Consider the following 227,603-nt stretch of genomic DNA (forward strand, 5'->3'; position numbering starts at 1 on the left):
GACTGCTGAACAACGCCGCAGGACATTCGTGTTTTCCTCCGCCTATTTTACTTTTGTCCCAGACTCTTTTTAGATTCGGATTTGAATCCGGCGTAATTTCCGAAGAACAGGGGGTTGTGGACAATACGTGAGTAACATTCGTTATTAGTATCCATGGACGTTGTGTCCGAAGACACTAATACGCTTTCACACACGTTTAGTGGTCATGGATATAGATCAGCATCCACTATGTCTCCATTTACATGCCTTAGTGTCCATGGACGAAGATCCGGTGAACACTAAATCTTTTTTCTCCGATGATAATGGACACCAACGGCCCGGCAGAACCAAAAATGCTCCCGATTATCTTTTATGATAACCGGGAGCGTTTTTTAGGTGGAACGCTTTACTTGATATTCTGTTCTTTAGCAAGCTTGCGCGCCACACGCGGGGCAAGCCATACCATCGGAAGAAGCAGGATGGAAACAGGTACCGCCGTAACGACGATGAAATTCTGCAGAGCATTGACGCTTCCTTCACCGATATACAGCAGAATCGCTGCGATACAGCCCATCAAAACAGCCCAGAAGACCCGGATACGGCTGTCCGGGTTTTCATCGCCTGTGACACCCATCGCTATTGTAAATGCCATGGAATCTGTCGTCGTGACCACAAACACAATCGTCAGCAGCAGAAACAGCGGGGTAATAATCATAGATAATGGAAACTGCTCGGTGATGGCAATCATGGCTGCATGCATACCGGTATCCATAAGAGCGTTCGATACGGAACCGGCATTCTGTTGTTCAAAAAAGACACCCGATCCTCCAACGACCGTAAACCAGAACGTGGTCACAAGCGGCGCAATCACGCCGACGGCAATCATTAATTCCCGGATGGTGCGTCCGCGCGAAATCCGTGTGACCAGCATAGCCATCATCGGCCCGTATCCGATGAACCATCCCCAGAAGAAAACGGTCCAGGAGCCTAACCAGTCATTATTACCGCGGTACAGCCCCATATTCAGAAATTCACTGGCGTATGTGCCCATCGAAACAAGATATTGATTCACAATAAAGCTGGTAGGGCCTATAACCAGAAGGACAGCAATGAGAAGAAGCGCAAGGCGCACATTGAAATTACTTAACCATTGAATTCCTTTATATAAACCTGTGACAGCCGAAATGGTTGAAATGATAACGACGCCTGCAATAATGGCGAGCTGAGTGCCAAATACATCCGGTATACCAAAGACAGCTTCCAGGCCGTAGCTTGCCTGCAGCCCCAGAAAGCCGATCGGCCCGATGGTACCGGCTGCCACAGAAATAATCGAAAACGCATCAATTAATTTCCCGAAGAAACTGCGGCTGATTTTCTCACCGAAAATGGGATAAAGCAGCGTTCTCGGTTTTAATGGCATTCCTCTGTGATAATGCCCGTATATCAAAACAACGGCGCTTAATGTACCAAGAATGGCCCATGCAAGGAATCCCCAGTGCATGAAACTCTGTGCAAGAGCCGGTGCCGCCTGTCCTGCCATATCTTTTTGCTGAAACAGCGGAGGAGCGTCCATATAATGGTACATCGGCTCAGCTGCTGCCCAGAACACACCACCTCCTGCAAGAAGCGTTGCCATAATCATGGAGATCCATTTAAATGTCGAGATCTCCGGTTTTTCCATCTTCCCGAGCTTAATACGACTGTACCGGGAAACGGCAAGCCATATGGCGACGGCAAAGGTGGCAAGCATCAGCACCTGCCAGAAGGCCCCGAAATAGGTGACAGACCACCCAAACGTTGTGTTAACAAATGTTGTAATGCTTTCAAGATGAATAAATGATACCAGGACAAATAACAGTAATAGACCGCCGCTGATGCCCAGGACGGTCCAATCAGTGCCTGACTTGTTCTGCTGTGATTCCGGAATAAGTTTTCTCTCCTTTTTTAACCTGAACCGTCCTTGCCTCCGTTATAAGAACGTACAGGACTTTGCTGTTTAGTGTTTGCACACAAGGCGAAAATATAACACGGTGCTGCACCCGATGTAAATGTAAAGGGCTCTTCGGCTTGAGAGAAAGATTTTATACATGGTTCGTTACTGCCAAAAGCAGCAAAAAAAAGGAGCTTCCCATAATGGAAAGCCCCTGTATCTATTTACTGGAATCTATTTACCGGACGTTTGTGAGTGGAAAGCGCTTCTGGGATTCCTTCTGCAGTTCACTTGCGTCCAGGATACTGTTACCGATGCTTTTTAGAATGTTTTTCATGGTACTTCACCACTTTCTTGTTGATTACTGTCTTCATTATCGATCATTCATTGGAAAACCTCAAAAAGCAATGTCAACCATGAAAACGAAAACATTAGAAATGAAAGCGTTCGTCATCTCCTATTTTCTCTTTTATTCTTAAAAATACTCTTTATTTCTTTATTATGTGATTTTTCACCTGTTCAAAGGTTTCGAAATGGAAATATTGCTCCTGCAATGCAGGCGGAAGCTCTTGCTGCCGAGCAGAGGCGCAGTAACCGCTCGACGGGCCCGCCGTTCCTTCAGTCCTCAGCGGCTCCGTGGATACTATGCTTCTATTTTTTGATGATAGTGTCCATGGCCGTGGGAACAACAGCCGAAAGGGTGCCGCTTACTTATTTACGATACTCTGCAGGCAGGCGCTTTCACTAAAAAATACAAGTACAGCACCGGTCCAATTGCCAGCTTCCGCTACTACCAATGGTTACTATCTTTTCATCGAAAAAAGGAGCTGCACCCTAAAAGGTACAGCTCCTTTCCACTGCTTGATTTATTCTGAAATGCTGACGTCCTGCAGCTGGTAAAGTCCATTCGGGTGCATCCAGAATCCTTCCACGTTATCGTTGACCCCGGCAAGGTAGTCATCGTGGTGGGAATAAATCATTGGTGCATCTTCCACAAGAATCTCCATCACATCTTCATACAATGCCTTGCGTTCTTCCTGATCACCTTCCCGGCGTGCTTGTTCAAGAAGCGTGTCGACTTCTTCGTTTTCATAGAAGGCACGGTTTCCGGCTTCCCCTTTATTGTCAGAGTGGAAAAGCGGATAGAGGCCGTAGTCGGCGTCACCTGTAACGGTACTCCAGCCGAGAATGAACATATCATGCTCGCCCTGTGCGGTGCTGTCAAGATACGCTCCCCATTCCAGTACTTCGATTTCAACCTCTACGCCGATTTCCTGAAGCTGCTGCTGTACAACTTCGGCAATGTCCTGGCGCTCCCGGTCGTCATTGGTCCAGAGGGTAGTCGAAAAGCCGTCTTCATAACCTGCTTCAGCAAGCAGTTCCTTCGCCTTCTCCGGATCGTACGGCAGTCCTTCGACATCATCACTGAAACCAAAGATCTGCTCACCGATTGGTGCGACAGCTTCCGTTGCAGCGCCGTTCAGGATTCCCTGAACAATATCCTCTTTATTGACTGCCATGGAAATGGCCTGACGGACACGCTTGTCATCAAATGGTTCTTTCTCCGTATTAAAGCTGATGTATTCGAGACTCAGGCTTTCCTGGGTGTACATGCTTGCATTCTGCATGTTTTCCACCCGGGACGTGTCACTCGGGCTGACAGGGAAAATAATGTCCGCCGCTCCGGTTTCAAGTTCCCCTACCCTTGTCAGGTCTTCCGGTGTTACCTGGAACGTTACCGTGTCAATGCCCGCTGCTTCTCCCCAGTAGTCTTCATTCTTTTCCAGTACGAGTTCATTACCGGTGTCCCATTCCTGAAGCTTAAACATCCCGGTTCCAATCGGATTCTCATCAAGATAGGTTCCCGGCTCTTCGCCCTCTTCCATCATGGCGTAATCTTCTTCAATCGCCTGCGGACTGATAATGCCGCCGCCATTGTGGGCAAGGTGGGATGGAAGAGGAGAGAACGGATACTCCGTCACAAATTCCACCGTATAGTCATCGATGACATTCACTTCGGTCACCATTTCATATAGAAAAGCACGCGGAGAAGCGATCTCTTCATCGCGGATCCGGTCAAATGTTGCCTTTACCGCTTCTGCGTTGAATTCGGTGCCGTCATGGAATGTTACTCCTTCACGTAGTGTAAATTCCCAGCTTGTACCACTTGTCTGTTCCCATTCTGTTGCCAGATTCGGCTGGATTTCCATATTTTCATCCTGGGTTACAAGTGTTTCAAATATGTTTGTCTGCACGTTACTGGACGGAACGTCATTGGAACCCTGCGGATCCAGTCCCTTAGCATCCGACAACCTTGCAATAACCAGATCATCGCTTGATGAACCGCCGGACTCAGCGGTTTCCCCGCCTTCTTCGCTGCTTCCGGAGTCTTCAGTATTCCCTGAATCTCCCCCGCCTTCATCCGGTTCGCTGGCGCAGGCAGTCAATACTAGACTGAAAAGCACCGCGAGAAAGAATGTTCTGAAAATATTCAGCGATAATTTCATTGCTACAACCCCTTTGTATTTTTTCCTTTAAAAACAATTACTAATATAACTTAAGTATAATGAATATTCAAGAACTTTTCAAAATATTTGTGTCAATTTTTCTACAACTCTTTTCCGCTTTAAAGGGGATTAGAACCGTATTTGTTTTTGAAAATCCCTTATTCAATTGTGATTCATTTACAACGCACCGGTTCTCGACTATTATATTATTATAATATATTTATCATTGTAATATAATACAATCATGATATAATTCATTTTTGTAATATGTTGATAGATTCACTATAGTCTATCTTTTTTGAATTTTATGTGAGAAAGGAGTATACATGTTGGCAGAATCTACCGTCCAGGAATCCATGAACAAACCATCCAACCCACATATTGAAAATGCCAAAAACATTTTCAAAAGGCTGAAAAAAAATAAAGCCGCCATGGTCGGGGGCTTTCTTATTTTACTATTTATTCTGACTGCCTTTATCGGCCCTTTTCTTGTTCCTTACGGTGCCGGAGAACAAAATCTGGTTAATAAACTACAGGGACCTTCCGCCGAGCACTGGTTCGGTACAGATCATCTCGGGAGGGATATTTTCAGCCGAATTATCCATGGCATGTCCATTACATTGTATATTGGATTCTTCTCTGTTTTTATCGCAGCCATCTTCGGCGTAGTTATCGGAATTGTATCCGGCTATTACGGCGGGAAGATTGACACTATTCTCATGCGTCTCATGGACGTGCTTCTTGCGTTTCCGGGTATCCTTCTTGCACTTGGAGTTGTCACAATTCTCGGTCCAAATCTGAATAATGTGATACTTGCGGTTGCGGTGTTTTCCGTTCCGGCTTTTGCAAGAATTGTACGGGGATCAACACTGGCAGTAAAGGAACTGGAATACATCGATGCTGTCCGGGCTCTTGGATCCGGTGATTTCCGCATCATTTTCCGTCACATTCTTCCCAATGTTTTCTCTCCTATTATCGTACAGGCCACGCTCCGGATTGCGACAGCAATTCTGACAGCGGCAGGACTGTCTTTTCTCGGTCTCGGTGCCCAGCCTCCGACTCCTGAATGGGGAGCGATGCTCAGCGACGGGCGCAACTATATTTTTGATGCCGGTCATGTCGCTTTGTTCCCGGGACTAGCGATTGTTGTTGTCGTACTTGCTTTTAACATATTCGGTGACGGTCTGCGCGATGCTCTTGACCCGAAAATGAAATCTTAGACGAGAGGAGAGAACCTGTTTGCTGGTTTTTACAATTCGAAGAATTCTTCAGACGATACCCGTTTTATTCGGGGTTTCCATACTGGTTTTTTTAATGATGCATCTCGTGCCGGGCGACCCGGCCCAGGTGATTGCCGGAGAAGCTGCCAGTCCGCAGACGATTGAACAGATCCGGGAACGCCTCGGACTGAATGAACCCCTTCCGATGCAGTACCTTAACTTCATTCTGAATGCGCTGCAGGGGGATCTTGGCACTTCTATCCGAAGCGGTCAGCCTGTTTCCGAAGAGGTGTTCAGCCGTTTCTGGGTGACCATGGAGCTTGCGTTTTACAGCATGATTCTGAGTGCCTTTATCGGGCTGATTGCAGGTATTATTTCCGCGGTCCGCCATTACACCATCACAGATGTTGTTGTAATGATCATTGCTCTTTTTGGTCTTTCGATGCCGAACTTCTGGCTCGGCCTGATGCTGATGCAGTTCTTCTCCATTAACCTGGAGATCCTTCCTGTGTCGGGGTGGGGCACTCCGGAGCAGATCGTTCTTCCTGTTATTGCACTTGGAACGGCCGGGGCTGCCATTATCGCCAGAATGACGCGTTCGAGCATGCTTGAAGTCATCGGTCAGGACTACATCCGTACGGCCCGTGCCAAAGGGGTAAAGGAACGTTTCGTTATTTACAAACACGCGCTTAAAAATGCGATGATACCTGTTGTTACAGTTATCGGCCTTGAATTCGGCACCCTGCTTACAGGCGCCGTACTGACGGAAACGGTGTTTTCCATTAACGGTCTCGGCCGTTTTGTTGTAGAATCCATCAGAGCCAGAGACTTTCCCGCCGTGCAGGGGTCGGTTCTTGTCATAGCGCTTGTTTTCATCCTTGTAAACCTGATTGTCGACCTGTCCTACCGTTTTCTGAATAAACGGATTGATCTGAACTGATAAATGAATGATAGAAGAAAGGCGGAATGAGTTATGTCCAATGACGCCGATGTCCTGCAGATACAAGACCTTCAGACGTCCTTTTTTGTGGACGGCGGGGAAGTGAAAGCCGTCGACGGGGTCTCTCTCGATATTCCAAAAGGTAAAACGGTCGGTATTGTCGGAGAATCCGGCTCAGGAAAAAGTATCACGTCCATGTCTGTGATGCGTTTGATACGGAACCCGGGGCGGATTAAAGGCGGTTCCATTAACTTTAACGGAGAAGATCTGCTGCAGAAAACGGAAAAACAGATGCAGAAGATACGCGGGAATAAGATTTCGATGATATTTCAGGAGCCGATGACGTCCCTGAATCCGGTTTATACCATCGGACAGCAGATTTCTGAAGTGATTCAGATCCACCAGGGGCTTTCCAAAAAGCACGCCTTGTCGAAATCTGTAGAAATGCTCGAGCTTGTCGGGATTCCCTCCCCCAATGACCGGGTGAAACAGTACCCGCACGAATTGTCCGGCGGAATGCGGCAGCGCGTTATGATCGCCATCGCCCTTGCCTGTAATCCGGAACTGCTCATCGCCGATGAACCGACGACAGCGCTTGACGTAACGATTCAGGCCCAGATTCTTGAACTCATGAACGGGCTGCGGAAGGAACTTGGCATGTCCGTGATTCTCATCACGCACGACCTTGGTGTTGTAGCGGAAACATGTGATTACGTGGCTGTGATGTATGCCGGCCAGATTGTGGAGTACGCCGATGTCCATACGTTATTTAACAACCCAAAGCATCCGTACACCGTCGGACTGATGCAGTCCCTGCCAAGACATGACATGGATCAGGAAGAACTGAACGTGATTGAAGGAAACGTACCAAAACCGGGCGAAATGCCGGAAGGGTGCCGCTTCGCTCCCCGTTGTCCATTTGCTTCGGATATCTGTATGAATGAACTGCCCGGTCTAATGGAAACCGAAGATGGCAATCAGGTGCGGTGCTGGGTTTACAGTGAAAAATGGGACGGAGATCCGGAGGTGAATGTGAAAGATGACTACAAAACTGCTCGAAGTCAGTAATCTAAAACAGTATTTTCCCATTAAAGGCGGCGTGTTCGGGCGCACCGTCAACCATGTCAAAGCGGTGGACGATGTCAGCTTTTATGTGAACGAAGGGGAAACGCTCAGTATTGTCGGTGAATCCGGGTGCGGTAAATCGACAACCGGACGGGCAGTACTCCGCCTGGATGAACCAACGGAAGGCGATATTCAATTTAACGGGGAAAACCTGCTTGATTTAAATAAAAAAGATATGCGAAAAAAACGAAAAGATATGCAGATCATCTTTCAGGATCCGTATGCCTCTATTAACCCGCGCCAGACAGTGCGTCAGGTGCTTGAAGAAGCAATGGCCATCCAGGACGTGGTGCCAAAAGCAGACCGGGTCAACAAAATGATGGAACTGCTCGACACGGTCGGTCTTGGTTCCCACCAGCTCGACCGGTTTCCGCACGAATTCAGCGGCGGCCAGCGCCAGCGTGTCGGAATTGCGCGTGCACTGGCTGTAGACCCAAAATTCATCATCTGTGATGAGTCTGTCTCGGCTCTCGACGTGTCGATTCAGGCGCAGGTCCTGAACCTTTTGAAAAATCTCCAGCAGCAGTATAATCTGACGTACCTTTTCATTGCCCACGACCTGGGCGTGGTTCGGCACATTTCGGACCGTGTCGCTGTCATGTACCTGGGCAGAGTCGTGGAGATCGGGGAGAAAGAAGAAATTTTTGATAACCCGAAACACCCTTATACAAAATCCCTTCTCTCTGCCATTCCCGTTCCTGATCCTTCGCATAAGCAGGAACGAATCGTGCTGAAAGGAGACGTTCCTTCGCCGATCGATCCGCCGCCTGGCTGCCGCTTCCATACGCGTTGTCCGTTTGCAACCGAAAAGTGCCGGGACGAAACGCCGGAACTGAGAAAAACAGAAACAATGACCGGCACCCATGAAGCAGCCTGCCACTACATCGAAGATATCGAAGCCGGCAGACACAAGGCAGCATATTAAAACAAAAACGATTGTTCGCTGGATTTTCTCCTTCGGACAATCGTTTTTTTTGATATAATGAGAGAGAAAAGGCTTTATGTCTCGAATGAACCGGAGGACATTATGACTGGTTTTGTAGCAAGACAACCCATTGTTACCGCAGATGAAGAAATTTATGGATATGAGCTGTTATACCGGGCTTCTGCCGAACATGATTTTTTTAAGGAAGATCCGGATACGGCTACCTCGGATGTTGCTTTGAAAAGTCTTTCCTGCATCGAGCCGGATACTGTTACCGGCCGGCACACCGCTTTTATCAATTTCACGGAAAATTCCCTTCTCGAGCGGCTCCCTCATACACTTCCCGCTTCTAAAATCACCGTGGAAATTCTCGAAAATATAAAAGGATCAGATGAAATGGTCCGCATTCTCAACGAGCTGAAACACAGCGGCTATCAAATTGCCCTTGATGACTTTGTGCTGGACAGCACCAACGAAGTATTCCTGTCATTCGCCGATATCATTAAAGTCGACTGGCAGCACAGCAGCGCCGCTAATATGGAGCGGATCCTCGAGGTCCAGCGCCATTACGATTTTATTCTTCTTGCTGAAAAGCTGGAGTCGGCTGCTGAATTCAAAGAAGCCGAATCCATCGGATGTTCGCTGTTTCAGGGATACTATTTCGGCTGTCCGCAGCTTATGGAATGTCCGGCCTATAAAGAAAGAAGGTGACTGTCATGTTTGAAATCAAAGCTTACCCCGAATTCTCATGGTCTTTGTCCCGCCACAAAACATTGATGCACTGCGCCAGACAGTATGCTCATCAATACTACACCTCCCACAACGGCTGGTTGAAGAATGCGGAACCGCTCAGCAGACAGGCCTACCGCCTGAAGAACCTGACCAACCTTGAGATGTTCTTTGGCTCCATCGTCCACGATATGATAGAAAACGTAATGGACAATTATCTGAATACCGGCTGGATTCCACCCGAAGAAGAACTGCGCGGGCGGATCCGGACGTCGCTGAATGAAGGGTTTATTGATTCCACGCGCCGGATGGAACAGTGGAAGCAGAAGCCGAAAAAAACGACGATGTTTCACGAAATCTATTACGGCGGATCCAACCAGCTTCCCGAAGCAAAAGTGGAAAAAATAAAAGGACGCATGCAGACCACGGCCCATCATTTTCTGCAAAGCCGGACGATGCAGGAACTTGCCTATAATGAAAATATTGAATTTCTGGAATCTGAAAAGTTTCGCATTCTATATGTCGGACGTCTGAAAGTGTTTGTCGTGCTGGATCTTCTCTACAAAGATACAGAACGGAACAAATGGATTATCGCCGACTGGAAAACCGGAAAAAAGTCGGAAGAAGATCCCTATCAGCTGGCGCTTTATGCTTTGTATCTGCTTGAAAACTATGAAGTGGAGAATCTGGAGGATATTATTATACGAAATGAGTATCTGCTCGAAGGTGAAGCGGTGGAACATCAGCTGGATCATGTGACGCTTGAAAAGGTGCAGGAACTGATCGGAAGCAGTGTAGAACGAATGACAGAGTATCTGGAGAGTCCTGTGGAGAACCAGCCTCTGCCACTCGAACAGTTTCCGCAGACGACAGATGAGAGGGCCTGCCGGGTCTGTAATTTTTACGAACTTTGTTTCTCATAAAACATTTTTTCAGCGCCGGGTGCTTACAATCAGCTCGACGTCTCCGTTTATTTCCCAAGGACCGGTCGTGGCAGGAATAATGAAGTGGGCCCCTTTTTCCACTGAAACAGTCGTGTCTTCTGTTTCGACCGTACCTTCTCCCTGCAGGACACTCGCCAGGACGTAGGGGGCATCAAGACCCGGAACCAGACGTGTTCTGCAGTGAATGCGGTATACCTGGAAAAAAGGAGAGCGGACGAGCTGCTCGATTGTACCGTGGTCATCCTGCTGCAGAACCTCACGGGAGGAATTGGGATCAATATGCGGAACCGAAGCGGCTTCCAGTGACTTGTCGAGGTGCAGTTCCCGCTTTTCTCCGTCTGCTCCTGTGCGGTCGTAATCATACACCCGGTATGTTGTATCCGAACTCTGCTGGGTTTCCAGAATCAGAGCTCCTCCTCCAATGGCATGAATGGTTCCGCTTGGTACATAGAAGAAATCCCCCGCCTGTACCGGCACTGTGCGGAGAAGCTCTGTCCACTTCCCCTCGTTCATTTTCTTCTCCAGCTCTTCTTTTGTCTGCGCGTGATGCCCAAGAATCAGGGAAGCCCCCGGATCCGCCTGAACGACGTACCAGCACTCCGTTTTCCCAAACGCCTCCTCTTTCTCAAGCAGCTTCGCCTTTTGGTCATCGGGGTGAACCTGCACTGATAAATCATCGGCAGCATCGAGCAGTTTGACAAGCAGCGGGAATTCCTCCCCTTCTTCCTCTCCGAACAACCCGCCGTGCTCCTTCCAGGCTGTACGAAGCGTCTGCCCGCGCAGCGGACCATTTTTTATCGTGCAGTCGCCGTTGGGATGAGCGGATATGCCCCAGCACTCCCCTGTCTGATCAGATGGCAGAGAGTAGCCGAAGGTCTCTTTCAGTTTGGTGCCTCCCCAGATTCTTTCTTTTAACACCGGCTCCAGGAATATTGGTTCATGATACATCTGTCAGTCCTCCTGTTTTCTATCTTTTCTCTCGTATTGTATCATACAGGACATAACGTTTTTCATGATGAATAAGAACCTGGACACACCCTATCTCTGAAACCATAAAGGAGGCTGCCGCGATGGCACCGCTTTGTATTATTCCATGCGGGAAAAAGAAGATATGGGATCTCGACCCTGAAGCCGGGGCTGTCTATGCCAAAGACGCCTATCAGGGGACGCTTCACCGTAAATGCAGAACGTATGCCGAAGCAAACGGCTGTGACTGGACGATTCTTTCGGCCCGGCACGGCTTTCTTCTTCCGTATGATATCGTACCCGAAAACTATGACACCGGATTTCATTTTCCTAAAGACGAGATTATTGCTGATGAGACACTCACGCAGCAGTGGCAGGAGAAAAACCTGTATGCCGCCGACACTCTGGTTCTTCTGGCAGGAAAAAAACATGAGACAGTGCTGAAGCGGGTTCTTGCGCAGCCTGAACAGTATAGATGGCAGAAACCGCTCCAGGGGTGCCGGGGGATCGGCGAAATGCTGCAGCGTCTCGACCTTCTCTCCTGAACCAATCGATGAAGAAGTGTTCTGCAGGCTCCTTCTTTTTTATCCTGTATGACTCTGGCAAAAGCGCCCTGGAATAAGTAAAATAGATATAACAGATGTTTCTACCTGCTAGGAGGATACGCGTGAAAAAAGAAACCGCCTGGATTATCGTTAGAAGTCTTTTAACTATTGCCGCAGTCGCCGCTTTCCTTTGGCTGATTACTGTATTATTCAAATTAACCTATCCATTCTGGCTTGCAGCCTTCTTTACGTGGATGCTCAAACCACTGTCTTCCTTTCTTCACCATAAAGCTCGCTTTCCCCGTGGGATTGCAGCGTTGTCCGGCCTGATTTTCGGTCTTAGTGTCGTCGGCGGCATCATTACCGGCCTGACGTTTCTCGTCATTGACGGCATCCAGCGTTTTGCCGACAAAGTGCCGAACTGGACAGAGCAGACCTTCAGCAATATTCAGCAGTTTTTTAATGATACGGTTCTGCCGATGTGGCAGCAGATCCGAGGTGCCGCAGACACACTGAGCAGCGGACAGGGGCTGCCGTTCACAGGCGGAATATCAGAAATCGGTTCCCAGCTCGGGACCACAGTCGGCGAGTATGCCCAACGCCTGGCTGATGGTCTGACTCAGATTGTGTTGAACGTTCCTACCTTTTTGGTTGCGTTTCTATTTATTCTGATTGCGATTTATTTCTTCGGAAAAGATTGGGAAAAATTCACCCATGGCGCGGCTGATTATATCCCGGACTCTGTATTGTCCCGGCTTCATGCGTTTTATTATGCCTTCCGCTCCAGAGTATTTGGCTATATCCGCGCGCAGCTTATTCTGATGCTGGTCACCGGGATTATTGTATTTATCGGTCTCTCTCTGCTGCAGGTAAACGGAAAGATTCTCCTTTCCGTTATCGTGGGTATCGCTGAATTTCTCCCGTATCTCGGCACGGGAACCATTCTTCTGCCGTGGTCGCTCTATCTGCTTCTTACGGGAAATATCGGGCTCAGTGTCGGTCTTGCCGTATTATACGGCATCACCATGATTGTCCGGCAGACAATAGAGCCGAAAGTACTCTCTTCCAGTATGAACCTGAACCCGATTGCTGTTCTTGTTTCGATGTTTGCCGGTCTGCAGCTCTTCGGTGCTATGGGGCTGCTTCTCGGCCCCGTCCTGCTTGTTTTCATTGTTATCCTCATCGATATCGGTGTGTTCCGGGACATGAAACAGTTTATTGTATATGGGTTTAAAGACTGATTTTCCTTAGCAGCGGCAGATAAAACAGTCCGTCCCTCTCCCCTCGGGACGGACAATATGACCCGTTTTTCAAGCGTCATGCTCCCTCTTTATTCATTTCATATTCGTTAAAACAATCCCCTTAGATTATAGGGAGATTTCCCCTGTTTACATTCCTGTTTCAATTTGATTAAAACCCCTGTTTTCCATTGATTTCCCATTGTTTTGCTTGATACGATATGAATCGTTGAAACGCAAACAAAGGATGTATCAACAGAAAAGGAGGTTTATATTTTGAATATAAAACCACTACACCATACATGGAAACTAATTGGTATACCGGCTTTGGCAGCCGGCATTGCTTTGGGGGCGGCGCCTGCCGCAGCCGGTGCACAAGATACCGTGGACACAGATTTAACAAGAGGTGCATCAGGCAGTGAAGTCGAAGAACTCCAGACTCTCCTCGAAGACAGAGGTCTTCTCCAAAGCAGCGACGTAAACGGGACATACGATGAAACAACCGCTTCTGCTATCAAAGATTATCAAAATAAATACAACTTGAATGAAGACGGCATTGCCGGTCCTGTTACAGTAGGTTCCCTTGAAATTCTATCGCAGGGCGATGAAGGAGAAGCTGTTCAGTACCTTCAGGAAAACCTTTCAACGCTGGGACACTATGAAGGCGGAGCAGACGGTGTATTCTCCGCAGAGCTTAACGATGCCGTCATTGACTTCCAGAGGTCACAAAATATCCTGGTTGACGGTCTTGCCGGCCCTCAGACATTCGGCGCTGTCCATGCTGAAGTAACAGAAGCAGAGCAGGCAGAACAACGCCGGGCAGAACAGGAAGAAGCTGAAACATCAGAGAGTCATAACGAAGATGTTGCAGCGGAATCGAGCAGTTCCGAGCAGGAAGGAAGAACCATCCAGGTGAGCGCGACAGCTTACACAGCTGACTGCGCCGGCTGCTCCGGCGTGACTGCCACGGGGGTTGACTTAAACGCGAACCCGGGTGCCAACGTCATCGCTGTTGATCCAAACGTCATTCCACTCGGCTCCAAAGTTCACATTGAAGGCTACGGCACTTACACTGCAGCCGATACCGGCGGTTCCATCCACGGAAACAAAATCGACGTTCATATGCCAAACAAAAGTGCAGCCTACGATTTTGGACGCAGAAATCTCGAAGTAACTATCCTCAACTAAACACAACGAAACAAAAGGAGCAGCCCAACCTAACGGGCTGCTCCTTTTATATGACTGACTGCTGCTTAATGGTTTCCTTCTGCAGATAACCTCTTACTTTCTCAAGGTTCTGCGCGGTGGATGGTTCGTTGATGATAACAGCTTCCTGTTCATACTGTTCGAACGCTTTTTTGTAGCGCGGATCATAGTAGTGGGTCAGGAGATTCTCCACCACGTCTTCATACCGATGTTGTTCCAGTGCTTCATGGAGCTTTCCACGTATGTCCTCCGGCATGTTCTTTTCGATTCTCTTTACCGCGCGTACAATTTCGTCGTGATGAGAATCCGGATCGTACGTTTCCTTAATGACCTGCACCCGTTCTGTCATTGGGAGCTGTACATTCAGACGCGTGCCTGCCGCTTTGCCCTCCATTAAGAAATCCGGAAGGTTAATGTTACCGATCCGTCTGCTTTCTCCTTCCATGACGACATAAGGACTGTCACGCAGTTCTTCAAGCCGTTTCCACAAATCAAATTCAAACTGTTTCTGGCTTTTTTGTTTCAGACCGATATTACCAAACGCAGATCCGCGGTGGTTTGCCAGCCCCTCAAGATCGATGACCGGCCATCCTTCCTTTTGAAGCTGATGCAGCATAACTGTTTTGGCCGTTCCTGTGCCACCGGTGACAACGATGTAACGACGACTGCTCTGTTTTTCTTCTTCCAGTGCAGCCATCACCTTTTTCCGCCACGATCGTATCCCGCCCTGCAGCTGTGTGCAGGACACACCGAGCATCTGCATCGTGGAGACAAAAGAGCGGCTTCTCATGCCGCCCCTCCAGCAGTACACAACAATCTCTTTTCCCTCTGCGGCGGCTTCCACCTCTTTCATTTTTTCATAATGGTTATGAAGCTTCGGCCCGGCCATCTTCAGACCTTCTTTCACAGCCTGTTCTTTTCCGACTTGTTTATATGTGGTACCGACGTGTGCCCGTTCGTCATCTGTGAATAATGGAATATTGACGGCGCCCGGTAGCGCATATTCTTCAAATTCCGACGGCGAGCGCACGTCAATAAATTGTGTTTTTTCAAACATCGATGGTTCACTCCTTATAAGACAAGTTTATGCTTCTCCGGCGCTGTATACAAGAGCGGCGCTTGAAACACAAAGGTTTAATATCCTGCCTGGAAAGGAACAGAGAGTCATAGATTATGGTTACGACTCTAGAAAGGGGAGCATTTACATGGTATTAAAAGCACAGGCACCGGCTGATGGTGCCGTACTGGGTTCATTCGAAGAAACACCGGTTACCGAAGCCGGTCAAATTTTTGAAAACAGCCGGGAAGCCCAGCATTCATGGGGGGCTTTGTCCACCGTACAGCGGTTATCCTACCTCAAACGGTTCCGTCACGTGCTGGTGGATCTCCAGGAAGAAATCGCAGACATTATCGCAGCCTCCACCGGCAAGACAAAAACAGACGCGTTAACAACGGAAGTAATGGGGGCCGCCGATGCCCTGAAGCACGTGGAAAAAGAGGCACCGTCCGTGATGTCGAATGAAAAAGTGAAAACCCCGATCCATTTCGCGGGGAAAGCCTCCTATATCAACCGTAAACCACGCGGTACTGTATTGATTGTCTCGCCATGGAATTTTCCATTTCAGCTGGCTGTTTCTCCGGTCGCCGAAGCCCTCGCTGCCGGAAACACTGTCATCCTGAAACCTTCGGAGGATACACCGATGGTCGGTGAACTGCTCCGCCGTCTATCTTCTTTATTTCCTGAACATGTGATGCAGGTCGTCATGGGCGATGCGGATCTGGGAGAAGCGTTAACAAGCGAAGATCCAGATTTCATTCATTTTACCGGATCCGTTTCTACAGGACGAAAAATTCAGGAAAAAGCAGCACAGAAGCTGATTCCGACTATTCTCGAACTTGGCGGTAAAGACGCGATGACTGTATTTGAAGATGCCAACCTGCAGCGCGCCGCAAAAGCTGCCGTGTGGGGATCGTTTCATAACAGCGGACAGGTCTGCCTCTCCACGGAACGCGTTTTTGTGCAGGCCGGTGTCTACGATTCTTTTCTGACGGAAGTAAAGCAGGAAGCTGCCAAACTGCGGCAGGGCAAAGACGAGGACGCCGACATCGGATCGATGACCACCCGCCGGCAGTACGAACATGTGAAAGAGCAGGTGCAGGACGCACTCGACCAGGGAGCCATTCTTGAAACCGGAAGAGCGCCGGGGGACTGGGATGACAGCAGCCTTTTCATTGAGCCGGTTATCCTTACCAATATCAAACCTTCCATGGCGCTTTGGAGCGTAGAAACGTTCGGCCCTGTCATGCCGATTATGGCTTTTGAAACAGAAGAAGAAGCGGTGACCCTTGCCAACGATACTGAATACGGACTCGGCGGCAGCGTGTTCACAAGTGATATCGGCCGCGCGGAACGGTTTACCGGCAGGATGAGAACGGGGAACATGAATATTAACGAAGTACTGGTCAGCGTAGCGAACTTCCATCTTCCCTACGGCGGTGTAAAAAACAGCGGAATCGGAAAATACCACGGCCGCGACGGCATCCGCAGTTTCTGCATCGAAACATCGGTGCTGGCTGATAAAGGAACGGAAGACAATGAGATTATCTGGTATCCAAATGCCGGCAAATACGACCTGTTCCTGGATATGATATCAAACTTCTGGGGCCGGCGCCGCAACTGGAAATCGTTTATCCAGTCCTATATGAGTTTAAATAAATTTTAAAAACAACGTCGGACAAAAGAATACAAAGCAGCTGATGATCCGAACGAGACATCCCCTCGTTCGGATTTTTTGCAGGTTTCCTGCATTCGTGCCGGCGGGGAATCGCAGAGAAAGGCAAAAAAAAGATGCGTACCAGCCGAATGGATACGTTTACGATCCGAATGCCCTCATTTACATGCCAAATGCCGGGCAATACTGTCCGGATGATGCGTTACCGGCCAACTTGTACGTGTTACAAGCCGAACCGGACCATTTACATGCCAAACAAGCAGGTTTACAAGCGGGACGCCGGGACCGGGGCGCCTCAGTACCCTGCCATCATTTTGATACAGCCCCGTTTCACATGCAGGATTTCGGTCGGATTCTGTTTTATTGTTATGTATGATACACTGCTCAAAGTGACATAAACAGGAGAGAGACGACATGCGCCTGAAATCTATGATTAAGCACCTTCGTCCCCAATCATTTAAACAAAAATGGAAACAGCTCACCGGATCCACGGCAGATCCGATGGAAGCTCTAAGCCGGATGGAGCGCAGACGCCAGTTGAAAGAATCTAAACTGGACCATTACCTCTTCCGGTTTTCACTGTATGCCTTTGGCCTCATCTGTGCCCTTCTGGCCTTGATGCCGTTCATTTATTTTCTGCCGTGGGAGCAGGCTGCCGAGTGGGTTGTTTATTTTCTGCTCGGTGCTTTGTTTTTATCGTTCAGTTTATCAGCGGTTACGATCAGAAAACAGTCCCGGTACGTGAAGCTTCCCTATATGTGGGCGATTATGATTTTTTCCATCCTTTTGCTGCTTTTCTATTTGTTCATTCTCATTTATTTCCGGCTGCTGCTTCCATAAACAGCAGCCCGAAGATGAAACTTCTACATACCGCCTCCCATACCACCGGCTCCCGGCGGCCCGTTCCGCCGGGACTTTGCTTTTTCCTCTTCTCTTTCGACGGCTTTTTGTTCTTCGGTATAGTCCTCTTGATGGAACTTGGTTTTATTTTTCTGATGTCTTCTATCCATATAGAACATACAGGCGATAATAAGAATGGCTGCTGCAATCCATAACATATCTGAAACCAATTTTTCCCTCCTATCTTTTGTCCGGTATTTAAAATTTCTGCACGTGCCTTTCCTTGATACCTTTCCTTTTGTCATACTATTCAAACAACAGCTCTCTTATCCTGACTGTGTGTATTTATTTTTTCTGGACAAGCTCATTACCGTTTTCCCCGATTCCCTTCGATGTCGGGGACAACCCCTGTTCCAGCCATCCGCGGATGAACGAAAAGAAGGCGGTTCCGCCCGGATTTTTCCAGGGGGCGGAACCGCCTTCTTTTTATTGCGTTAGTCTTCTTTTTTGCGGCCGTAATACAGCAGGCCGAGCAGCATGAAGGCAACCATGAGCACCGTCACCACAATAAATACCGGGATAGCTCCAAACTGGTAGATGAACGGCAGCGCGGTGGCTGTTACCAGTCCCCCGCCGACCATCGGCTCAAATAAAATCTGTTTGTAGCCGAATGCAGTAAAAGCCGGTGATCTATTATCAGGATCGGCTACACGCATCAAGAGAAGTCCGGTTGCTGCGACACCAGTGGACTGGCCGAAATCACCGAGTGCTCTTTCAAACCAGTAGTTTGGTATCATGCGCGGAGCCAGATATATGAATCCGAGCACGTTAAGTGCAATTCCGGAAACAGCAAGAATAACAAACGGAATGAAATAAGTGCCAAGTACAGACAATTTCAGGCTTGCCAGTGCCGACACAATAAGCAGATCAAGGGACAGACCCTGAATGCGGTTAATCAAACCACGATCAATCAAATCATATTTGTCGAACTTGGTAAAACCGAGCTGAAGGATAATTCCTCCAAGCATGGCAAGGGGGAACAATGGAACGTATTCAAAAATGTACACATCACTCCATGCGCCCCACGTCACCGACTCAAACCATTTGAAAGCCTCAAGCAGGACATAACCAAGGAAAATGGCAATGGCAACCAACGCTGCATGAAATGTCAGCGGATCGATGGAAGTCGGAGATGTTGTCATATTCCCCGCCGGATCCCGCGCATCAAATTCGTTAATTCCCAGTTGAGCATCCACCGAAATATCTTCCGGCTCCTTCAGTATGTTTGATTTTTTCTTTCTTACTCCCCAGTTAAGCAGAATAATACCAGCGATAACTCCGGACAGCACTCCTACGGTTGCCAGCCCTATCGCCAAGTCATATCCTTCTTCGAATCCAAGCTGGGTGAACGTGTTCTCCAGCCCGCCTGCCGTACCATGTCCCCCGACAAAGCCGATTTCAATCAATGCGCCAGCCGCCGGCGGAAGTCCGAACACCGGGGTTAAAAAAAGCAGACACAATCCGATGCCCACCACGTACTGACCCCAGGACAGCGTATACCCAAAAGCAATTTGAGGGCCGCCGATGCGGAGTATTTCTTTAGGATTCGGGATGCGGAAACCAATAAATAACCCGGCGAATACCACACTAATTAATAGGCCGGGCATCTCACCCCAAACCTCGAAAATGTCAGCTGTGAACAGTCCGTTCTCCAAAAATCCCTGTCCGAACATGCCCTGCGTGATACGTCCTAAAACCCCCGGACCAAGCAGGAGGGCCAAAAATCCGCCGATTAAAGCACTCGGAAGGAACAAGCGCTGCAGTAAAGGGATACGGATCCGGATCCATTTTCCCAAAGCAAGCATGATACTGATAATGACAATGGCCATCCCTATCGCTTCAAAGGACATATAACTCCTCCCTTTCCCTTCATTTCAGAAATTGATTATTACATTCCATAATAGTATTTGATTCCCTATTTTACTATGTATTCAAACTGTTTGAAACGATGCTTCCCGTTTTCACAAGATGTTTTGGAGGAAGCAGAATGAACTTGCTATTGACCTGCTTCAGGTTTCATAGTAACATTTTTAACGAAATTGAGAATCTTTATCAATATATAAAGGGGAGGCAGGTTCAATGAAACGAAGCAAAACTTTTTACATAGCACTTCTCTCTGCTGTTATGGTGCTGGCGCTGGCCGCATGCGGCGTTGGATCAGACAACGGCAGTAATAATGACAGCGGTTCCGGCGGGGAGGAATCCTCGGAGAGTACAGAAGAAAGCAGCAGCAGTGAAACGATGACGGTGACCGATGCCACCGGGGAAGAAACACAGCTGGAGGAAACACCGCAGAATATCGTTGTGCTGGAATGGGTCTATGCGGAAGATCTGCTTGCTCTTGGCGTGCAGCCTGAGGATATGGCAGATATCGAAGGTTATAAAAGCTGGGTCAATATCGAACCATCACTGTCGGAGAGCGTGACAGATGTCGGAACCCGTCAGGAACCAAGTCTCGAGGAAATTGCCCAGCTGGAACCGGACCTCATCATAACATCGATGTCCAGGCATGAAGGCATCAGCGATGAATTGAATGAGATCGCGCCGACACTGATGTTCCAACCGTATCCGGAAGAAGGTCAGGGGAACCAATATAAAGAAATGGAAACAACGTTCCAACAGATTGCGAAAGCTGTAGACAAGCAGGATAAGGCGGACCAGGTGCTGTCCGATCTGGAAGAGTCCTACAGTGAACTCGAAACCGAGTTAACCGAGGCCGACATGGACGGTACAGAAATTCTTCTTTCCCAGGCTTTCAGTTCCAATGAAACAGCTACCCTCCGTCTATTCACGGATAACTCTATGGTGATGCAGATACTGAATAAGATTGGATTGAACAATGCTTTCGATGGATCCGACTTTGAGTCATACGGCTATGTCTCGGGTACCGTTGAAGATCTTGAACCATATCAGGACGCTCACTTCATGCACATCACCCAGGAAGATGACAACGTGTTTGAAAATCAACTGGACAAAAATCCCGTATGGGAGAATCTTAATTTCGTACAGGAAGACCGTATCTACGCTCTGCCCGGGGATACCTGGACATTCGGCGGACCACTTTCTGCTGAAGTACTTGCAGAGGAAGCGGTAATGAGTCTGACAGGAGAATAAAACATGAACGCAATGACGAGTATGAGCAGGACGGCCTCTTTGTTTGGCGGAGGGGCAGTTCTTCTCGTTTTTCTTATTTTACTGCATTTATATCAAAGTACCGGCAGCTTCCTTCTTGGCACCGTCTGGGAGACGCTGTTTCTGTCTGGAGACGAACTAAAACATCAGATTGTCCGCTCCGTTTATCTGCCGAGGATTGTGATCGGAATCCTGGCGGGTGCGGCGCTTGCGGCAGCCGGCGTCATTTTTCAAACGCTAACCAAAAACCCTCTGGCGTCACCTAGTACACTGGGTGTGCATTCCGGCGCGTATTTTTTCGTCATACTGGGCACGGTGTCAGGGGCCGCCTGGCTTGATGATCTTGGATTTCTACTCGCCTTTCTGGGCGGGGCCTTCGCGGCTGTTCTTGTGTTTGTCATGTCCGGCGGAAAATCGGCCACCCCGGTGCGGATGGCCCTTGCCGGTATGGTGCTGACATTAATGTTCTCCTCCTTCACTTCCGTGCTCCAGATTTTCTTTGAATATGAAACATCCGGCCTGTTTTTATGGGGAAATGGTACGCTTGTGCAACAGGACTGGCAGGGAGTACTCTTCACCCTTCCGTGGCTGGCTGTGTTGTTTCTTCTCATGATTTGGCTCGGAAGAAAAATGGACCTGCTTCTGCTTGGTGAAGACCAGGCCCGGACGCTTGGGGAAAAAGTCCGGCTGATTCAGGTTCTGATGTTTTTCACAGCCGTCGCCCTCACAGCACTCCCGGTCAGTGTCGTAGGCCCTGTCGCATTTATCGGACTCATTGCGCCTCATATTATCCGGCTGGCGGGATTCCAGCTGCACGGTATGTTAATTGGTGCTTCGATGTTGTGGGGAGCCAATCTTTTGATCGGTGCTGATATTCTGGGACGGTTTCTTGACCCTTCTCTATCGGAACTTCCGGTTGGATCGATTACAGCGCTGATCGGCGGGCCGTGGCTCGTCTGGCTGATTGTAAAACACAGGAAGACTCTTTTTGGGTCACGCTCGGAGGAAAGTATTTCCTCCGGTGGCAATGTATTGACTCTGCCCTATCCGTTCATCGTCAGTGCGGCGGCAGTTCTTCTTATGGTCTCCTTTTTTGCTGCTCTGGCCGGCGGCGGTGACGGATTTGCTTTTGTTGATACGTGGAACGCCCTGCTGGGAAGCGGTGCAGCCGGACAGCAGTATATTATTTTTGACCTGCGGCTCGGCAGAATTCTCGCAGCTGTGGCGGCCGGTATACTGCTTTCATTAAGCGGTCTGTTGTTTCAGGGAATTCTCCGCAATCCTCTTGCCGACCCGTCCGTCATCGGGATCACATCCGGTGCCGGTGTCGGTGTGCTGATGGTTATGTTTGTGTTTTCGGGACTGTCCGCAGCGTGGTTTCCGGCGGGAGCCATTATCGGTGCATTTCTTACCGTCGCGATTGTTCTGTTTTTCTCATGGAAAACAGACTTCGATCCTTCGATTCTTGCGCTGACAGGTATTGCGGTCTCTGCTGCAGGAAGTGCCGTGACACAGATACTGATTACCCGTTTTAACATGAATGCCGCATCCGCCTTAACCTGGCTTTCAGGCAGCACGTATGCGACCGGATACAGCGAACTCCAGCAGTTTCTCATCTGGCCGATTGTTATATTGATTCCGGTTTCCGCTTTTCTTCTAAACAAACTTAATATTCTCTCTCTCGGCGATCATACCGCCGTCGGTCTCGGGATAAGAACAGGGGCTGTGCGCTGGGTTACCGCCCTTACTGCAACATTTGCGGCGGCGATGGCGGTAGCAGCGGTGGGAACGATTGGTTTTATCGGTCTTGTTGCCCCGCATCTCACGCGCCTGCTCGTCGGCCAGGATTACCGAAAGATCCTGCCGGTGGCGCTGCTTCTCGGCGCTTCGCTGCTTGTTATTTCCGATACGGTCGGACGAATGCTGCTTGCGCCGAAAGAAATTCCGTCCGGCCTTGTCGCCGCTGTCATCGGGGCACCATTCTTTCTATGGCTGATGAACCGGACATCAAAAAAATAAAAGGATGGAACCTGGACTGCTGCAGGTTTCATCCTTTTTTTATCTATAACGGTATGCTTTTATTTGGTTTCACAGGAAGCGCTTCAAACCTCTGCCAGTGTCTGGTTGTTTGCTTCGTCGGGTACGGATTCCAAATGCCGTCCCACCAGATCATAGGTCATGCAGACCGGTTTTTTCGTACGGGGGTCTTCCACGACGTAAGCATCAATGCCGAATACTCTGCGCAGAACCGGCTTACTGATCACTTCTTCCGCGGTGCCGATATGTTCGGCTGATCCATCTCTCATCGCGATAAGATGGTCGGAAAAACGGGCGGCATGGTTCAAGTCGTGCAGCACCATCACAATGGTTCGTTTTTCTTTCTGGTTAAGCGACTCGAGCAGCTCGAGTATTTCCAGCTGGTGGGCCATATCAAGATACGTGGTCGGTTCATCCAGAAGCATAACTTCGGTCTCCTGAGCCAGAGCCATCGCAATCCAGGCCCGCTGGCGCTGCCCTCCCGACAGAGCATCGAGCGTCCGGTCCTTAAATTCCATCATTCCTGTATCTTCGATTGCTTTCTCTACCGCTTCTTTGTCTTCGGCTGTCATACGTCCGGCTCCGCGGCGGTGCGGATAACGCCCGAACGAAACGAGCTGGGACACCGTAAGAGTCTGCGGAATATCAGGGGACTGAGCAAGAATAGCCATTTCCCTGGCTACTTCTTTCGTTTTCATTTCATGTATATTGCGGCCGCTTAAATAAACAGCGCCCTGTGAAGGTTTCATAATACGTGACATAGCTTTGAGCAGCGTCGATTTGCCGCATCCGTTCGGCCCGATAATGGAGGTAATAACTCCCTCAGGCACTTCTATGTTCATATCATCAATAATATTTTGATCATTATAGGCGACTGCTATATGCTCGGTAGACAATTTCATTATGTCTGATACCCCTTTCGCTTTTCCAAGTCGCAAAACACCGTAACATTGATAATCATTTTCATTAGAAATTATAAAGGGTTATGTTCTTGTTTGCAACACTTATTGAAAAATCTTATCAATTGAGTCACACTTCACCTTATGATATCTTACGGACAGAGACGAAATGGAGGCTGAAACGATGGAGCGAAAAGAAATTGAAGAAAAAATCCAGAATCTGAAGATGGACTATATCCGTATTCAAGGAGATCTGGATAAATTGGAAACCGTGGGAGGCAATGCTGCCGGGGCCATTCGGGAACTCGAACTGATTGAAACGGAAATGAAAGAACTCAACCAGGCTCTTCAGAAAAAATGAAAAAAAGAGAGGACGGCCCAGCAGGGTCTCCTCTCTTTCATTTAATAAAAAGCCGGTACAGTGTTTGCGTACCCAGGGCTGTTTTGAATGAAATAAAAACCGATGAAACATAAGACTATAAGAATCAGGGAGATAACAAGCATCCGCTGGAACAATGGGAACTCTCCTTCATACAGCATTTCTTTTTTACTATTGTCTGAGATATTATTCCCAGTTGTCAATAAAGAAAAGAAAGAGAGCGTTTCTTATCTCTTCATGCTTTTACATGAACAAGCACTCCTTTGCGTCCCTCCTGCCAGATGTTTGCCCCCTTATAATACATGATGCCGTACTCCTTTTTCTGCTTCATCCTATGAATCCTTGCCTTCGTGTAGTAAAAAGGAGCCCTCCCTTTGAATGACCCGTCAATATATAAGCTGCACCGGTTGCCCCTGATATGAAACAACACCACCAGATGACCATGGATCCATGTATAATAGGTACCTCCCCGTAGTCTCACCATATCCTCAAGCTCCTCCTGTTTGTTCGTTTTATAGAATACATAAATAATATATAACGAATCAAACACCCTGAAAAGCCTTAAATATCTCTGTTTTTCGTTATATAGAACGATTTACGTTCTATATAACATATTTTCTCTTTATTCCTTCAGATTTCATTTTTTGAAAATTTATTATTGTTTTATATAATGAACAAAAGAATAGATGCAGGGGAGAAAGAGATATGCTGGGTTCTAAATTAAAATCGTACCGGAAAACACAGGGGCTTTCCCTGTCGGATTTATCGCAACAGACTTCTATCTCCAAATCTTATTTAAGCTATATCGAACGAAACGTAAAACAGAATCCATCCATTGATGTGCTGAAAAAAATTGCGGCGGTTATGGATATAACGGTGGAAGAATTGATTGAGGATACACTGCCGGAATTCCAAAACGAAGAAGTGCTGCTCGATGAAGAGTGGGTTCTTCTCATAGAGCAGGCGATTCAGGTGGGAGTCAGTAAAGAACAATTTAAACATTTTCAGGACTATATCAAATACGTGAACTGGACGAAGCAAAACAAGAACAACGGAGGGAAATTACATGAGCAGTAACAAGGAAACCCACCATTTGGACAGGGAATGGGTGGAGCTTATGGATGAGGCAAAGCATATCGGGCTGTCTCCTGAAGAAGTGCTCGTCTTTTTAACCGGCAGTAAAGAAGATTATTCGGGGTGAAGGGAATCCGGATCAAAAAAAGACACTTTATCCCGTTTAAGGATAAAGTGTCTCCTCACTTATTTTTAGAGCGCCATTTATTGAACTCAAGGAATTCTTTGAACTGTTCTTTTGTCACCCCGGAGTCCATGGCTTCCTGAACGATTGAACGCCATTCCTCATCGAGTTCGTATTCTTCCTGTTCCGTTTCATCTTTCAGCAGAGCGTCTACGGGTACATCGAGAACACTGGATACTTTTTCAAGAAACTGCACGGAGGGGTTCGTCTGAATGTTACGTTCCATTGCGCTTAAATAAGATTTCGCCACACCGGCCTGTACAGCGAGTTCTGTCAATGAAATGTCTTTTTCTTTACGGTACTTTTTTACTCTGTCTCCAATCATCGTCATGGGTGGACTCCTTTTTCTTTACCTGTATGCCATGATTATAACATATAACGAATGAATGTCTGTTATAATGAACGACAAAAACGTTTGAAATATATGGAATGACAGGCCGGAGACTGGTTTTTGCGTGCAGCCGGCGGCAGCAGATTCGTCTTTGCATAAACAAAGCCAACCTTCAGCAGATTGGCTCTTAGTTGTCAGGATTTTACGCTCTCTTTGTTAAGAAATGCTTTTACTTCTTCCGTCGTTAATCCCGTTCTTTTCGCTTCTTTCATCAGAATCACCCATTCTTGATCAAACTTCTCCGGATTCTGCATTTGATTCAACCCCCTAAAGCTTATTGGAATGCCTTAGGCAGCCCAGCCGCCGTAGTCACTGGATATGACGACAGGCCTGTGACTTTGCGTCCCTGTCTTTCGACAGATTTGCCTTTTTCTCAAGGTTGGTTTTTGTGCATCGGTGTTTATGGTTCCCTTCTGCAGTGCCGACTCTTTTGTCACACGTTCTTTTTTCCTATCGGACGATTTACATTGGCGCATCCGGTACAAGAAAAGGAATACGGGAAGGCAGATTATCAATAGCTGCCGGTGTTTTCATGTAAATCTCCCCGTCCGTATCTGCTTTCATTTGCTGCGGGGTATCAAGCTTTACGTGCCGGGCCTGATAATGTTTCACATCCGTGGGTTTAGGATCCCAGGCAAATGGATTTTTTGCCGTCAGGTATTCCCTCAGCAGCGATGCCCCGCCCTGGCTGACGATAAAAACATTGAACCAGCCGTCATCCGCAACAATTCCCGGAAACGGAAGCTGTGATGCTCCGATAAAATTACCGTTAACGATAAGAACCATAACCCCTTCGTCCTCCACGGTCTCCCCGTCGAGTGTTAACTCAAACCCAAACGGCTCGGGGTTCGTGAATGTTTGAAGCGCACTAAGCAGGTAACTTACTTTTCCGAGCTTATTCTTCCAGTCTCCATTAATATTTTCCGAAGTCTGTGCAATCAGGCCGATTCCGTAAAAATTAGCAAAAAAGCGCTCATTCATCGTACCGATATCGATGTATCTCGTTGTTCCATTCATCAGGCTTTCAGCGGCTCTCTTTATATTTTGGGGGACAGCCAGCATCCTCGCAAAGTCATTACATGTTCCACCCGGAAGAATGCAGACCTTTGGCGGGTGTTCCAGGGCAGCAAGTCCGTTCACGCATTCATGAACCGTGCCGTCACCGCCCAATATAATAATGAGCTGATACTCATGCCCTTCTTCCTGCAGCACCTCCTCTGCGTGACCCTTGTACAGCGTTTTTCGGATAACCATTTCTTCAATATGACTGGTTAATATCCCTGCTGTGAGCTCGATATTTTTTTGAATAAATGACGGCCCGGCATTCCCATTGATGAGCATCAGTGCTTTTTCGTACATTCCGTTCATCCTTCTGCAAAGTAATCTTCACTTTAATGTAACCTTCAAAATGATGTTTGTAAACTCAGTCGACCAGCTTCGACAAAAAGCTCCCATTCCACATAAGGAAATGGGAGACGTTATGGATATTTTCACCAGATGATATGTCTTATGGGATGTATTTTCTGCGGCAGAAGCGCTCTCCCGAAAGTGGATCGCAAGCTGTGAGCGTCCAGGATATGTCAGGAAAATTCTGCTCCAATGCGTGTACCGCGCGGAAGAGAAGATAATCCTTGTGCTCTTTTGTACCGTCGATAAACATCCATGCTTCTGCTCTCTTCTGTTCGTAAAGCATACACCCTGCAACGAGTACATCTTCCACCTGTTCCTGGAAGTATTCCCCGGGGAGAGGAAAAGCGGAGAAGAGTTTCAGCAATTCATCCATAATAACAGGAAGAGAAACTATATACTGATAAATATCAGAAAATTGGTCAACGGAAACGAGTTTCCAGTTTCTTTTCATCAAACGCAGCAGCTCAGCGGATGTACGTTTATCTCCGGCGGCAAGTGTCTCCAGTACCATGTTAAAATAGCTCTGCACGCTGCAGCCCGGGCTTTTCTGCATAGCATGCTGCATGTATTCCGGTTCCTCGTTCATCGGTATTCCTCCCCGGCTGATTATTGTGACATATTCTTGATTGCCGGACATTTCCGGCAGATTTCCTCTGAGTTTACGAGTGTTTTATAGATGGAACACCACGACCGCTTTGCGTAACAGACAGGAACGTTCTGTTCTTTTGCCTTGCGCTTGAGTTTGTCCGTCATGTTGTGATTGATAAAGTCAGTGAGAATCAATATCAGATCCACGTGTTCAGGAATGCTTTTATGCACCATTTTCACTTTTCTGCCGCTCACATGGGAAATATCCTGAAATCCCGCCTCCTGCAGCCGCTTCGGTATGGCACCCAACTTGTCCGCCCCTACAATCATTAACGTATCCAACGGAAAGCACCTCCGACAATAATGATAATCATTCTCAATAATTCTTACCTAAAGTCTATTGGTTTTCTTTTCCGTTGTCAACAAGAAAAGCGAAAGCGCCCGTATCTCAGAAAATCCTTGTACGGACGGAACGTACCGGCGCCTTAACATTCCTTTCTTACAAAAGAGTCTGGCACAAAAGGACATGAAGCGGTAGATAACACGAATGTTCCGGTTGCTTTCTGCTCCGAACAGCACGAGGCACGGGCTCTTTGCTGCGTTGGCCCGTTCGTTTTCCCGCTGAATGCAACGTAGATTCGTCCCTGATGACGTTTACGGGTGGACGAAACCCTCTAAAGTGCTTTATGAATCATGCATGATGACGTTTTGATGGGAGCGGACCCTCTAAAGTGCCTCATGAGCCATGTCCAGCGACGTTTAAGAGGCTGCATGATCCCCCAAAGTGCCTTATGACACATTCCCGACGAATGTCCCTACACCCAACCTGAACGCCACAAACAAACGCTTCCATTTTATACAAACCACCGTCCATCCAACCTGCCTTTTTCTGCATCCATACGGCCGGGATCGTCGGTTTCGACAAGCCGCTGATCCGATGCGCGGGGTCGTGCCCGGGGCAAAGAAAACACGGCGAATCGATGCCACCCTTGTGCTCCGGAGTAAAAGCGAAGCATGTTGGCGCAGCGGCTGGTCTCAGCTACGAAAAATACCGAACGATTTTTTTTAAATCGTTCGGTATTTTTCTATCTTATAGAAGTTTTGTCCCAAACTCGACTGTTATTCATCATGTTGTTCATGGGACGTTTCATTGGCTTCCAGCAACTTGACCGGCGGTACCATGCAGATAATCGTATCACCGGCTTCCGGTTTCAGCGGTGCCTCGCTCGTAAAGAAATCAAACTTGCCGGTAGGTTTAAAATTAAGAATCGGCAGTGTATCCGCCTGAATATCCTTCAGAAATGTTTTATACGTATACTGCTTGGAAAGCCTCGTCTGCACAAAATAGTATCCTTGTTCAATCTTGCGGTTCAGTTCGGTATAGGTAGCGCCTTTTTCAAACAGAATGCGTCCGCCGATCCGCAGGACCAGATCATCCGGATGTTCTTTGTCCGGATCGTGCCAGCTGAGCTGGAAAAGGTCATTCCGGCCGATATCCGGAACAAACGTCGTACAGACCAAAGAATTGTAGGAATCTTTATCCGTTGCAGCAATTAATTTTTCGTACGGGGTTAGATCCAGGTAATACTCCGTCTGCTCCGACAAAATTTCGCCCCGGTAATACGGTACCCCTTCCGCTCTTGCATGAAACAGCTGCTCAAACGACGTATCTGTGATAAGAACCGGAATGTTCATCGATTTCAACGTTTTGGCAAGGGCTGTCGTAAAAGCACTGCCGCCTACGATAATCACCCCGGGTTTTCCTTCCAGTGACAGCCCCAGCTTCCGGGCCAGTGCTCCAATGGAGAAACCATGCGCACATACCGTGGCGAACACAAGCGCAAAGGTCAGCGGTGTAACGATAGAAGCCCCCGGGTAGCCTGCCTGCTCCAGCACGTTTGCAAAATAGCCGGCAACCGTCAGCGCCACAATGCCGCGCGGGGCAATCCAGCCGACCAGGGCTTTTTCCTTAAACGACAGCTCCGTGTTGATCGTGGAAAGCCAAATCGACAGAGGACGCACAATGACCAGCATTAACAGGACATACGTCATAATCCTTGGATCAAACACCTGAAGCAGCGTGGCCCGGTCCAGGGAAGCGGTAATCATAATAAAGATTCCGGATAGGAGCAGCACCGAGATATTTTCTTTAAAGTGTCTCATGTCGCTCAGGGAAGCAATGTGCATATTTGCCATCGTCATCCCCATCGCTGTCACCGCAAGCAGCCCGGTTTCATGCATGACTTCATCGGCCACAGCAAAGCAGGCGATCACAACAGTAAAAACAATCGGTGACTTTAAAAACTCAGGCACAAATCCCGTCTCAAACATCCAGCCGATGCCGCGTCCACATGCCCAGCCTATGGCAATGGCAAACAGGGAGGCAAGAAAGAACAGGAGAAGCGCGCCTGCCGTTACAGAATCCACCGTTAGAAATTGAATGATTTCAAATGCAAAAACGGCCAGAAGCGCTCCCAGAGGATCGACTACCACCCCTTCCCATTTCAAAATCGCGGCCGGGCGGGCCTTCAGTTTGGCCTGGCGCAGAAGCGGGAGAATGACAGTAGGTCCTGTAACAATAAAAAGTCCTCCGATGACGAAGGAAACGGCCCATGATAAATCGGCCACAAAATAAGCGGTCAATGAACCGAAAATCCAGGCCAGAAAAGCCCCCAATGTAATAATCCGGTATACTGACTTCCCCAGACCCCGGATTTCCCTGTAATCCAGGTTCAGACTTCCCTCAAATAAGATGATGGCTACAGCTACTGATATAATAGGATTAAACAGCGTACCAAAATCCTCACTCGGCGTCATGACACCAAAAATCGGACCGACCAAAAGACCCGCCACCGACATGACGACAATCGCCGGCATGCGAAAACGCCATGCAAACCACTGTGACCCTATCCCAAGTACTCCAATCAGCATTAGGTGGGACAAAATTGAATCAAACATATCAGGTTCCTCTCTCTCTTTCGTGTGACATGAAAACAGCGCTTCAGCCGGCAGTTCCCTCTTTTTTTCAAGCGCTGCAGATACATCCGATATGCAGACAGCGGTATGCTGTAGTGCAAATGACGTGTTTATATGTGAAATGATATACGTGTATGTCGTTGTTCGTGTGATGATGCCCGAAACAAAACAATACAACACCAAAAGGGTTTTTTTCAATCCATTGGCTTTGATTCATAAAAACTTTACAATGGAGTGTAGATGAAATGAGGAGGTTGAGTAGTGGATACCGACTATATACTGAAAAAAACAGACGGTGCGGACTGCCACCTGGAAAACAGAATAGCCGGGACACCGGCGTTTGTTATTTTTCTCCGCCACCCCGGATGACCATACTGCAGAGATTTTCTCGCGCAGTTGCGTGAGCATGCAGACGATTTCCAGCAGAAACACGGTGTGAAACTAATTACCATTTTCCCGGCTTCTGTTACGCTGCTTTCCCAATTTGAAGAAGCGTACGGCCCTTACCCGTTTCCTTTATATGCCGATCCGGATAAAGAAGCATTCCAGGGCTTTGGGCATCAAAGCATGAACCGGGTGAAACTGCTCGGCAAGGCTGTTCTCGGATCACTCACCGGGAAAGTCAAAGATATGCTCCCCCAGGAGAAGGATAAACGAAAAGTTGTCAAAGCCTCCATGCAGAAATCAGACGTATTCATTCAGGGAGGCGCGTGGTTATTTGATGCCAAAAGCAGGCTTCAATGGAAGCATATTGATGATTCTCCGGAAAACCACGCTTCCATCGAAGAGCTGAAACAGGCAGCCGACAAATATATAACGTAAAGCGGGGCTTATCCCGTATTAATATTCGTTAATCTGTTCTTCTATTTTTTCCCCAAGATGACGTCCGGGTTCATCCAAAAAACAGGATATCCGGGCGCCTTCTTTCACTTCTTTAATCGAAACAGCCGTTCCATCCTCCTGCAGCATAAAGACACTCTCAGCATCCTGCAGCACAGCTGACAAACGAACTCCGCCGGCGTTCACCTCGATTCGTACCAGGTCGCGTTTTTCCATCTTCACCCTTCCGACAGGAACCCCTTTTGATTCCGCTCCATTGTAAACGATCAGTGTATCTCCGCCGCGTACTTCTTCGAGGTAGCGGGTGCTGCCCTGTTGATACAGGTATTGGTGCAGGCCGCCTGCGTTAATCCGGAACGAACGAGGCGGATATGTATTTGACTCCCGGTTTTCCGACAGAAGAAGCACGTATCCGTGACCGGTGTTGCCCGCCAGTACTCCTTCAGTCGGGGTCAAAATATCCGCTGTATCGATGCATACCCTTGTGCCCTGACCAATCGGCGTTATCTTTTCTACCGTTCCATAGGTTAAGCTCTCTTTGCTTTCTTCGTTCGGCACATCGATCTTCCTTTCTGCGTTTTCATGATCACGTAGAGTCCTGTTCCATTTCCCGGATAATACCGCGCTTGAATTCACGTACAACGACCACTGCAAATCCGGCTGTCATCAGGACTGTTACCATATCGGGTGCGCCGGCAATCGTCACCGCGAATGAAGTTAATACCTGAAACATCAGTAGAATAAACCAGATACCGGTCATGATTTTTAATATGTTTTTCACCTGTAATCACCTTCGTTATTCCTTTTTCAACCTATACACAGTATAACGCACCTTCTTTTATTCATCATCTTTTTTCAGAGAAAACATGACTGTTTTTTCCTTTTGTTTTCAGACAGATCAGGATGGACCGAGGATGCGTTTCTGGTTATATACCTCCAGTAATAACAGGCATTTGATACATGTTGGCACTGGAATAAAAAAAGAGCGGGATGGCAAGGATGGTCATGAAGGAGGACGAAACGATGTTTAAAAAAGGTAAAAGTCTGATCGCTGCCGCAGTGTTAGCCGCAGCTGCCGGATGTGCTCCGCCTGAAGAGGAAAGCATGCCGGAACAGGAAGCAGAAGAAGTCTCTTCCGACCACCCTTCTGTGCAGAACAGCCCCATCGCAGAAGCCGAAATGATAAATACAGAAGAAACAGAAATCGGGCACGTCCGTTTTTATGAAAAAAAGGACGGAGTCATGATGCAGGCTTCTTTTGAGAAAGGAGTTCCGGAAGGGTTTCACGGATTTCATATTCATGAAACCGGGCTTTGTGAAGCAAATGCAGAAGACGGGCCGTTCACCACTGCCGGAGGTCATTTCAATCCCGGCGGCACAAGCCACGGCTCCCACGTGGGGGATATGCCGTCGCTGTATGGAATGACCAACGGCTCCGCCTACCTTGCGGGCGCACTCGACCGGATCACACCGGAGCAGCTGGTCAACGAAAATCTTGCTGTCATTCTCCACGACGGACCGAACAATTTTGCCAATATTCCAGACCGCTACATTCAAGCTGAAACGGGTGAGCCCGGTCCTGACAAGCAGACGCTCATGACAGGAGACTCCGGCAGCAGAATATCATGCGGCGTTGTTAAACCTGCCGGCGCCTGATCCATCCACCCAGCCAATCCCCATCCGCAGCCTGCTCTGCGGGCGGGGGATTTTTTTCGTCCAATGACAAAGTGCGTCCGGCCGGGAGACCCAGACAAAAAAAGCCGTCACAAAAACCGTGACAGCTCAGGCCGGGGACCCTTTTTCATCATCGTTTTCTTTTTTACCGGAAAGAAACCAGCCGCCAAGCGCTATTAGAACGAGCACGCTGTAAAACGTAATTTTCCACGGGGTGGATTCGGCAAACGCTTCCGGCAGGACAGCCAGTGCCGGATGCGCAAGTGTGTAAATGGCAAGTTTAATGCCGACCCAGCCGACAATCATAAAAGCAGCGATTTCAAGCCCCGGACGCTGCTTAAGCAGTTTCACAAACAATGTTGCCGCAAAGCGCATGATGATAACACCGATCAGCCCGCCTGTTAAAATGATGATGAATTTGCCTCCGTCGAGACCGCCGATATTGCCGATCGGCGTATTCGGGAGGGTAACAGCAAGGGCGACCGCAGCGAGAATAGAGTCAACAGCAAACGCGATATCCGCGATTTCCACTTTCAACACGGTGCCCCAGAAGCCGGCCGCACCGGCTTTCTTTTCTTCGGCCTTTTCTTCCGGGGACTTATCTTTTTTCAGCCAGACTTTCCGTACGATATGATTTCCAGCCATGAATAAGAGATACAATGCGCCGGCAGCCTGAACCTGCCAGACATCGACGAGAAACGATATGACAAACAGCGACGCAAAACGAAACACAAATGCTCCGGCCAATCCGTAAAAAAGGGCTTTTTTCCGCTGTTTTTCCGGAAGTCCTTTTACCATAATTGCCAGAACGAGCGCGTTATCGGCAGCCAGGATGCCTTCCAGCACAATCAGGACAAGCAGCACCCAGCCGTATTCCATCAATACTCCTGCTTCCATAATCATCTTCCTTCATCAATACTCTCCCTAGGTTACCTTCTCAGGGTTAAGTTTATGCAGAGCAGGCGTATTAGTTATTCGTTTCTTCAAGCTCTTCGGCAATCATGGAAAGCTCCGTCCAACGTTCTACTGCTTCTTCAATTTCCGTCTCGAGTTCTTTTTGCCTTTCCATCCATTCCCGGGCCTTTTCAAAATCGCTTCCCGCCTGTTCTATTTCCGCTTCAACGGCAGCTTTTTCCTGCTCCAGCTCCTCAATTTTGGATTCGATGTTTTCCCATTCCTGTTTCTCTTTGTAGGACATTTTTTTACGGGACGCTTTCGGTTTTTCCTCTGTTTTTTGTTTCGGAGCGGCGGCTGCGGCGGCCTCCGCTTCTTTTCGTTCCTCCATCAATTGTTTGTAGTTGCCCTGATACCGCTCAATCGTGCCGTTCTCCTGAAAAACAAGGAGCGCATCCACGACCCGGTCGAGAAAATAACGGTCGTGGGATACGGTAATAACGACCCCCGGAAACTGATCCAGGTAATCCTCGAGAACACTTAACGTCTGCGTATCGAGGTCGTTTGTCGGTTCGTCGAGAAACAATACATTCGGTTCTTCCATCAGCACACTCAGGAGGTACAATCTCCGTCGTTCTCCGCCGGAGAGTCTGTAAATGTAGTTCCACTGCAGCGGACGAGGGAACAAAAAGCGCTCCAGCATCTGTTCGGCGGTAATTTCTCTTCCATCAGCTGTTGTGACGATTTCTGCTGTTTCCCGGATGAATTCGATAACCCGTTTATTTTCATCGAGATCTTCCTGTTCCTGCGAATAATACCCGATCCGGACGGTCGGACCGCGTTCGATCCAGCCCTCGTCGGCTTCTGTTTTGCCGGCAAGCACATTCAAAAGCGTGGTTTTGCCGCTCCCGTTCGGTCCCACAATGCCAAGCCTTTCTCCGGGTGTGACAAGGTAATCAAAATGAGAGAAGAGTGTGACCGAACCGTATGCTTTTGAAAGCCCTTCTGCTTCGATGACTTTTTTTCCGAGCCGGGTGGATCCAATCGCAAAATCAACATCCTTTTTCTTTTCCGGACCGGACTTATCTTTCATTTCCTCCACCCGGTCGACGCGGGCTTTCTGCTTCGTCCCGCGGGCTTTCGGCTGTTTCCGGAGCCAGGCAAGTTCGGTGCGGAGAATGTTCTGCCGCTTGGCTTCCTCCTGTTCTTCGCGGGCTTCCCGCTCTGCTTTCTGCTCGAGAAACAGTTCATAGTTTCCCTCATATACATAAAGGCTCCCTTGATCGAGTTCATAAATCCGGTTCGTCACCCGGTTTAGAAAATAACGGTCGTGAGTCACAAGGAGCAGAGCCCCGTGATAGGAAGACAGGTAATTTTCAAGCCATTCAATCGATTCGTTGTCGAGATGGTTGGTCGGTTCGTCCATAATTAATAAATCCGCCGGCTGAATCAGAGCTTTGGCAATAGCCACTCTTTTTTTCTGTCCGCCTGACAGTTCCTTTACTTTCTTCCGAAACGACGTAATGCCCAGGCGGGTAAGGACCTGTTTTGCCGTCGTATTCGCTTCCCAGGCCTGCTCGTCGTCCATGCTCTGCTGGGCTTTTATCAATTTATCCTGAGCTTCTGTACTTTCACTGTTCTCTTCCAGTTCGGCAAGCGCCTTTTCGTAACGGCGCATCGTTTTCATAACAGCGGATTCACCGTAGTATATCTGATCGATAACCGTTAATTCTTCTTCCAGTTCCGGTTCCTGTGGAAGGTACTCCACCTGCAGGCTGTTGGCATGAATCAGTTCTCCCTGTTCCGGTGATTCAATACCGGCGAGAATCTTTAAAAGAGACGACTTCCCCGTTCCGTTTACTCCAATCAGGCCGATCCGGTCCTGATTTTCAATAACAAAAGATATGTGGTCAAATAACGTCTTATCCCCGAACGATTGATATAAGTTCTCTGCTCTTAGTACACTCATTTTTCTTCCTCCTTCCGCCCGGCGGGACTGCGCGTTGTCTTATCATAACATGCGTAGGCCTGTTTTCTGAAACAGCGGCAGATCCTGCGTTCTACAGGAAAAAAAACCGTTCATTATGAACGGTTTTTCGGGCGTGGTTTACGTTTAGAACGGTCCATTCTCTTGTTGCTGCCACCGGCTGGTTTGCCGCCTTTTTTCTGCTTCGGACGCATCGGAGCCTCTTCTGTCAGCTGTACCTGCTTTTGCCCCGGTTCGCTTGTGTTCATACCGATTGCCGCAGCAGCAAGTGTAACCGCGTCATATTCCTCCAGCAGTGTCCGCGCGGATTGTGTCAGTTCATCCGGCATCTCTTGTTCAGCTGCTTCCTTCAGCTTGTTGACCGCCTGCTGATAACGGCCGTACCTTGCTTCTTCGAGCGTCGGCATATCCTGTTTTTTCATTTTCTTATCAATTGTTTTTTCGATGAACCGGAGGTGTCCGATTTCTTTCGGCGTGGAAAAGGTGACGGCGGAACCATCTTTGCCGGCTCTTCCCGTTCTGCCGATCCGGTGAACATAACTTTCCGGGTCCTGCGGCAGGTCGAAATTGTACACGTGCGTCACGTTCTGGACGTCAAGTCCTCTGGCGGCAACATCGGTTGCGACAAGAATATCGATGGCACCGCTTTTGAACTGGCGGAGAACTTTGTCGCGCTGCTGCTGCTTCAAGTCCCCGTGGATGCCGGCAGCGTCGTATCCGCGCTGCGTGAGGGCTTCCGACAGCTCATCTACTCTTCGTTTCGTACGTCCGAAGATAATCGCAAGGTCCGGCGGAGTGATATCAAGCAGATGACAGAGTGTGTCGAACTTCTGCTTTTCCGGTATTTCCATGTAGTATTGATCAATGTTGGAAACCGTCATACCCTTGCTTTTTACTTTCACTTCTTCGGGATTTTTCATGAATTTCTGCATGACGTTCTGCAGACGCTTTGGCATGGTGGCCGAGAAAAGCAGCGTCTGGCGGTCTTCAGAAACCGAGCCGAGAATCGTTTCGATATCTTCAATGAATCCCATGCTCAGCATTTCATCCGCCTCATCGAGAACGACCATATCCATGTGTTCCGGACGGATTGTCTTACGTCTCATATGGTCCATGAACCGTCCCGGCGTTGCCACAATAATCTGCGGACGCCGCTTCAGTGCTTTAATCTGCCGGGAAATATCCTGGCCGCCGTACACCGCCTGAGCTTTCACGCCGATGTACTGTCCGAGTCTGTTCAGCTCTTCCGATACCTGAACCGCAAGTTCCCTTGTCGGTGTCAAAACCAGTCCCTGAGGGGAATTTTCATCATCCGCCACTTTTTCAATCAATGGAATGCCAAATGCTGCTGTCTTCCCTGTACCTGTCTGAGCCTGTCCGGCAATATCTTGTCCCTGCTTGGCTTTTGGAATAACTTCTGCCTGAATCTGTGTGGATTCTTCAAATCCCATCGCATGAACAGCCTGTAGTATACGGCTGTCAAGCTGTAATTCTGAAAATAATGTCAATCTTTCATTTCTCCTTTTATTTAACGATACAGCTATATTTTTACCGGATGCGTGCAAATGATGCCACATTCACAGCGGAAAAAGCTGCAGCTTCCAGGAATATACTTCCAACGACCTAAAAAAACTGCACCCCGGTTTCTTTATAAGGGATACAATTTCTCCAACATGTACGCTATCCTTATGCAAAAACATCGCTACGTTTTATTATTATTTAATCATAACACAAATAAATCTTTCCCGCTACATCTATATTTTACACTTTGTAACAGATTTTTAATGTACTGAAACTTGAATTATTAAAAAATTAATTCTATACTGAAAATAGATTCATCAAGCTGATGTATCGATGGATACAGTGTTCAAAGATGGCATATATAAAGGAGGCCTGTTTATGGTGGGTAAAAAGTTCGCCTATCTTTATAATGGTACGGAGCGGCAGATTACTGTCGGCACTTCCGAAACTATCGAACGAATGCAGGCCGGTAATACCAACATTCATTACGCAGGAACGGAAGAAGAACTGGCAGAAGATGTGCACCCCTATTACAAGCAGGAATACATCGTCACGATGGCTAACCGGCTGCACGATTTTGAAGACAAATTATTTTTATAGGAAACGGCCTGTTTCCCTGTTGAGGGAAACAGGCTTCTTTTGGTTATCATTCTGTTTTTTTCTGGTCCTGCTTCAAAAGAATTTCATTGTATTTCCTCAAAAGTTGGAAAACGGATGATTTAGTAATATAGTCATCAGATGACCGTATCTGTTCTTGTAATCGGTGTCATTCTTGTTTACAATAGGATAATAGATTGGAAGAGAATGTGCGGGGTGTCCGCCCTGGTTAATACGGCGAAGGAGAACGGCACATTTTCATTTTACATGCTGGAGGATTCGAAGGAGGAACGAATATGTCCGACAATCAAAAGACAACCGAAGTTATCCTCATTGGTGCAGGTATCGTGAGTGCGACACTGGGAACACTTCTGAACAAATTACAGCCGGACTGGCATATCACCATTTTTGAAAAGCTCGATACAGCAGGAAAAGAAAGTTCAAATGAATGGAATAACGCCGGCACCGGGCACGCAGCTCTGTGTGAATTAAACTACACCGTCGAAAAACAGGATGGATCCATCGATATAAGCAAGGCGGTCAAGATTAACGAACAATTCCAGGTTTCCAGGCAGCTCTGGTCTCACCTGGTAGAGACAAATGACATCACAGATCCCAGGGAGTTCATCCGTCCCCTTCCCCATATAAGTTTTGTGTCCGGGGAAAAGAACACGGCGTTTTTAAGAAAACGGTATGACGCCTTGGCCGGTCATCCCCAGTTTCAGGGCATGGAATTTTCCGAAGACCCTAAACGTTTAATGCAGTGGATTCCTTTAATGATGAAGGACCGTACCTCTGAAAAACCTGTTGCGGCTACAAAGGCCGACCACGGAACAGATGTCAATTTCGGCGAATTAACGCGGCAGCTGCTGGGCAGCCTGGAACAGCAGAACAATGTCGATATCCATTATCATTGTTCGGTGGATGATATCAACCAACTGGAAAACGGGACGTGGGAAGTGAAGGCACAAAATACAAAACACAATACCCTGGAAGAACATACAGCTGATTTCCTGTTCATCGGTGCCGGAGGAGGGGCGCTTCCGTTACTGCAGAAAACAGGGCTTCCTGAGAGCCGGCATATCGGCGGCTTCCCAATCAGCGGCGAATTTCTCGTCTGCCATAATCCGGAGGTCGTCGCACAGCACGATGCCAAGGTGTACAGTAAAGAACCGGAAGGCACACCGCCCATGACCGTTCCCCACCTGGACCGGCGGCATATCGAAGGAAAAGACACCCTGCTGTACGGACCGTTCGCCGGCTTCACGCCGAAATTTTTAAAGACCGGTTCTTACATGGATTTATTGTATTCTGTTAAACCAAACAACACCTTTACCATGCTGGCAGCAGGCGCAAAGAATATGCCGATGATCAAATACCTGGCCAAACAGCTGAAAATGTCCAAGGAAGAACGGATGGAAGAGCTGCGTCAATTCGTTCCGAATGCTGAAAGCAAGGACTGGGATATCCTGGTGGCAGGGCAGCGCGTACAGCTGATTGCAGATACCGAGGACGGCGGCAGAGGCGCTCTGCAGTTCGGGACAAAATTGATTCATTCTGATGATCAGTCGCTGGCGGCGCTTCTCGGCGAGTCCCCAGGTGCTTCGGTGTCGGCTTCCATTATGTTGGATGTCCTTGAAAAATGCTTCCCGGATCACCTCGAAACGTGGAAACCGAAAATCAAAGAAATGATTCCTTCTTACGGCGAGTCGCTCGAGGACAACCCGGATCTGCTTGATGATGTTCAGGTTTCAACTTCGCGCATTCTTGGCTTAGCTGATTCCACGACGTGACAAAGTACTGCCTGGTTGACGTATAGTTTCTACATTATAAGCAGCTCCATCTGCCATATGCAGACGGAGCTGCTTTTTTCAGAAGAAATCCGTTATCTAACGCCGGGCTGTGATTGTGCCGGGCAAGGAGGAAATGCCGATAGAGAACCCCCAGCCTGCCCTTTCCCCGGACAGGCATTATACGATTTGGCCTCAGAGGTGTTCACGCTGAGGACGGATAGAGGCGGAGAAGCGGTGGGAAGATGGTCGTTAGCGCCGTCCCGGTGACTAATCGCCGGCTTAAGCGGCAGCGCGATTGGTCGTTAGACTTCTCTTCTGACCTATCCAACGGTGCTGCCGGCTGCGATTGGTCATGAGCTCCTGTCTAACGACCAATCGCGGCCAGAATTCAAAGCCGATTGGGCGCTGGAGGAAACCCCCAACCTCCCCTTCCCCGGAGAGGTATTATAAAATACTAAACGCTTCCGGCAATTCCAAAGGATAGCCGGAAGCGTTTATTTTAGCATACATGCCGTGCTTCTTATTCTTTGTTTTTCCATTTCTGCAGAGCTTCGGCGAGGGCCGGGTTGGCGATGCCATCGTCCTCCTGATTGTTCAGGTATTTATTCACGTCCTGCTTCGACGCTTTGTCCTGCTTTTCCTTATTACGCCGTTCCACAAAAGATGACTCTTTTTCTTTATACCCGCAGCGGCAGACGAAGATTTTTCCGTCTCCTTCCCCGCGCAGCTCCATTTTCTTCTTGCAGTTCGGACAGCGGGCATTGGTCGATTTTGCGATGTTCTTTTTGTACCCGCAGGAGCGGTCCTGACAGACTTTCATTTTACTGTTTTTGTTTTTTACTTCAAGCATCAATTTGCCGCATTCGGGGCACGGCGTTCCAGTTACATTGTCGTGTTTGAACGACTGCGAACTCTTTTTTATACCATCCACAATTTCTCCGGCATAGGATTTCATCTGATTGATGAATTCCTTCTTATTCAGATTTCCCTTTTCAATATCATCGAGCTGCTGCTCCCACTCGGCCGTCAGTGTAGCTGATTTTAGTTCTTCGGGAACAAGGTCGAGCAGCTGCTTTCCTTTTGAGGTAACATGAAACGCATTTCCTCTTTTTTCAAGCAGAAAAGAGTTCTGGAGCTTATCGATAATGTCGGCCCGCGTCGCGACTGTACCAATGCCGCCTGACTGCTTAATTGTTTGAAGGAGTTCCTTGTCTTCTCCCTTCATAAACCGGGCCGGGTTTTCCATCGCCGACAGCAGTGCCGATTCCGTCAGCGCCGACGGAGGCTTTGTTTCTCCTTTGTCGAGTCCACTTTTCACGAGGTTCAGTATATCCTGTTCCTTGACTCCGGATGGAATGCTGTTCTTTTCTTCGTTTTCTTCCGAATCATACACCGCTTTCCAGCCTGTTTCGAGCACCTTTTCTCCTTTTGCGGCAAACGGCTCTCCGCCGATCTCTGCCTGCAGGTCCGTCATCTCTTTTTTCTGCGGCGGGAAGAAAGCTGCGAGAAAACGGGTGACGACCATCTCATACAATTTCTTTTCTTTATCGGACATCTTTTGGTATACCGGCGTTTCTTCGGTTGGAATGATGGCATGGTGGTCGGAAACTTTGTTGTCATTAAACATCCGGCCGGCCATCTTCCATCCGTTTTTGTTAATAGTCAACACATTTTTCGAAAACGGACGGACATCAACAGCTTTCAGTCTTTCTTTCATCGTGCCTTTTAAGTCGGAGGAAAGATAGTTCGAATCGGTCCGCGGATACGAGAGCACTTTGTGCGTTTCGTACAGCCGCTGCAGGACACTAAGTGTTTCTTTGGCAGAGTACCCGAAACGCTGGCTGCATTCGCGCTGCAGTTCGGTTAAGTCGTACAGAAGCGGCGCATCATTCTTCTTCTCTTTTCGTTCCACCGACGTGACAACGGCCGGCTTGTTTTTCACTTGTTGCTCGAGCTGTTCCGCTTTTTCATTGGAAAACAGACGGGTATCCCCGGATTTTGGATGTTTCCACCAAAACACGGGTCCTCGTTCCGCCTTCGCATAAAGCTGATAAAACGTGTCGGGCTTAAATTCTTTTATTTCCTGTTCCCGGGACGCCACCATCGCAAGGGTCGGCGTCTGCACTCGACCGCAGGAAAGGGAGGCATTGAACTTCGTCGTCAGCGCGCGGGTGGCGTTCATACCGACGTACCAGTCCGCTTCCGCTCTTGCCTGCGCCGCTGCATAAAGCGAATTGAATTTCCGCCCGTCGTGAAGGTTTTGAAAGCCCTGTTTTATGGCCTGATCGGTTACCGATGAAATCCAGAGCCGCTTGATTTTTTTCTTTGTGTTAGCTTTATCGAGGATCCAGCGCGCGACAAGCTCGCCTTCGCGGCCGGCGTCGGTGGCGATAATCACTTCACTGACATCATCACGGGACAGCTGTTTTTTTACCGTATTGAACTGTTTCCCGGACTTATTGATAACAGACAGTTTCAGCTGCTCCGGCAGCATCGGCAGATCCTCCAGCCGCCACGTCTGGTACTTTGCGTCGTACGTATCCGGTTCCGCGAGGCCGACAAGATGGCCGAGCGCCCACGTTACGATATACTTCGACCCTTCAATAACACCATTTTTTTCGTTTCTGCATCCCAGCACTCTGGCAATATCTTTTCCTACCGATGGTTTTTCGGCAAGAATGACTGATTTACTCATCGATCAAAATCCTTCCTCTTCTGTTCTCTCTGCCTCTATCGTATCATATCTTGTTTTTTCAGGGTTGACGGATGCAAAGCGTCATCTTATGGTAGGATTCACACTGTTGTCAAATTTTCACCGTGGATAAAAAGGGGGCGGGGATATGCGTGTCAGTATTCAAACGAAAATAATAGTACTTATCTTATCCCTGCTCACATTTATCACCGTTATTTTATCAGGTTTCTTTGCCTACATGGAGTTCCGCGACATCGAAGATAGACTCGGAGATAAAGCTTTGAGCACAGCAACCTATGTCGCAGGTTCACCTGTTGTCCAGGAGGCCTTCCGCTCCCCGGAGCCAAGTTCAACCCTGCAGCCTTATGCCGAACGGATCCGTGAGCAGGCTGGAGCTGAGTTTGTTGTCATAGGAAATGAAAGCGGTATCCGTTATGCCCACCCCGATGAATGGAAAATCGGGAGACATATGGTAGGCGGTGATAACGCCAGAGCTCTTCAACATGGTGAATCCTACATATCCAGAGCAGAAGGAACACTCGGGCCTTCGCTGCGTGGTAAAACACCGGTTCGTAACGACAATGGCGATATAATAGGTATCATCTCTGTCGGTTTTTTAATCGAGGATCTGCGCAGTACCGTGCTGCAGCGCCTTGGAATTCTGGGGCTCCTTGCCTTTCTTGCGATTGGAATCGGAACCGTCGGCGCTGTATTCCTTTCCCGCAGCATTAAAAACGATATGTACGGCCTGGAACCGTACCAGATTGCTGATTTATATGAAACGCGTCAATCTACGCTGAAAGCCATCCGTGAAGGAATTATTGCTATCGATACAGACGGAAAGATTACGACGATGAATGACTCGGCTGTTGATATGCTCGGCTTAAAAAGTAACGCTGAAGGTGTGCCTATAACCAGCATTCTCCCCAATTCCGTTATGAAACGAGTGCTGCAGCACGGGGAACCGGAATTCAATCAAGAGCTGTCGATGAACGGTAAACTTTTCATTGTGAACCGCGAACCGATTTATCATAAAAACACTATTGCCGGGGTTGTCGCCACATTCCGGGATAAAACGGAAATGATGGAGATGGCAAATACACTCTCAGACATAAAAAAATATTCAGATGATCTCCGCTCCCAGAATCACGAGTTTTCAAATAAACTGTATGCCCTTGCCGGATACCTCCATTTAGGTAAAACAAAGGAAGCAGTGCAGCTGATTGAAGAAGAAACAGTTAATCAGGAAAAACAGGCATCCATATTATTTCATCAGATTAAGGACAGCGTGGTCCAGGCCATACTCACCGGAAAGGCCGGCCGTGCTTCGGAAAAGAAAGTAGATTTTCAAATCGATGAAACGAGTCAGCTTGACCCGCTGCCGCCTCATATCAGTCAAAGCCATTTAATATCCATTCTTGGAAATATTATTGATAATGCACTTGAAGCAGTATCACACCAGGACGCCTCTGTGGTCTCCTTTTTTGTGACCGACCTTGGCCGCGACATCGTATTTGAAGTCTCTGATAACGGCCCGGGCCTTCAGGTTGATGTCACGGATATGCTCGAAAAAGGCTTTACAACGAAGGAGGGTATTCAAAAAAGAGGGTACGGCCTCGCCATCATCCAGGAAACCGTTCATGATCTGGGCGGAATGATGGAAATCGAGAACGGAATAGAAAAAGGAGCCGTATGTACCGTTTATATTCCAAAAGAAGAAGGGAGTGCAACCAAACCATGATACGTACAGCTGTTGCTGAAGACGATTTCCGCATCGCTTCCATTCATCAGGAACTTGTGGAACGCGTCGACGGATTTGAATGCAACCACCGCGCGCTGAACGCTAAGGAGACGATGGAAATACTGGAACAGCATCCGGTCGACCTTCTCCTGCTGGACATTTTTATGCCGGATGAACTTGGAACAAATCTATTCAGCCGGATACGCGAGAATTTCCCGGAGATAGATATCATTATTATTTCTGCTTCCTCCAGTGCCACTCACGTGCAGAAATCTCTCCGATACGGGGTTTTTGACTACATCGTGAAGCCGGTGTCTCTGGAAAGACTGGAACAGACGCTGCAGAAGTATCTTGCTTTCCGCGGACGTTTAAGTGAGGCCGGGGAAATGACACAGTCCCATATTGATCAACTTACCTCCCACCGGCCTCCCGATCCGCCATTAGAGAAAGTAGAAGTGAATCCGGAGGAGCAGCTCCCTAAAGGTGTAGATCCACTTACTCTTCAATCCGTTCGGGAGAAAATTAAAAATATGGAATCAGGAGTTACCGCCGAAGAGATGGGAACATTTCTCGGGGCATCCCGCACCACTGCAAGACGCTACCTCGAATATCTGATATCAGCAGAAGAAGCAGAGGCGAAACCAATATATGGTATCGTCGGACGCCCGGAGCGTAAATATTTTCAAAAATAACCCCGCCGTGCAGAGCGGGGATTTTTATGGTTGTCAGACTACCTGCCGTTTCAGCTTCCCCCCTGCTTCCTTTCTTCCTGTATGTCATACTTTCCCGTGAACAAAATGAACATTATTAAGTTATTGTTTTTTATATCGTTTAATTTGAAAACGGTTACATTAACACTTGAATCTTTTATGATATGTACAGTTATTTAAACAAAGGGGGATCCTCAATGAAAAAATCATTGGTTTTATCGTTAAGTCTTTTCACTGCACTGGGTCTTGCTGCTTGCGGGACGGACAATTCAGGTTCAAGCGGAAATGAAAGCGCTTCTGGTTCCTCGGGACAGGAAAACTGGACGCCGGAGCAGTCCCTTGAAATCGTTGCTCCATCCGGAGCCGGCGGAGGATGGGATACAACCGCACGTATGGCTGCCGAAGGATTTGAAAGCGAAGGGATTATTGACAAAGGGATTGGGGTTGTTAACAAAGAAGGCGGAGGCGGAGCCATCGGCTGGTCTTATATAGCTGAAAAAGCCGGTAATCCTCATCATATGTTTGTTTCCTCCCCGCCCCTTCTTTTAGTCCCATTAAATGGACAGTCTCAGTACGGATTTGAAGATTTCACTCCGATTGCCAATATGATTTCTGATTACGGAGCTTTCGCCGTCCGGGATGATGCCAAGTGGGATAACCTTAACGAACTATTTGATGATATGAAAGATAATCCAGAAGATATCACAATCATCGGGGAATCTTCACCAGGGAGTATGGACCACATCCAGTTCGTCAAAATCGCCAAGGCGGCCGGTGTGGATCCTCAGTCCATTAAATACGTGTCAGCACAGGATGGAAGCAGCATGACCAATCTACTGAACGGCAATGCCGACGTCTATTCTTCCGGAGTGACAGAAACCGTTGAACAGGTCCGTGCCGGCGAGATACGCGTCCTTGGAGTTACCGCGGAAGAACGGCTGGAAGGCGAGGTAGTTGGTGAATTCCCAACTGCTAAAGAACAGGGCATTGATGAAACATTCGTAAACTGGAGAGGTTTCTTCGGTCCACCTGACATGACGGAGTCACAAATCAGTTACTATGAGGAAAAATTCAAAGCATTGAGTGAATCTGAACATTGGGCCGACACACGGGACAAATTCGCCTGGAATGAAATGTACATGGACAGCGAGGAGTACACCCAATTCCTTAAAGAAGAAAAAGAGTCCATGCAGCAGTTGTTAAATGATTTAGACATCTCAGGCGGATAAAACTTGAATCACTTGTGCCGTGATCGCATTCCGGTCACGGCATTGTCTTACGTATTACCATCATAAAGGGGGTGCTGCCGGTGCTGAAGCCGGTTCACCGGAAAGCCAGTTTGTTTCTCATTGCTCTGGCCGTTTTTTACTTAATTCTCGCCTATCAACTGGAAAGTTTTACAGCAGGTCCGATCGGCGCTGATACGATGCCGAAAATTCTCGGCTGGCTCCTTATTCTTCTGAGTGTCATTTTGTTTTTTTCCAAAGATGAGGAGACACAAGAAGAGAAAGAAAGCAGGCGTATCGCGAAAGACGATCTTATTAAGATGGCAGGAGTACTGCTTCTTACTTTCTGTTACATTTTTCTTTTGGAACGTGTCGGTTTTATTGTTACCTCGTTTCTATTTATCTGGCTCTGTTCCTGGTTCCTTGGTTATCAAAAACATGTCAAAAACATTGTAACGGCAGTCTTGTTTCCGGTTATCCTGTACAGTCTTTTTACATTCATGCTTGGCATCGCACTGCCATCGGGCATTCTGCCGTTTTAGAAAGGAGGACAGATCATGGGTTCATTGGAAGGTATATTAAGCGGAGTACAGCTTGCATTTAGTTTTCAGGGATTATTATTTGTGTTCTTAGGGGTCGTAGCAGGAACCCTGATCGGAATGATGCCGGGTCTTGGTCCTATCAGTGCGATTGCGATCATGATTCCGATCACCTATAACATGGATCCGGCCGTCGCTCTTGTTCTGATGGCTGGTGTGTATTACGGCGCCGTATTTGGGGGATCCACTTCTTCCATTTTACTGAATGCACCAGGCATTTCCGGCACAGTAGCCACGACGTTTGACGGTTATCCGATGGCACAGAGAGGAGAAGCCGGGAAAGCCCTTGCCATTGCCGCCATCTCCTCGTTTGTCGGAGGCACGATCAGCGTGGTCCTATTAATGCTTTTTGCCCCGGTGCTTTCCAGTATTGCTATCGTATTCGGTCCGGCCGAGTATTTTGCTCTGATGGTACTCGGTCTTACGGCGATATCCAGTCTGGCAGATGGATCCACCAACAAAGCGTTGATATCGGCGGTTACCGGCATCATGGCTGTTACGATCGGAATTGACAGCCAGACAGGGACGACCAGGTTCACGTTTGGTAACCCAAATCTTCTCGAGGGAATTGATTTTCTTGTCGTCGCTCTCGGGTTGTTTGCCATAGCTGAAGTATGTGCTCTTATTATCACTCGGCATGAATCACCAGAGCGCAACGGTTCCATTGGAAGTCTGAAGTTAACGAAAAAGGATCTGAAAGACATGAGCGGTCCAATGGGAAGGCAGTCATTTCTTGGATTTATTCTAGGCATTCTACCAGGATCTGGAGCAACAATCGGTTCATTTATCGGGTACATCACCGAGAAAAAGATTGCCAAAAATCCTGAAGAATTCGGCAAAGGGTCTGTGAAAGGAGTTGCTGCTCCCGAAACGGCCAACAACTCAGCAACAAGCGGTGCCTTTGTTCCACTTCTCAGTCTAGGTATACCGGGGTCCGGAACGACGGCGGTACTGCTCGGGGCACTGCTCGTCCTTGATATTCAACCCGGACCGCTTTTGATGACGGATCAGCCTGAACTTTTCTGGGGTGTCATTGTCAGTATGTACATTGGTAACGTCTTTCTGCTGATTTTAAACCTGCCGCTCATTCCCTACATTGCAAAAATACTGACGATCCCACGTCCTATGCTGATTTCCATGGTAATTATGTTTAGTATGATCGGGGTTTATGCCATCAGTTTCAACACATTTGATCTGTACCTGCTTTTGATTTTCGGAGCCATCGGCTACATTATGAGACTTTTCAAATTTCCAGCTGCCCCCTTCATTCTTGCCTTTATTCTCGGTGGAATGATGGAAGAATCGTTCCGGCAGGCGATGACGATGTCCAATAACGATCTCAGCGTCTTTGTCACGAAGCCGATTTCCCTCAGTCTTTTACTTATCGGCCTCTTATCGTTTATGGTACCGATCGTACAGAACACACGCCGCAAAAAAGCGGAGCAGAAATAGAACGGGAAACCGAAAAAGAGCGCCCCGGCCGGGACGCTCTTATTTCATTTATTTTGCTTCGGTGTTGATGGTTACTTCAATGTTGCCGCGTGTTGCCTTGGAATACGGGCAGACTTGATGGGCAGCGGCTGTGAGCTCTTCCGCTTCTTCCTGGGAAACGCCGGAAATCTCCACGTTCAACACGACGCTGAGTTTAAATCCGTCGTCCGTTTCGTCTTTGTTAAGGTTGACTTCACCGGTGACTGTGGAATCAATGTCCTTTTTTTGGTTCTTTGCGACAAGATTCAACGCACCGTCATAGCATGCGGAATAGCCTGCTGCAAACAACTGCTCCGGATTGGTACCTTCATCAGATCCGGTTCCCGGAGTGACAAGGTTTACATCAACTTTTCCATCTTCTGTTTTAACGTGGCCGTCGCGGCCGCCTTTTGCTGTTGCTTTTGCTGTATAAATCGCCATACAATCACCAATCCTTTTCTTATATTTTAATCATAAGTATCTAAGCTGCACAGTGATATATATTTCACGTCACACCGATATTTAAACATACATTTGATGATTTTCTTTCTATAAAGAGAAGAACCACTGAAAAAAATTTGCTATAATGTAGTTTAGATATCGGGGCAAAGGAGTCCATACATATGCAGAATCCCATTTCTTACCCAATCTCCATAGATCTTCTCATGAAGACTCTGGATGCCGCGGGTTCAGGTATTATCATTACCGACCCGGAAAAAAATGATAATCCAATCATTTATGCAAATGAAGGGTTTTTTCATGTTACCGGCTACAAAGCAGAAGAGATTATCGGCTTCAACTGCCGTTTTCTTCAGGGCACGGATACCTCTCAAAAGAAACTTGACAAAATCCGGCATGCTATTCAGAATGTGTCTTCTGTGTCTGTCCAGATTCTGAATTACAGGAAAGACGGCACCTCGTTTTGGAACGACCTTCACATGGAACCGGTTTACATAGAAGAAGAAGGTAAACATTACTTCGCCGGTGTGCAAAAAGATATAACAAAGCAGCGGTCCGCTGAAGACAAAGCCGCCGGCTACAACAAAGAAATTAAGCTGCTTTCTGCTCCCATCATCCCTATTGCTGATGATATTTTTGCCCTTCCGGTTATCGGTAATGTGGATGACGACCGGCTGCAGATTATTTTCGATCAGACCACCGAAACGATTCATTCCGCAAAAGTGGGAGTGCTTATTCTTGATTTGTCCGGCCTCACCAGCATGAATGAAGAGACGATCAAAGGTCTTTTCAACCTTAATCATCTTGTCCGTCTGCTTGGATCTGAACTTGTCATCACCGGCATCTCCCCTCAAATGGCAATGAAATCAAATCATTTGAACAGCGGGATCCGCAGCATCAGAATTTTTTCGACGATTAAAGATGCTGTGAAGGTATTACAGGAAAGTGGCTGATACTGCGAAAAATTTTTTTGATCAACGCTTGCATTTCTTTGCAAGCCATGATAAGATGAACTTGCTATTTTGAAACCTAAGATTAACGGAATGAACATTCCGGTTAATCGTAGCGTTTAGCAAGATAAGTAATTTATTTGGTATGCGAAAGAGCGTACACAGGAGGATCACATGGAACAAGGAACAGTTAAATGGTTTAACGCAGAAAAAGGCTTTGGTTTTATTGAACGTGAAGGAGCAGACGACGTATTTGTTCACTTCTCCGCTATTCAGGAAGAAGGTTTCAAAACACTTGAAGAAGGCCAGCAGGTTAGCTTCGAAATCGTTGAAGGCGACCGCGGTCCACAAGCTGCTAACGTAAACAAACAATAATGACAACAAAGATACGAAAAGAACCCTCCGCGGAGGGTTCTTTTTATGTTTACAGCCGGACGCAGAACAAGCAGCCGGAACAACATCCTATATGTCACAAGGGTTTTACTGCCCTTATTTTTCACCTGTTATAAAAAAACGGCCGGGGTCTTTCTTTTATGAAAAACTCCGGTCTTCTTTTTCTGCTTTAGTTTTTATGAAAGGTTTCGGAAAACAGAGCCGTAAACGCCTGCACGACTTCTACCGACTGAAAGGTAAACAGACTTAGCGCTGTCAGCGAAAACAATCCGACAGCAACAGCTCTGAGATGCTGCATCACATGTAAGACAACCATCGCGTATCCCTCCTGTATTATCTATTGTATTCCGGTATTCTCCAATTGAAAAGCGATACGCTCAGCTTTTGACTTCCCCGGCTGCCGCGCGCTGCAATACGCCCAGAAAGGCTTCGCCATACGTTTCGAGCTTCTGCCTCCCGACTCCTTTTATTTCCATCATCTCTGACTCCCGCTGCGGCCGGTACCGGCAGAATTCTTTCAGCGTCTTGTCGGAAAAAACCATATAAGGAGCGACCCCGTGCTGTTTGGCAAGCTCGAGCCGGAGCTGTCTCAACTCTTCAAACAGCGGATCTTCGCTGCTCACCGTTTCCGCCGTCAATGTTTCCTTTCTCATCACCCGTTCTGTGCCCCGCAGCACGTCTATCGCTGCGTTTGTCAGCATAAGCACCGGATAGGCGCCGTCAGACAGTGAAAGATAGGCATGAGCGGCAAGAAAATCAATAAAGGAGGCGACATCCTTCTGGGTTTTGTTTTTCATCAGGCCGTAGGTAGGGAGTGTATGCAGGTTCAGTGTACGGATCTTTTCATTGGACGACCCTGCCAGCACCTGGGCGGTTATCGTTTTGCCGAACCGCTCCCGCATGCGTTTGACACACGAGAACACCATCTGCGCTTCTTCCGTGACATCTTCAAGCGTCCGGTTATCGGTACAGTTCAGACACCTGCCGCATGGATCCTGCGGCTCTTCCCCGAAATAACGGAGCATTTCATTCTGCAGACAGTCCTCGGTATGGCAGTAATGAATCATCTGCCTCAGCTTGCGGTATTCCTTGTCTTTGCGGTCTTCGTCGAGGTGGGATTGATCGATTAAAAACTGATGGGTGCCTGCGTCCTGCGGCGAGAAAAGCAGCGTACAGTCCCCGGGATCGCCGTCTCTTCCCGCACGGCCCGCCTCTTGATAATAGGATTCAATATTTCTTGGCATGCGGGCATGAAGAACAAACCGGACATTGGATTTGTTGATTCCCATTCCAAACGCCGTCGTAGCCGCCATGACCGTCACTTCATCATACACAAAACGCTCCTGCGCCGTTTCTCTTTCTGCCGCTTCCATGCCGCCGTGGTATTTTTCCACAGCTATCCCCTCTTTGTTCAGCTTTTCCCACAGCTTCTCTACTTCTTTTCTCGTGTTTGCATAAATAATGCCCGGCTGGTTCTTGCGTTTTTTGACGTAATCGACGATATAGGCCTCACGGTTCTGGCCCTTCACGACAGAAAACGTTAAATTTTCACGGGCAAATCCTGTTTTCACCATCTGATCCGGCGGAATATCCAGTGCATGCGAAATGTCCTCTGCCACCTGCGGCGTTGCTGTAGCGGTAAGAGCGAGGACCGCTGTGTCACTGCCTGTAAAGGAGAGAAACCGTGGAATTTCCATATAAGCGGGCCGGAAATCATGCCCCCACTGCGACAGACAGTGAGCTTCATCCACCGCCGCAAGGGATACCGGAATGGACTGGAGTTGACGCAGAAACTCCTGGTTCGACAATCGCTCCGGCGCGACATAAAGAAGCCGGCACTCTCCGCGGCGGAGTAAATCCATCCGCTCCTGCATCTCGTCATAGGACAGGGAACTGTTGATGAAGGTCGCGGGAATGCCGGCTTCACGCGCTTCATCCACCTGGTCTTTCATCAGGGAAATCAAAGGGGAAATCACGATGGTAATTCCCGGCAGCATCAGGGATGGAATCTGATAACAGACTGATTTCCCGCCGCCGGTCGGCATAATACCGAGAACCGACTGCCGCTGCATGACGTGATGCAGTATCCTTTCCTGCCCATTCAAAAACGTTTCATAACCGAAATGGTGTTGCAGCTTCTCTTTGGCTTCGTCCAGCATAACCGTCCTCCTGTTCTATTGTTTCATTATAACCTCCTTTCTCTCTTTTGGAAAAGCCTTTACCGGCGATTAAAGGAAAAGCTGCACGGGAATAAAAGAGACAGACTTTATTTCAACTGGAAGGAGGCAAAAGGATGAAACGGCTGCTGACGATGGGATGTTTGGTAACGCTCTTTGCTGCATGCAGCCCCGCCGGAGACGAAGAGGCACAGGAGCAGGACACAGGTGATGAAAGTGCGCCGGAACAGGAACCGTCCGGGGAGGCAGAAGAAAGCACTCCGGACATGACAGAGCAGGAGAACCCCAGCGGGACTTCTTCTTTATCAGCCGAAACGATAACGAGTGGTCTGAATGTGCCGTGGGACGTTCAAGTGCATCAAAACTCCTTTTATATCACTGAACGAGGGGGAACGATTGTTCATGTGAACGAAGAAGGCGACAAACAGCGGCAGGAGCTTGAGCTGAGTGAGCCGGTGGCCGCTTCCGGGGAAGGCGGACTGCTCGGGTTTCAGCTGGCTCCGGATTTCGAACAGTCAAAGAAAGCCTGGGTGTATCACACATATGAACAAAACCAGTCCCTTGCGAACCGAATTGTTTCGGTGACACTTGAAGATGGAACCTGGCAGGAAAACAGCACCCTGATCGAAGATATCCCGGGTGGCAGCATTCATAACGGCGGGCGCCTGAAACTCGGCCCGGATGATATGCTGTATGCCACCGCAGGAGACGCCGGAAACGAAACGGCCGCCCAGAACAGAGAATCCAAAGCCGGAAGCATTCTACGAATGACACAGGAAGGCGGGGTACCGGATGATAATCCATTTGAAGGGTCCTACATTTATTCCTACGGCCACCGGAACCCCCAGGGCATCTCCTGGAATGAAGACGGAGAGATGTACAGCTCCGAACACGGCTCGAACGCGCGTGATGAAATCAACCGGATTGAAGCCGGCGCCAACTACGGCTGGCCTGATATCACCGGAGACGAAAGCGCTGAAAACATGCGCCCCCCGCTTATTCACTCGGGCTCGGACACGTGGGCGCCGTCTGGCTCAACGTTTAGTGAATCCGGTGCGTTTTATGTCACCGGCCTCCGCGGCACTCAACTGATGCGTTTTGATGTGGAAAATGAAACGATGGACGTCGTCTTCAGCGGCGAAGGGCGGCTCCGCGACGTGGTCCAGCACAACGGCTCCCAGTACGTGATCACCAATAATACGGACGGCCGCGGCAATCCGGATGAACAGGACGACCTGCTGCTGAAACTCGATGAAAACTCCTGATGGTGGCACCGGACGGTGGAGCATGCTGTTCCACCGTCCGGTTTTTTACGGCATTCGCCGCCCGGCGTGCAAGCAATCCGGCAGCTTACCAGCCAAACGTCTGCGTTTACATGCCGAATACCCTTCCATACATGCCAAATGACGGGCCATACTGTCCGAACCATGAATTACAAGCCGAACGGGGCTTGTTACATGCCGAATCAGCAGAAATACATGCGGACACCCCAAAAACACAGCCGCCTCACCACAACCGAAAAAAAGCGCCGGGCTCTCTGCCGCGGCGCCTTTCTTTTTTCAAAATATTTTCTGGCGGTCCCGTTCTTCTTTAAGCATCTCCACCGCTTCCCGGAAACGCTGGGAATGGACGACTTCCCGCTCGCGCAGGAACTTGAGCCCGTCATTCAGATCCGGATCATCACTCATATCAATAATCCATTGATATGTAGCCCGTGCCTTTTCTTCTGCTGCGATATCTTCATATAAATCCGCAATCGGGTCCCCTTTTGCCTGGATATAGGTCGCGGTCCACGGCGCGCCGGCAGCATTGTGGTAAAAAAGAGCGTTGTCATGGTTCGCATAGTGAGCACCCAGCCCCGCTTTTTCCATTTCTTCGGCGGTGGCGTCTTTTGTCAGTTTATACACCATCGTCGCAATCATCTCAAGATGCGCGAATTCTTCGGTGCCGATATCGGTCAAAAGCCCGATCACCCGGTCGGGAATCGAATAACGCTGATTGAGATAACGCAGGGCCGCGGACAGTTCCCCGTCCGCTCCCCCGTACTGCTCAATCAAATATTTTGCCAGCATCGGATTACAGGTGCTTACTTTCACCGGGTACTGCAGCTTTTTTTCATAAATCCACATACACAGCCTCCTTCATTATATCTGCCATGGCCAAGGTGCCTGATTCCAGTTCCACGGATAACCGCTGTAACTGTTGCCATACTGCTGGAGCGGCCCGATGTACTGTTCCACTTTCGGAACAAGCATCCTGCGGTGATAGGAGGCGTCATTAAACTGCTGAATCGCTGCATAATCGTCCGGATGGGTATCAAGATAAAGCGTCAATTCGACGAGGACAAAATCCACCACCTGCAGTTCTTCCATCAGTGGGTAAAACTCTTTTGGGAGCTGTACCTGACTGCTCATGACTCTTCCCTCCCCCAGTATCTGCCGTTATAAGGAGAAAACAGGGCCGGCCACAGCGTTCCGGCGTAAAGGGCCTGCTGCGGCTGGTATTGCGGCAGATTGTACGGCTGGTATCCAAGGTAAAGTTCAGGCGGCGTTTCGTACGATTTCACACGAATCGGCGGACACGGATCGAACGGGCTGACATACGGCCGGTAATACTTACGCTGAGTAAATTCTTTCATGTGCATACCTGCCTTTGTATAAAACGGATTACTTCACCTTATGCCGGATTATGTCCGCTTAGAATGCTTTTTCCATTTTTCTTTTCCTTTTTTCAGCCATTTTTGCACGAAGCTTGTCTGGGAAAGAATATCAAACGCAGTGCTGATGAGAAGACCGTACAGCACTACGCCGAGAATGCTGAGCAGCACGAGCAGAAAATGTCCTGCCCCGGTGACGGGATCAAAGTCCGACCGTCCGAAAAAAACGAGCGACAACAGGCTGCTGGAGAAAGCGTCCCAGTAACTGGTCAGCGCCGGCTCCAGATGATAGAGAGGAATGATGGTAATAAACAAAAAGCCGAATGCCGAAGAAGCGACAAGCGCCAGGTTCTGCTTTTTCAGAAAACGGATCAGCGGCATTGTATAATATTTTGTAATCGTCTTCAGACGGAGAAGGTGGAGGACTCTCGCAAAACGCGCAAACTGGAAAATGGCATCGAGAGGAATAACGGCAATGACAAGAAAGGGATTGGACTTGATAAACTGCCATTTGTTGTCCGCGCGCCAGATCCGGTAGACAAAATCCGCGAAAAACACGCCCCACGTTCCCCATATCAGGTAATTCTCCGCCGCGGTGTCATACCAAAGCGTTCCAATCGATAACGCTGCCAAAAGCACCATGATGATTTCATACGTGATATCCAGATTAGAACGCTCGGTGTTCGCTGCACTCATGTTCAGCCACTACTTTCTTTGGTATGTATGATGGAATAACCACTTTAAATCCAGAAACCGGAGCAGGGCAGCTCCGGTTTTCTTTACCCTCGATTTATCCAAGGTATTCCGCGAGTTCCTGGAGAAGTTGGGTGTAGACTTTCTGGCCTTTTTCAAACTGACTGAGTCTGTAAAATTCGTTCGGTGCGTGCATGCCTTCGTCAAAGACGGAATAGCCGAGTTGAATGGTATGAACATCGAGCAGCTGCTGGAGCAGTCCGGTAATGGGAATGGATCCGCCGATACGAAGTTGATGAGAGGATTTTTCCTCCACCTGCTGTACAGCCTCTTCCACGGCTTTCAATGCGGGATGATCTGCCGGCAGCATATACGGGTATGCTTTTCCTTCGAGCGGAATGACCAACGCCTCTACTTCTGCCGGTGCATGGCGTTCTACATGCTGCCGGATGAGCTCGATCACCCGCTCCGGATCCTGGTCGGGTACGAGGCGGCACGTTACTTTGGCGTGGGAATCGGCCGGAATGACGGTTTTCACCCCAATGCCCTGATACCCTCCCCACAATCCGTTAATATCAAGCGTGGGACGGATGAGCGTCTGTTCGCCCGGAGTATAGCCGGGTTCCCCGTACACCTGGTTCACCCCTGCATTCTTCTGAAATGTTTCCTCGGAGCTGAAGGTGGCATTGATGTTTTCTTTTTCCTCATCGCTGCGTTCGATCACGTCGTCATAAAAACCTTCCACTGCTACGCTCCCGTCTTCGTGTTTCAGTGAATCGAGAATCCGCGCGAGAGCCTGTGCGCTGTTTGGAACAGCTCCGCCGTACAGACCGGAGTGAAGATCACCGCCTGCACTCCGCACATCAATCTGCACACCGGCAAGCCCGCGCAGGCTGACCATCGAAGCAGGCTGGTCTTCTTCCCTCCGACCGGAATCAGCGCTGATGGCGGTATCGGCGCGCAGCATCTCTTTGTTTTCTTCCATAAACGAAGCCAGCGACGGACTGCCAATCTCTTCTTCCCCTTCAAACAGGAATTTCACATTCACAGGAAGTGTTTTCGATTCTTTCAGCCACGCTTCACAGGCGATGACCGGAAGCAGGACGTTAGCTTTCATGTCTGTTGCCCCTCTGGCATAAATCCGGCCGTTTTCGATAACGGGATCAAACGGCTGGCTGTTCCACAGCTCCAGCGGTTCCGCCGGCTGCACGTCATAATGCCCGTAGAAGAGGATCGTCGGCGCCCCTTCGGCATGAAGCCAGTCCCCGTAAACAATCGGATGGCCGTTTGTCTCCATCACCTTCACGTTTTCTATGCCGGCCTGCTGCAGCCGGGACGCCGTCCACTCCCCCGCTTGTTTCACACTTTCTTTGTACTCCGGCAGCGTCGAAATACTCGGTATCCGGAGAAACTCCGTTAATTCATCGATAAACCGTTTCTGATTGTCCGTTATATAGGAAAAATCCATGTCACTGCCTCCCCGTGATTTGATGTTTTTATTGTATCATGCCATTTCTAAAAAAAATATTTAAAAACCCCCTTGCATAATCAGGAGGGTTCTTATATAATAGAATTTGTCTTGCGGTTGTGGCGGAACTGGCAGACGCGCACGGTTCAGGTCCGTGTGGGCATAGCGCCCTTGGAGGTTCAAGTCCTCTCAGCCGCACCAATTTTAACATGAAATGCAGGACCTATAATACAAAACAGTGCTGGCTTAAAAGTCAGCGCTGTTTTTTTATGTTCTATGATACAAATCCAAAAACTTCTTCGAGCTTCTATTAACTACGCTGCCTCATTTAGATGTTGAAATTATACTTGTCCCACAATGCACGCATCTTATTTCTTAAAAATAAAGCTGAAATTCTAATAAATACGATACTTGCTGGGTTGCTTTTAACCGCTACTGTTCTCGGATGATCGTTGACCTATGAAGTCCAATTACGTCTGCAATGTCTTAAAGATTTTGCCTGACCACGAAGAGTTTGAGTCACCCCCAATAAATACCATCAGATAAGAGCGGTCCATCGTTATTCCCTCTGTTATGTTGGATTGTATTAGTTACCTTCATGATAATAAAATAACGATAACTTTTACTATGCCTTCTGCCGTTGCAAATGACTTTTAAATCAAACAATCATACTTAATTAAGGACACACAAAAATAATTATAGTATAATTATTTTATAAACGTGTGGCTAGATTTTATTACTTGTGATTCGCAAGTAGTGACAAAAATGGCTGGGACATTTGCTGTCGTCATGCCACCGGCTATCCGACACACATTGGCTGCCTTTGCTTCGCTTAATGAGTAGCCACACGTTTTTTACAAAGGAGATCTTTGAATTATATGAAAGAATTGCATAATATTAAAACACGAAATGAGCTTGCAGATTTTCTGAGAATACCTAGAAAAAAACTTTCTTATATATTGTATAAAAAGAAAGTTGATAATTTGTATCATTCGTTTGAGATAGAAAAGAAAAACGGTGGCGTACGAAAAATTGATGCTCCAATGAGAGAACTTAAAGATATTCAACAAAAACTTACTAAAACTTTATATAAACACCAAGAACAGAAATGGAAAGATAAACAAAATAACCTTTCTCATGCATTTGAAAAAAACAAGGGAATCATAACAAATGCAAAAATTCACCGGAATAAAAGATTCGTTTTAAATATCGATTTAGAAAGTTTTTTTGAAAGTTTTCATTTTGGACGTGTCAGAGGTTTTTTTATCAAGAACGCTCATTTATCATTACCTATTGAGGTAGCAACAGTAATAGCACAATTATCATCTTACCAAGGAAAGCTGCCACAAGGTGCACCTAGTTCTCCGGTTATTACGAACTTAATTTGTGAAATACTTGACCTCAGGTTGTTGAAAATTTCAAGAAAATTTAAGGTGGACTATACACGCTATGCGGATGATTTAACTTTTTCGACTAATGAAAAAAATTTTTCAGAAAAAGAATCAGATTTTCTTGAAGAAATAACTAAAGAATTGAAACGTTCTGGATTTAACATTAATGATAAGAAAACAAGATTGCAGTTTAAAGATTCAAGACAAGTAGTTACTGGTCTCGTCGTTAATAAAAAAGTGAATGTAAACCGAGATTATTATAAGAAAACTAGAGCCATGGCTAATACCCTTTACAAACAAGGAAAATTTGAGATTGATGGAGAAGAAGCCAGTATCAATCAATTAGAAGGAAGGTTTGCTTTTATCAATCAACTTGATTGGTATAACAACCATAAAATTGGAGGAAGTCCAAAAGATTATAATAATAGATTTGCTAATTTTAAAGCAAGTGAACGAGATTACCAAAAATTTCTATTTTATAAATACTTTTATGCTAATTCAAAGCCCCTTGTTATTACGGAAGGTAAAACAGATATTGCTTATTTAAAATCAGCTTTAAAGAATATGTATCGTGAATATCCTAATTTAATTACTAAAACAAAAGATGAAACGTTCGAATTTAAGATTTCATTTTTAAAAAAATCTAAAAGATTAAATTACTTTCTAGATATCAATAAGGATGGTGCAGAGGGGCTCATCAAAATTTATAACCTTTTTAGTGGAAAAGGAGGTGCTCCAAACCTTTTAAATTACTTTAAAGATAAAAGTAATACTTTGCCGCATAACCCTGTATTTTTACTGTATGATAATGAATTGGTTAATGGAAAGCCCTTGAAGAAGATTGTTAATCACGCCCAACTTGATAATGAAACTAATGAAACTTTAAAAAGTGAACTAATAGTTAATATTAGGAATAATCTATATTTATTAACTGTTCCATTAGTTAATGACAGACTAGAATCTGATATTGAAGATTTGTTCGAAGATAAAATTTTAAATCATAAAATTAATGGAAAGACCTTCAATAAAAATAATAAAATGGATACTGATATGCACTATGGAAAACAAAAATTTTCTCAATTTATATCACAAAACTATCGCAACATAAATTTTTATAATTTCAAATGTGTATTAAATAACATAAATAACGCTATTAAAGACTATAACAATCCTTAATACATTTAAAAAGAGACGATTTCTTACTTAGATGAAAAGATGAAACCCAGACTATAGAACTTTGCCTACCTTTTTGATCTAATAATTATAGAAACTAGTGATTCATCAATTCTTTTTCTTGTTCACGTACTCAAATTTCCTAATATAACATATCTTATGTTTATTCACTGAAATTCTAGGAATTCGATACCTTTCTCAACAAACGAAGTAAATAGTTTATAAATTTAGAGAACTAAGTATTTCGATCTTCAATCACTCTATCTTTCTCCGCTTCATCATGCCCGTCACAATCGGAGTGAAGACTCCAATCAGAATAATGGGCAGCATCCATCCCCCTGCCCCTTCTCTCCAGCCGAGTGCAATAGTGATCGATTCCACTGAAAGGAAGGCAAACATAATCAGGCAGATATTTTTCAGCTGGTTCACCATCTTCCGGCTGCTGCGGTAAAAATGGACGGCATTGGATGCATTCAACCGCTTGGGATAGTTATGGATTTCCGGGAACTTTTCAAACAGGGTCATCAACATAATAGTAAAAACCCCGATGCCCGGCAGAATCAGGAGCTCCCATTTCGCCCCCGTGCGGTCCACCTCCCCCGCTGCGTTATAATGGGCGGGAACCTGCTCCGGAAGTGCGCTCCAGGTCAGGAGCAGAAAAACAAGAGAACAGAAAAAACACAAATACCCGGTGAAATCCCACACTTTTTCGCTTTTTGTTTTTGGAATATTGATTTTAGGACGATCCTGCAACGCTGCCATCCATTCCTCTCCCTTTGAACAAACACTTCTGTGCTTTCTTCGTATTTTCATCATTGCAATCTGTTCTTTATATTTAGGATAATGGAAATTACAACAGCTCACAAGAAGAGGTGATGGCATGAGTGAACTGGCTGATCTTTTAAGAGAATCAAACCATACCGTTGTGATGACCGGGGCGGGCATGTCCACTGGAAGCGGACTGCCGGATTTTCGTTCAAATACAGGGTTATGGCAAAACCGCGATCCGGCGGCGCTTGCGAGTGTGGATGCGATGGAACACCACCGCGATGATTTCTTCGAGTTTTACCGCTCACGCATTGAAGCCCTGCATGGCGTGGAACCCAATGAAGGACACCGCATTCTGGCAGACTGGGAAAAACAGGGATGGGTGCAGAACGTGATTACCCAGAATGCGGACGGGCTCCATCAGCAGGCCGGCAGCCGGAACACGGCGGAACTGCACGGTTCCATCGCGGGACTGCACTGCCATTCCTGCGGACATCCTGCAGAGAACAGCCGTTATCCGGATTATGACACGGCCTGCCCTGTCTGCGGCGGCTTTCTCCGGCCGAACATCGTACTTTTCGGTGAAATACTTCCGGAAAAAGCCATCACAACCGCCCAGCAGGAAGCCGCCCGGGCCGATCTTTTCCTCGTTCTCGGTACCAGCCTCACCGTCGCCCCCGCATCGCATTTTCCATTGGAAGCCAAGCAGCAGGGCGCCCGGCTTGTCATCATCAATCAAACGCCAACAGAAATGGATGAGGAAGCGGATCTGGTCTTCCATGGAGAAAAGATCAGCACCGTGCTCCGTGAAGCAGATGCCTGCCTCCAGGACGGACCTTAATTCAGGGTCCTTTTTTTATGGAAGATCTTTTGTTTCATATCGATATGGTGCGGATGATGCTGGGAGCGGTGCTGCTGTTTGGCATGCAGGCCGGTTTTACTGCGCTGGAGTCCGGTCTTACCGGGTGCACTTGTCTACACTGTACTTTCTGCTTTTCAAGCAGCTATTGTGACTATTAGACGATGTCTACACCTCACTTTTTCGGCTTGCCGCTCCAATGGTGACTCTTACCGCTTTTCTACGCGTCACAATCGCAGCCTCTCTGCCGGATTGTGACGTTCAGCCATCCAAGCTGAACATTTTCCCCGATCATCATAAAAAGCGCACGCCCATTTTTGGACGTGCGCTGGTCTACGCTGCACTTTCTGCTTTTCAAACAATCATTGTAACTCTTAGACGTTGCCTAAACCACACTTTCTCGGCTTGCCGCTCCGATTGTGATTCTTACCGCTTTTCTACGCGTCACAATCGCAGTCGTTCTACCAAATTGTAAGGCTTAGCCATCTCCAAACCACGTGCTGCCTGCACAAACCACTCATACGTCAGCAGAACGAGTCTTTGGATTTTGGCACAGACAGTCCGAACAGCGGCCGGATAAAAAGGGCTACAAAGGTGCCGGCAAGGGCGAGAATGCCCCATAGATAGCCGTGCAGACTGAACGAGGCGATACCGGTGAAATACGCACCGATATTACAGCCAAAGGCCAGACGGGCGCCGTATCCCATCAACAGACCGCCGATGACAGCGGCGGATACGTTTTTCTTGTTCATGCTGGTAAAACGGAACAGACCGCCTGCCGCAGATGCGATAAAGGCGCCGAGAATGACACCGAAGTTCAAAACGCTGGTTCCGTGGGCGAAAACACTGGACTGCAGCGTTTCGGCGCTGCTTCCCTGCCAGTATCCCCAGCTGGCCACGTCGATTCCCATCGTTTGAAGAACCTGGGATCCCCAGAGGGTAAACCCTGACGTGACACCCCAGCCGCTGCCGCGGGTAAGAAGTGTCAGCGCGTTAAGGACTGCAAGCACGACAGCTGCGGTTATGAGCGGCCATGATCCGCGGAGAATTCTCTTCCAGCCTGATGCCTTCGGTAGTGCGGGCATGCGGGGCGGCTGTGTCTTTTTCTCACGGCGCAGGGTCCACCAAATGATGAATCCGAAAAAGAGAATCGAAACGACCCATGCGCCGAAGTAGCCGAGTCCGGTTGATGTTGCAAGGGATACCGATCCAAACGACGGCATTTCCTCAGACCAAAACGGCAGATGGTAGGCGCCGAGGGTCGCGCCGATGATGAAAAAGAGCAGGGTCACAAACATCACGGAGCGCCCCCCGCCGACGGCGTACAATGTACCGGATGCGCACCCGCCTCCAAGCTGCATGCCAAGGCCGAATAAAAATGCGCCGACGACAAGGCTGACACCAATTGGTGCGATGTTACCCGTTGCGGCTCCTCCGAAAAAAGTGACGCCTATTGCAAGAATCGGAGCGAACAGCGTAACGGCAACCGCGAGCATAACCATATGCGCCCGCAGCGCCTGCCCGTTTCCGACGGAAGCGAACCTCCGGAAGGCAGAAGTGAATCCGAACCTGGCATGGAATAACGTATAGCCAAGTAACAGCCCGAGAATTAAAAGGATTGGCTGGGCAGGCTGTTGTGTGACAGCCAGGAAAATGGTTAATATTGCCGATACAATAAGGGCACCGACAACAAGCGGCGTCTGGGCCGGGTTCAAACCGGGATCTTTGGCGCCTTCGTGTTGATGACTGGTAACAGCTTCTGCTTGAACCGCCATATTATCCACCTCTTTCTTATAATACCTATAGTAATAGTAGGGTTTTAATTCAAATAACATTATATACCCCTGTCATTCGGCTTGTAAAGTTATATGCTGTCATACATTTTCCCCGGAATTCCGCGCTGTGCCGCGCCTTTTTTCATTACACAAAAAGAGTCTGAGACAAAACTTCTATAAGATAGAAAAATACCGAACGATTTCAAAAAATCGTTCGGTATTTTTCGTTGCTGAGACAAGCCGCTACGCCAAAATGCTTTGCTTTCCGCGGGCACGGCTCAAGCCTCCTCGGAAGAAAACCGCTTCCTGCGGGGTCTTGAGACTCGTGCTGTTCCCGCAGGAGTCAAAGCATTTTGGCTCCGCTGCTATACAGCTTTTGATTAGTGAACCGGAAAATTCGTGTTATCTGCCGCATCATGTGCTTTTGTCCCAAACTCTCTTCTTCTTAATTTCGAATCATATAGTCAAAGGCTCCCAGTGCTGCAGCCGCACCGGATCCCATCGACGTGATGATCTGTTTGTACGGCATGTCCGTGCAGTCTCCGGCCGCGAATACGCCGGGAACATCGGTGGCACCTGTTTTATCCACAACGATTTCACCGAACTTATTCTTTTCAACAGTGTCTTCGAGCCATCCCGTATTAGGATCAAGGCCGATCTGGACAAAAACACCGGCGAGTTCGATGCTGTGCTCCTCATCGGATTCGCGGTCTACATAACTCAGCCCCTGCACCTTACTGTCACCGTAAATTTCAGAGGTGCGTGCATTGGTGATGACCGACACGTTCGAAAGGCTGTTCACCCGCTCCTGCAGCACACTGTCTGCATTCAGCTCAGGAAGGAATTCGAGAATCGTAACGTGTTTGACGATACCGGCCAGATCGATGGCAGCTTCAATACCGGAGTTGCCTCCGCCGATAACGGCAACGTCTTTTCCTTCAAACATCGGGCCGTCACAATGCGGGCAGTAGGCGACGCCTTTATTGGTGAATTCCGCTTCGCCTGGTATACCGATTGTTTTCCAGCTGGCGCCGGTGGAAAGAACAATCGTTTTGCTTTGCAGAGCGGCACCGTTTTCCAGTTCCAGCTCAAATTCATCTTTTTTCTCCAGTGATTTGGCGGACATGGCATCCAGAATATCTACATTATAGTCACGGACGTGTTCCTCAAGGCTCGCTGTCAGCTGCGGGCCTTCTGTATACTTGGTCGCGACAAAGTTTTCAATGCCTTTCGTATCCGCTACCTGGCCGCCGAAACGGTCCGCTACGATACCGGTACGGATGCCTTTTCTTGCCGCATAGATCGCTGCGCTCGCGCCGGCCGGACCGCCGCCGATGATAAGCATATCGTAAGGATCTTTACTATTGAGAGCTTCCACATCGACCGTGGTATTGCCGAGTTTTTCGAGAATGCTTTTCAGCGTCTGGCGCCCGTCCACAAAGGAGTCTCCGTTCAAGTAGACGGACGGTACGGCCATCACGTCTTTATTTTCCGCCTCATCTTTAAAGGCCGATCCTTCAATCATCGTATGAGTGATATCCGGGTTGATGACACTCATAAGGTTCAATGCCTGCACGACATCCGGGCAGTTATGGCAGGAAAGGCTGACAAATGTCTCAAAATGAAGCGGTCCCTGCAGCTGCCTGATCTGTTCGAGCACGTTCTCCTCTTCTTTCGGAGCACGGCCGCTCACCTGCAGTAAAGCAAGGACCAGAGATGTGAATTCATGACCGAGCGGAACACCGGAAAAAACAACCCCGGTATCTTCGCCGGGACGGTTGACGCTGAAACTCGGTACTCTTGGGAATTCACTCTGCTGCATCGTAATTTTATCACTCATACCGGTGATTTCCTGCACCAGCTCATCTACTTCTTTGGAAACATCATCGGATCCAAACTGTACTTTAAGAACAATATCGTTTTCGAGCAGCTTCAAATACTCTTTAAGTTGTGATTTAATCTCCTGATCGAGCATATGGACCCTCTCTTTCGCTTTAACTCAACAGTAAGGAAGTTCGACGCTTTAAAAAGCATCGAACCCCCTGAAAGCATCATGTCTTCGTCTTCTTCACGAATAATGGTTCTTCTCTTAGATTTTACCTACCAGATCAAGGCTCGGCTTCAGTGTTTCACCGGTTTCATCCCATTTGGCAGGGCATACTTCATCCGGATTTTCACGTACATACTGTGCGGCTTTGATTTTGCTGATGATCGTGCTTGCGTCACGGCCGATGCCGTCTGCGTTGACTTCCACGGTCTGAATGACGCCGTCCGGATCAATGATGAAGGTGCCGCGGTCAGCCAGGCCTTCCTCTTCGCGCAGCACATCAAAGTTGCGGGAAAGCTGCTGCGACGGATCACCGATCATGGTATACTCAATCTTATTGATGGATTCCGACGCTTCATGCCATGCCTTGTGCACAAAATGTGTATCTGTGGAAACCGAATATACTTCGGTTCCAAGTTTTTTCAGCTCTTCATACTGCTCCTGCATGTCTTCAAGTTCTGTCGGGCACACAAAGGAGAAGTCTGCCGGATAAAAAACGACAACGCTCCATTGACCTTTGAAATTTTCTTCAGATACATCGATAAACTCACCTTGATGAAATGCCTTGGCTTGAAATGGCTCTACTTCTTTTCCTATTAGTGACATGGTATAGGTCCTCCTTCTTGATAAACAATATTGGATGTACATTTTCTATCGTACCATTAACATTGCCATTCATGAAAATATAATGGTTTTTTTCTTATAAGAACTATTAAAAATTGTCATCCAATTATCAAACACATTCTTTATAACTACATGTTCTTTTCCCCCGATTAATCAGCAGATAAACACCAAACTTTATGAAAGCGCTTTATATGTCATTATTAATGTAAGCAGCTAATTGAGAACGGGAGACTCTGTCAGCGCCCTGGAATGGTTACAGCACCTTATCTCGACACAAATCGATTTCGCGTTTCCCAAAACCTGTAGAGATAGTCTCTAGCTTCTCCTGTGTTCTCAATTCCTATCCGGGGGCCCGAAGAAATCTCTGCGGGATTTTCACCCGGCACAATGTACAGCGGTTTTTCAGAAAAATGGCCTCCGTAATCATTCATTGTAATACCAAGTGCTTTCGTTAATTTTCCGGGGCCGTTCGTTAATTCTGTGTCCTTCTGACGCTTCCGGCGCGCGCGCATGAGCTCGATTCCTTCCACCGGCTCAAGCGCCCGGATCAACACAGCTTCCGGCCTTCCTTCCGGCTCGGTCACCACATTCACAAGACAGTGGGTGTGCATTTCAAATGTATACACATGTCCTGGGGCGCGGAACATAATTTCCGTTCTTTTTGTTCTTTTACCGCCGTAGCTGTGGGCGGCCCGGTCTTCAGGACCTGTATAGGCTTCGGTCTCCACAATTCTCCCGGCGGCGGTCCCTTCTTCTGTTTCTTTTACGAGCGTACACCCGAGCAGATCAACTGCTGTTTGCAGCGTAGATCCACAAAAAATTTTTTCGAAATCAAAATATCCCATTATTACGCTTCACCTCGTACATGTTGGTATTTACATCTAAGTCAAACACTATATATGCGGTTCAGGCGCCCTTGACAGGACGGGAGTACAAGCGATATAGTTTGTCTACAAACATGGATATATGACGGAAACAGGCACCCTGATTTTTTCTTTTTCAGAATGGCGTTAATCTGCCGTAGCTGCAGCCGGAATTTTCACTTCTTTCATAGGAAACACCGGCTGATCTGTCTGTTTTATGACGCCAAGCGGTCTGTTGGGAGACAGACAGGTGTCAGATGCACGTATCCAGCCGGGTATTTTTACTTACGCTTCTCCCGTGCGCCGTAACTGTAAAAATACCTTTTTTTACGGCTTTAATCTTTCATTATGGACACTTTATTTTACCAAGGAGGCACCCACATGGAAAATAACTGGACCAGCAGTACCCCCGGCTACCCGCGGCTGGGGGAAAACCGTGAATGGAAGCGGGCCCTTGAAAGCTATTGGTCGGAAAAAACCAGCCGGGATGAATTTCTGCAGACGATGAAAGAACTCCGGCTTCAGTATCTCCAAAAACAGAAGAATAAAGGTATCGCGCTTGTTCCTTCCGGTGATTTTTCCTACTATGACCACATACTGGATACAGCTGTCATGTTCGGAGTCGTTCCCGAACGGTTTCAAGGCAGCGGGAATACGCTGCAGACCTATTTCAACATGGCACGCGGCACAGATGAAGCACCGGCGTGTGAAATGACAAAATGGTTCAACACCAATTATCATTATATCGTGCCGGAACTCGGCGGAATCACCCCATCCCTTCAGGAAAACAAACCGCTTCAGGATTATAAAGAAGCCAAAGAGGAGCTGGGGATGGAAACAAAGCCGGTTCTTATCGGACCATTCACGTTTTTGAAGCTGTCCAAAGGCTATGACACTGCCGACTTTGAAGCGAAACTGGAGCAGCTTCTTCCGCTTTACACGAAGGTGCTGCAGCAGCTTCAGGAAGCCGGCGCCTCCTGGGTCCAGATAGATGAACCTTCTCTCGTGCCGACAATAAGCGAAGAGGAATTCCGTTCTGTACAGCACATCTACGAGACGTTCGCCGCAGATGTTCCGGAACTTTCCATTCTACTTCAGACCTACTTTGAAGGTGTTCATTTTTACGAAAAGGTAACAAGCCTGCCGACTGCCGGTATCGGGCTGGATTTTGTTCATGGATATGAGAAAAACATGGCTGCCTTGAAACAATTCGGATTCCCGGAAGAAAAAACGCTCGCCGCCGGCCTTATTGACGGCCGCAACATATGGCGCGCCGATTTGAAAGCAAAGGAAGAACTGCTGAAAGAGATTGACGAACTCACACCAGAGTCGGATAAAATCATTCAGCCGTCCTGCAGTCTGCTTCACGTACCGGTGACCAAAACATTGGAAACAAAGCTTGACTCCGTCCTTTACGGCGCTCTCTCGTTTGCTGACGAAAAACTGGAAGAAGTTGCTGCACTAACGGACGCCCTCAACGGACACGGAGCTGCAGAGACTATGGAAGAAAACCAGCAGGCGCTGAAAACCTTCGCCAACACGTACCGCCAGCAGTCGGCAGACTTAACAAAAGAGCGCAGGTCCCTGCCGTCCAAACGGGAACTTCCCTTTGCCGAGCGGAAAAAATACCAGGACGAGAAATGGGAACTTCCGCTTCTGCCGACAACAACCATCGGCAGTTTCCCGCAGACAAAAGAAGTCCGCGTGGCGCGTCAGCAGTTCCGTAAAGGAGAAAAGAGCCCGGAAGCCTATAACGAATTTATCCGCGGCAAAATCAAGGAATGGATGGAACTGCAGGATGATATTGGTCTGGATGTTCTTGTACATGGAGAATTTGAGCGCAATGACATGGTCGAATTTTTCGGGGAAAAACTGAATGGATTTGCCTTTACAAGCTACGGCTGGGTGCAGTCCTACGGATCGCGCTGCGTCAAGCCGCCGGTCATTTACGACGATGTCACGTTTGAAGCGCCGATGACTGTGGAAGAATCCCGTTACGCACAATCGTTGACTGATAAACCGGTAAAAGGTATGCTGACTGGTCCGGTGACGATTCTGAACTGGTCGTTTGAGCGGGACGACATTCCAAGAAAAGAAACTTCTTACCAGATTGCCGTGGCCCTCAGCCGAGAAGTGCAGGCACTGGAGGAAGCCGGCATCGACATGATCCAGGTGGATGAACCGGCAGTACGGGAAGGTCTCCCGCTCAAACGGGAGGAATGGGACGAGTACCTGGACTGGTCCGTAACCGCGTTCCGCCTGGCCACGTCCAATGTAAAGCCGTCTACACAAATTCATACGCATATGTGTTACAGCGAATTTCAGGACATGATCGAATCCATCCGTGCGCTCGATGCCGATGTCATTTCCATCGAAACATCCCGCAGCCACGGCGAGCTGATCGAGTCCTTTGAAACAGCTGTATACGAGAAAGGAATCGGCCTCGGTGTTTATGATATTCACAGCCCGCGGGTTCCTTCTGTCGACGAAATGAAAGAAATGATTGACCGTGCGTTGCGTGTACTGCCGGCAGACCTGTTCTGGATCAATCCGGACTGCGGCCTGAAAACAAGGAACACACCGGAAACGGTCGACTCGCTGAAACATATGGTTCAGGCAGCAAGAGAAAGCAGAGAAGCACGCCAGATGCCTACGAAGTAAAACAGCAGAGGGGGCCGCTGTACAGCCCCCCTATTGATGGAGGAATCAAAGTGACAGTAATTACGAAAGACAACGGCAACAGGGAGCTCCCTTTTGACAGGGATCGTCTGAGCCGTTTCATCGACGACGTAACAGCCGGCTACCCCAATCTATCCGTCCTGGACTTCAAAAATGACGTAACCACCAATATTGAATTCAAGGACACGTACGCGTCCGAACAGATCACCCATCTGCTTGCGTTAAACGCATCCGAACGGATTGACCGCAACGAACCGGACTGGACGTATGTCGCTGCCGGTATTTACCTGCGCCGGCTGTATAAAGAAGCATCAAAAAACCGTGCATACGACACAGATGAAAAATACGGCTCCCTTTACGGTCTGCTGAAAGTACTCGGCTCCAAAGGTGTTTATGATCAGACCCTCCTGCGCGACTACTCCAAAGAAGAAATCATGGAGCTTGAAAAAGCAATCGAGCCGGAACGGGATAAGCTGTTTACATATGTCGGGATTCTTACACTTGCCCACAAGTACCTGGCAAATGATAAAAACAACGATGTATTTGAGCTCCCGCAGGAACGCTTCATGATTATCGCGATGAAATTGATGATAAATGAACCGGCCGCCAAGCGTCTGGAACTCGTAAAAGAAGCTTACTGGGCCCTGTCGAACCTCTACATGACCGTAGCTACACCGACGCTGACCAACGCCGGTAAAAACACCGGCCAGCTCAGTTCCTGCTTCATCGATACTGTCGATGACAGCCTGCGTAACATTTTTGATTCCAACACCGACGTTGCCAACCTGTCGAAAAACGGAGGCGGAGTCGGCATCTACTTTGGCAAACTCCGCAGCCGCGGTTCGGACATTAAAGGCTATAAAGGCGTCGCCGGCGGTATAATGGGCTGGATGAAACAGTTGAACAACACCGCCGTATCGGTCGATCAGCTCGGGCAGCGCCAAGGCGCGTTCGCCGTTTACCTTGACGTATGGCATAAAGACATTTTCGAATTTCTCGACGCAAAACTAAACACCGGCGACGAACGCCTGCGCACCCATGATATTTTCACCGGCGCCTGCATTCCGGATCTCTTCATGGAAAAAGTGGAGAACCGCGAAGACTGGTACCTGTTTGATCCACATGAAGTGCAGACCGTAATGGGCTGGTCTCTTGAAGACTTCTACGATGAAAAAGAAGGAGCCGGTTCCTTCCGTGAAAAATATCAGCAGTGCATCGACCACCCGGATCTGAGCCGCGAGCGCGTGCCTGCCGTTGATATCATGAAACGCATCATGAAGTCGCAGCTTGAAACCGGCACGCCGTACATGTTCTACCGCGACACCGTGAACCGGGACAACCCGAACAAGCACGCCGGCATCGTGTACAGTTCCAACCTCTGCACCGAAATCATGCAGAACATGAGCCCGACAACGGTGAAAGAGGAATACCTGACCGAAGAAGGAACCATCATCACCGAGAAGTCCCCGGGAGATATGGTTGTCTGCAACCTCTCCTCGATTTCGCTTGCCAAGTCGGTGCGTGAAGACGTGCTGGAGCGTCTCGTTCCCATCCAGGTCCGCATGCTTGATAACGTCATTGACCTGAATACGATTGACGTGCTGCAGGCACGTTACACCAACGAACGGTACCGCGCCGTCGGACTCGGCACATTCGGCTGGCATCACCTGCTTGCCCTCGAGGGGATAAGCTGGGAGACAGACGAAGCCGTAGAGCTGGCTGACCGTTTGTATGAAAAAATCAATTACCTGACGCTGAAAGCTTCCCGCGACCTTGCGATAGAAAAAGGGTCCTATCCATTATTTGAAGGAAGCGAATGGCAGTCCGGGCGGTATCTGGAGCGTACGTACCGCACGGAAGCAGAAGGCTGGAGCGATGACGCGTGGCGCGAACTGTCCGAATCCATTCAGGAAAACGGACTCCGCAACGGCTATCTGATTGCCGTAGCACCGAACGCTACGACGTCCCTGATCGCCGGTTCCACCGCGAGCATCGATCCGGTCTTCCGGCAGGAACACGTGGAAGAGAAAAAAGGCTTCCGCTCTCCTGTTACAGCACCGGACATCAGTTCAAAGACGATTTGGTATTACAAATCGGCGTTCAACCTCGACCAGTCGTGGAGCATTAAGCAAAACGCCGCCCGGCAGAAGCACATTGACCAGGCTGTCAGCTTCAACCTGTATATTCCCCGCAGCATCAAGGCCAAAGACCTGCTCGGTCTGCACATGCAGGCGTGGCATTCCGGTCTGAAAACGACGTATTACACAAGATCCACCTCGTCCGTCGTAGAAGACTGCGAAAGCTGCGAAAGCTGATAACAAAGCCGGAAAGGAGCATAAAACATGTCGACCATTCATAAACGCGAACTGTATGACACCCAGGCACCGAACAAATCTACCGGAATTATTAACGGACAAAGCTCCAACATTCTGAACTGGGACGACACCGCCCGCAAATGGGCCTATCCGATGTACAAGAATATGCTGCGCAACTTCTGGATTCCGGATGAGGTTCCGCTTGTTAACGATAAAAGCCAGTACGAAACCCTGACAGAAGACGAGCGGGAGGCGTTCAACAAAATCATCGGCCTGCTTGCTTTTCTGGACAGCGTACAGACCGACTTTTCCTCCAAAGTGGCTGATTACCTGACGGATTCGAGTCTGTCCGCCCTCATGTCGGTTCTTGCGTTCCAGGAAGTTGTCCACAACGAATCCTACACGTACGTGCTGTCGAGTGTAACCGACAGCAAGACGCAGGAAGAGATTTTTGAGTACTGGAAAACCGACGAAGTACTGCTGGAGCGTAACAAGTTTATCGCTGACGGCTACACCGAGTTTACGGAGAATCCAACCAAAGAGAATTTCGTCCGCGCCATCGTTTATGACGTGGTCCTTGAAGGGCTGTTTTTCTACTCCGGGTTTGCGTTTTTCTACAACCTCGCCCGCAACGAAAAAATGCTCGGCACCGCTAAGATGATAAACTTCATCAACCGCGATGAGCAGCTTCACGTCCGGCTGTTCTGCAACATTCTCAAAGAAACTCTTGAGGAGAACCCGGAACTCAACACCGATGAATTTGCCCAGTTCGTGCATGACACGTTCCTGCGTGCGGCCGAACTCGAAATTAAATGGGGGAATTACATCATCGGCAACAAAATCGAAGGCATCAACTCCAACGAGCTGGAGAGCTATATTAAATTTATGGCCAATAAACGTATTAAAGAACTCGGTTTCCCTCACGTTTTTGAAGGCTATACAAAGAATCCAATGCGCTGGATTTCTGTCTATAACGACAATACAACCGGCAAGGCCGATTTCTTTGAAACGACCGTTACCGACTACAACCTTGTTGATTCCGATAACGACTTTGACTCCCTGTAATGAAACGTAACAAATGCAGCAATGCCAAAGAGGCCCGGTTTCCGCGGGCCTCTTTCTTTTTGCACTGGAAGAAGGATGGAGATACATATGAACGAAGAAAAAAGCACCTGGATGACGCCCAAAAATCTGATACTGGTGTTCGGTATTATTTTTGTGGCGTTTAATTTACGTCCGGCCATCACGTCGGTCGGTCCACTGATCGGCATCATCCGCGAAGACACCGGCATCACAAACGGGGCAGCTGGTCTATTGAATACACTGCCGCTCCTGGCGTTTGCCGCCCTTTCCCCTCTCGCGCCTGCGGCCGGAAAGCGGTTTGGCAAGGAACGGATCGTGTATGCCGGATTACTGCTTCTCACGGCGGGCATTGTGCTGCGCGCAGCTGACATACTCCCTGCCGTTTACGTTGGAACCGCCATGGCCGGCGGGGGTATCGCGATTGGGAACGTTCTGCTTCCCGGCGTGGTGAAAGAGCGATTCCCACAGCATGTCGGCACGATGACAGGGTTGTACACGACATCCATGGTCCTTTTTGCAAGTGCCGCTTCGGGGCTCAGCCTCCCTCTCACCAATGGGTTGAATCTTGACTGGCATATGTCGCTCGGTTCGTGGGCGCTGTTATGTGTGCCCGCTCTTCTGCTTTGGCTCCCGCAGCTCAGGCAGAAACCAGAGTCTGACAGCCGGGGCTTATCAGTGGAAAATGAAGCATCGGTCTGGCGTTCCCCACTCGCCTGGCAGGTTACGCTGTTTATGGGCCTGCAGTCATTTTTATTCTACTGTCTGATCACATGGCTTCCGGAAATGCTGCAGGCGCGCGGGCTCGATCCGGCTGCAGCGGGATGGCTGCTGTCCATCATGCAGTTTGTCAGTCTTCCGCTGTCCTTTTTCATTCCGGTTCTGGCCGCCCGTCTTTCCCATCAAAAAGGGATTGTGGCCGGAATCAGTCTTCTTTACATCATAGGTCTCTCCGGGCTGTTTATCGATGGACCTGTCATTTTACCAATTATCAGCGTTTTGCTGTTCGGACTAGCCCAGGGGGGAGCACTCAGTCTTTCATTAACGCTGCTCGGACTGCGGGCGCGTACGGCATCGCAGGCATCGCGTCTTTCCGGTATGGCCCAGTCTTTCGGTTATCTTCTCGCTGCCGTTGGTCCTTTTTCGACAGGACTGCTGTTTGATATGTACCAGAGCTGGATGCCCGCCCTTATCATTTTTGTCATCGTGACAGCCGGTATGTTCTGGTCGGGAACAAAAGCGGGAGAAGACCGTTATATTCTGCCCTCTTGATTTGCTGCGGCTGTGAAGGTTTCTTTCAGAAGAGCCAGACGTTCCAGCTTATTTAAGCCAAAGCAGTATTCCCCCGTCATATCAAACGAAAAAGGAATCCGCGGTGTTTTCACGTAACGAAGCGCGTCCATGGAGGTGAACCAGTCCTTCCTCCAAACGCGGGGCGGCTCTCTGTCCTGCCAGACCGTGCCGAGTTCCGGGCTGTACAGCCGCGGTGCATCCTCTCTGATTTTTTCAGCGATCATCCGTTCTTTCAGATATGAGGTGCGCCCGCGGGTTGTAAACAGACCGGGCCAGTAGTCACGGCGCGATCCGGAATGAGACACCTCTTTCATCCACGTGTTCACCCCGTCCTGTACCTCTTTTATACCGAAAAGCACCGCATACATCCGTTTGCCGGCTTCAATTCGTTCGGACAACGATGCAAAATGTTCAAGAGTCAGCCCGGCGAGACGGATGCTGCTCCCTTCCCGGTACGGAAACACGACCTGAGTCATCTGCAGCAGTTCCTGCGTAATAAAAGGAAATGTCTGCAGCACACGTTGTTGAAAAGAATCGCTTTGGATGACCCGTTTTTCAATATAATGCTGTTCATTAATAATGAGTGCTGTCGTGAGCAGCGCCGGATCACGGTGAATCCAGAAGTGATCCCAAAACGGCTGCATGAACCGGGAGACGTGAAAAGACGGAAGCAGGTGAAAAAGATTCCGTCCCCGGCGTTTGCCTTCCTCGTACAACAACAGCTGCGGATACGCATCCTGAAAGATGAGGAAATTAGCCGTTTCATACAAATCAAACAAGTCGTTTCGTTTTTCTTCGGATAACAGCTCCGGCAGCCATTCTCCTTTTAAGTCCGTCATGCACCAGCCGCTGCTGCGCGACACCATGTGGGCAAGCAGCGCCCAGTGCAGTTCCTCGTTTCGAAGATACATACGGCGGTAGCATTCCGTGCGTGTAACGTTATTACGAGCCCCCTCCCTTGTCTGACCTTTGATGCGTTCCACGATGTCTTTTTCTTCCGGACCAGCCGCCTGTCCCCCGCGTTCATGCTGCTGCAGCTTCCGGCGGATGTCCGCTCTGCTTTCCGGTGTAATCCGGAACATATCCCGGTGCCGCTTTGCCCTGAAATGACGAACCATACTCCCCGTCTTCGACTTCATCGGAAAAACCAAACGCCCCACTGGATGCAATCCCACCCCCTCCCTTCCTGTTTTTTAACAGTATCATTTTCATGGAATGCTTGTGTCAGGATAAAAAAAGCTTTGCTGCAGACACTGAGGGTTGGAGGTGATGATGGTGCTGTCGCTGCGGAGTCTGTTTCACAACATCCGGTCCAACTTTTTGTATGTTCCATCTCTTTACGGCATCAGTGCCTGCGTGCTCGCTGTTGTCAGTGTGTACCTGGATACCCGCTTTCTGCCGCAGGCTGTACCTGCCTGGATTCCTTCTCCGCTGTTTATACCAATCGAACTGTCGCGGACGATTTTAGGTGCCATTTCAGCCGCACTGCTTACGATGACAACCATCACCTTTTCGACCATCCTTGTCGTCTTAACCACCTACCTCTCTGAATTCTCGCCGCGGACGCTTCAGAATTTCATCAGTGATGCCAAAACGCAGCGGGTGCTCGCTTTTTTCACAGCCGGTATCATTTATTCCCTTCTGCTCCTGTTGTTTCTGCGTGGTGGAGAAGATGCTGTCTTTCTGTCTCCTTCCCTCGCTGTATTTTTTGCTATCATTTGCGTGTTTATGTTTGTTTTTTTCATCCATCACGTTTCCAGCTGGATTCAGGTAAGCAGTCTGCTCCATTACATTACAAAAGATACATTGGAAAAAATAGAGAAAGAACTGCCGGACGCACCTTCATGGGCTCCGGCTGCTCCGTGGGAGGACTGGGAAAGCGAGGATATCAAAACGGTGGAACCAGCACCGGTGCGCTCCGCGGATTCCGGTTATATTCAACATATCGATACCAAGGGGTTGATACGCAGGGCGGCACGTGATGACTGCATCGTGCGGATTAACGCCGAAGTCAGTGATTATATCGAAAAGGGGGCACCGTTTCTCTCGGTGTGGGAGCAGGGAAAACAGATCCGTTCCGGTCATTACAGGCCTTTTGTGACCCTTGGTGCGGAAAAGTCGTCGAGTGACACGATCGAACTGGCCTTGATCAAAATCGTGGAGATTGCCCTTCGCGCCCTTTCTCCCGGCATTAATGATCCGAACACGGCGGTGGCCTGTATCAAAAATCTAGGCAAAATCCTCGCCCGGCTAGGCCGCAAGCAGCTGCCCCGGACCTTTCATTACGATGCCTCGGGGGACCTGCGCCTGATCATGAAGCAGCCTGCTTTTTCGGACTATCTGTACACGTCATTTCATCAGATCCGGCAGTACGGATTTCAAGACCTGGCCGTGTTGTCAGCTGCGCTGGATGCCTTCATTCTTATGGCCGATGTCAACACGGATGAGGTGAAAAACATCATTTGGGAATTCACTGAATACGTATTGGAAGGGCTGCAGCGCGAAGATCTGCTGACTCTCGACCGGAAACACCTGAACCGCAAACTCCGCACACTTGCCTCCATCTGCCGCCGGAGCCGTCAGTTCAAACCGTTGTGAAATAAGCAATGCACGCCGCTTGCAGCTTATACGCTCTAACCCACACATTTTCTCCTTTATCTGCAAAAGTACAAACTTTAACACATGAACCTACCAAAAAAAAAAGACCCTGCAGCTGAAGGGTCTTTTTACGTCCTCGTTTTTATATTTTTCAGGTTTCAGCGTACTTCGACTTCGACGGTGCCGAGGGTGGTTGTTGTTTCTCCATCCTTTTGATTCAGATAAACCTTGGCTGCGCCTTGGGATTCTCCGTAAAGAGTGATGTCATAAGCAGACGGCGTATCCGCAGCATCCAACGTTTTGGTCATCGTTTTTTCGCTTTCATCCAGGCTTACAACGTTTGGATTGCTGACGCGCAGGACAAGCTCGCCCGATGCTTCATTAATATACGAGGGATCATCCACACCGAACATCTCTTCTACAGAAAGCGTGAGTGTATCGTTCTCCTCATCGAAACCTTTTGTGCCATCTATTGTATTCAGTCCGATATTATTGATTGCTTCTGTCTGCTCGGAGGCCATCTGCTGATCTGTCGTGTAATAATTTTGTATGATTTCATTCAGAGAAAACGAGTCCGTGGATGCATCCGTTTCTGCAGCTGCTGTATTTCCTGCGGACGCTGCTGCTGCAACAACCGCTGTCCCGATCAACGTTCGTTTTATTATGCTGGAGACCCTTTCTTTCAACATGTTTGGTTCCTCCTTTGAATGGATTCGTCTCTGTCGTTCTATTTAATGAGTTCCTTTTCTCCGACGTTCTTAAACATAAAATTAAGAAAATGTTACATTTTAAATACAATAAGATTACAAAGAAAAAGGAATAATAGAGACAAAAAGGAGAAAACTATCGTAAAAAAGGGGGAAAGGGTGTGGAAACGATCACTGAACTTTTTATGGTAGCCGGGCGCATCATCACCATTCTTCCTCTGCTTTTGCTGATGGCCCTTTTTATGGGGAAGCGTGCCATCGGGGAGCTGCCCGTTTTTGACTTTCTGATTGTACTGACGCTCGGTTCCGTCGTCGGTGCGGATATCGCCGACCCGGATATCAAGCACATTCATACAGCCGCCGCCATCGTTTTGATTGCTCTGCTGCAGCGCGGCGTGGCATTGCTTAAAATAAAAAACAGAACGATCGGAAAATACATTACATTCAAGCCGACCGTCGTTATTCAAAACGGCACGTTCATCCGCCGGAATCTGAAAAAAATACGCTATTCCGTGGATAATGTGCTGGAAGCCCTTCGTGAAAAAGATATTTTCAACGTGGACGATGTAGAAACCGCCGTCATTGAAGCGAACGGAAGCCTCAGTGTGTTAAAAAAACCGACTAAATCCACTGTGACGATTGAAGATACACCGTATCTCAAACAGTCTTCTGCAATTGCCTTTCCCGTTGTCATTGAAGGCGTCATTCAACACGACGTGCTCCGCAGTCAGAACGTCGATGAAACATGGCTGCAAAATGAACTTGCCACACAGGGTATCACCGATATCGAGGATGTTTTCTTCGCTTCGCTAACCCGGGACCTCCAACTGTACGTATCCCTGCACTATGCTGATACCCTCCCATTACCCCCTATTCTCCACTAAAAAACCACCTGATAGGCTGCAGGTGGTTTTTGCATTATTTTTCGATGAACATCTGCGTCCAATACTTTCCATCCCCTTCATATCCGATGCCGATATGGGTGAGGTCTTCGTTTAGAATATTTTTTCGGTGTCCTTCGCTGTTCATCCAGCCTTGAACCGCCTGCTCCGGAGTGGTCTGGCCGGCGGCGATATTTTCAGCTGCCGTCTGAAAATCGGCTCCGTATTCTTTCAGCATGCGAAGCGGAGAGCCGTAAGTTGGTGACTGATGGGCAAAATAATCATTAGCTGCCATATCTTCAGATTTTGCCTGCGCTGCTTCAGCCACCGTCCCATTTTCCTGTAAAGGATCAAGTCCCCGTTTCGTGCGTTCCTCGTTCGTGAGTGCTATGACTTCGGCTTTGAGATTTTCCGAGCGCGGATTCCCCTGCTCTCTCTCCTGTTTTTCCTGATTCTCCATCTGTTCTTCCTGTTCTTCCATTTGTTCCTTCTGCCTCTTTGTTTCAGATTCCTGTTCGTCATCCGGAAGCAGGTCAAATGGGGAATTTTCTTCTCCACCTTCCCTTTCATCATCAACGATGGTAAGCGGTTGATTGTCCCCGCCGCCCTGTTCCTCCTGCTGGCAGCCACTGATGAAAAGCAGCAGGCATGCCGCCGTGCAGCCTAAAAAACCTTTCATGATTTCCCTCCTTTTCTCATACCATGAATGAACTACTATTACTATGGACCAGCCTGCTTGATTTTAACCGTGCAGGCCGGCAAAGGAGTGTTTTTTTTGAAAATATGCGACTTCCCTGTTTCCATTCAGACATACCGCCTCATGGAAGAACCGGTGTTTTTTCCATGGATCGTTTATCCCGGCGCAGAAGCCGTCAACCAGGACATATTCTCCCGCGTGTACGGTATGTTTCAAACATTGCAGCAGGATGGGTATTACCAGCCTGGGGTGACAGACGTTCAAGGATCATTCCGCGTCAAAAACAATCAGGACTGTATCGCCAGTTTCACGTTTTCTCTGTTTGCCAATTCCCCGAAGCTTGCGCATCCGGTGGAATACATGGATTCGGTGACAGCGGACGTGTCCCGGGATAAGGTATATTCGCTGTCAGAGCAGTTTCAGCCGGGCAGCAATTGGCAAGAGAACGTGAACCGGATCATTGAAGCGCAGATAAAAGAACGTGACATCCCTCTTTTGAACGGATTCCCGGGAGTCAGTCAGGATCAGAAGTACTATCTTGCAGACAAAAGCCTTGTCATTTATTTTGATAAATACGATATTACTCCCGGCTACGCTGGATTTCCGATGTTTCCTATCTCCGGATACTCCCTGCAGTCCGTCGTCCGCGAGTCTTCTCCGCTTGGAATGATGTTAAGCGGCGGATGACATGATATAATAAGATGACACAACAAGTACATCTGGAGGTTCTATGCTTACATTCGAAGAAAAAATGGAAATACTTGATGGATTCCCTGAGCTGACGAGTAAGGAAGTATCGCTCGGCCGGGTGAATTACCAGTACGAAGACAGTGTGATTGATAAAAAGAATGTCGTCTATCATCTTCATCCAAACGGAAACGGTTTCGTCTATGCCGGGCAGATCAAAGGCATGAAGACGGATGAAAAAGGGATGGTCAACATCCGCGAATACAGCGCCCAGGAACTGCGGGAGATTGTGTCGGCAGCGATCGAATCAATGTCGCCGCAGGAGGACCCGGAAGAAATGATGATGGAAGAATGGACGAACGAAAACGACCAGATCCTCGTCATGATGAAAGAAGACGGCGGCTGGAACATCTACGCCGGGCTGGAGCTTGAAGGAGCCTTCAACACCTATCCGGAAGCTGCGGACTTTCTTGAAAAAGAAGGATTCACGAAAGCGTAGAATACGAAGGATAAAAAAATAATCCGAACGAGAAATACGGCATGCTGTGTGCTGCTTCCCTCGTTCGGATTTTTTCGCGGCTCTGTTCAAATGGAGTACTTTTTCATCCGCAGCCCTGCACGAAAGCGGATGGAGCGTTCGCTTTTCATTTAATGGGGTTTTATGAAGGTTACAGACAAGAGGCGCGGAGAAGTGTCCATAACCTGAAAATAAGGGACAGGTTGAATCGCGTGGCACAGAAAAATGTCCAGTATATATAAATAACAGACACTTTCCGCCAGCAAGTCCAGTAAGTGTCCCGTAAAATAAAATACTGGACACTCTGGAGCTGAATTTGTCTATAAAAACCATCCCAGGCTTTCAATAGAACAGATACCAGCGTGAATGGATGCCTGTGCGTTCTCCGGTGACTGAGGCTTGCTGTGTTACAATCTCATACACCAAAAGACCCGAACAACGAATCGTCCGGGTCTTTTTTTATACTTGGACTTCTTTTAGATTCTGTTCTTTTTTGTCCTTGAGAAAGGCTTTTTGGTTCACAATCAGACAGGCGGTGCTCATGACAGCGAGAAGAATGAAGCCGATGGCGTAGGCTCCGGTCATGTCGCGCACGACGCCGAGCAGGATCGGCGGGAAAAATCCGCCGAGACCGCCGGCCGCTCCGACGATACCGGTGACGGTCCCTGTGGCTGCCGGGAAAATACTCGGCACAAGCTTGAATACAGCGCCGTTTCCAATACCGGAAGCTGCAGCAAGCAGGAGGCTGGCTGCTGTCATCAGGATCATGTTTTCCCCGCCGGCGGCAATGCCTGCCCCGCCTGCTACTACAGCGAGAAAGACCCCTGTCAGAATCGGTCCCGGAGCTGTTTTATCCGCGGCGTATCCACCGAACGGGCGGATAAAAGTAGCCAGTATAATAAAACCGGCCGTCCGCAGCCCCGCATCCACCGCCGACAGGCCAAACACATCGGTGAGCAGCGTCGGCAGGTACACACTGAACGTCACAAAAATACCGAACGTGACGAAATAAAACAGCGACAATGTCCACGTATGTTTATACTTAAGCACCGACAGTTCGCCTTTGACGGTGCGGGACGTATCCGCACTCGGCGTTTCCGGAGTGAAGAACCAGAGAAGAACAGCCATTGCCGCAATCGGAAGAATCAATGACCAGAACACCCACTCGAGTCCGGCGGCAAGTGCAATCGTCGGCAGAGCGAGACTCGCTGCCGCCGTCCCGGCATTACCTAGCGCATTAACACCAAGCGCGGTTCCCTGTTTTTCTTTCGGCGTCCATTTTGAGACAAAGGTCATCGACACCGCAAACGACGTCCCCGCCATTCCGAGGAAAAAAGCACAGACAAGCAGCGCCGCATAGGAATCAACGAATCCCGCCGCGGTGAGCGGCAGAATCAGAAACAAAAGCAGCAGGGTATACACTTTCCGCCCTCCGTATTTTTCCGTCAAAATGCCAAGCGGGACCCGCATCACCGAACCGAGAAGCACCGGTACCGCGGCGAGCACACTTTTTTCTGTGGCGGACAGGTTGTACGTCTCCCCAATCTGATTGATCAGCGGAGAAAACGCCCCCCACACCATAAAAGCAACCGTCATTCCAATCGTCGTCAAAAGCAGCAGACTATTTCCAGCACGTTTTTGTTCCACTGCCGGATCCCTCCTTCCATTTACTCCGGCTCTTTACTTATAGAGTCTGCCACAGTATTCCGGAGCTGTAAGGGAATTAGGAAGGTTTTCTATCAAATAAATCTGCATTCAGAGTACATGTTTTACCCTGACCGCTGAACCACCAGGTCCGTTACAGAAAAGCCTGCCGGATGTCCGGCAGGCTTTTTTCATTCTTACGGTATTCCATTATAGGCATCGTATTCTTTTACAGCTTGTAATTTTTCGGAAAATCCGTCCGTGTCAATATAGAAGTATTGCCGCATAATGGTTTTCCCATTTTCCAGCTCATAAGCTATACTCACAGATTGTTTGGATGCTCCTTGTTCCTCTTCAGGACGCTGCTCAATAATCGCCTGATGCAACTGCTGAACGTCTTCCAGGTAAGCATCCGATGTACTGTACAGATTTTGATAATCCTCCGGCTCTGATATATATTCTCCAACATACACACTCTGTACGAAGTCCCTGTCCGGGATCGTGGATTCATAGCCAAACGCATCGTAGTGCAGCATCGCACCTGCGATGATAATCACAACAACGTACCCGCCGTAACCGATGAGAGCTCTGCCCCGGAACACCCTCCATGTTTTTTTCAAAATCATTTCCGCGACGAAATACCCGGCGGCTGATCCGAAAATGTATCCAAAAATCATCCATCCGGTATTATCATTTTGAACGTAAAAGAGACTGAACGTCATCATGGCACACAATGTCACGCCGTACTTGAATATAGGACGCAGCACACGAAACGTGATCGCCTCCGAAGCGGTTTCAATCGGCCGCAGTTTATAGAGTACGAGTGCAGCAGCTCCAAATAGTACAGCAGCAGCTACATACCCCGCTAACTGCCAGGAGGTATATTGCATCTCCACAATATCAGAAATAAACATAAGCGGTGAAAACAGTAGAAATTTATCACTGACAGTGTTAAAAGGCGGCAGACCATATAAGTAAAGAGAGATATTACTATAGATAAGCGTGTACATCGCCACCGGCAGTACAAGTAATATCAGTGTTATGATACCGGTCGCGATCGACATTCCGACAGCCATACCTACAAATACTGTAAAGAGAAAGAAAAAAACACTCATGATGAGGAATGCCCCGGCCCATGACCAAATCGTCTGAGGGGATAACTCACTAAATTCTGGATACATCCCGGCAATCACTTGTGCCGCTCCTGCAGTAATGAGTAATGGCGCAATGATCAAAACCAACCCGGTCAAAACCTGATTGAAAAAAAGACTTTCTCTTCGTACCGGCAGGCTGTGCATCATGTCGGCTGCATCAGGAACCTGCAGGTATCGAAACAGAAAAATACCAGTTAAAATGCTGCCGCCGACAAGGACCGGAAGTTCTGTTCCATTGGAAATCTGTGTCATGGTAGTAACATCTTCCGGGCCATACCAACCGTCGGTAAGCCTTATCATTTGCATGGGAACGATGAATATCCAACCGATTAAAATAACAATGCCAAGCCAGCCGTGTTGTTTGAGATTCTGCTTTTGAATCCCAGGATTAAAGAAGGACACTTTCGATTTCATAGCCGATGCCTCCCATCTCATAAATGAAAATTTCCTCGAGCGTCAGCGGCAGCATGTCAAAGACGCGCGGGTGATACGGCTTGATGTGCTGTTCAATCTCTGCCCGGTCCCCGCGGACGATAAGCAGATAGACGCTTCCGCGTTTTTCTTCGTGAAGAAGGTTCAACCCGGTGGCAGCCTCTTCTTTCGTTTCGTCCGAATCAAAGGCCACCTGTACTTTATGTGTGTCGGTTTTCAGTTCGTCGAGTTCTTTTTCGACGCGGAGGGTGCCTTCATGCATGATACCGACCTGGTCGCAGATATCTTCAATTTCCCGGAGGTTATGGGAGGAAATAATCACTGTTACTTCCCTTTCTGCGATATCCTGAAATAACAGGTTTTTGATTTTATGGCGCATCACCGGGTCAAGCCCGTCGATCGGTTCGTCGAGAATGAGCACTTCCGGCATCGCAGCAAGTGCCAGCCAGAAGGCAGCCTGCCGTTTCATTCCTTTGGACAAGCGCTGGATTTTTCGTTTTGGATCAATCTGGAATACCTGCTGCAGTTTTTGATACCGCTCTTCGTCCCAGTTTGGATAAAAGGAACGGTAATAGGCGGCCATTTGTTTGATGGAGGCCTGCGGCAGAAAATACGGGTTATCCGGGATAAAAATCACTTGCTGTTTCTTTGGTACATTTTCATAGACCGGTTCCCCGTCTATCTGAACCGTTCCTTCGTCCTGCCGGTAAATGCCGGCGAGTATTTTCAGAAGTGTTGTTTTGCCGGCCCCATTTGACCCGAGCAGACCGTAAATATGCCCCTGTTTCACCGACAGATTCAGATCATGGACAGCGTCTTCTTTTTCAAACGTCTTCGTGACATGCTGCACGTCAATCACGATGGTCTCCCCCTTCCTGTTCTGCTTCCTCAAACCAGCGCAGCAGCTCTTCTTTCGTCAGCCCCATGTAGATGGCTTCCTTGAGAAGAGGCCGGAACTGGTCTTTCATCTCTTCCAGCTTGCGGTCATTGGATATCCAATCGGTCGGTGCCACAAAATACCCCTTTCTGCTTGCGGAATACAGAAATCCCTGCCGCTCCAGTTCGCGGTAGGCTTTCTGAATCGTATTCGGATTGACCGTGAGTTCCTGTGACACGTGACGCACCGACGGCAGCTTTTCATCCGGCTTCAGCACACTGGTCACAATCAACTCTTTGATATTGTCCATCAGCTGTTCATAAATCGGCTTCCGGCTCCGCAGATCAAGCTCAAACAAAACATCCCCTCCTCTACTTTACCGATTTTTATACATGGTGTGTTTTCTGTATTACTATGATTAATACAATTGATAGTATAATCGTTCTTTTATCTGTTGTAAAGATATAATTTCCATTTCATTTCAGAAAAAAGTTGATGACTCATCACCAGCCGGCGGCAACAGTTGATCCGCCTGCAAAATGTGGGCGCAATCGGTCGTGAGGCGCGCTCTAGCGACCAGTTCCAGACTAAATCACAGCATAAACGGTCCCTGGGCTTCCCCCAGCGACCGTTTCCCTCCTGCTCCAGCGAGTAACTAGCTCTTTGCAGCGCCCTAGCGACCCATTCATTCCCCACTGGCACGTACTTTGGTCGTTGACAGTAACCAACGGCCCGCCGCCTGCGCAAGGAACTAATCCAGCTGACGATTAGGTGGCAATCGGTCGATAAAGGCTTTCTATCGACCGATTGCAAGCTCCATCACAGCACAAACGGTCGCTGGGCATCCCCAGCGACCGTTTCCCTCCTGCTCCAGCGGACAATTAGCTCTTAGGTCTGTTCTATCGACTCATTTTCTCTCCACCTGAACGTAATATAGTCGTCAGCAGCCCCCTCTGAGCAATCACCAAAAAAGCCCCGGCCGGAACGCGGGGTTGCACGTTCCAGCCGGGGCCGGGCATCAGGCGTTAGCTTTCTGCATTTTACGATACAAGTCCTGGTAGGCTTTCGATTCACTTTCGCGTCCGAGATCAAGATAGATTTTGGAGAGCCAGCGGACGGGTTCGGGGTCGGTGGTGTTCATTTCCATTTCCCAGCTGAAGCAGTCCACCGCCTGGTCGAGCTGGTTGAACTCATACAGCATCTCCCCTAGTTCACGCTGCTTTTCCGGATCATCGTGGTACGCCTTCATTTTTTCAAGCTGCTGGATGATCGGGGAGGACTCCGTTTTCTCCCGGATCGGCGCCAGCCATGTCAACACGTCCTGAAGCGGACGGTCAGAAAGAAGTTCGTTCACACACAGCTGCAGAATTTTTTCTGCTTTCCGGGGTTGATTGTCATACATGGATGCAATATAAAGAGGCAGATCATCGAGTGCCACCCCGGATGTTTTCAGATCCATCGTCCCCAGCATTTCCTCCAGCGCAGCCTCCTGCTTCTCCGTGAGAGATATGTCGTGCTGCTGCAGAAGCCGCAGGGCGTTCTCCAAATCATGACGGGATAAATAAATCGAAAGCAGATCCTGAGGAAGCCGCTCGAGGGATGGCACCTTGGCATGCAGGTCGTTCAGAATCAGCTGCTGCCCCTCTTTATCGTAATACAGGTGCAGCCACTGCAGCAGTTCTTCGTAATAAGCATCGCCGCCTTCGCGCTGGATTTGATCAATCATCAGCGAAAACGCGTCAACCCAGCGCTTTTCTTCTTTCAAAAACCGGAGAAGCTGCGCTGCGTTTTCCGGATCTTTGCGCGCGTAATAACAGGCCTTTTCCATATAAAGAGGGTCTCTTTCCCATAATTCCGGTGCCATCCGCTGATACATATCCTTAAAAGTGGAAAATTCCATCTCGTTTGATAGCTGTTTGACCCAGCTGTGATTCGGGGTGAAATCCATCAGTACACGAATGATCCGGTAACCGAGAAACAGCTGGCCGGTGCGGCGGTGCTGGTAGTAAAACGACTGAATATCCTCAAACAGATCCTTTTTGGAAACAAACGCATCAAAGAAGGTGAGCATGCGGGCCGTTTCCTGATAGGTATGCTGGCTCTGGAATTTGCCGCGCAGTTGACTCAGGCCCCGTTTTGGAAATGACGTCCTGTCCGAGAGCACTTCCCCGATAAACGGATGCGGCGCCTCGTAGACAGCCCCGTGCTTCACTGCTTTTTCGAGAAAGGAACGGCGCCGCACATGGTTTGCTTTCATTGTCGTTACATACTCATTTTTGAAAAATATCATGTAATACACCTGTCCTGTCTTATCCCAGGCCTCTACCATTTTGCCCTGCAGAAATACGATTAACGCCCCTGGACGCACCGTCGTCTGTTTTTTTCCGTCGGTGATGACACATTCGGTTTGGTTCATTATGAAAACCTCCCTTAATATAGTAAACCTCGTACAAAAAGAAGCAGCCGCGCGCTGGACTGCTTCTTTTTTCGTCACGTCTGCAGCTGGTCCGCATCAAATACAACGCCCAGGTCCCTGCGGATCCGGTCGGTCTGACGCATCACCATCTGTGAATCGTGCCAATGTAATGAAGTTGTATCGTTCGTTTCGCAGGCCTCGATAAATCGTGCTGCTTCATAATACATATCCGGGTTCGTCTGTTCAATATCCACCGTTTCCGGCTGCCCTTTTACCGGAACAAACGTCAGATGCTGCACCTCGTGAATCGTATCGATATAGAGGGTTCCTTTTTCACCCTGAATCTCACTGGGGCTGTTCGACGACGTGATTTTCGAGTAGGCCGCTGCGGCGTCCATGCCGTCATAGGAAAGAAGGACATTCGCCGCTCCGTCTACACCGCTTTCCAGTACATGACCGGAAGCTTTCACATCCCGCGGCTCCCCGAACAGACGCTGGAGCGGGTGCAGGCAGTACACACCAATATCCATTGTCGCCCCGTTCGACAGCGAAGGCTTGAACGCATTCAGGACCTCTCCGTTCAGGTAGGCATCATAGCGGCTCGAATACTGAGAAAAATGGAAAACGGCCTTGCGCACGGTGCCGACTTTCGGAAGCATTTCCTGCAGCTTTTGAAAGCCCGGAGTATAAAGGTTTTTCACCGCTTCCATCAGCACAACGTTGTGTTTCCGGGCGGTTTCGATCAGATGACGCGCTTCCTGTTCATTGCTGCAGAGCGGTTTCTCGCAGATGACATGTCTGCCGTGCTCCATCGCCGACGCGGCCTGCTGTGCGTGATACCGGGTCGGGCTTGCGATGTAGACGGCATCCAGTTCATCGTCCCCGAACATGGCCTCAAAATCGGCGTAATATGTATCAGCTTTTGTTTTGGCCGCAAATTCCCGCGCCCGTTCTTCATCCCTGGAATACACGGCATGCAGATGGAACGCATCCACGCCGCGCGCCGCATCGATAAAGGCCTCAGTGATCCAGTTCGTTCCGATCGTTGCCATATTCACCGCCGACGTCCCCCTTTTTCCTGTTTGTCCTTATTATACTATACTCAAGAATGTTTATCACGTATTCTTCTGTATTCAGCGTAACGTATTTCAGGTTCATGTGAAAGGGGAAGGGAATCAGCCGCCGGTCTTTTGTGATGATAGAGGTGGTAACATGAAAAAGAATAAAATGAATCAAAACGAAGATAACGAGAGAAAAAAGAGACTGCTGTTGGATAATATTTTTACAAACGGCCTCTTTACTTTTTTGACATTTCCGGGTAGGGCAGTGGAAGATCCTAAAGAGTTCTTTACCATCCTGCCTTTTTTAGGCGTTATGTTTTGGTTGATTCCTATCCTCTGGTAAGCGGGGTCAGCGTAGTGTATTCAGTGAGAAAATAAAGTACGAGATATAGAGAACGACACCGGTTAAGAGAATCTGGATGATGAGGAGCGGTACGAGAAAAAAGATAGAGTAGAACGTACTGACCCATAGCACAATCAGTGCGGTCCACTTGGTTTTGAGCGGAAGCGCCCGCTGCGTCCGGTACTGGTGGATGTAGGTGCCGAGCCATTTCGTGCGCAGCAGCCGGTCGTACAGCTTCTGCGATGATTTCGCGTAGCACCAGGCCGCCAGCAGCAGAAACGGCGTCGTCGGCACGAGCGGCAGGACGATGCCGATCAGCCCGAGCACGACACAGACACTCCCGCAGAGTATAAGAAGTGTTTTTTTCATCGACTTGATCATCTTTTTACCCCTTAACATGTATTTGTAATACATATTATAGAGCGGCGCCGGCGTTTCGTAAACCAAACAGCAGTTAGAGACATTTTTCTTCTCCTTTTGTCCGTAACCCGCGGATTATGGACACTTTGCCTCCCATGTTGTCCCGTATCTTTTTTTACTGGACACTTTTCCCTCAAACGACAGGAAAATGTCCGGTATCCTGATATAACGGACATTTTCAAAATGAAAGTGTCCGTAAAAAAACCTGCTGCCCGGGAGGCAGCAGGTTCAGGTTATAAAGAGGGGAGAAGCGCGTCGAGAGTGGTATCCTCAAGCGAATCCAGCCGGCGGTCATGGTGCCCGAATGCCAGGGTTTCGGTAACTTTATTCGGTACAATCACGCAGCGCATGCCGGCGCGTTCGGCAGCGAGGGCGCCGTTGACGGAGTCTTCAAATACAACGCATTCTTCCGGCCGGACGCCGAGGCAGGCGGCGGTTTGTTCGTACAGCGCCGGATCCGGCTTCACGTCCTCCACATCATCCGAGGTCCGGATGCAGGAGAAATAGTCAAACAGCCCCAGGTTCTTAAGGTGCATGGACACCCAGTCCAAGTCGGAACTTGAAGCCAGGCCTACCGCCAGTCCCCTGTCCTGGGCTTCGCGGATGCGGGCTTCTGCTCCCGGAAGGGCCGGTTCTCCGTTCACCCGGTCCAGAAAACGTTCCTTAAACTGCTCGAGAAACATGTCCTGCTGCACCATCTTCCCCGTACGAGACGCCAGATAATCGGCCGGCGTGAATCCCGTCGACGTGCCGATTTCCTGCTGCCACACCTCGAGCGGCAGATCGGTGCCGTACTCTATGAACAATTCCTGCAGCACATCGAACTGCCTCGTTTCGGTATCCATGATCAATCCGTCAAAGTCAAAAATAACTGCTTTTACGTCTTGTCCCATGGGTTACACCGACTGCGGGTGGTTGCCGCTCACCATATCAAGATCGGCCGCTGCCGCGTTAGATGCGACCTGCTCCGGATTTTTACATCCCGGAATAACGGTGGTTACCGCTTGATGTTTCAAGCACCAGGCGAGCGCCCACTGTGCCATCGGAACTCCCTCCGGCACTTCGTTTTTCGCGAGTTCTTCGACCATTTCAAGCGTACGGCGCGTCTCGTCCTTATCGTGGCGGTGGCGCACGTCATTATCCGCAAATTCAGCACCCGGCTTGTACTTACCGCTCAGGTAGCCGCTTGCCATCGGCACACGCGCGAGAACGCCGAGATGTTGTTCTTCGGCAGATGGCAGTACGTCTTCTTCCGGAGAACGGTCGAGCCGGTTGTAGATGACCTGAATGCTTTCCGCCCCGGTATCTGCTGCACGTTTCGTCTGATAGCTGTCTTCTTTTTTCCCGATGGAAAGGCCGATGTGCCGGATTTTTCCTTCCTGCTTCTGCTTATCAAGCATCGTCCAGAGCTCATCATTGTCAAACTCTTCCCCGACACCTGTATGCATCTGATACAGATCGATGTAGTCGGTGCGGAGCGCGCGCAGGGAATCCTCGAGCTGCCGGCGTACGTCATCCGCTGAGAAATGACGGGTCCGTTCATACAAATCGTGAAACTTGTGTCCGAATTTCGTCGCCAGCACCCAGTTTTCCCGGTCTTTCTCTGTGGCACGTCCGATGAATTCTTCCGACAAATGATCGCCGTAGCATTCAGCCGTGTCAATCAGGTTGATCCCTGTTTCTCTCGCCTTATCAAAAATAGCATCGACTTCCGGCTGGGTGTAGTCTCTGCCCCATTCGCCGCCGAACTGCCACGTTCCCATGCCGATGACAGAAACATCCATGCCGGTTTTTCCTAGTTTACGGTACTTCATGTATGAATCCTCCTTTTTCACTCTTGCTTTTTCTATTATAAGGCAAACTGCCGCGAAACGACAGTCACGGCATCTAGCTGGTTTATGGCCGGCAGCCGTTGGATGGTGGAGGGGAGCAGCGCGGGAACCGTTTGTGGTATCTACGGAGTGCGTAAACGTCACTCGGTATCGGTCCCAGTTACGTTTGCACCACTCCCGGCTCCCATAAACGTCCTCATGAGCTTATCCGGGTTACGTTTACGCCTCTTATCCCAGTACAAACGTAACTCGGCAGCCCCTGCCTCACGCCGGCAGCCTCTCTGCATGCAATGATTGAATGGCTAAGTTCATTTTAGATTGGCTCCAGCGACGTTTACCGCTGCTCTGCGACCTCTAAACGCAACTCGGTATCTGTCCCAGTTACGTTTGCACCACTCCCGGCTCCCGCGAACGTCCTCATGACCCTCTCCGGGTTACGTTTACGCCTCTTATCCCAGTACAAACGTAACTCGGCAGCCCCTGCCTCACGCCGGCAGCCTCCCTGCATGCAATGATTGAATGGCTAAGTTCATTTTAGATTGGCTCCAGCGACGTTTACCGCTGCTCTGCGACCTCTAAACGCAACTCGGTATCGGTCCCAGTTACGTTTGCACCACTCCCGGCTCCCGTGAACGTCCTCATGACCCTCTCCGGGTTACGTTTACGCCTCTTATCCCAGTACAAACGTAACTCGGCAGCCCCTGCCTCACGCCGGCAGCCTCCCTGCATGCAATGATTGAATGGCTAAGTTCATTTTAGATTGGCTCCAGCGACGTTTACCGCTGCTCCGCGACCTCTAAACGCAACTCGGTATCTGTCCCAGTTACGTTTGCACCACTCCCGGCTCCCATAAACGTCCTCATGAGCCTATCTGAGTTACGTTTATGCCTGTTACCGCGGCACAAACGTAACTCGAAAACATCTGGCTGCCCGCCGGCCGTCACACAGAAAAAGGTGCCCCGTCACTCCGGGGCACCCACCTGTCCTTCAGGATTTACTTGATTTTCCCGCATCCGCATCCTTTGGCTCCCTTTACGAGCTGAGGTTTGCGGACGGTTTGGTGCTTCCCCTTCCGAACCAGCACCTTTGGCGTCGGTTTTATTCCTGCCATACTATTAACCCCTTTCCCTTTCATCATACGAAACAACCGCAAAAATGCGTGGGTAGCTGCGGCAGGATCCAGCCCGATTATTTACGAAACGAAAAAAGTTTGTACCAAAGCGGCGGCTGGGACTCCGGCTTTTTTTCCTCCCCTGGTTCAAAGACGCCTTCAGATGCGTGACCCGTTTCCCGGCTCTTTGTTTCCTCTGTTTTCGCTTTCATCCGGTGAGTGGAGACAGGATTTGTCGGAATATGACTCGGTCGTTTTACATTTCCGGGGCTTGTGTCCTGTTCAATCAACTGTTTTAATTGCTGAAACGTTAACTCCCCTGATGCAGGAAAAGAATCCTGCCTCTGGGTCACAGCGTCCATCTGCTCCTTTAACGTACCTACTTCCTCTTTTAACTGCTGGATTTCTTTTTCATGGGTCACGTCCAGCATCACCTGCCGTTCTTTTCCCTCTTCAACCAGCTGAACCAGCTCGTCGGGAAGTGTGATGGGTTCGTTCTCTTTTTCCAAAAGAATCTGCCTCATATGCCGGACCTCTCCCTCCATATTCTGCAGCAGATGTTCCGTGCGGTACTGCTGCTTCTCCTGGTTTTCGCTCATCCTGCGAATCACCTCCTCCTGCTGAAAATATCTATTGAGCAGTTCCACGTGGAGTTTTTTCAATTGAAGGTAATGGTACTTTACTTCTTCCTCTTTCATGAGGATCACCTCAGACCTGCCTTTCCATTAGTGTATGCCTGCCCGGCGGATGTGTTCCCGCCTGCTACATTCCGGCATGTGGGTCAGGCCTTCGACATAAAATGAAAACAGGAAAAATGTCTCTTACTGGGATATATGAAAGGAAGGGGCCAAACATGAACGATGATTCAAAAGTACAGCAGCTCGAAGAAGAGATCGAGGCGTTCAAACAGGAGAGCCGTGATTTTTATACCGCGCTGGAAAAGCGGTTCAAAGGAACAGGATCAGAAAATGACGCACTCGTACATTTTTTTTCCTACTCCGTGTACCTCTCTACAGATGATGTCATCCTGCTTGGCTCTTTCACGATAAAAAACACGGGGAACACCGTGCAGAACGTACCCGGTATCTGTCTTGTTTTTCACCTGCCGAAGAATTTCAGCTTCACCGGAAAATTTGTCCGCAGCGAGGAGTCCGTCGTCGAAAACAACGAAGCTGTATGGAGAATGATGCCGGAAAAAAAGGGACAAAAAGAGGAGATCTGGCTCGAGCCGAGAGAGCCTCTGGAGCTGGTTCCAGGCTCTTCCATCTCGTTTGAATCGTTTCAGCTCGTCTGGGAATGGAATGATGCTCATGACGCGCTCGTGTACGGATACACGTATCAAAAAGAAACGGAAGAAAGCAGTGCCTCGCTTAACCACATCCATATCCAGCGGGAACAAACCGCGAAAAAAAAGAAAGGAGCGTCCAGCCATGACCCGGCATAACGAAGACCTCTCCCTGCGCCAGCTCATGGATCAGTACGTCCAGCAGACGGTGGCCGCCCTGGAAAAGCAGCAGACAAAGGAAATAAGCCGGGACGATTTAGCCCTGTTGTATGTATGGTCGATGCTTGAGCGGGAGGAAGAAGCCCCGTCTCCATTGATTTCTTCGCTTCTCGACGACATCCGGCACCTGAGGGAGGAGCAGAGACAGCTGAGAGAGTCCCTGTTCAAAGACAGTTAAAACTGCACAACAGCCATTTCATGGCCGCGGATTTCCGGCAGCTGGAAGGCAAGCCTCCCGTCCTCATAAGTAAAAGAAAGCTCGGTTCCGGAGGATGCCGCGTACACCTCCCGCGGCGCTTCCTTCACCCGGTGGGAAAAGGTTACATTATACAGCGGAATCACATCTTCCAGCACATCGAGCCCTTCCGCCCGGCGCTGGTGAATGTAATGCAGCACGTGTATAACCCTGCGCCTCTTATCAGGCTGGTCCTGGATGGTTATCTGCGCCGTGGAAGGCAGGTTCGTCTCCAGCAGCGGCTCCGGCAGCAGTTCATCGAGGCACCGAGCCGCAAGCTGCTTGTAAGCCAGACTGCCATGCCTGCGGTACGACTCGAAAACGGGGTGGGCAAGATACATCACCGCACCCTCCCGGACGACCGCCGGATCCTCTGACACGCTGTCCACCGGCGCATGAAAATGCGACATATACGTCGTCCGGGTCCGGTTAAAATAAGGACGCTGCACGTAAGCTTGAACCTCCGCATCAGAAGGAACTCTCACTCTGCGTCCCCGCTCATAAAACACCTGCGCCGTATCCGGAAGTCCTCCAAACGCCTCCGACAGATTCACATAATCCGGCGAAAACGGCAGCTCTCCTTCATCATGCAGACCAGCCGGAACCTTCCGCTCCTCCGCCTCATTCAATCCGGAGCGGTAAGAAAGAAGAAGCTTTCCGCCCTGTTCAAGGAACGTCTTCATTTTTTCCGTAAGATGGTCTGAAAAAGGAACATGATCCGGTGCGATGATCAGGGACACGCGCGAAAAGTCCGAGGCTTCATCCATAAAACAAAACGGACGCTGAAGTTCCGTCAGCATGCGCATCGCCCCTTCATCACTGAAACTGGACGGCTCGTTTGCCACCCCTTCGGACACCTGGGACATCAGCACCCCAATCTCATCGACAGGACGCGTGTCCCGGCACCATTCTTCTTTTTCCGCCACCTGTTCGTAAACGCTTGCGATGAGGCGGTACGTCTCCTGATCAAGCGTCCCGCGCGGGTGAAGCTGGTCCCCAATCGCGCAGCCTGCGCCGTGTGCCAGCATCAAAAAACATTCGTATTCAAGCGCCGCCTGGTTTTTCAGACTGCCAAAATCCCCCCACATTTTATGAAACCGGCCGGTCATTCCGGTAAACGGCACGCCGAGGGTTTTGTAAAACGCGGCGTACAACGGAAAATGATGGTGCCCCCAGAGACCGCCGGGGAGCGATTCAATGTCTACATGCGTCATCCATGAAAGCTCCGGACGGAGACCTCCTTCCGGATCCAGATCGAGCCGGACCCGGCCGTTGAAAAAAATCGGGAGCTTTGGTTTCATGCGGTGCACCGCCTCTTCCAGGCGCTGCATCGTCTTTCTTTCCGTCTCCAGGCTGTGCCGGAGCAGATCCTCTGTATCTTCCGGATCCAGTCCCAGCTTCTCCATCTGCTCGATGCAGTACGGACACACGCATCCCGGTCTCGTCTGATGAACAATATCGAAAAAGACCCCGTCCAGATCATACTCTCTCACGAACTCTTTTGTATGCGCTTCCAAATAATCAACATAAGGACTGTTCATACAGAGCCACTTCCAGCCGGCGGCATCACGGTTATCCGCGCTGCCAAGAGGCGTTCTCCCAACGAGCTTTCCATCCCTGTCCACCTGGCGCCAAGCATTGTTCTCCGCCGCCAGCTCATCCCAAACCACCGTCGTATAAACCGGAACCCGGATACCGCGCGCATGGCAGGCCTCAATCATCTCCCCCAGCATATCCTGATGCAGCGACGGATGCTGCATTCCGGTGCGGGTTGGATAATAGGAATACCCGTGATGGCATTTCGCAAACACCGTTACCGATTCGACAAAACTATCCTTCAACTCTTCTGCAAAAGCTTCCGCATCAAAATCCCGACCCACATCCGGAATGTGCGGCGACGTATGAAAATCCAGGTGCACCTTCCGGTAACCAGTACTCATTCCACCCACTCCTCTACCATCTTTAACGTCTCTCATTGTATTTATTCGACATACCTGCTTTATTTCCTTCAGCAAAACAGGGCAGGCGGGCCATAATGATTCACAGAAAAAAGGAGACAGCAAATCAACGATCCGCCGTCTCCTTATTCCGCATGGCGTCAAAAGCATCATAAAAGAGCACGATGGAAGCCATGATTCCCATACCGAGCACAATGTAGTTAAGGCCTGTTTCGACACCACCGGCAGGCAGTGTGGTGGTCGTACTTACAGTAAGTACCAAAAGACCAAGCGAGATTTTGGCCGGAGCATCTTCGTTCTGTTTTTTGGTGAAAATCCCGAACTTTTTTTGAACGAAGGTTAGGAAAAGAACCACAATCACCAGTAATACAATCACGTGCTGTTCCCCCTCTTCTTACATCTCCCTCTTATATCTCATGTATATATTAACATGAATTTACTTTGATGGAATACACTTGTGGTTATGGGATGGGGAAATAAAAGCGTGTCATGATAAATCAAAAGCAGAAACGAACCACACAAGGCGGCGCGTCTCTGCCTTTTCTTCTATTCATCCAGCCACCTGCGGGTTTCTTCGAGTCCCTGCTCCAGTGAATAAGCCGGACGCCACCCTAGCTCTTTTTCTATAAACGCCGTATCCACGACCCGGCGTTTTACAACATCCACCGGCCGTTCCGGCTCATAGCGGATCCGGCTTTCTCTCGTTTTTGCTGTCTTTTTCACGAGGGCTGCGAGGGTATTGATTGTCGTCTCCCGGCCTGTGCCGATATTAAATACTCTGCCAACAGCTTCCGGTCTCCCCGCCGCCAGAACCAGCGCAGACAGGCCGTCTTCGATATAGGTGAAATCCCTCGTCTGCTCTCCGTTTCCAAAAACCGGCATGTCTTCCCCTCTCGCGCAGGCGTCGAAGAATGCTGCGACAACACCGCAATAAGGGTTGGAAACGAGCTGCCCGGGACCATACAGGTTGGAAAAACGAAGCACGGTCACAGGAAATTGATACGTGTGAAAAAAGACGTGACAATACTGTTCCATCCCGAATTTACTGGCAGCATAAGGAAGCGTCACATTGTGATACCATTCCCCGGTAGGAAAAACAGAGGCCTGGCTGTACACCGAAGCTGTCGAGGCATACACGAAACGCTTCAACGCCGGATTGAGTTCGTGTGTTTTCTGCAGCAGCTTGAAGCCTCCGTACAGGTTGACGTGAAAGTCTTCCTCCATCCGGGTCACCGACTGTACTAAATTCCGGCAGGCCAGATGAAAGACGTAATCCACCTGCGGCAGAACGTCGTCCAGTACGGTGTCATCGGTGATACTTGCGCGGTAAAACGTGATGTTCGGTGCATCCGGCACAGCCGATTCGTTACCGGTGGTTAGATCATCAATGATAAAAACGCGATCAGCCATTGGCAGTATTTTCTCCACGAGCATAGAGCCGATAAAACCCGCTCCGCCGGTAACCAGAACGGTTCCGGATAACGGTTGTTCTGCTGCCATCATTGTTCTTCCCCTTCTCCACCGGGAATCTTTTTCTCCAGCAGCTGTTTGTTAAACAAAATTTTTTCATCTTCCGGCCGGTACTTCCGTGCCATTTCATTGTGCTCCCAGGCCTTCTGAAACTGATGGAGGTTGTAGTGGCAGACGCACAGCTGCAGATGGGGATACCAGGTGGAATAGGCAGGATACGTGAAACTCCATTTATTTGGATCGACTTTCAGATTCACAGCCGTTTCATACCAGTAGACGGCAAAAGAAAATTCTTGTTTCTGCTGCAGGTTATACCCGATGCGGCTGCACGTTTCCGGCCGCGGAATGCGCGAAAACCGGAACGATTCAAATAAAGAGGCCAGTTCTTTATCAAGGTCACCGATAAATCTGTAACAGTCCCCCCGGTTCAGGCAGGCATACACTTTATCCTCCACCCAGCCTTCTTTCATTTCGATATTTTTGGTGTAGCTCTCTATCGCTTCCTCCGGGTACCCATTTTCCCGCAACTCATTGCCGTAATAAAAATAATCCCGGGCGCCGAATGTCTCTCCCTTTGCTATTTTTTTCGAGTAAATATCCAGGTTTCTTCCTGTCGCGTGACTCGTTTTCTTATGCGTGACAGCGATATCCGAATTAATGATATGGCCGGAAACGACGAGATAATTATGCACATCCCCCTGCCATTTAAAATTCCGGCTCGTTTTTAATAAACGATTCCGACGGTACTGCAGGGTGATATTACCAAACTCATCCATCCCGGCATTATAATACATCGAGACCGAATCCACCGCAGGATCCAGGTTTTCTTTCAATGCTTTCAGTTTTTCACGGTCTTTCTCAAGCAGCACATCATCGGCATCCAGATACAGGGTGTACTCCTGCGTAGCATAGCGGAAGGATTCATTTCTGGCTTCCGTGAAACTTCCGGTCCATTCAAAATAAAACACGCGGTCGGTATAGGATTTGGCTATTTCCACGGTACGATCATCCGATCCGGTGTCGACAATATTTATTTCTTCCACGAGGTCTTTGACCGTATCCAGGCAGCGGGCCAGCACCTCTTCTTCATTTTTCACGATCATACAAAGGCTTATCGTAATCATGCCGGACTCCTTTCTGCTTACGGTATTCCTTCGTAGGTATCGTATTCGCTGCAGCGCGGCATTGATTGTTTGATAACCTATAAGGGACGGAAACATTCATCCGTTTTCTTCATGAAAAAGAGCTGCCCCAATCGGGACAGCTCTTACCCTGCTGCGTATTATTCTACTCTGATAATACTCAGTGTCGCACCGGCTCCATCCTGCAGTGTAGCTGCTCCAGCTAATCCGAACAGCTCGAGTGTAATTACATCACCAGCTGTTATATCAATGATCAGATCCGTATTGAAACTGCTGACAGTTATGGCTGGTGATATGACGGATTGAGGAATAGGCGCACCGTTTAATAATAGTCTCGATTCTACTAGCAGCGCTGCGGTTAGATTAATCGTATAGGAAAGATAGTATCTGCCGGTTTGGTTAATCGTAAACTCAGTATCTGCTCCATTCGGTACGATATCATCATCCAGGTTCTGTGCATCCGGCAGTGGAACCTCTGTACCACCCAGTACTACCGCTATGACAGCACCATCTGTGTTAGAGGCAGAACCGGATACTTCCGTAACAACTTCAGCCGTCGGTCCTGTGGGGCCGGTCGGGCCGGTTGCTCCGGTTGCTCCGGTTGCTCCGGTCGCTCCAGTAGCTCCCGTTGGTCCCGTTGCTCCGGTTGGACCGGTCGCTCCAGTAGCTCCTGTCACTCCAGTGGCTCCCGTTGCTCCGGTCGCTCCCGTTGCTCCGGTTGGACCGGTCGCTCCAGTCGGCCCGGTCGCTCCAGTGGCTCCCGTTGCTCCGGTGGCTCCCGTCACTCCAGTTGGACCGGTCGCTCCAGTCGGCCCGGTCGCTCCAGTGGCTCCCGTTGCTCCGGTCGCTCCCGTCACTCCGGTTGGCCCGGTCACTCCCGTTGGCCCGGTCGCTCCCGTTGGTCCCGTCGCTCCCGTTGGTCCCGTCGCTCCCGTTGGTCCCGTTGCTCCGGTTGGCCCAGTCACTCCAGTTGGACCGGTTGCTCCAGTCGGCCCGGTCGCTCCAGTGGCTCCCGTCACTCCAGTGGCTCCCGTTGCTCCGGTCGCTCCCGTCACTCCGGTTGGCCCGGTCGCTCCAGTGGCCCCTGTCGCTCCCGTTGGTCCCGTTGCTCCGGTTGGCCCAGTCACTCCAGTTGGACCGGTTGCTCCAGTCGGCCCGGTCGCTCCAGTGGCTCCCGTCACTCCAGTGGCTCCCGTTGCTCCGGTGGCTCCCGTCACTCCGGTTGGCCCGGTCACTCCCGTTGGCCCCGTCGCTCCAGTGGCTCCGGTCGCTCCAGTAGCTCCTGTCACTCCAGTGGCTCCCGTTGCTCCAGTAGCTCCCGTCACTCCAGTTGGACCCGTCGCTCCCGTTGGTCCCGTTGCTCCGGTTGGCCCAGTCACTCCAGTTGGCCCGGTTGCTCCAGTAGCTCCCGTCACTCCGGTCGGCCCGGTCGCTCCAGTCGGCCCGGTTGCTCCGGTCGCTCCAGTAGCTCCAGTAGCTCCCGTTGCTCCAGTCGGTCCTGTCGCGCCAGTCGGTCCTGTAGGGCCGGTCGGGCCGCCAGCTCCGTTACCTTCCACTTCCAGTACGGCCACGTCATCTACAAACACAGCTGGCGCCGTAATGGCACTGATTGGTTTTCGAATGACAATTTCCACCTGTGTCGTACCCGCCGGTGCTGCTTCGGTCGTCTGATAAACCCCAAGCCAGGTATCCTGTTCCTCATAAGGCAGACCACCAAAATCTATTAAGGTCTGTAGTCCCGTTCCAATCACCATATCTCCTGCATCCAGATAGAAGATTTCCACATAGATGATAGGACTATTCTTTGTTAAATTTTTCGAAAGGGATACCAGAACCTCATACATCTGCCCAGGGTCTGCCGGCGCTGTCTGACTCAGCGACGCCGCCACCGAACCGTGGGCAAACCGGGCCGTGAACTCCCCTGTGTGAGATTCCGAGGGGACCACGGTCGTGTTCACCGCATCCCAGTTCATGAGAGTTCCCGACTCAAAACCGCCATTCAAGATGATATTATCAATGGCCAAGGCTCTCTCCTCCTTTTTCAGTAAGATGTTTCAATAAAGCAGAACTCTATTGAAACTCTTGATATGGTATGTCATGCTCTACAGCTTGTTTGGATATTTATCACCTTTCCCCGCCCGTTGGAAGGAAAATGTGCTGCAAACTACAAGAAAATGTATTGTTTCAACCTTTTATCATACATTCAGGAAGAAAGGAGTGTTTGATATGGACAGCAGTAACGTGCGGCGCATCGTGCGCCATTTCTTCCCTGATACCGTCCCTTTCACAAAAACCTCTCTCCACAACCTTGAGAAAAAAGCACCCCATTCCGCCTCGTTTTATTTTCATCATGCTTGGATGGAATTGGAGGAATCGAACCGTAAAGCGGCGGCCTGGTTATGGTGCTGGAGAGGGCTGTACCACCACCCGGACAATACCTCTTTGCTGCTTTTCTATTCGATTCTTTCCTACGCGTCCGGCAGGGAAACAGAAGCATCGCTTGCGTTTCAAAAAGCGGAAAACCTCGACAAAACGATATCCAGTCCTTTTCCCCTTTTTGAAAAAAAGCATCCTGCAGGCGTTACCTATCCCCGGGTACTGCAGGGGACGATGGAAATCGCCAACCAGATGAACACCATCGCCAAAGGATTAACCCAGCAGGGATACATCAATGACACGCTGAATTATTATCCGACGTATCTCGGATACTCCTCGGACTACGAGTGGAAAATATCCAAAGAACGTTCTCCCGTATCTCCTGCACTCCGGCGTTTGGCAGAAACACTCATTCCTTCCTATGACATGTTTCACTTTCATTTTGGCACATCCTTAACAGACACCCGTGAAGATCTCGCCTTGCTTCAACAGGCAGAAAAGTCCGTCCTGATGCACCACTGGGGGAGCGACGCGAGAATTCTCTCCGAGGCGGAAAAAACGAATCCGTTTGCCGTTGTCAAAGTGGATAGAGAGTACGCGGTGAAACAAAACCTGGAGACGCTTGGCAAGACCATCCCGGCCTGTATCGTGGCGGATCGGGAAATGTACCAATACGTGTACCCTTTTTACAGCAAGGTCTTCATCGTACCGTTGATGATTGACGTGGATGCCTACCCGCCGCACGTCCCGGACGACGAGGACAAACCGCTGAACATTGTCCACGCTCCCACATCTCCAGCTGTAAAAGGCACTTCCTATATTACTGCGGCGGTGTCCCGGCTGCAGCAGAAGTACAACATAGATTTTCAGCTTGTGCAGGGGGTCTCGCACGAAGACGCCAAAACCATCTATCAAGGCGCTGACATTATCATCGATCAGCTTCATATCGGTAGTTACGGGCTGCTGGCGGTGGAAGCCATGGCGATGGGAAAACCGGTTGTATGCTGGATCAGCGGATTTATGCGTGACGCGTACCCGGATGACCTTCCCATCGTGCCGGCGAATCCGGAAACGGTGGAAGGCAGACTGGAAGAGCTGATCCGCCGGAAAGACCAACTCCCCCATCTTGGAAGACAGGGGAGGCAGTTTGTTGAAAAATATCACGATTTCCGCATCCATTCCGGTAAAATACTCGACATTTACCGTGAGCTCTCCAACCCGTAATGCAGCGGTTTGGCTCGTATTTCCACTCATTTGGACAGTAAATCCTTTCCTTTGGACAGTAACGGGCGGTCAACGGCTGGTAACGAAAGGATTGGCACGTATTTCTTTCTGTTTGGCAGGTAATCGACAAATCTTGGACAGTAAACGCACGATCCCGGCATGTAAGTGCCTGTTCCCGCCATCCATGTGCTTCCTGCGCCCGTCCGGCTCCCCGGGGATACCACTTTATAACCTGCGGGCGGGGCTGCCGACAACGGTGGTTCCTGCTTCCACGTCTTTTGTCACCACGGCTCCCGCCCCGACAACAGCATGTTCACCAATCTCCACACCGGGGAGCAGGGTGGCGTTGTTCCCTATTTTACAGCCTTTTTTAAGGATGGGTCCCTGATGCTTGACCTGTCCTTCTCCCATATATTTATCGTTGGATGTGGAGACACACGGCCCGATAAACACATCGTCTTCAATCGTCATATCAGCGGTCACATACGCGCTTGTCTGGATGGTGACCCGCTGTCCAATCGTCGTATTGTTTTCCACCACGGCATTCCGGCCGATAATACTGTCTTCTCCGATCGTCACCTTCTCCCGGATGCTGGCCAGGTCGCCGATCAATACACCACTTTGCACGTTCACCGCTTCATATAAGACAGTGCCGCTTCCGATGCTCACGTGATCACCAATGACAAGGGGCGGCAGTCCATCTGAAGGCTTACGTGCCATCTTTTTATTGGAAAGCGGACGCTGGCCGGCCACAGCACCATCTTTGATCACCACGTAATCTCCGATGATCGTATACTGCTTTATCACGACCAGGTGGCCGATACGCACAAACGCTCCTATCGTCACATCGTCTTCGATTACGGTGTTCTCCCCCTTTTCCATCTCAGATCTCCCTCTCTTTCATCCAGGACGTGGCAAACTCCGGAAGCGGAAGCGCTGTGCTCCGCCCGGTCCCATGAGACTGGTACATAGCAAATATCGTTTCCAGGGCCCGCTTTCCTTCCACCGCGTTGACGAGAACCTCGGTATCATCTGCTGCCGCTTCGAGAAACTGTTCATACATCCATTGGTGTTCCGACTTCTCCCCGGGCGCCATGACGGGTGGAACGTTCTGCCCCGAGCCGTCGACATGCCACCGTTCGATCTTTTCCAGCCCATTTCCGCTGAAAGCAATCGTCCCCCTTTCGCAAAACAGCGACAGGCTGTACCCGAGATTATCCGGCTGGGTCATGGTATTGGCTTCCACCACCCCCGCAGCCCCGTTTTCAAACGATAACACAGCCGCTGCCACGTCCTCGGTCTCTTTGCATGGCAGGGCCCGGGACACCCTGCCATGCACAGCTTCAGGATTGCCAAACAGCCACACGAGCAGGTCAATGACATGAATGCCCTGGTTGATCAGCATGCCCCCGTCCTGATCCCACGTCCCTCTCCACGGAGCCGACTCGTAATAATCCGGACCCCGGTGAATACGGATCGAAGCGGACCCGAAATACGGCTTCCCAAGCACCCCTTCTTCCATTAATGCTTTCACGTGCCGGAACAACGGCCGGTACCTCAGCTGATGGCATACCAGGACTTTTCGATTAAACAAACGCGCATGCCGGATAATAGCATCGGCGTCCTGTATCGACAGCGCCATCGGCTTTTCAAGAATGACATGTTTCCCGTGCTTGAGCGCCTCTACTGCCATCGCAGCATGCAGACTTGACACGGCTGTAATAATAATGACATCAAGATCTTTTTGGAAAAAAAGATCGCGGCAGGTTTCCGTTGTCTGCACGTTCGAGTGCACGGCGTGATGCTGAAGGAACGCTTCCATCTTTTTTTGAACCGTATCGCTGACTGCGGCAATCTCCAGGTCCTGCAGCTGACGTATGGCTTCCGCGTGTTTGCCTGCGATACGGCCGCACCCAATCAGTCCTGCTTTCATCATGCCATACCCCTCCCCGGTCCGGTCAGGACAGCTGTTACTTCATCCTGCTCGTCATCTGTCATGCCGGGAAACAGCGGTATCGCCAGAATACATTCGGACACGCCTTCGGCTTCCGGCAGATCCCCTTTTTTGTACCCAAGATGCTGATAGGCTTTTTGCAGATGCAGGCAGCACGGGTAATACACACCCGAATGAATCTGGCAGCTGTTCAATGCATCCATCCATTCCCGGCGCCGCCCGGTCTGGATGCAGAACAAGTGGTACACCGCCCGTTTTTCTTTTGAAACCGGCGGTATCTCCACATCAGGAAGATGACGAAGCGCCTTTTTGTACCGATCTGCCAGCCTTATCCGCTCTTCATTCCATTGATCAATATAGGACAGGTTCGTTAATAAAAAAGCCGCATGCAGTTCATCCAGCCGGCTGTTGTATCCAATCTCGCGGTGATAATACTTTTGATCGCTGCCATGAACCCGGAGCGTGCGGATTCTTGCCGCAAGCGCGGCATCGGACGTCGTAACCATGCCCCCGTCTCCAGGCGTTCCCAGATTTTTTGTCGGAAAAAAAGAAAAGCAGGCCGCATCCCCGAGACTTCCGGCCGGCTGTCCCTTGTACGCTGCCCCGAATGCCTGACAGGCGTCTTCGATCACGAGCAGACCGTATGTGTCGGCAAGGGCTCGAATGTCTTCCATATCAGCCGGCATTCCAAATAAATGAACAGGCAGGACCGCTTTCGTGGCGGCTGTTATTTTTTCTTCTATTTTCAATGGATCTATCGTACACGTTGCGGGATCAATATCGGCAAAGACCGGTACCGCTCCGACCGAAGAAACGGCTTCAGCGGTGGCAAAAAACGTAAACGGCGTGGTAATCACTTCATCCCCTTCCCCAATCCCGCACGCGCGCAGGGTGAGGATCAAGGCATCGGTTCCGTTTGCGACAGCCACCGCATCGGATACCCCGAGCCTGCCGGCGATCTTGTCTTCCAGCTCCCTTCCTTTAGGACCCATAATATAAATCCCGCTCTCCAGCACTTCTTTCATCTGCCGGATCCACTCTTCTTCCACTGCTTCAAACTGTCGTCTGACATTCATTAAAGGGATCATGTTCCCCCTCCTTTACCGGGTGGTGTTCCTCCTTACGATATGGAGCTTTGTGCCGCCGGGACACGGCAGTTGTCACTTTGTGCCGCCACCCCGTCTACCGCCTTTTTTCCCGGACAGCCCGGCACTTCTTTATGAAACATGCATATAAAAAAAAAGAGAAAATCAAGACAGTAGAAAGGATCCTGATCATGACAAAAGGGAAGGAAACAGCAGGAGTGGTGGGGCTTGGATACGTCGGGCTGCCGGCAGCTGCTGCCTTTGCTGAAAAATATCATGTCACCGCTTTTGATATAGATGAAAGCCGGATTGAACGGTTAAAGGCAGGGGTGGATGACACGGGGTCTGTCCCGCCGGAGGAGCTGAAGAAAGCTTCTATCACGTTCACCGCAGACCCTGCCCGCTTGAAAGACTGTCAGTATATTATCGTTGTCGTACCGACTCCCATCAATGAATACAAGGAACCGGACGTAACGTATCTTGCGAACGCTTCAAAAATAGTAGGAGAAAATATGGCTCCCGGCACGAGTGTCATCTATGAGTCCACCGTGTACCCCGGGGCGACAGAAGAGCGGTGTATCCCCCTTCTGGAGCAATATTCAGGAATGAAAGCGGAACAGGACTTTTACGTGGGGTATTCTCCGGAACGCATCAATCCCGGAGATAAAGAGCATACGTTCAAGACGATTACAAAAGTGGCCGCCGCTCAGAGTGAAGCGTCGCTGCACCGGATCGCCGCCTTCTATCAGAGTGTTATGGAGGCCGACGTCCACAAAGTATCCTCTATCAAGACAGCCGAAGCTTCCAAGGTGGTGGAGAATACGCAGCGTGATATCAATATTGCTTTCATGAATGAGCTTTCCGTTTTGTTTCAGTCCATGGGAATTAATACCCGGGACGTGCTCGAGGCAGCACAGACCAAGTGGAATTTCATCCCGGTCACCCCGGGTCTGGTGGGTGGTCACTGCATCGGAGTCGATCCCTATTACCTCATCTACCGAGCCAAACGGGAGGGAAAGGAAGCCCCGCTGCTTTCGACCTCCAGAAAAATCAACGAAGACATGACAGACTATATCGTGACGGCTGTGATGCAGAAGATTATTTCCCATAACCTTGCGCCGTCCTCGCTGAACATCACGATACTCGGGGCTTCCTTCAAAGAAAACATCGGTGATACCCGGAACTCCAAAGCGCTTGAAGTGGCAGAAAAAATACAACATCTCGGGCTGTCCCTGCAGATTCACGACCCGCATGTTCCGTCGGCAGAACCGTTTCCGGTATCGGACATGAAGGATCTCACTCAGGCGGATATTCTGCTCATTCTTGTTCCGCACGCAGAGTATCAAACACTCGATGATGCCGCTTTAGCCCGGATCGTGAAAAGAAAAACCGGCATTATTTTTGACATCAAAGGGGTGCTGGATAAAAAGTCCATCACGGATTTCCCCTATATTTATCAATTATAAGGTTCCGGCTGAAGGTCTTCCTTTTCCACGAAAAAGGGGGACCTCTTTGTATGTGCCGGAATCAATACGATACACCCTCGCCTCGATATTCTGCTTATAGGATACAATCACCATAAACACAGCGGGATCCGCATGGTGCCGCACATCCAGAGACGAAGGGACCGCTTGTGTCACAGGATGGGTATGGTACACAGCAAGCGGTGTTTCCCTGCATTGTTCTATCTGATGGAGCACATGGGCTGTATTTTTTTCCGAGACGAAAAACGAGTGGGAGAACAGGCTTTCGTTTGCCAGCGGCCGGCAGCGCATGGCATAACCGTCCACCCCGGACAATATTCCACACGCTTCCCGGGGCAGACTTTCTCTGCCGTGAGCCGTCATCTGAAGGTAAGCTGATTCGTCCATATACAGCGCCCGGCCTGTCACTGCATCTTCTCCCACATCGTTTTTAAGAGCGATCTTTTTTTGGACGGAACAGGCGGCTCCGCGGGTGGTGCTTCCTCAGAGGGAGCTTTCGTTACATGATAAAAATAAGGTTCAGGAAACCGGGTCTCTTCTTTTTCCACAGGGTCCTGCTTCTTCTCCTGCTCCTCGTTTACCGGCGCTTCCGGTTCCGGCTGTTTCTCTTCATCCTTCGTCACGGTTCTTTTTTTTTTGGTTTCACACGCTGCTGCAGATGGTGTTCTTCTGAATTGCGGGACACCGACCGTTTGCTCTGCTGGTTCTTGGACGGGGCGGTATACACCCGGTCTGCGTTCTGTATTGCCCTGAACGTGAAATCTCTTGGACGCGGCGCAGCAGGCTGAGGCTGGTCTGAGTGGTTTTCTCTTTCTTTTTCAGAAGGGCGGCTGTCGATAACCTCCTGCAGCAGGTGTTTTATTTCCGTCATCTCCCGGCGCAGTTCTTCGATGTCCGTTCGTGTCGTTTCTTCTTTTTCAAACTCCTCGTGATCCATCATCGGGACACTCCTTTCTCCGCTGATAACCCCGGACATTTATAAGCAGATTATGTGGAGAAACACCTAAATGTGATGAGTTTCGGCCTAAAAACCTTTCATCCGGTAACATGGATCCCTTCCCGGTCATACCTTGAAACAGAAGATAACAATACTATGAAGGAGTCGATGTTGATGGAAAACAAAGCATTGCAGGGCGGGCAGGAGCTTCTATGTATTAACGCAGAGAAAGTGTACGACTGGGTTATCCTGCAAAACGATGTGAATCAGAGTGTTCTTGCCGGCGACTTAGGTGCGCTGCCGATTGACCCATGCGGTCCTACAGTCAGCAACTTAACCGCAGACTGCTTTATTGTAGATCCGGACAGCGGGGATCCGCTTCCTCCGAATGCCGAAGTTCCCGTAACGGAAATCGGCGAAAGAGAAAACCGTACCTTTATCATTGACGGCGCTCAGGTTACCCTTCAGAAGGTAACGTTCATTAAGACATTGAGTGTCGTTGTGGAATTCAGCGGATTCGATGCCACTACGCCATTTGTGGAACGCACCGAACCGATCGAAATTGAAATCCCGGAATCCATCTTCCTCTGCGCCCCCGAAGGAACAAGACTTGTGGTCCGTTTAACCGATGTGGAATGCAGCGTGAACACAAACTGCACCAACGGCGAACTGGGAAGTGTTGATGTTGTCTTGAGCCTGTGCCAGAGCGTTCAGGCCGTAGCCGACGTTACACTTGAACTCACAGCAGACTTCTGCCAGCCGCGCGATATTCTCATCGACCAGTGCCCGACCCCTGTTGTACCACCGCAGTGCCCTGTTCTGTTCCCTGGTGAAAACGGGGACTAACAGAAGCAGCACCACATCAAAAAGCAGCTGCCGGCTTTAGGCCGGCAGCTTTTTAACGTTCATTTGAAAGAAGAAGTAATGGTTCATCTCCATCGCAGGAGTGACTGCTTCTGCCGGGGACTTCTTCTGACACATCGGCGGTATTCCCATTTTTATCGGCAAAAGGATATTTTATATAATTCCCTGCATCCGGAGAATGATTTCAGCGATGAGGGCGGAGCCGATGAACGTGCCGAGAAACACGCAGGCGGCGACAACGAAGCTTCTCCAGCCGAGCTGCACGAAGTCGGCCCAGTTGCGTCCGATGGAGATCCCGGCGTAGGCAAGAATCGGTGTGGCAAGAGCGAGCAGCTGAATACTGGACGTCCACTGCACGACATATTCCGATCCCGGGAACCACGGAGTCGAGACGAGAATGCCGAGAATACCGATGTAGCCGACACTCGGAATGTTGACCGGCACCAGTTTCTGCAGGATCAGGCCGGCAAGGCTGATGAGAATCAGGACAAGAATGCCGAGCAGTCCGTCGACCGAAAGCATGCCGTAGCCGATCCAGTTCCCTAAATAAGCCGTCAGGCCGAATATCGCAAGCAGCAGGATCCATTCCTGAATATTTTTGAGCACCGTTTATTCCCCCTTCGTCTGCACCGCGTTATCCCCGCGGCGTTTTTGCATCAAGCGGTATAGTTTTTCCGTCAGCGGCAGCCCGACAAATATACTTAAATACATGCCGGTGGAAAGCGACAGGAGATTACTGGCGCCCGCGTAGGCCGCGATCTGGTTCTCAAGCTCCGGAAACGCCGCAATCAGGGAACCGCTTGCCGCCGTCATCATACTGCCGCTCCCTACTCCGGATGCCATCGCAAACGAGAGCACATTGAGCGGCGTAATCGTCGCTAGCAGCCCGGACAACAGGCCGAAAAACACGGCCCCGAACACCGTTCCGAAAATATAAATCGCCATGACGCCGCGGCCTTCCGGACTGTTAAAGGAATACTTATCAATAATCAGGCCGACGTTTGGTTCTCTTGCAATCGAGTGGGTCATACCGATCGACTCCCGTTTGAACCCGAGCAGTACAGCCACCGGAAGCGCAATAAATACTGTCGCCAGATTCCCCAGTTCCTGCAGCACAAGCGCCGGTCCCGCTTCGATAATGGTTCCGATATCCGGGCCGATAATCACGCCGATCTTGGCGATCAAAAGCGTGACGCCGAGCACGATAAACGGTTCCGCGTTCTTCGCCGATGCTTTTTTCACCAGCGGGGTAAAATAAAGTATCAATCCGATAATAATGGCATAAAACATCGGCAGAAATAAAATGACCCCGGGCCCGACGCCGATTTCATAGGTCCCCACCCACTCTGTGAGAAGAACAATGAGAAGCACCAAAGCATGCAGGCGCCAGTCTTTCACCAATTCCATCTGCATCCTGCTCACCCTTTCTGTTGCTCGTGTTTATACATTAACGACACGGCAGAACTGTCCATCTCCCCCATGCCGGCAGCCGCGGCCTCGTCATAGAGCTCTTTGATAACCGGAGCGGCCAGTAGAGAAATACGCTCCTTTGTTGTGAAATCTTCCAGAAACGACAAGTCCTTTGCCATATGCTGAAGCGAGAATTTGACTTCATCCTGCGTGCCGGCGACGATGTTTCCGCCAAACACGTCCATCGCTTTCGTCGCCGCGGAACCGCTCTGCAGCACTTCAGCCAGCACCGAAGAGGGGATGCCGTACGTTTCGCCGGTATGAAACGCTTCGGACAGCACCGTAATCACCCCGCTCACCACCAGGTTGTTGCACATTTTCACCACCTGGCCGCTGCCGGATGGTCCTAAATAATAGATGGAAGCACCCATCTCCCGCATAAACGGTTCCACTTCCTTGAATTTGTCTTCCCTGCCACCACACATCATGCTCAACGTTCCGTTTTTGGCACCATCCGGCCCGCCGCTCACCGGACAGTCGAGAAAATGAATTCCGGCTGCTTCCGCGTGCTCATTCAGTTCTTTTGTCGTCGCAATATCGGTCGTCCCCATGTCCAGAATATACGCACCCGGCGCAGCGGAGGGGATCACACTGTTCACAATGACATTCTCCATGATGACCGGAGAAGGGAGCGACGTGATGATAACGTCGCACGCTGCGGCGAGCGCCGCGGTGTCCCCGGCCGGCAGCGCCCCTTTCCGGCGCAGGTCTTCGAGTCTGGCCGGTTCGGTGTCATAGATGTGTACGTTGTAGTTTTTATGAAGAAGATTGCGGACGATGCCGTCTCCCATCACTCCGCAGCCGATCACACCTATCTGCTGCATAGCCTTTCCCCCTTTCACGCTTTCACATAGACGGTCTTGTAGTCAGTCCAGAAATCAAGCGCGGTACTTCCCTGCTCCCGCGGTCCTTTGCTGGAATGCTTCTTCCCGCCGAACGGAAACTGGTTTTCAAAATACGTCGACGGCATATTGACATGCGTGACCCCGGATTGAATATTCCGGATAAAATCAAACGATTTTTTCAAGTCATTCGTATAAATCGTCGAGGACAACCCGTAATACGTCTCATTTGCGACAGAAAGGGCTTCTTCATAGTTTTTCACCTGAATGACGGCAATCACAGGGGCGAAAATTTCTTCCCGGGCGATTTTCATATCCGTTGTCACATTCGTTACCACGGTCGGTTCAACAAAATATCCGCTGCCCAGCCCGCCTTCGGTCAGCCGGCGGCCGCCGTAATGAATCACAGCCCCTTCCTCCTTTGCGGAAGCGATGAACTCCTCATACTTGGCTGTCTGCTTTTCATCAATAATAGCTCCGTTATCCACGTTATCTCCTCTTCCTTCTCCAATGATAAGAGATGCCGCTTTTTCCGTCAGCTTATCGACCACCTCCGCGTAGATGGATTCGGGCACAAGCAGCCGGCTCGTTCCGGTGCAGCGCTGGCCGTTATCAAGAAAGCCGCTCGTCACAATGCTGTCGACGGCCTGATCGATATCGGCATCTTCCAGAATGACGGCCGGATTTTTGCCGCCCATTTCCGCCTGCACTTTGCCGCCCCGGGCGGTCACGGCCTGCTCCAGCTCTTCTCCGACCTGAGTCGACCCGGTAAAGGAAACAGCTTTGATGTCCGGATGCTCACCGATCGCCTTACCGATGATGCTTCCTGTGCCTGTAACCATGTTCACCACCCCCGCCGGCAGTCCGGCTTCCTCGAGCATTTCCATGATTTTTACGCTGACGAGTGATGCATTTTCCGCCGGCTTAAAAATCACAGTATTGCCGGCGAGAATGGCCGGTGCTATCTTCCACAGCCCGATCCCGAGCGGAAAATTGTACGGCGCAATCACACCTCCCACACCGAGTGGTTCTTTGATGGTATAGCCGAACAGTTCCGGATCCATCGTGGGAAGCGTTTCGCCGTCTATCCGGGAGCCTTCTCCGCTGAACTGTTTCATCGCCTGTATTGTTTTTTTCACCTCCCCGCCCGCTTCACGGAGAGATTTCCCGATTTCTTTTGTAATCAGGTCCTGGAGTTCCTCCGCCCGGCGCTCGAGGATCGGCAGAAGATTGAAAATGACATCGGCCCGCTTTGGTCCCGGGACCGCTGACCATTCCCAAAATGCGGTTTGGGCTGCCGTTACGGCCTGATCCAGATCCTTCGCCGAGGATTCCTGAAAATGGCCGAGTACCTCCCCGGTATCTGCCGGATTAATGCTCGAATACGTGAGTCCTCCCGATGAAGACACCCAGGTGCCGGCAATGTAATTCTCGTATGTACGCACAATCCATCCCTCCTTGTTTTGTTAGTATAATTCTAATATTCAGATTTTTTAAAAGAATGATGGGGAGTCACAAATTTAATCACTTATTTTTGTGGATCTCTCCCATTCCATTGAGAAATATCCACCGCCAGTCTGACGTCCATCCAGTCTTTTTCTTTAGAAAAATCGAGCTGCAGCTGCTGCTGGATTTTATTCAGGCGGTAATAGAGGGTGTTCGGGTGAATATGCAGCCTGTCCGAGGTTTCTTTATGATTCTGGTTACAGGAAATATAAGTCCGCAGGGTGTCATACAACGGAGGACTTCCGTGCAGGAGCGGACCCAGCTTATCTTCCACAAACACAGTGAGGCTTTTTCGGTCCAGTTTCTCAAAAAAACGTTCAAATCCAAGATCTGAATACCTCACCACTGGTCCGGACGTTCCGGCCTTGGCGAAAGCCACCGCCTCTTTCGCTTCCTGAAAAGAATAGCGGACCGTTTCAAGCGGTGTCTCCCGTCCAATGCCTGCTGCCATATCGGCATAGACACGCAGCGTTTTCTGAAGCTGATGGGTGATGGTGTGCAGCAGCTTTTCTCCCTTCGCCGGCATGACCATGATCACCTGAATGCCTTTTGGCACTACAAACGACGGGACTCCGAAGGAAGACGCAAGCTGTTCCACTTTTTGCAGCACCTGATGCTTCACCATCGTCCTGTCGACTTCCCACAACGGGTGATTCCTTCCCTCGATCACCATCACCTGGAACGTGTCGATAGTGTCCCATCCCATCTGACGGGTCAGGGTTTCGATCTGATAGAGCGGATCATCGGTCAACAGTTTTTCAAACCATTCTTCGCGCAGCGAAAGTTCCTTGTCATGAATAGCACGGGCTTTCAGCATCTCCAGTGCCAGCGCCGTTGCTCCGTGTTCCAGGGCGCTCTGTTGAATCTCACTCAGCGACGAAAGCGGCTGCTCGAGCTCCAGGCATCCGATATACTCCTTGCTGTGGACAATCGAATACAGAGTGTCTTCTCCTTCCGGCGGAAGAGGATCTTCGGCTTCATAAAAATGAACGGACTGTTCCAGAATCTGTTCCAGTTTCTGCAGCAGCCGGCCCGGCCCCGCTCCTTCCAGCACTAGTCTTGTGAAATCCTTGTGAATCGATAGGGAGGAATTCAGCAGCTGATTCTTTTCTTTCAGCGACTGGATCAACCTGGAATTCATGATTGCAATGGCGCTGTGGTCGGCCATGATCTGCATCTGATTCCGATCATTTATCGTAAAAGGCATTTCCGTTTCGAAATTGTTCACTACCAGCACCCCTAAACACTGGTCATGGTAAACGAGCGGTACGGCAATGGAACTTTTGATTTCGCGGTGATAGACCGCCTCCTGGAACCATTTTTTGTTAGAAGGCTTCATCGACGTCATGAAAGCCTGCATCTCCTCCCGTGTACACAGGTACGGTGTTTTCGTGCGGAAACAGTGACCGGTTAACGATTCTTCCGGAGAAAACGCGACATGCTCAAGCCTATCCTTTCTCACACCGAGCCCCTCAACGAAATGCAGGTACCCCGTCGTGTCGTCATGCAGGTACAAAATAACCGTATCGCTGTCCGCCATCAGCTCAAAGGCCGCTTTCGTGATGGTGGAGAGCACGTCTTCGATTGTATGAATGCTTGTCATCGTCCTTGTGATGTGCAGCAGGTATTCCCAGTTTGATTCCATCGATTCCGGCATGACAGTCCTCCTCTCTTGTTAATGTTTTATTGTATCATGAAAACAACGGCACACAATAGAACACTATCCCTCCCGTCTCGTCCTGGACGATTGCCGAATGAGGAGGCTTGAAGCGTGGCAGATGAACAACATCACGACGGCGCATGAATTCTCCTTCAAACAGCAGATAAAAAAACCTTCGTTTCCTGCTGGAAACGAAGGGAATTATCTTTGTCCGGCTGGATAGGATAACAGTGTATCATGCAGCATCGTTATCGTTTCATCATCCAATAATGGCCTTTTCTGCTGGAAACGGCTGATAAACATGTGGCGCTGAATGAATTCGGCCATCTCTTTGTGATGGATCAAAATCCGGCTGGAACTGCTTTTCCGCCAAACCGGTGCCGTGTCAAAGGTGGATGGGGAAGAAAAAACGGCAGTAGAGATAAGGTAGTCATGATACTGTACCGGAATGCTGGACTCTACCCCCTGCTTCCATTCCTCCATTTTGCAGAAGGGGTTGGATATCTCCCTGGTTTCATTGACATACCATATGTCATCTTCCATATCAGCCTGAACATGGCCGGAATCAGTAAGTTGGTTAATAATATATATACCGCACGGAGAGAGGATCATACTATCAATCGATGACGCACCGGATGCACCTTGCACGGAAACATTACCCACATACTGTATCGAATACGAGAGCTGCTGCAGGTCGTCTTCGATTTCCTTCATCATAATCCGGCGCGCATCTTTCTTTTTTTTCTGAAATATATTCTGAAACTTCATCGTTATCCTTCCCCTTATCCACTTCTTACTCTTATTATCGGATTTTTTCTTCAACATTTTATAACAAACTGACACCGGTGGGATTTTGTTTTATCGGCGATGCAGTCTGTAACTGATTAAAAAGGGACCACTCCATACAGGAGCAGTCCCATTCTGGTTTATTTGATCCGGATTTCGGCGTTAACATTTCCGGCATTTTTTGATTTTACAGAGAGGCCTTTTCCACCCTTTGTCTGCACGGCTTCAAAGACCACTTTTCTTTTGACACCTGTTGCATCAATGGTATACAGCTTTCCCTGTTCCGGTGTCAAAACGACAGAGTTGGTCTTTTGCCCGTCGTGATAGATGGGCAGCGGTTCTTTTTGATCATCATCTTTGTCGAAAGCATTGATATGAAGCTGTCTCGTTTGATGATTGACACTATCATTCCGTAATCTTACTGTCATTTCATTCTTCCCGGGTTTCACAGGGATAGAGCTTCGCGACACATTTCTTTTTGCCACGTTATCCCTCCTGCTTATTATTTAAAGCTTCCATCACGTCAGATAGAATCCGGCTTTTGTTATTGTCTTCCTTGCTTAGTACATTCAGCGTTTCTGTTAATCGATTGATCATGCTGTTCAGATCCGTTTCATTTCCGCTCATCGCTTCCAGCAGAGCCAATGTTGAAATGGCAGTGGCTATGGTTGTAACTCCGCTGTTTGAAACATTAACCATCGTATTGTTCCCGGTCTTGAGCGTATTGCCGCCGGCTTCGGCTTTTATCTCGTTATCATCGAAACTGGTTTGAGATTCGGACTCAGCTTCTGCTTCGGCCTCGGCTTCGGATTCCGCCTCAGCCTCTGCTTCTGCCTCGGCTTCTGCTTCCGCCTCGGCCTCCGCTTCTCCATCGATATCTGCTGCTGCGTCAGCATCGGATTCTGCCTCAGCTTCGGATTCTGCTTCGGCTTCCGCTTCTGCCTCGGCTTCCGCTTCTGCCTCAGCTTCCGCTTCTGCCTCGGCTTCGGATTCTGCTTCGGCTTCGGATTCCGCCTCTGCTTCGGATTCCGCCTCTGCTTCGGATTCCGCCTCTGCTTCCGCTTCTGCCTCGGCTTCGGATTCTGCCTCGGCTTCCGCTTCTGCAATTCCTATGATTCTGGAATCGACTTCGGACTTGGATTCTGCTTCCGATTCGGATTCCGCCTCTGCTTCTGACTTGGACTCTGCTTCCGATTCAGATTCCGCTTCTGCTTCTGACTCGGACTCCGCTTCCGATTCGGATTCCGCTTCTGCTTCTGACTCGGACTCCGCTTCCGATTCAGATTCCGCTTCTGCTTCTGACTCGGACTCCGCTTCCGATTCGGATTCCGCTTCTGCTTCTGACTCGGACTCCGCTTCCGATTCGGATTCCGCTTCTGCTTCTGACTTGGACTCCGCTTCCGATTCGGATTCCGCTTCTGCTTCTGACTTGGACTCTGCTTCCGATTCGGATTCCGCTTCTGCTTCTGACTCGGACTCCGCTTCCGATTCGGATTCCGCTTCTGCCTCTGATTCAGACTCTGCTTCCGATTCGGATTCACTTTCTGCTTCTGCTTCCGCCTCAGCCTCTGCTTCAGCCATATTTTTAACGAGCAATTCCAGCTCATTTAATTTTTCCAATAAATCTTTTTTGCGTTTTAATAAATGTCTCATATTCTTTTCATGCTCTGAAATGAATTCTGACATACATGCTCTTCCCCTTCCCTGATTTTATAAAAAAACATCCATCTATCTGTTGGATTCGGCTTCTTCTTCAGCTATACGCTGCTCAATTTTTTCCAGCTTTTTACGCAGACTCTCCAATTCTTTTTTCTTACGTTCCAGCTTCCTGCTGTTCATTTGAAGCATCACTCCTTTCTAAGTGATACTACATTATAAGGAATATTAGTATTTTTGTTGTGGGGGCTTCTACCAATCCATCCGTGGAATTATGGAAACGTATAAAGGAATCCAGAAATCGTTATACTACATGCGTAAAAGGAGGTGATACACCGTGGATGTATTACGCGCCTGTGATATTGCCGATTCTCCAGTCATGGCGGATGTCACCTGCGATGGTACCCCTGTCTACATTCAACATGTCGATGAGGACAACCAAACCGCCCGCATTTACCCCCTTGATTATCCCGATGAAGAATTAACTGTTTCGCTGGGGCAGTTAATGGAGCATTAAGAAAAAAACGTCGTAGAGAAGGTGCTTTTTCACCGTATTGCCTTCTAATAGTATATCCACAAAACTCACCTGAACTTGGGTGACCTTTATGGATACCTGCGCCGACACAAAAAACTCCGCTTCCTATTTGGAAACGGAGTTTTCCTGTCTGTTTTCACAGCTTTATGACGACATACTCTGCAACACTTCTTTCAGCTTCCCGATCTCTTCGGTGCTGAGCGTGACGCCTTTACCCATTTTCTCACGACCGGGCGCCCAGTCCCGCAAGTCATATTTCGGTTCGCGGTCGTTCCAACTCACCCGGTTCAACTCTTTCGTCCACCCTTTCGGCGATTCGGAGAGAACGCCGATATGTTCGATAACCTCATAGTTAATGTCAGCCATGGTTATGTCTCCTTTTTTCTTTATTGTATCCCATCATCAACCGGAAGGGAACAGCCGGGCACTGCTGACGTTTACGTGTTTCTTCCCGTACAAAAAGGAGGTATGCGCCTTTCTATGTGACGTTTTCTCTATTTCTCAGTACGAAAAAGAACAAAGGACCGGCAGGCCGCTGACACTGAAGCCGGAACATGACTTTTTCCACCTCCGGACATAGAAAAAAGACCGGGAACCGTGTCCCGATCTTTTCGTTTACTGGTTTTACTGACTGTCTGCCTCGAATTTACGCTTGCCGAGTTCTTCTTCAAGCATGAAGAACGCGTTGCTGTCACTGTCGATGCGTTTCAGCTTTTGAATAAGGTCGTCAAACAGCGACTCTTCCTCAATCTGTTCTTCAATAAACCAGTTCAGGAAATTCATCGTCGCGTGCTCACGCTCATCCAGCGCCAAATCCGCCAGCTTATAAATGCGCTGGGTAACATCCTGTTCCTGCTTCATTCCTTTTTCAAACGTATCAAGAATGGAAGAAAACTCATTGTTTGGTTCGCTGAAACCTTGAAAAGAAGCACGCGCACCCATGTCATTCAGAAAACGGTAGAATTTCATGCCGTGAGAACGTTCTTCTTCGGCCTGTATCAGGAAGAAATTCGCAAATCCCTCCAGGCTTTCCGCAGAGCAGTACGCAGCTGCTGCCATGTAGGCGTGTGCCGAATAGAACTCATAGTTCATCTGCTCGATTAAGCCTTCTTTCAGTTTATCGCTGAAAATATCAATCCCGCCTTTCAACGTAGTGTCATAGATTTTTCACATATATTATCATAGCATGGCACAGATTCCCTGTACACTTTCACGCTCTGCTTTTGTTTTTATCCTTCAGAACGGCTGGCCTGTACTTCTTTTTTGGCTTCTTCATGGATTTCCTTTTCTTCTTCTTCCCGGTATTCCCAAAGAGTGCTGTACACGTCCTCCAGGCTTTCTTCAGGCAGGCTGTCAATCAAGGCGTGAATGTCCTCCCTCAATGTCATGGTGATGCTCCTTCCTATGTACTTTTCTTCAAAAGCCTTGATCCCCTTTATCAGCTGCGTGCTTATATCCCCTGTGTTTCAATACAATTACCTGCTGGAATGATTTTTAAACCCTGAATTAATGTGTCATAAAATCTTCATTCTTTATAATGTGAACTATTTCACATTATATGTTATCATTTATGTGAACCATTTCACAAAATAAGGAGGATCTTTATGGCAATCAAAAACAACCGGATTGTGATTATCGGCGCGGGGGCTGTCGGATGCAGTTATGCTTATGCCCTGCTGCAGCAGGGTCTGACCCGGGAGATTGTACTCATTGATGTAAATGAAGAGAAAGCGGCCGGGGAAGCGGGCGATCTACGGGACGCCGTTCCATTTGCCCCGGTGCCGGTGACCATTCGAAGCGGCGGGTACGAGAACTGCAGGGACGCCGATCTTGTCGTCATCACCGCCGGTCTCGCCCAGAAACCCGGCGAAACCCGGCTCGATCTGCTTGCGAAAAACACAAACATTTTTGAAACGATCGTAACCGAGGTGATGGCGCGTGGTTTTGACGGAATATTTCTTGCTGCGACGAATCCGGTCGATATTTTAACCGACGTTACACAGCGGGTATCCGGCCTTCCAGAAAAAAGAGTGATCGGCTCCGGCACGGTTCTGGATTCCGCCCGCCTGCAGTCCGCATTAAGTGCTTGTTTCCATATCGACTCACGGGATATTCACGCCTGGGTTATCGGCGAGCACGGGGACACCTCTCTTCCTGTCTGGAGCAGTGCTGTTGCCGGCATGAAAGACATTCGGACGATGGCCGCAGAAGAGGGGCAGCAGCTTGATTCGATTTTTCAACAGGTGCAGTCGGCTGCCTACGATATCATTCAGCAGAAAGGCGCCACGCATTTTGGCATCGGCATGTCTTTGGCCCGGATTACAAGAGCGATTCTCCAGGATGAAAGAGCGGTGCTTCCTGTTTCCGCCCGGCTGAACGGAGAGTTTGGAGAAAACGATACCTACATCGGAGTGCCCGCCGAGATCGGACGGCACGGCATTCACAGGGTGATCGAAATCCCGCTTGATGAGACAGAAAAGAAGCAGTTTGCCCATTCCGTGCGTACATTGAAAGAAACGCGGGAGGGCGGCAGGTAACCGGGCTTGTTTGATGTTTGGCATGTATTCCTGCTGCTTGGCATGTAAATCTCCCTTTTTGGCTGGTATTTCCTGCTGCTTGGCATGTAACGACGGATTCGGCCGGTATTTCCTCTTGTCCGGCATGTAAATAGCAGCATTCGGCTTGTAAATGGGCGCTCCCGGCGGGTACGAACCTGGTTTCGTAAAACCTGCTGCCCAATAACGAAAAAATCCGAACGAATCTCCCCATGCTTTTTGTCAGCACGGAAGTCATTCGTCCGGATTTCTATATAATCTGCACCCTGATGTTAGTCTCTGCTCAGTCTGTGCTCCAGTTTCTTTTTCATATGGTGCACCTCCTGTTCATGGTGCCAGTCTTTCACCGCCAGCAGGTCGACCCCGCTTTCCACTTTAGAGAGGCGCTCCTTGATTTCGTCCTGGCCTTTATCCAGCTTGTCTACGTTGACTTCCAACTTGTCAAAACGGCTTTCCAGCTTATCAAAACGGCCCTCCAACTTTTCAAAGCGGCCTTCCAGGTTATCGAACCGGAGCTCCAGCTTATCGAACCGGCCTTCCAATCTTATCATGCGGTCATCCAGCGACTTGACGCCGGCGGTAATTTCTTTCTGACCTTCCAGGAGAGCGTGCAACAGCTGTGTCGTTTCTTCCGGCATAGCCATCGTTCCTTTCTTCGTGGTACAGCTATTGTATCACACAGCCGGCTGTCTCCCTACTATTTTTCACTCTTTGCTGTCCGGCATACTTACCTGGATGCCCTGTTCGATGCGGCGGCCGGCCAGGTACAAAAATGCCACACATGTGCCTATGGTGAGAAAAAGAAACACGAGGACGCTGAGCGCCATCACGAGCGCGCTGTTTGTCAGTTTCAGCTGCAGAAGCGACGCGGCCGCAGACGCACTGCCTCCTATGATGCCGCCACCTGCGACTTGTTCAAACAGCCCAGCGCTTTCCGCGGGAACAACGACAAGCAGCACCGGGATCAATGTCAGCACCACGTACACATAGGACAGTGCCAGCATCAGGAGCGATGGCGCGAACTGCAGCCGGTTCTGCGGGTTGGAAGGATTGTATTTTCCGCCGATAGCGCCGGTCCAGATGCCAAGCGCGCTGAGCGCAGGACTGATGAGCGCGCTCAGCACCAAGCCAAGGAGAAAGAAAGACACCGGCCATCCGAGCAGAATACCAGCCGTCATCTGCAGTACCGATACGGGAAGAAAGGGAATAAGCCAGCTCATCCACAGCTTTCCGCACGCGATCTTCACACCTGTCAGCGGCAGTACGTGCAGCATCCAGGTCGAGCCTGCCTCGCGGGCGACGAACGACGCGGACAGACTGCCGTTGAAAAACGCGTAAATAAAAAGCGCAGCAACCTGCACCGCAGTCCAGGAAAGAACCGGGTCCAGCTCTCTGAATGCCGCAACGGATGAGCCGCCGGCCGTGTAACCAAAGCCCATAAAGATGAACAAAAACACAAACGGCATGAAAATGAGCCATTCCCTGATGTCGCGCTTCATGTAGCGCCATTCTTTCCATCCGATTTCGGCTACGGGCGATCCGACTTTGAACCGGCGCCCCTTTTCTCCGGCTTTTTTCTTTTTATTTTTTCCTTCATTTAATTGAATCCAGCCGCTTCGAAAACCTTTCTCCACGAGAGCGGAGGCGGCAAAAGACAGCCCGGCGGCAGCAACGGCGAGTCCGGCCGTCGGAAGAAGGAACGATACTTCTCCTGCCATCGCGCTGGTTAACGCGGACGCCCCCCAGCTCATCGGCAGCCAGGCCGGCATCTCAGGCAGCAAACCGGTTGGAAGCGCCATGTCGGAACCGGGCTCCGCGAGCAGGTTCGGAAGCTGGAACATGCCGTATACGAGCACGCCGGACACCGCGCTCATCACCGTCATCAATTCATTGGCGCGCTTGGCTGGAATAATATGCACGAGCCCCATATTGATAAAATAGGCAGCCGCCACCCCGAGCGCCGGCATGGCCAGCGTCACGATGAGCAGGGCGGGATAAAAATACCCGTGCACCCCGGCGTGAAGCCCGTAGGCAAGTCCCGGCAGAAACGTCACGACAAACAGCGCCGCCGGTATATTGAGAAAACTTTGTATGTATTTCACCCAGAAAATGTGACTTACCTTGATCGGCAGGGTGAACAAAAACGTTAAGTCCCGCGAGGCATACAGATGCTTGAACACCTGCGGCACACCCATCAAAAGGATCAGCCCGAGCATCATCATAAAAACGTACGAAAAGAGCAGTTCCACCAAGCCGGCATCGTACGCTGCCGGCAGCGACGTGACAATATTCAGAGCGAACAGAAGAAATAGGATGACGACAAACCCAATAATGACGTGCGACACATTCGTGCCGGTCTTGTTGGTTTCCATCGTATGTTTCAGAATCTTGGCCTGGACGCCGAGCAGGGTACGGATCATGGCGCATCCGCCCTTCCACCGGCGAGTTCCCGGATCAGTTCCTGCTGCTCCTCATCGCCGGTCAGCTCAAGGAAAATATCCTCAAGACTCGCGCTGCTTTCCCCGCGCAGTTCTTCCATCGTCCCAAGCGCTGCAATCTTCCCGTCCCGGATGATGCCGATCCGGTCACACATTTCCTGGGCGATTTCAAGAATATGCGTCGAGACAAATACGGTCGTGCCATCGTCGCATAACTGCCGAAGCAGGTCTTTCAGCGTCTTCGCGCTCTTTGGATCAAGCCCGACCGTCGGCTCATCGAGAAAAATAACGTCCGGGTCATGCAGCAACGCGCCGGTCAGCGCCATCTTTTGCTTCATCCCGTGGGAATACCCTTCAATCAGTTCATCGGCCCGGCTTCCAAGCGAAAATAAATCAAACAGCCGGACCGCTTTTTCCTCCGCCTGCCGGGCGGGAATGCCGAAAACAGAAGCGATGAAGCGGATGTATTCCCAGCCCGTCAGCTTCTCATACAGCGTCGGATGATCCGGCACGTAGGCGATCTTTTTTTTCGCCTGAAGCGGCTGTTTCCACATGTTGATGCCGCCGATCTCAATCGTACCGTCCGTCGGCTCAAGCAGCCCCGTCATCATTTTAATCGTCGTCGTCTTCCCCGCCCCGTTCGGACCGAGAAATCCGAATAATTCTCCTTTTGGGATCGTAATTGATATGTCCTCGGCTGCTGAAAAGGAGCCGTACTGTTTGGATACCCCGTTCAGCACCACAGCCGGTTCTGTCATGTCTACCACCTCTTTCTTCCTGCATGTACGCTGCATCAGGAATGCTGGTTTCATCGTACATCAAAATCCGCCCGGCTTCCACCGGACGGAAAGGATCTGCTCGTTACAGCTCAACAGCTTCCGCGTCTGATTCAAGTTCGCGTTTCAGCCTCTCTTTCACATTTTCAATCTGCTCCTGGGAAACATCCATTTTCTTTTCGGAATCTTCCAGTTTCTTCAGCAGATCACGCTTATCGTTTATGTCACCGAAGCGGCGCTGGTATTTTTTATACGCTTTGCTTTCAGCCGCGTAACCCGTGCTGTAGATGACCGCCGCGTACCCGTACGTGTAGCGGAGGCGTTTCGCTTCGATACGAACGTCATGCAGCGCCTTCAGTGCAGCTTTTGACGCCTTTCCTTTCTCCGCAGCCGTTTTGTGGTACGTCTCTTTTTTCTCCTGAAAGGTCTCTTCAAATTCCTCCAGCCGCTTCGGCAGATCGAGCGTCCGCACAAGGTGCGGCAGTTCACTCACACAGAATCTGTCCCAGTGCTGCTGGAACTTGGCATTAATGACTTTTGGCAGGTTCCTGGCGAGCTTTTCCTGCTCTTTCTCCCGTTTCTGCCTCACCACCCCAGCAGCTTCGTGAAAGACCGCGGCTTCTTCCTCACTTTCTGCATTGGCGGCCCGCTCTTCCACGGCCTCCATAAATACGTCCCGCTCCCGGATCCGGCCGAGCCGTTTATGCGCATCATCCAGCCGTTCGAACAGTTTATGATCTTCATCTAAACCAAGAAACTCAAGCATCGTCCGGAGCCGGCGCCCTTTCACGCGGGCCTGGTGAATCTCCTCCATATCAGCGCTGGATACGGCTTTCTCCGAGTAGCCGATGTAATCGCCTGCCACTTCCTGCAGCACGTCCTGCCAACGCTCGCTCCACGCCGTCCCGGCATCTTCCATGCAGCTCCGGCACAAAAACCGTCCTTTAATTTTGACAAGCGATTCCCGGCTCTCACAGACCGCGCAGTGTGCCCCTTCTCCCTGTAGAAGGACACCCTTTTGCTCCGACTGAATTTCGATCTTATCCCCCTGATTCCAGTCGAACTGCCGCCGCACCTCTGCCGGAATAAGCAGCCGCCCCTGTTCATCAAGAACTTTATGCTCTTCCTCTTCATCTGTTTCCACTGCCTTGAACACCAGCACCGCCTGCCGGTTCGCCTCATACTGCAGCGCAAGCGGCTGCTCCGGCAATGTCAGGTCGTCCCGGATATCTTTGGGGATAACAACACGCCCCATCGCATCCACCTGTCTCGTCTGCACCTTCTCTGCCATTTTACTCCCCCCGCTTTTTACCCATTTTCTAACCCATTCCCTTTTATCCGATTTCCAAACCCTCCATTACATTCAAAGAGAACAAGCATACCACCCCTTATTCACCATATGTTTACCATAGCAGGAACCTCCTGCCAATCCCTCCCTTTTGAGAAAAAAACAGGCACAGAACGCGCAGAAGTGTTCCATGTCGCGCAAATAAAAAAAAGACCGGAAAACAGATTGTTTGGGCTGCCTGCAGACGATTGGTAAAATAGGGATGCAGAAATAACCAGCAGAAAGAAGGAACGATAAATGAGTCACGTATTCGAAAACACCCGCTACTCCGTGCTCGACCTTTCTCCGATTGTAGAAGGTGGCACCGCTGCCCAGTCGTATCGAAGCACCGTCGATCTCGCCCGGCGCGCAGAAGAACGCGGATACGAACGCTTCTGGCTCGCCGAACACCATAACATGCCGTTCATCGGCAGTTCAGCGACATCCGTATTGATCGGCCATGTCGCCGGCGCGACGTCATCGATCCGGGTCGGCTCCGGCGGCATCATGCTCCCGAACCATGCGCCGCTCATGGTCGCCGAGCAATTCGGAACGCTTGCGACGTTGTATCCAAACCGGATTGACCTCGGTCTCGGCCGCGCGCCCGGGACCGATCAGCCGACGATGCAGGCGCTGCGCCGCAGCAGCAAGAGCGACGGCCACGATTTCCCGCAGATGCTCACGGAGCTGCGTCAGTATCTCGATTCCCAGCTCGCTCCGGACCATCCGCGGATCCGAGCCATTCCAGGACAGGGGACGGATGTTCCGATCTGGCTGCTCGGCTCCAGCGGCTTCAGCGCCCAGCTCGCCGGACAGCTCGGACTGCCGTTTGCCTTTGCGAGCCACTTTTCCCCGGACAACACGATTCCGGCGATGAACCTGTACCGCGAATCCTTTCAGCCGTCGCACGTGCTGGATGAACCGTACGGTATGGTGTGCGCGAACGTCATCGCCGCCGACACCGACGACGAAGCGGATTACTTGAGCACGACGATGATGCAGCAGTTCCTCAATATGGTACGCGGCACGGAAATGAAACTGCAGCCGCCGGTCGAGAACATGGACCGCATCTGGAATGAAAACGAGAAATTCTCGATCCAGCGTCAGCTCGGCTCCTCCATCGTCGGCGGCCCCGAGAAGGTGAAAAACGGGCTCCACCGCTTCCTGCAGGACACCCAGGCCGATGAGATCATGATCAACGCCCAGATTTATGACGCGGAGGCGCGCCTGCGCTCGTACGACATCGCTGCCGATATTATGAACGGGCAGAAATAGAAGAGAAGAGGAAGCTGCCGGATATCGGCGGCTTCTTTTTTTCATATACAGCAAGCGGTTGGGCGGCTTGGCAGGTAAATCTGCTGTTTTGGCATGTAAATGGTTCCATTCGGCTTGTAAAAGGGGTGGTTTGGCATGTAATGCAGCAGTCGGACTGTATTGCCCTTTATTCGGCATGTAAATGACGGCTTTTGGCAGGTAAACGCCGCCATTCGGCAGGTAAAGCATCCCCTTCGTTTCACCACCGGCATTCTGTGATGAAAGGAGGAAAATATGGGCAGTAAAAATTAGAGTTGTCATCCAAAAGAGCGGCGCACAATGAGCGGCACCGGATCTCAAAGGATGCCAATCGTCCGCACCATGATAGCAAATTGACGTTGCTGCCTTTAGAAAAACTCTTTTTTCAGTTCTTTTTCAATGTGACTGTGGAGAGGTTGCAGTTTCAATCCATATACTTCTTCGGCCACTAACTTAGCAATCTGGACAGCACCTTTTTCTTGGAAATGGGTATTATCTTCTGATCCATCTGGATAGTTCGAGTGTTCTCCTGGTTCAAGCCACATAAATAAATCCTTGCTGTCTTCCGGTCCGACCTCATTATACAATGCCATGCTTTTCCCGGTCATATCGATTACAGGGACATCTTCCTCTAATCCCAGTTCCTTCATTGCGCTTGGGTAATTGCCATGGGAACGTTTTGCCTCACCATCAACCGTGAACCCTCTTCGTTCAACCGGTGTAAGCAGCACTGGAATGGCTCCCTTCTCACGTGCTCCATCAATATACTCTTTTAAGTAACTTTTATATGTCGTATCTGGATCGGTATAACGGTCCGGGTCATCTGATTTAGAGTCATTGTGCCCGAATTGAATAAATAGATAGTCTCTCTTTTCAATCTCCGCAAGAATCTCATCTAAGCGGCCTTCATCTATAAAACTCTTCGAACTTCTGCCGGGGGCTGCTTCATTATGGACCTCGATTTTTTTATCAAACATACGATCAAGAACTTGTGCCCACCCCATACGCGGAGCGCGGGCTTTTTCGTAGTAAGAAGCCGTAGAATCCCCTGCTACGTAAATCGATACGGTATTTTGGTTATGGTCCTTTCCTTTTTCGAAGGATGAATGAGAAGCTATGGCAGAATGACTCCCAAATGCCATGCAGATAGAGATCAATGTGGTCATGAATAACCTTCCTTTTTGTTTTTTTTCATTATATTCCTCCTTATTTTTTATAATGATAAGGCCCTATCCTCTTTTCTCTTTAACACGTATTACATTACAATATAGCATAACATATTGACGGAATATTTCGTTTTCTTGTCTTGCTTTTTTGTTTCTATTCCTCCTTCTTATGCCGGTTCCCGTTTCACCACCCTCATTCTGTGATAAAATGAAGAAAAATGCGTGAAAGGATACATAGACATGCTTCTCATTGAACCACAATTATACAACCTGCTGACGGGCAGCCTTCTGCCGGAGGAAGTGGACATGCCGGAGAGTGACCGGCTTCCCGGGACCTACGTACAGCAGGTAGCCGATCAGCTCGATACGATGCCCCGCTTTTTCCGGCGCAACCGCCACACGCTGACGTGCCGGGCGTGCGGCCACCGGGCGAAATACAATATCGGACAGCCTTTGCTCGTGCATGCTTCCGTCGATACCGCGACCATCATTCAACAGGATATCAGCAAACTTGATGTACAGTTCCCGCTTTATTTCCGGTGCGGGCACTGCAATGCCGCGGAAGGCTGGGATTGGGGCGAGCGGCTCGAACGCGCCCTCACCGAAGGATTGCTTGGGAGTACAGCCAGTAAAAATGATCCGTCCATGCCGGTGAACGGCGAATCCCGCCTGTTTGACGGATACAAGCCGGAATGGGCCGCGGACGGGGAAAAACGGCTCCTCGCCTACATCGAAGAAGAGCCGGACAGCGCCTTTCTATGGTACAAACTCGCCGTGCTGTACTACCGGGGGCACCGCGCGGATCTTGCGGCTGCGGCGCTGGAACAGTCGGTGGCGCTTGATCCGAAGCACACCGAAGCGCTGTACACCCTCGCCCAGCTGCTCGACACTGTGAATGCCGAAGCGTCGCATGACTTTTTCCAGCAGACACTGCTCAGCATCCCGCATTACGACGGTCTCGACGCCGAAACGCTGCGCGACGTCGCGGCGCACAGCCTGTGGGAACTTGAAACGCTGCAAAACGACAGCGGCGCGGCCTGGCTTCCGTCCGCTGAAGCAGCTCCAAAAGACGCGGACACGGCTCTGCGTGACTTTCTCGCTCTGCCGGAAGAACAGCAGAAAGAACAGCTTCGTCTCGTGCAGGGAGAAGAGGAAAAGGACCTTTCTTCGTTTTACCCTGTCGCGGAACTGTTTCTCGGTCGTCATGCCGAAATGCTGGATGAACTGGAAAAGACAAACCATCATCTGCTGCAGCCCGAAGTGGTCAAGCAGCGCAGGGAGCAGCGGGAGCGCTACCAGGACTTCCGTCAGACCGGGGTGCAGCTGCACGGCGATATGTTTTCCTACTTAATCGAACAGCGCGGACCGCGGACGATGCGGGATATCGGGGACAGACTCGGGGTCCCGTTTGAGGACGATGCCGTGTTTGATAAAGACGCGATCGCCGATACCGGCATTTATGACGAGGTACTAGACGGCAGGCCGCTCATCCGGCAGTACGACGCGCAGCACGAGGAAGACGGAAACCGGCGTGCTGTCCTTGACGCGGGACTGCGGAGTCACGCCTCGCTGTATGAAGTGACCGGCGGCAGCCGTATCGACGGACTCGTCCGGCTCCGCGACGTTTTCGGCGGCGGGGAATGGACGATTATTGATACGAACTTCAGCAAAAGCGCCGCCAAAGGCGACATCCTGTTTGCGCGTCTCCTGCCGTTTGACGATTTTTCGATGACATCCGGGGTGTTCTTTCTGTTTCCAGCCGAGCACCGCAGCGTCGTCGAACGCCGGATGGCGAGACACAAAAGTACGGCCAAGGCATTCCAGGAAGCGTACCGGTTGTACCGGAACGAAGGATACGGGGTGAACAACAATGGCAGATAATGGACAACGCCGCGCCGATTTAAAGGCAGGCATGGAAGTCGATATCGTCCTCAAGCAGGATCAGCGCTCCGGGAAGCGGACACGAGGTATCATTCAACAGTTTTTAACCAAATCCGCGTCCCACCCACACGGCATCAAAGTCCGGCTCGAAGATGGAAGCGTCGGCCGGGTGAAGGAGATTATCAGCGGATGACCCGGGAAAGCCATCCGTTTGAAGCGTGGACCGCGGTGCAGGAAGAGCTCAAACAGGCCCGCGCCCACAGCTCCCGGCTGATGGCATGGTGCGAGGAAGGCATGGCGCTCCTGCCGGACGTGTTGCCCCATTTCACCGAACCGCCGCGCGCCATCGCCTGCCGCGACCTGTTGATTCAGGCACTCGCCGCCCGGGACGAGTTCGACCGTGCCCGGCTCGTCATCGAACGTGCCGCGGAGTCCGGAGCCTACCGTCCGGAGCGGAAGCAGGCAGCACTTGAGCGCGTGGATGAAATGGAGAAAGCAGCCGGAGCCGTACACGCCTGCATCAGAGACCATCCCGGTCTTTCCGGCAAAGAAGCCTATGACAAAGCCTCATGGTCCAGCGACGCCGGTGCGGTCCAGTGGTACATCCAGCACAGCCGTACGATCCGCAGACTGCCCGGAAGCGCCGGTTATACGTTGTCGCTGCCTTCTTCCACTGGAAACCGTACGGTCAAGGCCGCCATCGTCGACGTGGAAACGACCGGCATGTCCAAGTCCAGCGATGAAATTGTAGAAATCGGCGTCATGCTCTGCCGCGTGGACGAGCAGACCGGGGAAATCGTGGAAGTGCTCGAAGAAGTAAATAACCTGCATGAACCGTCGTTTCCGATTCCACCCGGTGTCATCAAGGTCCACGGCATCCGCGACCGCGACGTCGCCGGTAAGGAAATGGATAGGCCCCGGCTCCGCCGGCTGTTCGCCGAAACCGACGTGCTGATCGCCCACAACGCTTCCTTTGACCGCGGCTTCGTGCAGAAATACTTTCCTGAAACCGGAGGCATGACGTGGCGCTGTTCCGTGAAGAACGTGGCCTGGAAGGAGTACGGCTTCCCCACGAAAAAACTGCTCGACCTCTGCCAGCGTCACAGCATCACAGACTCACAGAACCACCGCGCCCTCGACGACGTCAAACTCACCGTCCGGCTCCTGCAGCAGCAGAATCCGGAAGGCGAGTATTATATGAAAGAATTGCTTCCGTATTAAGAGCATGTCCGCATGTGGACGACTGGGTACCGAGCCAAGTCCCGCATTGGCAGGTATTTTCGTTGTTTTGACTGGTGAATCCTCTGACACATCTCAGCGGTAAGCGGAAGGAATTTCTTTAAATGCAGAACGCTCTGTCACCGGCGAAACAACAACCATGACATGCGGAGATGGAGACCTTGCCACACCAGCTCCCCCATTAGTTCTGCAGCTTCTGTAAAAGCAGCGGATACGAGTATTCGCTGCTTCAGAATGCTTCGGTACATAAGCTGTAAACGACATGCTTGTTTCATCCATCAGTTTCAAAACATCTTCTTCCGCCATGCTGTCTTCAATTGAAAATAACGAACATTAAGGAAGGGGATTTGATTCGGCTTTGTTATTTGTAGATGCTGCCTCTCGGACCTATATCTAAGACAAGGATAAGCAATTCGTCATTATGTATCCGGTATATTAAGAAAAGCGCAAGCACCCTGGGCAGCCGCGACAGGTTCTGGATCGGGCGACTTCGGGCAGCCTGCTGCCCGAAGTCGCTATGGCCAGGAAGTTCGACTAAGGCCGTCACGTCCTGTGAAAACGTCGAACTGACTCACATCTTGTGATCCTCCGAGCGGCTGGGCGCTGGAACTGGATCTCAAAAACGCCAAAATTTAAAATTAGCTGACTATAAACGAAAATCTCCAAGCCGGTACCTGTAGGTTTCAAAATCACTGCCCTTTACAGGCTTCACATTCCCTACACGATAAGGATCGACTTGGAGCTGTTCTATAACTTTCATTATTTGTTTTTTTCGGATGACATCTTGTTTTTTTATAAATTTTTCTGCTTTCTTTTCAATGATTACTCTATAATTTGAGGTCATCTTTTAACTCCGCAAAAGTAACATATTCTCCGTTATTTATATTGCTTTCCGCTTCTTCTACTGCTTCTTTTTCCTCTTTTGTAAAAGGAGAATCATCACATTCCACAACGGTCCCATCAATCACCGTGAATTCTCCCTGAACAAATTTACTCAAAACGTCATAAGCCGTTTTATTGTGCTTCTCCTTGATTTGTTCCACTAAATCATGCAAATCTTGTTTTTTTACACTCATGGGATTCACCTCTTCCTGCTATTATACAACACTTACATTGACATTACACACATTCCATTCATTTTCCGCTTGAATTAACGCGTGTCTTGTGTCCACACCACCAGATACATACGGACAAGTTTGAAAAAAGCGCGGGAAGTTGGCGCTTTTTTTCTTATTTCATATGTACTTTTGGAAGATCTGGTCAAAATACAGGGTAAGAAAGAATGTCGGTCTTACAACACAGGAGGAACGTGATGGAGGAGCTGGATTTGCACCATATTTTTTCGCTGGGTCTGATTTTGGTAATGATTGCTGCGGGAACGACGGCGATCGCGAAGAAGTGCAGCCAGCCGTACCCGATTGTGCTCGTTATTGTCGGCACAATCATCGGTCTTATCGATATCCCGGTCATGGAACCTTTAATTACCTTTATCACCGAGGGGGAGGTCTTTCACTTTATCGTGATCACGCTGTTTCTGCCGGCCTTACTCGGTGAAGCGGCGCTGAAGCTGCCTTCTTCCCAGTTAAATGAAAATAAAAAACCGATTATCGCGTTAGTACTCATCGGCATCCTGGTGTCCTTTGGCGTTATTGGGTTTTCGTCCATGTGGGTGTTGCAGTTGTCGATTCCCGCGGCATTTGTATTTGCTGCTGTGATGAGCGCCACGGATCCGGTCAGTGTGCTTTCCATTTTCAAAACCGTTGGCGTAAACGAGCGGTTGTCGACGGTGATTGAGGGCGAAAGTTTATTCAATGACGGGGTGGCTGTGGTTCTTTTTAATATATCCGCCTTTTCCCTGCTCACGTATACCGATCTGGGGATGATTGGAGCGGCACATGGTTTGTGGGAATTTGTGAAAGTCGTGTCTCTTGGTTTCATCATCGGCGGTGCCCTGGGATATGTTGTCTCCCTTCTCACCAAATATTTTGATGATTATCCGCTCGAAATACTATTCAGCCTCCTCCTTTTTTATGGTTCGTTTATACTCGCGGAAACGATTCATGCCTCCGGTGTCATTGCCGTCGTGACGGCTGCACTGATTCTGGGGAATTACGGGGCCGAAATCGGGATGAGTCCAGCCACCAAATTAAACATCAGCAGCTTTTGGGACGTGGCGGCCCTCCTTGCCAACTCGCTTGTCTTCTTAATGGTGGGGCTCGAAATTACCCGGATTGACATCACGGACAAATGGGGCTTGATGTTTGCCGCGATTGTCATCGTTCTTATCGCCAGAAGTGCGGCGGTATACGCCAGCTTATTCTTTGTGAAAGAAGCCCCGCCGCGGTGGATGCACATTCTGAACTGGGGCGGTTTAAAAGGGTCGCTGTCCATCGCTCTCGTGCTCAGCCTTCCAAGAGACTTCACAGGCCGGGAAGAGCTGTTAATCATGGCGTTCAGCGTCGTTTTATTTTCCCTTGTCGGACAGGGGCTGACGATTAAACCGCTGATATCCCGGCTCGGAGTGAATAAAAAAGAGGAAGGCAACAAAGAATTTGAAGCACTCCTCGCCCGTGTGTACCGGTATAAAAATGCCGTTGCCGAAATAACCAGAGTGAAGGAAAACTTATTTCTGACCGACACCGCAACGAGAGAAATGTTGGATGAATACGAAAATACACTGGAGACACTGCAGGAAAAAATGGAACATCTTTTCCAAACCCATCCCCACCTGAAAGAAAAGCAGCAGGCCACCCTGCTGCGGCATTCCCTGTATGCACAGCATGAGGCCGTGGAACGCTTGGTAAAAGAAGACATCATTTCGAATGAAGCGGGCGAAAAGGAACTCGATATCATTACAAATAAGCTCGTGGAATTAGAAAGTGAGTAGGTGCTGAAAGCAGGAGAAATAAAATAATGGCTCGAGCAGAAGGGGGAGGCCTGCCCGCGCCACAGGGGGTTACTGCGTGTCCATCATGAGGCGGTTGTTCGAAGGAAGAACGTGGGTGGCAAGATACATGTGAAAATAATATTCGCCTAAAGCCAGAACCGCAGCAGCGATGGCCGCTCCTGCTGCGGGGACCTCTACTCCAGGGATAACGGCCCCCGCTCCCCACAACAGAATAAACGCAAGCACAAAATCCGCCAGCACCGCAGGAACATTCTGGATTTTCGGCAGAATAAACATATCTCCAGGGTAGGAAACCGCCCCCACAATGACGGTAAGAAGCAGGACCGATAAGAACGAAACGCCGTATATAATGCCAAGAATCAGAAACAGCACAATAAGAGTCATTATTCCTTTTATCAAAAGCGCTTTCGCGTGCTCCATAAGGAACCTCCTTTCGTTCTTTATAGTTTCCTTTTCCCATATCCTGTATTCGTTCAAACCGGTCCCGGTGAATCCACGTTATACGACAAAAATTTCTGTGCGCGTCACCATAACGTTCTGGACCAGATTATCCTGCATTCGAAAATAAAAAAGACATTCCGCAGAAGAAATGCCTTTAATCTTCAATCAAATCGTGCAGCGGCACGGTCAGTTCATGGTCGGGATCCCCAAGCGAATAGATCCTTGCTGTATTATCTTCATCATGGACGCGCTGAATATAGACCGGCGTTCCGTCGTAAGTGACGCCTGCCATAACAGGTGATTCCGAAATTTCCTTTGCACGTAATATATCCATTGCAGGCCCTCCTTTGTTCTTCTGTCGTTAGGGTAAGCAGACCTGAAACATTTATGCGGCGGAATGATTGATTTTGCTGGAAAAGATACAGAATAGTAAACGTTGGCGGTATTTTATGTAGAGGCTTCCGCCGGGACAAATTCCATTGAGGACACTATGCCGCCATATTGATTATTTAGTGTTCTCTCCCCTCTCCTCCCACCGGCTTCCAATAGTTTCTTCTATAACAGTGCATTCATCGAGAAAGAAAGTGACATAATAACAAATGCGAAAATACTGTGGCATAATCTTGACTTTTTTGTTTCAGATAAGAATTTCATGTGGTGATGTGGCAGAAGTTGCTATGTTTCTTACTGGTATGGTCAGTTATTCTCTTCACAACAGGAATATGATCGAAACTTTTAACACAGATTTTAGCAAGTTTTATTCTTATACATGAGGGAAAAATACTATATGCTTCTTAAGAAAGGTGGAGAAACATATGAAAATGAAAGCTGCCGTCACACCAGCCGAAAGTGCTCCGTTTGAAATTGAAGAAGTAGAGCTTCAGGAACCACAGACAAACGAAGTATTAATAAAAGTTGTCGCTTCGGGTGTCTGCCATACCGATGCTGTAGCGCGGGACCAGGAAGCTCCCACTCCTCTGCCCGCCGTTCTGGGTCATGAAGGCTCAGGGATTATTGAAAAAGTCGGACCCGGGGTGAAGTCAGTGGAGGAAGGAGACCATGTTGTTCTTTCTTATGTATCCTGCGGTCAATGTGAAAACTGCTTACAGGGCAACATTGCTTACTGTGAACGAATGACCCCATTGAACTTCGGCGGTAAGATGCTGGATGGTTCACAGCGACTGTCAAAAGACGGAGAACATTTATCCTCCTTTTTTGGCCAATCCTCGTTTGGCATGTATGCCGTCGCAAATGAGCGCAACGTTGTAAAAGTTGACAAAGATATTGATTTGGCTGTTCTTGGACCGCTGGGCTGCGGGATTCAAACAGGAAGCGGAACCGTGCTGAACAAATTAAAACCTCAATTCGGTGAAACAATCGCTGTCTACGGATGCGGCGCTGTAGGTTTAAGTGCCATCATGGGTGCCCGGTTAACCGGTGTTTCTAAAATTATGGCCGTGGATGTGCATGACAGCAGACTGGAACTGGCCAAAGAACTTGGAGCCACCCACACCTTTAATGGAAGTGAAGTAGACGTTGTCGAGGAAATTAATAAAGAAACAGACGGCGGCACTCATTATGCTGTAGAAACAACAGGCGCAGCTAAAGTAACAAGGCAGTCACTGCAGGCTCTGCGTCCTATGGGCACTTCCGCAGTAGTGGGAATGACACAGGATATGAGTTTTAATGTATTTGATGACGTGATGGCCGAAGGAAAATCGCTGTCCGGAGCTATAGAAGGAGAATCCATACCTCAAATATTTATTCCCCGGCTGATTGATTTTTATAAAAAAGGGAAATTCCCTTTCGACCGATTAGTGAAATATTACAATTTAGAAGACATCAATCAAGCTTTTGATGATTCAGCAAATGGATCAACCGTTAAACCGATCGTAAAAATGGATCATGCCTAATCGAAGCCGGTCATACGCCGGGTCAAAGGGGCTTCCTGCATCAGGACAGCCCCTTTTTCTGTTCGTTCGAGCAAATGCATGTTCACGATGTAAAGGGAATCTTTCGAAAGGGACACTACGAATGAAAAAAGCGGCATAGTGTTCTCCGAATCCATGCCCGTGGGCACTATACGGCTGAAGGGCTGTGTTAGTGGTTCCCGTTTTCTGCGGGTGGAAACTATTCATAGATAATAGAATGATAGTGTACCCAAAACTCACGCTGGAAAACACTAAGCCACCATATCAATCACTTAGTGTCCACTCCCTTTCCAGCGCCACAAAAAGATGGAAACCCGGCCGGCTTCCATCCTCTGCCCTATTAAGACTGTCCGATTCTTTCTACCACACGCTGGATGCGGCCACCGTCCATTTCGTACACCTTTCACGCCCTGTTTATCCAGTCCGTTCGTCGGTTCATCCAAAACGACGACGCTCGGCTTCTCCATAATGGCCTGCGCAATCCCAAGGCGCTGCTTCATGCCTAACGAATACTTCTTCTGCTGAGTTTCGATTTATTGCTTTGATATTATTATCATAATATGGTACAGTTAGAGCATAATAAAAGGCAGGGACAGCGGAAACTGCCCCTGCCTCTTGAACGATGCAGACGGCCCTTCAAAGAGGGCAACAATTTCAGTAGGTTATGAAAACCCCATCCTTTTTAGAGTTGCCTCTCTAATGTAAGGATGGGGTTTTACTTTCTGCCTGAGATCATGATAAGCAATACCGTCAAGAGTATCATGATGACCTCAAAAAACAAAAATGGCCCACTCTTCATGAGAAATCCCGATGGATATAGCTAGAGTATTGATTATGCAGCCTCAGCGTTTCCTGAAAAAACTTATTCGGACCGGGGATGTGAGGTTTGGTTTAAAAGGATCACGCTGATTATACCGGCCAGGAATGGTAGCGAGGACATGATGATGATTTGACTGTTCAGCGTCCCCTCTAAAGAATGAAAAATGGCAAATATGGAACCACTCACCAATCCAACCATTGCTGCATACGTTGCCGCCGGATAATTCGCGAGAAGGTAACGGATGAGTTTACTTATAAACAAAACGCCGGCTACCATCCCGGAACCGATGGCAGCTATAATTGGCAGGTTCAGCGTCATCAGTGCCTATCATCTGTCCTATATAAAAGTCACCGGTCCTCACATAACTAATCACAAATCCGCCTCCGAAAACGATTAGCAGATTAATCGAGAACAGTAGTAAACCTGCGTTCTTCTGCATCTTTGCCCCCTCTTTCTATTTATCCTGCTCTTATTTTACAACCCATAAATTCACATTTCTACCATCTTCATATGTATACTAAGGGACACTGCGATGGAAAAACAGTGGCATAGTGTCCTTCCATCCTGCATCCGTGGACATTATGCCGCGGGAATCCGGCGCCATTGGTTCCTCTTTTTCACCGGTGGATACTAATCGCAGTAAACAGAGGGATGTGTCCACAACCTGCCCTTGCATGGACACTAGCACATGAACTCATTAACTTAGTGTCCCCTTATTCTCCCCCATCCCCGCAACGCAAAAAAAGATGGAACCCCGCTCGCAGGATTCCATCCATCAGCATCTTATTTCTGCACCGGCGCGCTGTTCATGACTTCCACCAGTCGTTTCATGCCTTCTTCAATCAACTCCGGTTCGGCGTTGGTGAAGTTGAGGCGCATCGTGTTCTGGGCGGGCTGGTTTACGTAGAACGGGGCGCCGGGTACGAAGGCGACGCCGTTGTCGACCGCGTCGTCGAGGAGCGCTTTCGTGTTCACGTATTCCGGCATGGAAACCCAGAAGAACATGCCGCCTTTTGGTTCGTGGTAGCGGATGTCGATGTCATCGGCGCGATCGAAAATGTCTTTCATGACGTGCATCCGTTCTTTATACGTGCGCTGCAGCGTGCGGATGTGGGCGTCGAGATCAAAGTCCTCGAGCAGCTTCACGAGCGCGTGCTGGGTAAGCGAGTTCGTGTGCAGGTCGGTCGCCTGCTTCGCCTGGGCCATCATCCGGAGGATCTGATACGGCCCCGTGATCCAGCCGGTGCGCATAGCGGGCACGACGGTTTTCGAGAAGGTGCTCGTGTAGACGACGTATTTGTTTTCATCGAGTGAAGCAAGCGGCGCCACGGTTTCTGCTTCATCGAACTTGATGTCGCCGTACGGGTCATCTTCGAATACGATCGTGTGGTACTTTTCCGCGAGCCGGAGCAGTTCTTTTCTCCGCTCGAGCGACCAGACTTTTCCGTCGGGGTTGGAGTACGTCGGAACGATGTAGATACACTTCGGCTTCAGCTGCTGGATTTTTGTTTCGAGATCCTCTTTTGTCATGCCGTCGTTGTCTGCGTCCACCGGCACGATGTTCACTTCATAGGACTGGAAGACCTGAATGGCGGCAAGGTACGTCGGATTTTCGGTAAGCACGATGTCGCCGGGATTGAACATAACGCGGGCGAACAGGTCAATCGCCTGCTGCGAGCCGGAGGTGATGAGCACGTTTTCCGGCATGCGGTGGATTCCCTTGTCCGCCATGCGTTCCGTCAGTTTTGACCGGAGTGCCGGAACACCTTCCGTTTCGCCGTACTGGAGTGCTTTGGCATCGGTGTCGAGCGCTTTGTTGAACGCCTCCCGCACTTCTTCGACCGGGAACAGATTCTCATCCGGAAGTCCGCCCGCAAATGAGATGACATCCCCGCGATTGACGACTTTTAAAATATCCCGCACCGCCGAAGACTGCATGTGGTTGACCCGTTTTGCAAAACCGTATTTCATGAGCGTTAGCCCCTTTATCGTGGATTATTACGCCTACTTATTATAACACAGCGGCGCGTAGAATCCGATACGAAGACAGAATGTTCAGCCATCTGGATGCAGGATGACTTTGCTGAACGGTTCTTCCTGGTTGATGATGTTTTCAAAAACGACGGGGCCTTCCTCGAGAGGCAGGCGGTGCGAGATGACGGGGGCCATCTCGAGGGTTCCGTCCGCAAGAGCCGCGGCGGTTGCGCTCCATTCGCGGCCGGGAAACGGAGCGGAGACGGCATTCCATCCGCCGAGGACGCGGAGTTCGTTGCGTACAATGCGTTCAAAGTAGTAGCGTTCAAACGTGATATCATTGTACGGAATGCCCATGTAGATGACATCGCCGCCTTTTTTCGGCAGGGCGAGCACCTGGACAGACGTGACCGGGGATCCGGCGGATTCAACGGCGGCGTCCACTCCCTCTCCGTTGTATGCAAGCAGCGCTTCTTCCACGTTCTGCTCTTTTGGATTCAGGCAGACGTCGGCGCCGAGGCGGGCGGCGCGTTCGAGCTTGGACGGATCGATATCGATCGCATAGACGTTATCTGCGCCGAATTGTTTGGCCCACTGGATGCTGAGCAGCCCAATATTGCCGCAGCCAAGCACAGCAGTTGCTGCGCCCGGCTCCAAAGCCGAGCGGTACAAGGCGTGCAGGGCGACCGCGGACGGCTCCATCAGCGCTGCCGCGTCCATCGTTACGCCTTCCGGTACCGGCACAACGTTGGCGGCGGGTAGTTTCGTCTGTTCGGCAAAAGCGCCCGGCCGGAAAGCGCCGAGCACCGTGAGTGCCTGACAGCGGGCCGGGTTTCCTTTTTCGCATTCCCGGCACGTCCCGCACGGAAAGGCGGGGCATCCGGCCACCCGGTCCCCCGGCTTCACGTGGGTGACACCTGTTCCGACTGCAAGCACCGTGCCTGCGAATTCATGGCCGAACGTCATGCCCTTCACATACGGGCCGAGCTTGGCATACCGGGACAAATCCGACCCGCAGATGCCGGCGGCCGCCACCTGTATCACGACGTCATCCGGCGCGGTCACTTCCGGCAGCGGCACGTCTTCCATCCGGAGATCCTTCTTCCCGTGCAGCGTCAGCGCCTTCATCATCATGACGACGATTCCTCTGTGTTCCCGCGGCCGAACCGGCGCCGGAAGATACCGATGGATGCCGCTGCCACGAGAATGGTATTAATCCACGTCTGGTTCGCCGTATACATATCAAGTACCGGATTCAACGGACCGAGCATCGTTTCCACCATCGATTGAATCATGTATTATCCCCTCTTTCTTCCATATTGACAGGCGTCAAGGACACTTTAATGCCTCCGCCGTTTTTAATCGCGTCGTACGCTTCGTCCCACTGCGTGATATCGAATTCGTGGGTAATCAGAGCCTTCGTATCAACGGTTCCGCTTCGTATGAGTTCCAGGCTCGGTTCCCAGTCGGCCGCTTTCTGGCTGCGGGTGCCGGTCACCTGGATTTCTTTCTGGATGATGTCGCTTGCATTCAGCGAGACTTTCTCCTCCGGAAAAATACCGACCTGGACGTACTGTCCTTTTTTCGTCAAGAGATCCAGTCCCATATTAGCCGCCGGCGGAGCGCCGGTGCATTCGAAAACAAGATCGGCGCCGTATCCGGACGTGCGCTCCAAAACGATATCTTTCACATTCTCTGTTTCGATGTTGATCTGCTCATCGATGCCAAGTTCCTCCGCTTTGGCAAGCCTCGTCTTATCGTGGCTGAGACCGGTGATGATGACCGAAGCGCCTCCCGCCTGGAGCACCTGCGCGGTCAATAGGCCGATCGGGCCGGGGCCGAGAACGACCGCGGTGTCCCCTTTTCCTACCTCTGCTTTTTCTACCGCGTGATACGCACAGGCGAGCGGTTCGGTTAACGAGGCTGCTTCATAATCGACTTCCTCCGGCAGCACATGGATGCTTTCTTTACGCGCAATGACGTAATTCGTCCAGCCGCCATCCTGCTTGGAGCCGAGGCCGACGCGGCGGGGACAAAGGTTGTAGTCCCCGCTTTCACAGTACCGGCACTCCCCGCAGATGTCGTACGTCGTCTCGGTGGTCACCCGGTCTCCCGGGCGGCATTCGGTGACATTGCTTCCTATTTGCACGACAACTCCGGAAAATTCATGACCGAGAATAACCGGTGTTTTCACGTTATAATGCCCTTCGTAAGCATGCAGATCCGACCCGCAGACACCGGCATATTTCACTTCGATTTTCACCTGGTCCGGTCCGGGAGCAGGTTCCGGTACGTCTTTGACGATGAGATGGCCGTACCCTTTTTGTTCTTTCACAAGCGCCTGCATCACGCGTTCCTCCTTTTTTCGTTAATTAAAGAGCGAGAAGAATTTGTAGATGACGTAGTTGATCATGTTGCCGCCCTGGTCGAGACTCGAAATCTGACTCGTTCCTTCCGGCATATCGAACTGCGCTGCTTCGCCCATCTGGGTATGAATCTGGGCGACATCGGTTGCCATGTAGAGCGTGAGTGCGATCATGACGGTGCCGACAATGACGGAGTGAATGATGTTGCCCCGCGCGGCTCCGACGATAAAGGCGACGATGAATGGAATCGTGGCAAGGTCCCCGAACGGAAGTACATTGTTACCAGGCAGCACAATCGCAAGGGCCACCGTAATCGGAACGAGGATGAGTGCCGTCGCAATAACCGCCGGATGACCGATTGCTACCGCTGCGTCGAGGCCGATATAGATGTCTTTCGCGCCGAATTTACGCTGCAGCAGATCACGCGCCGACTGCGATATCGGCATGAGCCCTTCCATCAGAATCTTCACCATCCGCGGCATCAAGAGCATCACGGCAGCCATTGTAATACCGATGTTGAACACTTCCCCAAACGGATATCCTGCCAGAATGCCAAGCGCGATTCCGAGAAACAGGCCGATGAAAATCGATTCGCCGAAGACGCCGAAGCGTTTCTGGATCGTCTCCGGGTCGGCGTGGAGCTTCTTGATTCCAGGGATCCGCTGCACCAGCCATACGAGCGGAATGCCAAGCGGTGCGTAGGAGGCCGTGCTTCCGGTTGCCACCGATACGCCGGGCAGATCGAATTCGCGCTCGAGAATCGGCGCGGTCCAGTCCGCGATCTTAAGACACACAATTTCAAACAGAATCGCCGCAATCAATCCTTGAATGATGCTGCCGCTCATCACATAAACCATGCCTGCCATAAACGCGAAGTGCCAGAAGTTCCAGATATCGACGTTCATCGTTTTCGTTGTTTTTGTAACCAGCATGATAACGTTTACAAGAAGGGCCAGCGGAATAATAAACGCGGCAATCGGGATTCCCCAGGAAATCGTGGACGCCGCCGGCCAGCCGATATCAATCACGTTCAGTTCGACACCGAGCCGCTCCACCATCGCTTCGGCGGCAGGCCCTAAATTATCGACAAGCAGTCCGACGACAAGGTTGATGCCGACAAACGCCACCCCGATCGTCAACCCGGAACGAAATGCCTTACCGGGCTTCTGTCCGAAGCCAATACCGATGATGAAAATAACCACAGGCAGTATAACCGTCGGACCGATATTCAAAAATGCCTGAAAACCATCTATAAGTCCCTGCACAATGTTTCCCCCTTGATAAATAAATAATTATTTATTCCATAATTAGTAATAAATGTATAAATGATAAATAAAAGTACACCCCTCCCGGACGCCGGCCGTTCCGGGAGGTTTTAGTTTTTTACTGCTTCAATGCATCCAGAATCTCCTGCTCTGTTTCTTCGGTTCCGATACCGGTTAAAAACGCGCGGGCGTTGATGACCGGAAATGGATAGTCTTTTTTCGTCACCGTTGTGGTAACTAATAAATCAGCGGAATCTTCGTATTGTGCTATTTCGGAAATTTTGCACTGGATGACTTCTGCTTCAATATCGTGGTTCTTGCACATATTTTCAATCGCATCGTTCACGACCGTTGACGTGGCAATACCTGTGCCGCACGCCACAAGCACTCTTTTTTTCATCTTGTTTCACCTCCTTGCCGGGATAGTGAGAGCGTGTCTATCAGCGCCTCTTTCCGCTTTGTTTTGTCTTTCGTATTTTTATAAAAAGACAGCTGTGTTTCGTCCTGAAAAATACTCATCAGCTGCTGCAGCATTGATAACTGCGAATGTTCGTCATCCATGGCGAGCATAAAAACCAGTTCCACCGGGACCGTCTCCTTTTCTTCGCCCATGATGCCAAACGCAACCGGTTCATCCAGCACGCCGATACTGATTGTTTTTTGACGGACGTGCTCTTTGCTCGTGTGGGGAATGGCCACAGCCGGCCCCTTCGTCGGCAAACCAGTGGGGTGTTCGTGCTCCCGGTCGATGACCGCCTGAATATAACTTTCTTCCACAAGTTCATGATCGTACAAATTGGCAGCCATCGTCCGCAGCACGTCGTCGGCGTCTGCGGCCTGCATGTTATCCAGTATTAAAGTTTCGTCGATGTGTAAATCACTCAAGGCCGGCACTCCTTCTGCTTGTAGTCTTAAAAGGCATATTTCTGCAGGATCGTTTGGATTTGATCGGTCGTTGCTGCATTCCTTAAATTTTCTATATCGCTTTGGTTCTGGGACAATTTCATAATCTGACGCAGCGCCTGCAGGTGGTCGTGTTTATCCATCGCGGCGATGACGAAAATGAATTGGGCCCGGTGCGTGTCATCAAACGACACGCTTTCTTCCAGTTTCAGCAGGCTCATTCCCATCTGCTGCACCCCGTTTTCCGGGCTGGCATGGGGGATGGCTACGTGGTTTCCGAGTATAAAATATGGATCGTCCTGTCCCTGCGCCAGCATCGCCTCCACGTATTCTTCGGTAATGCTTGCTTCTTCCACCAGCGGCCGGGCTGCCGCCTGCAGGGCACCGGTCCAGTCCGCCGCTTTAGGAAGGATGCGGATTCGTTCCGGGGTGACCATTTCATACAATTGGGGTTTACGCTGAACGGCTGGATCAGCATCCGCCGACCCGCTGTCCCGGTGCACGTATTTCTCAAGCTCCTGCTGCAGGGCATCTTCATCGGACACATGGGCGTGTTTGTGCACGATGTCCAGCATCGTTTCCACGCTTAAATGTTCCGGGGTATACCCGTGCAGCTCCGACATCACCTGCCGGCGCAGCCGTTTTTTCTCATCGGGGTCCAGCATCTTGCTTACGAGAAACAGCGTCGCCTTCGTTTGGACAAAGACCGGGGAAAACACGACGTCGTATTCCAGTTCATATTTCTGGAAATCCCGGACCGATAACGCGTCCAAAAAGACGAGTTCCGGAAATACATCGCGCAACTCCCCGAACAGAAGTCTTGAAACCGAGACACCGTGCGGGCAGACGACGAGCGCTTTCGTCTTGCTGTGAATGCTGTCCCCCTGCCTGGTCAGCCAGCCGCCGATTAACATCGTAATGTACGTTGTTTCGTTGTCCGGCATCGGCTCTCCAATCAGCGTCTCAAGCGGTCCGGTCGACTGCTTCACCAAGTGATGCAGTTCCTGAAATTCTTCACTGATCCCAAGCTCCCATTCATTGATGTCGGTCAGCTTGTATTTCACCCGGTAATAGGCGGGTTTCACGTGAAGCATCAACCGGTGGAGCAGCTGCTCTTTATTATGCAGATGAATACAGGAATACGTTTCAAACAACCGCACCATGTCTTCAAGCGCTGTGAGGAGATCCGGAATGGCATCTTCTGTCAGATCCTGCGCCCAGTACACATTGGCAGTGAGCAGATGGAGCGTAATAAACAGGCGCTCCTCCACCGGCACTTCCGCCCGTCCTTCGAGAATTTTTTCTGTTGCTTTCCATTCTTTTGTGTCCATCACTTCTTCATAATGAATATAAAACGAATCTATACAGTGCCCCTGGCTTACTCTGCGCAGCAGAAGCGACAGCACGTAAGGCATGGATTCCATTTTCTCGTCAGTGAATTTCAGCTGCAGGCTGTGCTCGATGTCCTGAATCACCTCCTGAAAAAATGTGATCTCTTCTTCATGAAGCTCCGTCGTCTCAAGGAAGCGTCCCTTTGCCCCGGAATGCCCCATGATGCGGGCCACGGTGTGGAGCAGGACCTGACGGATGGCGAATTCCTTCCCTTCCAGTTCGTACCCGGTCCGCCTGGAATACGTGACGGTGACGTCGTAGGGTGCGAGCCGTTCCTGCACTTTTTTCAGATCATTCAACGCTGTGTTTTTGCTGACATCAAGCGCGCTCGTGAAATGTATGAGGGACAGCTCTTCCGGGCCGCCCAGGAGCAGAAGAAGCAGGATATCCTCCCTCTCTTTTTCTGAAAGAACGTTGTCTTCCTGCTGCTCTTTCGTTTCACCTCCGAAAAGCGTGGATGAAACAACCGGATCAATCAGGAACAGCCCCTGTCTCGTCCGCTCAATGCAGGGCAGATTTTTCGTTTTCAGCCAGCCGTTGATTTTGTCAAAACTGTATTTCAGCTGGCGCCGGTTCAGGTTGTACTTGACCTCAAGATCTTTGCTGTTCAGACCGGGATTAGCAGCCAGTTCATTCAGTAGATCACTGCTCCGCTGGTCAAGCTGCATCGTCTCCCCCCTTTCCATATGTTCATTCTATCATCGGAACAAGCTTTGATGTATACGCTTTCATCCCAGTCTCTTGCACGTTCGATTGTCACACACTGTGATGGTTTTATGCAGGGGGCGTCCTGATGCTGTTTGCATGCGGATCGATTGGGAAAATCCGGGAATCGAGGGAGAAATCCAGAGAATCGATCGAGAAAAAGAGAAAAAGCCCGGGAATCGATGCAGAAACGCACGGATTGATGCAGAAATCGCGGAAATCGAATCATAAAGGCGCAGCCGTTTCTCCCGGAATTCCTTTTCACCGGCCGGGGATTTCTGCAATCAATGCCTAGGATCCGCTAACGGTCATTTGTCTGCCTCGGACGCCGGGAATTGGTCCTTAGACAGCGTCAAGCGACTTATTCCAGTAGGGAGCGGCGGTGAAGTGGTCCCTGGAGCGTTCTAACGACCAATCCGGCTTTCGCTCCAGCATGCAATCGGTCGCCAGGACTGCTCTAACGACCTTCTTCCCCCTGACCAGCCAGAGGAATCGTCGTTAGCGCGTACATGCCCCAGGGGAAAAGCGTTGAATGGGTGTCCGGGGGAAGGGCGGCCTGGTGCTCTTCCCTAACGACCAATTTTCCATTCCGGCTGGCGGGAATCAGTCGTTAGCTGGGAGTCAGCGGCCAATTTCAGCTTAGGTCAGCGGTGTATTGGCCACTGGAGCGTTCTAACGACCAATCCAGCTTTCGCCTCGGCGTGCCGTTGGTCCCCAGACCTGCTCTAACGACCACTTCCTCCCTCTCCCGCCGGTGAAACAGTCTTCAGCGCAAAAAAAGACAGCAGAGCGTATCTGCTGTCGGGGGGGGGGGAGCTCTCTACTTTGTTTGGTTCTCATGATTCGTGATTTCAACGACCTGTCCGGTTTTTGCGGATCGGAGGGCGGCAGCGGTGATCTGCTGGGTTTTGAGCGCATCGCTGTAATCTGATTGGATTTCAGAAGTATCTCCGCTTTTCACCGCTTCGATAAAGGTTTCATTTTCTTTTTCATACGGGTCGTCGCGGTCATTATATTCTTCCATCACGCCGCCGCTGTCATGCTCCACACGGTCCGGCTGCCAGCTTAAAATGCCGTCATCGGTGTAGAAGGTGATGCCGATGTCGTGAACATGCGGCGGCAGGACACACGTGTTGGAGAAGTTCGCAATAATGCCGTTTTCAAGCGTCAACGTTACTGCGCCAACATCGGCGATGGATACATTATTTTCGTCTTTACCCAGGATTGTGTTCGCAAAGACAGCATACACGCTCTTCACTTCCCCGGCAGTGAAACGAAGCAGATCGACCAGATGAATCGTCTGCTCATTGAACTGCCCGCCGGACCTTTCCTGGTCGGTCCACCAGGCCGTCTGCGGAATGCCGCTCATCCAGCGTCCGGTAATCATCCCGATCTCCTGAAGCTCGAGAAAGTTCTTCATCGTCTGCGTATTCTGCTTGTACCGGAAATGATAGCCGACCGAGGTGATCAGCGATTTCTCCTCAATCTGACGGGCAAAATCAGCCGGCATGTCCGCTTCGTTGCTGAGCGGTTTTTCTACAAAAAACGGAATGCTGCGGTCGATCAGCTCCTGTTCAATCGAGCCGTGCGCCATCGGAGGAACGCACACATAAGCCGCATCCAGCTTTTCGGTATCGAGCATTTCCGCCAGATCGCCGTAACCGGTGGCTTCGTACTGCTTCGCCATCCGCTCCGCCTTCTCCTGACTCGTGCCAAAAAATGCAGCAATATTCACGTCCCGTCGGGTGGATAGAATGTCGGCATGCTTTTTACTGAAATTCCCGGTTCCCATGAATCCAATATTTATTGTCATGTCCAGTCTCCTTTTCATGCTTTATTCTTATTCTACCACTTCTGCCCCTGTCCCTTCATCTCCTTTATTGATTCCTGATTTTTTACGAAGCAGCTGCTACGGTGGTTGTGGACATTTCAAGCGGCAAAATGTCCAGTATCGGCCGGTTACGGACATTTGGGAGGGAAAAGTGTCCAATATCCTGAGGTTACAGCCATTTTAACAGCCTTCGTCCCTATTTTTGTCCGTAATACAGGTTTTACAGACATTTTCTTCGGTAAAGTGTCCGTAAAAACCCTAAGCAGTATATGAACAAACAATATTATGAGAGAAAAGCACTATCCCTGCATCGAATTTCCTGTTTTTATCTTTTTTTCCACACCCTCTTTCTCCATACCATTTCTTTTTGTATGCTGGATCATGTGTGGAAAATCGTAACAGAAGCAGGAGGTTATTATGAAACAGATATTTTTCTTGATTTTATGTACAGTGACAGTAACCGTCATGGCTGCGTGCGGCAGCAACGGAGAGAATGCGGAGTCTTCGGCAGGAGCCGAAGAGAGCGGAGCGGCTGAAGAACAGCAGGAAGAAGCTGAAAACAGTCCGGAGGAAACGGCGGCATCAGAAGAAACGGACACCGGTTCTGAAAGTGCTGATTCGGAAGGAACCGGTGAAGATGAGGCTGGTGGAAGCGCCGACGGAGAAAACTACGAACCGTATGAATATGAGGAAGTGTGGGCGGATGTGGGACTCGAAGTGGAATCCTCCAAAGAAGCCCTGCAAAGCGATTATGAGAAATTGGTCAAAGCCTTAACAAATGAACATAAACAGCAGTATGATTCTTACGTAAATGGAGTTACAACCGCCATTGAGGCAGAGACAACCATTGAACTTCACTATAATCGTTTCATGAATAACGTTCCTGATATACTTATGGACACAAAGCGCGTGGAGCTGGAAACAAGAGAGATTGATTTTGTCCGGCAGCAGCTTATTAAAGGAATGGAAAATATGATAGACGCGATTGAGCCGATGGATACCGAACTGGAAGGGAAGACTGCGCAAGAAGCGTTGGACGAATTGAACAGCGCGATTGACGAATCCAATCATTATGATGCTTTAGGCCATGTCCAGCTTCAGCGCATTCTGGAGGAAACCGGTGCCCTTAAACCTGAAAACGAAGATGATTACCTTGATTTTATCGACGAACAGCTGAATGAGGAGAAACTGTAAACATAAGAAGGAGCTGCCCCGGATGGCACCGGGCAGCTCTTTTACGTGTTTTCTTCTTACCGCATCATCTGTTCTGCATCCCGCAGTAATGAATCTGCGGCTTGTTTGGAAATATGCTTTCCCCGCTGCGCGTGAACATGATTGATGAAAGGCTGGAGATTATCCTGTTTCAGCTTCGCCTGTAAGCTGTTTGCTATTCCTTTGTTTTTGATCAAACCTTCGTCCGTAAATGTCGTTACATCCCGGCGGAGGGTATCCGGGGTAATCGATCTGGTGAGGGCGATATAGTCTAGTTCGGCATAGCTGCTCCCCTTTTCGAACGTGATCGTATTATCCCCTTCGTTTAACTCAATCTCGGTCGTTTTCAGGTTTCTTGTACCGAAATTGGGAACATCACTCATCCATCCCCCCGAATTCTCGTACGCTATCTCCGACGATTGTCCGCCGTTCACAGAAAGAGAATGGGTGCTCTCGGCATCTGTTCCGTCCGCATAGCCGATTTCCATCGTGTATGCGCCGCCGGCCGGCACTTCGATATCAAAGGTCACGCTGCTGTCATCATAGTCAATATTGCCTACAAACTCTCCATCTGAGGCATAGCTGGAATGATGGGTTACAGCATTTTCAATCGCAGCATTCTCTGCCTCCGCGCGGAGATGGAACGGCCCCTCCGGCTTCGTGCCAACCTGAAGGTAATCGACGTCCACCGTGCCGTCCGCCGATAGACGTATAGTGTTGCTGCCAGCATCGAGATGAGCTGTCGTGCGGAAGGTTTCATAGCCGGACCTTGGCGATTCTGAAAGAGCGATATCCCGGGGAGCTCCATTTATCTCCAGCTCCTGCGCTCCATCACCATCCGTTATACCTGCATACCGCAGCTCTATTTCATACTCCCCGTCTTCCGGAGCATTCACCTGAAAATCAAGACTGTCATCCTCGAGAGCCACGTATTTGTTATTGGACACATAGGTCCCGGCATCTGCCTCCTGACCCGGATGTTCAGCAGCATGTTCTGCTTCATAGCGTGACGCGTCTTCTCCAGAGCTCGTGATGGTCAGGTTGTAACCGGATGACTCTTCCATATCCGTCACTGGAATCGTCAGGCTGTCACCGGTGAGCGTGAATTCTCCCTCAAACACGGTCGCCGGTTCACTTAACGGCGTGTCTACTCCGTGCCACGACGCTTCTTCCACCTTCACGTGGGCGGTATCATCCAGAAACGCGGCCTCATCCAATCCGTCGATGGAAAGCACGCCGTCTCCGTCATGACCGCCGAAGATTCCCTTTATTTCTTCTTTGTCCTGACTGATACTCACCGTCCCTTCGAGTCCGGCTTCGTCTGTGGCGGCAGGTTCTGTCATCACCATGTTTCCTGACATGTCCCCGTACCACTTGTACGTCCACCATGCACCGTTTGGTTCCATGTCACTCGTTAATAAATTACTGAGACGTCCGGGCCGGTACCAGAAAGCCAGGTTGGCCGTATCCACGCCGGCTCTTTCAAATGGTGCAATGTACTGGATCATCGCACCCGGCACCGCCTGCTCGGACTGGACACCGTACTCATTTATACTAATGCGGAGCGGCTCGATACCAAGCTCTTTCTCAAGCGCCCTGTAGTCCTCTACGTGCGATTCAATCGCCCATGGTGCCGGTCCGTTTTCATGATTGCCTTCCGGATTCCCGAGCTCATGCCAGCTCATTATATCGGGCAGGGTATTCGTATCTCTCGCGTGAATTAAAAATTCCCGGAGCAGCGGTTCATCGTACTGGGTGAAACTGGGGCCGATAATGTCTGTTTCTGTGTCCATTTCTTTGATCAGATTGTATGTTCGTTCCCAGCCTTCCAGGAAGGGCCCCGCCGCTTCTTCATCCCACGTCCATTCCGGTTCATTCCATATTTCATATCCATAAATGTTGTCTGATTCGGATTCCTTCGTGTCCTGAACGATTTCTCTCACTTTCGTCTCCCAGTCATTCCACCCTTCCCATTGATAAGGAAAGTCCGGGTAGATATCAGGCATCCGGATCGTGACAGATGCCTTGGCCTCTTCCGCGATTGGCGCCACTTCCAGGGAATCTCCCAATACCTTTGTTTCCCCATTTGGAAAATGAGTGCCGCCCGGAGCCATCTGTGTAAACATTTTAGGCTTTGTCGGATTCACCAGTTCCTGCGGCGGATATCCTGCTTCGCCCAGCCCGTAAAGAGCCCCTGACGCTACCTGGGTAACCGGCCGGTATTCATGACCGACATCCACCCGCAGTGTTTCCACGTCACTGGTTCCGTTCTCCTCTGCCTTCACGCTGTCCGAATGCGACGGAACGCCCGCGCCGGTACCGGCAACAATGAAAAGTCCCGCTGCTGCCAACCTCAGCTTTTCTTTCATCCCCTATTCCTCCTTGATGAAAATAGAATGGTAAAAGAGCCAATCTTCCGGATAAAAAACCTGTCCCCTGTGTTCCGACACCTTGTGTAAGCGCGATCATTTTTTGTCGCTGTAAAGATGTCATGGTTTTGCTGTTACTCAAAGGATACCATTCTATATCCATGAAATCGGTAGCTGGAACAGAAGAATAGGTGGAACATTCTTACTTTATTTCATAACCTGTCACAAAAAAACATGGGAAGCTTCTATGGTCTCCCCGAGACGCAGGAGACCGAAGGAGCAGTACGGAGCTCGGCGCCGGTATAAGAGCGATCCCGGGTTAAACAGCAAGGTTTTGCCGCTGTAGCGGAGGAGCGGCTGATGGGAGTGGCCGAAGATGAGAATATCGGGCGGTTCCTCGAAGGCTTCAAGTGCGCGTTTTTCAGTTGTTTTTTCCCCGCCGTGACCATGGACCACACCAAGGCTCCAGCCCTTTTTTAGGAAGTGTTGTTTTTCCGGTACAAGCTCTTTCATGTCCTCTCCATCTACATTCCCGTAGACACCGGTGACTTCCCCGTACTGCCTCAGCTGGTCATACACCTCCGGCACCTGCCAGTCCCCGGTATGGATAATTTGATCTGCCGTTTTTAATTCCTCTGTTAATTTACCCGGCAGAGAGTACTCTGGTTTTCGTATGTGGGTATCCCCAAGCACAACGATTCTCGTCATAGCTGCTTTCTCCTTTTTTTCTTCTATTATACCTTTTACACATAGAGGTTTACATCCCGGACAAAGGAGGAAACCAAAGAAAGGAAGCTTTATGTAAAGGGAGTCATAAGATGGCAGAGTTAAAAGCATTATTCCTGAATACCTCGTTAAAAACGGGGGACACTACATCGAATACAAGCGCACTCCTGGAAAAAGCCGGAGAGTGGCTGAAACAGGAAAACGTGGCCGTGGAAGAAGTACGGACCGCGGATTTTGACATTCACCCCGGCATAGCACCGGATATGGGAAACGGGGATGAGTGGCCTCTCATTAAAAAAAAGGTGGAAACGGCGGATATCGTAGTGATCGGAACCCCGGTCTGGCTGGGAGAACGAAGCAGCCTTGCCGTTCGTGCAATTGAGCGGCTGTATGCCTCCAGCGGGGAAACAAATGAGAAAGGCCAGGGCATTTACTATAACAAAGTAGCAGGCGTGGTAGTAACAGGAAACGAAGACGGGGCGAAAAGTGCAGCAAAACCGATATTATATGGACTCCAGCACATCGGCTTCACGATTCCACCAAACGTCGACGCCTACTGGGTCGGGGAAGCAGGACCCGGGCCATCTTATATCGAAGCCGGGCAGGATAGTGAATTCACGAAGAAAAACACGAAAATGATGGCGCATAACCTTGTTCATTTTGCCCGGATGCTGCGGGAAACCCCGATACCCACGCGGGGCAACAGCAGCTGAGCAATATTTTTTACAGTACCGGGTTCCGTATTATATGATAAAACCGCACATTGATTAAGGAGGACGATACCATGGCAGATAAAAAGGTACTAATGGTGGTTACCAACCACACCACAATCACCGACGATCACAAAACAGGATTATGGCTCGAGGAATTTGCGGTTCCATACAATGTATTTAAAGAGCAGGGCTATGACATCAAAGTCACAAGCATTGAAGGCGGCGAAGTTCCGCTCGACCCAAACAGCATCGAAGACCGTGCAGAGTGGAAAGAAGCAGAAGGTATTCTGAAAAACACCGTGAAACTGAGTGAAGAAGACAAACACGGCTATGACGCTATCTTCCTTCCGGGCGGCCACGGCACGATGTTCGACTTCCCGGACAGTGACGTGCTTCAAAACGTTCTGCAGCATTTCGCGGAAGAAAACAACGTCATCAGCGCCGTCTGCCACGGCCCGGCAGGTCTGGTGAACGCCACATACGCCGACGGCACACCGGTTGTGAAAAACAAACGCGTGGCAGCATTCACCGACGATGAAGAAATCGAAATGCAGCTGGATGCGCACATGCCGTTCATGCTCGAATCCAAGCTCCGCGAAAAAGGCGCCAATATGGAACGCGGCGAAAGCTGGAGCGATTTCTCCGTCGTGGACGGCAAGCTCGTCACCGGCCAAAATCCGCAGTCCAGTAAAAGCACCGCGGAAAAAGTCGTCGAAACGCTCGAATCCTAAAACATGTTTTCATCATGATGAAAGGGGCTGTACCACAAAGGTGCAGTCCCTTTTTTGCGTACTGGATAAGGAAACCAGTAAAGGTTCCTTCATACGCCGTGGACACTATCACTGAAAAATTAGAACGCAGTGTACACGGACCATCATGTCGTGGACACTATGCCGCTTCATTCAGGAATTAGTATCTTCCGGTGAAAAGGAGTAGACACTATCTATCCGAAGTATTCTTATAGTGTCCATCGACACTACCTCCGTGGACACTATGCATGCTGCCGCACAATGTTAGTGTCCACGGAGACGCCCCGGCCCCCGGCAGTCCCAGCGTATACCTTCTTTATTCTTTCACAGCTCCGGCGGTCAACCCGCTGATGATGTAGCGCTGGAGCACGACGGATATGAGAACAATCGGGATGGTTGCGATCACGGCAGCGGCTGTCATCTGTCCCCAGTCGAGGGAATGAACGCCCTGAAACTGCGAAATCGCGACCGGTACAGTTCTTGCCGATTCGGACGATGTAAAAATCAAAGCAAACAGGAATTCATTCCATGCGAGCGTGAACGCAATGATGCCCACCGTCAAAATGCTGGGGATGGACAGCGGCAGAAATATTTTGACAATCATCCGGAACACCCCGCACCCATCCATAATCGCCACCTCTTCAATCGACGGATGAATCGTTTTGAAAAAGCCGGTCAAAATCCACACGACAAGCGGGGTGAAATAAGCAACATACGGCAGAATCAACGCAAAATACGTATCAATGGCACCGATGCTGCGCAGGAAATCAAACAACGGACTGATAATAAATATCCCCGGAAAAATCGTAATAAACAGAACCAGCATAAACAGCGGGTTTCGGAAGCGGAAACTTAGTCTTGCAAACGAATAAGCAGCCGGAACGCCTATCAGCAGACAGACGATCGACGTTACGCCGGATACGACAAAACTGTTCCAGATATTCGACAAAAATCCGCTCTCCAGAATAACCTGCACGTAATTATCTATAATGAAGGGGGCCGGAAAAATCCCCGCCTCAAAAATTTGGTTCTGCGACTTGAAGGACGTTAAAACCGTCCATAGATAAGGAACAAGATTAATCAGCACAATAAGGATGAAAAAGGTCCAGAATAACGGTCCCAATTTCTTTTTCATGTTTCCCCTCCTTTCAGCCATCCATATTTTTGCTCATGCCGCGGACATAAAATCCTATCAATATGCCGACAACAATCACTCCGATAACGGCCATCGCTCCGCCTAAACCGAAGTCCAAATATTGAAAAAACACTTTGTAGTTATACAGAGTGAAAATTTCCGTCGCTTCTCCGGGTCCGCCGCCGGTCATCACGTACACGATATCTATCACATTGATCGTCTGCAGCGTCGTAAAGATGAGTCCCAGCATGATAAAGGGCTTAATCAGGGGGAGCGTAATATGAAAATACTTCTGCCATGCACTCGAACCATCCATATCCGCGCTTTCATATAAATCTTTGGATATCGTCTGCAGCCCCGATATAACGATTAACGTTAACAACGGAGTGGTTTTCCAAATATTTGTCGTTACGACACTGAGCATGGCAAGGTTATCCGAAACAAGCCATGGAATATTTCTCTCAATAAGACCAATCCCCGATAACACCTGGTTTATAATGCCGAAATCCGCGTCATACATGAACTTCCACGCCTGTGCCGCAACGACCGGAGCCACTGCCCAGGGAAGCAGGATCGACGCACGAAACAGCGACCGTCCTTTAAATGACTGATTCGCGAGCTGTGACGTGATCAAAGCAAGGAAAAGCATGCCGGCGACACTGCCGAGAATATAAATGAGACTTGTCACAATCGAGGAGCGGAATCTCTCGCTCTGAAACAGCGAGATATAGTTTTCCAGTCCGACAAAACCACTGTCCGCATTCGGATCAGACAGCTGATACGACTGAAAACTGTACGTCAGCGTTGTCAAAAGTGGTATGAACACAATAACGATAATCATGACGAACATAGGTACCAACAATACATAAGGTAAATACTTATACCGCATGTTACAACCCCCTTTCGGAGCTGTATCAAAAGGTGCAGCTCCTTTTCTGTAATATAGAAAATTCACCCCAGGCAGAAGCGGAAGGCGGCGACGCCAGCGGGAAGAGCAGCAGCCGAAGATCCCATCAAACGGCGGTTTTACCGTTTGATGTAGCTGAGGCGCTGCCCGCGGCAAGCGTCCGCCTGCAGCGGATGCCTTAACGTTTAATGGCTTTTGATACAGCCCCTTTATTTTTTACTCCGACTGTTTAGTTTAACTCTTTCAGCTCCGATGCCAGGGCATCCAATGCTTCCTGCGGGGACACGTCTCCATTCAACGCTTCGTGAATATGGGACTGCGCGATATCGGAGACCTGGGCATACTGCGGGTGGGTAGGTCTGGTTGAAGCATCGTCAAACACTGTCAGGTATTCTTCGAGATAAGGGTTTGCTTCCAGCACTTCTTCATCTTCATACAGGTCAAGGTGGGTACCGACCTGGCCGCCTCCCATTAATACCTGTTTCTGATTTTCAAAGGTGGTAAACCATTGTATAACTTCCCAAGCTTCCTCCGCATGCTCGGTATGATCAGCAATAGCGAAGTTCCATCCGCCTACAGCGTTGGCTTTCTGTCCGCCTTCAAAACCTGGATTGCTTGCGACCCATGTTTTATCTTTCACCGGGGAATCATCGGCCTGGTTCACGCTGTATACATACCCCCAGTTCGGGTGGAACACCGATTGTCCCTGCGTGAACGGAATCCGGGCGTCATCCGGCGTGGAATTGCCTATCGCGGACGGGGAAACGACTTCGTACTCTTCAATCATGTCCACCATAAACTGCAGGGCTTCCACCGCTTCCGGACTGTTTATCGTGACATTCCCCTGCTCGTCAAAGAAGCTTCCGCCTTTGGAGTGCAGGAATTCGGTAAAACTTACAATCAGCTGCTCGGAACGTCCCCAGTGCATGGAGAACCCCTGCATTCCTTCTTCTTCCTGAATCAATTGAGCGGTTTCTACTGCTTCCGTATACGTTTCCGGCACATCACGGTCGTATTTTTCCAATAAGTCCTGTCTGTACCAGAGAGGGTGGAGATCATTAAACCAGGGGACCGCCCAGATATTACCGTCATATTTCATTGCTTCCACCTGGCGCTCGATATAGTTGGACTGCATGTCTTCGGTGAACAATTCATCGAGCGGTTTCAGCCAGCCTGCTTCGGCGAATTCCGCCACCCATACGACGTCCAGGTTCACAATGTCCAGATTGTCGGACTTGGCTGTCAGCTGCGTCACGGTCTGGTCGTGCATTTCCGACGCGTTGTTCGACATTTCCACGTATTCCACCTGGATATCATCATGTTCTTCGTTGAACCGCTGCCGGGCTTCTTCCATCATGCCGTTCGGATCGCTTTCCAATTTCGCCATATGCAGCGTCACGGCGTCACTGCTGTTTTCTCCTCCTTCATTTGCCCCGTCGTTTCCAGCATTTGATGAACATGCCCCGGCCACCAACACAACGACAAGAAAGATGACAACCATTTTCATTGTACGCATGATAACCCTCCTTTTTTAGTCGTCCTTCGCTTCCCGGAGCCAGACTCTCATCTCCCCCGGCGTTCGATTGGCCCATGAAAAATAAGGAACAGCTTTAAACGTAACCGGTTCTCTATGAGGACGGCGTGTCGTGTACAGCGCATCGCCGTGCAGCGTTTCGCGGTACCCCCGCCCGGTAATCACGTTGACACCGCCAAGGTCTCCTTCTTCAAACGTCACGTCACAAGGGCTTTCGTCCGACACAAGAATTTCCTGTAGTTCACTTCCGTTGTCGTGTTCTTCCAGGCAGTACACCATCGGTCCCCTCTGCAGCGCTGTTTTTCCGATGTTCTCCCGCACTCTTGTGTCCGCGCGGATCCATTCCACTTCCATTGGCAGAAACAGCGTCACGTCATCTGCTTTTTGCCAGTATCTGTGCACTTTGGCATATCCGTTTTCTGTGACGTCCTCAAGGTCCACCGTTTTCCCGTTCACTTTTAATTCCGGATTCCGGCACCAGCCCGGTACGCGCAGGGCCAGCGTCAGCTCCACACCCCCTTTGTCTGAATCTATCGTAAAGGATACGTGTTCCCCCCACGGATACTCCGTCGTCTGCCGGACACGGATGTTTTCCGTATCTGTTGAAAATACTGCGTCCCCGGCGGCATACAGGTTGACCTGCAGTTCCTTTCTGTCCTCCTTCCAGGCGTAGACATAATCTCCGAACGAACTGATGAAACGGGCGATGTTAGGCGGACAGCACGCGCACACAAACCAGCCCTGACGCTCCAGTTCCGTGTCGGATAGATCATTCCGTGTTTTCACCGCTTCGGGCCACACTTCCAGCGGATTCACGTAGAAATACTTCGTACCGTCCAGCGACATGCCGGAGAGGAGACCGTTATAGATGGTTCTCTCCATCACATCCGCGTAAGAGGCATCCTCTGTCAGTTTCAGCATCCGGTCCGCCCAAAAGACGAGCCCGACGGACGCGCACGTTTCGGTATAGGCCCTGTCGCTCGGCAGGTCGTAATCAAACGAAAACGATTCATGATAATGGGACGAACCGATGCCGCCTGTCACATACATCCGCTTATCCGTCATATTTCGCCAGACGCGTTCACTTGCTTCCACCAGTTCAGGGTCCCCCGTTTCCGCCGCCAGTTCCGCCACCGCTGTATAGAGATAAACAGCGCGGACCGCGTGCCCTTCTATGCTCGACTGCTCTCTGATCGGAAGATGAGACTGGCAGTAAGAAGGCGGGGTTCCCTTGTTGTCGCTCCGCTTCGCGGCTTCCCATTCAAAATAGTGCGGCTCGTTTCCTCTTTCACCAATAAAAAATTTGCTACTATTCAGATATTTAATGTTGTCCGTTGCTTTATACAATTTCAGCAGTGCAAGCTCTATTTCCGGATGACCGGGATATCCCTTCATTTGGTTTTCCCCCGGGCCGAACAAGTCTGAGATGAGATCGGCGAACCGGCAGGCAACGTTTAAAAGTACTGTCTTCCCGGTCGCGTCAAAATAGGCAACAGCCGCTTCCATCAGATGTCCGGCGCAGTACAGTTCGTGGTCATCGCGGAGATTCGTCCACTTTTTATCAGGCCTCACGCACTGATGGTACGTATGGATATAGCCGCTTTCCTCCTGCGCGGCCGCGACTAAATCAATCGCTTCATCCGCCTTTTTTTCCAATTCCTCGGTCCGGTGCATCGATAACGAATACCCTACCGTTTCCAGCCATTTGTACAAATCACTGTCCTGAAACACCATGCCGTAATACGTCGCGTTTGAAAGTCCTGCAGCTATCCTGAAGTTTTCGAGCGTATGACTTGGTTCCACCCCGGGAACATTGTCATTCAGTGTGTCCCACTGATAAGGGATGACCGATTCTCTTATGAGCTGCTGTCTCTTCTTCCATAAATTATCTGAAAATGTTATATTTGATATTGATAGCGCTGTCATTTTTGCCATTGGGCGAATCTCCTTTCGAGTAATAGATATAAGAATAAGTGGAATATAATGACCCGGACAGTCACCGGATTCCAGGCGCCGCCGTACCTGGAACCCCCTGATATGTCATTTCAGCTTATCCTTCTAACGAAATCATATCACTACCGTGTGACGGTGTCGGTAGTTCATATGGAAGAATAGGTGTATTTTTCTTACTATATGTGCAAAGGAGAATACGGATGCATATCAAAACAAGCACGAAAGAACCACTGGAATTTATTTCAGCCGGGCAGTTTATCTCAAGTAAACCATGGACGCATGAAAAAAGAGTCATCGACAGTTACGAGCTGATTATCGGGGTCAACGATACCTTGTATATGGAGCAGTCGGACCAGAAATACAACATCGATCCCGGACAGACAATGCTCGTGCTGCCGGATCAGATTCACGAAGGATTCTGTCCGTGTGCCCCGGGGCTTTCGTTTTACTGGGTCCACTTTGTATCCCCCTCGCCGGTATATCATATCAGCAATGAAGAAATGGATCAGGAGATCTCCCGCTTAAGAAAAAATCCTGATACCCAAAGCTCGATTTCCGATATTTACCTGCCGCAGTATTTTCACGGTGCTGTGTCGGACCGCGTCAATATTTTGTTTCAGCAGCTGCTTCATATCGACAACTCCAATTACTACACCTCAACGAGCGTCCATTATTTACTGACGTCCCTGCTGATTGAGCTGTCCGAGCAGAATATCACGAATTTCTATTATGATTTGAAAGACAATCAAATGGATCATCACCTGGTTAGAATCATGGAGTGGACGCGGGTTCACGCGTTTGAGGATATCACGGTGGGAAAAGTGGCGGAGCAGTTCAACTACAATAAAAACTATTTGTCGCGGCTGTTTAAATCCAAAATCGGCATGAATCTAAGCGAATACATCCATCTGCTTAAGATTTCCAAAGCAAAAGAGCTGCTCAGCCGCACGAACAGTGGTGTGAAAGAAATCGCGGCAGCCCTTGGCATTGAGGATGAAAAATACTTCATGAAGATGTTCAAAAAATATGAAAACATGACACCGACTGAATTCCGAAAAGCATTCTACCGCACGCATATGAATAATACGTGATCCACAGCACATTTTTCATCTATTTTTTCTCCTTCGAATGTGATTCTGATTTTTCGTACGATTTTCTTCTTTAACGTGTTACAATAGGGTGGAAACTTTTCAGGAGAAGGAAGGGATAGTCATGAGTATTACATCAACAAAACCTCCGTTCCGCGCCGATCATGTCGGCAGTCTGCTTCGGACGGAACCTATCAAAGACGCGAGAGAGCGTTTTGAAAACGGGGATATTGATAAACAGGCGCTGCGCGACATCGAAGATCAGGAGATTACGAAAATCGTAGAGAAGCAGAAAGAAGCCGGTATTCATGCTGTGACCGACGGCGAATTCCGTCGCGGCTGGTGGCATTATGATTTTCTCGCCGAACTCGACGGGGTGGAAGAGTATGAAGCCGAATCCGGTATTCCGTTTAAAGGCGTTGAGACGAAAGCACGTGCCATCCGGATTGTTGGAAAAATCGATTTCAACGAGCATTCCATGGTGGACGATTTCCGTTTCCTCAAAAGCGTTGCCGGTGATCATGAGGCGAAGATGACGATTCCGAGTCCGAGCATGCTTCATTTCCGCACCGAATTCGCCGAGAGCGCGTATGAGGACCTGGCGTCGTTTTTCCACGACCTGGCCCAGGCTTACAAAAAAGCGATTCAGGCGTTTTATGACGAAGGCTGCCGCTACCTGCAGCTTGACGACACGTCCTGGTCGCACTTCTGCTCGGAAAATCATGACGCAGAGATTTTCGGGGAAGGCGTTGATCCCGAAGATATTAAGAACTGGTACGCTAAAACCATCAATGACGCCATCGCGGACCGTCCGGATGATATGACCATCACGATGCACATCTGCCGCGGCAACTTCCGCTCCGCCTGGATTGAGTCCGGCGGCTATGAACGAGTAGCGGAGACCATTTTCCAGAAGCTGAACGTGGACGGGCTGTTCCTCGAGTACGACACCGACCGTGCCGGCGGCTTTGAACCGCTCCGCTTCGTAGAACGCTCAAACCTCTTCATCGTGCTCGGTCTTATTACGTCGAAGTTCGGCGAGCTCGAAGATCCCGAGGACGTAAAGAAACGTATCGACGAAGCGGCCGATTACGTGAACCGGGATCAGCTCTGCCTGAGCCCGCAGTGCGGCTTCGCCTCCACCGAGGAAGGCAACATTCTGAGCGAAGAAGAGCAATGGGAAAAACTGCGCCACGTCAAGCGCATCGCCGACGACGTATGGGGCAGCAAGTAAAATATAGAGACAGGGCAGGAGAAAGCACGGCGCTTTCCCTGCCCTTTTTTTATGTGCTGAGGCTTGGGTTTTCTACATCGCGTTTGCCCGCCGGAACCGTTTAGTAGAGTGATGGGTCGGCTAAAGTGCTTTATGGGTGGATCATAATGACGTTTGAGGGGGAGCTGGAACCTCTAAAGTGCTTTAGGGACTATTCATAACGACGTTTTAAAGGCGGCGCGAACCTTTAAAGTGCTTTAGGGACTTTTCCTCCCCCTTTTCACGCAGCGGCACGAGCTCCAGGTTACGTTTGGCCGTTCATTTTCCCGCTGAACGTAACGTAGAATCGCTCATGATGACGTTTAACAGGGCGCCGGCCCCCCTAAAGTGCTCTGGGAAGCTTTTTTAACGACGTTTGACCGCCTCCCCGCTCCCTAAACGCAACAAACCTCGGACCCGTCCTGGATTTTCCATGCACCGCCGTCTCCCCTCGTTCTTAAAAAGAGGAGAAAAAATCATGGAGAAAGTCGAAGAAAATTCGTTCCGTCGGCAGAAGCTCCCGTTCCTTCGGTGTGATCAGACCAACGGTGCGCGTGACATCCGGGTTTCGGATTTTCTTTTTCACGGTATAGCGCGGCGTTGTATCCACCAGGGTGACTTCCGGTATCAACGCTATGCCAAGGCCCGCCGATACCAGCCCTTTTAACGCATCCACATCATCCCCTTCAAAGGCCGTCTTCGGTTCAAATCCCTGTTTCCGGCACGCTTCAATCACCAATTCCCGGAAATGCATCCCTTCCGGAAGCAGGATAAACGATTCTTCCCGCAGCTGATGCAGCGTGACATGCGGTTCGTCGGCAAGAACGTGATCCTGAGGAAGCAACGCTATCACATTTTCGGTGAACAGCACGTGTCCGTAAACGTGGTCATGGTCCTCAGGAACCGGAGCAAGCAGTCCCATATTGAATTCGCCGCTCATCACTTCTTCAATCACATCATAGTAAACATTCTGCTTCAAATGGAAGTTGGCATCCGGATAGGTTTGGCGGAACGAGGAGATCGCGGTCGGAAGCGTATACGCCGCCATGCTGATCGGATACGTGATCCGGATGGTTCCGCGGTGCGGATGCAGGTATTCCTGCACTTCCTGCGTCGCGTTTTCCAGCATCTGAATCGACTTTTTGGAGCTTTCCAGAAACACTCTTCCCACCGGTGTTAAACGCACCCGTCTTCCCTGCCGGACAAACAAATCAACACCAAGTTCCGCTTCGAGATTTCCGATCTGGCGGCTCACCGCAGACTGCGCAACATGCAGTTCTTCGGCAGCTTCTGTAATATGTTCCCGTTTGGCTACTTCCATAAAATATTTCAACTGTCGTATTTCCACGTTGGACTCTCCGTTCATCGCATTTTGATATAGGTTCTATCTTTTATTTATATTGATTAGAACAATCCTGCTCTTTTACAATACACCTGAATCGTTTCCTTTACAATGATTCAACATAGTACTGTCTGGGAAAGGAGAAATTCTTGTGAACAAAGCATCCTGGAAATTATGGCAGAAAGAGGTCATACGAGAAGATTACACGAAACCGGAGATGTCGGAGTCCCTCCGCAGAAAACGGATAGAACAGGTAAACCGGAAATACGGGACGAACCATGTGCGTCCTGTGGCTCAACCCGCATCTGACAACCAGTAATCCCCCCCTCCTAAGCCGGCCGGCTGTCTATTACATACATCCCCCATTCCCTTTATTTCATTCTTATCTCATAAAAGCATGAAACCAATCTCTACTTCGTATTGTTTTGATTGAGCTATTACGTATAAAATACTTTGTAACAGATTTTTCAGAATAAACACATTAAACTGTCTGTGTTGAAGAGAGGTTGGGATAGTGACATGGTGACTGCCGTAAATACGACGCAGACTGACATAAACCGTGCACAGCAATACGTAGACAATGTATTTGACACCGTGACAAAACGTAATCCAAATGAAAATGAATTCCACCAGGCCGTGCGTGAAATCGTTGATTCTCTCGTTCCAGTCCTTGCTGCCAACCCGGCATATATGGACCATGGAATCCTCGAACGAATGGTGGAACCCGAACGAACGATTTCCTTCCAGGTTCCCTGGGTCGATGATCAGGGGAATGTGATGGTCAACCGCGGATTCCGGGTGCAGTTTAACAGCGCGATCGGGCCGTACAAAGGGGGTCTGCGTTTCCATCCGACCGTAAACGCCAGCATCATTAAGTTTCTCGGCTTCGAACAGATTTTCAAAAACGCCCTGACATCTCAGCCGATCGGCGGCGGTAAGGGCGGATCTGATTTTGATCCAAAAGGAAAATCGGACGCCGAAATCATGCGCTTCTGCCAAAGCTTCATGACCGAACTGTCCCGTCATATCGGTCCGGATACAGACGTACCGGCCGGCGATATCGGCGTCGGACCCAAAGAAATCGGGTATATGTTCGGGCAGTACAAAAAGCTCCGCGGGCGTTTTGAAGCCGGCGCGCTGACCGGGAAAGGACTGCCGTACGGCGGAAGTATCGGCCGGACAGAAGCCACCGGCTACGGCACGGTCTATTTCATGCAGGAGATGCTCAAAGATAACGGACTATCCTTTGAGGGACAGACCGTCGTTGTATCCGGTTCGGGAAATGTATCGATCTATGCGATGGAAAAAGCGGCTCAGCTCGGGGCATACGTTGTGGCATGCAGCGATTCAAACGGGTACATTTATGATCCCGGCGGCATTGACCTGCAGACCGTCCGGGACATCAAAGAAGAGCGGAAAGAAAGCCTCGCCGAGTACGTGAACGAACATCCCGATGCCGAATTCGGAGAAACAGGATCCGGCATATGGTCTCTCCCCTGTGACATCGCCCTGCCGTGTGCGACCCAGAATGAACTGGATGAAACAGCGGCGAAGCTTTTATCCGCGAACAACGTAAAAGCAGTGGGAGAAGGAGCAAACATGCCCTGTACGCTGGATGCCGTTCATGTTTTCCAGGATAATGATGTATTATACGGACCAGCCAAAGCTGTCAACGCAGGCGGCGTCGCTGTATCCGCCCTCGAAATGGCCCAGAACAGCACAAGGCTTTCCTGGACATTTGAAGAAGTAGATGAAAAGTTACAGGATATCATGAAAACCATCTATCAAAACAGCGTGGAGGCTGCGGAGAGATACGGTCAATCCGGGAATCTGGCCGCCGGTGCCAACATCGCCGGCTTTCTCAAAGTCGCCGGCGCCATGGTAGACCAAGGGGTCGTTTAATATTCAGGAGCATACAATAAAGCCGGATGTCTATTTGATAGACATCCGGCTTTATGATGTATGCCGGGAACAGACGGTTTATTGGCTTTATGTTACGTTTATCCGTTCATTTCCCGGCTAAACGTAACCCGGATTCGTTCATGATGACGTTTAGGGGAGTGCGGAACCTTCTAAAGTGCCTCATGCAACATGCCCAACGACGTTTGAAAGCCTGCGTTACCCCCTAAAGTGCTTTATGGACTATTCCTCTCCCTTTTCACGCAGCGGCCAAAGCCCCGGGTTACGTTTATCCCTTCATTTCCCGGCTAAACGTAACTCGGATTCGTTCATGATGACGTTTAGGGGAATGCGGAACCTTCTAAAGTGCCTCATGCAACATGCCCAACGACGTTTGAAAGCCTGCGTTACCCCCTAAAGTGCTTTATGGACTATTCCTCTCCCTTTTCACGCAGCCGCCCGAGCCCCGGGTTACGTTTATCCCTTCATTTCCCGGCTAAACGTAACTCGGATTCGTTCATGATGACGTTTAGGGGAATGCGGAACCCTCTAAAGTGCTTTGGGAATCTTTCCTGATGACGTTTAGGGGGACGATGGATCCTCTGAAGTGCCTTATGACCCATTCCCAACAAACGTGCGTCCCCCTGCTTTCCACACAACCTGAAAGCAACAAACGCCTCCATTTTCTACATACCGCCGTACATCCGCTCTGCGTTCTTCTGCGTGCGCGCCGCCAGATCTGCTTCCTTTTCCCCTGTTATACCGGCAAGCGTCGTGATTACATCATGGAGCAGCTCCGGTGTGGTTTCCGTTCCGGCAAACGGGCCCTGGAACGGCCACGGACCGTCGGTTTCGACAAGCAGCTGGCCGGGCGGTACCACGGCCGCGAGCCGCTGGTCCCGTTCCCGGTAACAGACTTCGGGTGTGACCGACACCATATATCCTGCCTTCGTGATACGTGCCACTACGTCTTCCGGTGCTTTCAGCCAGTGAAAGTGGGCGGAGACAGACGGCGCTTCCCGGCGCAGAATCTCAAACACGATTGCTGCTTTGTCATGCACCGCGTGCAGCGCAGCCGGCAGTTTCAACTCCCGCGCGATAAGCAGGCACTCCACGAAAAATTCCTCATATGCTTCGAGCGGCGACAGCAGATACTCAAGCTCATAATGCGGCAGCCCGATTTCGCCGATGCAGGCGATGTGCTCCCGCTCGAGCTTCACGAGACGCTTCCACTCTTCCCACTCCGACGTCTCAGGCAGCGGCTGTTCCGGATGAAACCCGCACCCCGCCCTGACAAAATCCGGATAACGCTCCTTGATTTCGAGCGTCCTGTACGACGAGGCGAGGTCGTTGGACACCGCGGTTACCTGCTCCACACCGGCTTCGCGCCATCGTTTTATCCGTTCTTCCAGGTTATCGTACTGTTCCAAATGAATATGCGCATCAAACACGACTCCCGCCTCCTGTTTCTTTTTTATACTCCGTATTCCCTCTGCGGTCCACTGCAAACCCTTCCCGCTGTGTTTTTCACCGAAACAGAGAGGGTATCATTCCTCTGGCAGCACAACTTTCAACAGAGAGGCTGGAATCAATCATGACAACCACCCATACAGAAAAAAACGAACAAACCGAAGCCGGTGCCTACATAGACCGCGTGTATCAGCAGGTGGTCGAACGCAACCCGGGCGAAGATGAATTCCATCAGGCCGTGCGGGAGATTTTCGATGCGTTGGAACCTGTGTTTGAAGCCCATCCGATGTACAGGAAGGAAAATATTCTCGAGCGGATGGTCGAGCCGGAGCGGATGATCACCTTCCGTGTCCCGTGGGTCGACGATGAGGGGTCCGTGCACATCAGCCGCGGGTTCCGCGTGCAGTTCAACAGCGCCCTCGGGCCGTACAAAGGCGGCACACGCTTTCATCCATCGGTGAACGCCGGAACGATTAAATTTCTCGGATTCGAACAGATTTTGAAAAATGCTTTGACGGAGCAGCCGATCGGCGGCGGTAAGGGCGGGTCTGATTTTGATCCAAAAGGAAAATCGGACGCTGAAATCATGCGGTTCTGCCAGAGTTTTATAAATGAACTGCATCGCCATATCGGTCCGGATACCGACATTCCGGCCGGTGACATTGGTGTTGGTCCGAAGGAAATCGGCTATATGTTCGGTGAGTACAAAAAACTGCGCGGCCGCTTTGAATCCGGCGCTTTCACGGGCAAAGCGATCGAGCACGGCGGTATTCTCGGCCGCACGGAAGCTACCGGGTACGGCGCCGTTTATTTTATGAAAGAGATGCTGAAAGATTACGGGCAGTCGTTTGAGAATCAAACCGTCGTCGTGTCGGGTGCGGGTAACGTCTCGATCCACGCGATGGAAAAAGCGGCCGAGCTCGGCGCGCACGTCGTGGCGTGCAGTGATTCGCGCGGGTTCATTTACGACAAAAACGGCATAAATATCGAAACGGTGCGGGACGTGAAACAGAGGCAGGGAAACAGTTTGTCCGCCTACACCGCCTATCATCCGGATGCCGAGCATCACGACAATCCGTCCGCTATCTGGCAGACAGCCTGCGACATCGCCCTGCCCTGCGCGACGCAGAATGAAATCAGCGAAGAAGCAGCGAAGACGTTAACGGCGAACAACGTCAAAGCGGTCGGGGAAGGCGCGAATATGCCGTCCACCCTGCAGGCGATCCGCACGTTCCAGGAGGCGGGCGTCCTGTTTGCTCCGGCCAAAGCCGTCAACGCAGGCGGTGTCGCTGTATCCGCTCTCGAAATGGCCCAGAACAGCAGCCGTCTGGCATGGACCTTCCAGGAGGTCGACGACAAATTACAGGACATTATGAAAACCATCTACCAGAACAGCACCCAGGCCGCCCAGTCCTACGACCGTTCCGGCGACCTGGCCTCCGGCGCCAACATCGCCGGCTTCATCAAAACAGCCGACGCGATGATCAAGCAGGGGATCGTATAATAGAAATGTAAAAAAACGGAGCCCGGGCTCCGTTTTTTTGTATGCAGCTGCCGGCCTCGGCCCGTATTTTCTGGAATTCAGCATGTATTGCTGCGGGGTTGGCATGTATCGCGGCCGATTTGGCATGTATTCGACACTACTCCGCCTGTATACAGCACCATTTGGCTGGTAATGCGCTCCCGGCACCGACAGTTTTGTCTGTTATGCCGAACTACTTCGTGGATGTCTTTTCCTTTTATTATAGACGCACGGATGCAAAGAAAATATGAATAATTGGTTGAAATGCAGCGACTTCAGAGAAGTTGATTATCCATGAGATTCCTTACTTGTTTCCGGGTAAGAAGAGGAGCGTTTGGTCCATTTTAAGGATAAGAGATAAGTGAGAATTAATATCCCATAAATGGAGGATGTTATCAGATAAATGGTTTGATATGACGTCGCCGCCGCCACCACGCCAAGCACCAGGGATCCTCCCCCAATGCCAAGGTCAAAGAAGTTGAAAAATGAAGCCATCGCATTTTCATGTTCCCGATCCCCTACCAGATCCAAGCACCAGGTTTGGATAGCCGGGAAGATGGCGCCAAATCCAAATCCATAACACACCGCGGCAACGAGGATCACCACGGTATTGGTTGTGACATAGAGCATCGTTAATCCGGCCATGGCCAAGAGCGCCCCGGGTACGAGAATCACGGGGGGACCGTAGCGGTCGAACAATTTCCCCGATACGAGACGGACAAGGAAACCTGCGGCGGCAATTAAAAGGAAAAATACCCCCACATGAGAGAAATCATTTTCTTCCGCATAAACCGAAAAGAACGACATGATTCCTCCAGCGGCGAGACCAACCAGGAAAATCAGCAGGGCGGGAAACAACACCCGTTTTTCCACGAACGTAAAGGATACCTTTTCATGTTTTTCGCCTTGTTGAACGTCCGGATCCCGTTGAATAAAGAGAACCATAAGCATCGTAAGCAGCATGACAGCCATACCGCCGACAAACAGCCATTGAAATCCATACAGATTCAGGACACCGATCCCAATCATCGGACCCACGGAGATCGCAACAGTTTCCCCAACTCCAAAATAACCGATTCCTTCTCCGCGACGTTCCTTCGGGATGATTTCGGCAGCCATTGTCGTAAAGTAGGTGACGGTTAAGCCAAACCCTGCACCGTGGATCAGACGAATGGTTAACAAGGCATAGACCGTGTCGGCCAGATAATAGCCGCCGGTCGAAAGCGCCATGATCAGGAGTCCCAGCATCAGCAGCCATTTTTTATCCATTTGGGCTGCCAACATTCCGGCGAACGGCCGGACCAATATCGCAGAAAACATGAAAATCCCAGTAACCAACCCAATGTGGGCGGCGTTTCCTCCCAACGCATCTACAAACAACGGCAGGGTGGGAAGCAGCATTTCAAAGATCATAAACACGAGCGCATTAGCCAGAGTGACAACAATGAAAGAAATGGACCAGATTCGTTTTTGGGCGTTCATGATGTTCGCCTCCTTGTTGTTTTATTATAGGAATAAAGTCATAGTCATGGTTGCGTCGAACGAATACGTAAAACATCTTAAACCTTCCCCTTAGGGTAAGGTCAATATTGAAATAACAAATTTTCAGCTGAAAACAGGGACAAGTGATATTACGGCCATACAAACATTCAAAAACGGCTATCGGCTAAATACGGAGAGCAAAAAAAGCCGAACCCTGGACAACAGGGTTCGGCTTCTTCCTACTAAAGTTCTCACGTCCGATAAATGGGTGACTCATGAACCGGGAGTTGGATTTCAGTCAGATGATCGTTCTCATCGTGGGAAATATAATGGTCGACAATGGTTCGTTCGATCGCATCCCCCGCTAGATGCAGGTTATTTTCGCGGAGGTATTCGAATAACGTTTTGTAGTGTCGGGACGCCTGCTCGTGTTCGCCCCGATACAAAAGCGTCGCATACGTGCCCGCAGGAAAATGAGTGATCAGCTCATTGGGCGCCGTTTCCTTTTCGAGGTATAAAAAAATCGAGTTATAGGTGCTGGAATCTCCCTGCCGAAGGGCCTGCTGGTCGACCGTTAATCCTACGCCGCCGATAAAAATGGAGGAATGCAGGCGGGAGAGATTTTCTAATTTTCGAAGAGACAATTCAATCTCGTACTCTGATTGAATATCCTCCATCAACCGGACAATGGGCCGGTCGCCCATGGTTTTAAGCTGGACCACGCCCAGCTCCCCGGCCGTAACTTTTGTCGCTGCGTGAAGGTCATCCAGCCTGTGCTGAAAACGAAGCTGAATATTTTGGAGCTCCTGTATTTTCTGTTCGGTGGAAGCTTTTTGGGCTTCCAGCATACTGATCATGCGGTCAATACTTCGATGATCGAAATGATCTTTAATCGTTTTTAACGAAAAACCCATGTCTTTCAGATACTGGATGGTATTCAGCTGTTCAAATTGTTCCGTGGAATAATACCGGTAGCCGTTATCCGCATTCACCCAAATAGGTTTCAATAGACCCAGATCGTCATAATGGCGCAGGGTTTTGGTACTGACATGATGGATCTTGGCCATCTCTCCAATGGAAAACATGTTTTGCAACGAGCACCCTCTCCTTTGCTGCTATGCCGGGATCAGTAGAAAAATCATCATTGCCCCCGGCTTGTATAGATTGTGGTTGAAAGCAATACTGAAAGCATTTCCCCGTGTGATTTCCCGGGTCCTTTTTAACCCTGCATGCAGCTTTTATATCTATTTTTGAAAAATAATCCTGTCGAACAAGCAATAACACCAGTCAATTTTCTATCTTTTGGCAACGTAAGAAGATGGTTCATGATAGAACAATTCATGAAGAAATTCACGGCAGCCACGGCCAGGCCATGTTGTTTGACGAAAAAAGATGACTTCTCTACAATGTTGTTTCAGAAATGATGGAATTGGTTTTCAGATTACTCATGTCCATCATCCAATCATAAGAAAGGAGGGAAATCAATATGACTATCCATCACATCGGTACGTTGTTTTTGCGTATCGTTTTAGGCGTGATATTTTTTGTCCATGGATGGGATAAATTCCAATCCGGTATAGGAAACACGGTTGGCTTTTTTGAAAGTGTGGGCCTCCCAGGTTTCTCCGCTTATGTCGTGGCAATTATTGAACTTATTGGTGGAATCGCCATGATTTTGGGACTGGGTACCAGAATTATCGCCATTTTATTTATTCTTATTATGGCCGGGGCCATTGTTACCGTGAAGGGGCCGGCCGGTTTTATCGATGGCTATGAGTTAGACCTTGCGCTGCTGGGAATGTCCGTGTATATCGCTTTAGCCTTGCCCGCGCCTTTGTCACTAGACCGTTTTATTTTCTCAAAGCAGCCAACCACAAAGAATCATCCAGCATAAAAAACGTTTCTTCACCAAAAGAACGGTTTAGTTTCGGATAGCCACGTTGGTCCGCAAGAAGTCCAGGTCTTAGAACGCCTGGTCGAGGATCGTCATTATGGTAAGCAGCTATTTATAAAGATTATACGGTAGATGAAAGTATAAAACGAAAGCGTTGGGTTTTCTGCCTTTCCATCACATCCTGTGCGTTGTTTCTGCAAAAGTTGGCAGAAACAACGCTTTTTTGTCCTTCATCCTTCAAATTCTGCGGGGTTGGCATATATCGCGGCGGACTTGGCACGTATTCGACACTACTCCGCTTGTATATAACACCATTTGGCTTGTATCACGTGCTGCGTCCGGTCCTATTTCCCTTTGAACTTCATAGACATATACATCTGCCAGATGACGACAGCCATAAACAAAACCGGGTACAGTACAGGAGGCGGGCCCAAAAAGAAAACAATAATATGCGGCACGTTAAACAGCACAGATAATCCCATGACGACAGCACTTCGTTTCACCCACGCAATAAAGAATAGAATCAATGCAACAGACAGCAGGACCCAGAGATAAATAACATAATAGTTATAGAAAAATAGATCGAGCGGTCCGCCCGGTTCCACCTCCAGCATAAAAAGACCTCCTGATATATTGGCGAAGTGCTGCCGGCCCGTGGTGCGTATTTTCTAACATTCGGCATGTAAGTCTGCGAGTTTGGCATGTATCGCGGCCGATTCGGCATGTATTCGACACTACTCCGCTTGTATGCAGCACCATTTGGCCGGTAACGCGCCCCCGCAAAGAAAAAACGTGTCCAGCCCTTAAAATGACAGTGTAGAACATTTCATGCCGCCTACCACTTGGAGTCCTCTATAGCAGAATAGCGCCGATTTTGGGGCTCGGTTTCCTGTTTTGGCAGAGGGTCAGGTTCCGGCAGCAATACGTGCAGCGTGAACATGAACGGCACGGAGAAAAAGGCATGGCGGAAAATGCTGATTGTTTCAATATTGTTATGTACGCCCATGAAGTCATAATAGTCGTACCAGACTAATGGAAGCATGACGACAGTTGTGAATAAGATGCCTTGAAACCATTTACTTTTGGGAAGAGTAAAACAATAAAAAGCAACAGGAAAAATCCACATAATATAGGCTAAGAGAGCGTCTCCCCGCACAATAAGACCTTCCTCATAAGAACCGCCGAGATGGGATTGGTAGTAATGATGTAAAGTTGGCAGGATATTGTCCAGCAGTACTTGAAGAAGAAAACCAAGAAATACGATTCCCGCAATACGAACCGTCATCGAATCCGGGTATTCTACAGGTTTCAGGCTGCTTCGTTTCATGCTATACCTCCCTCTTTGTAATCTGTATACGTGATTAGTGGTACATTCATCGCACCACGGATTTGTAGGTTCTGTCTTTTTATAAGGCTGTTTTCTCAAAGATTGTTGTTTTATTAAATATTTTGCTACTCTTCATTTTTTTGTTAAAATTAGTATATAATTGAACAAGATAGTTACGTTGGGGGATGCGTGTTATGAATAACTCTGATGGATATACGAAATTTCAAGTAGGCTTTCATATCTTTATAGTCCTAATTGCTTTAGGTATCATTGCTTCTTATGCACTGAATGATTTTCAAGTTTCTTATGTCATAATTGGTTCCGTTATAGCAATTGGTAGTATATATCAGCTTTATAAGTTGATTAAGAATACTAAGTCTGTAAATGAGAAAAGCGATTAAATTGCTATTTTTAACCGGCTTCTTCATGGCGTATTAGTCATATCGTTGAATGTTCTACCGTAATCCTTGCGTAGATAGCGTTGTCGAGAATGATACTTACCATTACGCTTAACAGAAATACTCCCGCAATGAACACAAGCCACTCCAGAAGCAAATCGTGCCTCATGAATGGTTTTGAGTCGTTTTGTGATTTTGTCTGGTCTTCCGGAAACAAGCCCCGCTTCATTGCATCAAATAAAGCTGCCTGCTCCGTTTTCGTTAATCCGCTGAACCCTCCATATACATCTTTCCACATACGGACATCCGGTGTTTCTTTCATTATCTGGTGCATTTCTGTTACAATAATTGTCATGAGAAGGTCTCTTTTCGCTTTGTATTTGCTTCCTAGGCATACATCGATGATAGAGGACCTTCTCTTTTTTTCCAATCATCAGCCTTCGTCGTTACCGAGAACTATTTTACACATACTATTGTTATTTCGGATTTCCTATAAATTGGAACAGGAAAACTCATATGAATGGAACCAGGATTGTTTCATAGAATGGGTACAAAAGGAGGGGACAACCTATGTCGCAAATACGACCACTTCTTGATGTACCCCGCTTTCTCACGGCCTTTGTTTTTATCGTTTCCGGTTGCATGAAACTCCTTAACCCCGGCATGCTGAGCGGAATGGAGCTTCCGTTTCCAACCGCCGTCATGACCGCTGCCGCGTGGGTGGAAATCGGATGCGGAGTCCTTCTCGTACTCAACAAACATGTGAAAAATGCCTGTATACTGCTGCTGGTGATTATCCTGGGAGCTATTATTCTGACAAAAGTCCCTTTGATCGAATCCGGTTTTCTCCTTTTTTTATTTGAAGCCCGTCTCGATATCGTGATGCTCAGCCTTCTTGTGCTGCTCTTCTATAAACATCCGGGATGAGGCCCTATAAAACATAGGACTTTTCATAAAACACCTTTCCCTCTTCATCAATGTGCGCCTTCAGTGCAGATTCTACGATCATCTCATAATGAAGAACATCGACATAATAAGGGATTGGGATCTCTTCATTTAATACCGTACTCAACCTCCCTCTCACCTTTTCTGTCACCGCTTCGCCTGCCACAGCCAAATCAATATCCGATCCTTTTCTGTAATAGCCCATCGCACGGCTCCCGAATATATAAACGGTTTCTATTTCAGGGAACTGATGCAGGGCATTCTGAATAAGATTATAACTTTTGTCTGTAATGCCGAACGAATTATTCATCATATTTCTCCTTCAACATTCGAAAGGTTTGAGTAATAGCAGGCGAAAATTCATTTTTAATTTTTTCTACAGCTAAATAAAATCGTTCTTCATTATACGTATGTGCCAGAATATTTCTGCTTTCCAGCATTTCCAGCCAAATTTCACCGTTATCTATCAGATTATATTGATAAGCCGTTTTCAGTACATCTCTAGGAAATGGAACGTCTACTCCCTGGGCTTCCAAAAAGTCCTTCAGTGTTTTCCAGGCTAATTCAAATGTATATTCGAACCGTTGAATCATGCCTTCCTTCTCCAGAGTGCTTAACGCGGGGTACTGTTCTACTGCCTCCATAAGTGTGCGATAAGCCCTGCTGAAATTTTCGAAACGCTGGCGCCATCTTACGTCCTTTCCTCTCATCATCATTCTCCTTCACGTATTTCTGTTTCTTTAATTATAGATGAAATACCGTACAGAAAAAACGCCCTCTTCCGGATGGAACGGAAAAGGGGCGTTCTCGTGCTGCTTTTCTACAAACATCCGGCGTGAGAGAGGTCAAACCGTCGTTCTTAAAGACACTACAGCACAAAAACAGAGCATTAGTGGGTTCGAACGGACCCTGGAGAGCTCTATCGACACCTGATCACGTGATAGTGTCTTTAAGAAGAAAAGTGGTGGACGTTACGAACCTTATTTCGATCACCTACTGGCCACACAACCGGCGCTGGGTGCCAAAACGCCGCTGCCCGGCTATAAAAAACCGCCCCTGTCTGCAATGCAGAACGGAGCGGTTTTTAGTTAGTCCATCACTTTGACAATGTCGTTCGTGAAGGCAACGGGATCTTCGACCGGCATGCCTTCAATGAGCAGGGCCTGGTTGTACAAGAGGTTCGTGTAAAGCTCCAGTTTGTTCTCGTCGTTATCGTACGCGTCTTTCAGCGACTGGTAAATGTCGTGGTTGACGTTGATTTCCAGCACTTTGTTCGCTTTAATGTTCTGATTGTCCGGCATCTGCTGCAGGATTTTCTCCATCTCGATGGAGATTTCGCCGTCGGCAGCGAGACAGACCGGATGACTCTTCAGGCGCTTGGACGCGCGTACGTCACTCACCTTGCCGTCGAGCTGGTTTTTAATCGCTTCGAACAAGTCTTTGTTTTCTTCCTGTTCGTTCTTTTCCTGCTCTTCTTCTTCCTCATCCTCAATACCGAGATCGCCGCTTGCCACAGATTTGAATTCTTTATCTTCATAAGATGACAGCATTCTAATGGCGAATTCGTCGATGTCTTCGGTGAAGTAGAGGATTTCATAGCCTTTGTCGCGGACCATTTCCGTCTGCGGCAGCTTTTCAATGCGGTCAACCGAGTCGCCGCTCGCGTAATAAATGTACTGCTGGTCTTCTTTCATGCGCTCCACGTATTCGGCGAGACTGACCATTTTCTGTTCCTTCGAAGAATAGAACAGCAGCAGGTCTTTCAAGTCATCCGTGTGGCTGCCGTAGTCCATCTGCATACCGAATTTCAGCTGACGGCCGAACGATTGGTAAAAGGTCTCGTAGTTTTCGCGTTCATTTTTCAGCATGCTCTGCAGCTGATTGCGGATTTTGCTTTTAATGTTTTTCGCGATCAAACGGAGCTGGCGGTCATGCTGGAGCATTTCCCGGGAAATATTCAGGGAAAGATCCTCTGAATCCACGATGCCTTTGACGAAACTGAAATAATCCGGCAGCAGATCGGCGCATTTTTCCATGATGAGAACACCGTTGGAATAGAGCTCCAGCCCTTTTTCAAACTCGGCGGAGTAATAATCAAACGGCGGCTGCTCCGGAATAAACAGAACGGCCTGATAGCGGACCTGGCCGTCGATGTCCAGGTGGACATGTTTCAACGGCTTGTCGAAACCATAGCGGCGTTCCTGGTAAAACGCTTCGTAATCCTCATCCGACAGCTCGTCCCGGTTTTTCTTCCAGAGCGGAATCATGCTGTTGATGGCTTTTTCTTCGGTTACTTCAACGGTTTCTTCTTCATTGTCTTCCTTCGGCTGCTGCTCCGTCACGTCCATCAGAATCGGATAGCGGATGTAGTCCGAATATTTTTTGATGATCGACTGCAGGTGACTTTCATCCAGGTATTCTTCGTAACTTTCTTCTTCGCCGCTTTCCTTCACTTTAATGTAAATCTCGGTGCCGTGGTTTTCTTTTTCGGCCGGTTCAATCGTGTAACCTTCCGCACCGTTGGATTCCCATTTGAACGCTTCCTGGCTGTCGGCGGATTTCGTGTACACGGTTACGTTATCGGCAACCATGAACGCGGAATAGAATCCGACACCGAACTGACCGATGATGTCATGGCCGTCTTCGATTTCATTTTCGTTTTTGAACGCAAGCGACCCGCTTTTCGCGATCGTACCGAGGTTTTCCTCGAGCTCTTCGCGGGTCATGCCGACGCCGGTATCCTCGATTTTCAGGATACGGTTGTCCGCATCGGTGCTCACTTTAATGTAGAAATCATCCGGGTTGAACGTGATCGAGTCATCGGTGAGTGCTTTGTAGTACATTTTGTCAATCGCGTCACTGGCGTTGGAGATTAGTTCCCGCATGAAAATTTCTTTCTGGGAATAAATCGAGTTGATCATGATATCGAGCAATCGTTTCGATTCGGCTTCAAACTGCTTGGTTGCGGTCATGCTTTGTTCCCTCCTGACAACTTTCGTCAATTTTTTAGCACTCTTTCCTTACGAGTGCTAATTCATCCAATTTATATTGTAACGATTCACACGGACATGTCAAGCTGAACAGTCAGCGTCAGAATATTAACATAAATATAATTATTTCTTCACACTGCCTTTATGTTCCCCTATTACAATGGAAGATGATTATACATAAGAGGGTGGGAATGATTATGAAAAAGTCAGTAAGTGCGCTGCTTGGTACAGGACTGCTGTTCAGTGCGGTCCTTCCGTATCAGGCTGCGGCGGAGCAGCCTCCGTTCATGCAGTACGGGGATCAGGAGCTTGATGTATCACAGATTGCGCAGTATGACAGTATGGCTGGTGAAGGCGGAACCGAAATTATGGTGTACGATACGGAATCCGAAAAGTCATTTGTTACAAACGGAGCCGAAACCAGCATCGACATCGTCCATCTCAGCAGCCTCGGGGAACAGAATTATCAGCATCTGGAAACGTCTAAGCGCGTGGCGATGAGTGATTTCGGACTGGAAAATATATCGAATATCACAAGCATCGCCTCTCATCCGTCCGAAGATCTAATTGCCGCTGCGGTGGTGAGTGATCCAAAAACCGATCCCGGACACGTTGTGTTTTTAACAAAAAACGGGGAGTATGTTCATGACGTACAGGTCGGCGCCCAGCCGGATATGGTCACGTTCACCCCGGATGGTACAAAAGCACTCACAGCCGATGAAGGCGAACCGGCTTCGGATTACAGTGTAGATCCAGAAGGTTCCATTTCCATGATTGATGTGGCGGATGGTGCTGTCGAAGCCGGTGGGCTGGAGGCGCAGACACTTACTTTCTCCGAAGACATGCTCGATGAGAAGGTAAGAACCGGTTCCCGCGGCACAGTGCTGCAGCAGCTGGAACCGGAATACGTCAGCGTTACCGACGACAGCAGTACCGCTTATGCCGCACTGCAGGAGAATAATGCCATAGCTGAAATCAACCTGGAAACCGCTGAAATCGAACACGTGCAGGGTCTTGGTGTCAAAGACCATTCCGTGGAAGGAAATGAACTGGACGGCGCGAATAACGGCCGTACAGAAATTGAAAAACTGCCGCTGCTCGGCCTTTATATGCCGGACGCGATTGATACGTACACCGTAGACGGCCAGTCGTATATCGTCACTCCGAACGAAGGCGACGCCCGCGATTATGACGCTTATTCTGAGGAAACAGACATTGCTGATATCACGGATAATGTGGACTTGAACGCGGACCATTACGAAGGGTACACCCAGGAAGAACTGGATGCTGTCGTTGACGACGGTATTCTTGAAAAAATGGGAGAAACCGTCATTACAAATGAAAACGGGCAGGTAGACGGCACGTATGAAGCGATTTACTCCTACGGCGGACGCAGCTTCTCCATTTTCAACGCCGATACAATGGAACTGGTGTATGACAGCGGTTCGACGATGGAAGATATCACCGCCGAAGCCATGCCTGAACATTTCAACACGGACAATGACGAGATACAGTATGACGGACGCAGTGACGCCAAAGGTCCGGAACCGGAAACGTCGGTAATCGGCGAAATCAACGGCACCACCTACGCTTTCACTGCCCTGGAGCGCTTCAGCGGCGTAATGGTGTATGATGTGACCAATCCGGCGCAAGCTTCCTTTGTCACCATGATCTCCAGCCGTGACTTCACGCAGGATGTTGCCGGGGATGTGGCACCGGAAGGTCTTGCTTTCATCCATGCTGATGACAGCCCGACCGGCAATGCCGTGCTCGGCGCGACCCATGAAATGACAGGCACCGTCGCTTTTTATGAATTCACCGCAGCCCCGGGTGAAGATAACAATGAAGACAGCAATGAAGAGGGCAGTGAAGAAAATGACCAGGTATTCAAGGATGTAAGCAGGGATTACTGGGCGCAGCCGTACATCCAGAACCTTCATGACGCAGGAATCGTTCAGGGCCGTCCAGACGGCACATTTGGTTCTTCCGAGAACGTGACGAGAGCCCAGTTTGCCGTCATGCTGAGCCGGATGCTCGATCTCGATACAGCAGACAACGGGCAGGCATTTGAAAACGTTCCGGCATGGGCCGCGGACGAAGTAAATGCCCTGCACGAAGCTGGTATCACCACCGGCAGGGAAGACGGCAGCTTTGACCCGCAGGCTTCCATCACAAGAGAACAGATGGCCGCGATGGCAGTGCGCGCTTATGAACATGAGGAAGACAGTGCAGAAGCAGCCGATGTCTCCTATGAAGACAGCGAGAGCATCAGCCCCTACGCTCAAAACGCGGTCGAAAAAGCAGCCGCCCTCGAACTCATGACCGGCACTGAAGACAATCTTTTTCAGCCAAAAGAAGACAGCACCCGCGCGCATGCAGCCAAAGTCGTCTCCATGCTGCATGACTCGCTCGAGCAGTAAGCAGCTGCTCGTTCCCCTCACCATACAAAATCTCCCGGCTGTCTCCATGATAAGCCGGGAGATTTTTTGCTGCTGCAAACAGGCAGCACTACCCTTTTGATAGAAAGCATCTGTCCGTTGACCAGAACAAAATGAAACATTCCTGTTAACAATCCAACTACCGGAGAGATATAATGTAATAAATTCCTAATCAAGGAGGGCGTGTATTGAGTGCAACAGCAAAAAAGAGTTTTCTGATTCTATATTGGGTCATACTTACCTGCGGTGCCGCTTCCTATGCCCTTTTTTATCATCCTGACATGATCATCTTCAGCATCACCATCCTCCTATGCTGCAGCCTGAGCACGATGCTTATTGCCAATGCACTGAAAAACCGGAGGCTGCTTATACAAAGTATTATGTTACTCATCAGCCCTCTTCTTGTTTTAGGCGTGTGTGTGTTGATCACAGAGTTGTTTAATGTAGAACCACCGGATATGTATAAGTGACTACTGCTTTTATTTCCTCATGCTGGATGAAAATATAAAACTCCAGGGACGAGAAGAACTGCCCGGATCTGATGAACATAACATAAACGATGAGTAATGCGGACACCGCTGTACAGCTCCTCCAACTATAAGTATAAGGCCCCCTTTTCCTTCGCTGAAAAGAGGGCCTTTATTTTATCCATGCTGCAGCACTTTACGCACGAAGCCGTCCAGCCGCGACACATCGCTGATATTGCGGTTGCACTGCTCACTGTCGATGCAGATATGGTGACCGAGCGCCCGGTAAAATTCCGGATTGTCCGCATCCGTCTCATGCGTTTCAAAGGTGACGAGCATCACCGGTGCCAGTTCCCGGCAGAAATAGCAGTAATCCTGCCGTTTCGTCGGAGTGTAGCGCCCTTCCATCCCAACGATCTCCCCATCAAGATCGTAGACGATGAACTTTTTGCGGTGGCCCCCGTCATTCCAGCCAATGTACGTCCGGTGCGCAAAATCGACGTCCCCAAGATCCGGCATCTCCATTTTCTTATGATGCGGAAACAGACGGCCGATTTGTTCTTTATCAAGAAACGGAAAAGGCTCCACATAAGGCTGGAGCGACCCGATAAACGCCTCCACCCCAATGCTTGTCTCCACATCCGAAAGCGGATCAATCACATCCTCCTGCTCCTCTGTCAATACCGGCAGCGCCTGCTTCACATGCTCGGCGGCCTGCCCTTTCACAGCCTGCATCACCCCGGAATCTTCCACATCCCGGAAGCTCTGCTGAATATAGCGTCCCTGGTTCTTGATGAGATTCAAATGATGATTTCGAATGAAAGGTTCGGTCATTCCTTCGACTCCCTTCTGTTATCTTTGTGCTGCGTCCGGCTGTTCACTTTTTTATATGGTACCTTGTCCACACCTCCATCAGCAAGCCTAAGGACTTTACTCCGCCGCTGCGGCGCTTCTAAACGTCACAATCACCATCCTCCAGCCCGATTATAACTCTTACCATCCATCTAACACCCACAATCCCCATCATCTCACCTGATTGTGCACCTTACACGCTTTCTAACCATCACAATCCGGCTCCCAACCAGGAAAAGTAACCCTCAGCACCCGAATCGACCCACACCCAAACCATGCAACGAGAAAAAAAGCCGCCCCGGGGTTCCGGGACAGCTCATGGGTTACTGCATCATCTGTTTAACAATTCTTTTATTCTTGTCTTTGAAGCGTTCATTGTGGGACGAAATGAGTCCAGCAGCCGGCGCTTCCGGTTGTACGAACTGCTTCGCTTTGTTGACCGCATTCGCCGCATCCTGGAAGGCGCCCGCGATCAAGTTCAGCTTGCCGTCATGCTTCAGGATATCGCCGGCGGCATAAAGCCCGTCGACCGAGGCCTCGCCGTTTACCGTTCCGGCGACAAACATCTCGTCGGCCATCTCAATCGGGAGACGGCTGTTTTCAAGCAGTTCGGCATCGCGTTCAAAGCCGTGGTTCACGATCACATCGTCCACTTCGACTTCAACGACGTCGCCCGTTTCGTGATTGGTCAGCTCCACAACGTCGATCATTTCCTGATTGTCGTCGGCCTGCAGCCGGCTGATCGACGAATGGAAAAAGCATTCAGCCGAGCTTTCCAGCAGCTGCGACACCTGGGCTTCGTGCCCTTTCAGATCGCCTTTGCGATACGTCAGGTATACTTTTTCTGCCACCTGCTCCAGCTCGTTCGCCCAGTCCACCGCGGAGTTGCCGCCGCCTGAAATGATGACGGTTTTTCCTTTGAAGCGCTCGAGCGATTTAATTGTGTAATGGAGGTTGGAAATCTCGAACGTTTCCGCCCCTTCCACATCGAGCTTCTGCGGATTAAGTATTCCGCTGCCGACAGCGGTAATGACCGTTTTGGAATAATGTTTGCGCCCGGACGTCGTATGAAGCACGAAATGCCCGTGACGGTTTTTTGTCATCGACTCGACCTTCTCATTCATCACCGTCTCCGGGGAGAACGTCATCGCCTGCTCGACAAGCTGGTCCACAAGCTGGGCCCCCGGTGTCGGCAACAGACCGCCGACGTCCCATATCATTTTTTCAGGGTATACATGAACTTTCCCGCCAAGGTACGGCTGGTATTCGATGATTTTTGTCTTCATTTCGCGGAGCCCGCTGTAAAATGCGGAATACAGCCCGGCCGGTCCGCCTCCGATGATCGTCACGTCAAACAGTTCTTCCTCGTTCATGCGGTGACCCTCCTGATCCGTCTCTAACTTACTTTTCATTCTACCGCAATTGAAAATCATTATCAACACTGAATTTTAAAAAAACAGCGCCCGGTTACGGACACCTTCCACCGCAAAATGTCTCTAATATATCGTTACTGGACACTTCTACGAACAAAATGTCTATAAAATAAATATTACGTACACTTTGCGCCGTCGCACCCTGTAAAATGTCCATTATTTCTACATTACAGACACTTTCACCCGCAAAATGTCCGTAAACGCCAACGAAACCCCACAAAAAAGCGTGCTCCCCACTCAGGAGAACACGCCGATTTCCTACGCTTTATCCGGTCCGTCGTTTGATTCGCTGTACGCGTTTTCTTCTTCCGGTACATCCGACGGGGTCTGGGACGTGCCGTGGCCGCTGACCGCCTCCCACGTATCTTCCTTGTCATAACGGTCATCCTCATCCCCGCGTTCCGGGCTGACGGTCGAATCGAGCACTTCCTCTTCGGCCATTGCTGCATTATCTTCCAGTTCCGTGTCTGCGTGTTTCACGCACCGCAGCGTCTCCGGCACGAGTTCCAGCCGTTCATACGGAATTTCTTCTCCGGAAACTTCGCAGATGCCGTACGTTCCATTCTCCATCGCCGCAAGCGCACGGTCAATCTGCTCATTCTGCGCCTCGGCCTGCTTATTCAGCGCCGCATCGGTCTCACGTTCGGCCATCTCGGTCGCCTCATCGGCCGGATGATTGTCGATGTTCGACAGGTTTCCTTCCCCGTCTCCGCCGACCGCTTCACTATTCTCACCGCGCAGCACTTTATTGTTTTCTTCTTTTTGCTCGAGCAATTTGTTTTTCAATGTATGGAGTTGAGCTTCTGTAAGCATAAAACATCCTCCTCGTTTTCATCCTTCCCTTTTTCCATTCACAAATTCAGGCAAAACTAAACATAGGAGAAAAGGTCAAAGGAGAAACGGCTCCGCCTTTGGCCCGGCTCCCGGTAATTCTGCATCGATTCTCATTCAAACCGCGTCACGTGAACAAAAAAAGCCCGGAATGATGTGATTCCGGGAGTCTGTCAGAGCTTATGATATTTTGGGCACACTTTGCAGCAGGAGCGGCCGCCATCTGTTTCATAGACAAAGCAGCACGTCTGCCGGACACGGACGTCCGCGCCGCGCCGGTTTTCGAAGTTCGAGGTGTAGAACGGGCGCAGCGGGTTAAACGATGTATCAAACACCTCGCCGGGAGCCTCCTGCACAATGGAAGACAGATCCCGCTGCAGCTTCTCCGGAGCAGGGGCATCCTCCGCCGCATTCAGTTTCTTCTCATACAGCGAAAACACACGGATCGCGGTGTTTTCCCAGAGAATCGGCATCGGGACACGGCTCACCGCGTGCAGTGTACGCCAGATCGGCGTAAGGTGGCGGGCAAATACTTCCCGCAGCATATCTTCTTCTCTGGAAGCTTCCAGGGTGCCCCCTGGTTCAAAGACCGGGCTCCATTTTTCGGCGCTCCAGTCCGTCACAAGCTGCGATTCACCGAGTGTCACAAGCGGCTTTCGTCCCTCGAGCGTCATCGGGGAAAAAGCGGCCTGGACGACGAACCAGGCGTACCGCTTTGAGAACTGGGAAGCGGCTGTCAACAGCGACGGCGCCTGCATCTTCTGCTGTACTTTCTCCAGATAACGGCGGCAGGCTGCTTCGTCGGTCAATGTATGGGCGTGAAGAGTTTCATTCCGCTCGGACAGCAGAAACGGTTCCATTGGCATTGCGCCCCTTTCCGTGTGGGATCACCATCGGCGTGCCGAACAAAGGATCAGCTGCGACGTGGCAGTTCATCTGAAAGACGTGCTGCACGAGGGATTCCGTCATAATATCTTCCGGACGGCCCTCGGCATACACATCGCGGTCCTGCATCGCCACAAGATGGTGGGCATAGCGGCACGCCATATTCATATCGTGAAGGACCATCACAATCGTACGCCCTTCGGTTTCATTTAATTCGAACAACAAATCAAGCACATCCACCTGATGCGCCATATCGAGATATGTCGTCGGCTCATCAAGCAGCAGCGTATCGGACCCCTGTGCAAGCGTCATCGCGATCCAGGCGCGCTGCCGCTGCCCGCCGGACAACGCGTCCACCGGCTGGCCGCCGAGATCCTGCATGGATGTTGCCGTGAGCGCTTCCTGCACCATCTCTTCGTCCTGCGGCGACCACTGTTTCAGCCAGCCCTGATGGGGATACCTTCCCTGCCGCACAAGCTGTTCGACGGTTAGTCCTTCCGGTGCGGACGGCCCCTGCGGCAGAATGGACATTTTTTTCGCGACTTCCTTTGTTTTCAACTGGGAAATGCCGGCTCCGTCAAGCAGCACCGTTCCCTGCTGCGGCCGCAGGATACGCGCCATCGAGCGCAGCAGCGTCGATTTCCCGCAGCCGTTGCCTCCGATGAACACGGTAATTTTGCCCTCCGGCACGGTCACCGACAAGTTATCCAGAATCGGTGTATCTTCATACGAAAACGTCAATTCCTTTGCTTCCAGCGTCCCCATCCGGTACGCCTCCTTCCAGATCCATTTCCGTCACTCTACACACATGTATGTTCTGTTCCTATTGATAATGATAATGATTTTCACTCTTAAATACATTGTATCGATGAGCGGAGTGCCCGTCAATGACATTCCTTGAAAAGTGCATCTATTCTAAAATAGAAGACAATCCGCTCAAAAATGGTTTCGGTTCCGGTACAGGAGAAACAGGAAAAACGGAGCGCCCACCGCGGCGGTAAACACGCCGGCCGGCACATCAACCGGATAAAAGATCGTTCGGGCTGCAAGATCCGCCCCAAAAAGGAGCAGACCACCGACAAACGCCGAGGCGGCAATAACCGGTCCGAATGTGCGCCCGATCAGCGTCCTGGCTATGTGCGGCGCGATTAACCCGACAAATCCGATCGCACCCGCGGCAGCAACCGCCGCACCGGCAAGAACAACGCTGATAAAGAGCAGAATAAAGCGGTGGACCTGGATTCTTACACCGAGACCCGAAGCCGTGTCATCTCCGAACTGCTGCGCATTCAGGCTTCCGGCAAACAGAAGCGCCGCCGGAGTCAGCACCAGCACAACCGGAAGCATCGCAAAAATATCCTCCCACGACGCGCCGTAAATACTGCCGGTCAGCCACAGGTACGCCGAGGAGGCGGTAACCTTCGAACTGACAACGATCATAAAGGTCGTGAGCGCACTCATGACCGCCGCGATTCCGATGCCGATCAAGACGAGCCGGATTGGTGTCACGCCTTTTTTCCACGCAAGCGAATACGTGAGCGACGCGACAACGAGCGCCCCTGTGACCGCTGCACCCGGAAGCCAGCCGATGCTGACACTGCCGGAGGCGTACGTTAAAAACGCAACCGCCGCCACCGACGCTCCCCCAGTCACGCCGATAATATCGGGGGCAGCCAGCGGATTACGGACAACCCCCTGCAGCAGCGCCCCGGATACTCCGAGGGCCGCTCCGACAAGAATCGAGACAAGAGTACGTGGCAGCCTCGAATTCATGACAATAAATTCATTTGCCCCTTCTCCATCTCCGCCCATCGCGCGGATCACCTCAAGCGGGGACAGCATCGTATTGCCAAGCGACGGCCCAAGCATACAGGCGGCCACGGCCGCAAGAAACAGCAGCAGAAGTACCCGGTTCGTCCGCGTCTTCAGCGAAAAGGTACCAAGGGGAGCGTTTCCAAGCCGTTTCATACGCTGGACACCCCTTTTCTTGCGATGAATACAAAGAACGGCCCGCCGATGATGGCGGTCATCACTCCAATCGGTACTTCCTGCGGCATGATCAGAAGGCGTGCCACGACATCCGCCGCCGTCAGGAGCACCGCCCCAAGCAGAGCGGCATAGGGAAGCAGCCAGCGGTAATCGTTGCCGGCAAAAAAGCGGGCGATGTGCGGAATCACCAGGCCGATGAAACCGACCGCGCCGATAACAGCGACCGAACTGCCGGCAAGGAGTACAATCAACACACCCATGAACGCTTTCAGCGCAGCTACGTGCTGCCCCATGCCTTTAGCAATATCGTCCCCTGTCACAAGCAGGTTCACGGCTCTTCCGATCAGTAGACTTGCCGCAAGGGCTGTGATGATAAAGGGAAGGAGCGGCAGCAGCATCTCAAGCGTCCGTCCGCTCACGGAACCGGCGAGCCAGAACAGCACATCCTGCAGTCCCGCTTCATCGAGCACGAGAATCCCCTGGGTGTACGACTGAAACAACGCGCTGATCGCCGCCCCGGCCAGTACGATTTTTACCGGTGTGAGGCCGTCGCGCCCGATCGAACCGAGAAAATAGACAATAACCGCTGCCACAGCCGCTCCGGCGAAAGCGAGTCCCATTAAGGACAGAAGCGACGAGACGGAAAAGAACACAACACCGATGACGACCGTGAATATCGCGCCCTGGTTAATCCCGAAAATACTCGGAGAAGCGAGCGGATTTCTCGTAAGCGCCTGCATGAGCGCTCCCGACACCGCTAGCGACGCTCCAGTCACAGAAGCAATGACCGCACGCGGGAGCCGGTCCGACCGGACGACGATGTGTTCTGTCGAATCATCGTTATAAGACAGAAAAGACTGCGCCGCCTGTTCCATCGTAATAGGCGTCTGTCCAAACACCAGACTGGCCGCAAACGCCAGTAGAAGCCCCGTACAAAGGAGCAGTAACACAAAACCCTTTCTGTCTTGTAACACCGTCATCACACGTCATCCTTTTTTCTTCCTTACTCTTCTTCCACATCAAAGATATCGTACAGATCATCCACCATCCGGTTCGCTGCGATCACTCCGCCGCCGGCATTCCATGTCTCTTCTTTCACCATGTGCACCTGGTCATTCTGAACGGCTTCAAGCTCCTGCCAGAGCGGATGGCTGGTCCATTCTTCATACGTCTGTTCAATCTGCTCGGTCTCCGTTCCGGAATTGAAGTTAAAAATCACTTCCGCGTCGGCTTCCGGAATGCTTTCTTTAGAGGACAGCTTTATGCCCCATTCGTCCGGATTGGCGTGTCCTTCCGGCCGTTCAAATCCGGCATCGTCCAGCACCCGGCCGGCAAAGCCCATGTAGAAAATACGGGCATGGTCGGCGCGGAAATTCGTGATTGATGCTTCCATCGGAAGCTCGTCTCCCATTTTTTCCTTAAAGGTGTCGATACGCTCGTTGTAATCAGCCAGCAGCTGGTCGGCTTCGTCCTGCATGTTCAACGTCCGCCCCATCAAATCGAGCGTCTCTTTCCATTCGTACACTTCTTCTCCCACCACGGTCGGGGCAATGGCCGACAGGTCTTCATATATGTCTTCATGGCGCGTGATGGTCGAAATAATGACGTCCGGATCCATCTCGGCGATTTTCTCCAGGTTCGGCTGCGTTTCCTGCCCGACAATCTCGGTGCCTTCCAGGTCATCGCGTAAGTATTTATAAACCGGCTGCTCCGTCCACGACTCGACGATGCCGATCGGTTCTATGCCAAGCGCGGCCGCCGTGTCATTCGCCCCTTGATACAGCGTAACGACTTTCTCCGGTGTGCCTTCAATCTCTGTCTCCCCCATCGCGTGCTCCACGGTTCTCGTTTCTTCAGCGCCGGATCCGCCGTCCCCTTCACTGCTTGACGCCTCCTCTGACGTTTCATCCTCTTCGGTCCCGCAGGCTGCGGCCAGCAGCAGAAATAATAACGGAATCACCCGAATAATATTTTTCATGAATATCTCCCCTTGTTTAATTGATAATGATTTTCACTATTAACCGCATTGTATAATTGAAAATCATTCTCGTCAACAACATTCTGAAAAATATCGGCTGATGGCAGTGCGGGACGTGAGATGTCCGGGGGATTTCTATCAAAACACCCTCGTCCTGCAAATGACTCCCTACTAGGCGTTGGTATTCAATCTGTAAATCATATATCGTACTTTCCAGTAAATACAAGGGCACACGGCGGATTTTTAAGGTATAATTGAGTAAGTGATATTTTATGATTTTCGAGGGAGTTTCTATATTTTATGTTTTATGATTCAGACATTAATGCACACCACAACTATTTACAGCTTGCATTTCATCATATCTCGGACATGGTTTTTTTGATACATAGAGATGAAAACGGCCGGTTCCGATACAGTACAGCCAACCATAAAGCGGTGGAGATGTTTTCTTTTCCCGATAACTTCCAAGGTAGAGAGATTTCTGAGATTATGCCACATTCCTCTGCCTGCATTATTCAGAAAAAATACCAGGAAGCGATGGAACAGCAGCAGACCATTACTTATCAATCCAGAATAGAAACTCCCTCCGGGGATAGCGGAGAATCCCCGCGCACCTTAGATGTGGAATCCAAAGTAACACCTATCATCGATGAGTGCGGCCGTTGTGACTACTTGATCGCGGTCACAAGAGATGTCACCTCCTGGGTGGAACAAAACAAACAATTTAAACAGGCATTACAGCAGGTGGAACTGATGTTCAATCACACTGCAGATGCCGTGTTTATGTTTGACAAGGACGCCCGCTACACCAAAGTGAATCAAGGGTTTACAAATATTCTCGGCTGGACAGAAGAGGAACTGCTGCGGGATTCATCGATCAGCATTCTTCCGGCAGAAGATTCCGGCTTTCCGAGCATCTGGCATCAATTGCAGCAGGGGCATGTCATCGAAAACCATTATGACAGAAGAATTGCCAAAAGCGGACGTATCGTCAATGTTCTGGCCTCGTATTCACCGGTAATGGAAGATGGGAAGATGACAGGCGGGGTCGCAATGTACAAGGATATTACGGAATTAAAACAGGTGGAAAACCGCCTCCGGGAAAGTGAAGAAAAGTACAGGGCCATCGTCAATCATACGAACGATTTAATACGTGTTCTGGATGCTGAAGGATTTGTGCAGTATGCTTCTCCTTCCCACAAAGACGTGCTCGGTCTCCCATCGGATTTTTTTGTAGGAAAATCTATATTGTCCTTCACCCATCCTGATGATATGGACAAACTCCAGAACACGATTAATGAGATCCTCGAAACCGGGCGCTCGGCTGACATAGAGTACCGCCGCTACCATAAGGCCGGCACCATCATATGGATCGAAGCCCAGTGCACACCTGTCTTAAAGCACAACGGCACCGTCGAACAGATTGTCCTTGTCGCCAGAGACGTGTCCAACCGCAAGAGCAGGGAAGAAAAACTGAGGTCCATGGCAATGTATGATGACTTAACCGGACTCCCCAACCGCCGCTTTTTTTACCAGGAACTCGAACAGACCGTCAAAGTAACACAACGTTATATAAGCAGTTATAAAAGCCGTCCTGCGCTGCTCACTCTCGATTGTGACAACTTTAAAGCCATTAATGATACACACGGCCATGATATCGGTGACAAAGTCATCAAACGTTTTGCTGAAAGAGTGCAGCAGTGTCTCCGGGACGCCGATTTATTTTCACGGGTCGGCGGCGATGAGTTCCTTATCCTTCTGCCTAATGCCGAAAAGGAGGCGGATGTCACTATGATTGCCAGACGCATACTTCATGCCTTGGAAGAACCTTTGCCTATAGAAAACAACCTATTAACCTTGACAACCAGCATAGGCGCTGCTTTCTATAAAAAAGAAAACAGCGTGGAGCAATGGGTAAGAGAGTCCGACAAAGCACTGTATAAAGCGAAAACAAGTGGTGAAGATTCGTTTAGATTTTATTAATTTCTTAATGATTGTTCATAACCGGGATAAAGAAGAGTATGCAACACTTGATAAGGCCCGGCACATATAGATCAAATACCGGACGGCACGCGGGAGGTCTATGTCCTGACAGACAGCTGGTGTGCTTGCACCTCCTTGATGGCCTAAAGAGATATGCAAGCTCCAAAGTAAAATATTCATTCTATTGGATATTCCTATTAGTTATTATGCAACTTCAGAGTTAAATAGTAACTAACTGTACCTTAGAGTTATAGATATAGAACGAAACTCCAATCACATGATAACCCATAATTACCGCCATCAGGAAGTCCTTTAACAAAACTAATGATTAAAGCATGCGTTTCTACATCGATTCTCCTTCGTTTTCCGTTTTCTCTATCAATCCGCGCCTGCCCCGCATCATCTCCGCTGGTACATAAAAAACCGAACCCCTTAAAACGAGGTCCGGTGTGGGTGCACCCTGTTAGAGCTGTTTTTCTTTCAGTATGGCCGGGATACCGGAAAACTCATCGACGAGTTCATCGGCAATGGAGACTTCTTCTTCACTGCCAAAGCCGAAGCGGCAGCCGATGACAGGCAGCCCGTTTTCCTTTCCGGCTTCGATATCGGAGGCGCGGTCGCCGATCATAACCGCGTCTCTGCCCGCGTCATCGAGGATGAGGCGCACGAGATTGATTTTGCTGACGGCCTGGTACTGCTGCACGGAATAGATGCCTTCAAACAAATCCGTGAGCCCTTCCCGTTCAATGGCCGACGGGACGTATTCGGCGTTGCCGTTGCTTGCGACATACAGGCGGTACCCTTCGTCTTTCAGCTGCCGCAGCGTTTCCGGCACCCCTTCGTACAGGCTGCCTTCCCCGTTATCCATCTCATGCAGTATGAAACGGTCGAGCACGGGCTCCAGCATCTCCAGCGTCTCCGCCGATGCTTCCGGAAGCAGCCACTGGAATGCGTCGTAAAACGGAAGACCGATTACAGCGACCCGGTCTGCTTCCGTCCAGCCTTTATGTTCGTGGAGATTTTGTTCCACCGCGTACTGCAGGGTGTTATCAATCGCTTGGTTCAGCAGCTGCCTGCTGTCAAACAGTGTCCCATCCATGTCAAAAATCAAAACGTCTCTCATGTACGCGCCACCCCTCTTCCTTTTACCTCCATTTTATCATACTTTCTCTCAAAAAGAATTCCCTAAGGAAAGACTTTTATTACAGTTTGCCTGAATATCATCGGCCGGGGTGCTGTGTTATCATGAATTCCAGCCTATGTTGATAAAGGAGGATTATATATGACACAGACCATTCAGGAATTGGAACAGTTTCAGTCGACGATTGCATCTTCGGACAACGTCATCATTAAATTTACAGCCGGATGGTGCCCCGACTGCCATAGAATGGATGCTTTCTTCCCCGAGGTGGAAGAGGAATTTGAACAGCTTCCTGTTTACGAAATCAACCGCGATAACTTCCAGGAGCTCGCCGAACAATATGAAGTAATGGGCATTCCGAGCCTGCTCGTATTCAAGGACGGAGAGAAAATCGGCCATCTCCACAGCGCCGACGCCAAAACTCCGGAACAGACCACCGAATTCCTCTCCAGCTACTTCAGCTGAACGTACACGCCCCGGTATCCCTCCCGAAGGAGATACCGGGCTTTTTTTGATGTCGTCTTTCTTTCCATAACAAGATGTATTACGATTTTCTTAAGAGTTTAGACGAAGGAGCGGACAGTCATGGATAGAATTGCGGTTTTTGATATCGGAACGACGGAGGTAAAAGGGGTATTGATGCGAAAAGACGGCGCGGTTGACACTGAGCGGAGCATTCCGGTGACCACCCGGGAACTGGAGGACGGGCGCATCGAGCAGAACCCGGAGGAATGGTGGACCGGGGTGAAACTCATTGCCGACGATTGGTTCCGCCGGCTTGAATTTTCGCCGGAGACGATTCAGATGGTGACGCTGACCGGGCAGATGGAAGATGTTATCTTGATCGGCGCGGACGGAACAGCGGACCGCGCGATACTGTACTCCGATATGCGCGCCGGGGAAGAAGCGGCCTGGATCCGGGAGCAACTGCCGGAGCTTGCAGGCATTACTTCCAATGCCGCCGCGGCTTCCACCCCCGCTGCCAAACTGCGCCAGCTCGCCCTGCAGGACGAAACGGCGGCGGCTGTCGTGTTCAGCGCCAAAGACTACATTATCTATAAACTGACCGGAGCTGTCTGCACCGATACCGTAACAGCTGCCACGACAGGACTTATGGATATCAGACGCAAAGCGTGGCACCCGAATGTACTGGAAGCGCTCGGAGCGGACCGTTTCCCTCTGCCCCAGCTGCACGAACCCGAGGATACGGCGGGTGTCGTCACAGACGGGATGCCGGCGGGATTCGCCTCCGGAACCCCTGTCCTCTGCGGCGCCGGAGATGCCGGAGCCGCTACGATGGGAGCGGCGGCTGTTCAGGAACGCGACAGCTATTTTTATATCGGCACGACCGGATGGACCGCGGTGCCCGTGCAGAAGCCAGACGCAGCGCCGGACGGCGTTTTTACCCTGCCCCACCTCATACCGGACCGCTATATTGCCATCGCTCCGCTCCTGAACGCCGGAAGCGTGTACGACTGGGCTAAACAGATCTATATGCCGGATGCCTCGTACGATGCCTTTAATGAAGCCATCGCAGCCGCCCGGCCCGGCGCAGGCGGTGCGCTGTTTCTGCCATACCTGCACGGTGAGCGGTTTCCGGTACAGGACTCCGGCCTATCCGGCACCTATTACAACCTCCGGCCGGATACGACGAGAGAAGATATGATGCGCGCTGTCGTGGAGGGGCTCACGTTCTCCCTCCGCTATATCGCCGAGTCCCTCACCGGTGGTGTCCCCGGCAGTATCACCCTGATCGGCGGCGGCACCCGCAGCAGCGCATGGTGCCGGATTCTTGCCGATATTACCGGGCGGAAGGTGCGCGTTCCGGAAGAGAGCGGCTACCTGACCGCCCTCGGCACGGCCGCCACTGCTTTTTGCTCCCTCGGCTGGTCGAGTGGATACGAAGCGTTCGCCGACGACCACCTGCATCCGCGGGCGGCTGCGGTGTATGAACCGGACCCGGACGTACGCGCACTCTATGATGAGGCGTACGCCGTATTTCTCGAGACCTCCCCTGCCGTGCGGAACCAGGAGTGAAAAGCTGCAGGTCATTCAACTTTCTTTCTTAAACGAGCGCATGCTCAGCAGCGTAATCGTTAGTAAAATGACAAGCATACCAACGACCTGCACCGGGCTGAGGAGCTGTCCGAGAATGAGGTATCCAAACAGGGAGGCGGTGATCGGCTCCATCATAGCGACAAGCGAGGCATTCGTCGGCGACGTCCGCCGGATGCCGAACGTGTATAAGATGAAGGAAAGGCCGGCGCCGCATAACCCGAGCAGAATAAACCAGAAGATATCCCCGGACAACGGCACAGCAAGCAGAGCGCTGCGGTCCGTAAAGAAAAACAACACCACACTCAGCGTCAAAAAAGCGATAGGTAAAACAATTTGGGGACTTCTGTAGTTGGTCGCATTTTTAAATCCAAAAATAAACAGCGAATAGGACAGGCCGGCCATCACACCTGTTACAAGACCCGCCACACTTATACTTTCCGCGCCGATGTTATACACCTTCGTTAATAAAACAATACCTCCAATCACAATAATCACTGCCGTCATCGTGGAAAAGGTAAATCGTTCGAGGCCGAATAAAAAGGAAATAATAAAAACGAAAACCGGGGCTGTATACATGAGGGTGACGGCGACAGCCACGCTCGATTGTTCAATACTAAGGGCGTAAAACGTGAAATTGCCGGCTACCCCGATGCCGGCCGCTGCCGCCCATATGATAAGCTTCGCGTTCACGCGGCGGTTTTTTTCGCGTCGTACGATATACCAGAAAAAGAAACAAAGAAAGCCGATGAATCCCCGGTAAAACGAAATAACGAGAGGATCCCAGCCCTTGTTCATCAAAATATCGGAGAGACCTCCGGAGATCCCCCACAACACAGCCGCTGACGCGATTAATAGAATACCTGCCATACCATGTCTCCTTTATTATCTTTCTTTTTTCTATCTTTCAATCGGCGCAGACTACTGCTTTTCCTCCGTCTTAAGCCGGGCGTAGTAGCGTCTTGCTTTAGCACGATTTCCACAGATGTCGGGGGAGCACCAGCGTCTGCTTTTGTTTTTCGTGACGTCGAGAAAGAGCCAGTCACAATACTGATTCTGACACTGCTTGATCCGGGCTCCCTTGCCTTCGGTCAACACCGCTTGAAAATGATGCAGAATCGGCCACAGCAGGGCGTCCGGGTCCGGTTGGTCCGTATCATACGTCTGCTTAAACACCCCGGGGTCGGTCTGCGTCAGAATAAGGTGTTCGTTCGCTTTTTTCAATTCTTCATTCAGAAGATCCAAGCTTTCTGTATCTTTTTTGCCTGCTATGGCTCTCGTGCACACATCATACATCGCCTCTCTCACCGTAAGCACCCGCTGCAGTGCCTGGTCGTGTTCCCCGTCGTCCCGGGGAACCTTTTTGTGATCAGGCCATCTCTCCGTAAGTCCCACATACGCGGCCCAGTCCAGAAAATCATCGTAACGCTGCAGCCATTCCTGCTGATTCGCTGCTCCTTTACGGTTCGACGTATTCACAAAATCGAGGCTGAGATCCCCTCCCCGCCGTCTTAAATGTTCCATATAATACGTGGAATCGGTCATCGTCTTCTCCTTTCTTTCTAACGGTCTAAATCGAAAATAAGGGTAAAAATAATTACTGTCAATATGAAATATAGGATGAGGACCTTCCACTTGGACCGAAGCTGTCTTAGGTTACCATGAAAAGAAGACAGGGGAATGAAAGCGCCTTCTATTATGTTATGATTTACTAAAATGAAAGCCGGGGGAATGGGTCTGATGAGTAAGAAAGAAGCTACATTAACTAAGCTTCACCAGCAGATACGAACGAATAAACAGCTTATCGGTGTCGCCGCCGGTTCCGGTCTGACCGCCAAAAATGTTGAAAAAGGCGGCGCCGATTTTCTGCTGGCGTTAAGTTCCGGACGTTTCCGCCAGATGGGGGTCAGCTCCCTCGCCGGATTTCTGGCGTATGCCAACAGCAATGACGTCGTGATGCATTTCGCATCCACGGAGCTTCTCCCCATCGCCCGGGACATTCCTATCTGTTTCGGCCTGTGTGCCACCGACCCAACCATTGACCTTGAGGATTATATCGAGCGGATTAAACAAACCGGCTTTTCCGGTGTGAATAATTTCCCGAGTGTCGGGCATATCGACGGTGTATTCGGCGAAGCCCTGGAAGAACGCGGTATTACGTTTGATAAAGAAATTGAAGCGATACGGATCGCAAGTGAAAAAGAGCTGTTCACGGTGGCGTTTGTTTTCAATGAAACCCAGGCGGTGGACATGGCGCGCGCCGGAGCTGACGTGATATGTGTGCATCTGGGACTGACAGAGGGCGGCGCGTTAGGCTCGAAAAAGATCCTCTCGCTCCAGTCCGCCAAGCAGAAAGCCCTCCGCATCTTCGAGTCCTGCACACGCGTAAATCCAAACGTAATCCAAATGATTTACGGCGGACCTGTGAATAAACCGATCGACGTCCAGTTTATGTATGACGGAACAAACATTACGGGATACATTGGCGGATCGGTATTCGAGCGGATTCCGACCGAACAGACTTTCACGATGATTACGGAATCTTTCAAACAGACGAGCGATTTTCAGTACGAAGAGCTCATTCAGAAAATCATGAACGGCATGGGCAGCCGGGCGGAATACGTCAGTTTTGTCAAAACGTATATCCGGTCGTATTACATGTACGACATTACGATGCAGGAACTCGCGCAGATGCTGAACGTCACCCGCCCTCATTTAAGCAGCCTGTTCAAGCAGGAAATGGGACTGCCGTTCAAGCAGTATTTGATTGAATTCCGCATCAGCCGGGCGAAAGAAATCATCCAGACCGATAACCTCCCGCTTCACGCCGTCGCCGAAATGACAGGGTATCAAGACTATTTTCATTTCAGCAAAATCTTCAAAAAATACACCGGGATGTCCCCTGCTCAGTTTCAACACCTTACGTAACGACAAAAGAACCATACAAAACAACATTATAATACCAAAAAGAAAGCGTTATCATGTAGTTAAGCATCCATGGTAATGCTTTTATTTTTCCAACCCCGGGTTGCAGAAAGGAGAGAACGATTTGAAAACAATTGCGGTAGCGGGGACATTTGATTCAAAGGGACAGGAATTTCTCTATGTGAAAGAACAGATCGAGTCGGCCGGGTTCGACACGCTGATGATTCATACGGGGGCGTTTGAGCCGATGTTCATCCCTGACATTTCAAACGCCGACATTGTGGCGGCCGCCGGTGAAGATATCCACGAGGTCACAGCAAAGCAGGACCGGGACTATGCGACAGAATATTTGTCCAAAGGCATGCAGACCTTTCTGCCTCAACTTTACGAAGAGGGCCGGTTTGACGGTATTATTTCGCTCGGCGGATCCGGTGGAACGTCGATTGTAACAAGCGGGATGCAGGAGCTGCCAATCGGCGTGCCAAAGGTAATGGTATCCACGGTCGCCTCAGGTAACACCGAGCCGTACGTTGGAATCAGCAACATTATGATGATTCCGTCGATTGTGGATGTCGCGGGACTGAATGTCATTTCCAAAAAAGTATTCTCCAACGCAGCCGCAGCAGTCACGGGTATGGTGTCATCGGAAACCGCTTCGTCCGAAAAAAATAAACCGCTGATCGCCGCGACAATGTTCGGTGTCACCACCCCTTGCATCAATCATGCGAAATCCGTTCTCGAAGATTATGGATATGAAGTATTAATCTTTCACGCGACCGGCATCGGAGGCCGGACGATGGAGCATTTAATTGCAAACGGATTCATCGACGGCGTGTTCGATGTAACGACGACGGAATGGGCGGATGAACATGTCGGAGGTATTCTCGCGGCCGGTCCGAATCGGCTGGACGCCGCCGCTGCCCGCGGAATACCACAGGTGGTGTCAGCCGGGGCACTGGATATGGTGAACTTCGGACCGTACGACACCGTGCCGGAACAATTCGCGGGACGCACCTTTTATAAACACAACCCGACCACGACGTTAATGCGGACGAATGTACAGGAAAATAAAGATATCGGAAAAATCATTGCCGGGAAACTGAACCAGGCGCAGCAGGCGACGACCTTCATGCTTCCGACTCTCGGTATATCTAGCATTGATGTTCCTGGACAGCCGTTTCACGGAAGCGAAGAAGACGCGGTGCTGTTTTCCACCTTACGAGAGCACGTCGATACCAACCACGTCGAATGGATCGAAATGGACACAGACATTAACAGTGAATCGTTCGCAACAGCCGCGGCCGAAACATTACACAACCATATGGAAAAGGCTAAAGGAGAGAAAGAACATGCTGACACGAAATGAGATTATGAGACGTTTTCACGAGGAATTGAACCAGGGCCGTATTCTTCTCGGTGTAGGCGCCGGTACCGGCATGACCGCCAAAAGCAGTGAAAACGGCGGGGCCGATATGCTGATCGTGTATAACTCCGGCCGGTACAGAATGGCCGGAAGGGGATCGCTTGCCGGCGTTCTCGCTTACGGCGACGCCAACCAGATTGTGATGGAGATGGGAAATGAAGTCCTCCCTGTTGTGAAGGATACTCCGGTACTTGCCGGGGTAAATGGAACGGATCCGTTTAAAGTAATGCCTTCTTTTTTGAAACAGTTGAAAGATCAGGGCTTCAACGGCGTGCAGAACTTCCCCACCGTCGGACTGATTGACGGAAACTTCCGCGCCAATCTGGAAGAAACCGGGATGGGATATAACCTCGAAGTCGATATGATAAGACAAGCGCATGAACTGGACCTTCTGACGACACCTTACGTGTTTGACGAAACACAGGCCCGCCAGATGGCAGAAGCCGGCGCCGACATTCTTGTCGCGCACATGGGGCTCACGACAAAAGGAACCATCGGCGCCCAAACCGCGTTGTCCCTCGATGACTGCGTAGAACGAATCAAAGGCATTATAGAAGCGGGCCGAGCGGTTAACCCCGACATTCTTGTCATCTGCCACGGCGGCCCGATCGCAGAACCCGAAGACGCTTCCTATGTCATTTCCCAGGTGGACGGGATCGCCGGATTCTTCGGCGCATCGAGTATTGAGCGGTTTGCCGCCGAAACAGGCATTAAAGACCAGGCACAGGCATTTAAGGGCATCAGCACCTGACACCGCTGTTTCCTTAGGGCGGCCGGTATGTCCATCCAGAAACCGCCGCCCTGTTATTAAAATTTGAAGGAGGAACGAATCCATGAAATTCAGTACATCGATTGGAATCAGTGTAGGCATACTGGCTGGATTATGGACGATCGGAAGCAGTTTAGCAGGACTTATCACGTACGCCGGCTTTCTCTCCTGGGCGACTTATTACGCGGCCGGAGGCAAGGCGGAAGGACTCAAAACAACGTTAATACTGAATTTAAGCGGAGTGATCTGGGGTGCCATCATCGTTGGCATATCCGGTCTGCTGGGCCCTGTCATCGGGTCGACCGCCGGACTCGGCGCAGGCGTTGCCGTCGGTGCAGCCGGGATGTGCTGGCAGGGGAAAATATCGTGGCTCGGCTTCATCCCGGGTGCCTTTGTCGGCTGCTCAACGTACTTTGCCGCGGGCTTTGACTTCACCGGCTCCATCATCGGCCTTGTCTTCGGCGCCGTGCTCGCCTACTTCTCCGAACAAGGTGGTCATCTGCTGGAAAAGAAAGAAGATAAAAGTACCGTGCATACAACCGCGAACGAAGCTTAAAGAGACTTGGCGGGAAAAACCTGAGCGAAGCAGGCGGTGTCGTTCAGGTTTTTGCTGCTGACCTGTTTGCGGCAGAATAAAAGTACATAACTCAGCAGCCTGAAAATACACAACAGCCGATATTAAAAAGCCTTGCCAGTCATCTCAAATTCTATGAACCCCCTCCATGTAAAGACCAATAAACATAGGAAGGAATGAAAGATTGCCGGCAGTGGCTTAAGTAGAACATATCCATTTTCTGCGGGATGATGAAGGAATACCCGCTTCATGCTTCAGCCAAACATGCAGGTATTAATTGGCGAACGGCGGGAAAGTATGCGGACCAGGAGGACTGGGGTCGTGAGGTCAAGCAACATATAAAGAAATTTTCAACCCCGGACCCTGTTTGAATATTATCGAAGCATGGCTGATCGAAGACACGCCCCGAAAACGGAAACAGCACTATACACCTATCAGCGTAGGGGAGCCGCAGTCTCAAACGAGGAGCAAACAATCAAAGAAATATAGTCAACCTGGTTAGATGCGATCCGAACCCGCTTCCTACCTGCCGAGGATTTGCAGTTGCTGGATAAACTCATCCAAGTACGCACGGCTGTTTATTATCCAAATATAGGAAGCGTTTCGTTGGACTCCGCCCTTCCTGCCCGCTTTCACCCTCCGGGCACAAGAGCGACATCTGCTCGAACTCCCTTCGGTCGTTCTCCCAGTGTCTCCTTAGCCGCAGGGCGTCGCCTCAGCTGCATACCTGAAGGAAGATCGGCTAAGTCCGGCACCTTCTGGCGGGCGCCGATCTGACTCACAACGCACGAGCCTCCGGTGATCTTCGGCTAACGCTTCTCCCTCTGGAGCCTGAGCAAACGGCTCCGTCCAACGAAAAAGAAAGGGGAATACATGCTTTGATCACAGATGCCCCCTCCTCATAGAACCCTTTCCTATTCCTTTATATGGTAAATCAACAAGCGTGCCAAGTACGGTTTAGTCAGCATGTGATGCCGAGAAAAGACTTTCTCACCCATGTAAAAAACCTTGGATTGCAATAATAAATGCAACAACAACCGGAATTCCATTAATTATAATTATATAATGCTGGTCCATTCTGTTCATAGAATGTCAAACTTCTTTATTCTGTCAACTTTATGGATTCGGAGAATAATTTTCATCATAACGATAAACCATATTATGAAGAGGAACATATTCTTTTTGATCGCTGTTATTTTTTAATATTAATAGCGGTCTAATTTCTAAATTTTTGTTTTTATTTGGCATATCAATTGTCCAATCTACTTTAACTTGAACACTTTCGCTAGGTTCTATTTTGTATTCATCATCTACTGAATACTTATTTCCCTTGTTATCTAAGATAGTTATATCGCTGGTTGCATATGAAATATCAGGGTGGTTTGCTAGAATATTTTTAATCTCTACAGATTTCTTCGAAGTATTTTTAAACTGAAATTGTATTGGTTCTGATTGGAAATTAACCCCTCCTCCCTGCATGAGGGCAGTAGCATCAGACTTTGAACTTCCGATATTTTCTATCTCAATATTTTTTAAATTGAACTTTAAAGACGCTTCAGATAGATCCATTTCCAAGCTTTTCACATCTGTTTCTCCCTCATTTAAACCATTAAAATAAAAAAGGAAGGCACCTCGTTGAACATTAGGATTATCAGACGGATTCTCACCTATCTCCATACTGTCCATTTCTACAACAGAATTATTATTGTTATAATTTAAATTAACATCTTCAATATTCTCCGGATTAAAATCACTCTCTGTGGGATAAGAAAATGGAATATTTACAACAAAACGATCCCCCGACAACGTATAATACTTACTTTGGTTCTCCATTACATCTATATCCATATTTTCGGAATTGTTACTCATACATCCCGTTAAAAAGCACAAAACAATAAGAATTTTAAACTTCACAAATCTCAATAAAATCACCCACTAGCAGCATTCCATAGGATTTTAAATAATTTTACGTAAAACAAAGCTGGTCTAAGTATAATGACCAGCTTTGTTTTACAGGGATTAGAAAAGTCTTAATATTATATTATACTTCATCTAACCACCATGTAACATGGCCCGTAGGTCTATTTACAGATGCTGTTTCATTAGGTAGAAAGGTTCTTTGCCATTCCCCATTCACAGACCAAAGCGATGCACTTGCGGACAACTGAAATTCAGTATTCGGAGGGACGTCTATCGTGGTTGAATATGATTCTTTAGCGGTATTAGAGGTTTCATATCCTAACGAAGCTTCAAACGCATCTTTATATCCAGCGCTAACTTCTGCACTATAAGTGGTTGATTTCTCATATTCTTCAGTAAAGTTATGAGTTGCTGTCTCACTAGTATTGTTATTGAAGGTACTAATTGCTTCTTTTATACTACATGCCCCACCCTTACTGCTAACTGCAAAACTACTCAGTGTACCAACTTCATCAGAATTTTGCTCAGCTTGATATCCGTTCTCTTTGATATCTGAATCATTGTATTCATAATCTTCTATCCAATTAATTTCGTCTTCATTCGTGCTTACTTCTTGAGTATTAATAGAAGCAGTCCCTGAACCACAATAGTCATCAGTGTGTCCGTCTGCAAAAGATGAATTTGGCAGAATCAAAAAAGAACAACTCAAAGCACCGACAGAAAAAAATCCAAACAATTTTTTAAACATTTAAAACACTCCCCCTACAAAATAGAATGACTAAATATTCTTTTTAAACCCTAACGTAACATTATATATTTTTGAACAAATATATAAAATTTTTATGCCTGAATCCATGGTACGTTCTTTCGACATCCCCCCAAACCTTGATAAAATAGGCGCTATTATACGATTCATCTTGTTCGATGAATGCACCCGGAAGGTGAAAAAATAAAACGTCGATTTGATATCCAATGAACGGATAATTATCTTATATCTGCCCAAGGGCTTTTCTTAATAGGATATCTCCTTCAAACTTACATAAACGCCTCCATTCCTTATCCATGCCCGGCTTAACATCGTCTCCCGCCATTCCACATGGCGATGTGGTTTATAGCTATCTTGGGCTTCTCTCTCAAGGGAAAAATGTTTTTGACTGGATTGAAGAATCCTGTGGTGATGTCTTTTTCCAACAATCCCTCGGTCTTCAAGGAGTCCCGTCTTCCCCGACATTGCGGCAGCGTTTTATTCAGCTGGCGCGGCATCCGGAAAACCTCCTGATGATATCACCCGGTTCTTAAAACAACGGTCGTCTTCGCTTACTCCGACGGTTGTATCAACCGATACAACGCAGAAGGCGGACGATATGTCTCTTATTCCTCTCGATGTGGACCATTCGGGATAACGATGGCTTGTACTATCCTTTTATCTGTTGCATTTCATTTTACAATCAAGCTTTCAAATTTAACTAAGATTAGAACTTATAAATCTACTGTGCTTTCACCGAGCATTTATCAAACATTATAACTAATTTTATCTACCTCCTATAATTAACACTTTAAACAAGTCAACCCATCAATTTATGCTACGTGTATTAGAACATAAATTATCAAACATTTTAAAGACTTTCTTCAAAAAAAAGCATTATTCGACAGAATTTGCAATTTATAATTTTGCTTATCGATACTGTTCTCTTGTTTTATATACCACCTGAATCCGTGATAAAAGGGGCTATTGTTTGAGGAAGGATTTGCTTTAACTCCATAACTCGTTTCTACTTCAGGAATACGCTGGAGGCAAAGAGGCATCCGTTGCAGGCGGACGTTTTCTTCACTCCAGAGCACAAGAGCGGGCATCGGTTCGCCGGGGCTCACCGTGTCTTCTTTGCCGCGGGCAGCGCCTGCGTTTGATAGGATCTTCGGCTGCTGCTTCGATGAACAGGATGTTCCAGTGTCGGCATCCGCCACTGGACGTGACTGCTTTTAGCCGATGAACCTTCAAATGTCGCCGCCTTCCGTTCCGGCCTTCATTTTCTTCTCTTTAGAAAAGGGTGCTCTTGCAGCAACACAAAGAAACCTACAGGGATTCTATAGGTTGGCTGACTGGTAGGACAGGCTGAAGTAAAAGAGGGCGCGTTACCTTTTTATGTAGGAGTATACCGATGGAATAAAACGGATAAAACAGTTTTTCCAGGGGGACCGCGAAATAGGGAAAGACGGCGGCCTCGTGCATGGTGAACCATGCGTGCAGCGAACAAAATCATATGCTGGATCACCGTTTTTAAGCGCTGGCGGAAAACGTTTTTCGAAACAGGAAGATCGTTACCACTCTGTACATCCTGACCAATAGAACGAAGGAGATTGTAAGCCAGAGATCCAAGAGCCAGCACCAGTTCATTCGTAGCGAACGTTCCCGAGGGAAACCTTTCTAAATCTACATCGGTTTTCAATTCACTGTGACATTGTTCGTAGGTTCCATGCTGTTTATAAAGATGGATAATAGTTTCGGCCGGCAATCCAGCGATGTCCAGAAACTCTGGAAATCAATATCCGGAAAACGGCATAATGAATAAAGGAAGCAGCTGAAGTTAATAGTTGAACAATTTTATTATTTTCCATTCAATGGCTTTCCTATAACGAAGTGACCCTCTCCAACAATAGACAAGAAAGAAAGTCTCGACGATACGCTGCAGTGAATTGTAGCCGATGAGAACCGAACTGTATGTGCTTGAAAAGGGAAGTGTTTTACAAAGCAGCGGATCGTGCAAAACAGAAATTCCGAACGATTCACGAAAGAGTCGCATGGGTTTGGTGTACGGAGCTGCGTTCTCCCGGATGCAGTGGATGAGGGACGGTATACAAATGAACACCGGGAGCAAGCATACAGTTGTCCCCCATCCGGATCGCGGCGTTATCAAGAAATGTACGATCAAAATTGGCAAAAATCATCTCCAACATGTGTATGACACCCGTACTCAAAGCGGATATTCGGCTCTACGGATATGTTCCCAGCAGTTGATGAAGCGTGCGCGTCTGTTTCTTTTTTTCATCCGGCCTAGAGTGATTGTATGTGATGACAAGCTGCCGGACTTTTTTCCATTCCCTCACCAGCTCCGGGTCCTCCGGATCGTACATGGCCGATATCATGTTCTCTTTTTCTGTTAGCATAAAAGCCTCCCAACGTTTGTCATCATTTTGTCTTAGCACAAATCTTTATCCCCGCCTATATTCCATCTTCGGACCTATGTTTAATAAGAAAAAGGACGGGGAAGATAACAATTATACCTATATAAGAAAGGTTGGTAATAGATATGGGACGTTTACAGGATATGAAAGCGTTAATCACAGGTGGAAGCGGCGGCATCGGTAAAAAGACCGCCGAATTTTTCCTGAAAGAAGGAGCCGATGTCGCGCTGGTGGACATGAATGAAGAGGCACTCCAACAGGCAAAAGACGAGCTGAAAGAATTCGGCGATGTGCTGGCCGTCACCGCCGATGTGACGAATGAAAATGAAGTCGTGCATTATGTCCAGAAAACCATCGATTCCTTCGGACGCATCGATATATTCTTCAATAACGCCGGCATCGAAGGCAAAGTCGCACCTATTACGGAACAGTCGGTCGAAGATTTTGATAAAGTCATGGGCGTCAACGTACGGGGCGTATTCCTCGGGTTAAAACACGTCCTGCCGCACATGAACAAGCAGGAAAGCGGCAGCATCATCAACATGTCCTCGGTCGCGGGACTCATGGGTTCCCCCGGCGTAGCACCTTACGTCACCTCTAAACACGGTGTCATCGGGCTGACTAAGACAGCTGCTCTGGAAGGCGCGCCTTATAATATCCGCGTCAACTCCGTCCATCCGTCTCCAGTGAATACCCGCATGATGCGTTCGCTGGAACAAGGCATGAATCCGGAAAACGCGGAAGCGGCCAAAGAAGAACAGACCGAAGCGATTCCGCTCCACCGTTACGGCGAAAGCCAGGATATCGCCAACCTCGTTCTCTTTCTAGCATCCGACGAAAGCAAATTTATCAGCGGCAGCCAGTACCGCGTCGACGGCGGCATGGCAGCCACCTAATCGACAAACCCCGATGCAGTTTTGTGCTGCATCGGGGTTTTTTCTGTAGGATTCCGGGGAGTTCTGCATCGATAGCGGGGATTTCTCGATTGATTCTCCCCATTTCTCAATCGATTCTCCGCATTTCCCGATCGCTCTCCCACTTTTCTGCTTCGATTATCAAAACTGCGGCATCGGGGTTTTTTCTATATAACCCCAGAGCGTTCTGCATCGCTTCCGCGTATTTCTCCATCAATTCTCCGGATTTCTCGATCGATGCTGTTATTTCTGCATCAATTCCCGGGCGATTTCTGTTTTTCTCGATTGTTTCTCCTGATTTCTTGATCAATTCTCCGCTTTTCCCGATCGCTCCCCCACTTTTCTGCTTCGATTATCAAAACTGCGGCATCGGGGTTTTTTCTATATAACCCCAGAGCGTTCTGCATCGCTTCCGCGTATTTCTCCATCAATTCTCCGGATTTCTCGATCGATGCTGTTATTTCTGCATCAATTTCCGGGCGATTTCTAATTTTCTCGATCAACTCTCCGCATTTCTCGATCGTTCCACCACTTTTCTGCTTCGATTCTCAAAACTGCGGCATCAGTTCACGCAATACATTCGGCTATTTACAAGAAACGCTTTTGTGTTATACTTATATACATAACTATATAACCATATAACAAAAGGCTCTACAAAGGTGGTGAGTTTCCAGTGAGTAAGGGGCTTGAGGGCGGCAAACCGATTTTTCAGCAGATACGGGACCGCATCGAAGACCAGATTGTAAATGACCAGCTCCAGGAAGAAGACCAGATTCCTTCTACCAACCAACTTGTGCAGTTTTACAAAATCAATCACCTGACAGCAGCCAAGGGCATCAATTTACTGGTGGACGATGGAATCATCTACAAAAAGAGAGGGGTCGGCATGTTTGTCGCAGCAGGCGCCAAATCGAAAGTAACAGAAAAACGCAAGAATGCTTTTTTTCATGATTACGTTCTTCCGATGGTGGAAGAATCACGCAATCTGCAGCTCTCGGAGGAAGAAGTGAATACGCTCATCCAGCACGCGAAAGGAAGAAATGCCGATGACATTTGATGTGTTATTCAAAAACGTTTCCCTTACCTATAAGAAGACGAAGGCCCTTCATGATGTATCTTTTCATTTGGAACGAGGAAAAGTGTATGGACTGATTGGACGAAACGGAGCCGGAAAAACATCCTTGCTTTCACTGCTGGCTTCGTTCCGGCAGCCAACGTCCGGAACGGTTCAAATCGATGGCGTCACGCCCTTTGACAATCCGCGGATCATGCCCTATGTCTCCTATATTTTTGATGAAGATTATAAAGATGAAAGTGATAAAGCAGAACATCTTATCGAGCGGACCTCCCGTTACCGCCCTCATTTTGACAAGGCCTATGCCAGGCATCTGGCGGGGCGTTTCCAGCTTCCCCTGGATATGCCTGTCCAGCAGCTCTCCAAAGGCATGCAGTCTGCCCTGCAGGTCATTCTCGGCCTTGCCGCGCGGTCGCCGGTCACCATTTTTGATGAAGCCTACACCGGAATGGATGCCCCGGCCCGGGAAATTTTTTACGAAGAAGTGCTGGAAGACCAGGCCAGGTCCCCGCGCACGATGATTCTATCGACCCACCTCGTATCGGAAATGGACTATTTGTTCGATGACATCGTCATGATTCACGAAGGCCGGCTTGTTTTGCACGAAACAAATGAGGAACCGATGAAATGGGGAGCCTGGATCACCGGCGGCGCTGACCTGGTGGAAGCCTTCACACAGGACTTGACGCAGCTGAATGTCCAGCGCCTCGGCGGTACGACATCGGTGATGATTCAAGGGGAACTATCGGAAGAAGAACAGCATCAGGCGCAGAAACAGGGCCTGGACATCACACCGGTGTCTCTTCAGGATTTATTTATACACAAAACGAAGGAGGAGAATGACGGTGAAAAACATTCAATGGAAGCTGACCGCTGATCTATTGAGAAAACAGGCAACATGGACCGTCTCGCTGCTGGCTGCCATCGCTGCGTTATATATTGTCATGATTGTCGTTGCCGCACAGGGGAATACTCCCGCAAACTTCCTGACGTTTTTCTACGAGCCGGCAAAACTGTTTATGCTCGTGATTGCGATTTTTCTTTCTTACTCGTTTCTGGATACGTACATCAAGCTGGGGGTGACGCGGAGGCAGTTTCTTACCGCCAATGGCATGACAGCTGTGCTGCTGGCGGCAGGTCTGACTGCCGCCGCCGGGGTTCTTACAGGCATTCAGTACGCTGCGATGAATGGGATGGGGTGGTCTTCGATGATAAACACGAATACCTTCATGAGCCTGGATATCGGCATGGCTGCTGCCCTTCCTATCTGTTTTCTCAATCTGATCATGTATCACTTCGTCGGCTGGCTGATCGGAGCAGGATTTCACCGCTATGGATGGCTTCCGGGCATAGGATTTGCCGCAGGGGGGATTGCTCTCTCAGCCGTCTCTGATATGTTATGGGGATTCGAAACCATCGAGGTGCTCTCCGTGTTATTATCCCTGGAATCGGGAGCGGTCGCAGGCGTCCTTTCCATCACAGCCGCCGTGCTGTTGATCCCCCTTGTCTTTTTCTTCATTTGGCAGATTACGAGGAAAGCAGCGGTTCGTTCTTAGGAAAAAAATAAAGGGAACCCCGATGCACGCATATGACGCTGCGGCATCGGGGTTTTTCTCGATCGATTCTCGTGATTTCCTGATTGATTCTGTTATTTCTCGATCAATTCTCAGTCGATTCCTGTATTTCTCGATTGATTCTCCCGATTTCTCGATTGATTCTCTCGATTTCCCGATCGATTCTCCACATCTCCGCTTCGATCCCCGACTTTATCTACCTGGATAGCAGCTTGCTCTTCATAAAAGGAGAGTAAGGCCGCCGGGACCAAAGCGTGTCCTGCCTTCATCCGCGGCAGTTCCCTCCAGAAACGAAAGCACCCGCCTCCGCCGTTCCACGACCTGCTGTGTAAAAGTCAGTCATGTTTTCTTCTCCAAGTTATGATTATTTGGTTATCCCGGGGTCGGGGGCGGATTCAGTCTATTCCGGTTGATTTTTTTCTTCCGATCCTTCAATACCCTGTTCCACTGCCATCTGCTTTGCCACTCTGGGAGCCAGCCACAGCACAGGCAGCATAATAATCGATACCGGAATCGCGGCGATAACAACGAACGACTGCAGCGCATCAATTCCGCCTTCTCCGATATTAATCAGAATAACCGCTATGATTCCCATAATAAGGGCCCAGAAAACGCGGACCGCTTTTGGCGGATTTTCTTCCCCCGTCACTCCCATGGACATCGAGTACGACATCGAGTCGGCCGTTGTGACCACGAATAAAATCGTCATAATCAGAAAGACCGTCGGCATCAGCCACGCCAGCGGCATCTGCTGGGTCACCGCGATCATGGCAGCAGGGAGGCCGGCTTCATTCAACGGGCCGCTGACAGAGCCGGGATTCTCCATTTCATAATGAATGCCGGATCCTCCGACGACGGTGAACCAGAAATTTGAAGTGACTGCTGTCAAAATAGATACAGCCACAAACACCTGACGGATCGTTCTTCCTCTTGAAATCCGCGCCACCAAAATCGCGACAAGCGGGCCGAAACCGATAAACCAGCCGAAGAAAAACAACATCCAGAAGCCGAGCCATCCTTGATCCTGCCGGTGGGTATGGATATTCATAAACTCGTTCAGATACGTGCCGTACGACGAAACAAAAGAATTAATAATAAATCCTCCAGCACCAAACACGACCAGAAAGCCTGCAACGATAATGGCGGTCCATACATTCAGACGGCTCAGACGCTGGATTCCTTTATGAATCCCCGTCACCGCCGAAATAATGACAATCGCGATCAACGCACCAATAACAATCATCTGGGTCATAAACGCATCCGGAATCCCGTACAGCGCATTCAAACCATAACTGACCTGAAGGCCGAGAAACCCGATCGGTCCGATGGTTCCGGCGGCCGCTGCAATGATACAAAACGCGTCAATGACCGATCCCCATTTACTGGTTTCAAGCTTATCGCCGAAAATCGGGTACAGCATCGTCCGCGGCTTCAGGGACATCCCTTTATTGTAGTGGGCGTACATGATAATCAATGCACTTACCGCCCCGTACAGGGCCCATGCCGTGAAACCCCAGGACATGTAGCTCTGAGCCAGCGCCGGTGCGATGGCATCCGCTGTTCCCGCTTCAATACCGCTGTGCATCGGCGGCACTTCCATGAAATAATACATCGGCTCCGCTGCCGCCCAGAAGACGCCGCCCGCGCCCAGCCCCGATACGACAATAATGGATGTCCATTTGAACATGCTCATTTCCGGGGTGTTCCTGTTCCCCAGTTTCACTCTGCCGTACTTGGATATCGCCAGAAATACCCCAACGAAAAATGTAGCCAGCAGAAGAATCTGCCAGTACGCACCAAAATAATTAACAGAAAAATTGAATCCGGATGATACAAATTGCGCTACGGCGTCAACGTTAATGAGTGCAACAAGCACAAATACCGTTAACAACCCTCCGCTGATGGAAAGAACGGGCCAGTCTATCCGCTCTTTGACCTGCTGCCAGGAATGACTGCTCATCTTTTCCTCCTCCTTTATTTCCCATTTATTTCAAACGGTCCTTTAACACGAAAAACATTCTTTATGTTCAAACAGTCCTGCATATGTACCACTTCCCCGGCAAAATCACGAATCCCGCCGGAATCTTTTCATCCACCAGCTCCTTTTCTGCATTAAAATGGGAGGCATGCACAAAGACATATCCAGCCCGGAAAAACAGCCTGCGATCAGCTTTAACTGATTTTCGCTGTCCATCCCAAGACCTTGTGGCGGCGTGTACGGACAGGCGCCAGATCAAATAAATTTTTCAGTGCCCCGGTAAACGATCCCTGAAAAATCGGCGTGCCGATAATATCATAATCCGCCACCTTCATTTTCTGAATGACGCGCCGGGTATCGCCTTGATACGCCCATGAGCCGCGCCCGTCGCAAAACGGAAGTTCATAATCCTTTACGTTCAGAAATTCCCCCTCGATATGCGAATCATGATATTTTACCAATTCCAATGTTTTCTGTACAGCGTAAGCGCCCTGGGCAGCCACGAGTGGCTCTACGTCGCACAGAAAATGTAAGCGCCTCCGTCCGTTCTCAGGAGAAAAATAAAGAAAACCCCGATGCACGCACATGACGTTCGCGGCATCAGGGTTTTTCCCAATCAATTCTCCAAATTTCCTGATCGATTCTGTTATTTCTCGATCGATTCTCAGGCGATTTCTGTTTTTCTCGATTGATTCTCTCGATTTCTCGATCGATTCTCCGGATTTCTGCATCGATTCTGATTCTTTTTGCATCACTCCCCCCCTTTTTTACCTGTGTCCCCTTATATAACAGGAAAAGGGGGAACCGCTATGGAACAGATTCAATCCGACGCCCATATGGAAACCGCTGTCCGCTATTCTTATTTTTCCTCGATCGACCAAATGGACCGGCACGTCAAAAAGCACCGCCGCACGCTCACCTGGCAGTCGACGGAGGACGCCGTGCTCTGCCTGCTCGCCCGGCGCTCACTCTCCTACCCCGGCACGAGCTGGATGAAAGTGAAAACGATCGCCGCCGCGGTCGGCAAAAGCCCGCGCACCGTGAACTACGCCCTGGCCGCCCTTGAGGAAAAAAAGATCATCCGCCGCATCCCGGTCATGCGCGAAACAAACGGCGGAAGCAGCAGCAACGTCATCGCGATCCTCCCGTATGCCGCGGATTGCAGCCCGTCTCCTGCAGACCGCCAAAACGCCGGAACCCCTTGCCGCGCAGGCGCTGAAGCGTCGGAGGCGTCCGGGGAATCAGTTTCTTTAGAATCACTTAAACAAGAAAAATATAAATATATGAGCTATTTGAATTTTTCCTGGTTAATTCATCACAAATGGAAAGACAACTGCGTGAAGCACGGCTCGGCTTATATGGAAAAAGTCGTCGAGTCGTTGATGCGGGAATATGAATACCGGCAGATGAAAGAACGCCTCCGGAAGCCCCGCCCGCGCCGCATGCCGCGGCCTGCGTTTCTCGACTATAACTGGCTTGAGCATTAATCGCTTTTCCGTAAAAAAAGCGCCATCGTTACGTTTGCCGTCTTTTTTCCCCGACAAACGTAACCATGGCGCTGTCATGATGACGTTTTTTCATCAAAAGCCGTCTCTAAACGTAAGGATGACACGTTCATGGTGACGTTTAGCTGTCTTCGGACAGGTATAAACGTCACTTAAGAAGATGTCCGCTGGACCGGGATCCAGATTTCACTGCGGAAGCTGGTGGATGTCGTGTCGCTGCTTTCATTCCAGAGAATCTCCGGACCTTCCGCCGCTTCATAGCCGGAGCCGGGAAACCATTCGGAGTAAATCCGGCCCCAGACGTCCTGCAGCGCATCCGGAAACGCGCCGGCGGCTTCAAATACCGCCCACTCGGACGCCGGGACGCGCAGTTCATCCCAATGCACGGGCACATCGTTTGTAGTCGCCGCGCCGATGTAATGATCAAACGTCCCGTTTTCCTCCATACGTCCTTCAGAAAAATGGGTGGACGCACTGATCAAGCCGGAAGGTTCGGTGTTGGACAAGGCTTTCAGCTCCTGGATGTTCGCTGAATCAAGCGACTGCCACATCTCCTCAATCTCCGGACTCACCCCGTGGAACTGCACAGCCACTCTTTTTTTCAAGCCGGCGATGGAAAACGATTCTTTTTGTACGATACGATACTTCATGCTTTCTCCTCCTTGGATTGTCAGCTGGAAGGTCATCGGAGGATAGGCCTGCAGCGGTGCCCCATCCTTTTTCGCGCGGGAGGGGGAAACTCCGTGCTGCGCCTGGAACGCCCTCGTGAAAGCATCCGGCGAGTGGTATCCGTATTTCACCGCGGTATCCACGACTTTCGCACCGCCCTGCTGCAGCTCAACAGCCGCCAGCGTCAAGCGGCGCCGACGGATGTATTCGCCCAGTGTCATGCCGGCGAGAAACGAAAACATCCGCTGGAAATGGTAAGCCGAACTATAAGCGGTCCGCGCCGCTTCTTCCATATCAATCGTGTCAGCCAGATGCTCCTCCACATAGCGGAGCGCGTCATTCATCCGTTGCAGTGAATCCACACGATGACCTCCCTCTTTGTAATCCTTTCTCCTGTATCGTATCAACAACAGCACCCGGCTTCCCGACTTTTTCTGCCCGATGCCGCAGGATTACCCTATAGAGCTGTGGAGATCTTTAATTTATTCGGCTGATTCATAAAGTACATTTCCATTTTGACCGTAAATATTCACTTTCCAATCCGCTTTGAGGTTCATATCCTTTTCGTTCCTATTATAAAACATTATGAATCCTCGTTTATCTTTCACTAATTTTGATACAGTTTTACCATCATTAAAAACCACTTCTACTGTTTCTGCGTTTTGAATTAAATGTTTGTCATTTATGATAACGAAAGCGTGAGGAGCACTTCCTGTACTAGTCATCCCTGTGGATATCTTTCCCTGCCCATCACCAGACCAACTCGAATAGTTTTCTGTTATTTCCCCGTTACTTTTTGTAATTGTATACAAGCTGCTTTTACATAAAATAAAAGTTACGCCTCCGGTAGTTTCGATGGCTAAAGGCTCAATGTTCTTCTTTTCTATCATTTGTTCAATTTCCTCTTGTGATGGTGCAGAATAGTTTGACCCCTCCGCACCATTTGAGCACCCTATAGTTATTGATAAGATTATAGCTGAAAAAATAAATTTAGTGAAATGCTTCATAAAGACCCTTCCAAACATTCAATTTATTAAGCTGTATAAAACTTCCCTTTGGCCTGGTAGATAAGCAATATCCTATCTATTCGACAATTTGAACCAGTGGAATAGAGACTCTGTTCATCATGGAGAAAAAGCTGTACAACCCCGTGCCCATTAAAAACAGGACACAGGGAACGGCGCTCAAGAGATACGTCCGCCGTCCTCCCGGGATGCGGGTGCGGTGCCACATGACGGCGAGGTACGCATAGTGAAGCACCGGCAGGAGAAAAATCAGGATGCGGTAGGAAGGAAACATAGTGAGGGTTAAAACTATAACGATGTGCACCATAACATACAGTGATTTATCTATGTATTTGTGCCGCTTATTAACATAATCGGGATCAGACGCCGGAAGTTCTACAATGCCGCCCCGGCGCAGTATGTATGACAGGAATTCACTTAACACAGCAATGCCGGCTATAAGGGCAACTGGCAGCAGCATCGTTTCGATTCTCTCCTTTTCTCTATCGATACTCAAAAGGCCGGTATCGCTTGTTATTCGGAATACGGCACACTCCGCGCCCGGCACCACTGCCGCATAAATTCGAGATACCCATCGAGCCGGTAAGCGTTCCAGTCTTCCTGAAGGCCGAGCTCCACGACGCGGTCCTGAAAACGTCGGAACCGGCCCGTCCCGGTCAACTCCCGCTCGAGCATCGTCCGCATCATCGGGTTGGAAAGCTCCCGGACAAATGCCTCCATCAGCGCGGACTCATCCACCTCGAGCCGGTTCGGCAGCGGCAGGTAGTCATCCTCTGTCGCCGCCACTACATCAGCGGCCGCGCGGAATTCCTCGTCATCACGCGCATCCGGCGCCTGCAGCTGCGCCCGCCGCAGCACGTCATCGCTGATCCGCAGGACCTCTCCCGTCTTTCGGTGCAGAAACATCGTCACCCCGTCCGGCGCATTCCGGACCGCTTCGAGCAGAGAGGATAGATTCACAGACTGTTCCACCTGCATCTCCTCCTTTCCATTATGGTTCGCTGTACTATTTTAATCGTCACGTATCAAAAAACGCGGAACGACACGTATATAAACGAGTTCGCTGACAAGCTCTATCATCGTCTGGGTAATAACAACAGCAGCCACGATAGTGCCAATTTCCGGTATAGTCAGGGCAATAGGCAGCACAACGAGCGAATTCCGCGTGGAACAGCTGAAAATAAGAGCCCTTCCTTCGCCCGGCGCTAATCCAAACCACCGCGCCGCGTACTTCGCCACAAACGGCATCACCATCATAAACACGATATATAACGGAATGACTTTTACAACCTGATCCGCATAATCCGGCAGTTTTGTCATTTGAGACGCCGTCACGACAAACAGCGTCAACATCATAAAAGGAACCGGCAGCCACGCCGAACCTCGCAGCATCTTTTCACCAAATGCCCTGTTTTTCCCGACAAACTGTAACAACAGCGCTGCCGCGAGTGGAAGGACGATCAACCCAAAAAACGCTTCAAAGAAAGGAGCAGGCTTCACCATCGCGGCAGCATCCGCCCCCATAAACAGCCACAAATACACGGGCAGCAGAACCATCTGCACGACGAATAATATCGGGGTCGACGTTAACACCAGGTTCTCATCTCCTTTTCCTAAGGAGGTAAACACAATGACATAATCAATACAAGGCGTTAACAGCACCAGGTAAAATCCAAGCAGCAGCGCAGGATTCTCAGGAAGCAGCTGGGATAACAGCCAGACTACGACCGGCACCAGGATAAAATTAACCAGAAGAAGCGCCTGGATATACGTTCTGTTCCGAAAAGCCTCTCTTAACGAAGCAAACGGAATCTGGGAAAACATACTGTACATTAACAATGCAATGATGATTGAAATCACAGCACCCAGGCGCTCCGCGTAAGATGGCAGCAGAAATCCGAATCCAGCCGCCATGATGAAACTTATGATATACATCCCCACCTGCTTCGTTTCCAGCTGCTCCTTCGTGACCAATATCCTTCCCTCCCATTCTTCACAGACCTTTTCCAATAAATTATACAGAAAGACACCCCATTTTCACAAAAAACCAACGATCCTTCAGAAAACAAACACCGCTTTCCGTATTTCTACCGGATGCGGTGCTGCTTCTCTTTTTCCACCCAACCTGTGGTATAATGATAAAAACATCTCCACGCAGGAGGACAGGCCATGGAACAAAAAATGGACGCTGTCATAGATGCGTTCAACGCATTTCAAGAAAAGTTCGGCACGCATCACCAAGGGATACTAGAACGAATGAAAGCCTTAATAATATTGAATACAGTTGCTACATTTTATTACTGATCTCACAGGGTTTTAAACATTGCATAAAAAAATTTCCTCGCTTCACATTAATTTAACTCTCTTTAGTTTACGAAAACATGTTCCTTTTGATATAATTTTATATGTCAAAAACATTCCCAGATAAATTCCTGAGAGGCTGATTAACGTGATTAAGGAACATAAGGTAACAAAAGTTGGACAAATGAGGGAATCATTAAACCTTTCGGTTAAAGAAATTGCCCGTATTCTAGGTAAAAGTGAACGGACAATATATCGATGGGAAAAAGGAGAGGCCTCCCCACATCCACAATCTCTATATGAACTGGAGACACTCTACAATAGAACTTTTGAAAAAAATTCAGGAACTGACAGGTTGTTTACTTTTATAGATCTGTTTGCTGGGATAGGAGGGTTACGGAAAGGAATGGAGTCAATTGGAGGAGAATGTATTTTCACAAGTGAATGGGACAGTGCTTGTAGAGAAACTTATCGAGCCAACTTCAATTGTGATCATCCACTCGAGGGAGATATAAACAGTGTTCCCATTGGTGAAATTCCCTCACATGACGTACTTCTCGCTGGATTTCCATGCCAACCTTTCTCAATAGCCGGGGTCTCAAAAAAACAATCGCTGGGAAAAGAAACCGGATTTAAAGATCTTGCACAAGGTACACTTTTTTTTGATCTTGCTCAGATACTTGAATATCATCGTCCCAAGGCCTTTGTTCTTGAGAACGTTAAAAACTTAGTTAGCCACGATAAGGGTAACACTTTTGAAGTTATATGGAAAACCTTGACTGAGGATCTTGGTTATAACGTGGACTATAAAGTTATTGATGCTAAAGGGTGGCTTCCCCAGCATAGAGAACGAATTTTTATTGTAGGTTTTCTAAATGAAACTGATTTCTCTTTTGAAAATATGAATATAAAAAATCCGGCAACAGGGCCGACACTATCCTCAATTCTTCATCCAGAGGATGGAAGTGAAGAGCCGGAATCTCCATATACGTTAGAAAAAAATGCTGAGGTAAATAAAAAGTATACTTTAACGGACAAATTGTGGAGTTATCTTCAAAATTATGCAGCAAAGCACAAAAAAAAGGGAAACGGATTTGGTTTTGGATTAGTAGGCCCTAACGATACTGCCAGGACACTTTCTGCCCGTTATTATAAAGATGGATCTGAAATTTTAATTTATCAAGGTGAAAATACCAATCCGCGTCGCTTAACACCAAGAGAGTGTTCCAGGTTAATGGGTTTTGATGAACCTGAAAAACCACCTTTCCGTATCCCGGTATCTGATACTCAAGCCTATAAACAATTTGGTAATTCAGTTTCAGTTCCCGTTGTGAGAGATATTGCTAAATTTATGTTGCCGTATTTACTAAAAGAGCTTCGCATCAAAAAGTTTAAGCAACTCAGTCTCATAGAAGCTGAGGAAATTAAGGAAGCAGAAGAATATGTCTGATATAATGTCTGATGAATTGCGCAGCAAGGTAATGTCCCGGATTAAAAACAGCAATACTAAACCTGAGCTTATTATCAGAAAAGGTCTTCACGCTTTAGGCTTTCGCTACAGGATTAATGTTAAAAATATGGCTGGAAAACCTGATTTAGTTTTACCAAAATACAAAGCTGTTATCTTTGTAAATGGATGTTTTTGGCATGGCCATGGTTGTTCTCTATTTCAATGGCCAAAGACAAAAATAGAATTCTGGGAGAATAAGATAACTTCCAATATCAATAGAGATTTAAATAACACACGTTATTTAAATTCAGTAGGTTGGAAAGTTGGAACCATATGGGAGTGCTCTCTCAGAGGAAAGTACAGAAAAGATACTGATGTTGTAATTAATAGCATATCCAAGTGGGTAAAGCAATCAGATGATAACCTTGAAATCAAAGAACACGATCATTAAAGGCAGGCTAAGTAAATCTTTTATTCTATGGGTGGTGAGTACAGTATGAAACAGGGATATTTATCACAATATTTTCAGGGAGTCGTATTTAAACGTTTGAGCAGTGTTGAGATTAATCCCAGCAGCTCAAACCAGCATGAAATAAATGGAACGATAAAGTTAAAAGAGATATTCGGCTCGGACAGAAAAGATTTCAGTGGTTATTTTTTTTGGATAGGCTCTGAAAATGAAGGTGCTTCAGCAAACGGTAGCGTAACTTGGTATGATGCACGGGCCAACCATCCAACCAGATCAGAATTTAGACTTTATTACAGTGATAAAGAAGTTGTTACTTCTTGTGATCCAGGCGACCTTTTAGTTATAGCTAAACGTTCTGATCAAGAAGTTCTTTTCTTAACAGCTCCTGAAGGTAGTACTACTGAGAACCAGTTGCTTTGGCTTTTCGATATATCGTCTACCAGTTACTCCTTTAGTTATCAAATATTTAATAAAGAAAAAAGCACTGAAATGGACTTCGTTTCTCGTTTTATACTAGAGGAAATGGGAATAGAAATCCATGAACCTGAAACTGATAAAATAGATAAAATCCTGGAACCATACTTATACCGAAAGTTTCCACCTACTAAGAAAGTAGCTGAACTGGCACGTGAAACAGCGCTTACTTATTCTCCAGTGCACAATCCCGACGTTACATTAATGACATGGGCAGATTACGAAGAACGACTTTTTCGCAGATTAGAACGTTATGAATTAAGTGAGCGCTTAAAAGAGGGATTTTATGATTATCAACACGACGAGAGTGACGTAGATGGATTTATCAGCTACTCTTTACGAGTTCAGAACCGTAGAAAATCCAGAGCTGGTCTTTCACTTGAACATCATTTAGCTCATATATTTGAACAAAACAACATTAAGTTTTCTCAAGGTCAAACAACAGAGAATAAGTCCAAGCCCGACTTTTTATTTCCTGACATTGAAACTTATCAAAATACTAGTCAACCAGAAGCTAAATTAACAATGCTTGGAGCCAAATCCACGTGTAAAGATCGGTGGCGCCAAGTTTTATCGGAAGCCGACCGTATCACAAATAAACACTTACTAACTCTCGAACCAGCTATAAGTGAGCATCAAACCAATGAAATGATCAACAGTAAATTACAACTTGTTCTTCCTTCAGCTCTACATGAAACTTATACTGAGAAGCAAAGAGAATGGCTTATGACCCTTCACGAATTTATTGACATGGTAAAAGCCAAGGAAATAAAGTGAGATTTGATGCCGCTTTGACCCATTGTTGGGCTTTTCTATATATATTCGTTGTTTACCAGCACAACTGTTATTCAATCCTTGAACGAATTGTTTTCCAATCCGAATCTTGTTCATCTATTACAGTTAAAGCTTGATTAACTGGCATTTGGTGAAACAAACCTTTGTGTTCATTGTATAAACCCAAATGATGTAATACTCCTGCGGATTGAAACCCTTTTGAAACAAGCGGCGATAGATTAAGAATGTCCTCGTCCAGTTGACGGTGGGGTTTGAAATAGAAAAGATATTCATATACAATTTGATTTATTGATGCTTCATCGTAAAGTTTAAATTCACGCGATCTCAGTGATGGACGAAGGGGTGGCAAGTACATTTTTTCTCTCCTTTTGTTAAACTGGTCCTGTAATTAACGAGGTAAGATATCATGTATAATACGATTCTTTATTATCAAATGAATCAGGGACAAAGTTCAGAGACTATCATTCCATATATGGAGCAGGTTATCTCAAAGATTAAAGAACTACCTGCCCATATACATGGGGTATTTATTGACGCTCCTGACGAGTACAAAGAATTTGAAGAGCTTATTGATAAACCCTTGAAACATATTGATTATATTTATCTAAACAGACAATTAAAAGATCCTTTCTATCACACAATGCTTGAACAAGTCTTAATAAATGAATCTGTGTGCACAAAATATTTTGAGCTATAATACTTTTTCATACTAGAATGTGCCTATTGTCACGCCTGTTGATTTGACACAAATATCCATGAAAATATGTACAAAAAGAGACATCCTCATCTAGAATGGCGTTGCGACACAACATTCAAGAAAGGATGTCTCTCTTGAATCATCGTATAACATTCCCGAACTTACTCCAAAAACCAGATCTGGATGATAAGCTACAGGAGCTCTTAGAAAACCTTCGGTTATATCGATACCGGCCGCAAACTGACGGTCTTTACCCTGCTTCACTACGTAACGAATGCTTCGGCTCATGCATGGACGGGCTACCGCCAAAGTGCTTTGGAAGGGCCCCGGCATGAGCTGCCGGAGGTGGGAACATTCCTCGCTTTCTAAAAAAGCGGGAGATGTTCCTTATACGATTTTTAAAAAGCTGATCCATACGTTGGTATCCATGTGCAACCGCCCTACCCGCCGGGCTTTGAACCTCGATAAGAATCTGCTTGTTATCAATGCCACGATGATCACCGCAGGGGAAAACCGGCTACCCTTGGCGCTTTATCACAGCAGGCGTTCCGGCGTGAAGCTTCATATAGCCTATACACCTTCTACGGGACGAGGAGACCGGGGCGCGAAAACATATCGGCCCATCGGGCCATCGTTGAACCATCGTGGTTCGATTCTTGTCGAAGACCGCGCTTATTTTAAGATCCAGCGCATCGATTCCTTTTTAGGGGAGAAGCAGTCATTTGTCATCCGAATGAAAGAGAATGTAGAAATTGTCCGACCCAAATACTTAAAAGCGCTGAAAACCAAATACTCCCGTGTCACTCGTGATATCACCTGCCAGCTCGGTTCTGCTTAGGTTCGCTCCCAGCAACGACATCGCGTGGTATTTTTCCAAGATGACGATGGGAACGATATGCGCGTCGTGACGGACCTCATGAACATATCGGCGGAAATCATTGCCGACATTTATCGGAAACGCTGGCAGATTGAATTTTTTCCGCTGGACCAAGCAGCATTTGAACATTCCGACGTTGTTTGGAACAACGCCAAATGCCGTGTTCCACCAACTTTACGCCGCTTTGATCACTTATATCCTGCTGCGCTGGTTATATCAGCGTACCTCCAAAGGAGAAGTGATGGAAACGCTGTCCTTTATCTCCTTCACACGCCATTTTCTGGCTCAAAGTCTACCGATTGACTGGCTGAGTGAAATGGCTGCTTCCTTAAAAAGATGGAGGCAGGCTCACGGGACAAATATGTTAAATGGTGGATAATAAACAGGCGTGATGTGTGATATCTCTGCCATCCCTTATAACATTTTATTGATGTATGACGGCCAAGAAAGGCTCCTACAAACGGCAATTAAAATCACTTAAGAACTTATCATCTATTAAAATTTAAATCCACTATTTTCTATAATTCTAAAAATAACTATGAAACTGAACCAATTTTATCAAGTAATGACATAAAATATTCCCCTTGAATTTTAGAGACTCCTGGGGGAAAAGCATTGCCAATCATCTGTGCCAAAGAAGTCTTATTCTTTAAAACAGGAAACCTGTAATCAATAGGAAATGTCTGAAGTAGAGCGGCTTCTCTTGCTGAGATACTTCTGTTTTGTTCAGGGTGTAAAAACCTCCCTTTAGACGGGCTTAAACAACCACTTGTAATAGTTGATGATAACTGATCCCAACTAAGCCTCCCATATACATCTGAAAAACCTACGCCCCCCTTCTTATGGCATTCAAGCCAATATTCTTGAGGCAGGTCCTTTCGACTCCCACCATCACCAGGGATTAATGTAATCATTTTCTTTATTCTGTCATTATGCTTTGAGTGAATAGAATGTAGTGAATCATCAGTTTCTTCAGGTTTTTCTAAGCCATATATGCAATCTCTAACAGTTGTTTGTTTAACTGAATCCCCTATAGGAACCTTTATATTTTTATTAAGCAAAGAACCCATTAAAACTAATCTTTTTCTTCTTTGTGGCACTCCAAAATCAGCCACATTAATAATTTGATAATCTATCCCATAACCTAAATAGGTTAACTCCTGAATTGCTTCATTAAAATGTAAGTAATCTTTCAGCCCTGGTACATTTTCTACCATAATAAAAGTAGGCAATAATTCTTTGACGATTCTAATGAATTCAAATATCAATTCATTTCTTTTATCTTTCAAACTATTCTTTTTCTTTTTTGTTTTGAGTGTAGAAAACCCTTGGCATGGTGGACACCCTGCAATTAATGTAACATCCTCTCCAATTTTTTTAATCAGTTCTACACCACTTACTTCTTTTATATCTTTGTTTACTAATTTCGTGGATGGGTGGTTTTCAATGTAAGTTTGAGATGCAGTTTGATCTATTTCAACTGCTCCTCTAACATCAAAGCCAGCCTGTTTCAAGCCTTCACTTAACCCTCCACAACCCGAAAATAAATCAATTGCTACTGGTTTCAACATTCTCCCTCCCATCTTTCAATACATCTTTATTTATCATACCAAGAAATTCATCTAAAATCGCATATATTATATTATAGTTAGAATCTTTTTTCTCTATCCAATTATTAATTAATATGTTTTCCATAGTGTCCATTGAGTTTGAATCTGTTTTTCCTATATGATTTTCGCAGGCCTTATATATTTTTTCTTTATTCGACTCGGCATTAGAAACATTTATATGTTTCTCTTCACCAATTAATGATTTTATAAAGCATTCATCCCAAATTATATCTTCTGGAATTTGAAGAGGAAAATATCTAACATTAGATTTATAAAAAGATATGTATTTTTCTTGTGCTTCAACTATCTGGTCTGACCGATCTTCTCCTGAACCTCCATCTTTAGTAAAAAATATATCAATATTAGTGAATTCTTTAATTTGATTACTGTAGAAGTCCTCGTTCCTATTACCAATAGAAACAGAGTTAAGGTCAATAATTTCTTCGTCGGGCTGTTGATCTCCATCTAATATTACAAAATTATTTTTATTAACGTCTTGAGAGTAATAAGTAATTAGGTTCTTTTTTATATAACTTTCTCCACCCGGACAAAAAATAACATTTATATCCTCAAATTTATCTTCTTTTTCCAAAATGATCTTTAAAATCTTCTCTGCTAATTCATCTTCGACAGTTATGGTGGCATTATTATAGGTAGAGGGTAGTCCAAGGAACCTAAATGCTTCACTTGGAAAACACTCATTTATAATATCAATCTTTTTCGTTTCTGGATTCCTCATAAATCTTTTAATGGCTCTTCTAGGTAATCCTTCTGTAAAAGCAGGGGAATGAGTTGCAATTACTACTTGATGTCTTTTTCTTTTTATTTGTTCTAACAGAAAAGACATCAACTTTTTTTGAGCTCCAGGATGTATAGAAACTTCCGGTTCATCAAGGAGTATTAAACTTTTTTCTTTTGCTCTTAATACTTCATAAACTAATTTAACAACAGATATTTCTCCACTACCTGCGTGTGCTTCTGAGTAAGTTAATTCATCTGTATTTAGTATTACTGAAGTTCCCCAGTCATAAAAAAATTTGTGCTTAATTACTTTTCCAGAAGTATATTTTTCTTGTAAAATAAAAGAAATTGCATTTATTTCTTCTTTTGTCAAATCAACTACCAATTCATTTTGTTCTTGATTTTTCAATTTATAAACCTTTCGATTATCAATTGCATTTTTTAATTTTTTAGATTGATTTCTCAAATAATCTTTTTTTGCAGCTTTTTTCTTTTTCAAAGTAGACTGCCTCAATTTAACTTTTGATTGAGGTAGACTGCCAAAATAAAAATATTTATCAAATGCACTTAACTCACCTTTAAAGTCAAGATAAACTACGTCTTTTTTAATAATATTACCTCTTTTTTCAGAAGTATCCATGCCATATTTCTCTAGTGGTTTACTAGTCTCCCAGTAATCATAATCATTTCTACCTTTATGAAAAATTCGATGGTATAAAACCGTTTCACTAGTATTTCCGTCTTGATATTCATATATGAAACTATGTTTTTTATCTTTGTCGGTATCACCAAATTCTTCAATAGGGTCTAAATTTGTTGAAAACCAAAAATCACTTATAGATAGTAACTTGGGTGCACCATATAAAGAGTGTAGAACTGAACTTTTACCTGATCCATTTTTACCCACCAAAAGTGTAAGAGGAAAGTCAAATGATATATCGGTATCAAAAGTGAAATTTTTATATGATGGATATCTTAGACTGGTAATAAAACTATCAAAAACTTGAAGCTCAAACAGACGTTCAAGAGTCGATATCAAGTCTGTTTTTTCTTCCAATTTAATCCCCCACAATAACGTATAGTGCTTTATTATATGATAAAATACTCTTCAAATCCGTAATTATCTTTTATTTTACCATTTTTCTTCTTAACTCTAAAGTTGCATAATCACAAACAGGAATATCTAATAGGATGAATATTTCACTTTGGAGCTTGCATATCTCCTTAGGCAATCATCAACTCTTTTTCAAGAGACTGCAGGGACACGCCCTTTTGGGCTTTCTGATAAACATAGAGCAGGAGAGAACGGCGTCTTTCCTTGTCAGCCCGCCAATATCCTGTAGAGAATTCCTGCTGGTAATGCTGCGCGATAAATGTATAGGCAAGTTGAAGTACCAGCATGTACCGCTTAATAGCAAAAAGGGATCGCAGCCTGTAATCCCCCATATAAAGTTTGTCTTTCGTTTCCTGAAAAAAGGTTTCGATGTTCCAGCGTTCAGCGTAGAAAAGCAGGATCTTTTGGGCGGTTAAGCTGGAATCTGTGCTGAAGAAATAGCGAACCGATGATTCGCTGGGTGCTGTATTCGTAGGCCGGCACGCCAACACTGTTCCCTGGAGTCCGCCTTTCAGCGCCCCGTCATAGCGATGAACGTAGTAGGAAGCATCTCCTACGGTGACGATGCAGGATGTTTGGTCTTCCTTTTGTTGCGCCCATTCCCTGACGGGTTGAGAAACGCGGTCATTCAGCAGAACACGGTTGCTTTTCAGACCTCCGATGAAATGCCATCCACGTTCTTGAATGTAGTCAATTAGGAATGTGGCAGCATACCAGCTGTCTGTCAGGACATAAATGTCCCGCGTGCCGTCCGGTATTTGATCCATATGGTCCCGGGCCATATCAAGTTTCGAATAGTCTTCTTTTACATAAGGCGTCATGGCAAAGGGTAGAAAGGAGCCGCGGGCTCCTATCATCGTCGTTACCCACTGATGAGCGTAAATAGGTTTTTCTTGTTTGTGATCAAAGGGATAGGAAGCTCCTTCTGTCGGTTCCAAAGCCTGTGACGAAGGCTTGGTTTTTGGACAGATGCTGTCATCGATAATAACCATCAAGGGATCCTCGGAAGAGGATATCTGCTGAACCTGTTGATAGATAGACCTCTGCAGCTTTCGCTGTACGCCCTGCTCGTTCCACTACCCATATTGAAAAAATCGCGTTACGGATGGGAGGTGGCGGTGCCAGAAGCTGCTGTTCCGTAGTACGGTCATACTACCATTCCGTCGCTCTTGAATCATCCCCTGCAGGAGGTGGGAAAGATGCCGGTATGCCGGTTTTGGTACATGGAGAGACACATTAATACGATTTAAGAAATTGTCGATAGATGATGACTGTGCTACAGTAGACATATGGCAGAATCCCTCTGTGTACGTGATTGGTGGTACATTCATCGCATGAGCAGATTTGGAGGATCTGTCTTTTTATAAACATTTATGGAATTTTTTTCTATTAATTATGCAACTTCAGAGTAAAACATTGTTCGGAAAACCGGATATCGCCATAAAAAAGTATAAGGTTGTAGTTTTCATTGATTCGTGTTTCTGGCACTGCTGTCCCGAGCACGGCAACTTCCCAAAAAGCAATCAGGATTTCTGGAAACAAAAGCTGCAGCGCAATGTGCAGAGAGATCAAGAAGTGAATGATTATTACAATGCTGTCAACTGGAATATAAAGAGGGTATGGGAACACGAGGTGAAACAGGATTTAGACCAAGTGATTGATGAACTCAGCGGATTTATCGAATCCTGTAAAAATCATTGATTCATTCTGAACCTTATTTCAACGTTTTATGCACCATTTAAAGTGGCGCACCCCATTTCTCCCCGGTTTTTTAGTACGACATCCCTCGCTGATTCAATAACTTCTCCAGCATTTCTTATTTTAATTACGCTGATATGTCTTATGTATACTAATAACCAATCTATAAACCCCCGCTCCTCCCAGATAGGCAGCGAGGTCGAGCGGATCGCTGGTACTTCCCGGGACGTAAAACGGAGCCGCGTATTCCCAGAACAGGCCGGCACCAGCTGTGACGGCGATCTGGAACGCTCCGTTGTAGATAAGCTGGTGCGGGCGGTAACGGCTGATACCAGCGAGAATCTGCAGAACCGCGATCATGAACCAGCCGGCGAGCGCATCGTTGGCATAGAACTGGTACCACGACGGAAGATGGGTGTCCCCCATCCATTCATGACAAATATAAAGTACAGCTATCAGCAGCAGCGACACGCCGTTTATAGAAAAGATGCTATGATAATGGCAACAACAACGGCTCCTACAATACCCCAAAACCCCAGGCCCTGTCCTTCCCGTTCCGGTCGCGGCGGTGGCGGTGGTGACGCCTGGTTTCTCAACGGATGGCCGCAGTTCGGGCAGGTCCTTGCCTGCAGTGATACGTCGTGATCACATGCCGGACATTTTGTTAATTGGTTCTGACTCATTTGGTTCACCTACTATGTAAAAATCGGTATCATACACATCTTACCAGATCAATTGATTGGTGACGATTCTTTTAAAAAAGACGTTTAAACGATTTTTTAAAGGGGAAAAATATTTTAGATCTGTTTGGTTTCATTACCTAACATAACTATTATTACGTTGGAGTGTCAGTTATGGATGTTGTTTATCAGGAAGGGCAGAATATACGGGCGTTTCTGGAAGCGAACCAGAATATATTTGAAGAACAACTGCTGCAGGAAGCGGGGGATGTCCGGGAAAAGATTGAGGAAATTCAGCGGATTGGGAACATTGATTTGATTGCGAATGCGCATAAACTCGTGCGTTACATCATCGATCAGCACGAAGAGGATTTAATCGCTTTTTCGGAACAGGAAGGCGAGGCGTGGGCGAAGTATTCGCTGACGCTGACATTCAAACTGGAATGGGTGCAGGCCATCCGCCGGACGATTTGGCGTTTTGTCGAGCGGTACGAAGAACTGCTTCCGGAACAGCGGGAGACAAAGGATTTTTTCGCGCTCGAGAAGCGGATTAACGATTTTGTGGACAAGTTTTTAAATTCATTTTTCCTTAGTTATTCGAGGTATAAAGACCGGCTGCTGGAATCGCAGCAGCAGCTTGTCGAAAATCTGTCGGTACCGTTCATTCCGGTAAGTGCGTCCATGTGTGTGCTGCCGCTTATCGGCAAGCTTGATCTGGAGCGGATGAACATTATTGAAGAAAAAGTTCTGATGCAGATCAGCGACCAGGGGATTAAGATTCTGCTTATCGATCTCTCCGGCATTGCCCATATCGAAGGAGATGTGGCAGAGCGCCTCATCCGGGTCATCGACGGCATACATATCATGGGAAGCCAGGCGGTCATTACAGGAATGCGTCCGGAAGCGGCCCGGAAGATGATAGAGTTGGGTATCAATTTTGAAGGCAAGGTGGAAACAAAAGGAAGCCTGCAGCAGGCACTCTCCGATTACTTTGTTTCAACAGCCGAAGAACTGTAATAAAAGCGGCGGGTTGTGCATTAAACACAGCCCTCCGCTTTTTTCTTCAGAGAACAAGGAAATGGTTCACCTTTCCTCATCGAGAAATATGTGTTTAGCCGTCACGTTGGCATAGTATAATCCAAACAAATATAAATAAATGAATATATTGGAAGACGTATAGTAAATATATATGCCAATCGCTGCAAGAATAACCGTTATGATATTTATTGTATGTTTTATCATTCTTTCCAACACCTTAAACATCCATGATAAGAATGGTGATGATGGTAACAAAAATCCCCAACGCCATATACAGAATCATCTCTTTCCATTGTTTTTTTCTGTAGGACAGAAAAATTAATACAACAGATGTCATGAAATAAATGATATTCATCGTAACGTAATCCTGAGTCTCCTCCATCTGACCAGCGGAAGAATAGAGAGCTGTATAACCTATAAGAACTTGAGTGACAAACAGTAAGAAAAAAAGAAACATAGCAGTACTCCTATATATCAAAGTTGGCGGTTTAAACCGCCAACTTACATTTTATCAAATTGGTAGTACTAGTGTAATAGTTTTTGCAATGATATCTGCTGCCCATTTAGGGATTGCAGAAGTATCAGTTATTGCGTTAGAAATAGCTTCTTCAACACTCTCTACAATCCCTACATAGTGTTCCATTGCATTTATAATACTAACAATTGACACTGTTTCTTTCCAATTTTCTTTCACTTTGTCTTTGACAAATGGAATTTTTTCAATTCCATCATCTATTGCGTGGTCAATTTTAATTTTATTCTTTTTCATGTAATCTATAGCTGCTTTAACAGCTATACTGCCTTTACTTTTAGGCTCAATTTGTGGAGGCTCTTTTTCAGCTTGAATGTGTGAATTTAATTCTTCAAATGATTTTTCAGCTTCGAGTGCATCTTCTTTAGTCATACCTAAAGAAATTGCTTTGTCCACATTGAATTCAAAACCAGAGTAGTTAGTTTCAAGACTCATTGAAACAATTTCTTCTTTTGAATAATCCATAGATGCATTTTGTGCAGCTGACACAGTAGGAGTCAAAACGGACAGCATCATGACAAAAATCATAAAGGATACGGCCAATCTCTTACTGAACAATGTTTTAAAGATAACAAATCCCTCCTTTATTTTTTACATTTAAATCCTATCAAAGAATTTTATTACTTTCAATACATTTAATAGAATATTATTGTTTTTTTACAAACTATATATGATTTATGATAGTACTCTGATCTGCAGTTGGCTCCGGCTCCCTATGCCGCCTCGGTCTCCGTATTCCGCTTTTATTCCTTCACAACACAAACAACAAGATACATACCAATCCCAATACCAGCGTCAACAGGGTCGTCACCGGGTATCTTGCATCCCGGAGGAAGATCTGCTCCATCACAGCCTGGTAGAGAAGCAGCACGGTCAGAAATCCTGTCCAGAATCCAGGACTTTCCCGTCCGGGCTCAGACTGCAGGACAGTGAAAACAATCACAATTCCCACCGCTGCTATAATGCCGATTCCTGTCAGATAAATCATTTTCCCTGACGTCTCTTTTATTTTTCTACGTTCTTTTCCTATCATCATTCGGCCAAGTATTTCATACACGACGGCCATCACGCCGAGGACCACGGTGATTCCCATAGATTACTCCCCTCTCCTGCGTTTCCGCGGACTTTCCTGCTGTTATGTATTCTCGGAATCTTTTATTGTATCGTTCTCCGCACGTGTGTCACTGTCGAATACGTCACCATAGTGATCCCGGGGCCTCTCCGGAATGCCAAGTTCTTTTTTGATAATACCAATCTCTTCAATAATAATCCTTGTGTTGATCCAGGCGGCGATGGATCCGGTAATAGCAAGAATGGCAACCATCGTAATGATCACATGGAACATAATATCCCCGCCCTCCTTTTAAACAGTTACAGAACGAAAAACAGAATGTACACAAGCGCCGCAGCCAGGGTCAAAAGCGTGACGATGTAATACCTCGGGTCCGGAAGATACAATCGCTCCATCAGTGCCTGATACAGCATAACGCTGATCATAAGAAGCGTCCCGAATGCGATATCTGCTTTCGCTTCCATAGCAGCAAAGACAACTAAGCCCGTAATCACCAGTACGGTGATGCCCGTATAATAGATGGTTTTTCCGTCTGTATCACCGACATTTTCTCTATCTTTTCCCATTACGGCCCGGGCCAGTGTCTGATGGACAATTGGAACTATCGTGATAAGCAGGCTCCAGGTCATACCAATCCTTCCTTTTCCATACGGATTCCATATTTCATTATTTCAGCAGATGGCTGGAAATTCAATATCTATGTGGAAAAGGAAAAATTCGTGGAAGAAAAACACATGTGCCATTCATTCCTAATACATTTCGTTTGAAATTTTGTTGTAGGGTGGTAAATTAGTTTGGTCCTCAGTAAATAATTTACTGAAAATCACCAATGAACAGCAATCGGAATCAGCTGGATGGGTGTAATGATTGCATTAGCCAATTTCCAAAATAAGTTCAATACGTGGAATGGTGCAGATAATTCTACTATTAAACGGGTGAATGAAGATATTGCGACAGATATGCAGCGAAATGTTAAACCGCTCCAGCTGCCGCAGCTGTTTGGCATTTTAGGAATTGGGATGGCAGGTTCTTATATCATTCGTGTACTTGCAGGTATGGACTTTATTCCAAAAAGTGATATTATGAGCACGTCCACCTGGTCGTTTATTATCATTACGGCTGTTGGAATCGCTCTTTCCTTCACAAAAGTAAGAAACCTCGAATACTACGGGGCCAGTAAGATCGGTTATTTAGGAATATTTTTATACTTACCCGGTATCGGGGCACAGGCGAATTTAGCAGATATTGTGCAGTCCCCGCAATTCCTGCTGATGGGCGTAGTTTGGTTGTCCATCCATATCCTTTGCATCTTTGGTGCTGCCAGATTATTAAAAGCCCCGCTCTTCTTCGTGGCTGTCGGATCCCAGGGGAATATCGGCGGAACCAGTTCTGCCCCGATTGTGGCTTCGGTCTTCCAGCCGGCGTTGGCGCCTATTGGACTACTCATGGGTATTTTAGGTAACGTTGTCGGAATCTATGCCTATGCCGCCTTACTATGTGGACAGCTCGCACGCATGGTCGCAGGAGGCTAGGCAGAAAGCCGCCAGCTTATCGAGTGATTCAGCCGATCACTAACAAAATGATCCCGTAATCATGGAGACGGCCATGATTACGGGATCGTTTTTTACGGCTTGGTCACGATAACATGAAACACATGACACCCTCCCCTATTTCACCTTCTCCCAAGGAAAACTCCTGTCTGCAAAGAAGAATCCGGCCTTAGCGAAGGGCGTCATCCATACCAAACAGCAGTCCCATGATCATAGGCACCAGTAAATAATAGAGACCCAGGAGGAAAGGAGACCCGATTCCTATATATTTTTTCTTCTCCGGCTCCCCTCGGAAAAGGGCTGTAAGTCCACTTATAAATCCCAAAACCATCAAAAATAAACCTAACTTAAACAACCATTCTATCAGAAAGGC

At 49.1% G+C, this 227,603-nt stretch carries 229 protein-coding genes, 1 tRNA gene, 4 pseudogenes and 1 riboswitch (1 of these 235 running past the window's edge); of the genes and pseudogenes, 91 read left to right on the top strand and 143 right to left on the bottom strand.

Annotated features, from left to right (window positions below; all coding sequences use genetic code 11):
• Window positions 1–385: 385 nt before the first annotated feature.
• On the bottom strand, window positions 386–1,906 hold the full coding sequence (locus tag ACFSUB_RS13090) for a BCCT family transporter (RefSeq protein WP_380714251.1): 1,521 nt from the start codon (window positions 1,904–1,906) through the stop codon (window positions 386–388).
• An 869-nt stretch (window positions 1,907–2,775) separates the two neighbouring features.
• Window positions 2,776–4,416: a glutathione ABC transporter substrate-binding protein gene (locus ACFSUB_RS13095; RefSeq protein ID WP_380713719.1), complete on the bottom strand. Its 1,641-nt coding sequence runs from the start codon at window positions 4,414–4,416 to the stop codon at window positions 2,776–2,778.
• A gap of 326 nt (window positions 4,417–4,742) precedes the next feature.
• On the opposite strand from ACFSUB_RS13095, the gene nikC reads away from it, so the two are divergent.
• From nikC to ACFSUB_RS13125, 6 genes are all read left to right on the top strand, one after another.
• A complete protein-coding gene (gene nikC / locus ACFSUB_RS13100) occupies window positions 4,743–5,636 on the top strand; it encodes a nickel transporter permease (RefSeq protein WP_380713720.1) in 894 nt (297 codons plus the stop codon).
• Between the two features lie 19 nt (window positions 5,637–5,655).
• The gene (locus ACFSUB_RS13105; RefSeq protein WP_380713721.1) at window positions 5,656–6,576 is read left to right on the top strand and encodes an ABC transporter permease; all 921 of its coding nucleotides are present in this window, start codon (window positions 5,656–5,658) and stop codon (window positions 6,574–6,576) included.
• 33 nt (window positions 6,577–6,609) lie between these two features.
• A complete protein-coding gene (locus ACFSUB_RS13110; RefSeq protein WP_380713722.1) occupies window positions 6,610–7,644 on the top strand; it encodes an ABC transporter ATP-binding protein in 1,035 nt (344 codons plus the stop codon).
• Complete coding sequence (locus ACFSUB_RS13115) at window positions 7,616–8,626, top strand: ABC transporter ATP-binding protein (RefSeq protein WP_380713723.1); 1,011 nt, start codon at window positions 7,616–7,618, stop codon at window positions 8,624–8,626. Before ACFSUB_RS13110 ends, ACFSUB_RS13115 begins: the two co-directional genes overlap by 29 nt.
• Window positions 8,627–8,728: 102 nt before the next feature.
• A complete protein-coding gene (locus ACFSUB_RS13120) occupies window positions 8,729–9,337 on the top strand; it encodes an EAL and HDOD domain-containing protein (RefSeq protein ID WP_380713724.1) in 609 nt (202 codons plus the stop codon).
• A gap of 5 nt (window positions 9,338–9,342) precedes the next feature.
• Window positions 9,343–10,278: a PD-(D/E)XK nuclease family protein gene (locus ACFSUB_RS13125; protein WP_380713725.1), complete on the top strand. Its 936-nt coding sequence runs from the start codon at window positions 9,343–9,345 to the stop codon at window positions 10,276–10,278.
• Between the two features lie 9 nt (window positions 10,279–10,287).
• On the opposite strand, the gene manA is transcribed toward ACFSUB_RS13125, so the two are convergent.
• A complete protein-coding gene (gene manA, locus ACFSUB_RS13130) occupies window positions 10,288–11,247 on the bottom strand; it encodes a mannose-6-phosphate isomerase, class I (RefSeq protein WP_380713727.1) in 960 nt (319 codons plus the stop codon).
• Between the two features lie 122 nt (window positions 11,248–11,369).
• Here manA and ACFSUB_RS13135 point away from each other — a divergent pair, with 122 nt between their 5' ends.
• The 3 genes from ACFSUB_RS13135 to ACFSUB_RS13145 all read left to right on the top strand — a co-directional run bounded on the left by ACFSUB_RS13135 (window position 11,370) and on the right by ACFSUB_RS13145 (window position 14,236).
• A complete protein-coding gene (locus ACFSUB_RS13135; RefSeq protein ID WP_380713728.1) occupies window positions 11,370–11,810 on the top strand; it encodes a DUF6884 domain-containing protein in 441 nt (146 codons plus the stop codon).
• 122 nt (window positions 11,811–11,932) lie between these two features.
• Window positions 11,933–13,051, top strand: coding sequence for a sporulation integral membrane protein YtvI (ytvI, locus tag ACFSUB_RS13140; RefSeq protein ID WP_380713729.1), 1,119 nt, complete (start codon window positions 11,933–11,935; stop codon window positions 13,049–13,051).
• Between the two features lie 273 nt (window positions 13,052–13,324).
• Window positions 13,325–14,236: a peptidoglycan-binding protein gene (locus tag ACFSUB_RS13145; RefSeq protein ID WP_380713730.1), complete on the top strand. Its 912-nt coding sequence runs from the start codon at window positions 13,325–13,327 to the stop codon at window positions 14,234–14,236.
• 46 nt (window positions 14,237–14,282) lie between these two features.
• Here the strand turns inward: ACFSUB_RS13145 and mnmH are convergent, their stop codons facing one another.
• On the bottom strand, window positions 14,283–15,311 hold the full coding sequence (gene mnmH / locus ACFSUB_RS13150) for a tRNA 2-selenouridine(34) synthase MnmH (RefSeq protein WP_380713731.1): 1,029 nt from the start codon (window positions 15,309–15,311) through the stop codon (window positions 14,283–14,285).
• Window positions 15,312–15,459: 148 nt separating this feature from the next.
• Here mnmH and ACFSUB_RS13155 point away from each other — a divergent pair, with 148 nt between their 5' ends.
• Window positions 15,460–16,977 carry an aldehyde dehydrogenase family protein gene (locus ACFSUB_RS13155; RefSeq protein ID WP_380713732.1) on the top strand — a complete coding sequence of 506 codons (1,518 nt, stop codon included), beginning with the start codon at window positions 15,460–15,462 and terminating at the stop codon, window positions 16,975–16,977.
• Between the two features lie 423 nt (window positions 16,978–17,400).
• Window positions 17,401–17,826, top strand: a complete 426-nt coding sequence (locus tag ACFSUB_RS13160) for a hypothetical protein (RefSeq protein WP_380713733.1) — start codon at window positions 17,401–17,403, stop codon at window positions 17,824–17,826.
• Between the two features lie 23 nt (window positions 17,827–17,849).
• Here the strand turns inward: ACFSUB_RS13160 and ACFSUB_RS13165 are convergent, their stop codons facing one another.
• Window positions 17,850–18,056, bottom strand: coding sequence for a hypothetical protein (locus ACFSUB_RS13165; protein WP_380713734.1), 207 nt, complete (start codon window positions 18,054–18,056; stop codon window positions 17,850–17,852).
• Window positions 18,057–18,320: 264 nt separating this feature from the next.
• Window positions 18,321–19,736 (bottom strand): sodium/glutamate symporter, encoded by a 1,416-nt coding sequence (locus ACFSUB_RS13170; protein ID WP_380713735.1) that lies wholly within the window; start codon window positions 19,734–19,736, stop codon window positions 18,321–18,323.
• A gap of 229 nt (window positions 19,737–19,965) precedes the next feature.
• Here ACFSUB_RS13170 and ACFSUB_RS13175 point away from each other — a divergent pair, with 229 nt between their 5' ends.
• Together ACFSUB_RS13175 and ACFSUB_RS13180 are read left to right on the top strand one after the other, a co-directional pair.
• Entirely contained in the window at window positions 19,966–21,000 is a 1,035-nt protein-coding gene (locus tag ACFSUB_RS13175) for an ABC transporter substrate-binding protein (protein ID WP_380713736.1), read from the top strand.
• Between the two features lie 3 nt (window positions 21,001–21,003).
• On the top strand, window positions 21,004–23,037 hold the full coding sequence (locus ACFSUB_RS13180; RefSeq protein WP_380713737.1) for an iron ABC transporter permease: 2,034 nt from the start codon (window positions 21,004–21,006) through the stop codon (window positions 23,035–23,037).
• Window positions 23,038–23,120: 83 nt separating this feature from the next.
• On the opposite strand, the gene ACFSUB_RS13185 is transcribed toward ACFSUB_RS13180, so the two are convergent.
• On the bottom strand, window positions 23,121–23,957 hold the full coding sequence (locus ACFSUB_RS13185) for an ABC transporter ATP-binding protein (RefSeq protein ID WP_380713738.1): 837 nt from the start codon (window positions 23,955–23,957) through the stop codon (window positions 23,121–23,123).
• A 181-nt stretch (window positions 23,958–24,138) separates the two neighbouring features.
• Here ACFSUB_RS13185 and ACFSUB_RS13190 point away from each other — a divergent pair, with 181 nt between their 5' ends.
• The 3 genes from ACFSUB_RS13190 to ACFSUB_RS13200 all read left to right on the top strand — a co-directional run bounded on the left by ACFSUB_RS13190 (window position 24,139) and on the right by ACFSUB_RS13200 (window position 25,534).
• Complete coding sequence (locus ACFSUB_RS13190) at window positions 24,139–24,315, top strand: SE1832 family protein (protein ID WP_380713739.1); 177 nt, start codon at window positions 24,139–24,141, stop codon at window positions 24,313–24,315.
• Window positions 24,316–25,038: 723 nt separating this feature from the next.
• Window positions 25,039–25,410 (top strand): helix-turn-helix domain-containing protein, encoded by a 372-nt coding sequence (locus tag ACFSUB_RS13195; RefSeq protein ID WP_380713740.1) that lies wholly within the window; start codon window positions 25,039–25,041, stop codon window positions 25,408–25,410.
• Window positions 25,400–25,534 carry an anti-repressor SinI family protein gene (locus tag ACFSUB_RS13200; protein ID WP_380713741.1) on the top strand — a complete coding sequence of 45 codons (135 nt, stop codon included), beginning with the start codon at window positions 25,400–25,402 and terminating at the stop codon, window positions 25,532–25,534. The genes ACFSUB_RS13195 and ACFSUB_RS13200 overlap by 11 nt, the downstream gene beginning before the upstream one ends.
• 55 nt (window positions 25,535–25,589) lie before the next feature.
• Here the strand turns inward: ACFSUB_RS13200 and ACFSUB_RS13205 are convergent, their stop codons facing one another.
• The 6 genes from ACFSUB_RS13205 to ACFSUB_RS13230 form a co-directional block, all read right to left on the bottom strand.
• Window positions 25,590–25,916 (bottom strand): helix-turn-helix domain-containing protein, encoded by a 327-nt coding sequence (locus tag ACFSUB_RS13205; protein ID WP_090927063.1) that lies wholly within the window; start codon window positions 25,914–25,916, stop codon window positions 25,590–25,592.
• Window positions 25,917–26,116: 200 nt separating this feature from the next.
• Window positions 26,117–26,236, bottom strand: a complete 120-nt coding sequence (locus ACFSUB_RS13210; RefSeq protein WP_380713742.1) for an anti-repressor SinI family protein — start codon at window positions 26,234–26,236, stop codon at window positions 26,117–26,119.
• 33 nt (window positions 26,237–26,269) lie between these two features.
• A riboswitch (cyclic di-GMP riboswitch) is annotated at window positions 26,270–26,359 on the bottom strand.
• Between the two features lie 85 nt (window positions 26,360–26,444).
• Window positions 26,445–27,341 carry a diacylglycerol/lipid kinase family protein gene (locus ACFSUB_RS13215; protein WP_380713743.1) on the bottom strand — a complete coding sequence of 299 codons (897 nt, stop codon included), beginning with the start codon at window positions 27,339–27,341 and terminating at the stop codon, window positions 26,445–26,447.
• Between the two features lie 148 nt (window positions 27,342–27,489).
• Window positions 27,490–27,978 carry a hypothetical protein gene (locus ACFSUB_RS13220; RefSeq protein WP_380713744.1) on the bottom strand — a complete coding sequence of 163 codons (489 nt, stop codon included), beginning with the start codon at window positions 27,976–27,978 and terminating at the stop codon, window positions 27,490–27,492.
• A gap of 20 nt (window positions 27,979–27,998) precedes the next feature.
• Entirely contained in the window at window positions 27,999–28,322 is a 324-nt protein-coding gene (locus ACFSUB_RS13225) for a DUF2325 domain-containing protein (protein ID WP_090927049.1), read from the bottom strand.
• A gap of 777 nt (window positions 28,323–29,099) precedes the next feature.
• Complete coding sequence (locus tag ACFSUB_RS13230) at window positions 29,100–30,938, bottom strand: cation:proton antiporter (RefSeq protein WP_380713745.1); 1,839 nt, start codon at window positions 30,936–30,938, stop codon at window positions 29,100–29,102.
• A gap of 399 nt (window positions 30,939–31,337) precedes the next feature.
• On the opposite strand from ACFSUB_RS13230, the pseudogene ACFSUB_RS13235 reads away from it, so the two are divergent.
• Window positions 31,338–31,778 (top strand): annotated as a pseudogene (locus ACFSUB_RS13235) (peroxiredoxin-like family protein); the annotation flags it as partial.
• 18 nt (window positions 31,779–31,796) lie between these two features.
• Here the strand turns inward: ACFSUB_RS13235 and ACFSUB_RS13240 are convergent.
• Together ACFSUB_RS13240 and ACFSUB_RS13245 are read right to left on the bottom strand one after the other, a co-directional pair.
• Entirely contained in the window at window positions 31,797–32,354 is a 558-nt protein-coding gene (locus tag ACFSUB_RS13240; protein ID WP_380713746.1) for a 3-dehydroquinate synthase II, read from the bottom strand.
• 28 nt (window positions 32,355–32,382) lie between these two features.
• Window positions 32,383–32,577 (bottom strand): hypothetical protein, encoded by a 195-nt coding sequence (locus ACFSUB_RS13245; protein ID WP_380713747.1) that lies wholly within the window; start codon window positions 32,575–32,577, stop codon window positions 32,383–32,385.
• Window positions 32,578–32,819: 242 nt separating this feature from the next.
• Between ACFSUB_RS13245 and ACFSUB_RS13250 the strand changes: the two genes are divergently transcribed.
• The gene (locus ACFSUB_RS13250) at window positions 32,820–33,452 is read left to right on the top strand and encodes a superoxide dismutase family protein (protein WP_380713748.1); all 633 of its coding nucleotides are present in this window, start codon (window positions 32,820–32,822) and stop codon (window positions 33,450–33,452) included.
• Between the two features lie 126 nt (window positions 33,453–33,578).
• Here the strand turns inward: ACFSUB_RS13250 and ACFSUB_RS13255 are convergent, their stop codons facing one another.
• The 3 genes from ACFSUB_RS13255 to ACFSUB_RS13265 form a co-directional block, all read right to left on the bottom strand.
• Window positions 33,579–34,367 (bottom strand): TerC family protein, encoded by a 789-nt coding sequence (locus tag ACFSUB_RS13255; protein ID WP_380713749.1) that lies wholly within the window; start codon window positions 34,365–34,367, stop codon window positions 33,579–33,581.
• Between the two features lie 70 nt (window positions 34,368–34,437).
• Window positions 34,438–36,333: an ABC-F family ATP-binding cassette domain-containing protein gene (locus tag ACFSUB_RS13260; RefSeq protein ID WP_380713750.1), complete on the bottom strand. Its 1,896-nt coding sequence runs from the start codon at window positions 36,331–36,333 to the stop codon at window positions 34,438–34,440.
• A 113-nt stretch (window positions 36,334–36,446) separates the two neighbouring features.
• Window positions 36,447–37,859: a DEAD/DEAH box helicase gene (locus tag ACFSUB_RS13265; RefSeq protein WP_380713751.1), complete on the bottom strand. Its 1,413-nt coding sequence runs from the start codon at window positions 37,857–37,859 to the stop codon at window positions 36,447–36,449.
• Between the two features lie 391 nt (window positions 37,860–38,250).
• Here ACFSUB_RS13265 and ACFSUB_RS13270 point away from each other — a divergent pair, with 391 nt between their 5' ends.
• Together ACFSUB_RS13270 and mqo are read left to right on the top strand one after the other, a co-directional pair.
• Window positions 38,251–38,472 (top strand): hypothetical protein, encoded by a 222-nt coding sequence (locus ACFSUB_RS13270; RefSeq protein WP_380713752.1) that lies wholly within the window; start codon window positions 38,251–38,253, stop codon window positions 38,470–38,472.
• 293 nt (window positions 38,473–38,765) lie between these two features.
• Window positions 38,766–40,262, top strand: a complete 1,497-nt coding sequence (mqo, locus tag ACFSUB_RS13275) for a malate dehydrogenase (quinone) (RefSeq protein ID WP_380713753.1) — start codon at window positions 38,766–38,768, stop codon at window positions 40,260–40,262.
• Window positions 40,263–40,782: 520 nt separating this feature from the next.
• Here the strand turns inward: mqo and ACFSUB_RS13280 are convergent.
• Window positions 40,783–42,957: a DNA topoisomerase III gene (locus ACFSUB_RS13280; protein WP_380713754.1), complete on the bottom strand. Its 2,175-nt coding sequence runs from the start codon at window positions 42,955–42,957 to the stop codon at window positions 40,783–40,785.
• Window positions 42,958–43,102: 145 nt separating this feature from the next.
• Here ACFSUB_RS13280 and ACFSUB_RS13285 point away from each other — a divergent pair, with 145 nt between their 5' ends.
• From ACFSUB_RS13285 to ACFSUB_RS13305, 5 genes are all read left to right on the top strand, one after another.
• On the top strand, window positions 43,103–44,695 hold the full coding sequence (locus ACFSUB_RS13285) for an ATP-binding protein (protein WP_380713755.1): 1,593 nt from the start codon (window positions 43,103–43,105) through the stop codon (window positions 44,693–44,695).
• A complete protein-coding gene (locus ACFSUB_RS13290; protein ID WP_380713756.1) occupies window positions 44,692–45,387 on the top strand; it encodes a response regulator in 696 nt (231 codons plus the stop codon). Before ACFSUB_RS13285 ends, ACFSUB_RS13290 begins: the two co-directional genes overlap by 4 nt.
• A gap of 215 nt (window positions 45,388–45,602) precedes the next feature.
• The gene (locus ACFSUB_RS13295) at window positions 45,603–46,634 is read left to right on the top strand and encodes a tripartite tricarboxylate transporter substrate binding protein (RefSeq protein WP_380713757.1); all 1,032 of its coding nucleotides are present in this window, start codon (window positions 45,603–45,605) and stop codon (window positions 46,632–46,634) included.
• Between the two features lie 80 nt (window positions 46,635–46,714).
• Window positions 46,715–47,173 (top strand): tripartite tricarboxylate transporter TctB family protein, encoded by a 459-nt coding sequence (locus tag ACFSUB_RS13300; RefSeq protein ID WP_380713758.1) that lies wholly within the window; start codon window positions 46,715–46,717, stop codon window positions 47,171–47,173.
• Between the two features lie 15 nt (window positions 47,174–47,188).
• Window positions 47,189–48,682, top strand: a complete 1,494-nt coding sequence (locus tag ACFSUB_RS13305) for a tripartite tricarboxylate transporter permease (protein ID WP_380713759.1) — start codon at window positions 47,189–47,191, stop codon at window positions 48,680–48,682.
• Between the two features lie 48 nt (window positions 48,683–48,730).
• On the opposite strand, the gene ACFSUB_RS13310 is transcribed toward ACFSUB_RS13305, so the two are convergent.
• Complete coding sequence (locus tag ACFSUB_RS13310) at window positions 48,731–49,141, bottom strand: organic hydroperoxide resistance protein (RefSeq protein WP_380713760.1); 411 nt, start codon at window positions 49,139–49,141, stop codon at window positions 48,731–48,733.
• 182 nt (window positions 49,142–49,323) lie between these two features.
• On the opposite strand from ACFSUB_RS13310, the gene ACFSUB_RS13315 reads away from it, so the two are divergent.
• A complete protein-coding gene (locus ACFSUB_RS13315) occupies window positions 49,324–50,112 on the top strand; it encodes a PAS domain-containing protein (RefSeq protein WP_380713761.1) in 789 nt (262 codons plus the stop codon).
• A gap of 171 nt (window positions 50,113–50,283) precedes the next feature.
• Window positions 50,284–50,484 carry a cold-shock protein gene (locus ACFSUB_RS13320; RefSeq protein WP_026703289.1) on the top strand — a complete coding sequence of 67 codons (201 nt, stop codon included), beginning with the start codon at window positions 50,284–50,286 and terminating at the stop codon, window positions 50,482–50,484.
• A gap of 187 nt (window positions 50,485–50,671) precedes the next feature.
• Here ACFSUB_RS13320 and ACFSUB_RS13325 read toward each other — a convergent pair whose 3' ends face one another.
• Both ACFSUB_RS13325 and recQ read right to left on the bottom strand, forming a co-directional pair.
• On the bottom strand, window positions 50,672–50,818 hold the full coding sequence (locus ACFSUB_RS13325; protein WP_380713762.1) for a hypothetical protein: 147 nt from the start codon (window positions 50,816–50,818) through the stop codon (window positions 50,672–50,674).
• A 61-nt stretch (window positions 50,819–50,879) separates the two neighbouring features.
• Window positions 50,880–52,661, bottom strand: coding sequence for a DNA helicase RecQ (recQ, locus tag ACFSUB_RS13330; RefSeq protein WP_380713763.1), 1,782 nt, complete (start codon window positions 52,659–52,661; stop codon window positions 50,880–50,882).
• A gap of 134 nt (window positions 52,662–52,795) precedes the next feature.
• On the opposite strand from recQ, the gene ACFSUB_RS13335 reads away from it, so the two are divergent.
• Window positions 52,796–53,944 (top strand): PQQ-dependent sugar dehydrogenase, encoded by a 1,149-nt coding sequence (locus ACFSUB_RS13335; protein WP_380713764.1) that lies wholly within the window; start codon window positions 52,796–52,798, stop codon window positions 53,942–53,944.
• Between the two features lie 294 nt (window positions 53,945–54,238).
• Here the strand turns inward: ACFSUB_RS13335 and ACFSUB_RS13340 are convergent, their stop codons facing one another.
• The 5 genes from ACFSUB_RS13340 to ACFSUB_RS13360 all read right to left on the bottom strand — a co-directional run bounded on the left by ACFSUB_RS13340 (window position 54,239) and on the right by ACFSUB_RS13360 (window position 57,496).
• Window positions 54,239–54,808 carry a manganese catalase family protein gene (locus ACFSUB_RS13340; protein ID WP_090926893.1) on the bottom strand — a complete coding sequence of 190 codons (570 nt, stop codon included), beginning with the start codon at window positions 54,806–54,808 and terminating at the stop codon, window positions 54,239–54,241.
• Window positions 54,809–54,823: 15 nt separating this feature from the next.
• Complete coding sequence (locus tag ACFSUB_RS13345; protein ID WP_380713765.1) at window positions 54,824–55,093, bottom strand: spore coat protein CotJB; 270 nt, start codon at window positions 55,091–55,093, stop codon at window positions 54,824–54,826.
• On the bottom strand, window positions 55,090–55,317 hold the full coding sequence (locus ACFSUB_RS13350; RefSeq protein ID WP_380713766.1) for a spore coat associated protein CotJA: 228 nt from the start codon (window positions 55,315–55,317) through the stop codon (window positions 55,090–55,092). The genes ACFSUB_RS13345 and ACFSUB_RS13350 overlap by 4 nt, the downstream gene beginning before the upstream one ends.
• 48 nt (window positions 55,318–55,365) lie before the next feature.
• Entirely contained in the window at window positions 55,366–56,031 is a 666-nt protein-coding gene (locus tag ACFSUB_RS13355) for a hypothetical protein (RefSeq protein WP_380713767.1), read from the bottom strand.
• A gap of 94 nt (window positions 56,032–56,125) precedes the next feature.
• Complete coding sequence (locus tag ACFSUB_RS13360) at window positions 56,126–57,496, bottom strand: dipeptidase (RefSeq protein ID WP_380713768.1); 1,371 nt, start codon at window positions 57,494–57,496, stop codon at window positions 56,126–56,128.
• 113 nt (window positions 57,497–57,609) lie between these two features.
• On the opposite strand from ACFSUB_RS13360, the gene ACFSUB_RS13365 reads away from it, so the two are divergent.
• A tRNA-Leu gene (locus ACFSUB_RS13365) sits at window positions 57,610–57,697 on the top strand.
• A gap of 677 nt (window positions 57,698–58,374) precedes the next feature.
• The gene (locus ACFSUB_RS13370) at window positions 58,375–60,063 is read left to right on the top strand and encodes a retron Ec67 family RNA-directed DNA polymerase/endonuclease (RefSeq protein WP_380713769.1); all 1,689 of its coding nucleotides are present in this window, start codon (window positions 58,375–58,377) and stop codon (window positions 60,061–60,063) included.
• A gap of 252 nt (window positions 60,064–60,315) precedes the next feature.
• Here ACFSUB_RS13370 and ACFSUB_RS13375 read toward each other — a convergent pair whose 3' ends face one another.
• Complete coding sequence (locus ACFSUB_RS13375) at window positions 60,316–60,822, bottom strand: DUF1648 domain-containing protein (protein WP_380713770.1); 507 nt, start codon at window positions 60,820–60,822, stop codon at window positions 60,316–60,318.
• Window positions 60,823–60,940: 118 nt separating this feature from the next.
• Here ACFSUB_RS13375 and ACFSUB_RS13380 point away from each other — a divergent pair, with 118 nt between their 5' ends.
• Both ACFSUB_RS13380 and ACFSUB_RS13385 read left to right on the top strand, forming a co-directional pair.
• Window positions 60,941–61,669 carry an NAD-dependent deacylase gene (locus tag ACFSUB_RS13380; RefSeq protein WP_380713771.1) on the top strand — a complete coding sequence of 243 codons (729 nt, stop codon included), beginning with the start codon at window positions 60,941–60,943 and terminating at the stop codon, window positions 61,667–61,669.
• A 17-nt stretch (window positions 61,670–61,686) separates the two neighbouring features.
• Window positions 61,687–61,848: a hypothetical protein gene (locus ACFSUB_RS13385; protein ID WP_380713772.1), complete on the top strand. Its 162-nt coding sequence runs from the start codon at window positions 61,687–61,689 to the stop codon at window positions 61,846–61,848.
• 363 nt (window positions 61,849–62,211) lie between these two features.
• Here the strand turns inward: ACFSUB_RS13385 and ACFSUB_RS13390 are convergent, their stop codons facing one another.
• From ACFSUB_RS13390 to ACFSUB_RS13405, 4 genes are all read right to left on the bottom strand, one after another.
• Window positions 62,212–63,462 carry a YeeE/YedE family protein gene (locus ACFSUB_RS13390; RefSeq protein WP_380713774.1) on the bottom strand — a complete coding sequence of 417 codons (1,251 nt, stop codon included), beginning with the start codon at window positions 63,460–63,462 and terminating at the stop codon, window positions 62,212–62,214.
• A gap of 445 nt (window positions 63,463–63,907) precedes the next feature.
• Window positions 63,908–65,437: an alkyl hydroperoxide reductase subunit F gene (gene ahpF, locus ACFSUB_RS13395; RefSeq protein ID WP_380713776.1), complete on the bottom strand. Its 1,530-nt coding sequence runs from the start codon at window positions 65,435–65,437 to the stop codon at window positions 63,908–63,910.
• 114 nt (window positions 65,438–65,551) lie between these two features.
• Window positions 65,552–66,115 (bottom strand): alkyl hydroperoxide reductase subunit C, encoded by a 564-nt coding sequence (gene ahpC, locus ACFSUB_RS13400; RefSeq protein ID WP_380713778.1) that lies wholly within the window; start codon window positions 66,113–66,115, stop codon window positions 65,552–65,554.
• Between the two features lie 281 nt (window positions 66,116–66,396).
• Window positions 66,397–66,978, bottom strand: a complete 582-nt coding sequence (locus ACFSUB_RS13405) for a DNA-3-methyladenine glycosylase (protein ID WP_380713779.1) — start codon at window positions 66,976–66,978, stop codon at window positions 66,397–66,399.
• A gap of 399 nt (window positions 66,979–67,377) precedes the next feature.
• Here ACFSUB_RS13405 and metE point away from each other — a divergent pair, with 399 nt between their 5' ends.
• The 4 genes from metE (at window position 67,378) to ACFSUB_RS13425 (ending at window position 74,342) form a co-directional block, all read left to right on the top strand.
• Complete coding sequence (metE, locus tag ACFSUB_RS13410; protein WP_380713780.1) at window positions 67,378–69,657, top strand: 5-methyltetrahydropteroyltriglutamate--homocysteine S-methyltransferase; 2,280 nt, start codon at window positions 67,378–67,380, stop codon at window positions 69,655–69,657.
• Between the two features lie 50 nt (window positions 69,658–69,707).
• Window positions 69,708–71,990, top strand: coding sequence for a ribonucleoside-diphosphate reductase subunit alpha (locus ACFSUB_RS13415; RefSeq protein ID WP_380713781.1), 2,283 nt, complete (start codon window positions 69,708–69,710; stop codon window positions 71,988–71,990).
• A gap of 27 nt (window positions 71,991–72,017) precedes the next feature.
• Window positions 72,018–73,055, top strand: coding sequence for a ribonucleotide-diphosphate reductase subunit beta (locus ACFSUB_RS13420; RefSeq protein ID WP_380713782.1), 1,038 nt, complete (start codon window positions 72,018–72,020; stop codon window positions 73,053–73,055).
• A gap of 87 nt (window positions 73,056–73,142) precedes the next feature.
• The gene (locus tag ACFSUB_RS13425; protein ID WP_380713783.1) at window positions 73,143–74,342 is read left to right on the top strand and encodes a CynX/NimT family MFS transporter; all 1,200 of its coding nucleotides are present in this window, start codon (window positions 73,143–73,145) and stop codon (window positions 74,340–74,342) included.
• Here the strand turns inward: ACFSUB_RS13425 and ACFSUB_RS13430 are convergent.
• Window positions 74,324–75,538 (bottom strand): DUF2515 family protein, encoded by a 1,215-nt coding sequence (locus tag ACFSUB_RS13430; protein ID WP_380713784.1) that lies wholly within the window; start codon window positions 75,536–75,538, stop codon window positions 74,324–74,326. The two genes, ACFSUB_RS13425 and ACFSUB_RS13430, sit on opposite strands and share 19 nt — an antisense overlap.
• Window positions 75,539–75,632: 94 nt before the next feature.
• On the opposite strand from ACFSUB_RS13430, the gene ACFSUB_RS13435 reads away from it, so the two are divergent.
• Window positions 75,633–76,961 carry a DUF2254 domain-containing protein gene (locus tag ACFSUB_RS13435; protein ID WP_380713785.1) on the top strand — a complete coding sequence of 443 codons (1,329 nt, stop codon included), beginning with the start codon at window positions 75,633–75,635 and terminating at the stop codon, window positions 76,959–76,961.
• Between the two features lie 158 nt (window positions 76,962–77,119).
• Here the strand turns inward: ACFSUB_RS13435 and ACFSUB_RS13440 are convergent, their stop codons facing one another.
• Window positions 77,120–77,650, bottom strand: coding sequence for a hypothetical protein (locus tag ACFSUB_RS13440; protein WP_380713786.1), 531 nt, complete (start codon window positions 77,648–77,650; stop codon window positions 77,120–77,122).
• Between the two features lie 179 nt (window positions 77,651–77,829).
• On the opposite strand from ACFSUB_RS13440, the gene ACFSUB_RS13445 reads away from it, so the two are divergent.
• Window positions 77,830–78,552: a DUF421 domain-containing protein gene (locus ACFSUB_RS13445; RefSeq protein ID WP_380713787.1), complete on the top strand. Its 723-nt coding sequence runs from the start codon at window positions 77,830–77,832 to the stop codon at window positions 78,550–78,552.
• 34 nt (window positions 78,553–78,586) lie between these two features.
• Here the strand turns inward: ACFSUB_RS13445 and ACFSUB_RS13450 are convergent, their stop codons facing one another.
• Entirely contained in the window at window positions 78,587–79,228 is a 642-nt protein-coding gene (locus ACFSUB_RS13450; protein WP_380713788.1) for a CAP domain-containing protein, read from the bottom strand.
• Between the two features lie 96 nt (window positions 79,229–79,324).
• Between ACFSUB_RS13450 and ACFSUB_RS13455 the strand changes: the two genes are divergently transcribed.
• Entirely contained in the window at window positions 79,325–79,933 is a 609-nt protein-coding gene (locus ACFSUB_RS13455) for an RsiV family protein (protein WP_380713789.1), read from the top strand.
• 43 nt (window positions 79,934–79,976) lie between these two features.
• A complete protein-coding gene (locus ACFSUB_RS13460) occupies window positions 79,977–80,432 on the top strand; it encodes a hypothetical protein (RefSeq protein WP_380713790.1) in 456 nt (151 codons plus the stop codon).
• Between the two features lie 477 nt (window positions 80,433–80,909).
• On the opposite strand, the gene ACFSUB_RS13465 is transcribed toward ACFSUB_RS13460, so the two are convergent.
• The 6 genes from ACFSUB_RS13465 to ACFSUB_RS13490 all read right to left on the bottom strand — a co-directional run bounded on the left by ACFSUB_RS13465 (window position 80,910) and on the right by ACFSUB_RS13490 (window position 88,025).
• Window positions 80,910–82,046, bottom strand: a complete 1,137-nt coding sequence (locus ACFSUB_RS13465) for an MFS transporter (protein WP_380714252.1) — start codon at window positions 82,044–82,046, stop codon at window positions 80,910–80,912.
• A gap of 245 nt (window positions 82,047–82,291) precedes the next feature.
• On the bottom strand, window positions 82,292–83,662 hold the full coding sequence (locus tag ACFSUB_RS13470; RefSeq protein WP_380713791.1) for a hypothetical protein: 1,371 nt from the start codon (window positions 83,660–83,662) through the stop codon (window positions 82,292–82,294).
• On the bottom strand, window positions 83,637–84,539 hold the full coding sequence (locus ACFSUB_RS13475) for an ABC transporter ATP-binding protein (RefSeq protein ID WP_380713792.1): 903 nt from the start codon (window positions 84,537–84,539) through the stop codon (window positions 83,637–83,639). The genes ACFSUB_RS13470 and ACFSUB_RS13475 overlap by 26 nt, the downstream gene beginning before the upstream one ends.
• Window positions 84,532–84,915, bottom strand: coding sequence for a GntR family transcriptional regulator (locus tag ACFSUB_RS13480; RefSeq protein WP_380713793.1), 384 nt, complete (start codon window positions 84,913–84,915; stop codon window positions 84,532–84,534). Before ACFSUB_RS13480 ends, ACFSUB_RS13475 begins: the two co-directional genes overlap by 8 nt.
• A 660-nt stretch (window positions 84,916–85,575) precedes the next feature.
• A complete protein-coding gene (locus ACFSUB_RS13485; protein WP_380713794.1) occupies window positions 85,576–86,973 on the bottom strand; it encodes a hypothetical protein in 1,398 nt (465 codons plus the stop codon).
• A gap of 74 nt (window positions 86,974–87,047) precedes the next feature.
• Window positions 87,048–88,025, bottom strand: a complete 978-nt coding sequence (locus ACFSUB_RS13490; protein WP_380714253.1) for a Gfo/Idh/MocA family protein — start codon at window positions 88,023–88,025, stop codon at window positions 87,048–87,050.
• 160 nt (window positions 88,026–88,185) lie between these two features.
• On the opposite strand from ACFSUB_RS13490, the gene ACFSUB_RS13495 reads away from it, so the two are divergent.
• The gene (locus tag ACFSUB_RS13495; protein WP_380713795.1) at window positions 88,186–88,377 is read left to right on the top strand and encodes a hypothetical protein; all 192 of its coding nucleotides are present in this window, start codon (window positions 88,186–88,188) and stop codon (window positions 88,375–88,377) included.
• Window positions 88,378–88,383: 6 nt separating this feature from the next.
• On the opposite strand, the gene ACFSUB_RS13500 is transcribed toward ACFSUB_RS13495, so the two are convergent.
• The 4 genes from ACFSUB_RS13500 to ACFSUB_RS13515 form a co-directional block, all read right to left on the bottom strand.
• Entirely contained in the window at window positions 88,384–88,758 is a 375-nt protein-coding gene (locus tag ACFSUB_RS13500; protein ID WP_380713796.1) for a YbaN family protein, read from the bottom strand.
• Window positions 88,759–89,030: 272 nt separating this feature from the next.
• Window positions 89,031–89,690 carry an HAD family hydrolase gene (locus ACFSUB_RS13505; RefSeq protein WP_380713797.1) on the bottom strand — a complete coding sequence of 220 codons (660 nt, stop codon included), beginning with the start codon at window positions 89,688–89,690 and terminating at the stop codon, window positions 89,031–89,033.
• Between the two features lie 3 nt (window positions 89,691–89,693).
• Complete coding sequence (locus tag ACFSUB_RS13510) at window positions 89,694–90,611, bottom strand: aldo/keto reductase (RefSeq protein WP_380713798.1); 918 nt, start codon at window positions 90,609–90,611, stop codon at window positions 89,694–89,696.
• A 1,206-nt stretch (window positions 90,612–91,817) separates the two neighbouring features.
• Complete coding sequence (locus ACFSUB_RS13515; protein ID WP_380713799.1) at window positions 91,818–92,438, bottom strand: hypothetical protein; 621 nt, start codon at window positions 92,436–92,438, stop codon at window positions 91,818–91,820.
• Between the two features lie 155 nt (window positions 92,439–92,593).
• Here ACFSUB_RS13515 and ACFSUB_RS13520 point away from each other — a divergent pair, with 155 nt between their 5' ends.
• A complete protein-coding gene (locus ACFSUB_RS13520; RefSeq protein WP_380713800.1) occupies window positions 92,594–93,184 on the top strand; it encodes a hypothetical protein in 591 nt (196 codons plus the stop codon).
• Window positions 93,171–93,422 carry a hypothetical protein gene (locus ACFSUB_RS13525; protein WP_380713801.1) on the top strand — a complete coding sequence of 84 codons (252 nt, stop codon included), beginning with the start codon at window positions 93,171–93,173 and terminating at the stop codon, window positions 93,420–93,422. The genes ACFSUB_RS13520 and ACFSUB_RS13525 overlap by 14 nt, the downstream gene beginning before the upstream one ends.
• Here ACFSUB_RS13525 and ACFSUB_RS13530 read toward each other — a convergent pair.
• From ACFSUB_RS13530 to ACFSUB_RS13550, 5 genes are all read right to left on the bottom strand, one after another.
• Window positions 93,419–95,419, bottom strand: a complete 2,001-nt coding sequence (locus ACFSUB_RS13530; RefSeq protein WP_380713802.1) for a beta-galactosidase trimerization domain-containing protein — start codon at window positions 95,417–95,419, stop codon at window positions 93,419–93,421. The genes ACFSUB_RS13525 and ACFSUB_RS13530 overlap by 4 nt on opposite strands.
• Window positions 95,420–95,543: 124 nt before the next feature.
• Complete coding sequence (locus ACFSUB_RS13535; RefSeq protein WP_380713803.1) at window positions 95,544–95,813, bottom strand: hypothetical protein; 270 nt, start codon at window positions 95,811–95,813, stop codon at window positions 95,544–95,546.
• Between the two features lie 170 nt (window positions 95,814–95,983).
• On the bottom strand, window positions 95,984–96,940 hold the full coding sequence (locus tag ACFSUB_RS13540) for an NAD-dependent epimerase/dehydratase family protein (RefSeq protein ID WP_380713804.1): 957 nt from the start codon (window positions 96,938–96,940) through the stop codon (window positions 95,984–95,986).
• Window positions 96,937–98,031: a glycosyltransferase gene (locus ACFSUB_RS13545; RefSeq protein WP_380713805.1), complete on the bottom strand. Its 1,095-nt coding sequence runs from the start codon at window positions 98,029–98,031 to the stop codon at window positions 96,937–96,939. Before ACFSUB_RS13545 ends, ACFSUB_RS13540 begins: the two co-directional genes overlap by 4 nt.
• A 158-nt stretch (window positions 98,032–98,189) precedes the next feature.
• Window positions 98,190–100,073 (bottom strand): NTTRR-F1 domain, encoded by a 1,884-nt coding sequence (locus ACFSUB_RS13550; RefSeq protein WP_380713806.1) that lies wholly within the window; start codon window positions 100,071–100,073, stop codon window positions 98,190–98,192.
• A gap of 202 nt (window positions 100,074–100,275) precedes the next feature.
• Between ACFSUB_RS13550 and ACFSUB_RS13555 the strand changes: the two genes are divergently transcribed.
• Window positions 100,276–101,649, top strand: coding sequence for a glycosyltransferase (locus ACFSUB_RS13555; RefSeq protein WP_380713807.1), 1,374 nt, complete (start codon window positions 100,276–100,278; stop codon window positions 101,647–101,649).
• Window positions 101,650–101,874: 225 nt separating this feature from the next.
• On the opposite strand, the gene ACFSUB_RS13560 is transcribed toward ACFSUB_RS13555, so the two are convergent.
• Genes ACFSUB_RS13560 through ACFSUB_RS13570 form a run of 3 tightly spaced genes read right to left on the bottom strand, consistent with a single transcriptional unit; the run spans window position 101,875 to window position 104,691 of the window.
• On the bottom strand, window positions 101,875–102,531 hold the full coding sequence (locus ACFSUB_RS13560) for a DapH/DapD/GlmU-related protein (RefSeq protein ID WP_380713808.1): 657 nt from the start codon (window positions 102,529–102,531) through the stop codon (window positions 101,875–101,877).
• A gap of 1 nt (window position 102,532) precedes the next feature.
• Entirely contained in the window at window positions 102,533–103,585 is a 1,053-nt protein-coding gene (locus ACFSUB_RS13565; RefSeq protein ID WP_380713809.1) for a Gfo/Idh/MocA family protein, read from the bottom strand.
• Entirely contained in the window at window positions 103,582–104,691 is a 1,110-nt protein-coding gene (locus ACFSUB_RS13570; RefSeq protein WP_380713810.1) for a DegT/DnrJ/EryC1/StrS family aminotransferase, read from the bottom strand. The genes ACFSUB_RS13565 and ACFSUB_RS13570 overlap by 4 nt, the downstream gene beginning before the upstream one ends.
• A gap of 188 nt (window positions 104,692–104,879) precedes the next feature.
• Between ACFSUB_RS13570 and ACFSUB_RS13575 the strand changes: the two genes are divergently transcribed.
• Window positions 104,880–106,154 carry a nucleotide sugar dehydrogenase gene (locus tag ACFSUB_RS13575; RefSeq protein ID WP_380713811.1) on the top strand — a complete coding sequence of 425 codons (1,275 nt, stop codon included), beginning with the start codon at window positions 104,880–104,882 and terminating at the stop codon, window positions 106,152–106,154.
• Here ACFSUB_RS13575 and ACFSUB_RS13580 read toward each other — a convergent pair.
• From ACFSUB_RS13580 to ACFSUB_RS13590, 3 genes are read right to left on the bottom strand one after another with little or no spacing between them, the layout of a single operon-like run.
• A complete protein-coding gene (locus ACFSUB_RS13580) occupies window positions 106,149–106,580 on the bottom strand; it encodes a Mov34/MPN/PAD-1 family protein (RefSeq protein WP_380713812.1) in 432 nt (143 codons plus the stop codon). The genes ACFSUB_RS13575 and ACFSUB_RS13580 overlap by 6 nt on opposite strands.
• Entirely contained in the window at window positions 106,577–106,795 is a 219-nt protein-coding gene (locus ACFSUB_RS13585) for a hypothetical protein (protein ID WP_380713813.1), read from the bottom strand. The genes ACFSUB_RS13580 and ACFSUB_RS13585 overlap by 4 nt, the downstream gene beginning before the upstream one ends.
• Window positions 106,792–107,112, bottom strand: coding sequence for a hypothetical protein (locus ACFSUB_RS13590; RefSeq protein WP_380713814.1), 321 nt, complete (start codon window positions 107,110–107,112; stop codon window positions 106,792–106,794). The genes ACFSUB_RS13585 and ACFSUB_RS13590 overlap by 4 nt, the downstream gene beginning before the upstream one ends.
• A gap of 171 nt (window positions 107,113–107,283) precedes the next feature.
• On the opposite strand from ACFSUB_RS13590, the gene ACFSUB_RS13595 reads away from it, so the two are divergent.
• A complete protein-coding gene (locus tag ACFSUB_RS13595) occupies window positions 107,284–107,955 on the top strand; it encodes a BMQ_0737 family morphogenetic spore coat protein (RefSeq protein WP_380713815.1) in 672 nt (223 codons plus the stop codon).
• Window positions 107,956–108,126: 171 nt separating this feature from the next.
• Here ACFSUB_RS13595 and ACFSUB_RS13600 read toward each other — a convergent pair whose 3' ends face one another.
• The 8 genes from ACFSUB_RS13600 to ACFSUB_RS13635 all read right to left on the bottom strand — a co-directional run bounded on the left by ACFSUB_RS13600 (window position 108,127) and on the right by ACFSUB_RS13635 (window position 115,923).
• Window positions 108,127–108,579: a hypothetical protein gene (locus ACFSUB_RS13600; RefSeq protein ID WP_380713816.1), complete on the bottom strand. Its 453-nt coding sequence runs from the start codon at window positions 108,577–108,579 to the stop codon at window positions 108,127–108,129.
• A 3-nt stretch (window positions 108,580–108,582) separates the two neighbouring features.
• A complete protein-coding gene (locus tag ACFSUB_RS13605; protein WP_380713817.1) occupies window positions 108,583–109,386 on the bottom strand; it encodes a DUF3100 domain-containing protein in 804 nt (267 codons plus the stop codon).
• Between the two features lie 5 nt (window positions 109,387–109,391).
• Window positions 109,392–110,285: an NAD(P)-dependent oxidoreductase gene (locus ACFSUB_RS13610; protein ID WP_380713818.1), complete on the bottom strand. Its 894-nt coding sequence runs from the start codon at window positions 110,283–110,285 to the stop codon at window positions 109,392–109,394.
• Window positions 110,282–111,730: an aldehyde dehydrogenase family protein gene (locus ACFSUB_RS13615; RefSeq protein ID WP_380713819.1), complete on the bottom strand. Its 1,449-nt coding sequence runs from the start codon at window positions 111,728–111,730 to the stop codon at window positions 110,282–110,284. Before ACFSUB_RS13615 ends, ACFSUB_RS13610 begins: the two co-directional genes overlap by 4 nt.
• Before the next feature lie 83 nt (window positions 111,731–111,813).
• Window positions 111,814–113,448 carry a helix-turn-helix domain-containing protein gene (locus tag ACFSUB_RS13620; protein WP_380713820.1) on the bottom strand — a complete coding sequence of 545 codons (1,635 nt, stop codon included), beginning with the start codon at window positions 113,446–113,448 and terminating at the stop codon, window positions 111,814–111,816.
• A 204-nt stretch (window positions 113,449–113,652) separates the two neighbouring features.
• Window positions 113,653–114,219 carry a nuclease-related domain-containing protein gene (locus tag ACFSUB_RS13625; protein WP_380713821.1) on the bottom strand — a complete coding sequence of 189 codons (567 nt, stop codon included), beginning with the start codon at window positions 114,217–114,219 and terminating at the stop codon, window positions 113,653–113,655.
• Window positions 114,220–114,377: 158 nt separating this feature from the next.
• Window positions 114,378–114,722 (bottom strand): hypothetical protein, encoded by a 345-nt coding sequence (locus ACFSUB_RS13630; RefSeq protein WP_380713823.1) that lies wholly within the window; start codon window positions 114,720–114,722, stop codon window positions 114,378–114,380.
• Window position 114,723: 1 nt separating this feature from the next.
• The gene (locus tag ACFSUB_RS13635; RefSeq protein WP_380713824.1) at window positions 114,724–115,923 is read right to left on the bottom strand and encodes a hypothetical protein; all 1,200 of its coding nucleotides are present in this window, start codon (window positions 115,921–115,923) and stop codon (window positions 114,724–114,726) included.
• 307 nt (window positions 115,924–116,230) lie between these two features.
• Between ACFSUB_RS13635 and ACFSUB_RS13640 the strand changes: the two genes are divergently transcribed.
• Window positions 116,231–116,410, top strand: a complete 180-nt coding sequence (locus ACFSUB_RS13640; protein WP_380713825.1) for an H-type small acid-soluble spore protein — start codon at window positions 116,231–116,233, stop codon at window positions 116,408–116,410.
• A gap of 162 nt (window positions 116,411–116,572) precedes the next feature.
• Here the strand turns inward: ACFSUB_RS13640 and ACFSUB_RS13645 are convergent, their stop codons facing one another.
• The 3 genes from ACFSUB_RS13645 to ACFSUB_RS13655 form a co-directional block, all read right to left on the bottom strand.
• Window positions 116,573–116,794 (bottom strand): YdbC family protein, encoded by a 222-nt coding sequence (locus ACFSUB_RS13645; RefSeq protein ID WP_380713826.1) that lies wholly within the window; start codon window positions 116,792–116,794, stop codon window positions 116,573–116,575.
• Between the two features lie 258 nt (window positions 116,795–117,052).
• The gene (locus ACFSUB_RS13650) at window positions 117,053–117,559 is read right to left on the bottom strand and encodes a ferritin (protein ID WP_380714254.1); all 507 of its coding nucleotides are present in this window, start codon (window positions 117,557–117,559) and stop codon (window positions 117,053–117,055) included.
• Window positions 117,560–117,657: 98 nt separating this feature from the next.
• A complete protein-coding gene (locus ACFSUB_RS13655) occupies window positions 117,658–117,816 on the bottom strand; it encodes a hypothetical protein (protein WP_380713827.1) in 159 nt (52 codons plus the stop codon).
• Between the two features lie 216 nt (window positions 117,817–118,032).
• Here ACFSUB_RS13655 and ACFSUB_RS13660 point away from each other — a divergent pair, with 216 nt between their 5' ends.
• On the top strand, window positions 118,033–118,965 hold the full coding sequence (locus ACFSUB_RS13660; RefSeq protein ID WP_380713828.1) for an L-lactate dehydrogenase: 933 nt from the start codon (window positions 118,033–118,035) through the stop codon (window positions 118,963–118,965).
• Window positions 118,966–119,255: 290 nt separating this feature from the next.
• On the opposite strand, the gene ACFSUB_RS13665 is transcribed toward ACFSUB_RS13660, so the two are convergent.
• The 4 genes from ACFSUB_RS13665 to ACFSUB_RS13680 all read right to left on the bottom strand — a co-directional run bounded on the left by ACFSUB_RS13665 (window position 119,256) and on the right by ACFSUB_RS13680 (window position 123,488).
• Window positions 119,256–119,621, bottom strand: coding sequence for a hypothetical protein (locus tag ACFSUB_RS13665; protein ID WP_380713829.1), 366 nt, complete (start codon window positions 119,619–119,621; stop codon window positions 119,256–119,258).
• A gap of 66 nt (window positions 119,622–119,687) precedes the next feature.
• Window positions 119,688–121,403 (bottom strand): putative ABC transporter permease subunit, encoded by a 1,716-nt coding sequence (locus tag ACFSUB_RS13670; protein ID WP_380713830.1) that lies wholly within the window; start codon window positions 121,401–121,403, stop codon window positions 119,688–119,690.
• Window positions 121,400–122,179, bottom strand: coding sequence for an ABC transporter ATP-binding protein (locus ACFSUB_RS13675; protein ID WP_090926952.1), 780 nt, complete (start codon window positions 122,177–122,179; stop codon window positions 121,400–121,402). Before ACFSUB_RS13675 ends, ACFSUB_RS13670 begins: the two co-directional genes overlap by 4 nt.
• Window positions 122,180–122,282: 103 nt before the next feature.
• Window positions 122,283–123,488 (bottom strand): CHAD domain-containing protein, encoded by a 1,206-nt coding sequence (locus ACFSUB_RS13680; RefSeq protein ID WP_380713831.1) that lies wholly within the window; start codon window positions 123,486–123,488, stop codon window positions 122,283–122,285.
• Window positions 123,489–123,782: 294 nt separating this feature from the next.
• Between ACFSUB_RS13680 and ACFSUB_RS13685 the strand changes: the two genes are divergently transcribed.
• Window positions 123,783–124,799 carry an LLM class flavin-dependent oxidoreductase gene (locus ACFSUB_RS13685; RefSeq protein ID WP_380713832.1) on the top strand — a complete coding sequence of 339 codons (1,017 nt, stop codon included), beginning with the start codon at window positions 123,783–123,785 and terminating at the stop codon, window positions 124,797–124,799.
• A gap of 386 nt (window positions 124,800–125,185) precedes the next feature.
• Here the strand turns inward: ACFSUB_RS13685 and ACFSUB_RS13690 are convergent, their stop codons facing one another.
• A complete protein-coding gene (locus tag ACFSUB_RS13690) occupies window positions 125,186–125,983 on the bottom strand; it encodes a rhamnogalacturonan acetylesterase (protein ID WP_380713833.1) in 798 nt (265 codons plus the stop codon).
• 240 nt (window positions 125,984–126,223) lie between these two features.
• Here ACFSUB_RS13690 and ACFSUB_RS13695 point away from each other — a divergent pair, with 240 nt between their 5' ends.
• The 3 genes from ACFSUB_RS13695 to ACFSUB_RS13705 are packed head-to-tail and all read left to right on the top strand — an operon-like array spanning window position 126,224 to window position 129,085.
• A complete protein-coding gene (locus ACFSUB_RS13695; protein ID WP_380713834.1) occupies window positions 126,224–127,864 on the top strand; it encodes a tetratricopeptide repeat protein in 1,641 nt (546 codons plus the stop codon).
• On the top strand, window positions 127,854–128,057 hold the full coding sequence (locus ACFSUB_RS13700) for a YwbE family protein (protein ID WP_090926957.1): 204 nt from the start codon (window positions 127,854–127,856) through the stop codon (window positions 128,055–128,057). Before ACFSUB_RS13695 ends, ACFSUB_RS13700 begins: the two co-directional genes overlap by 11 nt.
• Window positions 128,054–129,085 (top strand): exonuclease domain-containing protein, encoded by a 1,032-nt coding sequence (locus tag ACFSUB_RS13705; RefSeq protein ID WP_380713835.1) that lies wholly within the window; start codon window positions 128,054–128,056, stop codon window positions 129,083–129,085. Before ACFSUB_RS13700 ends, ACFSUB_RS13705 begins: the two co-directional genes overlap by 4 nt.
• Before the next feature lie 93 nt (window positions 129,086–129,178).
• Here ACFSUB_RS13705 and ACFSUB_RS13710 read toward each other — a convergent pair whose 3' ends face one another.
• The 3 genes from ACFSUB_RS13710 to ACFSUB_RS13720 form a co-directional block, all read right to left on the bottom strand.
• Entirely contained in the window at window positions 129,179–129,409 is a 231-nt protein-coding gene (locus tag ACFSUB_RS13710; protein WP_380713836.1) for a hypothetical protein, read from the bottom strand.
• 340 nt (window positions 129,410–129,749) lie between these two features.
• Complete coding sequence (locus ACFSUB_RS13715; protein WP_380713837.1) at window positions 129,750–129,947, bottom strand: type II toxin-antitoxin system RelE family toxin; 198 nt, start codon at window positions 129,945–129,947, stop codon at window positions 129,750–129,752.
• Complete coding sequence (locus ACFSUB_RS13720; protein ID WP_090926961.1) at window positions 129,931–130,179, bottom strand: hypothetical protein; 249 nt, start codon at window positions 130,177–130,179, stop codon at window positions 129,931–129,933. The genes ACFSUB_RS13715 and ACFSUB_RS13720 overlap by 17 nt, the downstream gene beginning before the upstream one ends.
• 236 nt (window positions 130,180–130,415) lie before the next feature.
• Between ACFSUB_RS13720 and ACFSUB_RS13725 the strand changes: the two genes are divergently transcribed.
• Window positions 130,416–131,990, top strand: a complete 1,575-nt coding sequence (locus ACFSUB_RS13725; RefSeq protein WP_380713838.1) for a cation:proton antiporter — start codon at window positions 130,416–130,418, stop codon at window positions 131,988–131,990.
• A 69-nt stretch (window positions 131,991–132,059) separates the two neighbouring features.
• Here ACFSUB_RS13725 and ACFSUB_RS13730 read toward each other — a convergent pair whose 3' ends face one another.
• Together ACFSUB_RS13730 and ACFSUB_RS13735 are read right to left on the bottom strand one after the other, a co-directional pair.
• Window positions 132,060–132,431 (bottom strand): DUF2512 family protein, encoded by a 372-nt coding sequence (locus ACFSUB_RS13730; RefSeq protein ID WP_380713839.1) that lies wholly within the window; start codon window positions 132,429–132,431, stop codon window positions 132,060–132,062.
• 175 nt (window positions 132,432–132,606) lie between these two features.
• The gene (locus ACFSUB_RS13735; protein ID WP_090927960.1) at window positions 132,607–132,786 is read right to left on the bottom strand and encodes an H-type small acid-soluble spore protein; all 180 of its coding nucleotides are present in this window, start codon (window positions 132,784–132,786) and stop codon (window positions 132,607–132,609) included.
• A 481-nt stretch (window positions 132,787–133,267) separates the two neighbouring features.
• On the opposite strand from ACFSUB_RS13735, the gene ACFSUB_RS13740 reads away from it, so the two are divergent.
• Window positions 133,268–134,365, top strand: coding sequence for an NAD(P)-dependent alcohol dehydrogenase (locus ACFSUB_RS13740; protein WP_380713840.1), 1,098 nt, complete (start codon window positions 133,268–133,270; stop codon window positions 134,363–134,365).
• 413 nt (window positions 134,366–134,778) lie between these two features.
• On the opposite strand, the pseudogene ACFSUB_RS13745 reads toward ACFSUB_RS13740, so the two are convergent.
• Window positions 134,779–134,901, bottom strand: a pseudogene (locus ACFSUB_RS13745) (ATP-binding cassette domain-containing protein); the annotation flags it as partial.
• A 344-nt stretch (window positions 134,902–135,245) separates the two neighbouring features.
• Window positions 135,246–135,479 (bottom strand): undecaprenyl phosphate translocase family protein, encoded by a 234-nt coding sequence (locus ACFSUB_RS13750; RefSeq protein WP_245737030.1) that lies wholly within the window; start codon window positions 135,477–135,479, stop codon window positions 135,246–135,248.
• Here ACFSUB_RS13750 and ACFSUB_RS13755 point away from each other — a divergent pair.
• A complete protein-coding gene (locus ACFSUB_RS13755; protein ID WP_177195579.1) occupies window positions 135,445–135,600 on the top strand; it encodes a hypothetical protein in 156 nt (51 codons plus the stop codon). The two genes, ACFSUB_RS13750 and ACFSUB_RS13755, sit on opposite strands and share 35 nt — an antisense overlap.
• Before the next feature lie 386 nt (window positions 135,601–135,986).
• On the opposite strand, the gene ACFSUB_RS13760 is transcribed toward ACFSUB_RS13755, so the two are convergent.
• The 8 genes from ACFSUB_RS13760 to ACFSUB_RS13795 all read right to left on the bottom strand — a co-directional run bounded on the left by ACFSUB_RS13760 (window position 135,987) and on the right by ACFSUB_RS13795 (window position 143,771).
• Window positions 135,987–137,174 carry an aminotransferase-like domain-containing protein gene (locus ACFSUB_RS13760; protein ID WP_380713841.1) on the bottom strand — a complete coding sequence of 396 codons (1,188 nt, stop codon included), beginning with the start codon at window positions 137,172–137,174 and terminating at the stop codon, window positions 135,987–135,989.
• An 84-nt stretch (window positions 137,175–137,258) separates the two neighbouring features.
• Window positions 137,259–138,311, bottom strand: coding sequence for a galactitol-1-phosphate 5-dehydrogenase (locus ACFSUB_RS13765; RefSeq protein WP_380713842.1), 1,053 nt, complete (start codon window positions 138,309–138,311; stop codon window positions 137,259–137,261).
• A complete protein-coding gene (locus tag ACFSUB_RS13770) occupies window positions 138,308–138,472 on the bottom strand; it encodes a hypothetical protein (protein ID WP_177195581.1) in 165 nt (54 codons plus the stop codon). The genes ACFSUB_RS13765 and ACFSUB_RS13770 overlap by 4 nt, the downstream gene beginning before the upstream one ends.
• Window positions 138,469–139,524, bottom strand: coding sequence for a zinc-binding dehydrogenase (locus tag ACFSUB_RS13775; protein WP_380713843.1), 1,056 nt, complete (start codon window positions 139,522–139,524; stop codon window positions 138,469–138,471). The genes ACFSUB_RS13770 and ACFSUB_RS13775 overlap by 4 nt, the downstream gene beginning before the upstream one ends.
• Before the next feature lie 21 nt (window positions 139,525–139,545).
• Window positions 139,546–140,808: a PTS galactitol transporter subunit IIC gene (locus tag ACFSUB_RS13780; RefSeq protein WP_380713844.1), complete on the bottom strand. Its 1,263-nt coding sequence runs from the start codon at window positions 140,806–140,808 to the stop codon at window positions 139,546–139,548.
• A gap of 118 nt (window positions 140,809–140,926) precedes the next feature.
• Window positions 140,927–141,208: a PTS sugar transporter subunit IIB gene (locus ACFSUB_RS13785; protein WP_090927949.1), complete on the bottom strand. Its 282-nt coding sequence runs from the start codon at window positions 141,206–141,208 to the stop codon at window positions 140,927–140,929.
• Window positions 141,205–141,693 carry a PTS sugar transporter subunit IIA gene (locus ACFSUB_RS13790; protein ID WP_090927947.1) on the bottom strand — a complete coding sequence of 163 codons (489 nt, stop codon included), beginning with the start codon at window positions 141,691–141,693 and terminating at the stop codon, window positions 141,205–141,207. Before ACFSUB_RS13790 ends, ACFSUB_RS13785 begins: the two co-directional genes overlap by 4 nt.
• Before the next feature lie 26 nt (window positions 141,694–141,719).
• Window positions 141,720–143,771, bottom strand: a complete 2,052-nt coding sequence (locus ACFSUB_RS13795; RefSeq protein ID WP_090927945.1) for a BglG family transcription antiterminator — start codon at window positions 143,769–143,771, stop codon at window positions 141,720–141,722.
• 125 nt (window positions 143,772–143,896) lie between these two features.
• Here ACFSUB_RS13795 and ACFSUB_RS13800 point away from each other — a divergent pair, with 125 nt between their 5' ends.
• Complete coding sequence (locus tag ACFSUB_RS13800; protein WP_380713845.1) at window positions 143,897–144,103, top strand: hypothetical protein; 207 nt, start codon at window positions 143,897–143,899, stop codon at window positions 144,101–144,103.
• A 525-nt stretch (window positions 144,104–144,628) separates the two neighbouring features.
• On the opposite strand, the gene ACFSUB_RS13805 is transcribed toward ACFSUB_RS13800, so the two are convergent.
• On the bottom strand, window positions 144,629–145,621 hold the full coding sequence (locus ACFSUB_RS13805; protein WP_380713846.1) for a Gfo/Idh/MocA family protein: 993 nt from the start codon (window positions 145,619–145,621) through the stop codon (window positions 144,629–144,631).
• Between the two features lie 435 nt (window positions 145,622–146,056).
• On the opposite strand from ACFSUB_RS13805, the gene ACFSUB_RS13810 reads away from it, so the two are divergent.
• The gene (locus ACFSUB_RS13810; RefSeq protein WP_380713847.1) at window positions 146,057–146,833 is read left to right on the top strand and encodes a hypothetical protein; all 777 of its coding nucleotides are present in this window, start codon (window positions 146,057–146,059) and stop codon (window positions 146,831–146,833) included.
• Window positions 146,834–146,889: 56 nt separating this feature from the next.
• Here the strand turns inward: ACFSUB_RS13810 and ACFSUB_RS13815 are convergent, their stop codons facing one another.
• Both ACFSUB_RS13815 and ACFSUB_RS13820 read right to left on the bottom strand, forming a co-directional pair.
• Window positions 146,890–149,220, bottom strand: a complete 2,331-nt coding sequence (locus ACFSUB_RS13815) for a CBM35 domain-containing protein (protein WP_380713848.1) — start codon at window positions 149,218–149,220, stop codon at window positions 146,890–146,892.
• A gap of 222 nt (window positions 149,221–149,442) precedes the next feature.
• Entirely contained in the window at window positions 149,443–149,928 is a 486-nt protein-coding gene (locus tag ACFSUB_RS13820) for a metallophosphoesterase family protein (protein ID WP_380713849.1), read from the bottom strand.
• Between the two features lie 110 nt (window positions 149,929–150,038).
• On the opposite strand from ACFSUB_RS13820, the gene ACFSUB_RS13825 reads away from it, so the two are divergent.
• Window positions 150,039–150,659 (top strand): flavodoxin family protein, encoded by a 621-nt coding sequence (locus ACFSUB_RS13825; protein ID WP_380713850.1) that lies wholly within the window; start codon window positions 150,039–150,041, stop codon window positions 150,657–150,659.
• Window positions 150,660–150,730: 71 nt separating this feature from the next.
• Window positions 150,731–151,390 carry a type 1 glutamine amidotransferase domain-containing protein gene (locus ACFSUB_RS13830; protein ID WP_380713851.1) on the top strand — a complete coding sequence of 220 codons (660 nt, stop codon included), beginning with the start codon at window positions 150,731–150,733 and terminating at the stop codon, window positions 151,388–151,390.
• A 334-nt stretch (window positions 151,391–151,724) separates the two neighbouring features.
• Here ACFSUB_RS13830 and ACFSUB_RS13835 read toward each other — a convergent pair whose 3' ends face one another.
• The 4 genes from ACFSUB_RS13835 to ACFSUB_RS13850 form a co-directional block, all read right to left on the bottom strand.
• Window positions 151,725–152,543 (bottom strand): carbohydrate ABC transporter permease, encoded by an 819-nt coding sequence (locus ACFSUB_RS13835; RefSeq protein ID WP_380713852.1) that lies wholly within the window; start codon window positions 152,541–152,543, stop codon window positions 151,725–151,727.
• 13 nt (window positions 152,544–152,556) lie between these two features.
• Entirely contained in the window at window positions 152,557–153,432 is an 876-nt protein-coding gene (locus tag ACFSUB_RS13840; RefSeq protein WP_380713853.1) for a carbohydrate ABC transporter permease, read from the bottom strand.
• Between the two features lie 247 nt (window positions 153,433–153,679).
• Complete coding sequence (locus ACFSUB_RS13845; protein ID WP_380713854.1) at window positions 153,680–154,966, bottom strand: ABC transporter substrate-binding protein; 1,287 nt, start codon at window positions 154,964–154,966, stop codon at window positions 153,680–153,682.
• Window positions 154,967–154,981: 15 nt separating this feature from the next.
• Complete coding sequence (locus ACFSUB_RS13850; RefSeq protein ID WP_380713855.1) at window positions 154,982–156,919, bottom strand: glycoside hydrolase family 127 protein; 1,938 nt, start codon at window positions 156,917–156,919, stop codon at window positions 154,982–154,984.
• A 218-nt stretch (window positions 156,920–157,137) separates the two neighbouring features.
• Between ACFSUB_RS13850 and ACFSUB_RS13855 the strand changes: the two genes are divergently transcribed.
• Together ACFSUB_RS13855 and ACFSUB_RS13860 are read left to right on the top strand one after the other, a co-directional pair.
• A complete protein-coding gene (locus ACFSUB_RS13855; protein ID WP_380713856.1) occupies window positions 157,138–158,028 on the top strand; it encodes an AraC family transcriptional regulator in 891 nt (296 codons plus the stop codon).
• Between the two features lie 121 nt (window positions 158,029–158,149).
• Window positions 158,150–159,259, top strand: coding sequence for a 5-methyltetrahydropteroyltriglutamate--homocysteine S-methyltransferase (locus ACFSUB_RS13860; protein ID WP_380713857.1), 1,110 nt, complete (start codon window positions 158,150–158,152; stop codon window positions 159,257–159,259).
• A gap of 475 nt (window positions 159,260–159,734) precedes the next feature.
• Here the strand turns inward: ACFSUB_RS13860 and ACFSUB_RS13865 are convergent, their stop codons facing one another.
• A complete protein-coding gene (locus ACFSUB_RS13865; protein WP_380713858.1) occupies window positions 159,735–160,625 on the bottom strand; it encodes a LysR family transcriptional regulator in 891 nt (296 codons plus the stop codon).
• A 145-nt stretch (window positions 160,626–160,770) separates the two neighbouring features.
• Here ACFSUB_RS13865 and ACFSUB_RS13870 point away from each other — a divergent pair, with 145 nt between their 5' ends.
• Together ACFSUB_RS13870 and gdhA (ACFSUB_RS13875) are read left to right on the top strand one after the other, a co-directional pair.
• Window positions 160,771–160,938, top strand: coding sequence for a hypothetical protein (locus ACFSUB_RS13870; protein WP_380713859.1), 168 nt, complete (start codon window positions 160,771–160,773; stop codon window positions 160,936–160,938).
• 200 nt (window positions 160,939–161,138) lie between these two features.
• Window positions 161,139–162,521, top strand: a complete 1,383-nt coding sequence (gene gdhA, locus ACFSUB_RS13875; RefSeq protein WP_380713860.1) for an NADP-specific glutamate dehydrogenase — start codon at window positions 161,139–161,141, stop codon at window positions 162,519–162,521.
• Between the two features lie 683 nt (window positions 162,522–163,204).
• Here gdhA (ACFSUB_RS13875) and ACFSUB_RS13880 read toward each other — a convergent pair.
• The gene (locus tag ACFSUB_RS13880) at window positions 163,205–163,969 is read right to left on the bottom strand and encodes a TatD family hydrolase (RefSeq protein WP_380713861.1); all 765 of its coding nucleotides are present in this window, start codon (window positions 163,967–163,969) and stop codon (window positions 163,205–163,207) included.
• Between the two features lie 143 nt (window positions 163,970–164,112).
• On the opposite strand from ACFSUB_RS13880, the gene gdhA (ACFSUB_RS13885) reads away from it, so the two are divergent.
• Window positions 164,113–165,492, top strand: a complete 1,380-nt coding sequence (gene gdhA, locus ACFSUB_RS13885) for an NADP-specific glutamate dehydrogenase (RefSeq protein WP_380713862.1) — start codon at window positions 164,113–164,115, stop codon at window positions 165,490–165,492.
• 306 nt (window positions 165,493–165,798) lie between these two features.
• On the opposite strand, the gene ACFSUB_RS13890 is transcribed toward gdhA (ACFSUB_RS13885), so the two are convergent.
• Both ACFSUB_RS13890 and ACFSUB_RS13895 read right to left on the bottom strand, forming a co-directional pair.
• Window positions 165,799–166,992 carry an MFS transporter gene (locus tag ACFSUB_RS13890; protein WP_380713863.1) on the bottom strand — a complete coding sequence of 398 codons (1,194 nt, stop codon included), beginning with the start codon at window positions 166,990–166,992 and terminating at the stop codon, window positions 165,799–165,801.
• Window positions 166,993–167,243: 251 nt separating this feature from the next.
• Entirely contained in the window at window positions 167,244–168,077 is an 834-nt protein-coding gene (locus tag ACFSUB_RS13895) for a MerR family transcriptional regulator (protein WP_380714255.1), read from the bottom strand.
• 401 nt (window positions 168,078–168,478) lie between these two features.
• On the opposite strand from ACFSUB_RS13895, the gene ACFSUB_RS13900 reads away from it, so the two are divergent.
• The gene (locus tag ACFSUB_RS13900; RefSeq protein WP_380713864.1) at window positions 168,479–168,886 is read left to right on the top strand and encodes a DoxX family protein; all 408 of its coding nucleotides are present in this window, start codon (window positions 168,479–168,481) and stop codon (window positions 168,884–168,886) included.
• A gap of 344 nt (window positions 168,887–169,230) precedes the next feature.
• Here ACFSUB_RS13900 and ACFSUB_RS13905 read toward each other — a convergent pair whose 3' ends face one another.
• The 3 genes and pseudogenes from ACFSUB_RS13905 to ACFSUB_RS13915 all read right to left on the bottom strand — a co-directional run.
• On the bottom strand, window positions 169,231–169,500 hold the full coding sequence (locus tag ACFSUB_RS13905; RefSeq protein WP_380713865.1) for a hypothetical protein: 270 nt from the start codon (window positions 169,498–169,500) through the stop codon (window positions 169,231–169,233).
• 221 nt (window positions 169,501–169,721) lie between these two features.
• The gene (locus ACFSUB_RS13910; RefSeq protein ID WP_380713866.1) at window positions 169,722–170,213 is read right to left on the bottom strand and encodes a hypothetical protein; all 492 of its coding nucleotides are present in this window, start codon (window positions 170,211–170,213) and stop codon (window positions 169,722–169,724) included.
• A gap of 427 nt (window positions 170,214–170,640) precedes the next feature.
• Window positions 170,641–170,909 (bottom strand): annotated as a pseudogene (locus ACFSUB_RS13915) (transposase); the annotation flags it as partial.
• Between the two features lie 272 nt (window positions 170,910–171,181).
• Here ACFSUB_RS13915 and ACFSUB_RS13920 point away from each other — a divergent pair.
• A complete protein-coding gene (locus ACFSUB_RS13920) occupies window positions 171,182–171,538 on the top strand; it encodes a DoxX family protein (RefSeq protein WP_380713867.1) in 357 nt (118 codons plus the stop codon).
• 4 nt (window positions 171,539–171,542) lie between these two features.
• Here ACFSUB_RS13920 and ACFSUB_RS13925 read toward each other — a convergent pair whose 3' ends face one another.
• The 3 genes from ACFSUB_RS13925 to htpG all read right to left on the bottom strand — a co-directional run bounded on the left by ACFSUB_RS13925 (window position 171,543) and on the right by htpG (window position 174,528).
• Window positions 171,543–171,869: a nucleotidyltransferase domain-containing protein gene (locus tag ACFSUB_RS13925; protein ID WP_380713868.1), complete on the bottom strand. Its 327-nt coding sequence runs from the start codon at window positions 171,867–171,869 to the stop codon at window positions 171,543–171,545.
• Window positions 171,859–172,272: a nucleotidyltransferase substrate binding protein gene (locus tag ACFSUB_RS13930; RefSeq protein ID WP_380713869.1), complete on the bottom strand. Its 414-nt coding sequence runs from the start codon at window positions 172,270–172,272 to the stop codon at window positions 171,859–171,861. The genes ACFSUB_RS13925 and ACFSUB_RS13930 overlap by 11 nt, the downstream gene beginning before the upstream one ends.
• A gap of 372 nt (window positions 172,273–172,644) precedes the next feature.
• A complete protein-coding gene (gene htpG, locus ACFSUB_RS13935; protein ID WP_380713870.1) occupies window positions 172,645–174,528 on the bottom strand; it encodes a molecular chaperone HtpG in 1,884 nt (627 codons plus the stop codon).
• Between the two features lie 215 nt (window positions 174,529–174,743).
• Here htpG and ACFSUB_RS13940 point away from each other — a divergent pair, with 215 nt between their 5' ends.
• Together ACFSUB_RS13940 and ACFSUB_RS13945 are read left to right on the top strand one after the other, a co-directional pair.
• The gene (locus ACFSUB_RS13940; RefSeq protein WP_380713871.1) at window positions 174,744–176,966 is read left to right on the top strand and encodes a choice-of-anchor I family protein; all 2,223 of its coding nucleotides are present in this window, start codon (window positions 174,744–174,746) and stop codon (window positions 176,964–176,966) included.
• A gap of 206 nt (window positions 176,967–177,172) precedes the next feature.
• Window positions 177,173–177,454 (top strand): hypothetical protein, encoded by a 282-nt coding sequence (locus ACFSUB_RS13945; RefSeq protein WP_380713872.1) that lies wholly within the window; start codon window positions 177,173–177,175, stop codon window positions 177,452–177,454.
• 174 nt (window positions 177,455–177,628) lie between these two features.
• On the opposite strand, the gene ACFSUB_RS13950 is transcribed toward ACFSUB_RS13945, so the two are convergent.
• The 8 genes from ACFSUB_RS13950 to ACFSUB_RS13985 all read right to left on the bottom strand — a co-directional run bounded on the left by ACFSUB_RS13950 (window position 177,629) and on the right by ACFSUB_RS13985 (window position 185,419).
• Window positions 177,629–178,285: a FusB/FusC family EF-G-binding protein gene (locus ACFSUB_RS13950; RefSeq protein WP_380713873.1), complete on the bottom strand. Its 657-nt coding sequence runs from the start codon at window positions 178,283–178,285 to the stop codon at window positions 177,629–177,631.
• A gap of 341 nt (window positions 178,286–178,626) precedes the next feature.
• Window positions 178,627–179,676: an NAD(P)/FAD-dependent oxidoreductase gene (locus ACFSUB_RS13955; RefSeq protein WP_380713874.1), complete on the bottom strand. Its 1,050-nt coding sequence runs from the start codon at window positions 179,674–179,676 to the stop codon at window positions 178,627–178,629.
• A gap of 318 nt (window positions 179,677–179,994) precedes the next feature.
• A complete protein-coding gene (locus tag ACFSUB_RS13960) occupies window positions 179,995–180,549 on the bottom strand; it encodes a TraR/DksA C4-type zinc finger protein (RefSeq protein WP_380713875.1) in 555 nt (184 codons plus the stop codon).
• A 191-nt stretch (window positions 180,550–180,740) separates the two neighbouring features.
• Window positions 180,741–181,427 (bottom strand): hypothetical protein, encoded by a 687-nt coding sequence (locus ACFSUB_RS13965; RefSeq protein ID WP_380713876.1) that lies wholly within the window; start codon window positions 181,425–181,427, stop codon window positions 180,741–180,743.
• Entirely contained in the window at window positions 181,396–182,217 is an 822-nt protein-coding gene (locus tag ACFSUB_RS13970) for an ABC transporter ATP-binding protein (protein WP_090928039.1), read from the bottom strand. Before ACFSUB_RS13970 ends, ACFSUB_RS13965 begins: the two co-directional genes overlap by 32 nt.
• Window positions 182,218–182,388: 171 nt before the next feature.
• Complete coding sequence (locus ACFSUB_RS13975) at window positions 182,389–183,420, bottom strand: FecCD family ABC transporter permease (protein WP_380713877.1); 1,032 nt, start codon at window positions 183,418–183,420, stop codon at window positions 182,389–182,391.
• Entirely contained in the window at window positions 183,417–184,421 is a 1,005-nt protein-coding gene (locus tag ACFSUB_RS13980) for a FecCD family ABC transporter permease (protein ID WP_380713878.1), read from the bottom strand. The genes ACFSUB_RS13975 and ACFSUB_RS13980 overlap by 4 nt, the downstream gene beginning before the upstream one ends.
• A gap of 23 nt (window positions 184,422–184,444) precedes the next feature.
• Window positions 184,445–185,419 (bottom strand): ABC transporter substrate-binding protein, encoded by a 975-nt coding sequence (locus ACFSUB_RS13985; RefSeq protein WP_380713879.1) that lies wholly within the window; start codon window positions 185,417–185,419, stop codon window positions 184,445–184,447.
• Between the two features lie 300 nt (window positions 185,420–185,719).
• Here ACFSUB_RS13985 and ACFSUB_RS13990 point away from each other — a divergent pair, with 300 nt between their 5' ends.
• Window positions 185,720–187,402, top strand: a complete 1,683-nt coding sequence (locus tag ACFSUB_RS13990) for a PAS domain S-box protein (RefSeq protein WP_380713880.1) — start codon at window positions 185,720–185,722, stop codon at window positions 187,400–187,402.
• A 463-nt stretch (window positions 187,403–187,865) separates the two neighbouring features.
• Here ACFSUB_RS13990 and ACFSUB_RS13995 read toward each other — a convergent pair whose 3' ends face one another.
• Window positions 187,866–188,525, bottom strand: coding sequence for an HAD family hydrolase (locus ACFSUB_RS13995; RefSeq protein ID WP_380713881.1), 660 nt, complete (start codon window positions 188,523–188,525; stop codon window positions 187,866–187,868).
• A gap of 159 nt (window positions 188,526–188,684) precedes the next feature.
• Between ACFSUB_RS13995 and ACFSUB_RS14000 the strand changes: the two genes are divergently transcribed.
• A complete protein-coding gene (locus ACFSUB_RS14000) occupies window positions 188,685–189,008 on the top strand; it encodes a thioredoxin family protein (RefSeq protein WP_380713882.1) in 324 nt (107 codons plus the stop codon).
• Window positions 189,009–189,128: 120 nt separating this feature from the next.
• Window positions 189,129–190,580, top strand: coding sequence for a xylulokinase (locus tag ACFSUB_RS14005; RefSeq protein WP_380713883.1), 1,452 nt, complete (start codon window positions 189,129–189,131; stop codon window positions 190,578–190,580).
• A gap of 15 nt (window positions 190,581–190,595) precedes the next feature.
• Here ACFSUB_RS14005 and ACFSUB_RS14010 read toward each other — a convergent pair whose 3' ends face one another.
• A complete protein-coding gene (locus ACFSUB_RS14010) occupies window positions 190,596–191,468 on the bottom strand; it encodes a DMT family transporter (RefSeq protein ID WP_380713884.1) in 873 nt (290 codons plus the stop codon).
• A 51-nt stretch (window positions 191,469–191,519) separates the two neighbouring features.
• Entirely contained in the window at window positions 191,520–192,143 is a 624-nt protein-coding gene (locus ACFSUB_RS14015; RefSeq protein ID WP_380713885.1) for a CGNR zinc finger domain-containing protein, read from the bottom strand.
• 195 nt (window positions 192,144–192,338) lie between these two features.
• Here ACFSUB_RS14015 and ACFSUB_RS14020 point away from each other — a divergent pair, with 195 nt between their 5' ends.
• The 4 genes from ACFSUB_RS14020 to ACFSUB_RS14035 all read left to right on the top strand — a co-directional run bounded on the left by ACFSUB_RS14020 (window position 192,339) and on the right by ACFSUB_RS14035 (window position 196,271).
• Window positions 192,339–193,526, top strand: coding sequence for a phosphoenolpyruvate hydrolase family protein (locus ACFSUB_RS14020; RefSeq protein WP_380713886.1), 1,188 nt, complete (start codon window positions 192,339–192,341; stop codon window positions 193,524–193,526).
• 121 nt (window positions 193,527–193,647) lie between these two features.
• Complete coding sequence (locus ACFSUB_RS14025; RefSeq protein ID WP_380713887.1) at window positions 193,648–194,889, top strand: Tm-1-like ATP-binding domain-containing protein; 1,242 nt, start codon at window positions 193,648–193,650, stop codon at window positions 194,887–194,889.
• Complete coding sequence (locus ACFSUB_RS14030; protein ID WP_380713888.1) at window positions 194,873–195,697, top strand: phosphoenolpyruvate hydrolase family protein; 825 nt, start codon at window positions 194,873–194,875, stop codon at window positions 195,695–195,697. Before ACFSUB_RS14025 ends, ACFSUB_RS14030 begins: the two co-directional genes overlap by 17 nt.
• An 82-nt stretch (window positions 195,698–195,779) precedes the next feature.
• Window positions 195,780–196,271, top strand: a complete 492-nt coding sequence (locus ACFSUB_RS14035) for a DUF1097 domain-containing protein (RefSeq protein ID WP_380713889.1) — start codon at window positions 195,780–195,782, stop codon at window positions 196,269–196,271.
• Between the two features lie 1,134 nt (window positions 196,272–197,405).
• On the opposite strand, the gene ACFSUB_RS14040 is transcribed toward ACFSUB_RS14035, so the two are convergent.
• The 7 genes from ACFSUB_RS14040 to ACFSUB_RS14070 form a co-directional block, all read right to left on the bottom strand.
• Entirely contained in the window at window positions 197,406–198,122 is a 717-nt protein-coding gene (locus ACFSUB_RS14040; protein WP_380713890.1) for a hypothetical protein, read from the bottom strand.
• 208 nt (window positions 198,123–198,330) lie between these two features.
• Window positions 198,331–198,957 (bottom strand): hypothetical protein, encoded by a 627-nt coding sequence (locus ACFSUB_RS14045; RefSeq protein WP_380713891.1) that lies wholly within the window; start codon window positions 198,955–198,957, stop codon window positions 198,331–198,333.
• Between the two features lie 323 nt (window positions 198,958–199,280).
• On the bottom strand, window positions 199,281–199,472 hold the full coding sequence (locus tag ACFSUB_RS14050; protein WP_380714275.1) for a hypothetical protein: 192 nt from the start codon (window positions 199,470–199,472) through the stop codon (window positions 199,281–199,283).
• 366 nt (window positions 199,473–199,838) lie between these two features.
• Complete coding sequence (locus tag ACFSUB_RS14055; protein WP_380713892.1) at window positions 199,839–200,174, bottom strand: hypothetical protein; 336 nt, start codon at window positions 200,172–200,174, stop codon at window positions 199,839–199,841.
• A gap of 176 nt (window positions 200,175–200,350) precedes the next feature.
• The gene (locus ACFSUB_RS14060) at window positions 200,351–200,722 is read right to left on the bottom strand and encodes a transposase (RefSeq protein ID WP_380713893.1); all 372 of its coding nucleotides are present in this window, start codon (window positions 200,720–200,722) and stop codon (window positions 200,351–200,353) included.
• 271 nt (window positions 200,723–200,993) lie between these two features.
• Window positions 200,994–201,164 carry a hypothetical protein gene (locus tag ACFSUB_RS14065; RefSeq protein WP_380713894.1) on the bottom strand — a complete coding sequence of 57 codons (171 nt, stop codon included), beginning with the start codon at window positions 201,162–201,164 and terminating at the stop codon, window positions 200,994–200,996.
• Between the two features lie 36 nt (window positions 201,165–201,200).
• Window positions 201,201–201,374: a maltose acetyltransferase domain-containing protein gene (locus tag ACFSUB_RS14070; RefSeq protein WP_380713895.1), complete on the bottom strand. Its 174-nt coding sequence runs from the start codon at window positions 201,372–201,374 to the stop codon at window positions 201,201–201,203.
• A 143-nt stretch (window positions 201,375–201,517) separates the two neighbouring features.
• Between ACFSUB_RS14070 and ACFSUB_RS14075 the strand changes: the two genes are divergently transcribed.
• A complete protein-coding gene (locus tag ACFSUB_RS14075; RefSeq protein WP_380713896.1) occupies window positions 201,518–202,288 on the top strand; it encodes an SDR family NAD(P)-dependent oxidoreductase in 771 nt (256 codons plus the stop codon).
• Between the two features lie 106 nt (window positions 202,289–202,394).
• Here the strand turns inward: ACFSUB_RS14075 and ACFSUB_RS14080 are convergent, their stop codons facing one another.
• Window positions 202,395–202,616, bottom strand: a complete 222-nt coding sequence (locus ACFSUB_RS14080; RefSeq protein ID WP_380713897.1) for a hypothetical protein — start codon at window positions 202,614–202,616, stop codon at window positions 202,395–202,397.
• 363 nt (window positions 202,617–202,979) lie between these two features.
• On the opposite strand from ACFSUB_RS14080, the gene ACFSUB_RS14085 reads away from it, so the two are divergent.
• Genes ACFSUB_RS14085 through ACFSUB_RS14095 form a run of 3 tightly spaced genes read left to right on the top strand, consistent with a single transcriptional unit; the run spans window position 202,980 to window position 204,937 of the window.
• Window positions 202,980–203,363, top strand: coding sequence for a GntR family transcriptional regulator (locus ACFSUB_RS14085; RefSeq protein ID WP_380713898.1), 384 nt, complete (start codon window positions 202,980–202,982; stop codon window positions 203,361–203,363).
• On the top strand, window positions 203,353–204,258 hold the full coding sequence (locus tag ACFSUB_RS14090; protein WP_380713899.1) for an ATP-binding cassette domain-containing protein: 906 nt from the start codon (window positions 203,353–203,355) through the stop codon (window positions 204,256–204,258). The genes ACFSUB_RS14085 and ACFSUB_RS14090 overlap by 11 nt, the downstream gene beginning before the upstream one ends.
• Window positions 204,227–204,937 carry a hypothetical protein gene (locus ACFSUB_RS14095; RefSeq protein ID WP_380713900.1) on the top strand — a complete coding sequence of 237 codons (711 nt, stop codon included), beginning with the start codon at window positions 204,227–204,229 and terminating at the stop codon, window positions 204,935–204,937. The genes ACFSUB_RS14090 and ACFSUB_RS14095 overlap by 32 nt, the downstream gene beginning before the upstream one ends.
• A 110-nt stretch (window positions 204,938–205,047) precedes the next feature.
• On the opposite strand, the gene ACFSUB_RS14100 is transcribed toward ACFSUB_RS14095, so the two are convergent.
• The 3 genes from ACFSUB_RS14100 to ACFSUB_RS14110 form a co-directional block, all read right to left on the bottom strand.
• Window positions 205,048–205,224 (bottom strand): hypothetical protein, encoded by a 177-nt coding sequence (locus ACFSUB_RS14100; RefSeq protein WP_380713901.1) that lies wholly within the window; start codon window positions 205,222–205,224, stop codon window positions 205,048–205,050.
• A 131-nt stretch (window positions 205,225–205,355) separates the two neighbouring features.
• Window positions 205,356–206,915: a BCCT family transporter gene (locus ACFSUB_RS14105; RefSeq protein WP_380713902.1), complete on the bottom strand. Its 1,560-nt coding sequence runs from the start codon at window positions 206,913–206,915 to the stop codon at window positions 205,356–205,358.
• A 212-nt stretch (window positions 206,916–207,127) separates the two neighbouring features.
• Window positions 207,128–207,685 carry an NAD(P)H-dependent oxidoreductase gene (locus tag ACFSUB_RS14110; RefSeq protein WP_380713903.1) on the bottom strand — a complete coding sequence of 186 codons (558 nt, stop codon included), beginning with the start codon at window positions 207,683–207,685 and terminating at the stop codon, window positions 207,128–207,130.
• A gap of 57 nt (window positions 207,686–207,742) precedes the next feature.
• Here ACFSUB_RS14110 and ACFSUB_RS14115 point away from each other — a divergent pair, with 57 nt between their 5' ends.
• Window positions 207,743–208,420, top strand: coding sequence for a helix-turn-helix domain-containing protein (locus ACFSUB_RS14115; protein ID WP_380713904.1), 678 nt, complete (start codon window positions 207,743–207,745; stop codon window positions 208,418–208,420).
• Between the two features lie 170 nt (window positions 208,421–208,590).
• On the opposite strand, the gene ACFSUB_RS14120 is transcribed toward ACFSUB_RS14115, so the two are convergent.
• From ACFSUB_RS14120 to ACFSUB_RS14140, 5 genes are all read right to left on the bottom strand, one after another.
• A complete protein-coding gene (locus tag ACFSUB_RS14120; RefSeq protein ID WP_380713905.1) occupies window positions 208,591–209,469 on the bottom strand; it encodes an AraC family transcriptional regulator in 879 nt (292 codons plus the stop codon).
• 120 nt (window positions 209,470–209,589) lie between these two features.
• Entirely contained in the window at window positions 209,590–210,114 is a 525-nt protein-coding gene (locus tag ACFSUB_RS14125) for a hypothetical protein (RefSeq protein WP_380713906.1), read from the bottom strand.
• A 76-nt stretch (window positions 210,115–210,190) separates the two neighbouring features.
• Window positions 210,191–210,592: a hypothetical protein gene (locus ACFSUB_RS14130; protein ID WP_380713907.1), complete on the bottom strand. Its 402-nt coding sequence runs from the start codon at window positions 210,590–210,592 to the stop codon at window positions 210,191–210,193.
• A gap of 53 nt (window positions 210,593–210,645) precedes the next feature.
• Complete coding sequence (locus ACFSUB_RS14135; RefSeq protein WP_380713908.1) at window positions 210,646–211,104, bottom strand: hypothetical protein; 459 nt, start codon at window positions 211,102–211,104, stop codon at window positions 210,646–210,648.
• Between the two features lie 39 nt (window positions 211,105–211,143).
• Window positions 211,144–212,106, bottom strand: coding sequence for an arsenic resistance protein (locus tag ACFSUB_RS14140; RefSeq protein WP_380713909.1), 963 nt, complete (start codon window positions 212,104–212,106; stop codon window positions 211,144–211,146).
• Between the two features lie 195 nt (window positions 212,107–212,301).
• Between ACFSUB_RS14140 and ACFSUB_RS14145 the strand changes: the two genes are divergently transcribed.
• From ACFSUB_RS14145 to ACFSUB_RS14160, 4 genes are all read left to right on the top strand, one after another.
• On the top strand, window positions 212,302–212,436 hold the full coding sequence (locus ACFSUB_RS14145) for a hypothetical protein (RefSeq protein WP_380713910.1): 135 nt from the start codon (window positions 212,302–212,304) through the stop codon (window positions 212,434–212,436).
• Window positions 212,437–212,581: 145 nt separating this feature from the next.
• Window positions 212,582–213,883: a DNA (cytosine-5-)-methyltransferase gene (dcm, locus tag ACFSUB_RS14150; RefSeq protein ID WP_380713911.1), complete on the top strand. Its 1,302-nt coding sequence runs from the start codon at window positions 212,582–212,584 to the stop codon at window positions 213,881–213,883.
• Window positions 213,876–214,334: a very short patch repair endonuclease gene (locus ACFSUB_RS14155; RefSeq protein WP_380713912.1), complete on the top strand. Its 459-nt coding sequence runs from the start codon at window positions 213,876–213,878 to the stop codon at window positions 214,332–214,334. Before dcm ends, ACFSUB_RS14155 begins: the two co-directional genes overlap by 8 nt.
• 45 nt (window positions 214,335–214,379) lie before the next feature.
• Window positions 214,380–215,603, top strand: a complete 1,224-nt coding sequence (locus ACFSUB_RS14160; RefSeq protein WP_380713913.1) for a type II restriction endonuclease — start codon at window positions 214,380–214,382, stop codon at window positions 215,601–215,603.
• Window positions 215,604–215,670: 67 nt separating this feature from the next.
• Here the strand turns inward: ACFSUB_RS14160 and ACFSUB_RS14165 are convergent, their stop codons facing one another.
• Window positions 215,671–215,976, bottom strand: coding sequence for a hypothetical protein (locus ACFSUB_RS14165; protein WP_380713914.1), 306 nt, complete (start codon window positions 215,974–215,976; stop codon window positions 215,671–215,673).
• Window positions 215,977–216,027: 51 nt separating this feature from the next.
• Between ACFSUB_RS14165 and ACFSUB_RS14170 the strand changes: the two genes are divergently transcribed.
• The 3 genes from ACFSUB_RS14170 to ACFSUB_RS14180 all read left to right on the top strand — a co-directional run bounded on the left by ACFSUB_RS14170 (window position 216,028) and on the right by ACFSUB_RS14180 (window position 217,574).
• On the top strand, window positions 216,028–216,318 hold the full coding sequence (locus ACFSUB_RS14170; protein WP_380713915.1) for a hypothetical protein: 291 nt from the start codon (window positions 216,028–216,030) through the stop codon (window positions 216,316–216,318).
• Window positions 216,319–216,649: 331 nt separating this feature from the next.
• Window positions 216,650–217,156, top strand: a complete 507-nt coding sequence (locus tag ACFSUB_RS14175) for a hypothetical protein (protein ID WP_380713916.1) — start codon at window positions 216,650–216,652, stop codon at window positions 217,154–217,156.
• Window positions 217,157–217,256: 100 nt separating this feature from the next.
• Complete coding sequence (locus ACFSUB_RS14180) at window positions 217,257–217,574, top strand: hypothetical protein (RefSeq protein WP_380713917.1); 318 nt, start codon at window positions 217,257–217,259, stop codon at window positions 217,572–217,574.
• A 157-nt stretch (window positions 217,575–217,731) separates the two neighbouring features.
• On the opposite strand, the gene ACFSUB_RS14185 is transcribed toward ACFSUB_RS14180, so the two are convergent.
• From ACFSUB_RS14185 to ACFSUB_RS14195, 3 genes are all read right to left on the bottom strand, one after another.
• Window positions 217,732–218,766, bottom strand: coding sequence for a DNA cytosine methyltransferase (locus ACFSUB_RS14185; RefSeq protein ID WP_380713918.1), 1,035 nt, complete (start codon window positions 218,764–218,766; stop codon window positions 217,732–217,734).
• Window positions 218,744–220,603, bottom strand: a complete 1,860-nt coding sequence (locus ACFSUB_RS14190; protein ID WP_380713919.1) for an ATP-dependent nuclease — start codon at window positions 220,601–220,603, stop codon at window positions 218,744–218,746. Before ACFSUB_RS14190 ends, ACFSUB_RS14185 begins: the two co-directional genes overlap by 23 nt.
• A 167-nt stretch (window positions 220,604–220,770) precedes the next feature.
• Entirely contained in the window at window positions 220,771–221,652 is an 882-nt protein-coding gene (locus ACFSUB_RS14195) for a transposase (protein ID WP_380713920.1), read from the bottom strand.
• A 403-nt stretch (window positions 221,653–222,055) separates the two neighbouring features.
• On the opposite strand from ACFSUB_RS14195, the pseudogene ACFSUB_RS14200 reads away from it, so the two are divergent.
• A pseudogene (locus tag ACFSUB_RS14200) lies at window positions 222,056–222,136 on the top strand (hypothetical protein); the annotation flags it as partial.
• An 81-nt stretch (window positions 222,137–222,217) separates the two neighbouring features.
• A complete protein-coding gene (locus ACFSUB_RS14205) occupies window positions 222,218–222,361 on the top strand; it encodes a hypothetical protein (RefSeq protein ID WP_380714276.1) in 144 nt (47 codons plus the stop codon).
• A gap of 120 nt (window positions 222,362–222,481) precedes the next feature.
• Here the strand turns inward: ACFSUB_RS14205 and ACFSUB_RS14210 are convergent, their stop codons facing one another.
• Window positions 222,482–222,784 (bottom strand): hypothetical protein, encoded by a 303-nt coding sequence (locus ACFSUB_RS14210; RefSeq protein ID WP_380713922.1) that lies wholly within the window; start codon window positions 222,782–222,784, stop codon window positions 222,482–222,484.
• Window positions 222,785–222,834: 50 nt separating this feature from the next.
• Window positions 222,835–223,041 (bottom strand): zinc ribbon domain-containing protein, encoded by a 207-nt coding sequence (locus ACFSUB_RS14215; protein ID WP_380713923.1) that lies wholly within the window; start codon window positions 223,039–223,041, stop codon window positions 222,835–222,837.
• A 171-nt stretch (window positions 223,042–223,212) separates the two neighbouring features.
• On the opposite strand from ACFSUB_RS14215, the gene ACFSUB_RS14220 reads away from it, so the two are divergent.
• Window positions 223,213–224,055, top strand: a complete 843-nt coding sequence (locus ACFSUB_RS14220) for an STAS domain-containing protein (RefSeq protein ID WP_380713924.1) — start codon at window positions 223,213–223,215, stop codon at window positions 224,053–224,055.
• Between the two features lie 238 nt (window positions 224,056–224,293).
• On the opposite strand, the gene ACFSUB_RS14225 is transcribed toward ACFSUB_RS14220, so the two are convergent.
• From ACFSUB_RS14225 to ACFSUB_RS14245, 5 genes are all read right to left on the bottom strand, one after another.
• Window positions 224,294–224,533, bottom strand: a complete 240-nt coding sequence (locus ACFSUB_RS14225; RefSeq protein WP_380713925.1) for a hypothetical protein — start codon at window positions 224,531–224,533, stop codon at window positions 224,294–224,296.
• 54 nt (window positions 224,534–224,587) lie between these two features.
• The gene (locus ACFSUB_RS14230) at window positions 224,588–225,136 is read right to left on the bottom strand and encodes a hypothetical protein (protein ID WP_380713926.1); all 549 of its coding nucleotides are present in this window, start codon (window positions 225,134–225,136) and stop codon (window positions 224,588–224,590) included.
• A gap of 223 nt (window positions 225,137–225,359) precedes the next feature.
• Window positions 225,360–225,701 carry a hypothetical protein gene (locus tag ACFSUB_RS14235; RefSeq protein WP_380713927.1) on the bottom strand — a complete coding sequence of 114 codons (342 nt, stop codon included), beginning with the start codon at window positions 225,699–225,701 and terminating at the stop codon, window positions 225,360–225,362.
• A gap of 42 nt (window positions 225,702–225,743) precedes the next feature.
• A complete protein-coding gene (locus ACFSUB_RS14240; protein WP_380713928.1) occupies window positions 225,744–225,953 on the bottom strand; it encodes a hypothetical protein in 210 nt (69 codons plus the stop codon).
• A 26-nt stretch (window positions 225,954–225,979) separates the two neighbouring features.
• The gene (locus tag ACFSUB_RS14245) at window positions 225,980–226,309 is read right to left on the bottom strand and encodes a hypothetical protein (protein WP_380713929.1); all 330 of its coding nucleotides are present in this window, start codon (window positions 226,307–226,309) and stop codon (window positions 225,980–225,982) included.
• Window positions 226,310–226,534: 225 nt separating this feature from the next.
• Between ACFSUB_RS14245 and ACFSUB_RS14250 the strand changes: the two genes are divergently transcribed.
• Window positions 226,535–227,212 (top strand): DUF819 family protein, encoded by a 678-nt coding sequence (locus ACFSUB_RS14250; protein ID WP_380713930.1) that lies wholly within the window; start codon window positions 226,535–226,537, stop codon window positions 227,210–227,212.
• Between the two features lie 187 nt (window positions 227,213–227,399).
• Here ACFSUB_RS14250 and ACFSUB_RS14255 read toward each other — a convergent pair whose 3' ends face one another.
• Window positions 227,400–227,603 carry the 3' portion of a hypothetical protein gene (locus tag ACFSUB_RS14255; RefSeq protein WP_380713931.1) on the bottom strand. Its footprint extends 108 nt past the window's final position, so 204 of the gene's 312 nt are visible here — the last part of the coding sequence; its start codon lies off the right edge, out of view; its stop codon occupies window positions 227,400–227,402.

The organism is Salibacterium lacus (assembly GCF_042684865.1).
GTDB classification, from domain to species: domain Bacteria; phylum Bacillota; class Bacilli; order Bacillales; family Marinococcaceae; genus Salibacterium; species Salibacterium lacus.

What these genes read in the sequence shown, in the direction of transcription:
- ACFSUB_RS13490 (WP_380714253.1), bottom strand. Translation starts at nt 88,025, where the DNA reads ATGGCAACGATCGGAACGAACTGGATCACTGAGGCCTTTATCGATGCG.
- ACFSUB_RS13930 (WP_380713869.1), bottom strand. Translation starts at nt 172,272, where the DNA reads ATGATGATGAGAGGAAAGGACGTAAGATGGCGCCAGCGTTTCGAAAAT.
- ACFSUB_RS13110 (WP_380713722.1), top strand. Translation starts at nt 6,610, where the DNA reads ATGTCCAATGACGCCGATGTCCTGCAGATACAAGACCTTCAGACGTCC.
- ACFSUB_RS13715 (WP_380713837.1), bottom strand. Translation starts at nt 129,947, where the DNA reads ATGACCTCAAATTATAGAGTAATCATTGAAAAGAAAGCAGAAAAATTT.
- ACFSUB_RS14250 (WP_380713930.1), top strand. Translation starts at nt 226,535, where the DNA reads ATGGGTGTAATGATTGCATTAGCCAATTTCCAAAATAAGTTCAATACG.
- ACFSUB_RS14195 (WP_380713920.1), bottom strand. Translation starts at nt 221,652, where the DNA reads ATGGTTATTATCGATGACAGCATCTGTCCAAAAACCAAGCCTTCGTCA.
- ACFSUB_RS13890 (WP_380713863.1), bottom strand. Translation starts at nt 166,992, where the DNA reads ATGAACGCCCAAAAACGAATCTGGTCCATTTCTTTCATTGTTGTCACT.
- ACFSUB_RS13760 (WP_380713841.1), bottom strand. Translation starts at nt 137,174, where the DNA reads ATGAAATACGGTTTTGCAAAACGGGTCAACCACATGCAGTCTTCGGCG.
- ACFSUB_RS13325 (WP_380713762.1), bottom strand. Translation starts at nt 50,818, where the DNA reads ATGGTTGTCTTACATGTGATGCAGCATCTCAGAGCTGTTGCTGTCGGA.
- ACFSUB_RS13605 (WP_380713817.1), bottom strand. Translation starts at nt 109,386, where the DNA reads ATGCAGATGGAATTGGTGAAAGACTGGCGCCTGCATGCTTTGGTGCTT.
- ACFSUB_RS13115 (WP_380713723.1), top strand. Translation starts at nt 7,616, where the DNA reads ATGACTACAAAACTGCTCGAAGTCAGTAATCTAAAACAGTATTTTCCC.
- ACFSUB_RS13315 (WP_380713761.1), top strand. Translation starts at nt 49,324, where the DNA reads ATGCAGAATCCCATTTCTTACCCAATCTCCATAGATCTTCTCATGAAG.
- ACFSUB_RS13525 (WP_380713801.1), top strand. Translation starts at nt 93,171, where the DNA reads ATGACCCGGCATAACGAAGACCTCTCCCTGCGCCAGCTCATGGATCAG.
- mnmH (WP_380713731.1), bottom strand. Translation starts at nt 15,311, where the DNA reads ATGTTTGAAAAAACACAATTTATTGACGTGCGCTCGCCGTCGGAATTT.
- ACFSUB_RS13570 (WP_380713810.1), bottom strand. Translation starts at nt 104,691, where the DNA reads ATGATCCCTTTAATGAATGTCAGACGACAGTTTGAAGCAGTGGAAGAA.
- ACFSUB_RS13305 (WP_380713759.1), top strand. Translation starts at nt 47,189, where the DNA reads ATGGGTTCATTGGAAGGTATATTAAGCGGAGTACAGCTTGCATTTAGT.
- ACFSUB_RS13195 (WP_380713740.1), top strand. Translation starts at nt 25,039, where the DNA reads ATGCTGGGTTCTAAATTAAAATCGTACCGGAAAACACAGGGGCTTTCC.
- ACFSUB_RS13725 (WP_380713838.1), top strand. Translation starts at nt 130,416, where the DNA reads ATGGAGGAGCTGGATTTGCACCATATTTTTTCGCTGGGTCTGATTTTG.
- ACFSUB_RS13800 (WP_380713845.1), top strand. Translation starts at nt 143,897, where the DNA reads ATGCTGTTTGCATGCGGATCGATTGGGAAAATCCGGGAATCGAGGGAG.
- ACFSUB_RS13840 (WP_380713853.1), bottom strand. Translation starts at nt 153,432, where the DNA reads ATGCGGTATAAGTATTTACCTTATGTATTGTTGGTACCTATGTTCGTC.
- ACFSUB_RS13285 (WP_380713755.1), top strand. Translation starts at nt 43,103, where the DNA reads ATGCGTGTCAGTATTCAAACGAAAATAATAGTACTTATCTTATCCCTG.
- ACFSUB_RS13735 (WP_090927960.1), bottom strand. Translation starts at nt 132,786, where the DNA reads ATGGATATATTACGTGCAAAGGAAATTTCGGAATCACCTGTTATGGCA.
- ACFSUB_RS14220 (WP_380713924.1), top strand. Translation starts at nt 223,213, where the DNA reads ATGGATGTTGTTTATCAGGAAGGGCAGAATATACGGGCGTTTCTGGAA.
- ACFSUB_RS13215 (WP_380713743.1), bottom strand. Translation starts at nt 27,341, where the DNA reads ATGTACGAAAAAGCACTGATGCTCATCAATGGGAATGCCGGGCCGTCA.
- ACFSUB_RS13440 (WP_380713786.1), bottom strand. Translation starts at nt 77,650, where the DNA reads ATGTTGAAAGAAAGGGTCTCCAGCATAATAAAACGAACGTTGATCGGG.
- ACFSUB_RS13515 (WP_380713799.1), bottom strand. Translation starts at nt 92,438, where the DNA reads ATGAAAGAGGAAGAAGTAAAGTACCATTACCTTCAATTGAAAAAACTC.
- ACFSUB_RS13125 (WP_380713725.1), top strand. Translation starts at nt 9,343, where the DNA reads ATGTTTGAAATCAAAGCTTACCCCGAATTCTCATGGTCTTTGTCCCGC.
- ACFSUB_RS14065 (WP_380713894.1), bottom strand. Translation starts at nt 201,164, where the DNA reads ATGTTGGAGATGATTTTTGCCAATTTTGATCGTACATTTCTTGATAAC.
- ACFSUB_RS13460 (WP_380713790.1), top strand. Translation starts at nt 79,977, where the DNA reads ATGCTTACATTCGAAGAAAAAATGGAAATACTTGATGGATTCCCTGAG.
- ACFSUB_RS14215 (WP_380713923.1), bottom strand. Translation starts at nt 223,041, where the DNA reads ATGAGTCAGAACCAATTAACAAAATGTCCGGCATGTGATCACGACGTA.
- ACFSUB_RS13995 (WP_380713881.1), bottom strand. Translation starts at nt 188,525, where the DNA reads ATGAGAGACGTTTTGATTTTTGACATGGATGGGACACTGTTTGACAGC.
- ACFSUB_RS13155 (WP_380713732.1), top strand. Translation starts at nt 15,460, where the DNA reads ATGGTATTAAAAGCACAGGCACCGGCTGATGGTGCCGTACTGGGTTCA.
- ACFSUB_RS13170 (WP_380713735.1), bottom strand. Translation starts at nt 19,736, where the DNA reads ATGTCCTTTGAAGCGATAGGGATGGCCATTGTCATTATCAGTATCATG.
- ACFSUB_RS13675 (WP_090926952.1), bottom strand. Translation starts at nt 122,179, where the DNA reads ATGACAGAACCGGCTGTGGTGCTGAACGGGGTATCCAAACAGTACGGC.
- ACFSUB_RS14185 (WP_380713918.1), bottom strand. Translation starts at nt 218,766, where the DNA reads ATGTTGAAACCAGTAGCAATTGATTTATTTTCGGGTTGTGGAGGGTTA.
- ACFSUB_RS13220 (WP_380713744.1), bottom strand. Translation starts at nt 27,978, where the DNA reads ATGAACGAGGAACCGGAATACATGCAGCATGCTATGCAGAAAAGCCCG.
- htpG (WP_380713870.1), bottom strand. Translation starts at nt 174,528, where the DNA reads ATGACCGCAACCAAGCAGTTTGAAGCCGAATCGAAACGATTGCTCGAT.
- ACFSUB_RS13980 (WP_380713878.1), bottom strand. Translation starts at nt 184,421, where the DNA reads ATGACGGTGTTACAAGACAGAAAGGGTTTTGTGTTACTGCTCCTTTGT.
- ACFSUB_RS13425 (WP_380713783.1), top strand. Translation starts at nt 73,143, where the DNA reads ATGAACGAAGAAAAAAGCACCTGGATGACGCCCAAAAATCTGATACTG.
- ACFSUB_RS13375 (WP_380713770.1), bottom strand. Translation starts at nt 60,822, where the DNA reads ATGGCAGCGTTGCAGGATCGTCCTAAAATCAATATTCCAAAAACAAAA.
- ACFSUB_RS14030 (WP_380713888.1), top strand. Translation starts at nt 194,873, where the DNA reads ATGCTGACACGAAATGAGATTATGAGACGTTTTCACGAGGAATTGAAC.
- ACFSUB_RS14160 (WP_380713913.1), top strand. Translation starts at nt 214,380, where the DNA reads ATGAAACAGGGATATTTATCACAATATTTTCAGGGAGTCGTATTTAAA.
- ACFSUB_RS13695 (WP_380713834.1), top strand. Translation starts at nt 126,224, where the DNA reads ATGCTTCTCATTGAACCACAATTATACAACCTGCTGACGGGCAGCCTT.
- gdhA (WP_380713862.1), top strand. Translation starts at nt 164,113, where the DNA reads ATGACAACCACCCATACAGAAAAAAACGAACAAACCGAAGCCGGTGCC.
- ACFSUB_RS13420 (WP_380713782.1), top strand. Translation starts at nt 72,018, where the DNA reads ATGTCGACCATTCATAAACGCGAACTGTATGACACCCAGGCACCGAAC.
- ACFSUB_RS13950 (WP_380713873.1), bottom strand. Translation starts at nt 178,285, where the DNA reads ATGACCGAACCTTTCATTCGAAATCATCATTTGAATCTCATCAAGAAC.
- ACFSUB_RS13135 (WP_380713728.1), top strand. Translation starts at nt 11,370, where the DNA reads ATGGCACCGCTTTGTATTATTCCATGCGGGAAAAAGAAGATATGGGAT.
- ACFSUB_RS13820 (WP_380713849.1), bottom strand. Translation starts at nt 149,928, where the DNA reads ATGACGAGAATCGTTGTGCTTGGGGATACCCACATACGAAAACCAGAG.
- ACFSUB_RS13825 (WP_380713850.1), top strand. Translation starts at nt 150,039, where the DNA reads ATGGCAGAGTTAAAAGCATTATTCCTGAATACCTCGTTAAAAACGGGG.
- ACFSUB_RS13685 (WP_380713832.1), top strand. Translation starts at nt 123,783, where the DNA reads ATGAGTCACGTATTCGAAAACACCCGCTACTCCGTGCTCGACCTTTCT.
- ACFSUB_RS14165 (WP_380713914.1), bottom strand. Translation starts at nt 215,976, where the DNA reads ATGTACTTGCCACCCCTTCGTCCATCACTGAGATCGCGTGAATTTAAA.
- ACFSUB_RS13895 (WP_380714255.1), bottom strand. Translation starts at nt 168,077, where the DNA reads ATGTTTTCCATTGGAGAGATGGCCAAGATCCATCATGTCAGTACCAAA.
- ACFSUB_RS13335 (WP_380713764.1), top strand. Translation starts at nt 52,796, where the DNA reads ATGAAACGGCTGCTGACGATGGGATGTTTGGTAACGCTCTTTGCTGCA.
- ACFSUB_RS13205 (WP_090927063.1), bottom strand. Translation starts at nt 25,916, where the DNA reads ATGATTGGAGACAGAGTAAAAAAGTACCGTAAAGAAAAAGACATTTCA.
- ACFSUB_RS13160 (WP_380713733.1), top strand. Translation starts at nt 17,401, where the DNA reads ATGCGCCTGAAATCTATGATTAAGCACCTTCGTCCCCAATCATTTAAA.
- ACFSUB_RS14075 (WP_380713896.1), top strand. Translation starts at nt 201,518, where the DNA reads ATGGGACGTTTACAGGATATGAAAGCGTTAATCACAGGTGGAAGCGGC.
- ACFSUB_RS13290 (WP_380713756.1), top strand. Translation starts at nt 44,692, where the DNA reads ATGATACGTACAGCTGTTGCTGAAGACGATTTCCGCATCGCTTCCATT.
- ACFSUB_RS13390 (WP_380713774.1), bottom strand. Translation starts at nt 63,462, where the DNA reads ATGGCGGTTCAAGCAGAAGCTGTTACCAGTCATCAACACGAAGGCGCC.
- ACFSUB_RS13310 (WP_380713760.1), bottom strand. Translation starts at nt 49,141, where the DNA reads ATGGCGATTTATACAGCAAAAGCAACAGCAAAAGGCGGCCGCGACGGC.
- ACFSUB_RS14015 (WP_380713885.1), bottom strand. Translation starts at nt 192,143, where the DNA reads ATGACCGATTCCACGTATTATATGGAACATTTAAGACGGCGGGGAGGG.
- gdhA (WP_380713860.1), top strand. Translation starts at nt 161,139, where the DNA reads ATGGTGACTGCCGTAAATACGACGCAGACTGACATAAACCGTGCACAG.
- ACFSUB_RS13485 (WP_380713794.1), bottom strand. Translation starts at nt 86,973, where the DNA reads ATGAACCAAACCGAATGTGTCATCACCGACGGAAAAAAACAGACGACG.
- ACFSUB_RS13470 (WP_380713791.1), bottom strand. Translation starts at nt 83,662, where the DNA reads ATGAAATCGAAAGTGTCCTTCTTTAATCCTGGGATTCAAAAGCAGAAT.
- ACFSUB_RS13985 (WP_380713879.1), bottom strand. Translation starts at nt 185,419, where the DNA reads ATGAAAAATATTATTCGGGTGATTCCGTTATTATTTCTGCTGCTGGCC.
- ACFSUB_RS14005 (WP_380713883.1), top strand. Translation starts at nt 189,129, where the DNA reads ATGGATAGAATTGCGGTTTTTGATATCGGAACGACGGAGGTAAAAGGG.
- ACFSUB_RS13320 (WP_026703289.1), top strand. Translation starts at nt 50,284, where the DNA reads ATGGAACAAGGAACAGTTAAATGGTTTAACGCAGAAAAAGGCTTTGGT.
- ACFSUB_RS13625 (WP_380713821.1), bottom strand. Translation starts at nt 114,219, where the DNA reads ATGAAGTTTCAGAATATATTTCAGAAAAAAAAGAAAGATGCGCGCCGG.
- ACFSUB_RS13975 (WP_380713877.1), bottom strand. Translation starts at nt 183,420, where the DNA reads ATGAAACGGCTTGGAAACGCTCCCCTTGGTACCTTTTCGCTGAAGACG.
- ACFSUB_RS13645 (WP_380713826.1), bottom strand. Translation starts at nt 116,794, where the DNA reads ATGGCTGACATTAACTATGAGGTTATCGAACATATCGGCGTTCTCTCC.
- ACFSUB_RS14145 (WP_380713910.1), top strand. Translation starts at nt 212,302, where the DNA reads ATGGAACAAAAAATGGACGCTGTCATAGATGCGTTCAACGCATTTCAA.
- ACFSUB_RS14235 (WP_380713927.1), bottom strand. Translation starts at nt 225,701, where the DNA reads ATGGGAATCACCGTGGTCCTCGGCGTGATGGCCGTCGTGTATGAAATA.
- metE (WP_380713780.1), top strand. Translation starts at nt 67,378, where the DNA reads ATGGAAAATAACTGGACCAGCAGTACCCCCGGCTACCCGCGGCTGGGG.
- ACFSUB_RS13595 (WP_380713815.1), top strand. Translation starts at nt 107,284, where the DNA reads ATGGAAAACAAAGCATTGCAGGGCGGGCAGGAGCTTCTATGTATTAAC.
- ACFSUB_RS13210 (WP_380713742.1), bottom strand. Translation starts at nt 26,236, where the DNA reads ATGCAGAATCCGGAGAAGTTTGATCAAGAATGGGTGATTCTGATGAAA.
- ACFSUB_RS13230 (WP_380713745.1), bottom strand. Translation starts at nt 30,938, where the DNA reads ATGTTTGATTCAATTTTGTCCCACCTAATGCTGATTGGAGTACTTGGG.
- ACFSUB_RS14115 (WP_380713904.1), top strand. Translation starts at nt 207,743, where the DNA reads ATGGAACAGATTCAATCCGACGCCCATATGGAAACCGCTGTCCGCTAT.
- nikC (WP_380713720.1), top strand. Translation starts at nt 4,743, where the DNA reads ATGTTGGCAGAATCTACCGTCCAGGAATCCATGAACAAACCATCCAAC.
- ACFSUB_RS13770 (WP_177195581.1), bottom strand. Translation starts at nt 138,472, where the DNA reads ATGATTCAATCGATGGTGGAAACGATGCTCGGTCCGTTGAATCCGGTA.
- ACFSUB_RS14130 (WP_380713907.1), bottom strand. Translation starts at nt 210,592, where the DNA reads ATGCTGCTGCCAGTTGCCCTTATAGCCGGCATTGCTGTGTTAAGTGAA.
- ACFSUB_RS13450 (WP_380713788.1), bottom strand. Translation starts at nt 79,228, where the DNA reads ATGAAAGGTTTTTTAGGCTGCACGGCGGCATGCCTGCTGCTTTTCATC.
- ACFSUB_RS13565 (WP_380713809.1), bottom strand. Translation starts at nt 103,585, where the DNA reads ATGATGAAAGCAGGACTGATTGGGTGCGGCCGTATCGCAGGCAAACAC.
- ACFSUB_RS13670 (WP_380713830.1), bottom strand. Translation starts at nt 121,403, where the DNA reads ATGATCCGTACCCTGCTCGGCGTCCAGGCCAAGATTCTGAAACATACG.
- ahpC (WP_380713778.1), bottom strand. Translation starts at nt 66,115, where the DNA reads ATGTCACTAATAGGAAAAGAAGTAGAGCCATTTCAAGCCAAGGCATTT.
- ACFSUB_RS13920 (WP_380713867.1), top strand. Translation starts at nt 171,182, where the DNA reads ATGTCGCAAATACGACCACTTCTTGATGTACCCCGCTTTCTCACGGCC.
- ACFSUB_RS13385 (WP_380713772.1), top strand. Translation starts at nt 61,687, where the DNA reads ATGGAAGATCTTTTGTTTCATATCGATATGGTGCGGATGATGCTGGGA.
- ACFSUB_RS13665 (WP_380713829.1), bottom strand. Translation starts at nt 119,621, where the DNA reads ATGCCGGAAGAAACGACACAGCTGTTGCACGCTCTCCTGGAAGGTCAG.
- ACFSUB_RS13530 (WP_380713802.1), bottom strand. Translation starts at nt 95,419, where the DNA reads ATGAGTACTGGTTACCGGAAGGTGCACCTGGATTTTCATACGTCGCCG.
- ACFSUB_RS13200 (WP_380713741.1), top strand. Translation starts at nt 25,400, where the DNA reads ATGAGCAGTAACAAGGAAACCCACCATTTGGACAGGGAATGGGTGGAG.
- ACFSUB_RS14210 (WP_380713922.1), bottom strand. Translation starts at nt 222,784, where the DNA reads ATGGGGGACACCCATCTTCCGTCGTGGTACCAGTTCTATGCCAACGAT.
- ACFSUB_RS13730 (WP_380713839.1), bottom strand. Translation starts at nt 132,431, where the DNA reads ATGGAGCACGCGAAAGCGCTTTTGATAAAAGGAATAATGACTCTTATT.
- ACFSUB_RS13810 (WP_380713847.1), top strand. Translation starts at nt 146,057, where the DNA reads ATGAAACAGATATTTTTCTTGATTTTATGTACAGTGACAGTAACCGTC.
- ACFSUB_RS13740 (WP_380713840.1), top strand. Translation starts at nt 133,268, where the DNA reads ATGAAAATGAAAGCTGCCGTCACACCAGCCGAAAGTGCTCCGTTTGAA.
- ACFSUB_RS13775 (WP_380713843.1), bottom strand. Translation starts at nt 139,524, where the DNA reads ATGCAGGCGCTTGTGAAAGAACAAAAAGGGTACGGCCATCTCATCGTC.
- ACFSUB_RS13965 (WP_380713876.1), bottom strand. Translation starts at nt 181,427, where the DNA reads ATGGAACCGTTTCTGCTGTCCGAGCGGAATGAAACTCTTCACGCCCAT.
- ACFSUB_RS13855 (WP_380713856.1), top strand. Translation starts at nt 157,138, where the DNA reads ATGCATATCAAAACAAGCACGAAAGAACCACTGGAATTTATTTCAGCC.
- ACFSUB_RS13350 (WP_380713766.1), bottom strand. Translation starts at nt 55,317, where the DNA reads ATGAAAGAATTTACTCAGCGTAAGTATTACCGGCCGTATGTCAGCCCG.
- manA (WP_380713727.1), bottom strand. Translation starts at nt 11,247, where the DNA reads ATGTATCATGAACCAATATTCCTGGAGCCGGTGTTAAAAGAAAGAATC.
- ACFSUB_RS13845 (WP_380713854.1), bottom strand. Translation starts at nt 154,966, where the DNA reads ATGCGTACAATGAAAATGGTTGTCATCTTTCTTGTCGTTGTGTTGGTG.
- mqo (WP_380713753.1), top strand. Translation starts at nt 38,766, where the DNA reads ATGTCCGACAATCAAAAGACAACCGAAGTTATCCTCATTGGTGCAGGT.
- ACFSUB_RS13635 (WP_380713824.1), bottom strand. Translation starts at nt 115,923, where the DNA reads ATGTCAGAATTCATTTCAGAGCATGAAAAGAATATGAGACATTTATTA.
- ACFSUB_RS14010 (WP_380713884.1), bottom strand. Translation starts at nt 191,468, where the DNA reads ATGGCAGGTATTCTATTAATCGCGTCAGCGGCTGTGTTGTGGGGGATC.
- ACFSUB_RS14070 (WP_380713895.1), bottom strand. Translation starts at nt 201,374, where the DNA reads ATGCTAACAGAAAAAGAGAACATGATATCGGCCATGTACGATCCGGAG.
- ACFSUB_RS13710 (WP_380713836.1), bottom strand. Translation starts at nt 129,409, where the DNA reads ATGGCGGAAGAAGATGTTTTGAAACTGATGGATGAAACAAGCATGTCG.
- ACFSUB_RS13370 (WP_380713769.1), top strand. Translation starts at nt 58,375, where the DNA reads ATGAAAGAATTGCATAATATTAAAACACGAAATGAGCTTGCAGATTTT.
- ACFSUB_RS14110 (WP_380713903.1), bottom strand. Translation starts at nt 207,685, where the DNA reads ATGCAAAAAGAATCAGAATCGATGCAGAAATCCGGAGAATCGATCGAG.
- ACFSUB_RS13705 (WP_380713835.1), top strand. Translation starts at nt 128,054, where the DNA reads ATGACCCGGGAAAGCCATCCGTTTGAAGCGTGGACCGCGGTGCAGGAA.
- ACFSUB_RS13765 (WP_380713842.1), bottom strand. Translation starts at nt 138,311, where the DNA reads ATGATGATGAAGGCGCTGACGCTGCACGGGAAGAAGGATCTCCGGATG.
- ACFSUB_RS13655 (WP_380713827.1), bottom strand. Translation starts at nt 117,816, where the DNA reads ATGACATTGAGGGAGGACATTCACGCCTTGATTGACAGCCTGCCTGAA.
- ACFSUB_RS13620 (WP_380713820.1), bottom strand. Translation starts at nt 113,448, where the DNA reads ATGCCGGAATCGATGGAATCAAACTGGGAATACCTGCTGCACATCACA.
- ACFSUB_RS13795 (WP_090927945.1), bottom strand. Translation starts at nt 143,771, where the DNA reads ATGCAGCTTGACCAGCGGAGCAGTGATCTACTGAATGAACTGGCTGCT.
- ACFSUB_RS13900 (WP_380713864.1), top strand. Translation starts at nt 168,479, where the DNA reads ATGACTATCCATCACATCGGTACGTTGTTTTTGCGTATCGTTTTAGGC.
- ACFSUB_RS13405 (WP_380713779.1), bottom strand. Translation starts at nt 66,978, where the DNA reads ATGGGATATTTTGATTTCGAAAAAATTTTTTGTGGATCTACGCTGCAA.
- ACFSUB_RS13465 (WP_380714252.1), bottom strand. Translation starts at nt 82,046, where the DNA reads ATGACGGTTGCTTTTATGGTGTGGGGGGCGTTTTCTCCGCTGATCAAT.
- ACFSUB_RS14245 (WP_380713929.1), bottom strand. Translation starts at nt 226,309, where the DNA reads ATGACCTGGAGCCTGCTTATCACGATAGTTCCAATTGTCCATCAGACA.
- ACFSUB_RS14020 (WP_380713886.1), top strand. Translation starts at nt 192,339, where the DNA reads ATGAGTAAGAAAGAAGCTACATTAACTAAGCTTCACCAGCAGATACGA.
- ACFSUB_RS13590 (WP_380713814.1), bottom strand. Translation starts at nt 107,112, where the DNA reads ATGATGGATCACGAGGAGTTTGAAAAAGAAGAAACGACACGAACGGAC.
- ACFSUB_RS14045 (WP_380713891.1), bottom strand. Translation starts at nt 198,957, where the DNA reads ATGTTTAAAAAATTGTTTGGATTTTTTTCTGTCGGTGCTTTGAGTTGT.
- ACFSUB_RS13505 (WP_380713797.1), bottom strand. Translation starts at nt 89,690, where the DNA reads ATGGGACAAGACGTAAAAGCAGTTATTTTTGACTTTGACGGATTGATC.
- ACFSUB_RS13270 (WP_380713752.1), top strand. Translation starts at nt 38,251, where the DNA reads ATGGTGGGTAAAAAGTTCGCCTATCTTTATAATGGTACGGAGCGGCAG.
- ACFSUB_RS13785 (WP_090927949.1), bottom strand. Translation starts at nt 141,208, where the DNA reads ATGAAAAAAAGAGTGCTTGTGGCGTGCGGCACAGGTATTGCCACGTCA.
- ACFSUB_RS13660 (WP_380713828.1), top strand. Translation starts at nt 118,033, where the DNA reads ATGGCAATCAAAAACAACCGGATTGTGATTATCGGCGCGGGGGCTGTC.
- ACFSUB_RS13435 (WP_380713785.1), top strand. Translation starts at nt 75,633, where the DNA reads ATGATGGTGCTGTCGCTGCGGAGTCTGTTTCACAACATCCGGTCCAAC.
- ACFSUB_RS13910 (WP_380713866.1), bottom strand. Translation starts at nt 170,213, where the DNA reads ATGAAACGAAGCAGCCTGAAACCTGTAGAATACCCGGATTCGATGACG.
- ACFSUB_RS13805 (WP_380713846.1), bottom strand. Translation starts at nt 145,621, where the DNA reads ATGACAATAAATATTGGATTCATGGGAACCGGGAATTTCAGTAAAAAG.
- ACFSUB_RS14125 (WP_380713906.1), bottom strand. Translation starts at nt 210,114, where the DNA reads ATGAAGCATTTCACTAAATTTATTTTTTCAGCTATAATCTTATCAATA.
- ACFSUB_RS13755 (WP_177195579.1), top strand. Translation starts at nt 135,445, where the DNA reads ATGAGTTTACTTATAAACAAAACGCCGGCTACCATCCCGGAACCGATG.
- ACFSUB_RS13555 (WP_380713807.1), top strand. Translation starts at nt 100,276, where the DNA reads ATGGACAGCAGTAACGTGCGGCGCATCGTGCGCCATTTCTTCCCTGAT.
- ACFSUB_RS14105 (WP_380713902.1), bottom strand. Translation starts at nt 206,915, where the DNA reads ATGAGCAGTCATTCCTGGCAGCAGGTCAAAGAGCGGATAGACTGGCCC.
- ACFSUB_RS13295 (WP_380713757.1), top strand. Translation starts at nt 45,603, where the DNA reads ATGAAAAAATCATTGGTTTTATCGTTAAGTCTTTTCACTGCACTGGGT.
- ACFSUB_RS14175 (WP_380713916.1), top strand. Translation starts at nt 216,650, where the DNA reads ATGAGCTGCCGGAGGTGGGAACATTCCTCGCTTTCTAAAAAAGCGGGA.
- ACFSUB_RS13255 (WP_380713749.1), bottom strand. Translation starts at nt 34,367, where the DNA reads ATGGAAGCAGGAGTATTGATGGAATACGGCTGGGTGCTGCTTGTCCTG.
- ACFSUB_RS13545 (WP_380713805.1), bottom strand. Translation starts at nt 98,031, where the DNA reads ATGATTACGATAAGCCTTTGTATGATCGTGAAAAATGAAGAAGAGGTG.
- ACFSUB_RS13280 (WP_380713754.1), bottom strand. Translation starts at nt 42,957, where the DNA reads ATGAGTAAATCAGTCATTCTTGCCGAAAAACCATCGGTAGGAAAAGAT.
- ACFSUB_RS13905 (WP_380713865.1), bottom strand. Translation starts at nt 169,500, where the DNA reads ATGCTGGAGGTGGAACCGGGCGGACCGCTCGATCTATTTTTCTATAAC.
- ACFSUB_RS14240 (WP_380713928.1), bottom strand. Translation starts at nt 225,953, where the DNA reads ATGTTCCATGTGATCATTACGATGGTTGCCATTCTTGCTATTACCGGA.
- ACFSUB_RS13940 (WP_380713871.1), top strand. Translation starts at nt 174,744, where the DNA reads ATGAAAAAGTCAGTAAGTGCGCTGCTTGGTACAGGACTGCTGTTCAGT.
- ACFSUB_RS13095 (WP_380713719.1), bottom strand. Translation starts at nt 4,416, where the DNA reads ATGAAATTATCGCTGAATATTTTCAGAACATTCTTTCTCGCGGTGCTT.
- ACFSUB_RS13575 (WP_380713811.1), top strand. Translation starts at nt 104,880, where the DNA reads ATGACAAAAGGGAAGGAAACAGCAGGAGTGGTGGGGCTTGGATACGTC.
- ACFSUB_RS13860 (WP_380713857.1), top strand. Translation starts at nt 158,150, where the DNA reads ATGAGTATTACATCAACAAAACCTCCGTTCCGCGCCGATCATGTCGGC.
- ACFSUB_RS13120 (WP_380713724.1), top strand. Translation starts at nt 8,729, where the DNA reads ATGACTGGTTTTGTAGCAAGACAACCCATTGTTACCGCAGATGAAGAA.
- ACFSUB_RS14230 (WP_380713926.1), bottom strand. Translation starts at nt 225,136, where the DNA reads ATGATTTTTGTCATGATGCTGTCCGTTTTGACTCCTACTGTGTCAGCT.
- ACFSUB_RS13260 (WP_380713750.1), bottom strand. Translation starts at nt 36,333, where the DNA reads ATGAGTGTACTAAGAGCAGAGAACTTATATCAATCGTTCGGGGATAAG.
- ACFSUB_RS13835 (WP_380713852.1), bottom strand. Translation starts at nt 152,543, where the DNA reads ATGAAAAAGAAATTGGGACCGTTATTCTGGACCTTTTTCATCCTTATT.
- ACFSUB_RS13970 (WP_090928039.1), bottom strand. Translation starts at nt 182,217, where the DNA reads ATGGGGACGCTGGAAGCAAAGGAATTGACGTTTTCGTATGAAGATACA.
- ACFSUB_RS13540 (WP_380713804.1), bottom strand. Translation starts at nt 96,940, where the DNA reads ATGATGGCAGCAGAACAACCGTTATCCGGAACCGTTCTGGTTACCGGC.
- ACFSUB_RS13345 (WP_380713765.1), bottom strand. Translation starts at nt 55,093, where the DNA reads ATGAGCAGTCAGGTACAGCTCCCAAAAGAGTTTTACCCACTGATGGAA.
- ACFSUB_RS13925 (WP_380713868.1), bottom strand. Translation starts at nt 171,869, where the DNA reads ATGATGAATAATTCGTTCGGCATTACAGACAAAAGTTATAATCTTATT.
- ACFSUB_RS13185 (WP_380713738.1), bottom strand. Translation starts at nt 23,957, where the DNA reads ATGAAATTGTCTACCGAGCATATAGCAGTCGCCTATAATGATCAAAAT.
- ACFSUB_RS14100 (WP_380713901.1), bottom strand. Translation starts at nt 205,224, where the DNA reads ATGAAGGCAGGACACGCTTTGGTCCCGGCGGCCTTACTCTCCTTTTAT.
- ACFSUB_RS13250 (WP_380713748.1), top strand. Translation starts at nt 32,820, where the DNA reads ATGTTTAAAAAAGGTAAAAGTCTGATCGCTGCCGCAGTGTTAGCCGCA.
- ACFSUB_RS14000 (WP_380713882.1), top strand. Translation starts at nt 188,685, where the DNA reads ATGACACAGACCATTCAGGAATTGGAACAGTTTCAGTCGACGATTGCA.
- ACFSUB_RS13955 (WP_380713874.1), bottom strand. Translation starts at nt 179,676, where the DNA reads ATGAACGAGGAAGAACTGTTTGACGTGACGATCATCGGAGGCGGACCG.
- ACFSUB_RS13175 (WP_380713736.1), top strand. Translation starts at nt 19,966, where the DNA reads ATGAAACGAAGCAAAACTTTTTACATAGCACTTCTCTCTGCTGTTATG.
- ACFSUB_RS13680 (WP_380713831.1), bottom strand. Translation starts at nt 123,488, where the DNA reads ATGGCAGAGAAGGTGCAGACGAGACAGGTGGATGCGATGGGGCGTGTT.
- ACFSUB_RS13690 (WP_380713833.1), bottom strand. Translation starts at nt 125,983, where the DNA reads ATGACCACATTGATCTCTATCTGCATGGCATTTGGGAGTCATTCTGCC.
- ACFSUB_RS14225 (WP_380713925.1), bottom strand. Translation starts at nt 224,533, where the DNA reads ATGTTTCTTTTTTTCTTACTGTTTGTCACTCAAGTTCTTATAGGTTAT.
- ACFSUB_RS13495 (WP_380713795.1), top strand. Translation starts at nt 88,186, where the DNA reads ATGAAAAAGAATAAAATGAATCAAAACGAAGATAACGAGAGAAAAAAG.
- ACFSUB_RS13510 (WP_380713798.1), bottom strand. Translation starts at nt 90,611, where the DNA reads ATGAAGTACCGTAAACTAGGAAAAACCGGCATGGATGTTTCTGTCATC.
- ACFSUB_RS14040 (WP_380713890.1), bottom strand. Translation starts at nt 198,122, where the DNA reads ATGGAGAACCAAAGTAAGTATTATACGTTGTCGGGGGATCGTTTTGTT.
- ACFSUB_RS13750 (WP_245737030.1), bottom strand. Translation starts at nt 135,479, where the DNA reads ATGGTAGCCGGCGTTTTGTTTATAAGTAAACTCATCCGTTACCTTCTC.
- ACFSUB_RS13560 (WP_380713808.1), bottom strand. Translation starts at nt 102,531, where the DNA reads ATGGAAAAGGGGGAGAACACCGTAATCGAAGACGATGTGACGATAGGA.
- ACFSUB_RS13700 (WP_090926957.1), top strand. Translation starts at nt 127,854, where the DNA reads ATGGCAGATAATGGACAACGCCGCGCCGATTTAAAGGCAGGCATGGAA.
- ACFSUB_RS13500 (WP_380713796.1), bottom strand. Translation starts at nt 88,758, where the DNA reads ATGATCAAGTCGATGAAAAAAACACTTCTTATACTCTGCGGGAGTGTC.
- ACFSUB_RS13960 (WP_380713875.1), bottom strand. Translation starts at nt 180,549, where the DNA reads ATGCTTACAGAAGCTCAACTCCATACATTGAAAAACAAATTGCTCGAG.
- ACFSUB_RS13720 (WP_090926961.1), bottom strand. Translation starts at nt 130,179, where the DNA reads ATGAGTGTAAAAAAACAAGATTTGCATGATTTAGTGGAACAAATCAAG.
- ACFSUB_RS13380 (WP_380713771.1), top strand. Translation starts at nt 60,941, where the DNA reads ATGAGTGAACTGGCTGATCTTTTAAGAGAATCAAACCATACCGTTGTG.
- ACFSUB_RS13355 (WP_380713767.1), bottom strand. Translation starts at nt 56,031, where the DNA reads ATGAGTGCAGCGAACACCGAGCGTTCTAATCTGGATATCACGTATGAA.
- ACFSUB_RS14155 (WP_380713912.1), top strand. Translation starts at nt 213,876, where the DNA reads ATGTCTGATATAATGTCTGATGAATTGCGCAGCAAGGTAATGTCCCGG.
- ACFSUB_RS14050 (WP_380714275.1), bottom strand. Translation starts at nt 199,472, where the DNA reads ATGCCGCGCCAGCTGAATAAAACGCTGCCGCAATGTCGGGGAAGACGG.
- ACFSUB_RS14090 (WP_380713899.1), top strand. Translation starts at nt 203,353, where the DNA reads ATGACATTTGATGTGTTATTCAAAAACGTTTCCCTTACCTATAAGAAG.
- ACFSUB_RS13990 (WP_380713880.1), top strand. Translation starts at nt 185,720, where the DNA reads ATGTTTTATGATTCAGACATTAATGCACACCACAACTATTTACAGCTT.
- ACFSUB_RS14035 (WP_380713889.1), top strand. Translation starts at nt 195,780, where the DNA reads ATGAAATTCAGTACATCGATTGGAATCAGTGTAGGCATACTGGCTGGA.
- ACFSUB_RS13190 (WP_380713739.1), top strand. Translation starts at nt 24,139, where the DNA reads ATGGAGCGAAAAGAAATTGAAGAAAAAATCCAGAATCTGAAGATGGAC.
- ahpF (WP_380713776.1), bottom strand. Translation starts at nt 65,437, where the DNA reads ATGCTCGATCAGGAGATTAAATCACAACTTAAAGAGTATTTGAAGCTG.
- ACFSUB_RS13830 (WP_380713851.1), top strand. Translation starts at nt 150,731, where the DNA reads ATGGCAGATAAAAAGGTACTAATGGTGGTTACCAACCACACCACAATC.
- recQ (WP_380713763.1), bottom strand. Translation starts at nt 52,661, where the DNA reads ATGCTGGACGAAGCCAAAGAGAAGCTGCAACACCATTTCGGTTATGAA.
- ACFSUB_RS13340 (WP_090926893.1), bottom strand. Translation starts at nt 54,808, where the DNA reads ATGTGGATTTATGAAAAAAAGCTGCAGTACCCGGTGAAAGTAAGCACC.
- ACFSUB_RS13850 (WP_380713855.1), bottom strand. Translation starts at nt 156,919, where the DNA reads ATGGCAAAAATGACAGCGCTATCAATATCAAATATAACATTTTCAGAT.
- ACFSUB_RS13520 (WP_380713800.1), top strand. Translation starts at nt 92,594, where the DNA reads ATGAACGATGATTCAAAAGTACAGCAGCTCGAAGAAGAGATCGAGGCG.
- ACFSUB_RS14170 (WP_380713915.1), top strand. Translation starts at nt 216,028, where the DNA reads ATGTATAATACGATTCTTTATTATCAAATGAATCAGGGACAAAGTTCA.
- ACFSUB_RS13815 (WP_380713848.1), bottom strand. Translation starts at nt 149,220, where the DNA reads ATGAAAGAAAAGCTGAGGTTGGCAGCAGCGGGACTTTTCATTGTTGCC.
- ACFSUB_RS13180 (WP_380713737.1), top strand. Translation starts at nt 21,004, where the DNA reads ATGAACGCAATGACGAGTATGAGCAGGACGGCCTCTTTGTTTGGCGGA.
- ACFSUB_RS13360 (WP_380713768.1), bottom strand. Translation starts at nt 57,496, where the DNA reads ATGGATTTTTCCTATATAACGGACAATCAGAAACGGTTTATCGATGAA.